Source organism: Roseibium algae, from assembly GCF_037783265.1.
In the GTDB taxonomy this organism is placed as follows: domain Bacteria; phylum Pseudomonadota; class Alphaproteobacteria; order Rhizobiales; family Stappiaceae; genus Roseibium; species Roseibium algae.
Window position 1 is genome coordinate 1 of sequence record NZ_JBAKIA010000007.1, and the last position, 211,995, is coordinate 211,995.

205 protein-coding genes and 1 tRNA gene are annotated in these 211,995 nt (G+C 53.8%); 107 read left to right on the forward strand and 99 right to left on the reverse strand.

The window, feature by feature from the left end; all coding sequences use genetic code 11:
• Positions 1 to 200: 200 nt before the first annotated feature.
• Positions 201 to 1,328: a methyl-accepting chemotaxis protein gene (locus V6575_RS12170; RefSeq protein WP_340274618.1), complete on the forward strand. Its 1,128-nt coding sequence runs from the start codon at positions 201 to 203 to the stop codon at positions 1,326 to 1,328.
• A 146-nt stretch (positions 1,329 to 1,474) separates the two neighbouring features.
• On the opposite strand, the gene purH is transcribed toward V6575_RS12170, so the two are convergent.
• The 4 genes from purH to htpX all read right to left on the reverse strand — a co-directional run bounded on the left by purH (position 1,475) and on the right by htpX (position 7,678).
• Positions 1,475 to 3,091, reverse strand: a complete 1,617-nt coding sequence (gene purH / locus V6575_RS12175; protein WP_340274619.1) for a bifunctional phosphoribosylaminoimidazolecarboxamide formyltransferase/IMP cyclohydrolase — start codon at positions 3,089 to 3,091, stop codon at positions 1,475 to 1,477.
• Between the two features lie 113 nt (positions 3,092 to 3,204).
• Positions 3,205 to 5,043, reverse strand: a complete 1,839-nt coding sequence (locus V6575_RS12180) for a heparinase II/III family protein (RefSeq protein WP_340274620.1) — start codon at positions 5,041 to 5,043, stop codon at positions 3,205 to 3,207.
• A gap of 133 nt (positions 5,044 to 5,176) precedes the next feature.
• Positions 5,177 to 6,553 (reverse strand): RsmB/NOP family class I SAM-dependent RNA methyltransferase, encoded by a 1,377-nt coding sequence (locus tag V6575_RS12185; protein WP_340274621.1) that lies wholly within the window; start codon positions 6,551 to 6,553, stop codon positions 5,177 to 5,179.
• A gap of 150 nt (positions 6,554 to 6,703) precedes the next feature.
• Positions 6,704 to 7,678 carry a zinc metalloprotease HtpX gene (gene htpX / locus V6575_RS12190; protein WP_340274622.1) on the reverse strand — a complete coding sequence of 325 codons (975 nt, stop codon included), beginning with the start codon at positions 7,676 to 7,678 and terminating at the stop codon, positions 6,704 to 6,706.
• Positions 7,679 to 7,848: 170 nt separating this feature from the next.
• Between htpX and V6575_RS12195 the strand changes: the two genes are divergently transcribed.
• Positions 7,849 to 8,118: a DUF1674 domain-containing protein gene (locus V6575_RS12195; RefSeq protein ID WP_340274623.1), complete on the forward strand. Its 270-nt coding sequence runs from the start codon at positions 7,849 to 7,851 to the stop codon at positions 8,116 to 8,118.
• Here V6575_RS12195 and V6575_RS12200 read toward each other — a convergent pair.
• The gene (locus V6575_RS12200) at positions 8,115 to 8,867 is read right to left on the reverse strand and encodes a GDSL-type esterase/lipase family protein (RefSeq protein ID WP_340274624.1); all 753 of its coding nucleotides are present in this window, start codon (positions 8,865 to 8,867) and stop codon (positions 8,115 to 8,117) included. The genes V6575_RS12195 and V6575_RS12200 overlap by 4 nt on opposite strands.
• A gap of 78 nt (positions 8,868 to 8,945) precedes the next feature.
• Here V6575_RS12200 and V6575_RS12205 point away from each other — a divergent pair, with 78 nt between their 5' ends.
• The 4 genes from V6575_RS12205 to V6575_RS12220 all read left to right on the forward strand — a co-directional run bounded on the left by V6575_RS12205 (position 8,946) and on the right by V6575_RS12220 (position 14,648).
• Positions 8,946 to 10,181 carry an aminotransferase class I/II-fold pyridoxal phosphate-dependent enzyme gene (locus V6575_RS12205; protein ID WP_340274625.1) on the forward strand — a complete coding sequence of 412 codons (1,236 nt, stop codon included), beginning with the start codon at positions 8,946 to 8,948 and terminating at the stop codon, positions 10,179 to 10,181.
• Entirely contained in the window at positions 10,178 to 12,889 is a 2,712-nt protein-coding gene (locus tag V6575_RS12210) for a DNA translocase FtsK (RefSeq protein WP_340274626.1), read from the forward strand. Before V6575_RS12205 ends, V6575_RS12210 begins: the two co-directional genes overlap by 4 nt.
• 83 nt (positions 12,890 to 12,972) lie before the next feature.
• The gene (locus V6575_RS12215) at positions 12,973 to 13,611 is read left to right on the forward strand and encodes an outer membrane lipoprotein carrier protein LolA (RefSeq protein ID WP_340274628.1); all 639 of its coding nucleotides are present in this window, start codon (positions 12,973 to 12,975) and stop codon (positions 13,609 to 13,611) included.
• An 11-nt stretch (positions 13,612 to 13,622) separates the two neighbouring features.
• Positions 13,623 to 14,648: an ATP-dependent carboxylate-amine ligase gene (locus tag V6575_RS12220; protein ID WP_340274630.1), complete on the forward strand. Its 1,026-nt coding sequence runs from the start codon at positions 13,623 to 13,625 to the stop codon at positions 14,646 to 14,648.
• 22 nt (positions 14,649 to 14,670) lie between these two features.
• On the opposite strand, the gene acuI is transcribed toward V6575_RS12220, so the two are convergent.
• Both acuI and V6575_RS12230 read right to left on the reverse strand, forming a co-directional pair.
• Positions 14,671 to 15,663, reverse strand: coding sequence for an acryloyl-CoA reductase (gene acuI / locus V6575_RS12225; protein WP_340274631.1), 993 nt, complete (start codon positions 15,661 to 15,663; stop codon positions 14,671 to 14,673).
• Between the two features lie 169 nt (positions 15,664 to 15,832).
• Positions 15,833 to 15,909: transfer RNA gene (locus V6575_RS12230), tRNA-Arg, on the reverse strand.
• A 276-nt stretch (positions 15,910 to 16,185) separates the two neighbouring features.
• Here V6575_RS12230 and V6575_RS12235 point away from each other — a divergent pair.
• Positions 16,186 to 16,986 (forward strand): hypothetical protein, encoded by an 801-nt coding sequence (locus V6575_RS12235; RefSeq protein WP_340274632.1) that lies wholly within the window; start codon positions 16,186 to 16,188, stop codon positions 16,984 to 16,986.
• Positions 16,983 to 18,503 carry a M48 family metalloprotease gene (locus V6575_RS12240; protein ID WP_340274634.1) on the forward strand — a complete coding sequence of 507 codons (1,521 nt, stop codon included), beginning with the start codon at positions 16,983 to 16,985 and terminating at the stop codon, positions 18,501 to 18,503. Before V6575_RS12235 ends, V6575_RS12240 begins: the two co-directional genes overlap by 4 nt.
• 61 nt (positions 18,504 to 18,564) lie before the next feature.
• Here the strand turns inward: V6575_RS12240 and V6575_RS12245 are convergent, their stop codons facing one another.
• The 5 genes from V6575_RS12245 to V6575_RS12265 all read right to left on the reverse strand — a co-directional run bounded on the left by V6575_RS12245 (position 18,565) and on the right by V6575_RS12265 (position 24,730).
• Positions 18,565 to 19,434 (reverse strand): RNA polymerase factor sigma-32, encoded by an 870-nt coding sequence (locus V6575_RS12245; protein ID WP_340274635.1) that lies wholly within the window; start codon positions 19,432 to 19,434, stop codon positions 18,565 to 18,567.
• Between the two features lie 216 nt (positions 19,435 to 19,650).
• On the reverse strand, positions 19,651 to 20,253 hold the full coding sequence (locus tag V6575_RS12250) for a CarD family transcriptional regulator (protein WP_340274636.1): 603 nt from the start codon (positions 20,251 to 20,253) through the stop codon (positions 19,651 to 19,653).
• 440 nt (positions 20,254 to 20,693) lie between these two features.
• Positions 20,694 to 21,032: a ferredoxin FdxA gene (gene fdxA / locus V6575_RS12255; protein ID WP_340274637.1), complete on the reverse strand. Its 339-nt coding sequence runs from the start codon at positions 21,030 to 21,032 to the stop codon at positions 20,694 to 20,696.
• A gap of 180 nt (positions 21,033 to 21,212) precedes the next feature.
• Positions 21,213 to 21,575, reverse strand: coding sequence for an RNA-binding S4 domain-containing protein (locus tag V6575_RS12260; protein WP_340274909.1), 363 nt, complete (start codon positions 21,573 to 21,575; stop codon positions 21,213 to 21,215).
• Positions 21,576 to 21,613: 38 nt separating this feature from the next.
• Positions 21,614 to 24,730: a helicase-related protein gene (locus tag V6575_RS12265; protein WP_340274638.1), complete on the reverse strand. Its 3,117-nt coding sequence runs from the start codon at positions 24,728 to 24,730 to the stop codon at positions 21,614 to 21,616.
• Positions 24,731 to 25,360: 630 nt separating this feature from the next.
• Between V6575_RS12265 and V6575_RS12270 the strand changes: the two genes are divergently transcribed.
• The 3 genes from V6575_RS12270 (at position 25,361) to V6575_RS12280 (ending at position 30,059) form a co-directional block, all read left to right on the forward strand.
• Positions 25,361 to 26,065 carry an autoinducer binding domain-containing protein gene (locus V6575_RS12270; RefSeq protein ID WP_340274639.1) on the forward strand — a complete coding sequence of 235 codons (705 nt, stop codon included), beginning with the start codon at positions 25,361 to 25,363 and terminating at the stop codon, positions 26,063 to 26,065.
• Between the two features lie 153 nt (positions 26,066 to 26,218).
• Positions 26,219 to 29,677, forward strand: a complete 3,459-nt coding sequence (gene pyc / locus V6575_RS12275; RefSeq protein WP_340274640.1) for a pyruvate carboxylase — start codon at positions 26,219 to 26,221, stop codon at positions 29,675 to 29,677.
• 31 nt (positions 29,678 to 29,708) lie between these two features.
• Positions 29,709 to 30,059: an HXXEE domain-containing protein gene (locus tag V6575_RS12280; RefSeq protein WP_340274641.1), complete on the forward strand. Its 351-nt coding sequence runs from the start codon at positions 29,709 to 29,711 to the stop codon at positions 30,057 to 30,059.
• 28 nt (positions 30,060 to 30,087) lie between these two features.
• Here V6575_RS12280 and V6575_RS12285 read toward each other — a convergent pair whose 3' ends face one another.
• Positions 30,088 to 30,846 carry a glutamine amidotransferase gene (locus V6575_RS12285; protein ID WP_340274642.1) on the reverse strand — a complete coding sequence of 253 codons (759 nt, stop codon included), beginning with the start codon at positions 30,844 to 30,846 and terminating at the stop codon, positions 30,088 to 30,090.
• A gap of 54 nt (positions 30,847 to 30,900) precedes the next feature.
• Complete coding sequence (locus V6575_RS12290) at positions 30,901 to 31,377, reverse strand: tellurite resistance TerB family protein (protein WP_340274643.1); 477 nt, start codon at positions 31,375 to 31,377, stop codon at positions 30,901 to 30,903.
• Positions 31,378 to 31,681: 304 nt separating this feature from the next.
• On the opposite strand from V6575_RS12290, the gene V6575_RS12295 reads away from it, so the two are divergent.
• The 5 genes from V6575_RS12295 (at position 31,682) to V6575_RS12315 (ending at position 37,364) form a co-directional block, all read left to right on the forward strand.
• Positions 31,682 to 32,182: a hypothetical protein gene (locus tag V6575_RS12295; protein ID WP_340274645.1), complete on the forward strand. Its 501-nt coding sequence runs from the start codon at positions 31,682 to 31,684 to the stop codon at positions 32,180 to 32,182.
• Between the two features lie 51 nt (positions 32,183 to 32,233).
• Positions 32,234 to 33,496 carry an imelysin family protein gene (locus V6575_RS12300; protein WP_340274647.1) on the forward strand — a complete coding sequence of 421 codons (1,263 nt, stop codon included), beginning with the start codon at positions 32,234 to 32,236 and terminating at the stop codon, positions 33,494 to 33,496.
• Between the two features lie 151 nt (positions 33,497 to 33,647).
• On the forward strand, positions 33,648 to 35,138 hold the full coding sequence (locus V6575_RS12305; protein ID WP_340274648.1) for a di-heme oxidoreductase family protein: 1,491 nt from the start codon (positions 33,648 to 33,650) through the stop codon (positions 35,136 to 35,138).
• Positions 35,138 to 36,226, forward strand: coding sequence for an imelysin family protein (locus tag V6575_RS12310; protein ID WP_340274649.1), 1,089 nt, complete (start codon positions 35,138 to 35,140; stop codon positions 36,224 to 36,226). The genes V6575_RS12305 and V6575_RS12310 overlap by 1 nt, the downstream gene beginning before the upstream one ends.
• The gene (locus V6575_RS12315; RefSeq protein WP_340274650.1) at positions 36,207 to 37,364 is read left to right on the forward strand and encodes a DUF1513 domain-containing protein; all 1,158 of its coding nucleotides are present in this window, start codon (positions 36,207 to 36,209) and stop codon (positions 37,362 to 37,364) included. Before V6575_RS12310 ends, V6575_RS12315 begins: the two co-directional genes overlap by 20 nt.
• A gap of 6 nt (positions 37,365 to 37,370) precedes the next feature.
• Here V6575_RS12315 and V6575_RS12320 read toward each other — a convergent pair whose 3' ends face one another.
• Genes V6575_RS12320 through yddG form a run of 3 tightly spaced genes read right to left on the reverse strand, consistent with a single transcriptional unit; the run spans position 37,371 to position 39,466 of the window.
• Positions 37,371 to 37,574 (reverse strand): DUF1737 domain-containing protein, encoded by a 204-nt coding sequence (locus V6575_RS12320; RefSeq protein WP_340274652.1) that lies wholly within the window; start codon positions 37,572 to 37,574, stop codon positions 37,371 to 37,373.
• Between the two features lie 8 nt (positions 37,575 to 37,582).
• Positions 37,583 to 38,473 (reverse strand): HpcH/HpaI aldolase/citrate lyase family protein, encoded by an 891-nt coding sequence (locus tag V6575_RS12325; protein ID WP_340274653.1) that lies wholly within the window; start codon positions 38,471 to 38,473, stop codon positions 37,583 to 37,585.
• Between the two features lie 45 nt (positions 38,474 to 38,518).
• The gene (gene yddG / locus V6575_RS12330; RefSeq protein ID WP_340274654.1) at positions 38,519 to 39,466 is read right to left on the reverse strand and encodes an aromatic amino acid exporter YddG; all 948 of its coding nucleotides are present in this window, start codon (positions 39,464 to 39,466) and stop codon (positions 38,519 to 38,521) included.
• 180 nt (positions 39,467 to 39,646) lie between these two features.
• On the opposite strand from yddG, the gene V6575_RS12335 reads away from it, so the two are divergent.
• Complete coding sequence (locus tag V6575_RS12335; RefSeq protein WP_340274655.1) at positions 39,647 to 40,108, forward strand: GNAT family N-acetyltransferase; 462 nt, start codon at positions 39,647 to 39,649, stop codon at positions 40,106 to 40,108.
• Between the two features lie 12 nt (positions 40,109 to 40,120).
• Here V6575_RS12335 and V6575_RS12340 read toward each other — a convergent pair whose 3' ends face one another.
• Positions 40,121 to 41,164: a DUF2125 domain-containing protein gene (locus tag V6575_RS12340; RefSeq protein WP_340274657.1), complete on the reverse strand. Its 1,044-nt coding sequence runs from the start codon at positions 41,162 to 41,164 to the stop codon at positions 40,121 to 40,123.
• Between the two features lie 122 nt (positions 41,165 to 41,286).
• Between V6575_RS12340 and V6575_RS12345 the strand changes: the two genes are divergently transcribed.
• Positions 41,287 to 41,805: a gamma-glutamylcyclotransferase gene (locus tag V6575_RS12345; protein ID WP_340274659.1), complete on the forward strand. Its 519-nt coding sequence runs from the start codon at positions 41,287 to 41,289 to the stop codon at positions 41,803 to 41,805.
• Positions 41,806 to 41,827: 22 nt separating this feature from the next.
• Here the strand turns inward: V6575_RS12345 and V6575_RS12350 are convergent, their stop codons facing one another.
• The 4 genes from V6575_RS12350 to ftsE form a co-directional block, all read right to left on the reverse strand.
• Positions 41,828 to 42,595, reverse strand: coding sequence for a lysophospholipid acyltransferase family protein (locus tag V6575_RS12350; RefSeq protein WP_340274661.1), 768 nt, complete (start codon positions 42,593 to 42,595; stop codon positions 41,828 to 41,830).
• 53 nt (positions 42,596 to 42,648) lie between these two features.
• Positions 42,649 to 43,317, reverse strand: a complete 669-nt coding sequence (locus V6575_RS12355) for a YdcF family protein (RefSeq protein ID WP_340274663.1) — start codon at positions 43,315 to 43,317, stop codon at positions 42,649 to 42,651.
• An 86-nt stretch (positions 43,318 to 43,403) separates the two neighbouring features.
• On the reverse strand, positions 43,404 to 44,441 hold the full coding sequence (locus V6575_RS12360) for a cell division protein FtsX (RefSeq protein WP_340274665.1): 1,038 nt from the start codon (positions 44,439 to 44,441) through the stop codon (positions 43,404 to 43,406).
• Positions 44,442 to 44,448: 7 nt separating this feature from the next.
• Positions 44,449 to 45,108, reverse strand: a complete 660-nt coding sequence (gene ftsE, locus V6575_RS12365; protein ID WP_340274667.1) for a cell division ATP-binding protein FtsE — start codon at positions 45,106 to 45,108, stop codon at positions 44,449 to 44,451.
• A gap of 194 nt (positions 45,109 to 45,302) precedes the next feature.
• Between ftsE and V6575_RS12370 the strand changes: the two genes are divergently transcribed.
• Genes V6575_RS12370 through V6575_RS12380 form a run of 3 tightly spaced genes read left to right on the forward strand, consistent with a single transcriptional unit; the run spans position 45,303 to position 47,150 of the window.
• The gene (locus V6575_RS12370; RefSeq protein WP_340274668.1) at positions 45,303 to 46,181 is read left to right on the forward strand and encodes a zinc-ribbon domain-containing protein; all 879 of its coding nucleotides are present in this window, start codon (positions 45,303 to 45,305) and stop codon (positions 46,179 to 46,181) included.
• Between the two features lies 1 nt (position 46,182).
• Entirely contained in the window at positions 46,183 to 46,749 is a 567-nt protein-coding gene (gene hpt / locus V6575_RS12375; RefSeq protein WP_340274669.1) for a hypoxanthine phosphoribosyltransferase, read from the forward strand.
• 2 nt (positions 46,750 to 46,751) lie between these two features.
• Positions 46,752 to 47,150: a response regulator gene (locus V6575_RS12380; RefSeq protein ID WP_340274670.1), complete on the forward strand. Its 399-nt coding sequence runs from the start codon at positions 46,752 to 46,754 to the stop codon at positions 47,148 to 47,150.
• A gap of 82 nt (positions 47,151 to 47,232) precedes the next feature.
• On the opposite strand, the gene V6575_RS12385 is transcribed toward V6575_RS12380, so the two are convergent.
• The 4 genes from V6575_RS12385 to argH form a co-directional block, all read right to left on the reverse strand.
• Entirely contained in the window at positions 47,233 to 49,821 is a 2,589-nt protein-coding gene (locus V6575_RS12385) for a TIGR02302 family protein (RefSeq protein WP_340274672.1), read from the reverse strand.
• Positions 49,822 to 49,914: 93 nt separating this feature from the next.
• Positions 49,915 to 51,189, reverse strand: a complete 1,275-nt coding sequence (gene lysA, locus V6575_RS12390; RefSeq protein WP_340274674.1) for a diaminopimelate decarboxylase — start codon at positions 51,187 to 51,189, stop codon at positions 49,915 to 49,917.
• A gap of 25 nt (positions 51,190 to 51,214) precedes the next feature.
• The gene (lptM, locus tag V6575_RS12395; protein ID WP_340274676.1) at positions 51,215 to 51,463 is read right to left on the reverse strand and encodes an LPS translocon maturation chaperone LptM; all 249 of its coding nucleotides are present in this window, start codon (positions 51,461 to 51,463) and stop codon (positions 51,215 to 51,217) included.
• Positions 51,464 to 51,566: 103 nt separating this feature from the next.
• Entirely contained in the window at positions 51,567 to 52,952 is a 1,386-nt protein-coding gene (gene argH, locus V6575_RS12400; RefSeq protein WP_340274677.1) for an argininosuccinate lyase, read from the reverse strand.
• 41 nt (positions 52,953 to 52,993) lie between these two features.
• Between argH and tlpA the strand changes: the two genes are divergently transcribed.
• Positions 52,994 to 53,656 (forward strand): thiol:disulfide interchange protein TlpA, encoded by a 663-nt coding sequence (tlpA, locus tag V6575_RS12405; protein WP_340274678.1) that lies wholly within the window; start codon positions 52,994 to 52,996, stop codon positions 53,654 to 53,656.
• A gap of 26 nt (positions 53,657 to 53,682) precedes the next feature.
• Here tlpA and V6575_RS12410 read toward each other — a convergent pair whose 3' ends face one another.
• From V6575_RS12410 to V6575_RS12465, 12 genes are all read right to left on the reverse strand, one after another.
• The gene (locus V6575_RS12410) at positions 53,683 to 53,889 is read right to left on the reverse strand and encodes a hypothetical protein (RefSeq protein WP_340274679.1); all 207 of its coding nucleotides are present in this window, start codon (positions 53,887 to 53,889) and stop codon (positions 53,683 to 53,685) included.
• Positions 53,890 to 53,925: 36 nt separating this feature from the next.
• On the reverse strand, positions 53,926 to 54,186 hold the full coding sequence (locus tag V6575_RS12415; RefSeq protein ID WP_340274680.1) for a hypothetical protein: 261 nt from the start codon (positions 54,184 to 54,186) through the stop codon (positions 53,926 to 53,928).
• A gap of 211 nt (positions 54,187 to 54,397) precedes the next feature.
• Positions 54,398 to 54,610, reverse strand: a complete 213-nt coding sequence (locus tag V6575_RS12420; protein ID WP_340274682.1) for a hypothetical protein — start codon at positions 54,608 to 54,610, stop codon at positions 54,398 to 54,400.
• Between the two features lie 75 nt (positions 54,611 to 54,685).
• Positions 54,686 to 56,164, reverse strand: coding sequence for a class I adenylate-forming enzyme family protein (locus V6575_RS12425; protein ID WP_340274683.1), 1,479 nt, complete (start codon positions 56,162 to 56,164; stop codon positions 54,686 to 54,688).
• A gap of 12 nt (positions 56,165 to 56,176) precedes the next feature.
• Positions 56,177 to 57,058, reverse strand: a complete 882-nt coding sequence (locus V6575_RS12430) for a 3-hydroxybutyryl-CoA dehydrogenase (protein WP_340274684.1) — start codon at positions 57,056 to 57,058, stop codon at positions 56,177 to 56,179.
• A gap of 141 nt (positions 57,059 to 57,199) precedes the next feature.
• Complete coding sequence (locus V6575_RS12435) at positions 57,200 to 58,132, reverse strand: electron transfer flavoprotein subunit alpha/FixB family protein (RefSeq protein WP_340274685.1); 933 nt, start codon at positions 58,130 to 58,132, stop codon at positions 57,200 to 57,202.
• Positions 58,133 to 58,158: 26 nt separating this feature from the next.
• Positions 58,159 to 58,908, reverse strand: coding sequence for an electron transfer flavoprotein subunit beta/FixA family protein (locus V6575_RS12440; protein ID WP_340274686.1), 750 nt, complete (start codon positions 58,906 to 58,908; stop codon positions 58,159 to 58,161).
• Positions 58,909 to 59,127: 219 nt separating this feature from the next.
• Complete coding sequence (locus V6575_RS12445; protein WP_340274687.1) at positions 59,128 to 59,817, reverse strand: rhomboid family intramembrane serine protease; 690 nt, start codon at positions 59,815 to 59,817, stop codon at positions 59,128 to 59,130.
• 29 nt (positions 59,818 to 59,846) lie between these two features.
• On the reverse strand, positions 59,847 to 60,422 hold the full coding sequence (locus tag V6575_RS12450; RefSeq protein WP_340274689.1) for a cob(I)yrinic acid a,c-diamide adenosyltransferase: 576 nt from the start codon (positions 60,420 to 60,422) through the stop codon (positions 59,847 to 59,849).
• A 10-nt stretch (positions 60,423 to 60,432) separates the two neighbouring features.
• Positions 60,433 to 60,630: a twin transmembrane helix small protein gene (locus tag V6575_RS12455; protein WP_340274690.1), complete on the reverse strand. Its 198-nt coding sequence runs from the start codon at positions 60,628 to 60,630 to the stop codon at positions 60,433 to 60,435.
• 81 nt (positions 60,631 to 60,711) lie between these two features.
• Positions 60,712 to 61,566, reverse strand: a complete 855-nt coding sequence (locus V6575_RS12460; protein ID WP_340274692.1) for an SDR family oxidoreductase — start codon at positions 61,564 to 61,566, stop codon at positions 60,712 to 60,714.
• A gap of 37 nt (positions 61,567 to 61,603) precedes the next feature.
• On the reverse strand, positions 61,604 to 62,845 hold the full coding sequence (locus V6575_RS12465) for a ubiquinone biosynthesis hydroxylase (RefSeq protein WP_422785571.1): 1,242 nt from the start codon (positions 62,843 to 62,845) through the stop codon (positions 61,604 to 61,606).
• 151 nt (positions 62,846 to 62,996) lie between these two features.
• On the opposite strand from V6575_RS12465, the gene tesB reads away from it, so the two are divergent.
• Positions 62,997 to 63,875: an acyl-CoA thioesterase II gene (gene tesB, locus V6575_RS12470; RefSeq protein ID WP_340274695.1), complete on the forward strand. Its 879-nt coding sequence runs from the start codon at positions 62,997 to 62,999 to the stop codon at positions 63,873 to 63,875.
• Positions 63,876 to 63,884: 9 nt separating this feature from the next.
• Here the strand turns inward: tesB and V6575_RS12475 are convergent, their stop codons facing one another.
• The 3 genes from V6575_RS12475 to V6575_RS12485 form a co-directional block, all read right to left on the reverse strand.
• A complete protein-coding gene (locus V6575_RS12475; RefSeq protein ID WP_340274697.1) occupies positions 63,885 to 65,132 on the reverse strand; it encodes a CobW family GTP-binding protein in 1,248 nt (415 codons plus the stop codon).
• A 146-nt stretch (positions 65,133 to 65,278) separates the two neighbouring features.
• Positions 65,279 to 65,593, reverse strand: a complete 315-nt coding sequence (locus V6575_RS12480) for a hypothetical protein (RefSeq protein WP_340274698.1) — start codon at positions 65,591 to 65,593, stop codon at positions 65,279 to 65,281.
• Positions 65,594 to 65,694: 101 nt separating this feature from the next.
• Complete coding sequence (locus V6575_RS12485; protein WP_340274910.1) at positions 65,695 to 67,095, reverse strand: D-alanyl-D-alanine carboxypeptidase family protein; 1,401 nt, start codon at positions 67,093 to 67,095, stop codon at positions 65,695 to 65,697.
• A gap of 428 nt (positions 67,096 to 67,523) precedes the next feature.
• Between V6575_RS12485 and V6575_RS12490 the strand changes: the two genes are divergently transcribed.
• The 12 genes from V6575_RS12490 (at position 67,524) to acs (ending at position 76,495) form a co-directional block, all read left to right on the forward strand.
• Positions 67,524 to 68,381: an urease accessory protein UreD gene (locus tag V6575_RS12490; RefSeq protein ID WP_340274700.1), complete on the forward strand. Its 858-nt coding sequence runs from the start codon at positions 67,524 to 67,526 to the stop codon at positions 68,379 to 68,381.
• A 29-nt stretch (positions 68,382 to 68,410) separates the two neighbouring features.
• On the forward strand, positions 68,411 to 68,713 hold the full coding sequence (locus tag V6575_RS12495; RefSeq protein WP_340274703.1) for an urease subunit gamma: 303 nt from the start codon (positions 68,411 to 68,413) through the stop codon (positions 68,711 to 68,713).
• Between the two features lie 18 nt (positions 68,714 to 68,731).
• Positions 68,732 to 68,935: a hypothetical protein gene (locus V6575_RS12500; RefSeq protein WP_340274705.1), complete on the forward strand. Its 204-nt coding sequence runs from the start codon at positions 68,732 to 68,734 to the stop codon at positions 68,933 to 68,935.
• Positions 68,932 to 69,237 carry an urease subunit beta gene (locus tag V6575_RS12505; protein WP_340274707.1) on the forward strand — a complete coding sequence of 102 codons (306 nt, stop codon included), beginning with the start codon at positions 68,932 to 68,934 and terminating at the stop codon, positions 69,235 to 69,237. Before V6575_RS12500 ends, V6575_RS12505 begins: the two co-directional genes overlap by 4 nt.
• 30 nt (positions 69,238 to 69,267) lie before the next feature.
• Positions 69,268 to 69,681, forward strand: a complete 414-nt coding sequence (locus V6575_RS12510) for a lysozyme inhibitor LprI family protein (RefSeq protein ID WP_340274709.1) — start codon at positions 69,268 to 69,270, stop codon at positions 69,679 to 69,681.
• A gap of 47 nt (positions 69,682 to 69,728) precedes the next feature.
• Positions 69,729 to 71,441: an urease subunit alpha gene (gene ureC, locus V6575_RS12515; protein WP_340274711.1), complete on the forward strand. Its 1,713-nt coding sequence runs from the start codon at positions 69,729 to 69,731 to the stop codon at positions 71,439 to 71,441.
• A 63-nt stretch (positions 71,442 to 71,504) separates the two neighbouring features.
• Positions 71,505 to 72,110, forward strand: a complete 606-nt coding sequence (locus tag V6575_RS12520; RefSeq protein ID WP_340274713.1) for a glutathione S-transferase family protein — start codon at positions 71,505 to 71,507, stop codon at positions 72,108 to 72,110.
• Positions 72,107 to 72,619 (forward strand): urease accessory protein UreE, encoded by a 513-nt coding sequence (locus V6575_RS12525; protein WP_340274716.1) that lies wholly within the window; start codon positions 72,107 to 72,109, stop codon positions 72,617 to 72,619. Before V6575_RS12520 ends, V6575_RS12525 begins: the two co-directional genes overlap by 4 nt.
• Positions 72,534 to 73,337 carry an urease accessory protein UreF gene (locus tag V6575_RS12530; RefSeq protein ID WP_340274718.1) on the forward strand — a complete coding sequence of 268 codons (804 nt, stop codon included), beginning with the start codon at positions 72,534 to 72,536 and terminating at the stop codon, positions 73,335 to 73,337. The genes V6575_RS12525 and V6575_RS12530 overlap by 86 nt, the downstream gene beginning before the upstream one ends.
• Positions 73,334 to 73,945 (forward strand): urease accessory protein UreG, encoded by a 612-nt coding sequence (ureG, locus tag V6575_RS12535; RefSeq protein WP_340274720.1) that lies wholly within the window; start codon positions 73,334 to 73,336, stop codon positions 73,943 to 73,945. Before V6575_RS12530 ends, ureG begins: the two co-directional genes overlap by 4 nt.
• Positions 73,946 to 74,005: 60 nt before the next feature.
• A complete protein-coding gene (locus V6575_RS12540; RefSeq protein ID WP_340274722.1) occupies positions 74,006 to 74,401 on the forward strand; it encodes a DUF1761 domain-containing protein in 396 nt (131 codons plus the stop codon).
• 156 nt (positions 74,402 to 74,557) lie between these two features.
• Complete coding sequence (gene acs / locus V6575_RS12545; protein WP_340274724.1) at positions 74,558 to 76,495, forward strand: acetate--CoA ligase; 1,938 nt, start codon at positions 74,558 to 74,560, stop codon at positions 76,493 to 76,495.
• A gap of 133 nt (positions 76,496 to 76,628) precedes the next feature.
• Here acs and V6575_RS12550 read toward each other — a convergent pair whose 3' ends face one another.
• From V6575_RS12550 to trmD, 5 genes are all read right to left on the reverse strand, one after another.
• Complete coding sequence (locus V6575_RS12550) at positions 76,629 to 78,083, reverse strand: pilus assembly protein TadG-related protein (RefSeq protein ID WP_340274726.1); 1,455 nt, start codon at positions 78,081 to 78,083, stop codon at positions 76,629 to 76,631.
• A 134-nt stretch (positions 78,084 to 78,217) separates the two neighbouring features.
• Entirely contained in the window at positions 78,218 to 78,775 is a 558-nt protein-coding gene (locus tag V6575_RS12555; protein ID WP_340274728.1) for an HNH endonuclease, read from the reverse strand.
• A 290-nt stretch (positions 78,776 to 79,065) separates the two neighbouring features.
• Complete coding sequence (leuC, locus tag V6575_RS12560) at positions 79,066 to 80,478, reverse strand: 3-isopropylmalate dehydratase large subunit (protein ID WP_340274730.1); 1,413 nt, start codon at positions 80,476 to 80,478, stop codon at positions 79,066 to 79,068.
• 311 nt (positions 80,479 to 80,789) lie between these two features.
• Complete coding sequence (rplS, locus tag V6575_RS12565; RefSeq protein WP_340274732.1) at positions 80,790 to 81,263, reverse strand: 50S ribosomal protein L19; 474 nt, start codon at positions 81,261 to 81,263, stop codon at positions 80,790 to 80,792.
• Between the two features lie 215 nt (positions 81,264 to 81,478).
• Positions 81,479 to 82,174, reverse strand: a complete 696-nt coding sequence (gene trmD, locus V6575_RS12570) for a tRNA (guanosine(37)-N1)-methyltransferase TrmD (RefSeq protein ID WP_340274734.1) — start codon at positions 82,172 to 82,174, stop codon at positions 81,479 to 81,481.
• Between the two features lie 172 nt (positions 82,175 to 82,346).
• On the opposite strand from trmD, the gene V6575_RS12575 reads away from it, so the two are divergent.
• Positions 82,347 to 82,835, forward strand: coding sequence for a VanZ family protein (locus tag V6575_RS12575; protein WP_340274736.1), 489 nt, complete (start codon positions 82,347 to 82,349; stop codon positions 82,833 to 82,835).
• Here the strand turns inward: V6575_RS12575 and rimM are convergent.
• The 4 genes from rimM to ffh are packed head-to-tail and all read right to left on the reverse strand — an operon-like array spanning position 82,796 to position 85,660.
• Positions 82,796 to 83,338 (reverse strand): ribosome maturation factor RimM, encoded by a 543-nt coding sequence (gene rimM, locus V6575_RS12580; RefSeq protein ID WP_340274738.1) that lies wholly within the window; start codon positions 83,336 to 83,338, stop codon positions 82,796 to 82,798. The genes V6575_RS12575 and rimM overlap by 40 nt on opposite strands.
• 47 nt (positions 83,339 to 83,385) lie before the next feature.
• Positions 83,386 to 83,760 carry a 30S ribosomal protein S16 gene (gene rpsP, locus V6575_RS12585; RefSeq protein WP_340274740.1) on the reverse strand — a complete coding sequence of 125 codons (375 nt, stop codon included), beginning with the start codon at positions 83,758 to 83,760 and terminating at the stop codon, positions 83,386 to 83,388.
• Positions 83,761 to 83,780: 20 nt separating this feature from the next.
• On the reverse strand, positions 83,781 to 84,104 hold the full coding sequence (locus V6575_RS12590) for a chorismate mutase (RefSeq protein WP_340274911.1): 324 nt from the start codon (positions 84,102 to 84,104) through the stop codon (positions 83,781 to 83,783).
• 2 nt (positions 84,105 to 84,106) lie between these two features.
• Positions 84,107 to 85,660 (reverse strand): signal recognition particle protein, encoded by a 1,554-nt coding sequence (ffh, locus tag V6575_RS12595; protein ID WP_340274742.1) that lies wholly within the window; start codon positions 85,658 to 85,660, stop codon positions 84,107 to 84,109.
• Between the two features lie 371 nt (positions 85,661 to 86,031).
• On the opposite strand from ffh, the gene V6575_RS12600 reads away from it, so the two are divergent.
• Positions 86,032 to 87,474: a TrkH family potassium uptake protein gene (locus tag V6575_RS12600; RefSeq protein ID WP_340274744.1), complete on the forward strand. Its 1,443-nt coding sequence runs from the start codon at positions 86,032 to 86,034 to the stop codon at positions 87,472 to 87,474.
• A gap of 105 nt (positions 87,475 to 87,579) precedes the next feature.
• Here V6575_RS12600 and V6575_RS12605 read toward each other — a convergent pair whose 3' ends face one another.
• Both V6575_RS12605 and V6575_RS12610 read right to left on the reverse strand, forming a co-directional pair.
• Positions 87,580 to 87,810 carry an EF-hand domain-containing protein gene (locus V6575_RS12605; protein ID WP_340274746.1) on the reverse strand — a complete coding sequence of 77 codons (231 nt, stop codon included), beginning with the start codon at positions 87,808 to 87,810 and terminating at the stop codon, positions 87,580 to 87,582.
• A gap of 268 nt (positions 87,811 to 88,078) precedes the next feature.
• Entirely contained in the window at positions 88,079 to 88,756 is a 678-nt protein-coding gene (locus tag V6575_RS12610; RefSeq protein ID WP_340274748.1) for a YggS family pyridoxal phosphate-dependent enzyme, read from the reverse strand.
• A 212-nt stretch (positions 88,757 to 88,968) separates the two neighbouring features.
• On the opposite strand from V6575_RS12610, the gene leuS reads away from it, so the two are divergent.
• The 4 genes from leuS to V6575_RS12630 all read left to right on the forward strand — a co-directional run bounded on the left by leuS (position 88,969) and on the right by V6575_RS12630 (position 93,974).
• Complete coding sequence (gene leuS / locus V6575_RS12615; RefSeq protein WP_340274750.1) at positions 88,969 to 91,581, forward strand: leucine--tRNA ligase; 2,613 nt, start codon at positions 88,969 to 88,971, stop codon at positions 91,579 to 91,581.
• Positions 91,568 to 92,134 carry an LPS assembly lipoprotein LptE gene (gene lptE / locus V6575_RS12620; RefSeq protein ID WP_340274752.1) on the forward strand — a complete coding sequence of 189 codons (567 nt, stop codon included), beginning with the start codon at positions 91,568 to 91,570 and terminating at the stop codon, positions 92,132 to 92,134. Before leuS ends, lptE begins: the two co-directional genes overlap by 14 nt.
• A 12-nt stretch (positions 92,135 to 92,146) precedes the next feature.
• Entirely contained in the window at positions 92,147 to 93,190 is a 1,044-nt protein-coding gene (gene holA, locus V6575_RS12625; protein WP_340274754.1) for a DNA polymerase III subunit delta, read from the forward strand.
• Between the two features lie 151 nt (positions 93,191 to 93,341).
• Positions 93,342 to 93,974 carry a LysE family translocator gene (locus V6575_RS12630; RefSeq protein ID WP_340274756.1) on the forward strand — a complete coding sequence of 211 codons (633 nt, stop codon included), beginning with the start codon at positions 93,342 to 93,344 and terminating at the stop codon, positions 93,972 to 93,974.
• A 95-nt stretch (positions 93,975 to 94,069) separates the two neighbouring features.
• On the opposite strand, the gene V6575_RS12635 is transcribed toward V6575_RS12630, so the two are convergent.
• The 5 genes from V6575_RS12635 to mnmE form a co-directional block, all read right to left on the reverse strand.
• Positions 94,070 to 94,978, reverse strand: coding sequence for a ParB/RepB/Spo0J family partition protein (locus V6575_RS12635; RefSeq protein ID WP_340274759.1), 909 nt, complete (start codon positions 94,976 to 94,978; stop codon positions 94,070 to 94,072).
• A gap of 140 nt (positions 94,979 to 95,118) precedes the next feature.
• Positions 95,119 to 95,943 (reverse strand): ParA family protein, encoded by an 825-nt coding sequence (locus V6575_RS12640; RefSeq protein WP_340274761.1) that lies wholly within the window; start codon positions 95,941 to 95,943, stop codon positions 95,119 to 95,121.
• A gap of 15 nt (positions 95,944 to 95,958) precedes the next feature.
• The gene (gene rsmG / locus V6575_RS12645; protein WP_340274763.1) at positions 95,959 to 96,612 is read right to left on the reverse strand and encodes a 16S rRNA (guanine(527)-N(7))-methyltransferase RsmG; all 654 of its coding nucleotides are present in this window, start codon (positions 96,610 to 96,612) and stop codon (positions 95,959 to 95,961) included.
• Positions 96,612 to 98,486, reverse strand: a complete 1,875-nt coding sequence (mnmG, locus tag V6575_RS12650) for a tRNA uridine-5-carboxymethylaminomethyl(34) synthesis enzyme MnmG (RefSeq protein ID WP_422785568.1) — start codon at positions 98,484 to 98,486, stop codon at positions 96,612 to 96,614. The genes rsmG and mnmG overlap by 1 nt, the downstream gene beginning before the upstream one ends.
• Before the next feature lie 323 nt (positions 98,487 to 98,809).
• Entirely contained in the window at positions 98,810 to 100,159 is a 1,350-nt protein-coding gene (mnmE, locus tag V6575_RS12655) for a tRNA uridine-5-carboxymethylaminomethyl(34) synthesis GTPase MnmE (RefSeq protein WP_340274913.1), read from the reverse strand.
• A gap of 106 nt (positions 100,160 to 100,265) precedes the next feature.
• Here mnmE and V6575_RS12660 point away from each other — a divergent pair, with 106 nt between their 5' ends.
• On the forward strand, positions 100,266 to 102,281 hold the full coding sequence (locus V6575_RS12660; protein ID WP_340274764.1) for a thioredoxin domain-containing protein: 2,016 nt from the start codon (positions 100,266 to 100,268) through the stop codon (positions 102,279 to 102,281).
• On the opposite strand, the gene V6575_RS12665 is transcribed toward V6575_RS12660, so the two are convergent.
• The 4 genes from V6575_RS12665 to hemE form a co-directional block, all read right to left on the reverse strand.
• Positions 102,278 to 102,844 (reverse strand): GNAT family N-acetyltransferase, encoded by a 567-nt coding sequence (locus tag V6575_RS12665; RefSeq protein WP_340274765.1) that lies wholly within the window; start codon positions 102,842 to 102,844, stop codon positions 102,278 to 102,280. The two genes, V6575_RS12660 and V6575_RS12665, sit on opposite strands and share 4 nt — an antisense overlap.
• Positions 102,845 to 102,984: 140 nt before the next feature.
• Positions 102,985 to 104,250: a transcription termination factor Rho gene (gene rho / locus V6575_RS12670; RefSeq protein WP_340274914.1), complete on the reverse strand. Its 1,266-nt coding sequence runs from the start codon at positions 104,248 to 104,250 to the stop codon at positions 102,985 to 102,987.
• A gap of 271 nt (positions 104,251 to 104,521) precedes the next feature.
• Positions 104,522 to 104,950 (reverse strand): protoporphyrinogen oxidase HemJ, encoded by a 429-nt coding sequence (gene hemJ, locus V6575_RS12675; protein WP_340274766.1) that lies wholly within the window; start codon positions 104,948 to 104,950, stop codon positions 104,522 to 104,524.
• Positions 104,951 to 104,952: 2 nt separating this feature from the next.
• Positions 104,953 to 105,981, reverse strand: coding sequence for a uroporphyrinogen decarboxylase (hemE, locus tag V6575_RS12680; RefSeq protein ID WP_340274767.1), 1,029 nt, complete (start codon positions 105,979 to 105,981; stop codon positions 104,953 to 104,955).
• Between the two features lie 365 nt (positions 105,982 to 106,346).
• Here hemE and V6575_RS12685 point away from each other — a divergent pair, with 365 nt between their 5' ends.
• From V6575_RS12685 to dnaQ, 5 genes are all read left to right on the forward strand, one after another.
• A complete protein-coding gene (locus V6575_RS12685; RefSeq protein ID WP_422785569.1) occupies positions 106,347 to 107,255 on the forward strand; it encodes a pyruvate, water dikinase regulatory protein in 909 nt (302 codons plus the stop codon).
• A 47-nt stretch (positions 107,256 to 107,302) separates the two neighbouring features.
• On the forward strand, positions 107,303 to 107,896 hold the full coding sequence (locus V6575_RS12690) for a Maf-like protein (RefSeq protein ID WP_340274917.1): 594 nt from the start codon (positions 107,303 to 107,305) through the stop codon (positions 107,894 to 107,896).
• Positions 107,893 to 108,738, forward strand: a complete 846-nt coding sequence (locus V6575_RS12695) for a shikimate dehydrogenase (RefSeq protein WP_340274768.1) — start codon at positions 107,893 to 107,895, stop codon at positions 108,736 to 108,738. The genes V6575_RS12690 and V6575_RS12695 overlap by 4 nt, the downstream gene beginning before the upstream one ends.
• Positions 108,735 to 109,322, forward strand: a complete 588-nt coding sequence (coaE, locus tag V6575_RS12700; protein ID WP_340274769.1) for a dephospho-CoA kinase — start codon at positions 108,735 to 108,737, stop codon at positions 109,320 to 109,322. The genes V6575_RS12695 and coaE overlap by 4 nt, the downstream gene beginning before the upstream one ends.
• A 108-nt stretch (positions 109,323 to 109,430) precedes the next feature.
• Positions 109,431 to 110,150 carry a DNA polymerase III subunit epsilon gene (dnaQ, locus tag V6575_RS12705; protein WP_340274771.1) on the forward strand — a complete coding sequence of 240 codons (720 nt, stop codon included), beginning with the start codon at positions 109,431 to 109,433 and terminating at the stop codon, positions 110,148 to 110,150.
• A gap of 25 nt (positions 110,151 to 110,175) precedes the next feature.
• Here the strand turns inward: dnaQ and V6575_RS12710 are convergent, their stop codons facing one another.
• The gene (locus tag V6575_RS12710) at positions 110,176 to 111,036 is read right to left on the reverse strand and encodes an aminoglycoside phosphotransferase family protein (RefSeq protein WP_340274772.1); all 861 of its coding nucleotides are present in this window, start codon (positions 111,034 to 111,036) and stop codon (positions 110,176 to 110,178) included.
• A 27-nt stretch (positions 111,037 to 111,063) separates the two neighbouring features.
• Positions 111,064 to 112,050 carry a 2-hydroxyacid dehydrogenase gene (locus V6575_RS12715; RefSeq protein ID WP_340274774.1) on the reverse strand — a complete coding sequence of 329 codons (987 nt, stop codon included), beginning with the start codon at positions 112,048 to 112,050 and terminating at the stop codon, positions 111,064 to 111,066.
• 257 nt (positions 112,051 to 112,307) lie between these two features.
• Here V6575_RS12715 and V6575_RS12720 point away from each other — a divergent pair, with 257 nt between their 5' ends.
• The gene (locus V6575_RS12720) at positions 112,308 to 112,832 is read left to right on the forward strand and encodes an SH3 domain-containing protein (RefSeq protein ID WP_340274775.1); all 525 of its coding nucleotides are present in this window, start codon (positions 112,308 to 112,310) and stop codon (positions 112,830 to 112,832) included.
• An 89-nt stretch (positions 112,833 to 112,921) separates the two neighbouring features.
• On the opposite strand, the gene fabI is transcribed toward V6575_RS12720, so the two are convergent.
• The 3 genes from fabI to fabA form a co-directional block, all read right to left on the reverse strand.
• On the reverse strand, positions 112,922 to 113,731 hold the full coding sequence (fabI, locus tag V6575_RS12725) for an enoyl-ACP reductase FabI (protein ID WP_340274776.1): 810 nt from the start codon (positions 113,729 to 113,731) through the stop codon (positions 112,922 to 112,924).
• Between the two features lie 11 nt (positions 113,732 to 113,742).
• Positions 113,743 to 114,966, reverse strand: a complete 1,224-nt coding sequence (gene fabB, locus V6575_RS12730; protein WP_340274778.1) for a beta-ketoacyl-ACP synthase I — start codon at positions 114,964 to 114,966, stop codon at positions 113,743 to 113,745.
• A gap of 160 nt (positions 114,967 to 115,126) precedes the next feature.
• Positions 115,127 to 115,633, reverse strand: a complete 507-nt coding sequence (fabA, locus tag V6575_RS12735) for a 3-hydroxyacyl-[acyl-carrier-protein] dehydratase FabA (RefSeq protein WP_340274780.1) — start codon at positions 115,631 to 115,633, stop codon at positions 115,127 to 115,129.
• 359 nt (positions 115,634 to 115,992) lie between these two features.
• On the opposite strand from fabA, the gene irrA reads away from it, so the two are divergent.
• Positions 115,993 to 116,430: an iron response transcriptional regulator IrrA gene (gene irrA, locus V6575_RS12740; RefSeq protein ID WP_340274782.1), complete on the forward strand. Its 438-nt coding sequence runs from the start codon at positions 115,993 to 115,995 to the stop codon at positions 116,428 to 116,430.
• Here the strand turns inward: irrA and V6575_RS12745 are convergent.
• Entirely contained in the window at positions 116,422 to 116,985 is a 564-nt protein-coding gene (locus V6575_RS12745) for a GNAT family N-acetyltransferase (protein ID WP_340274783.1), read from the reverse strand. The genes irrA and V6575_RS12745 overlap by 9 nt on opposite strands.
• Positions 116,949 to 117,773 (reverse strand): endonuclease III, encoded by an 825-nt coding sequence (gene nth / locus V6575_RS12750; protein WP_340274785.1) that lies wholly within the window; start codon positions 117,771 to 117,773, stop codon positions 116,949 to 116,951. Before nth ends, V6575_RS12745 begins: the two co-directional genes overlap by 37 nt.
• 22 nt (positions 117,774 to 117,795) lie before the next feature.
• On the opposite strand from nth, the gene V6575_RS12755 reads away from it, so the two are divergent.
• The gene (locus V6575_RS12755; RefSeq protein ID WP_340274787.1) at positions 117,796 to 118,344 is read left to right on the forward strand and encodes a DUF2244 domain-containing protein; all 549 of its coding nucleotides are present in this window, start codon (positions 117,796 to 117,798) and stop codon (positions 118,342 to 118,344) included.
• 114 nt (positions 118,345 to 118,458) lie between these two features.
• Positions 118,459 to 118,791: a hypothetical protein gene (locus tag V6575_RS12760; RefSeq protein WP_340274789.1), complete on the forward strand. Its 333-nt coding sequence runs from the start codon at positions 118,459 to 118,461 to the stop codon at positions 118,789 to 118,791.
• On the opposite strand, the gene V6575_RS12765 is transcribed toward V6575_RS12760, so the two are convergent.
• Positions 118,763 to 119,962, reverse strand: coding sequence for an MFS transporter (locus V6575_RS12765; protein ID WP_340274790.1), 1,200 nt, complete (start codon positions 119,960 to 119,962; stop codon positions 118,763 to 118,765). The two genes, V6575_RS12760 and V6575_RS12765, sit on opposite strands and share 29 nt — an antisense overlap.
• Before the next feature lie 101 nt (positions 119,963 to 120,063).
• Positions 120,064 to 122,799, reverse strand: coding sequence for a DNA mismatch repair protein MutS (mutS, locus tag V6575_RS12770; protein ID WP_340274791.1), 2,736 nt, complete (start codon positions 122,797 to 122,799; stop codon positions 120,064 to 120,066).
• 153 nt (positions 122,800 to 122,952) lie between these two features.
• Between mutS and V6575_RS12775 the strand changes: the two genes are divergently transcribed.
• From V6575_RS12775 to trpB, 3 genes are all read left to right on the forward strand, one after another.
• Positions 122,953 to 125,235, forward strand: coding sequence for an NADP-dependent malic enzyme (locus V6575_RS12775; RefSeq protein WP_340274792.1), 2,283 nt, complete (start codon positions 122,953 to 122,955; stop codon positions 125,233 to 125,235).
• Between the two features lie 176 nt (positions 125,236 to 125,411).
• On the forward strand, positions 125,412 to 126,074 hold the full coding sequence (locus tag V6575_RS12780; RefSeq protein ID WP_340274793.1) for a phosphoribosylanthranilate isomerase: 663 nt from the start codon (positions 125,412 to 125,414) through the stop codon (positions 126,072 to 126,074).
• Positions 126,075 to 126,100: 26 nt separating this feature from the next.
• Positions 126,101 to 127,294: a tryptophan synthase subunit beta gene (gene trpB, locus V6575_RS12785; protein WP_340274918.1), complete on the forward strand. Its 1,194-nt coding sequence runs from the start codon at positions 126,101 to 126,103 to the stop codon at positions 127,292 to 127,294.
• 83 nt (positions 127,295 to 127,377) lie between these two features.
• Here trpB and V6575_RS12790 read toward each other — a convergent pair whose 3' ends face one another.
• Positions 127,378 to 127,590 carry a hypothetical protein gene (locus V6575_RS12790; protein WP_340274794.1) on the reverse strand — a complete coding sequence of 71 codons (213 nt, stop codon included), beginning with the start codon at positions 127,588 to 127,590 and terminating at the stop codon, positions 127,378 to 127,380.
• A 280-nt stretch (positions 127,591 to 127,870) separates the two neighbouring features.
• Between V6575_RS12790 and V6575_RS12795 the strand changes: the two genes are divergently transcribed.
• The 5 genes from V6575_RS12795 to V6575_RS12815 all read left to right on the forward strand — a co-directional run bounded on the left by V6575_RS12795 (position 127,871) and on the right by V6575_RS12815 (position 132,719).
• Positions 127,871 to 128,095: a hypothetical protein gene (locus tag V6575_RS12795; protein ID WP_340274796.1), complete on the forward strand. Its 225-nt coding sequence runs from the start codon at positions 127,871 to 127,873 to the stop codon at positions 128,093 to 128,095.
• A gap of 152 nt (positions 128,096 to 128,247) precedes the next feature.
• The gene (gene trpA / locus V6575_RS12800) at positions 128,248 to 129,081 is read left to right on the forward strand and encodes a tryptophan synthase subunit alpha (RefSeq protein ID WP_340274797.1); all 834 of its coding nucleotides are present in this window, start codon (positions 128,248 to 128,250) and stop codon (positions 129,079 to 129,081) included.
• A 65-nt stretch (positions 129,082 to 129,146) separates the two neighbouring features.
• Positions 129,147 to 130,073 carry an acetyl-CoA carboxylase, carboxyltransferase subunit beta gene (gene accD, locus V6575_RS12805; protein ID WP_340274799.1) on the forward strand — a complete coding sequence of 309 codons (927 nt, stop codon included), beginning with the start codon at positions 129,147 to 129,149 and terminating at the stop codon, positions 130,071 to 130,073.
• A gap of 26 nt (positions 130,074 to 130,099) precedes the next feature.
• On the forward strand, positions 130,100 to 131,416 hold the full coding sequence (locus V6575_RS12810) for a bifunctional folylpolyglutamate synthase/dihydrofolate synthase (protein WP_340274919.1): 1,317 nt from the start codon (positions 130,100 to 130,102) through the stop codon (positions 131,414 to 131,416).
• A gap of 37 nt (positions 131,417 to 131,453) precedes the next feature.
• Complete coding sequence (locus tag V6575_RS12815; RefSeq protein WP_340274800.1) at positions 131,454 to 132,719, forward strand: hypothetical protein; 1,266 nt, start codon at positions 131,454 to 131,456, stop codon at positions 132,717 to 132,719.
• A gap of 35 nt (positions 132,720 to 132,754) precedes the next feature.
• Here V6575_RS12815 and V6575_RS12820 read toward each other — a convergent pair whose 3' ends face one another.
• Positions 132,755 to 133,693: a methylated-DNA--[protein]-cysteine S-methyltransferase gene (locus V6575_RS12820; protein ID WP_340274801.1), complete on the reverse strand. Its 939-nt coding sequence runs from the start codon at positions 133,691 to 133,693 to the stop codon at positions 132,755 to 132,757.
• A gap of 106 nt (positions 133,694 to 133,799) precedes the next feature.
• Positions 133,800 to 134,249 carry an Lrp/AsnC family transcriptional regulator gene (locus V6575_RS12825; protein ID WP_340274802.1) on the reverse strand — a complete coding sequence of 150 codons (450 nt, stop codon included), beginning with the start codon at positions 134,247 to 134,249 and terminating at the stop codon, positions 133,800 to 133,802.
• A 142-nt stretch (positions 134,250 to 134,391) separates the two neighbouring features.
• Here V6575_RS12825 and rocF point away from each other — a divergent pair, with 142 nt between their 5' ends.
• From rocF to dgt, 3 genes are all read left to right on the forward strand, one after another.
• Positions 134,392 to 135,327 carry an arginase gene (gene rocF, locus V6575_RS12830; RefSeq protein WP_340274804.1) on the forward strand — a complete coding sequence of 312 codons (936 nt, stop codon included), beginning with the start codon at positions 134,392 to 134,394 and terminating at the stop codon, positions 135,325 to 135,327.
• A 29-nt stretch (positions 135,328 to 135,356) separates the two neighbouring features.
• Positions 135,357 to 136,442 carry an ornithine cyclodeaminase gene (locus tag V6575_RS12835; protein WP_340274806.1) on the forward strand — a complete coding sequence of 362 codons (1,086 nt, stop codon included), beginning with the start codon at positions 135,357 to 135,359 and terminating at the stop codon, positions 136,440 to 136,442.
• Positions 136,443 to 136,562: 120 nt separating this feature from the next.
• Positions 136,563 to 137,894 carry a dGTP triphosphohydrolase gene (gene dgt, locus V6575_RS12840; protein ID WP_340274808.1) on the forward strand — a complete coding sequence of 444 codons (1,332 nt, stop codon included), beginning with the start codon at positions 136,563 to 136,565 and terminating at the stop codon, positions 137,892 to 137,894.
• A gap of 11 nt (positions 137,895 to 137,905) precedes the next feature.
• On the opposite strand, the gene pyrF is transcribed toward dgt, so the two are convergent.
• Positions 137,906 to 138,631 (reverse strand): orotidine-5'-phosphate decarboxylase, encoded by a 726-nt coding sequence (gene pyrF / locus V6575_RS12845; RefSeq protein ID WP_340274810.1) that lies wholly within the window; start codon positions 138,629 to 138,631, stop codon positions 137,906 to 137,908.
• 245 nt (positions 138,632 to 138,876) lie between these two features.
• Here pyrF and hisB point away from each other — a divergent pair, with 245 nt between their 5' ends.
• From hisB to coaA, 8 genes are all read left to right on the forward strand, one after another.
• A complete protein-coding gene (hisB, locus tag V6575_RS12850; protein WP_340274812.1) occupies positions 138,877 to 139,470 on the forward strand; it encodes an imidazoleglycerol-phosphate dehydratase HisB in 594 nt (197 codons plus the stop codon).
• Positions 139,471 to 139,484: 14 nt separating this feature from the next.
• The gene (locus V6575_RS12855) at positions 139,485 to 139,991 is read left to right on the forward strand and encodes a DUF2628 domain-containing protein (RefSeq protein WP_340274813.1); all 507 of its coding nucleotides are present in this window, start codon (positions 139,485 to 139,487) and stop codon (positions 139,989 to 139,991) included.
• A complete protein-coding gene (gene hisH, locus V6575_RS12860; protein ID WP_340274814.1) occupies positions 139,988 to 140,641 on the forward strand; it encodes an imidazole glycerol phosphate synthase subunit HisH in 654 nt (217 codons plus the stop codon). Before V6575_RS12855 ends, hisH begins: the two co-directional genes overlap by 4 nt.
• Positions 140,642 to 140,720: 79 nt before the next feature.
• Positions 140,721 to 141,008: a DUF1330 domain-containing protein gene (locus V6575_RS12865; protein WP_340274816.1), complete on the forward strand. Its 288-nt coding sequence runs from the start codon at positions 140,721 to 140,723 to the stop codon at positions 141,006 to 141,008.
• A gap of 6 nt (positions 141,009 to 141,014) precedes the next feature.
• The gene (hisA, locus tag V6575_RS12870; protein WP_340274817.1) at positions 141,015 to 141,758 is read left to right on the forward strand and encodes a 1-(5-phosphoribosyl)-5-[(5-phosphoribosylamino)methylideneamino]imidazole-4-carboxamide isomerase; all 744 of its coding nucleotides are present in this window, start codon (positions 141,015 to 141,017) and stop codon (positions 141,756 to 141,758) included.
• The gene (hisF, locus tag V6575_RS12875; protein ID WP_340274818.1) at positions 141,755 to 142,534 is read left to right on the forward strand and encodes an imidazole glycerol phosphate synthase subunit HisF; all 780 of its coding nucleotides are present in this window, start codon (positions 141,755 to 141,757) and stop codon (positions 142,532 to 142,534) included. The genes hisA and hisF overlap by 4 nt, the downstream gene beginning before the upstream one ends.
• A 66-nt stretch (positions 142,535 to 142,600) precedes the next feature.
• A complete protein-coding gene (locus V6575_RS12880; protein WP_340274819.1) occupies positions 142,601 to 142,924 on the forward strand; it encodes a phosphoribosyl-ATP diphosphatase in 324 nt (107 codons plus the stop codon).
• A gap of 48 nt (positions 142,925 to 142,972) precedes the next feature.
• Positions 142,973 to 143,938: a type I pantothenate kinase gene (gene coaA, locus V6575_RS12885; RefSeq protein WP_340274821.1), complete on the forward strand. Its 966-nt coding sequence runs from the start codon at positions 142,973 to 142,975 to the stop codon at positions 143,936 to 143,938.
• 73 nt (positions 143,939 to 144,011) lie between these two features.
• On the opposite strand, the gene V6575_RS12890 is transcribed toward coaA, so the two are convergent.
• The 4 genes from V6575_RS12890 to V6575_RS12905 form a co-directional block, all read right to left on the reverse strand.
• On the reverse strand, positions 144,012 to 145,700 hold the full coding sequence (locus V6575_RS12890; protein ID WP_340274823.1) for a methyl-accepting chemotaxis protein: 1,689 nt from the start codon (positions 145,698 to 145,700) through the stop codon (positions 144,012 to 144,014).
• Positions 145,701 to 146,035: 335 nt separating this feature from the next.
• Entirely contained in the window at positions 146,036 to 147,820 is a 1,785-nt protein-coding gene (locus V6575_RS12895; RefSeq protein ID WP_340274825.1) for a VHL beta domain-containing protein, read from the reverse strand.
• 111 nt (positions 147,821 to 147,931) lie between these two features.
• Entirely contained in the window at positions 147,932 to 148,489 is a 558-nt protein-coding gene (locus V6575_RS12900) for an ActR/PrrA/RegA family redox response regulator transcription factor (protein WP_340274827.1), read from the reverse strand.
• An 83-nt stretch (positions 148,490 to 148,572) separates the two neighbouring features.
• Positions 148,573 to 149,913, reverse strand: coding sequence for an ActS/PrrB/RegB family redox-sensitive histidine kinase (locus V6575_RS12905; RefSeq protein ID WP_340274828.1), 1,341 nt, complete (start codon positions 149,911 to 149,913; stop codon positions 148,573 to 148,575).
• Between the two features lie 181 nt (positions 149,914 to 150,094).
• On the opposite strand from V6575_RS12905, the gene secB reads away from it, so the two are divergent.
• Positions 150,095 to 150,577 carry a protein-export chaperone SecB gene (gene secB / locus V6575_RS12910; RefSeq protein WP_340274829.1) on the forward strand — a complete coding sequence of 161 codons (483 nt, stop codon included), beginning with the start codon at positions 150,095 to 150,097 and terminating at the stop codon, positions 150,575 to 150,577.
• Between the two features lie 85 nt (positions 150,578 to 150,662).
• Here secB and V6575_RS12915 read toward each other — a convergent pair whose 3' ends face one another.
• Together V6575_RS12915 and hrcA are read right to left on the reverse strand one after the other, a co-directional pair.
• Positions 150,663 to 151,466 carry a HesA/MoeB/ThiF family protein gene (locus V6575_RS12915; protein WP_340274830.1) on the reverse strand — a complete coding sequence of 268 codons (804 nt, stop codon included), beginning with the start codon at positions 151,464 to 151,466 and terminating at the stop codon, positions 150,663 to 150,665.
• 82 nt (positions 151,467 to 151,548) lie between these two features.
• Positions 151,549 to 152,598 (reverse strand): heat-inducible transcriptional repressor HrcA, encoded by a 1,050-nt coding sequence (hrcA, locus tag V6575_RS12920; RefSeq protein WP_340274831.1) that lies wholly within the window; start codon positions 152,596 to 152,598, stop codon positions 151,549 to 151,551.
• Between the two features lie 208 nt (positions 152,599 to 152,806).
• On the opposite strand from hrcA, the gene rph reads away from it, so the two are divergent.
• From rph to V6575_RS12950, 6 genes are all read left to right on the forward strand, one after another.
• Positions 152,807 to 153,520 carry a ribonuclease PH gene (gene rph, locus V6575_RS12925; protein WP_340274920.1) on the forward strand — a complete coding sequence of 238 codons (714 nt, stop codon included), beginning with the start codon at positions 152,807 to 152,809 and terminating at the stop codon, positions 153,518 to 153,520.
• 10 nt (positions 153,521 to 153,530) lie between these two features.
• Positions 153,531 to 154,169, forward strand: a complete 639-nt coding sequence (gene rdgB / locus V6575_RS12930; RefSeq protein ID WP_340274832.1) for an RdgB/HAM1 family non-canonical purine NTP pyrophosphatase — start codon at positions 153,531 to 153,533, stop codon at positions 154,167 to 154,169.
• Complete coding sequence (gene hemW, locus V6575_RS12935; RefSeq protein ID WP_340274833.1) at positions 154,169 to 155,338, forward strand: radical SAM family heme chaperone HemW; 1,170 nt, start codon at positions 154,169 to 154,171, stop codon at positions 155,336 to 155,338. The genes rdgB and hemW overlap by 1 nt, the downstream gene beginning before the upstream one ends.
• Before the next feature lie 230 nt (positions 155,339 to 155,568).
• Positions 155,569 to 157,149, forward strand: coding sequence for a polyhydroxyalkanoate depolymerase (phaZ, locus tag V6575_RS12940; RefSeq protein ID WP_340274834.1), 1,581 nt, complete (start codon positions 155,569 to 155,571; stop codon positions 157,147 to 157,149).
• Between the two features lie 172 nt (positions 157,150 to 157,321).
• Positions 157,322 to 157,747 carry a DUF2852 domain-containing protein gene (locus tag V6575_RS12945; RefSeq protein WP_340274836.1) on the forward strand — a complete coding sequence of 142 codons (426 nt, stop codon included), beginning with the start codon at positions 157,322 to 157,324 and terminating at the stop codon, positions 157,745 to 157,747.
• Between the two features lie 116 nt (positions 157,748 to 157,863).
• Positions 157,864 to 158,607, forward strand: a complete 744-nt coding sequence (locus V6575_RS12950; protein WP_340274838.1) for a M48 family metallopeptidase — start codon at positions 157,864 to 157,866, stop codon at positions 158,605 to 158,607.
• Between the two features lie 20 nt (positions 158,608 to 158,627).
• Here V6575_RS12950 and V6575_RS12955 read toward each other — a convergent pair whose 3' ends face one another.
• A complete protein-coding gene (locus V6575_RS12955) occupies positions 158,628 to 160,817 on the reverse strand; it encodes a transglycosylase domain-containing protein (RefSeq protein WP_340274840.1) in 2,190 nt (729 codons plus the stop codon).
• 172 nt (positions 160,818 to 160,989) lie between these two features.
• On the opposite strand from V6575_RS12955, the gene V6575_RS12960 reads away from it, so the two are divergent.
• Entirely contained in the window at positions 160,990 to 161,298 is a 309-nt protein-coding gene (locus V6575_RS12960; RefSeq protein WP_340274843.1) for a DUF1330 domain-containing protein, read from the forward strand.
• A 21-nt stretch (positions 161,299 to 161,319) separates the two neighbouring features.
• On the opposite strand, the gene olsB is transcribed toward V6575_RS12960, so the two are convergent.
• The 3 genes from olsB to V6575_RS12975 all read right to left on the reverse strand — a co-directional run bounded on the left by olsB (position 161,320) and on the right by V6575_RS12975 (position 166,598).
• Complete coding sequence (olsB, locus tag V6575_RS12965; RefSeq protein WP_340274922.1) at positions 161,320 to 162,186, reverse strand: l-ornithine N(alpha)-acyltransferase; 867 nt, start codon at positions 162,184 to 162,186, stop codon at positions 161,320 to 161,322.
• 372 nt (positions 162,187 to 162,558) lie between these two features.
• Positions 162,559 to 164,964: a response regulator gene (locus tag V6575_RS12970; RefSeq protein ID WP_340274845.1), complete on the reverse strand. Its 2,406-nt coding sequence runs from the start codon at positions 164,962 to 164,964 to the stop codon at positions 162,559 to 162,561.
• Positions 164,965 to 165,071: 107 nt separating this feature from the next.
• On the reverse strand, positions 165,072 to 166,598 hold the full coding sequence (locus V6575_RS12975) for a YifB family Mg chelatase-like AAA ATPase (protein WP_340274847.1): 1,527 nt from the start codon (positions 166,596 to 166,598) through the stop codon (positions 165,072 to 165,074).
• Positions 166,599 to 166,873: 275 nt separating this feature from the next.
• On the opposite strand from V6575_RS12975, the gene V6575_RS12980 reads away from it, so the two are divergent.
• Positions 166,874 to 167,113 (forward strand): BrnA antitoxin family protein, encoded by a 240-nt coding sequence (locus V6575_RS12980; protein WP_340274848.1) that lies wholly within the window; start codon positions 166,874 to 166,876, stop codon positions 167,111 to 167,113.
• Between the two features lie 17 nt (positions 167,114 to 167,130).
• Here V6575_RS12980 and polA read toward each other — a convergent pair whose 3' ends face one another.
• The 3 genes from polA to V6575_RS12995 form a co-directional block, all read right to left on the reverse strand.
• Positions 167,131 to 170,115: a DNA polymerase I gene (gene polA / locus V6575_RS12985; RefSeq protein ID WP_340274850.1), complete on the reverse strand. Its 2,985-nt coding sequence runs from the start codon at positions 170,113 to 170,115 to the stop codon at positions 167,131 to 167,133.
• Between the two features lie 57 nt (positions 170,116 to 170,172).
• Entirely contained in the window at positions 170,173 to 171,204 is a 1,032-nt protein-coding gene (locus V6575_RS12990; RefSeq protein WP_340274852.1) for an acyltransferase family protein, read from the reverse strand.
• A 125-nt stretch (positions 171,205 to 171,329) separates the two neighbouring features.
• Positions 171,330 to 171,848 (reverse strand): FxsA family protein, encoded by a 519-nt coding sequence (locus tag V6575_RS12995; RefSeq protein ID WP_340274853.1) that lies wholly within the window; start codon positions 171,846 to 171,848, stop codon positions 171,330 to 171,332.
• A gap of 250 nt (positions 171,849 to 172,098) precedes the next feature.
• On the opposite strand from V6575_RS12995, the gene V6575_RS13000 reads away from it, so the two are divergent.
• The 9 genes from V6575_RS13000 (at position 172,099) to V6575_RS13040 (ending at position 182,611) form a co-directional block, all read left to right on the forward strand.
• Entirely contained in the window at positions 172,099 to 172,833 is a 735-nt protein-coding gene (locus tag V6575_RS13000) for a Tim44/TimA family putative adaptor protein (protein WP_340274854.1), read from the forward strand.
• Positions 172,834 to 172,868: 35 nt separating this feature from the next.
• Positions 172,869 to 174,035: a murein transglycosylase A gene (gene mltA, locus V6575_RS13005; RefSeq protein ID WP_340274855.1), complete on the forward strand. Its 1,167-nt coding sequence runs from the start codon at positions 172,869 to 172,871 to the stop codon at positions 174,033 to 174,035.
• A complete protein-coding gene (locus V6575_RS13010) occupies positions 174,032 to 174,613 on the forward strand; it encodes a Smr/MutS family protein (protein ID WP_340274857.1) in 582 nt (193 codons plus the stop codon). Before mltA ends, V6575_RS13010 begins: the two co-directional genes overlap by 4 nt.
• Before the next feature lie 4 nt (positions 174,614 to 174,617).
• Positions 174,618 to 174,989 (forward strand): helix-turn-helix domain-containing protein, encoded by a 372-nt coding sequence (locus tag V6575_RS13015; RefSeq protein ID WP_340274858.1) that lies wholly within the window; start codon positions 174,618 to 174,620, stop codon positions 174,987 to 174,989.
• Between the two features lie 118 nt (positions 174,990 to 175,107).
• Positions 175,108 to 177,921, forward strand: a complete 2,814-nt coding sequence (locus V6575_RS13020) for a [protein-PII] uridylyltransferase (protein ID WP_340274860.1) — start codon at positions 175,108 to 175,110, stop codon at positions 177,919 to 177,921.
• A 68-nt stretch (positions 177,922 to 177,989) separates the two neighbouring features.
• On the forward strand, positions 177,990 to 179,552 hold the full coding sequence (gene murJ, locus V6575_RS13025; protein ID WP_340274861.1) for a murein biosynthesis integral membrane protein MurJ: 1,563 nt from the start codon (positions 177,990 to 177,992) through the stop codon (positions 179,550 to 179,552).
• 120 nt (positions 179,553 to 179,672) lie between these two features.
• Positions 179,673 to 180,752: a tryptophan--tRNA ligase gene (trpS, locus tag V6575_RS13030; RefSeq protein WP_340274862.1), complete on the forward strand. Its 1,080-nt coding sequence runs from the start codon at positions 179,673 to 179,675 to the stop codon at positions 180,750 to 180,752.
• Positions 180,753 to 181,000: 248 nt separating this feature from the next.
• Positions 181,001 to 181,954 carry an agmatinase gene (locus V6575_RS13035; RefSeq protein WP_340274864.1) on the forward strand — a complete coding sequence of 318 codons (954 nt, stop codon included), beginning with the start codon at positions 181,001 to 181,003 and terminating at the stop codon, positions 181,952 to 181,954.
• Positions 181,955 to 182,056: 102 nt separating this feature from the next.
• Positions 182,057 to 182,611 carry an invasion associated locus B family protein gene (locus V6575_RS13040; protein ID WP_340274865.1) on the forward strand — a complete coding sequence of 185 codons (555 nt, stop codon included), beginning with the start codon at positions 182,057 to 182,059 and terminating at the stop codon, positions 182,609 to 182,611.
• Between the two features lie 97 nt (positions 182,612 to 182,708).
• Here V6575_RS13040 and cysK read toward each other — a convergent pair whose 3' ends face one another.
• From cysK to dut, 3 genes are all read right to left on the reverse strand, one after another.
• Positions 182,709 to 183,668 (reverse strand): cysteine synthase A, encoded by a 960-nt coding sequence (cysK, locus tag V6575_RS13045; protein ID WP_340274866.1) that lies wholly within the window; start codon positions 183,666 to 183,668, stop codon positions 182,709 to 182,711.
• Positions 183,669 to 183,771: 103 nt separating this feature from the next.
• Positions 183,772 to 184,428 (reverse strand): HAD family hydrolase, encoded by a 657-nt coding sequence (locus V6575_RS13050; protein ID WP_340274867.1) that lies wholly within the window; start codon positions 184,426 to 184,428, stop codon positions 183,772 to 183,774.
• A complete protein-coding gene (gene dut, locus V6575_RS13055; RefSeq protein ID WP_340274869.1) occupies positions 184,425 to 184,877 on the reverse strand; it encodes a dUTP diphosphatase in 453 nt (150 codons plus the stop codon). The genes V6575_RS13050 and dut overlap by 4 nt, the downstream gene beginning before the upstream one ends.
• Positions 184,878 to 185,048: 171 nt before the next feature.
• On the opposite strand from dut, the gene V6575_RS13060 reads away from it, so the two are divergent.
• The 3 genes from V6575_RS13060 (at position 185,049) to V6575_RS13070 (ending at position 187,118) form a co-directional block, all read left to right on the forward strand.
• Positions 185,049 to 185,468, forward strand: coding sequence for a hypothetical protein (locus V6575_RS13060; protein ID WP_340274870.1), 420 nt, complete (start codon positions 185,049 to 185,051; stop codon positions 185,466 to 185,468).
• Between the two features lie 28 nt (positions 185,469 to 185,496).
• Complete coding sequence (locus V6575_RS13065) at positions 185,497 to 186,087, forward strand: OmpA family protein (protein ID WP_340274872.1); 591 nt, start codon at positions 185,497 to 185,499, stop codon at positions 186,085 to 186,087.
• Between the two features lie 197 nt (positions 186,088 to 186,284).
• Positions 186,285 to 187,118 (forward strand): DODA-type extradiol aromatic ring-opening family dioxygenase, encoded by an 834-nt coding sequence (locus tag V6575_RS13070; protein WP_340274874.1) that lies wholly within the window; start codon positions 186,285 to 186,287, stop codon positions 187,116 to 187,118.
• 1 nt (position 187,119) lies between these two features.
• Here the strand turns inward: V6575_RS13070 and coaBC are convergent, their stop codons facing one another.
• Positions 187,120 to 188,355, reverse strand: a complete 1,236-nt coding sequence (coaBC, locus tag V6575_RS13075; protein ID WP_340274875.1) for a bifunctional phosphopantothenoylcysteine decarboxylase/phosphopantothenate--cysteine ligase CoaBC — start codon at positions 188,353 to 188,355, stop codon at positions 187,120 to 187,122.
• A 23-nt stretch (positions 188,356 to 188,378) separates the two neighbouring features.
• Positions 188,379 to 189,611, reverse strand: a complete 1,233-nt coding sequence (locus tag V6575_RS13080) for a penicillin-binding protein activator (RefSeq protein WP_340274876.1) — start codon at positions 189,609 to 189,611, stop codon at positions 188,379 to 188,381.
• 261 nt (positions 189,612 to 189,872) lie between these two features.
• Between V6575_RS13080 and rsmI the strand changes: the two genes are divergently transcribed.
• The 3 genes from rsmI (at position 189,873) to gshB (ending at position 192,262) form a co-directional block, all read left to right on the forward strand.
• Positions 189,873 to 190,781, forward strand: coding sequence for a 16S rRNA (cytidine(1402)-2'-O)-methyltransferase (rsmI, locus tag V6575_RS13085; RefSeq protein ID WP_340274877.1), 909 nt, complete (start codon positions 189,873 to 189,875; stop codon positions 190,779 to 190,781).
• A 1-nt stretch (position 190,782) separates the two neighbouring features.
• Positions 190,783 to 191,184 (forward strand): YraN family protein, encoded by a 402-nt coding sequence (locus tag V6575_RS13090; RefSeq protein ID WP_340274879.1) that lies wholly within the window; start codon positions 190,783 to 190,785, stop codon positions 191,182 to 191,184.
• A gap of 136 nt (positions 191,185 to 191,320) precedes the next feature.
• Positions 191,321 to 192,262, forward strand: a complete 942-nt coding sequence (gene gshB, locus V6575_RS13095; protein WP_340274881.1) for a glutathione synthase — start codon at positions 191,321 to 191,323, stop codon at positions 192,260 to 192,262.
• 92 nt (positions 192,263 to 192,354) lie between these two features.
• On the opposite strand, the gene hppD is transcribed toward gshB, so the two are convergent.
• Complete coding sequence (gene hppD / locus V6575_RS13100; protein ID WP_340274883.1) at positions 192,355 to 193,461, reverse strand: 4-hydroxyphenylpyruvate dioxygenase; 1,107 nt, start codon at positions 193,459 to 193,461, stop codon at positions 192,355 to 192,357.
• A gap of 124 nt (positions 193,462 to 193,585) precedes the next feature.
• Between hppD and V6575_RS13105 the strand changes: the two genes are divergently transcribed.
• The 3 genes from V6575_RS13105 to V6575_RS13115 all read left to right on the forward strand — a co-directional run bounded on the left by V6575_RS13105 (position 193,586) and on the right by V6575_RS13115 (position 195,477).
• Positions 193,586 to 194,050 (forward strand): Lrp/AsnC family transcriptional regulator, encoded by a 465-nt coding sequence (locus tag V6575_RS13105; protein ID WP_340274884.1) that lies wholly within the window; start codon positions 193,586 to 193,588, stop codon positions 194,048 to 194,050.
• 117 nt (positions 194,051 to 194,167) lie between these two features.
• Positions 194,168 to 194,911: a tellurite resistance TerB family protein gene (locus tag V6575_RS13110; protein WP_340274885.1), complete on the forward strand. Its 744-nt coding sequence runs from the start codon at positions 194,168 to 194,170 to the stop codon at positions 194,909 to 194,911.
• Positions 194,912 to 195,009: 98 nt separating this feature from the next.
• The gene (locus tag V6575_RS13115) at positions 195,010 to 195,477 is read left to right on the forward strand and encodes a DUF1203 domain-containing protein (protein WP_340274886.1); all 468 of its coding nucleotides are present in this window, start codon (positions 195,010 to 195,012) and stop codon (positions 195,475 to 195,477) included.
• Here V6575_RS13115 and V6575_RS13120 read toward each other — a convergent pair.
• Positions 195,464 to 196,645 (reverse strand): hypothetical protein, encoded by a 1,182-nt coding sequence (locus V6575_RS13120; protein ID WP_340274888.1) that lies wholly within the window; start codon positions 196,643 to 196,645, stop codon positions 195,464 to 195,466. The two genes, V6575_RS13115 and V6575_RS13120, sit on opposite strands and share 14 nt — an antisense overlap.
• Positions 196,646 to 196,755: 110 nt before the next feature.
• On the opposite strand from V6575_RS13120, the gene modA reads away from it, so the two are divergent.
• The 9 genes from modA to V6575_RS13165 all read left to right on the forward strand — a co-directional run bounded on the left by modA (position 196,756) and on the right by V6575_RS13165 (position 206,751).
• Positions 196,756 to 197,568, forward strand: a complete 813-nt coding sequence (modA, locus tag V6575_RS13125) for a molybdate ABC transporter substrate-binding protein (RefSeq protein WP_340274890.1) — start codon at positions 196,756 to 196,758, stop codon at positions 197,566 to 197,568.
• Positions 197,569 to 197,627: 59 nt separating this feature from the next.
• Positions 197,628 to 198,335, forward strand: a complete 708-nt coding sequence (gene modB, locus V6575_RS13130; protein ID WP_340274892.1) for a molybdate ABC transporter permease subunit — start codon at positions 197,628 to 197,630, stop codon at positions 198,333 to 198,335.
• Entirely contained in the window at positions 198,328 to 199,449 is a 1,122-nt protein-coding gene (gene modC, locus V6575_RS13135) for a molybdenum ABC transporter ATP-binding protein (RefSeq protein ID WP_340274894.1), read from the forward strand. The genes modB and modC overlap by 8 nt, the downstream gene beginning before the upstream one ends.
• Before the next feature lie 19 nt (positions 199,450 to 199,468).
• Positions 199,469 to 201,259 (forward strand): ATP-binding protein, encoded by a 1,791-nt coding sequence (locus tag V6575_RS13140; protein WP_340274895.1) that lies wholly within the window; start codon positions 199,469 to 199,471, stop codon positions 201,257 to 201,259.
• 6 nt (positions 201,260 to 201,265) lie between these two features.
• A complete protein-coding gene (locus V6575_RS13145; protein ID WP_340274896.1) occupies positions 201,266 to 202,606 on the forward strand; it encodes a sigma-54-dependent transcriptional regulator in 1,341 nt (446 codons plus the stop codon).
• Positions 202,607 to 202,837: 231 nt separating this feature from the next.
• The gene (locus V6575_RS13150; protein WP_340274897.1) at positions 202,838 to 203,845 is read left to right on the forward strand and encodes a DctP family TRAP transporter solute-binding subunit; all 1,008 of its coding nucleotides are present in this window, start codon (positions 202,838 to 202,840) and stop codon (positions 203,843 to 203,845) included.
• Positions 203,846 to 203,981: 136 nt separating this feature from the next.
• A complete protein-coding gene (locus tag V6575_RS13155; protein WP_340274898.1) occupies positions 203,982 to 204,614 on the forward strand; it encodes a TRAP transporter small permease in 633 nt (210 codons plus the stop codon).
• 5 nt (positions 204,615 to 204,619) lie between these two features.
• Positions 204,620 to 206,224, forward strand: coding sequence for a TRAP transporter large permease (locus V6575_RS13160; protein WP_340274899.1), 1,605 nt, complete (start codon positions 204,620 to 204,622; stop codon positions 206,222 to 206,224).
• Between the two features lie 11 nt (positions 206,225 to 206,235).
• Positions 206,236 to 206,751: a GNAT family N-acetyltransferase gene (locus V6575_RS13165; RefSeq protein ID WP_340274900.1), complete on the forward strand. Its 516-nt coding sequence runs from the start codon at positions 206,236 to 206,238 to the stop codon at positions 206,749 to 206,751.
• A gap of 35 nt (positions 206,752 to 206,786) precedes the next feature.
• Here the strand turns inward: V6575_RS13165 and V6575_RS13170 are convergent, their stop codons facing one another.
• Positions 206,787 to 207,896, reverse strand: a complete 1,110-nt coding sequence (locus V6575_RS13170; RefSeq protein ID WP_340274902.1) for a citrate synthase — start codon at positions 207,894 to 207,896, stop codon at positions 206,787 to 206,789.
• A gap of 75 nt (positions 207,897 to 207,971) precedes the next feature.
• On the opposite strand from V6575_RS13170, the gene V6575_RS13175 reads away from it, so the two are divergent.
• Entirely contained in the window at positions 207,972 to 209,141 is a 1,170-nt protein-coding gene (locus V6575_RS13175) for a citrate/2-methylcitrate synthase (RefSeq protein WP_340274904.1), read from the forward strand.
• Between the two features lie 19 nt (positions 209,142 to 209,160).
• Here V6575_RS13175 and denD read toward each other — a convergent pair whose 3' ends face one another.
• From denD to V6575_RS13195, 4 genes are all read right to left on the reverse strand, one after another.
• Complete coding sequence (gene denD / locus V6575_RS13180; protein ID WP_340274905.1) at positions 209,161 to 210,138, reverse strand: D-erythronate dehydrogenase; 978 nt, start codon at positions 210,136 to 210,138, stop codon at positions 209,161 to 209,163.
• A gap of 348 nt (positions 210,139 to 210,486) precedes the next feature.
• Complete coding sequence (locus V6575_RS13185; protein WP_340274906.1) at positions 210,487 to 210,891, reverse strand: GNAT family N-acetyltransferase; 405 nt, start codon at positions 210,889 to 210,891, stop codon at positions 210,487 to 210,489.
• A 53-nt stretch (positions 210,892 to 210,944) separates the two neighbouring features.
• Entirely contained in the window at positions 210,945 to 211,778 is an 834-nt protein-coding gene (locus tag V6575_RS13190; protein WP_340274908.1) for an isocitrate lyase/PEP mutase family protein, read from the reverse strand.
• Positions 211,779 to 211,851: 73 nt separating this feature from the next.
• A partial coding sequence (locus V6575_RS13195; protein ID WP_340274923.1) for a transposase occupies positions 211,852 to 211,995 on the reverse strand: 144 nt, incomplete at its 5' end.

Here is a 211,995-nt window from a genome sequence, read left to right on the forward strand (position 1 = left end):
CGCAGGAACAAGCAACTGAATGGCTCTGGACTTACAACAACGAGCGACCCAACATGGGCATTGGCGGCATCACCCCCGCCATGAAACTCAAAATGGCCGCGTGAATTCTACCACTGAGCCCCACTAAAAATGGGGAGATTACCGGAACAGGCGTCTATGTCACCGACGTTAGAGAAATATTCTGGAACAAGGCAATTCAGTTGATCGGCCTTATCGCAATAGGCGGTGCAATTGCCTTCCTCATTGCATATGCTTCGATCCGTAATATCTCACGTCCACTCAAGACACTGACAACCAACATGCGTCAGCTCCACGGCGGCATTACTGACATCGAAGTTATGGAAACAGATCGGGCGGATGAAATTGGTGATATGGCCAAGGCAATGGAAGCTTTCATCGAAAACGAACGCGCCCGGAAAGAGCTGGAGGCAGGAGAGGCCGAACGTAGACAGAAAGACAGCGGACGTGCAACAGCCATCCAGTCACTTTCTTCCACCTTTGACACTCAGATCGGCGGCCTTCTCGAAACAATCACACTGTCTGTATCTAACCTGAAATCAGCATCCACACAGCTGAGCAAGGGTGCTGAACATACCTCGGAACGCAGCCAGTCCGTAGAAACAGCTGCTGCGAATGCATCTCAGAATGTACAAACCGTCTCGGCAGCAGCCGAGGAACTGTCAGCATCGGTGAACGAAATAAACCGTCAGGTTGTCACTTCTGCTGAAGTGGCCTCACAAGCCGCAAAGCAGGCCAACCAGACCAACGACCGTGTTCGTGGACTGTCTGAGGCAGCAAGTCGCATCGGCGACGTCGTCAACCTCATCCAGGCCATCGCAGAACAAACCAACCTGCTGGCCCTGAACGCGACCATTGAGGCCGCTCGAGCAGGTGAGGCTGGCAAAGGCTTCGCCGTTGTTGCCTCTGAGGTCAAAGAACTGGCGACACAGACGTCTAAGGCAACCGAGGAAATCTCCACGCAGATTTCCAGCATTCAGTCTGAAACCGGTGCAGCGGTCGACGCGATCAACGAAATCACACAGACCGTCGCCCGAATCAACGAGATCACTTCCAGCATCTCGGCAGCGGTAGAAGAGCAGGGCGCTGCGACCGCAGAGATCGCCCGCAACGTTCAGGAAGCCGCACAAGGCACTGACAACGTGTCTCAAAACATTGGTGAAGTTTCCGAAGCCGCGGCCCAGACAAATGGGACCTCCGCCACGGTTGCGGCAGCGGCACAGTCCTTGGACCATGAAGCAAACACCCTGAAAACCCGGGTTGCCGAGTATATTGCAGGCGTTAAGGAAAACAGCGTGGAAGCGGCCTGATCGCGGAATTCAGCAAAGTTTAATAGAAAAGAAAAGACCCGGCCTTTGCCGGGTCTTTTCTATTTTGCACGTTTAATACACGCGCGCTGGCTCTTCGGTTTGCGCAATCAGCCAATCCAGATCTGTCAGACAGACAGAATAAATACCTAGTGTCGGAAGTGGCGCATACCGGTCATGACCATGGCAAGGCCCGCTTCATCAGCAGCAGCAATCACCTCATCATCACGCATGGAACCACCTGGCTGGATCACAGCCGTGGCGCCAGCTTCTGCAGCAGACAGCAACCCATCAGCGAACGGGAAGAACGCATCAGAAGCCACAACGCAGCCCTTGGTCAACGGAACGGAAAGCCCAGCAGCCTCAGTTGCATCAACTGCCTTGCGCGCAGCAATACGGGCTGAGTCCACCCGACTCATCTGGCCAGCTCCGACCCCGACAGTTGCGCCGTCTTTCACATAAACAATGGCGTTTGACTTCACGTGTTTGGCAACGCGAAAGGCAAACTTCAGATCATTGAGTTCCTGTTCGCTCGGTGCACGTTTGGTGACAACCTTCAGGTCCAGATCATCGACAACGCCATTATCCCGGTTCTGAACCAGCAGGCCACCGGAAACCGTCTTGACGAAGAGCCCCTTCGCCCGCGGATCTGCAAGACCTCCGGTCAGCAGCAAACGCAGGTTCTTCTTGGCGGCAATGATTTCCATGGCTGCTTCATCAGCATCCGGCGCAATGATCACCTCGGTGAAAACCTTGACGATTTCTTCCGCAGCAGACGCATCCAGCGTGCCATTGAGCGCAACGATGCCGCCAAAAGCAGAAACCGGATCACACCGCAGGGCCAACTCATAAGCCTCTTTCAGGCTTGCCCCCTCAGCAACGCCGCACGGGTTGGCATGCTTGATGATGGCAACCGCACTCGTACGGGCCGGATCAAACTCACTGACCAGCTCGAAGGCTGCGTCTGTGTCATTGATGTTGTTGTAGGACAGTGTTTTGCCCTGGATTTGACGAGCCGTCGCAACACCAGGGCGCATCTCACCCGTCTTGTAGAACCCGGCGCTTTGATGCGGGTTCTCACCGTAGCGCATGACTTCTGCCAAAGAGCCGCCAACCGCACGATGCGCCGGAGTGGTGTCTCCCAACTGATCAGCCATCCAGTTGGACACGGCGGCATCATATGCAGCTGTGCGGGCAAAAGCCTTTTGAGCCAGTGTCTTGCGCAGCGCGATGGGTGACTGGCCATCGTTCTTGTCCAGTTCGAAAATCACGGAGGCATAATCAGCCGGATCCGTCACAACCGTGACATAGGCATGGTTCTTGGCCGCTGCGCGGGTCATTGCCGGACCGCCAATGTCGATGTTCTCAACGCCGGTGGCATAGTCTGCACCCTTGGCCACCACATCCTCGAATGGATAGAGATTGCCGCAGAAAAGATCGATACCGGTGATGCCATGAGCTGACATTGCCGCCTGATGCTCCGCATCGTCACGGATAGACAAAAGACCGCCGTGCACCGCCGGATGCAACGTTTTGACCCGACCATCCATGATTTCCGGAAAATTCGTGACTTCCGAAATATCCAAGACCTCAAGCCCTGCCTCTTTCAGCGCCTTATAGGATCCACCAGTCGAGACAAGTTCGACACCGCGTGCAGACAGAGCGCTGGCGAAGTCAACAAGACCGGTCTTGTCAAAAACAGACAGAAGGGCACGTTTGACAGGAACGAGCGGCGGAACAGGAACGCTTTTGGACACAATGGCCATGAATTTTGCCTCGCGATGGGGATCGAAACCGGGAATTGGCGTCGCCGTAACACGAAAGTATCAAAATCCAAAGCCGTCACAGTCAAAGAACTGCCGATGGTCAATTGAGGCGGTCAGTCTTCTGACTTAACCACCGCATCAAGCTCCGTATCCGAGCCATCCAGGTCAATGTCGTCTTCAAAATCAGGCTCATCGAACGGAAGGTTACCCGTCTGCATCAGATCATCAAATTCACTGCTTGCTCGTCGGCCAAGCTTTGCCGTCGCAGTCCGGCGAAATTGCCATGCAGCTGACTGGCTTTCGCGAATGCGCCCATAGAGCGCGATCTGCATGGTTTTGCGATGACCGTAGACATCTGAAAGATAAATGGATTCTTCGAGCACCAGCTCAGAGCCTGGCGCGTCGAATTCCCAGGCTTCTCCGTCGCGGCACATAAGCAGCACAGCCGTTCCACTGTGTAACATCGACGCCTTGATCGACGGGTGTAAATGGAACCGGATAGCATATTCTTCTCCACGTTCGGTTCCGCGTGCGTCTTCCGACAGACTGTCGATGCCATCAAGGACTGTACCATCAGCTGACAACCGCATGTCCCTGGTATGGATGAGACCGAACTGCGCCTTGTAGCCATCATGGGATGCAGCCACACGAACGCCCATGGCATCATCATCATCGCGTTGGACCAGCACAGTATTGGGACCTGAAACAATAGGAGTGCCCAGCCAACGCCCGAACGGCTTTTCGTTCAAGAAACGGCAGGACGACGTGTCCTCAACAACCGCCGTCGAATGCGCTGCGGTGGATCTGCTGACCCTGCGCCACATCTCATTTGAACGGCCAGACACACCGCAATTGACCACAATACGATGCAGCCCGGAGGAAAACTCGAATGACAGACACCCTGCATGAGCATCAACACCAACTGAAAGCGGTGGCGGCTTTCCAGTGTCCATGATCACCACGGACGCTCCCCCACCCAGGCGTTGATAACCTGTATGAGGCACATTCAGCGGCGGAGCACCGCGCGCATCATCATAGGCCATGATCGTGGCAACCAGATCATTGGGGGTAGATCCCATGCCATTAAAATGAGCCAGCGCGCCATCACCGTGGCGGAAGAACCGCATCATCGGCATCATTCTGTCAACCGACTGCAGCATTGCCTCGGGCAATTCCAATCCTTGCACTACAAAGGCCTGTCGCACAGGCAATAGATCTGCAAGAATTTCGATCATCGCCCATGGATTTCGGGAAACATGGCCGCCATCTGTCAGGATCTGACGCTTCAGTTCCTGATCAAGACGGCGAATGCTCTGGCGTGCAAAACGGCCCTGTCCAGACATGGAGATACAAGCAGCGGCAATCGCGATTGATGCTTGCAGCCGTTCAACACCATCATGAGTTTCGTTAATCGTTCGGCGCAAATAACGCACCTGCCGCGAAATTGAGCGCAGGAACCGATTGTAGAATTCGTGATCACCGTCTTCGAGAATGAAGGGAGAGTGAGCCAGCCATGACATCACACGCCGGGTGGTCACAGAGGCTTCCCAGCCTACCGGGTGCCATCGGCCGCAGTGTTTCAGCCAATCATCCACGAGCGCGCGAGAGTTTTGACGCGAAATCCGATTGTCCGCAGCCCTGAGATCCCTCAACCAGCCAAAACCATGCAGATCACGCTGCCAGTCAAGGTCTTCGCCTTCCAGCTCAAAAGGCGATGCACCTCGTGTTTCCACCAGATGGCCGGAAAACAGGAAATTCCCGCCGTAAATATCCGCTGCATTGGTCTGATCTGCCGTTCTGAGATCCTGAGGCGCGATCAACAAACGCGCAGGACTACCCGTTTGGGGACTCAGCCGATAAAGAGGCCCCCCATGCATCCATCTTAAGGCTTGTTGCCAGACGTAAGCTCCCGCAAGGCGCCATATGCGCCCTTTTTCGGAAGCCGCACTCATGCTCACAGCACAAATACGTCATGGTTAGATGACAACACGGAGATCAAGGCATCCTCTTTGAATAAAGACAGCAACAAATCGTTAAGGTTAGCAATTCATTGCCATTCTTTGCCCATGAACTGTTTATGCCACGTTAAATTCGCCTCAGGCGCGCAGCAAAAAAGCCATCCAGCCCCTTTTGCGAACCATCTTTTGTCACCGGGTGGCATGGGAGCGTTCTGAGATAGCCTTCAGATGTGATCGACGCAGACAGCCCGCCAATCTCGTCAGCCACAACAGGCACCAACTCAAGTTCCTGGGATTCAGCCAGAAGGCCAGCGATCTGATCTTCGCCTTCAGCCTTTTCGAGTGAACAAGTGCAATAGACCAACACGCCACCGGGCTTCAGCCAGCCCATTACCCGGCGCAACAGTTGGGCCTGGATCACGGACAGCGTTTCAACGTCATAAGCTTGCTTCAGCCAAGGCACATCCGGATGACGACGGATCGTACCGGTCGCGCTGCAGGGGGCATCCAGGAGAATCGCATCAAACGGTTCTTCCGGTTCCCATGCGCGCAGATCATTCGTCACCACATCAGCGGACAACTGTAGACGCGCCAGATTTTCACTCAGACGCTTAAGGCGGCCCTTGGAGATATCAACCGCAGTCACATCGGCCCCTGCCGCCGCAAGCTGAGCGGTTTTCCCGCCCGGCGCAGCGCAAAGATCGGCAACCCGTTTGCCTTTCACATCGCCCAACAGCTTGGCTGGCAGGGAAGCTGCCGCATCCTGAACCCACCAGGCTCCCTCTTCAAAGCCATCCAGCTTGTCGACAGCCCCCTTTTTGGCAAGACGCACTGATCCAGCCCCAACGACCACACCGCCGAGCTTTTCAGCCCAAGCCTCAGATGTGCCATCCTTGATGGTCAGATCGAGAGCGGCTTCGCTTTGATGGGCAATCGCCACCTCTTTGGCAGTATCCAAGCCAAAACTACCGCTCCAGCTTTCCAGCATCCACTCCGGAGTGTTCAACACGGCGCTGTCCAGATCGCTCGTGGCCTGTTCAGTTTCACGCCCCAAACGACGCAACACGCCATTGACCAAGCCCTTGTAGGGGCGGGCGCGTCGATCTGAAGAAGCGCACTCAACCGCCAGCGATACAGCCGCACGATCCGGGATTTCCATGTAGAGCATCTGCCCGATGCCGACATGCAGGATATCAAGCACACGTCCCGTCTTTTCCGGAATGCTGCGATCCAACAAACGTTCAATGATTTCAGAGATCTCACCGCGATGGCGCAAACAAACGCCAAGGATGGCCCGCACCAGAGCCCGGTCATTATACAGCAGTTCCCGGAACCCCGAATGACCGGATACTAGATCCAGCTCAGCGTCCAACGGTCGGCGTTTGTGGACCACATTGCCCAGGATATCCGCAGCAATCTTGCGGGCGGCAAAACCGGGGGTCTCAGATTTTCCAGAGGACTCTGAGGGCTTTTCCCTCTTATTAGGATTTTTAGGGTGCGCCAAAGGAACTCTCGACTTGCTGGTTAAAAAATTTGCGCCAGAATCGGTTTCCCGATCCCGGCGCATCTATTCTTATTGTAAAAGGCTTGGCCTTTGTGCGAAAGCCCTTTCTTTTCGCCATGTTTAATCGGCAAAAAACTGGCTCATCCAGCATTAACCCCATGGCCCTCTTGGGTGTTTTTGCTCGCGCTGTTGTACGCCACCCCACGGTCCTGCCGGAACACTTTCCGGGTGTTCATCTCGGCGCGCGGCATATCCATCATTCCCCATACCGCCGGCACCCATGCCTGAGTTGGCCAATTTTTGCAGCTCGGCAATCCGATTGACTGTAGCCGGGTGGGTGGAAAACAGATTGTCCATTTTCTCGCCAGACAGCGGATTGATGATAAACATATGCGCAGTCGCAGGATTATGCTCCGCATCCGGGTTGTGAATATGCTCCACCCCGCCCGCAATTTTACCCAGCGCAGAAGCAAGCCACAGCGGCTGGCCGCAAATCTCCGCGCCCATCCGATCAGCGGCATATTCGCGGGTTCGGGAAATAGCCATTTGCACAAGCATTGCCGCCATCGGGGCCACGATCATAGCGACCAGAATGCCGACAAACCCGAAAGGGCTATTGTTGTTCCGGTTGCCGCCAAAAAAGAATGCGAAGTTGCCCAACATCGAGATCGCACCGGCCAAGGTCGCCGTGATCGTCATGATCAACGTATCGTGGTTCTTCACATGCGCCAGTTCATGGGCCATCACGCCCGCGACCTCTTCCATGGTCAACATGTCCAGCAGGCCCGTAGTCGCCGCAACCGCAGCGTTTTCAGGATTACGGCCCGTCGCAAATGCATTCGGTTGAGGGTTGTTGATCAAATAGACCTTCGGCATCGGCAGTCCGGCATTAGCCGACAACTGACGGATCATGCGGAAGAGCTCCGGCGCAGTGCTTTCATCAGCCTCCTGCGCGTTGTGCATCTTCAGCACCATCTTGTCGGAATTCCAATAGCTGAACACATTCATCGCAGCAGCGATCACCAATGCGATCACCATGCCGCTCTGGCCGCCAATCATAAAGCCGATGCCCATGAACAGGGCCGTCATGCCTGCAAGAAGCATCGCAGTGCGGAAATAATTCATCTGGTCTCGTCCACCTTGCTGGTAAACCGGGTTTTGTATTGTGGCCTGAGGCCCTATATAGCTTCCTATTGGGTTAGAAATGGTGATCTTGCCCCCGCTGCGCAAGCACATAGGACCGTTTACGCAATGAAATGGGCGAAGGAACCGCAGCAAATCAGGACGTTTACGCCATGACCGACCAGCCACATGAAGCGAAGATCCTGGACTTCAAGATCGCAGCCGATGCCCCCTCGCTTGCCGCTAAGGTAGAAGAAGTACCGAAGCGTGCATTCGAGGATTTGCCGCTCGCAGCCCAGCGCGCCTTGATGGAAGCCGAAGAACGTCGCAAGGAAATCGACGCAAAACAAAGCGAGCTGGCGACCGAAATCGACGGCCGCGGCGGCCTTGAGCCAACACGATATGATGACTGGGAAGTCAAAGGCTTGACGTCGGATTTTTAAACTGTAGCCAGCTTTCGCACTTCTGCTGCAACGGCTTTCGCCAAGGGGGCTTGCATCTCCGCATCAAGATGCACGGAATCCACAAGGCTGACGCTGACCACTGAGCCTGCATCAAAGAAAGCCACGCCGTATTGTTGGGCTATCTCTGCATAAACGGCCTTGAGGCTTTCCGATTCCGCACGGCTCTTCTCGCAGAACATTGGAGCTAGTACTGACCCTTCAAAATCACCAAGTGGCGGCGGAGACATAAGCAGCACCTTGGGCGCTTTACCTTCCGGATCCTCTGTCGGGCGTGTTGCATACTCCAGCAAACGCGACATGGCAGACCCGATGACACCTGCAGTCATGTTGAACCGGGACTGCAGATCGTTGGTGCCAAGCATGATGACCAAAATGTCGATCGGCATATGCGTTTTGCGCACAGTCGCAAGATGAGCAAGCCCGTTCTTGTCTCCGCGAACAGGGTCTTCAAACACGGTAGTTCGGCCATTCACGCCCTCTTCAAGAACATAAAACCCGTCGCCTAAATCCTGTTGTAAAAGTCTTGTCCAGCGTAAATCATGCCCGTAACGGGTCCTCGGACCTGGCCTAAATCCCCATGTCAGGGAATCCCCAAAGCAGACGACGGAAAGCGGACCAGCAGATTTCTGCATGATTTCAAAGCCTTTTGACACAATCCAATCACCGGAACTTACCCCGGACAGAATTTGGCGCAAGATCGAATCCACGGCGCGGATATATTGGGCCATCTGCAGCTGGTTAATCAGAGCTTTACCAACAGCGCGGTAATTTAGTCATCAACATGCGTATCGAATGCCGGGACATTCATGACCCTTAGTAAATCTCAGTATCGTCGAGGCGCTGCCTTGCCGAATTCAAATCCGTTCCAGCGACTGGCAGCTCTCCTCGAAGGCGTAATGCCTGGCATGGATTCCATCGCCATGACCATTGGCGAGCCGCAACACGCAATTCCGGATTTCACGGCCAAGATTCTCAACGAGAACATGGGAGATTTTCGGCGCTATCCGCCAATCAACGGAACGCCTGCTTTCCGCAATGCAATCGCCGATTGGCTGGAAAAGCGCTATATGCTGGATGACTTGATCGACCGGAACAATGGTGTCCTGCCTCTGAATGGATCCCGAGAAGGACTGTCCTTTGGCGCGATCGCCGCCCGGGACCAACTGGCCAAGGGACTAGATCATCCGATCGTCATTCTGCCCAACCCGTTTTATCAGACCTATGCGGCAGCGGCCCATGTCGCCGATTCTGAGGCCCTGCTTCTCGATGCTGTCAACGAACGACAGTTCTTGCCTGATCTGGATGCGCTGGACCCTGAAGTGCTGGATCGGACCGTCGCTTTTTACGTCGCCTCGCCAACCAACCCGGAAGGCGCAGTGGCTGATATTTCTTATTGGCAGAAACTGATCACCCTGGCCCGCAAGCACCGGTTCTACATTTTTGCCGATGAATGCTACTCGGAAATCTACCGCAACACGCCACCTCCGGGGATCCTCGAAGCTGCGAAAGCCATGGGCGGCGACACAGCCAAGGTCTTCGACAAGATCATCGTGCTGAACTCCCTGTCAAAACGCTCAAATCTAGCCGGTTTGCGCTGTGGTTTCGCCGCTGGCGATCCTGAGTTCCTCAGTAAATGGGTGAAGTTTCGCGGCCTTGCTGCGCCTCAGGTTCCCCTGCCAAATCAGGCGGTCGCCGTTGCGGCCTATGGTGATGAAGCACATGTCATCGAGAACCGGCGGCTCTATAATCAAAAATTTGAAGCTGCAGAACGCTACCTATCCCCTCTTATGGGCAAGGTCACACCCGATGCCGGGTTTTTCCTCTGGTTGAACACCTCCCGTTGGGGGAATTCCGTTTCCGTTACAAGCAAACTTTGGGCAGACACCGGCGTAAAGGTTCTGCCCGGTGCCTATCTGGCGTCTGACCAGTCAGATGGCAGCAACCCCGGACGAAACTACATCCGCGTTGGCCTTTGTGCGCCACTTGAGACAACTGAAACTGCGCTTGAACGCGTAGCAAACTGGCTGGGAGACAAGTCATGAGACGAGCATCAGCCGTCCGCGGCCAGGGTCGCCGCGCATCCATAGATCTTTTGGACACTCAAAGCCCGGTCAAACGGTTTTTGAAGCGCAATCTGGTCGGACTTGGTGGCCTGAGCGTCATAGCTATGGCAGCAGCCTTGGCCGCAAGCCTCGCAACATGGTCAGTGACCGACCCAAGCCTGAACCACGCCACGTCGGAACCTGCTCGCAACGCACTCGGCCGCCCTGGTGCGATCCTCGCCGATGTTCTGATGCAATCTATTGGACTGGCAGCCGCTGTATTCCTGATCCCCGTTGTCCTGTGGGGCTGGCGTCTTTTGGCTGGTCACACCATGCGCATTGGCCGCAAGCGCCTGTTCGCCTGGATTGCAGGTTCTGTTCTGGCATCAGGTGCCCTGGCCGCTCTGCCAGTGCCCGACAGCTGGCCTCTGCCGACTGGCCTTGGCGGTTTCCTTGGAGACGCCATCCACACCGTCCCGGCAATGCTGACCGACAATTTCACGGCAGGCGCTGCAACCATCATAGGCGTTCTGGGCCTTGGCTTGCCTGCAGCCTTGCTGTTGATATCATCAGCTGGATGGCTTGGCAGGTCATCAGATGCAGACGCTGGCAGCACGCACTCAATACCACACGGACACGGCAAACCGGTTGAAGACGAACTCGGCTTTGATGACGATGAAGACGACACAGAGTCGCGCATCGGACTGTTTACAAGTTCCGCCATCGGCATGGTCAGCCATTGGTCCATGAGCGGCGCTGCCCTGCTTCGCCGCCTCAGCAACCCCGGCCAGGATCGTTCTGCCGAAGAAGAATGGGACGAGGAAGAAGAAGCCGAGATTCACGAACCTGTCGCTGAGAAACAACGCGGCGCATTGCGCTCATTCCGCCGCGCCCTAGCCGACCGTCTTATGCCCAACGATGACGACGGTCTCGGAGACATTCACGAACGCAACAGCCAGATTGATGAGGTCGAAGAAGATCTGGATGAGCCGGAATACCTGAACGAAGACGGCGAAGGCTTCGAGCCGGACGACCTGCTGAGCTCAAAAGCCCCACTGCCCAAGCCCATAGGCATTGCCGCCCCTCCTGAGCAATCCATACCACAGGGCCGCATCATTCCACCTGCACCACGCCCCAAACAGGGCAAGCGGGTAGTAACAGAGTCCCAGCCTTCTCTACTTGGAGCACCGGAGGAATATGAACTGCCACCATTGGCGTTGCTTTCCGAGCCCAAAACACGCGGTAGAATGCCCGGTATCTCAGCTGATGCCCTGGAGCAAAATGCGCGCATTCTGGAAGGTGTTCTGGAAGACTTCGGCGTCCGCGGCGAGATCATCGAAGTGCGCCCTGGCCCCGTCGTCACGCTTTATGAGCTGGAGCCCGCCCCAGGCATCAAATCGTCGCGCGTCATTGGCCTTGCTGACGACATCGCACGCTCCATGAGTGCAATTTCAGCCCGTGTTGCCGTTATCCCGGGCAAGAACGCAATCGGCATCGAGCTGCCGAACTCTACCCGCGAGACCGTTTATCTGCGTGAACTTCTGGCAGCTCAAGACTTTGAAAAATCCAAGTCGAAACTGGCGCTGGCGCTCGGCAAGACGATCAACGGAGAAAGTGTCGTTGCCGATCTGGCCCGCATGCCGCATTTGCTAGTGGCCGGAACGACAGGTTCAGGTAAATCCGTCTCCATTAACACCATGATCTTGTCGCTCCTCTACAGGCTCACGCCCGATGAGTGCAAGATGATCATGATTGATCCGAAAATGCTTGAACTGTCGATCTACGATGGCATCCCGCACCTTCTGACGCCCGTCGTCACGGATCCGAAAAAGGCAGTTGTCGCCTTGAAGTGGACCGTCCGCGAGATGGAAGATCGCTACAAGAAGATGTCGAAGGTCGGTGTCCGTAACATTGACGGATACAACACCCGGATCAAACAGGCGCTGGAAAAAGGCGAGAGTTTCACCCGCACCGTACAGACCGGCTTTGAGCGGGACACGGGTCAGCCGATCTACGAAGAAGAAGATCTGCCGCTCGAAACCATGCCTTATATCGTCGTCGTCGTCGACGAAATGGCCGACCTGATGATGGTGGCAGGCAAAGACATCGAAGGCGCAATCCAGCGTCTGGCGCAGATGGCCCGTGCTGCCGGCATCCATCTGATCATGGCGACACAGCGCCCGTCGGTCGACGTTATCACCGGCACGATCAAGGCCAACTTCCCGACCCGGATTTCGTTCCAGGTCACGTCCAAAATCGACAGTCGAACAATCCTGGGCGAAATGGGGGCTGAGCAGCTTCTTGGCATGGGCGATATGTTGTTCATGGCCGGGGGGGGCCGTATCCAACGTGTCCATGGTCCATTTGTTGCCGATGAAGAAGTCGAAGAAATCGTCAGCCACCTGAAGCTTCAGGGTACACCCCAGTATCTGACTTCAGTGACTGAGGAAGAGGAGGTCTCCGACAGCCCCTATGAGGGCGGCTCCGGCGGCGGCGATGAAAGCAACGATCTCTATGACCGGGCCGTGGCCATCGTGCTGCGCGACAAGAAAGCCTCCACCTCCTACGTCCAGAGGCGACTATCGATCGGCTACAACCGTGCAGCATCCCTGATTGAGCGGATGGAGGAAGAAGGCCTGATCAGCGCGGCCAACCATGCAGGAAAACGGGAAATCCTTGTGCAAAACGGCGTCGAGGACGACATCTAGACACAGTTTGCCAAAGCTTTGCCACAAGGGCGCTCTAGTATATCTGGAGCGCCTTTTTATTATCGAGATATTCGGGACACGACATGCTGCAAAAAACCGCCCTCGCCGCCCTCAAGTCCCTGGCCATTGCTGCCCTGTTTCTCGGCCTGTCAGGTTTGGGTGCAAAAGCCCTGACCGCTGACGAAACGAAGACCCTTTCCGATGTGAATGCCTATTTCAACTCAGTGAAGACCATGCATGGTGACTTCATCCAGTTCGGACCGGAGGGCGGCCAAACGGAAGGCAAATTTTACATCTCCCGTCCTGGTAAGGTGCGCTTCTATTACAACCCACCTGCCAAGCTAGACATTATCGCCGATGGCAAGTCGGTCTCAGTCAAGGATCGCAAGCTGGCAACACAAGACATATGGCCGCTCAGTCAGACCCCGCTGCGCTTCCTGCTTGCAGCCGATATTGATCTGCAAAAAGATGCCAATGTCACCAATGTGATCGTTGAACCCGACCTGGTCACCGTCACCCTCTCCGATCAGACGACCTTCAACTCCGGTATTTTGACGCTGATTTTTGACGCCAAGGACTACGCGTTGAAGCAATGGACTGTCACAGATGCGCAAGGCTATGACACCTCGGTCGCCATCTACAATGTGACAACAAATGCGCCAACCGATCCAAAGCTCTTCCAGATTGATTATCTGGCCAATACCCGACAGAATCAAAACTAGGACTTCCCTGGATGGACAGTCCAACGGTGCCTCGATCACAAGGCCCTTTAGTCCAGCGGCTTCTCAGCGCCTATTGCAAGAAGCATGACTTGACGCTTGTTCTGGACAACGCTCTTGGCCATGCCGGATACATCCAAAACCGTGCAGGCAACCGGTCATTTTTCGTTGGCACCCGCTTCGATCTGAACGCACAGGGCGCCTGCGAACTTGTCCGCGATAAAGCCTATGCGTTGGAGTTCCTCAAGCGGTGCGGTTTTTCCGTCCCTGGGGGCCTTCTCGTATCATCCCCCGCATCCAGATCAGCTCTTTCGAAAAAACACCCAAACTACACCGATGCCCTGACCGGATTTGACCAAGCCATTTCATTTGCCAACAAGGTTGGCTTCCCACTCTTTGCCAAGCCAAATAACGGGCAGGAAGGCCGCGACGTCTTTAAGATCTGCAACGAAGGCCAGCTCAAGCTCATCTTGAGCGATCTTTTCAGTCGCCATGACAAAATTCTTTTGCAGGAAACGGTCTACGGACAAGATCTCAGAGTTCTCGTCCTGGATGGAGACATTCTCTGCGTCATCGAACGCATGCCCCCCTCTATCACCGGCGACGGCCTGTCTTCAATCGAACAGCTGATGAAATCCGAAATTCTTCACTCCAGTGAAGACCCGAGGGTCCTTGCAACGCTTGAAGAACGCGGCTTCACCCTTTCTGATATTCCCTCAGCTAGAGAAAAAGTCCCTCTCTTGCCAACATCAAACCTGTCATCCGGAGGCACCGCCCGGATTGTCACTGAGTCGCTTCCAGCACCCCTTGCACAGGCAGCGATAGCCTGCGGTAAAGCGTTGGGCTTGTCTTATTTCGGTGCAGATATTTTGGTCGACAATCCAGCTTCTGAAAATCCGAATTACAGGATCCTAGAGTTAAACTCAGCCCCGGGATTGTCAGAGCTTTACCGGCAAGACGCGAAGATGGCCGAAATCGTAGTGGCAATTTACGAGATCCTCTTTGACGCACTACGCTACCAACTGGATGCGGCCCGTTAACAGCCGCACCCTCGCTTAAAACTCAAGCATTGACGTCAACAACCACACGTCCTTTGACACCACCCTTCAGGATTGCCGCACCAAGTTCAGGCAAATCACTCAGCGTCGCGGGCTGGATCATCGCGTGCAACTTGTCGAGTGGCAAATCCTTGGCAAGCCGCTCCCAGACCCGCAAACGATCTTCATAAGGCCGCATGACGCTGTCGATGCCCAGAAGATTAACACCGCGAAGCAGGAACGGCACCACGGTCGCAGGCAGGCCCGCACCACCAGCCAAACCGACCGCGGCCACAGAAGCCCCGTATTTCATCTGTCCCAGAACCCGCGCCAGCATTGGTCCGCCGACAGCATCGACGCAACCTGCCCAGGTTTCCCTTTCCAAAGGTCGCTTGATCGTTTCATTGATCTCTTCGCGAGCCACAATCAGTGTCGCCCCGAGCGATTTCAAATAGTCCGCCGTTTCCGGACGCCCGGTCACACCGGCAACCTCATAACCCAGATTGGACAGGATCGCCGTGGCAACAGACCCAACACCGCCCGCAGCCCCTGTCACCAGCACTGGTCCAGTTCCGGACGTCAAACCGTGATCCTCAAGTGCCATGACCGCTAACATCGCCGTAAAACCCGCAGTCCCGACAGCCATGGCATCACGAGTTGATAGTCCCGCAGGCAACGGCACCAGCCAATCGGCTTTCACACGCGCCTTCTGGGCATATCCTCCCCACCAGGCCTCGCCAACGCGCCAGCCGGTCAGAACCACTTTGTCACCCGGCTTGTAGCGATCATCAGAAGAACTCTCGACCGTTCCGGAAAAATCGATACCCGGCACATGCGGATAGGCCCGAACCAGTCCGCCTCCCGGACCAATACACAGACCGTCCTTGTAATTCACAGTCGAATAATCGACCCCAACTGTCACATCGCCATCCGGCAACTGATCGTCTTCCAACATCTCGACAGTCGCAGAAGTTTTCCCCTCATCGTCCTTTTCGACGACCAAAGCCCTGAATGTCATGTTCCGCTCCCAGATACCGATGTTTATCATTCTCGCCTGCTCACCCACGGAGAGCTGCGCCCACCGCAGACATTCAGACCCTAACTCAGATCCAGCACTCCACCATTGGTATAAGCGAAAAAGGTGCTGCAAAAAACGGAGAACAGGAGGGCTCAATTAAAAGGGGAATTGGTGATCCCGGCGCGATTCGAACGCGCGACCCTCAGATTAGGAATCTGATGCTCTATCCTGCTGAGCTACGGGACCACTTTGGTGCAAATACCATGAAGGTAGAGCGTTTGCGACCCCCCAAAAGTCGCCCTCATTCATTTTCAGGGCATGGCAAGTGCAAGAACCTGTCATGCGCCCGCCGCAATTAGGTTCCAAACAAACTTCCGTTTGGCTTGGACTGTCTTATGATCCGTCTGAACGGGGGGGAACGAATTGGCGTTGAATGTTGGAATTGTAAAAGACTCTGATTGCAGTGCCAAACAACCGGCAAGCTCCGCCTGCTTTCGTTTCTTTAATATCCGACTGACTTTAATGATGTTGCTAGCGACAAGTGCATCACTTCCCGCGAAAAGCTATGAGCTGCCGCCGAACCTTGCGGACCACCCTTGTCTTGCAAATGTTCTCTTGAAAGAGGCCGTTCCCGTTGGGCTGCCAACAGAGCGCGGCCTCTTCCCAGGACCCGGAGGCGCGTTTTATATCCCGGCCGATATCCAAATCTCAAATCTGACACCAGCATCACTTAAGCAAAGTTCAACAGAGCAAACACTCACGGCTTTGCCAGCCGGAGAACCCGATCGATGGGGGCACATCTCAGCCTGGATCGTGACCTCCAGCGCAAAAACTTCATCTAATGAAGCAGCCAGCCTGCTACAGGACAATTTGATTGCTGAGGGGGGCGCCATTGCCGCGCCACGGGACAGCAATCCTGCCTGCTCGGCACATTTGCTTGAAGCAGAGGAGCTGCCGCGCACAAAACGCCAGGGCCTCTGGGGCCAACGCCAGATTTACGCAACCATGACTCCAAACAGGATCGCAGAAGCCGTTGGAACCTACGCAATTGCTGAAGGTCGCATTGTTTCTCTTGGAAAAACTGCCAGTACTCGTTATCTCAATTTCGGGAGACACTGGAAAACCGACTTTACGGCAACGCTATCAGCATCCAGCGAAGCTTTGTTTCAGCTAATGCTGGAAGGCAGTGGTGTTTCACTTGATGATCTGGCCGAACGCACAGTCCGACTTCGCGGTGTGATAGAAATACATGATGGTCCCCTGATGCGTTTGACGCACCCAGGACAACTCGCAGTTATAGGCGACCAAAAGGACAAAAATTGACGTCGAAACTCTGCTCTGGACCGGACACCATAACCACTGCCCTGCGGAAATCTGCCAGTGCTCTGGTCGACATGCGCCGTTTAAGGATGATCTCTGGCTTGTCCGCCGCGCTGTTCCTGTCCAGTTGCCAGCTGCAGGGGACCGGTTCACCCGGTGGATCCATCATCACGCCCGGCTCATTGCGCCCGAACCTGGCGCAAGACATCGGAGAACGGGAACACCCTCGCGTCGTTGCCACCTACGGGGGAGTCTACAAGAACAACGGCGCGGTGAAGGCTGTCGCCAGCGTCGTAGGTCGGCTGGTCGAGGCGTCTGAGGATCCTTCACAAAGTTATAAGATTACAATCCTGAACTCTCCGGCCATCAACGCCTTCGCCCTTCCGGGCGGTTATCTTTATGTCACCCGCGGTCTCTTGGCCCTTGCGAATGATACATCTGAACTGGCGGCTGTTCTGGCCCATGAGATGGCTCATGTGACTTCCAACCATGCCATTGCACGCCAGCAACGCGCCGAGGCCAAGGAGCTTGCCAACAAGGTCCTGACCGATGTGGTACAGGACTCAGAACAAGCGCGCGCAGCAATCGTATCGTCACAGTTGTCCTTTGCACGGTTCTCACAGGTTCAGGAGCTGCAGGCAGACACCATTGGCGTCAAGACCCTCGCCAAAGCCGGGTATGACCCCTATGCGGCGTCCCGTTTCCTCAAAGCCATGGCCGATTTTTCCGATTACCAAACGGCGCAGAATCACAAAAGCACTGCACCTGACTTCCTGTCGTCCCACCCGAACACGCCTGAGCGCGTATCCCTGGCGATCCAGTCGGCCCGGCAAATCGCAGCACCGGGGATCGGCGAACGGGACCGCAGTCGCTACCTGAGCCAGATCGATGGCATGCTGTACGGCGATGATCCGCTTGAGGGCTTCGTTAGGGGCCGATCCTTTTTGCACAAGGCCCTTGGCATCAGTTTCACGGTTCCAAAGGGTTACATCCTCGAAAACTCGCAGGAAGCAGTCCTGGCAAGCAATGGCGAAGGCACGGCGATGCGGTTCGATGGAGCCGATCTCAGCGGCTACGACTCTCTAAAGGACTACATGACCTCTGGCTGGATCAATGGTTTGCTACCTGAAAGTGTTCGGGAAACCACCATTAACGGCCTCCCCGGGGTTGTCGCCGCTGCAATCACGCAAGGCTGGTCATTCCGCATTGCTGTCTTGAGGATCGGACGTACCGGGTACCGCTTCATATTTGCAAGCCGAAGCCCAAGCAACGCCTTTGAAGCTGAGTATCGCGAGACGTTGGAGAGTTTCCGGCAACTCACTCCGACAGAGCGCGCAAGGCTGCGCTCTCTCCGGATCAAGATCGTTCAGGCGAAGGCCGGAGACACCGCGCGCAAACTTGCTGTTGGCATGAACGGTGTTGAGCCCTCAAGACGTTTGGCGTTTTTCAAAGTCCTCAATGGTATCGATGCCAATGACCCAATTCCCGCGGGAACTTCAGTCAAGCTGGTCGTGGACTGAGCCTCAGATCTGTTCAGTCTCACGTCTATAGCTCATAAACGAGCAAACGTACCCCTGCCGACTACATCGAATAGGCGAGCTGGTCTGGCTGCTTGTCCAACAGCGCGCCTTTCAGCTTTTCCAACGCTCGGCTCTCTATTTGGCGAACCCTCTCTTTGGAGATCCCCAGTTTTAAGCCAAGGGATTCAAGCGTTGCTCCCTCATCAGAAAGTCGCCGCTCTTTGACGATCCGCAATTCTCTTTCATTCAAGACGTTCAGTGCTGACTTCAACCATAGGCTACGCCGTTCATCGTCAATGTTTTCCGCAACGATTTGGTCCGGCAGGGGATCATCTGACACCAGGAAATCCTGACGCTCAGCACTCGAGCCGTCAGCATCGGACAATGGCGCGTTCAAAGACGTGTCGGCACCAGATAAGCGCGCATTCATGAGTGCGACATCAGACGTCTTCACTCCAATTGCATCAGAAATTTTCTGATGCAGCTCAGAATCCGTCATGGTCGGTTGACTGCCAGAGAGCTTCGCTCTCAAGCGACGCAAATTGAAGAACAAGGACTTCTGTGTCGAAGATGTTCCTCCACGCACAATCGACCAGTTACGAAGCACATAGTCCTGAATCGACGCACGGATCCACCAGGTCGCATAGGTGGAAAAACGCACTTCACGCTCGGGATCAAATCGCGCTGCAGATTCAAGAAGGCCAACGTGACCCTCCTGGATTAGGTCCCCAATAGGTAACCCGAAGTTGCGGAACTTGTAGGCGACTGAAATCACCAGCCGCATATGCGCGATTGTTAGCTTGTCGAGAGCTTTCGTGTCGCCCTGGTTGCGCCAGCGAACCGCCAGCTCATGTTCTTCTTCACGGGTAAGATAGGGCGCTTTCATCGCGACGCGAACCATCTGACGTTTTTCAATCTGGGACGTGGACATGTACTTTCCGCTCCAGTGTTGTTTCGGTCAGTGTACGCCGCCAAGTTCAATTCAGATCATGCCTTTCAACCAGAGATAGATCGAATAGCGTCAAGCAATGCGAACTCGACTGGCAAAAAGGCGTTGTTTCACATCGCCTCGCGCATAAAAAAACCCGGCAAAAGCCGGGTCTTCTCACAAAGGCAAATAGCCCTTAAATTTTCAAACAGCGGCCTATCAGGCAGCTTCTTCCTGATCATCGTCACCAGTCGCGGTTCCTGCAGCTGCCGCGGCTGCTTCAGCAGCTGCCTTGATCCGGCTAGGAGCCTTCGCAAGGTTCTGCTCAATCTGCTTGACAGCTTCTGTTTCCGAGCACTTCTCAACTGCAGCGATCTCACGCGCCATACGGTCAAGGGCAGCTTCATAAAGCTGACGTTCGGAATAGGACTGCTCAGGTTGGCTTTCGGACCGGAAAAGATCGCGAACAACCTCAGAGATCGAATTCAGATCGCCTGAATTGATTTTCGCTTCATATTCCTGTGCACGCCGGCTCCACATGGTCCTCTTAACACGAGGGCGTCCACGTACAGTTTCCAGTGCCTTTTTAACAGCAGCCGGGTCCCCAAGTTTACGCATGCCTACAGAAACGATTTTCGCGACCGGTACCCGGAGCGTCATTTTGTCTTTTTCGAACAGGATGACCAGCAGTTCCAGAGTATGACCTGCAACACTTTGCTCTTCGATGTCCGTGATCTGCCCCACGCCATGGGACGGATAAACGATGTATTCGCCGGTTTTGAAACCCTGACGCTGCGCGGCCTTCTTTGTACCCGTTGCCATTCTCGTTTTTACTCCTGCGCAGTTGCCGGTCTGCAAGACCGTACTTGTGCTGCAATTAGCAGCTCAATGTTCTTGTCACGATGCACAGATATCTCGGTTGCGGTCCGTTGTTGGAACGCCTGTTGATATCAGTTACATCCGGGTGGTCAGCCGTTGAATTCCACTCTACAAAGTTGGTCAGTCATACGAAGCGTGTGATCTTACTCACAATCCAGCTCGGACTGTGACCGTCAGCAGCCTCCTGTTTCCAGGAAACCGGCAAGTGGTTAAACGGCTATACGGCAAATATAACACAACTCTGCACAAATTTAAAGTCTGCAGACGAATCTTCAAATAAAGTCACAGGCATGCGTCGTTTTCCCGCCGTTTTAGCCGGTCAAACAGCATCCCGAACTCGTCATGTTATCCGATCGAAGCAAGCACCTGATTGTTAACGGTGATCACGCACCGGAAGGGCCCTCAGGAGAAAAATACTCTTCAAGCTTGTTTGTCTTGCCATCAAACTCGGCAGCCTCGGGCAAGGCATCTTTTTTCTCAGTGATGTTTGGCCATTTCTCTGAATACTCGGCGTTCAGCACGATCCATTTCTCAAGGCCCGGATCTGTATCCGGGAGAATAGCCTCTGCCGGGCATTCCGGCTCGCAAACACCACAATCAATACACTCATCAGGATTGATGACGAGCATGTTGTCCCCTTCGTAGAAACAATCTACCGGGCAAACTTCGACACAATCAGTGTATTTACACTTAATACAATTATCCGTGACGACGTAGGTCATCGTAATCCTCTATGGCGACGGTTTCACTGTCTCACCTCAGCCTTCAAGCCAGAATGTGACAACACCTCTCTACCGCGTTGGGTATCGCGTTTAAGCCAGTGGCGCAAGCGACAGCAATGACGCATTACGTCTCTGCGGGGAAATGCTTGCCTCAATTCCTAGCCAAGCTGAACTTTCGTTTCAATCAGGCTCTACGAAGGCGTGTATCCGGCGGCGATCACGTTTTGTCGGCCTTCCTGACCCTGGTTCACGCGCTGCAGGCGCGAGAACAACATCCTCTTTTGGAGGCGGCGGCGGAGACAAATCCTCATACAATAAACAGGCTTCTGCGTAGGGTCCGCGCCGGGAGCCCAGAGCACGAATCTTCAATATAAGAACGCGACGCTCCAGACTGATAGTCAGAATATCATCAACCCGAACGGTTTTGCTGGCAGCAGAAATCTTGTCTCCGTTGATGCGAACACGCCCACCCGACGTTAATTTATTCGCCAACGAACGAGATTTAGTGACCCTGGCGTACCAGAGCCACTTATCAATGCGCAGTGCAGGGCCCGTGCCCTGCGGAACAGCATTTGCCGAGGTCAGGACTTATCCTTTTTACCCATGCCCTCCTTAAGGGCAAGAAGTGCAGCAAAGGGTGAATTTGGATCAATCGGCTTGTCCTTCTTAGGACCGCGCTCATTCCGGTTCTGGTCACCGCCATACGAAGGCTTGGAGACACGGCCTTTGCCAGCTTTGCCGGACCCTTTGGGTCCGCCATGCCGCCGTTCGCCGCGTTGATCACCACGCCCTTGTTCGCCTCCGGCAGGAGCCCCGCGTGCTTGGCCGCCACGTGGCGACTCGCCTTTGCGATTTTCACCACCGCGACGATTTTCACCTCCACGTTGGCGCGGACGCCGATCTGCACGGCCAGGACGCCAAATTTCTATAGTTAGTTTTTCAGTCTCGGTAATTTCAGTCGGCACATCATCAGAAGGCGTTGCTTCCGGAGAAACATTAGCAACAGGCGCTATCGCTTCGGCTGGAGAGACATCCGCTGCAGCAGCTTCTGGCACCACCGATTTCTCAGCAACACCCTCCGCTACAGCTTCTTCCAAAGCGCCAGCCGCAGCGTCTGAAGTTTCGGCAACAGCCTCAGCCACCACCGGACTTTCAACAGCTGGGTCGTCGCTATTGGCAGAATCTGTGTCCGCAGCTGGAGCAGCTTCAGAAGCAGCAACCGGACGTTCAATCTCTTTCGTCTCAAGGCGATAAGCCAAAGACTTCAGAATCGCAGTAAAATCTTCCCCCGCACAACCAAGCAGAGAAGTCATGGCAACGGTCACAGTAAATCCGCCACCCTGCGCAATCGCACCTTCAGGCGGAGCCACTTCAGCGTTTAACGGCTTCCAGGCCACAAGCGGACGAATAAGATCTGCAAGACGCTCAAGAATATCGACACGAACAGCACGCGGTCCACAAACACGGAATCCAACAACCTTGTAGAGCGCCTTGTCGATGGTCTCATCAACCGGAATGGATGTCCGTCCGGATGCCGACAGCTGCGGCAAATCAGACAGGCCATTCATATCGAATGAGCCATGCTTGAGAGCCCAAAGCTGGGCAAGAAGTTGACTTGGAGCAGGCTTCAAAAGGGCAGGGACGTAAATGTTATAAGCCCCAAAACGAACGCCATGCTTGCGCAAGGATGCGCGCATATCCTGATCAAGCTGGCGAATGTCTTCAGACACATCCTGCCGCTCAACGATGCCAAGGCCCTCAACGATACGGAATGCCACACCACGTGCAAGGCCTTCGAGGCCCTCTGCAGCCTTCAAATCGGCAAGAGGCTTCAACAGCGTTTCAATCTGAGCCTTCAGCAAAAGATCCAGCCGCTCTTGTACCTTGTCGCGGGCAGGACCGGTCAGCTGCTCATCAGCAAGAAGCATGACAGCAGGTGCCAAAACATCATCCGTCGCCGCCAATTTGGCAACAGCTTCCCCCCGCCAGCGGATTGATCCGTCAGACGTTAGGATAAAGTCAGCATTCTCGGAGCGGGACAGCTTGTCTGCCCGACTCTCGATTTCAGCAGCCAGCGCCTTTTGGGCTGCAGCCCTGAGGGTTTTCCCATCCGAGCCATCCGCTGCTGCATCAGGAGCAAATCGGAAGCCAAGCAGATTCCCGATGTGCTGACCTTCGACGAGCACATCTCCGCTCGATGTAATTTCCGCTTCCAACATGGCGTTCTCTCTCAAACGTCGCATCAATACACTTGTACGCCTGTCCACGAACCTCTGCGTAAGGCGTTCGTGAAGCGCATCAGATAATTTATCTTCAATGCCGCGGGTCACCCCCTGCCAATGAGCAGGATCTTTCAGCCAATCCGGCCGGTTCGCGACAAAAGTCCAAGTCCGGATATGAGCAATCCGGTTTGCCAGAGTGTCGATATCACCATCCGCGCGGTCTGCGAAGGCCAATTGACGCGTAAACCAATCATCAGCAATGGCCCCATCCTGCATTAGGTGGGTATAAATCGTATTCAAAAGCTCTGCATGATTGGCTGGAGCGATCTTACGATAGTCCGGCACCTGACACACATCCCAGAGCAATTCGACAGCTTTTGTGCCATTTGCCATGTCTGAAATGGCGGAATCACGCAGCAAATGCTCAAGCGCGTTGATGTCTCCACCAAACGGTGAACGCGCCAAACCGTCTTCGCGAGGCGCAATATCAAGAGATCTGCGCAAAATATCAGAAGATGAAAAATCCAGCTGACTGTTGCGCCATTGCAGCACTTTTAGACTGTTGAAATGATGATTTTCGATCTGATCGACCAAATCATCATCCAAAGGATCAACCCGGCCGGTGACTCCAAACGTGCCATCACGAGTGTGACGACCTGCCCGTCCGGCGATCTGCCCCATCTCTGCAGCAGTCAATTGTCTATATTGATAGCCGTCGTATTTCCTGTTTCCAGCGAAGGCAACATGATCGACATCGAGGTTCAACCCCATGCCGATAGCATCTGTAGCGACCAGATGCTCAACGTCACCATTCTGAAAAAGTTCTACCTGTGCGTTGCGCGTTCGAGGGCTCAGAGAACCAAGCACGACAGCAGCCCCGCCGCGTTGCCGCCGTAGCAATTCCGCAATGCCGTAAACTTCCTCTGCCGAAAAGGCGACAATCGCCGAACGCGGCGGCAAGCGCGAGGCTTTCTTGGAGCCAGCATAGGTCAGCACAGACATTCGTGGACGGGTGATCACATTCAGGCCCGGCAGAAGCTTTTCCAAAAGCGATCGTACGGTGCCAGCGCCCAAAAGAAGCGTCTCTGAGTGCCCACGTAGATTGAGAATGCGATCTGTAAAGATATGGCCACGATCAAGGTCACCAGCGAGCTGCACTTCATCGATTGCAACGAAGTCCGTCTCAAGATCCAGAGGCATGGCTTCAACAGTGGAGACCCAAAAGCGCGGCGCTTTCGGGATAATTTTTTCCTCGCCGGTAATCAGCGCAACGACGTCAGAACCAACACGCTCCACAACACGGCTATAGACTTCACGCGCAAGAAGGCGCAGCGGCAGCCCGATCAAGCCACTTTTGTGAGCCAGCATCCGCTCGATCGCGAGGTGGGTCTTGCCGGTGTTGGTTGGTCCAAGTACCGCCGTAACGGTTCTTGATCGTACTGCAGGCGGCAACTGCATATATGGAGAACGTGGCATGATAGAATTACTAACGTGTGCTCGGTTCGGCATGTGCCCCGGAACGCGGCCATTGCTGAAAGGTCGCCGCTATCTAGCATACCGACCAGTTGCCTGTCCCCCTTTCATTTTACGAAGCTGATCCTCAAATCAACGCAAAAGAACGCAGCTAGAACAAAGGCCGTCCGAATCGGCTACCTGAGCTGATTCAGGTTTCGTTCTATACGACATTTGGACAAAACCGCCGCCAAGGACACTAATTTGCCCCCCCCAGCGCCACCCAGCCTCCATATTTGCACAATCGACAATGGCTCTATTCAAAAGAGCGAAAGAGTTAATAGTTAAAACTAGAACCAATTTGCTTTCAGCCAGTGGAATTAATTACTAAACATATATCGAACAGAATATATACGAATCGCTGACTCCGAGTGGTTTCAGTTTTGTTCCTACCACATTTAGTATCAATTCAATTTTATCATCAACATACAGAATGAACGTGCATTTTTTACCGACATCAACCCTTCAAGAATTAACACTCTTGTGTCCTTTTGGAACACAGCAACAAAGCTTTTAGCACGCCATCCCGAGATCAGACGGCCTCTGAACCAGAACCGAGTACAAAATATGAAATACGAGCGTTTGGCTCCCGCTTTGGATTTTACAAAAACTTTTTCCAAGATCAATTCCATCGAAGACATGGCAAGCAGTCTGTCAAACCTCGCGACGAACTATGGGTTCTCCGCCTATGCTCTTGCCACATTCACTGGCCGTGGATCTCTCACACATCCTCATGCCCTTGCGTCCGGAGGAAACCCGGAATGGCGCACTCATTATCTCGACAACCAATATGTCATCGATGACCCCGTCGTCGCACGTGCAGCCCGCGGTGCAATGCCATTTGTCTGGTCAGACACGAAAAATGACCATGGCATCACAAAACGAGGCGTGGCCATTTTGGAAGAAGCACGCAGCTTTAATCTGACCGATGGTGTTTTGATCCCAGTTTACGGCTCCATTGGCTTTGAAGGCAGTCTCTTTTTGGCTGGTGACAGAGTTGATGTTACGCCTGAAGAAATGAAGGCCCTGCATCTTGCAGGCATTTATGCCTACGATCACAGCATGATGCTGACAGATAGATCGGCCTTCTCCAAACCCAACAGCCCTTCCTTGACCAATCGGGAAATAGAATGTCTGAAATGGACTGCTGCAGGAAAAACCAGCGCAGACATCTCTGATACTCTTGGAATTTCACGACACACTGCAGATTGGTATCTCAAGGAGGCAACCGCAAAGTTAAAGGCCAGAAACCGCACACATGCTGTTGCTGAGGCTTTGCGGTTGAAGTTGATCAACTAGGGTTCAGACTCACAATAAGCGTCCGATTAGGTACAGCACTTTTGCGAAAAATGAAAAGGACATAGGTGCTGCCCCTTTTATTATTCCTTCGACCCAAGTAAAAAACGTAAGGTGAACGTCGCAAGGGGCGACGGACGCAGGTATTTGGGAGAAATGCTTTTGGCAATTCGCAAGATTCTCGTCGCAAACCGGTCTGAAATTGCAATTCGCATCTTTCGCGCCGCCAATGAACTGGGCTTGAAGACCGTCGCCGTCTTCGCCGAACAGGACAAGCTGGCGCTGCATCGCTTCAAATCTGACGAAGCCTACCAGATTGGAAAAGGCCTGGGTCCGATTGAAGCATATCTGGCCATCGACGAAATCATCCGAGTTGCAAAGCTTGCCAAGGTTGACGCTATTCATCCTGGCTATGGCTTCCTTTCCGAAAGCCCTGAATTTGCAGATGCTTGCGAAGAAGCTGGCATCATTTTCATAGGTCCTAAAGCGGACACCATGCGGCGCCTGGGCAACAAGGTTGCCGCCCGCAATCTCGCGATTGAAGCGGGCGTTCCAGTCATGCCTGCAACCGATCCCCTGCCAGATGACATGGACGAGATCAAACGCCTCGCATCAGGGATCGGCTATCCGGTCATGTTGAAAGCCTCATGGGGTGGCGGTGGACGCGGCATGCGTGTCATCCCCGATGAAACAACACTCATGCGCGATGTTGTGGCAGCCAAACGTGAAGCCAGCGCAGCATTCGGCAAGGACGAGATCTACCTGGAAAAGCTCGTTGAACGGGCACGCCATGTCGAAGTCCAGATTCTCGGCGATGGCAAAGGTGGACTGGTTCACCTCTTTGAGCGCGACTGCTCCGTACAGCGCCGCCACCAAAAAGTAGTTGAGCGCGCACCTGCTCCCTATCTAGATGAAGAAAAGCGCCAGGAACTCTGCGGATATGGATTGAAAATCGGCAGGGAAGTAACCTATCGCGGTGCCGGAACAGTCGAATTCCTAATGGATAAAGACACCGGCTCTGTGTATTTCATTGAGGTGAATCCACGCGTTCAGGTCGAACACACGGTGACAGAGGAAGTCACCGGCATCGATATCGTCAAGGCTCAGATTCAGATCGCAGGCGGTGCCAAAATCGGCTCCGCTGAGAGCGGCGTTCCACTGCAGGACGAAATTCGCCTAAACGGCCACGCTCTTCAGTGCCGCATCACAACAGAAGATCCAGACCAGAACTTCATTCCTGATTATGGCCGCATCACCGCCTACCGTGGCGCAACCGGTTTCGGCATCCGCCTAGACGGCGGCACGGCATATTCCGGCGCTGTGATCACCCGTTTCTATGATCCGTTGCTGGAAAAGGTCACCGCCTGGTCCCCAAGCGCGGAAGAAACCTGCAAGCGGATGGACCGCGCCCTGCGTGAATTTCGGATTCGCGGTGTGGCAACCAATCTGGTGTTCCTGGAGAACATCATCGCACATCCCGATTTCCGATCGAACAACTATACAACCCGCTTTATCGACGAGACACCGGCCCTGTTTGAACAGACCCGGCGGCTGGATCGCGCAACGAAGCTTTTGACATACATTGCCGATGTATCAGTCAATGGTCACCCGGAGACACGGTCTCGCCCGCATCCTGCCAGCGAAGCGATGTTGCCGGAGATTCCGGATTTTGGCGACAAAAAACCAGATGGAACCCGTCAGCTGCTCGATCAGCTCGGACCGAAGGGTTTTTCCAAGTGGATGAAGGCTGAAACCCGCGCCCTGGTGACAGACACCACCATGCGCGATGGACATCAATCACTGCTGGCAACCCGGATGCGGACCAACGACATTGTCCGCATTGCAGATGCCTATTCCACCGGCATGCCAAATCTTTTCTCTCTGGAATGCTGGGGGGGCGCAACCTTTGACGTCTCCATGCGCTTCCTGACAGAAAGCCCTTGGGAACGCCTGCGCATAATTCGCGAAAAAGCACCGAATATCCTGTTGCAAATGCTGCTGCGCGGATCCAATGGCGTTGGCTATACGAATTACCCCGACAACGTTGTGAAATTTTTCGTCAGCCAGGCTGCAGCGAATGGCGTCGATCTATTCCGCGTCTTCGATTGCCTCAACTGGGTCGAGAACATGCGCGTTTCCATGGACGCCGTGATCGAGGCCAACAAGCTTTGTGAAGGCGTCCTCTGCTACACCGGCGACATGCTGGACAGCGCCAGGCCGAAGTATGACCTGAAATACTATGTCGCTCTTGCCAAAGAACTGGAAGCAGCAGGTGCACATATCCTTGGGATCAAGGATATGGCTGGCCTGATGAAACCGGAAGCGGCCAAAGTCTTGATCCGCACGCTGAAGCAGGAAACAGATCTTCCGATCCACTTCCACACCCACGACACATCCGGCATTGCCGCAAGCACAATTCTGGCAGCCGTTGAAGCGGGGGTGGATGCGGTGGATTCCGCAATGGATGCGCTGTCAGGCCTGACCTCTCAGCCATGCCTTGGCTCTATCGTTGAAGCTCTGCGTGGAACGGAACGCGAAACGGGCCTGGATCCGAAAACCATTCGCCAGATCTCGTTTTATTGGGAAGCTGTACGCGGCCAGTATCGTGCGTTCGAAAGCGACCTCCGTTCCGGTGCTTCAGAAGTCTACCTTCATGAAATGCCAGGCGGCCAGTTCACCAACCTCAAGGAACAGGCACGATCTCTCGGCCTGGAAGCACGCTGGCACGAGGTCGCCCAGACCTATGCCGACGTCAACATGATGTTTGGCGATATCGTAAAGGTAACGCCCTCGTCCAAGGTTGTCGGCGACATGGCACTGATGATGGTCAGTCAGGGCCTGACGGTTGCTGATGTTGAAGATCCAGCCAAGGAAGTTGCCTTTCCAGAATCCGTTGTGCAGATGCTACGCGGAGATCTGGGTCAATCCCCCGGTGGCTGGCCCATCGCCATTCAAAACAAGGTGTTGAAGGGAGAAACCGCGATCACGGTCCGGCCAGGTTCCCTGCTAGCACAAGCTGATCTGGAAGCTGAACGAAAAACAGCCGCGGATAGCACAGGGCGTGACATCGATGATGCCGACCTTGCAGCTTATTTGATGTACCCCAAGGTCTTTACCGATTTCGACAAGGCACAGCAGCAATATGGTCCAACTTCGGTCTTGCCGACACCGGTCTATTTCTACGGCCTGGAAGCGGGCGACGAAATACTGGTCGAACTTGAGCCCGGCAAAACCCTTGTGGTGCGCTGTCAGGCCATCGGCGAAACAAACGAAGACGGCGAAAAGAAAGTCTTCTTCGAGTTGAACGGTCAGCCTCGGATCATCAAGGTCCCTGATCGCGCCCATGGCGCTGCAGGCGCTGCGGCCAAACGCAAGGCAGAAGAAGATAACGAAGCCCATTTAGGTGCCCCAATGCCAGGCGTCATCTCAACCGTGGCGGTAAAGCCAGGTCAAAGCATCACCGCTGGCGATGTGCTGCTGTCTATCGAAGCCATGAAAATGGAGACCGCGCTGCACGCCGAGCGCGATGGCATCATTGCTGAGCTTCTGGTGGCCCCGGGCGCGCAGATCGATGCAAAGGATCTGCTGATTGTCTTTGAGCCAGGCGCGGATTGATGATTGAGAGGTCCTAACCAAGCTGGCAACGATGGTGATCAATGTCATCGGCGTCTGGGCGCTGATCTTCGCCGTAATATGGCTGACATTTTGGCTCAATTCCGGCCTCGCCTTGATCGGCAGCTATCTTCTACTGGTAAATGCAGTCTCCCACGTTGGTGCAGTCGGCATTCTCAGGAGCTACAATCCGGGCCTTGCAACGGCGGTTCTGCTGTTCATTCCCTATGGCGTATGGAGCCTCATGGCGCTCGACGGCATGATCCGCGTGGCAGGCGATAATGCGATAGCGTATCATGCGCTCGGGCTCAGTGCAGCAGTCCTGCTACATGCAACCATGATCATTCATGTGCGCCATAGAGCAAAATTAAATGCATACTGTTGAAGTAAGGGCTGCATAGTGCCGTTCGGTATTATTCCGCGGCGCTGCTAAAACTTGTGCTTACAGCCGGTGAGGTCGCCGTCCCAATCCACAAATCCATGAAGTCATCAAGCCAGCTGCGAACCGCAGCATCATAGATATAACGGCCGGCGAAGTGATCCCGGCGCATCTGCGCGCCCGGCAAACTCATGCGCGGCGCACCTTTTGTTGTCCAACGGACCAGCATCGAGTGTGTCAGTTCCGGGTGGAACTGAATGCCAAACGCATTATGGCCATAACGAATTGCCTGATTGGGATATGATGGACCAGACGCCAAAAGGTCACATCCGGCAGGCAGATCAAAACCTTCCTTGTGCCATTGATATACTTTTTTCGGCCAACTCAGCAGCTTTTCGCCAACAAGTGTCGGCTGAATCGGATAATAACCGATCTCAACCAGCTCATCCCGATGTGCCGAAACCGTTCCGCCCATTTGCTTGACCATCATCTGGGCACCAAGGCAAATGCCCAAAAACGGCTTCTCCTCGCAAAGCGGAACCTTGATCCAGTCAATCTCCTTTTGCACAAACCCATCCGGATCATTTGCGCTCATCGGACCGCCGAATATAACAGCACCAGCATGATCCGACATTGTATCTGGCAGCGTATCGTCAAACCGTGGTTTGCGGATATCAAGCGCGAAACCACGCTTCACCAGTTCCTGACCAACCCGGCCAGGAGAAGAGTTTTCCTGATGCAGGACAACCAGAATTTTGGGTGAAGGTGACGTTTCGAACGGTTCCAGTCTCATAGGGCAAACTTTAACGTTTTTTGCACATGCGTCGAGCTTTTTTGCGCTGCAGTTTTAAACAGGCTCTCCGCTTTCCGGTGCAGTCTTCGCAACCTTATGTCGCAGCGTGACCCGGTCACGTGAAGAGATGCCCAACAGCTCGGCCACGCGCCAAATAGTATTGTCTTCAAACTCATGGACATGACCATCAGCGTAAACTATCTGCCACATCATTTCGACGATGGCGAGCCGCTCAGTCTCATCTGTGGTGCGCTTTAGAACAGAGGTGAAGCCGTAAAGATCCACCGCCTCATCATCGCGCTGCTTGGCCGCTGCGATCAGTTCTGTCGTTTCCGCATCATTCAATTCGTAATGCGTCTTGAGAATTTCACGAAGCTTCTCGCTTTCGCTTTCTTCGATTACTCCGTCAACATCAACCAAATGAAACAAGAGTGCCGCCGCTGCCAACCGCGTATCGTTTTCGGCAAACTCCTGCTTGCCGCTATCGCCCAGCGTGATTTCGCGAATGAATTGCTTGAATGCAGTGAGCATATTTAGAGTCCGACTGTCATGTGAAAGTTGCAAGGAACCGATGGACCGCGTTCTGAGATCCCAGTTGATCGTAAAGCTAAGGCTTCATTCTCAAACAGGCAAATGAACTCTAACAAAAAGCCCGTTGCCTAAGGGTTTATGATTCCATCTGTTTTTCCAAAAATGTAGTTATTAAGGCAATTTCAAAGTTTGGAACTATTCTAATATATTGATATTACTCTGATTTATACTTGACTTATATAGTCATAAAATGGTTCCTCCCGAAAGGAGATTTTGGGCGCATAAGACCTCAGGAGACCCCGGCATGACCGGAATGGCATGGCCAATAGACATCGAGAAACGGGCGGAGCGGCTCGTGGTTGAAGGTGTACGTCGCTACATGGGCGGATATTCGACTGGAGACATTCGGTGTTGGGAAATGGCCTGGGAGCTTTATGCAAGTGAACTGGGCACAGAGCAGGCCCGTCAGCCAGTCTCCGAGTTGTCTTGCTACGCTAGGGCGCTCAACAAACATGCCACACGTCATTTTTGCCTCTTCCCTTATGACTGCACCAAATTGTGCCAGGACGAATGTCTGGTTACGGCTCTCGTGTCTGCGGCCCAGTCGGAAGACAGCGAAACCGTTGAGGTCATCAGCTCTGCTCTGGTCTCACCCGGCGGACATAAAGACACGATTTTCGCAGCCACGGAATTCGCTGCAGCTCTCAAAAGCTGCGATCTCATTTTGAACTCGGTCGACCTATCCAGCCTGACACTCGAAGAGTGCCCACTCAGGAAACTCGGCCAACAACACCGACGTCATTGAATTCGGAGAGCACGCACAATGCTAGGCTCCGGCAAATTGAGGAAACGAAAGATGAAATCTTTGAAGTTTGGCCTTTTGGCTGCAACCGCACTGATCGCAATGCCTGCATTGGCAGCAACGCCAAGTGAAGTACTCGATACATATGGCAATGTTGCAGAAGCGACGTTCACGGACTCACTGTCCACAGCCAAGGCGCTGAAAGTTGCGATCGACGCTCTTATCGCGAACCCAAACGAGGAAACGCTTGCGGCAGCACGCAGCGCCTGGATTGCAGCACGCACCCCATACCAGCAGACAGAAGCCTACCGCTTTGGCAACGCCATCGTTGATGACTGGGAAGGCAAAGTAAATGCTTGGCCTTTGGACGAAGGCCTGATCGATTACGTTGATGCGTCTTATGGCGAAGAATCTGAAGAAAACGCCTTCTACACAGCCAATGTGATTGCAAATGCAACGCTGAAAATCAATGGCGAAACCATTGACGCAACAGTCATCACTCCAGCACTTCTGACTGAAAATCTTCAGGAAGCTGGCGAAATTGAATCCAATGTGGCGACCGGCTACCACGCCATCGAATTCCTGCTCTGGGGCCAGGATCTCAACGGCACAGGTCCCGGCGCTGGCAACCGCCCGGCAACTGACTTCGACACTGCAAATTGCACAGGCGGCAACTGTGATCGTCGCGTTGCATACCTGCAGTCAGCCACAGACCTGCTCATCTCCGACCTTGAAGAAATGGTCGCTGCATGGTCCAAGGACGGTGCTGCGCGCAAGGAATTGGCAGAAAAGGGCGACGCTGGCGGACTGGCAACGATCCTGACCGGAATGGGCTCCCTATCTTACGGCGAATTGGCTGGTGAGCGCATCAAGCTTGGCCTTATGCTGAATGACCCGGAAGAAGAGCATGACTGCTTCTCCGACAACACGCATATGTCCCATTACAATGACGTTGTCGGCATCCGCAATGTTTACTTCGGTGCCTACAAGAGCGTCGACGGACATGACGTTGACGGTGCATCAATCGCTGACATGGTCGAAGCAAAGGACCCTGCGCTGGCCGCAGAAATGACAGCAAAGCTCGATGCAACCCTGGCGGCTCTCGAAGTCATGAAGGCGCGCGCTGAAGGCGGCGAAAGCTACGATCAGATGATTGGCGAAGGCAACGACGAAGGCAACGCCGTGGTTCAGGCCGTGGTTGATGCCCTGGTTGATCAGACCAAATCCATCGAACGTGTTGTGACGGCTCTCGACCTTGATTCAATTGCGTTCGAAGGCTCCGATAGCCTCGACAACCCGACATCCGTCTTCCAGTAAGACATCCGGGCGGCGGGCGAATGGACGCAGTGTCCACTTGCCCGCCGCTTAATTCTTGATGCTGTGGTAATGAGGGGCACACGGCGTCAGACCAGTGACGCGAACCGATTGGCCACGCAATACCATGACTTCGACCAGATGGTGTTTGTCCATGCTGCTAGCGACAGCTTTTGTGCTGCCCGCCTCAGCGGAAGACCTACTTCCCCACCGAAATGACCTGACGCCCGCAGACCGTGCCAGGGTTGCCAGCATTGTTTCGACCCCCCGTGACTTTTCAAAGCCCGAGACATTCGAATTCATGTCCGGCGGAGCAGCGACAACCCGCAAGCGCATCAACCGGGACATATTCTCTCATTCATCGGCCAACATAACCTTTGAGGAAGAACAAACCTTCAAAGTCGGCAATGGCCTGTTCAAGAAGCTTTGGGCTTCGTCCCCATCTTCAACACAGGCCTCCGATGGTCTGGGACCTCTTTACAACGCCCGCTCCTGCCAGGCATGCCACCTCAAGGATGGCCGCGGCCGACCGCCACTGCCTGGTCATGACGCTGTGTCTTTGTTCTTGAGATTATCCGTTCCGCCACAAAATGCAGAGCAGGAAGAATTACTCTCCTCCAGGGCCCTTTTGAGCATTCCGGAACCTACCTATGGCGGTCAGTTTCAGACCTTCGCTGTACCCGGTGTTGCCGGTGAAGGCCGGTTCGACATTGAATTGGAGGATATTCCCGTCAAACTTTCAGGTGGTGAAAGCGCCACCTTGCAGAAACCGACCTACGTGATCCGCGATCTCGGTTACGGTGACATGCATTCAGATGCCCTAATTTCCCCCCGTGTTGCTCCCCCCATGATCGGCATGGGTCTTCTGGAAGCTATTCACCCAGGCGACATCGAAGCCCAAGCTGATCCTGATGACATCAACGGCGACGGCATCTCTGGAAAAATCAGCAAGGTTCGGGATCCATTAACTGGCGAGCTGACCATCGGCCGCTTTGGCTGGAAAGCGTCAAATCCATCAGTTCGAGCCCAGACTGCAGGCGCTTTTTCGGGTGACATTGGTATTGGCTCACCAGACAAGCCTGCACCCTGGGGCGATTGTACAGAAACTCAGGCAGATTGCCGCAAGATGCCGAATGGCGAACAAGCACGCCTTGGCCCGACAGAAGCCCCGGATCCGGTGATGGAACTGGTAACTTTCTATTCCGAGAACCTCGCCGTTCCCGCACGCCGTGACATGAGTGCCCCCCAAGTCCTCAAGGGCAAGGAGGTCTTTCATGAAGCTGGCTGCGCGAACTGCCATCGACCCAAATACGTCACCAGCCGCAACGCTCAGAACGCCGCTCACCGTTTTCAGTTGATCTGGCCTTACACTGACCTGCTGCTTCACGACATGGGAGATGGCTTGTCAGATGGCCGCCCGGTTGGAGATGCAAACGGCAAAGAATGGCGCACTCCACCACTCTGGGGTATTGGATTGACCGAAACAGTCAACAAGCACACACGCTTTCTGCATGATGGACGTGCACGCAACCTGCTCGAAGCAGTGTTGTGGCATGGCGGGGAAGCGAAACAGTCGCGAGATCATGTTGTCGAGCTCCCCACCGAAGACCGCGCGGCCTTGATCCGCTTTCTGGAGACACTTTGATGCACAAGACAATCGTAGCCTCAGTCACTTTAGCAGCAGCCGTATTCTGCACTGCTCCAGCATGGGCCATTGATGACGACACGCCCCATGTCCAGCAAAGCATAGACGGCTATATTCGTCCGGCCTTCGCCAAATTTGCCGAAGAGGCTGCTCTTCTGGCTCCTGCAACAAATGCCGTATGCCAGGATACCACGCAGGAAAGCAAAGCAGAATTTTCTGACCGCTATCGCGCCCTCGTCGAAGCATTTGGCGGAGTCAGCTTTTTGCGGTTTGGCCCTCTGATCGATGATCACAGACTGGAGAGCCTCGCCTTCATGCCCGATCCGCGCGGCATCACACAACGCCAGATCCGCAAAATGCTGGCAGAGCAAGATGCCTCTGCGACCAATCCGGCTCAGCTGGCAGAAAAAAGCGTTGCCCTTCAAGGACTCACAGCCCTACAGCTGATCGCTTTCGACAAATCTGGAAACGTCATCCTCGGAGATCCATCAGATAAGCGAGACTACATCTGCGGCTATGCCGAAGCCATCACGCTGAATGTCTCGCGGATAACATCCAAAATCAGCGTCGAATGGCAGGACCCAGACGGCTATAGTTCTCGCCTGCTGTCACCGAGCCCGGAAACTGGCCAGATCAGGTCTTCCAAGGAAGCCATTGAGACCATCTTCAACGCCCTTGTCACCGGATTGATCGTGGTCAAGGATCAGGAACTCCTGCCAGCCATAGGGACCGAAATTAGCAAGTCCAAGGCAAACCGCCTGCCTTTTACCCGGTCAGCCGACGGTCGAGCTTATTTGATTTCCGAACTGGAGGGCATTCATGCAACCTTGGTGGCCGCAAATTTCTCACCGTCCCTCGGCAAGGAATTCGGCTGGCTGCTGAACTCGCTCGACTTCGAGTTCAACAACGGCATTACCAGCCTGAAGGCCATCAACCAGCCGCTTCGGCAATCCATCAAGGATGACGAGATTTATAACCGCCTGAACCTTCTGGTCATCACGGTCAACAGTCTGCGAGATACGATGGCGCTGGAACTTGCCGGAGCCCTTAGTCTTACCGGAGGCTTCAATGCACTGGACGGCGACTGACAGGGTTGAGGTTTCCCGCCGAGCGTTCCTTACAGGGCTCGGTGGTCTAACGGCACTCACAGCAACCGGTCTCAGCAAGGGCGCAATGGCTGAGGGATTGTTGAATCCGGCTTTTCTTGGCACGCCTCTTTTTGCCAGCGCGCGACGAGAAGCCAACGGAAACTATGCTTTGGCAATCATTGATGATGCAGGGCAAGACGTCGCACGTGTTCCATTACCGAGCCGTGGGCACGGCATGGCAGTGTCACCAGACAAACGCCGTTTGATGGCTTTCGCACGGCGACCGGGCACATTTGCACTTCTGATTGATCCTTTTGAGCAAACAAAACCCAAGATCCTGACGTCGATTGCTGGCCGGCATTTTTATGGCCATGGCTGTTTTTCGGCAGACGGCCGCCTCGTCTATGCGGTTGAAAATGACTATGAGGCCGTACGCGGTGTAATTGGTGTCTATGACGTTAGCGGGCGTGAAATCCGCAGATTGGGCGAATTCGAGACAGGCGGCATCGGACCACATGATTTGCTTCTAACAGACCATGGCCGCACCCTGGTCGTAGCCAATGGTGGCATTCAGACCCATCCTGAAAAACCACGCCAAAAACTCAACATCGACACGATGGCGCCGTCTGTTGCCTTCATCAATATCGAAACAGGCGATATCCTGGTACGTCATGCCTTGACTAAAGACCTCCACCAACTGTCTCTGCGCCACATGGCAAAAGACGGGCAGGGACAAGTCTGGATTGGCGGTCAATATGAAGGTGATGATGGCCGAACGCCGCCGCTTGTGGCGCGCATGACCCTGGACGACGCTCCCCGCCTGACGGAAATACCGGGTACAATAGGAGCTGACCTTGACGGCTACATCGGCTCAGTGGTGGCCAATGCCAGTGGCGACACCATCGCGACATCGGCCCCGCGCGGTGGAAAAATTCTGTTCTGGTCAGCAGCAACCGGCGATCTGATCGGCACACAGGATGTCATCGACGGATGCGGTCTTGCCCCCATAGATGACCGTGCCTTCCTGATTTCAGATGGCACCGGCGGTCTCAGCTATCTGGAAGATCCAACCTCTCGCCCCGACGTGCTGGCACGCCCGGCAGGTGTCGCTTGGGACAATCACATGTTCGCGCTCTAATGCGCCTCAGTAGTCGCCCAGCTTAAGGTCACGTGAATAATCGCCCGCAACTTCTTTTGTCACAGCCTGTCCACACATAGTACGACCACGTTCGGCATCAAACGTAAGGGCAGGGGAACCGGACAGCTCCCAACCATTGCTGAGGGCCTGACTGACCCGGTGGCAAAATTCATTGTCGTCCGGGCCCGTGATAAAGCGATATAATTTCATGTCGTCTCTCAAACTTGGGAACGGGCCGCAATCGCATCTGCGATCGCAATGGAACGCAGCCCCATATCCGCATGTAAACGCTCAACCATCTTCCCGTCGACCTGGATAGCACCCTTGTTGGTGTTTTCCGGTAAGGCAAACAAATCATTGATTTTGCGCGCCCAGGCAATCTCGTCTTCCGACGGGCTGAAGGCCTTATGACAGGTTTCAACCTGCTTTGGATGGATCAATGTCTTGCCATCCATACCCATCTCTGCGCCTTGCGCGCATTCAGCTGCAAAACCTTCCAGATCGTTGAAGGCATTATAGACACCGTCGAGAATATCGATCCCGCCAGCACGTGCAGCGGCAACGCAAGTCATCAACCAAGGCGTCATGATCTCACGGCCCGGATTGAGCTGCGCGCGCGTTTCCTTGGCCAGATCATTGGTACCCATGACAAAGCAGGACAGCCGAACTTGCGGATCACGGCCACAGGCCCCAATCGCGGCAGCGTTCAACATCGCGTGCGGCGTTTCCATCATCGCCCAGAGCTTGAGACTTTCTGGCGCTTGCCCAGCCGCGAGCCTATGCGCAACTCGCTGCAAGTCTGCCGGGCTATTCACCTTCGGCACCAGAATCGCGTCAGGCTTAGACTGAATGGCCGCAGCAAGATCATCATCGGCCCATGGGGTGTCCAACGCATTGATACGAATGACCACTTCACGATTGCCATAGCCTCCGCCACTGACCGCAGAGACGATCTGATCTCTCGCCTCAGCTTTTGAATCCGGTGCAACAGCGTCTTCCAGGTCCAGTATCAGGCAGTCCACATCCAGTGTCTTTGCCTTTTCAAGAGCACGAGCATTGGACCCCGGCATATAAAGCGCCGATCGACGTGGATTGTAGACTTGGATCATGGCGAAAGCTCCCGAGCATCATCGTCTATATTGCTGTGCAGCAAGCTACAGGTAGGATCCCTGCTTTTCCACTCGCCTTTCGCATAACTCAGAAGTGGAATCGCCTTGAGCAGACGAGCGGCGAAAAATCATTTCCTTGGCCGCAATTACCGCGCCAACAGTGATGGCAATACAGGCCAAGGAAACGGAAAGCGTAAACGCCCCAAAGCCGAATGCGATCAGCAATAAGGTCGAAAGCAAAGGCGCAGAATAAGCAGCAGCCCCCAAAACCTGAATATCCCCACGCTTGACGCCAATGTCCCAAGTAAAAAAGGCTAGGCCAACCGGGAAAAATCCCAGCGCTGCCACTGATAGCCATTCACTCGCTTGCGAAGGCCAGATCGTTTTTTCCAGAAGCAGATGACACAAGACGGACAGCAACGCCGTCACAATACAGAACCCGGCAACAGCTTCTGTCGGCACATTACCGAGACGGCGGGACAGAACGGAATAGGAAGACCAAAACAGGGAAGATACCACTGCAGCTCCATAACCAAGCATCGACCCATCCTCGAAAGACAGGCCTTCGCCGCCGGAGATCAACAGGACCGCACCAATAAGACCAATAATCGTTCCAACAACATGATGAAGCCGCAGGCGTTCACCCGGCAAAAATGCTGAAAACACAACAACCAGCAATGGCCATGTGTAGTTGATCAGATTAGCATCGACCGGCGGCGCATTGCGGATCGCAGTGAAATAGAAAAAATGAAAGCCGAACAATCCGATCGTGCCGAAAGCCCAGACTTTGAGAGGCTGCTTCAACAAGCCGAGACGGCCGCGAAAGCTCAGCCATACAAGCGCAAGCACTCCGGACAGACCGAAACACAGGGCGTTCAGCAGAAATGGCGGAACAGCGCCTGATCCGGCACTAAAAAGCCCAAGCGTTGCCCACATCAAGACAGCGCTTAACCCGATCAACGTCGCCTTGGAGCGGCTCATCTCCTTATTCATCGATAATCCTTAGGGAAATGCACCCCGCCCGGTAAGGCACGCGAGGAAACTGAAATGGATAAAGGCTCATTATATTCTACATATGTACCAATGGGAACTTACCCGCTGACGCTTGATTGTCAGTGCCTTTTCAGGACATCTTGCAGGTAAAGCAATCGACCGTAAAATGCCGGAGATCCTATGAGTAAAACGGACATCAGACCCCTTGGCCCGGAAGACGCCCACAAGCTGGCACCCCTGATCGCTGAGAACGCACAGGCCCTGGAAAGAGGCGCACCTCGGCGTCCGGACGAGTATTATGCCAATCGAATTCTCGCCGACAAAACGTCAGAAGTCATCGGCGCGTATCAGGACAACCAGTTGATCGGCTTCTCTGTCTTTTTCGATCTTCCGGAACTGATCACAGGGCTTCGCATCGGCCAACTTGACGACATCTATGTGCATCCGGATTTTCGCAATCAGGGCATTGGCCGTCAGATGATCGAAGTCCTTGAAAAAGAGGGTAAAAAAAGAGGTTGGCTACACTTGCGTTGGCTGGTCAGGGGCAAGGATACGCCATCCGTTGCGCTTTATGAGCGGATCGCTGAACCAGATCGCCTGAAAAGCTACATCATCCCGATTGATCGCGCCTCAGGCTCATAGTAGGCCCGCACCTTACCTCCTGCCGGTGTTAACCGGCGGGAGCACGCCAAGTGGCAAAAGACCAAGGCGTACCTGGCCTTCAGAAAGCGTAAATGGCATCAACACCTTAAGGCGCCCATCTTCTTCGTCCTGCGATTGCCGGCCAAAGGACAACGCAGCGCCTTTCATCGCTTCAAAAGTCTGCGCTTGACCCGGCATCAATTCGGACAAAAACTGAACGAAAGCTTCAATATCAAAAACGGTAAGATCAACATTTCCCGATAAGAGGCCTTGATGATCCAATCGTAAATCCCCAGTCGCCTCCAACTGTAACTCATCAGACTTCAAAGAGGACCAGACAAGCCTCAAGGGCCATGAACCGTCTTCAGCCCCTGGCAGACTTTCGAGACCCCGCCCCTTGAGAAGCACCGCCCCATTTGGCACCTGCAAATGAATCCTGCCATCTATAGGAGAAGTATCGCTTGGAAGCATAGCGGATTTCACCCCTGTCAGAGACACAAAGGCTTCCAGGGCCGTTAAATCTTCCGGTGCAATCCGTAAATTGATTTGACCAGATTGGGCGGAAAGATCAACGCCCACCCCAGCTCCTAAAGCCGCGAGGGACAGATCGTCGACAGCAAGATCAAGCTGATCCAGTCCATCGGTTGAATACAGGACACTGGAGCGCGCCAACTTCCAATCTGCAGAAGCCTTCAATCCAATCTCCGGAGCTTCGAACATATATGGGCCAGCAGCTTCGATGATCACGTGCCACGGATTATAAACCAGCGCGACAGCCAGAAGCCGCTTCAAACGCGATGTCCGTCCCACAGCATCTATGATGGAAGTATCATCGCAGCTCACTTCAAACCGAAATGGAAACCCGGCAATCTTCAGATCGGCACAAGACGCAGCCACCCCAGCTTGCTCCAGGCCATTCAGGTTCCGCTCAATCTGATTCTGCAGCTGCCCACGCATGTAAAACCAGCCGGCTGACCACGCAAAAATGGTCAGAACAACCGCGGCAGAAAGAAAAATATAGCGGATTCTCAAATTACGCTTCGGTCCTGCCTGCAAGGTCGATCTCCAATTTCCGATGCCCTTCACAGCTCAATACCCATCTTTGGCCAGCCTGTGAGTTTGCAATAAAGCCACAGCGTTGCTATTCGAGCGACAACTTGTGCAAGGTCTGGGTGGATATGAGTGATTTTTGGGTATTTGGCTACGGTTCTTTGATGTGGAACCCGGGCTTTGATCACGAAGACGGCAAACCTGCACTGTTACGCGGTGCCCATCGTTCACTCTGCGTTTATTCTTGGGTCCATCGCGGCACTCAGGAGAAACCAGGCCTTGTGTTTGGTCTGGATCGCGGCGGTGCTTGCCGGGGCATGGCCTATAAAGTCAGCTCGGAGAGCCGGAACAAGACCATCGAGTACCTGCGCGCGCGCGAACAGGTGACTATGGTTTATCTTGAGAGCTGGAGGAAAATCACGCTTCAGACTGGCGAGACAGTTGAAGCGCTGACTTACGTGGTCGACCGCAAACATGCACAATATGCTGGAGCTCTCCCACTCACGGATCAACTGGATATTGTGCTCGAGGCCGTTGGTCAGTCAGGCAGAAACCCAGAATACGTCCTGAACACTGCAGCCCACCTCAGCGAGCTCGGCATCAAGGACCATAACGTCTCCTGGCTTGCATCCCGGTTGAACGGTTAACTCAGTCTCTAAAGCCAACATGCTATTCGCCAGAGGAATTTGGCAACTTGGACAAGAGAGGCGAGGGCCGTTTTTCGCCTCGTGCCTCTTCAGACAAACGCGCGGTCACCGTTTCAATCTGGTCAACCAGAGTTTCCTGAAATTTGTCAGCAGGCATACCGGGTTGGATTGGCGGTAAAATCTCGACCAATACGGTACCAGGATACACCAGCCAGGACGCCCGTGGCCAATAAAGTCCAGCATTGAGGGCAACAGGAAGCACCGGGCAATCAAGATCCCTGTAGAGATGAGCTATGCCGTATTTGTATTTTGGCTCTGCGCCGACAGGACGGCGCGTTCCTTCCGGAAAAATCAGAATTTGCCGGTTCTCGGCAACAGAATCCTTTGCCGCAGCAATCATAGCGACAAGCGCCGCAGAACGTTTGCCACGATTGATCGGAATCTGCCGAAATTTTGCCGTGTACCAGCCAAAAACCGGAATCCAGCGTAATTCTCGCTTGAGAATATATGTAGGGTCGCGAAATTCGGGAATTAACGCAAAGGTCTCCCACGCCGACTGATGCTTCGACGCGACAATGTAGCCCCCCTTCGGTAAATTCTCGCGCCCTCTAATTTCATATTTGAGCCCCACAATCAGCCAGAGCAGTGCCAGATTGAAACGCGACCAAAAGGGAACGATCCACCATCCCCATCGACGGGGCAAGATCATCACCGGCGAGAAGATCACCATCAACACAAAGGTCGATGAATAAAACAGGATTTGGAAAATCGTTGAGCGTAGAAAAAGCATATTACCTGGCTGTTTGCAGAGAAAACGGATCCTGTTCACCGCTCATGAGCGCATCATATATTCATCGCATGGGTCACAAATATTCTGAGACGTGCGAGGGTATACTTCACATATTCCCTCATGAGAAGCAGGGATGTCTTCGGGCTGAGATACCAAGACTGAAGATCCAGACTGGAAGGGTAAACCGGATAGGGAAGCAGCAAGACTCCGGGCAACGACTCTCCGAGTTCAACCAAGGCCCTTGGAATGTGATACGCGCTGGTCACCACCAGCAAGGATTTAAAACCATTTGAACGCACCCAAGCGGCAGTCTGAGATGCATTGCCAGTCGTATTCATCGCCAACCGATCAAGATCGACACAACAATCAAACAGGGGCATCTCCGCCGACGTGATCGAGGCAATCTGCTCGGGCGTCGTTCCCGGATGAACGCCTGAAATCAAAAGACGCATTGCCCGCCCTTCTGACAGAAGGGCCACAGCTCGCTCCACACGCTCGGTTCCACCCGTCAGAACGACAATCGCATCGGCCCGCGGATCATCAGGTGACGAAACAGTTCCAACATGGTGCGCAAAGCTCAGAAAGGACAGAAAAACTGGGATCAGTACGAGCAGAGGCACCAGGACCAGCAAGACATAAATGAATCTCCCCCGGCGGCTTTCCAACGGAGCGTCTTGTTCAAGTTCAGGCTTGTGCCTGTTGTCACCAGACGCGGTTTTCACCTCGACCGGTCCTTTCTATCCAGATTGCCTATCTCATCAATATCATAGGTGATTCGGAATTTTGGAAAGCAAAGCACGACCGGTGGTCAATCCACACGTTTTAAATGGGCTTTGACTGCCAATCCGGACGTTAAGGCAGTCAAAACAGCGACCAGGAACACAACCCCAATCACACCAAGATAGCCAGGAAGGCTGACGGATACGGTACCGAACAAGGCGGATAGCTGATCAGATCCGGCCTGACCACCACCACGCCGGGTGAAAAGGTCGAGGATCAGGAACAGCATTGACGCGAACACACCACCCGAAATTCCGCCTTTGAGACCAAGCACCAGAAAATGCCTCTGGAACTCGCGTGCAATGAAACTGTCTTCGGCACCGACAAAATGCAGCACAGACACAACATCTTTGTTGCCTGCCATAGCCGACTGAGTGGCAAACACGACACTGAGCACCATCGACCCCAGAACAAGCAACATAATGCAGACTCCGCCAAAGACGACAGCACCCGCCATGGCTGAAAGTCGGGACGTCCATACCGAATGATCATCCAGACTTGCGCCTGCGACCTGTCGCTCCAGCGAGGAGCGCAACTGGGCGAGATCAAGGGCTTCGGGATCGTCAACGGTAATTTGTATCAGACGAGGAACCGGGAGACTGTCGAGGTCCAGGTTATCTCCAAGCCAAGGCTGCAACAAAGCACGCGTTTCATCGTCAGACAGGGCCCGCACAGTTTCCACACCCGGAAACTCCTGTGCCAAAGCCACGGCCTTATCGATCTCGCGCAACATATCGATCCCATCAGCAGGCCGAATTTGAATTGTCACTTCGCGGACAAGATCATTCTGCCAATCATCAGCAGCGTCCCACACAATGGAAACGCCGCCAATTGTCAGGCAAGCCAGAAAACTCATGATCGCGACAACGAGGGTCAGCGCCCGCCCGGCAACAGATTGCGGCGGCACAATTGGTGCGGCGGACCGCAATTTCACCGCGGCCTGCGTTTGCGAAGGTTTTTTCCCGTTGCTACGCCGGGGCACGGTCGGTTTAGCCGGCATGCGCAATCCCTTGATGCGGGATGCTGTCTTGCTCCGAGCGATGGCCTTCTTCACGTCTTTAACCATCGGCCCCTCAATCGAATATCTGCAGACGGCCGTCTGCCAGAACCATGCGCCGAGCATCCACTTGCTCCAGAAGAGCTATGTCATGAGTGGCAATCACCACAGATGTCCCCAACTTGTTCAATTCCATGAAAAGCCGCAAAAGCCGACGTGCCAAGGGAGGGTCCACATTTCCGGTTGGCTCATCCGCCAAGAGAACTTCGGGCCGCGTGATCAGGGCGCGCGCAATCGCAGCTCTTTGTTTTTCACCACCAGATAGAACTGGCGGCAGGACATGCATGCGATCACCGAGGCCAACCCACTTCAAGAGTTCGATCACATCAGAGCGGTATTCTGACTCTTCCTTACCTGCAACACGCAAGGGCAGTGCAATATTTTCATAGGTCGTCAGATGGTTCAACAAACGAAAGTCCTGAAAAACCACACCAATTTTACGGCGTAAGCTTGGCAATTCATCTTTTCGGATGACAGATAAGTCGCGATCAAAAACCTTGATAAGTCCGCGAGTTGGCTTCAACTGCATGAAGAGCAATCGAATCAAGCTTGTTTTGCCGGCCCCGGAAGGACCCGTCAGAAACTGAAAAGACTGCGGTTCAATCCGAAACGTCAGGTCTCGCAGGATCTCCGAACCCATGCCATATCTCAAGCCGACGTTTTCAAAACGGATCACTTGTGTCCTCCTTGGAAAGTCCGCACGCTAACGACCTCGCGTTAACGCTTCATTAAACATATGAATGTCCTTTAGAAGACTGAGTGTCAGGCTAATATCAACAGGCAGCCTATCGCTAAATCTATGCCGGATATCCACCCGCACGGCTACTCTGTGAAAGCCATCATACACATTAAGGCGAAGGGTCTTCTTACATGAAGATCAAATGTCCGGACTGCAGCACATCTTACGAGATAAAACCGGAAGCCTTAGGGTCCGAAGGGCGGAGTGTGAAATGCGCGCGCTGTGGCAACCGCTGGTTCGTTGGCCTCGAGCCAGAGGCGGAGGAAATGGACCTCAAGCCTGCGGCCTCAGCCGATGAAGAAAGCTGGGCCGAAGATGAAGCCGACGAAAATGCAGTTACTGAAGAAACAAGTTTCGCGGCAGCTGCAGAAGAAAGTCCGGCCCCCAGACCAACCGCTACAAATACGACCACACCAGCTGCTGTTGAAGCCGATGATGATGGCGACGACGACGCGCCCATCGACATTGAATCGATGGCAAAGCGTCCAAAAATCACGGTCAATCCAAACAAGTTCAAGCGCAACCGGTTTGGCGCGATCTTGCAGTGGATCATGCGCCGCAACTTCCGCCGCATGGGTGGGCTGGCTTTCTTAATCATCGCAATCAGCCTATCCGGATTTGTGTTCCTCATTCGCGACAACATCGTGAAACAAGCCCCCGACCTGGCGAGCCTTTTTGAAATTATTGGGTTTGATGTCAATTTGCGCGGTCTGGAATTCAGAGACCTGAGAACCTTCCATGACGTAGCAGAGGGAAAACCTGTGCTTGTCGTCGAGGGATCTATCCGCAATATAGAAGACACAACAACGCCGGTTCCAGCGGTCCGTCTCTCCATTCGGGGTGGCGATCTCCAGGAGATATATTCCTGGACCGTAGAACCGAGAACCAAAATGCTCAAAGCCCTGGACGAAACACGGTTCAGAACCATTCTCGCCGACCCGCCAACGGATGCAGCCGATATTCAGGTCCGCTTCATTGATCGCGACAAACGTCAGGTAGTGCTCGAATAAAATGACGATCCAAATCAACACCCTCTTCGATGAAAACGTTATTTCTGCGCGTGTCGCCGACCTGGCTGACTCCATTGCGGAAGCGAAACCGGAAAATCTTCTGGTCGTTGCGATCCTAAAAGGCAGCTTCATTTTCGCCGCCGACCTGGTGCGCGCAATGCATAGATCAGGCCTAACACCAGAAATGGAATTCATGCATCTTTCCAGCTACGGCGCGGGTACGGAAAGTGCAAAAGAGATACGGATTTTACGCGATGTCGAGAGTGACGTTAACGGGCGGGATATAATATTAGTCGATGATATCCTGGAATCCGGACGCACACTGAGCTTTGCCAAGGAACGAATGCTGAAACGGGGTGCAAAGTCAGTGCAGATCGTCGCGCTCCTTGACAAACCAGAGCGCCGTAAAGTCGCCATCAGTGCCGACTATGTAGGATTTGCATGCCCGGATAAATTCGTCGTTGGTTACGGAATGGACATGGGACACGCTTGGCGGCAATTGCCGTTCATCGGCTACGTCGTTCCCGGAGAAGAGACCGGGACCGATGGGGAGAACGAAGGAGACTGAACTTGGCTCGCATTCTTCTGACGGAAGATGACGATTCTGTTCGCAGCTTTGTGAAGCGGGCACTGGAGCTGGATGGCCATTGGGTCAAGGCAGCTGAAGATGGCGCGGAAGCTGTGGAGGTTCTTGCGCGCGAGGAGGGCAAGTTCGACCTGCTCGTATCAGACATTAAAATGCCCATCATGGACGGAATTGCACTGGCTGTTCACACATCGCGCGACTGGCCATCCGTGCCGATCCTGCTCATGACCGGGTTTGCTGACCAGCGTGAACGAGCCGGTGGCCTCGATGCCTTGGTGCATGATGTCATCACCAAGCCGTTTTCTCTGGCAGATATCCGTCGGTCTGTTCGCCATGCAATCGCTGGCGTTGTTCCGGAACAAACACGCCTCTACGCGAGCTGAAAATCCGAATCCAGGCCTTTATTCTCGATAACGCCCGGGTTTTGCTTTGCCGAAAATTCGCAAGACCGCGAAATGGCTCCGCTCAGTAGCGCTTCAAAAGGCGCTCCAGATAATCCAGTTCAAGCTTCGGCCGCGACGGGTCAGAGAAGCGGCGTCTCAGCTCTTCCAGAATACGGCGAGCCCGCTGTACATCAATTTCATCGGGAACCTTGACCTGATTGCCGAAATCTGGCCCTTCAGTCCGGCGCGGGCGTCCCAGCGGATCTTCATCACGCGGAGATCGACCTTGCGCCATTCCCGGGCCTTCGCCCTGCCCCATCATCTGCTCGGCCATACCCTCTGCACCACGGCGCAGGGCATCCAGCGCGTTGCCTTGCTGACCAACGGCCTGCTCGCCCTGCCCCTCACCAAGAGACTCTTGCGCCTGTCCCATGGCTTCACCGGCTTCGCCGAGTTCGTTGCCTTCGCCTTGGCCATTTTGCGCCATTTGATCCATCAACTGCTGAAGCTGTTGCGCCAGGTCTCCCTGTCCCTCCTGCAGCTGCTTCAAAGCCTCCGCAAGTTGTTCGGCGGTCATTGGCTGTTGCCCAGGCTGCTGTCCGCGCTGTCCTGATTGCCCCTGCTGCTGGCGTTGCCGATTCTGCTGTTGTTGCCGGTTGAGCTGATGGGTTTCATCCATGAGCTGTTGCTGTTTCTGGATCATTTCACCCAGCTCGTTGAGCATCTCCATCATTTCGCTTGTCATGCTATCGGGCGACATTTGCGGTCGCCCCGCTTGCATGTTTTCCATCATCTGTTGCATCTGCGCCAGAAGTTCGCGCGCTGCATCACGAGAACCTGTGCGGGCCAACTCCTCGATCCGGTCGAGCATTTCACTTAGATCTTGCTGGCTGAGACTTTGCTGTTGCTGCGAATTGAAAGGCTGCATTTGCTGAGGATTGCGGCGCATCTGATCCGCAAGAGCCTGCATATACTCATTCATAGCCTCGCGTAGGTTCTCAGTCAGTTTGGCAATTTCCTCATCGCTTGCGCCCTCTTCAAGGGCTTTTCGCAGAGCCTCCTGAGCGTCTCTCAAAGCCCGTTCAGCCAGAGAGAGATCACCATCCTCAATTGTTAGCGCCAGATCCCATAAGAGCGGCAAAAGCTCCCTAAGCTCATCATCAGACTGCGCATGAACGAGGCTCTTGTAAGCAAATCGCAACCCAAGGTAATCCTTTGTCGGCATCCCAAAGCTCGCCGGCGCGAGTAGCAGCGCATCGAAAGCCATCAAGACACGGGCATGATTGTTGGCATCAAGGGCAAGATTACGCCGTTGTTCAACAACAGCGCGCGCCAAGGGTTTGCGAAATGGACGTTGTGGCAATGTGAAGACATGGGGTGGTGAAACACCCTCCTGTCCAGCCTGATCGCGGGCAACCATAGTCAACTCAACATCAGATCCAGCCCATGGGTGAGACGTGATGTCCCGGATTGTTTCTCCCGTCTTGGCCGTCCCCGAGCGTGAGGGAAGTGACAGGGGAAACTGCGGCGCTTCCACCAGAGGTCTCGACGCCCCAAGCACGTTCTCAGATTTTGACACTGGCTGGATAAATGCCTCCGCAGACACCACCCCATAGTCATCTTTCACCAGATAAGAGAATTTCAACGCACCGGACAATTGCTCTTCCGGATCATTGGTCAGTCGAATTTCAGGTGCTTCATCTGGAAGAACATCAAACGCCCAGCCAGTTATCAGCGTTTCGCCAGAATAAAGCTCAATACGCCCGGAGCCTGCAAGCAAAGCACCACGCTCCACTGGCAGCTTATTTGAAGCGACCAACTCCTCGTTCGGCGCATCCTCTTCATTAGCTTCAATGTCACCAGAGACTTCCATACGAAAATCTTCTGCACCTTGGCTGCGCACGACAAAAACGGTTCCTTCAGGGACCTTGATTGGAGCGGTCTGATCCCGCAAGGCTGCGCTTTCACCCGTCAAATAAAGGGGTGGCTTGTCAGTATAGAGCGGCGGTGTCACCCAAGCATCCAGGCGGCTCGCAATCGCGGCGACATCTACGGGCGCCCGAAAGGCGGAGCCCAGCCGAGACCAGCGATCTTCCCCGCTGGACACCATTCCGACAACAAGCAGCATCAGGGCAGCGACGCGTACTGCATAGGGATCAAGCTTATAGGCGCGCGGATCCGGCGCACCGGCCCGCATAGCCTTTAGAGCTTCGGCCATACGGCGCTTATGCAGCCTCCAGAGCGCCTGCGTCGCGGGATCAGCGCGCCCAGTCGCAAGACTGTCCTCAACGGCCGTCAGAGGTCTGTGACTCTGCTTAGATGAACGTTCAATACGCGATAACGCATCCTCGCGAGAAGGCCATTTCAGAAGCAAGAGATCCCGAAACGACCAAACTGCTGCAATGGCAAAAATACAAAGCCCGATCAAACGTACCCAAGCTGGTAAAACCAGCCAGCCGCCGATCAGGGAAAATCCGATAAAAATCGCAAGGACTACAAGGCCGGGAAAGACTGCCCGCCAAAACCGCTCCAAAAACAAAGCAGCGCGACTGCGCTTGACCAAGGTTGCCAACCGGTCATTCGCCTGCTTTAGGAAAACCTGACGTTCTTCGGGAGTTTCAGTTCCCGGAATGTCTTGGGTCTTGCTGTGGGTCGTGTCGCGTCGGTCCAAACCTTGCGCCTCCGTTCATTCCTCACCCAACTAAAGTGAGGCATATAACGGGTTACGGCAAGTTGTCGAAACAACCAAATCGCGAAATTACGTTCACGAGGATTTGAGCCAGGCCGGAATCTTGTCCAGTTTAAGCAGCTCGTCATAGGTTGGACGAGGGCGAATAACAGCGAATTCGCTATCCTTTACCATAACTTCGGGAATCAACAGTCGTGTATTGTACGTGCTGGACTGGGTCGCTCCATAGGCACCAGCAGAATACACAGCTAACAGGTCATCCGCAGCCACGTCCGGCAAATCACGGTTCTGCGCCAGATAATCCCCAGTCTCACAGACCGGACCGACAACATCAGCCCTGATTCGGACCGCGTCCGGAACGGGCTCGCGAACCGGACCAACTTCGTGATGGGCTTCATAAAGCGTCGGGCGTATCAAATCATTCATCGCCGCATCAACGATGACAAAATCCTTCGCAGCACCCTTTTTCACATAGATGACCTTGGTGACCAGGATTCCCGCATTGCCAGCAATCAGACGGCCCGGCTCAAAAATAACCCGGCAATCCAGTTTGGTGACATGCTTCTTCACCACTTCCGCATAGGCATCCGGCTGTGGGGGGGGATTGTTATCAACCGCATAGGGAATACCAAGACCGCCGCCCAAATCGACGTGGCTGATCACATGACCATCGGCCCGCAGGTCCCCAATCAACTCACCCAGGCGGGAAAAGGCAGAATCAAACGGATCCAATTGCGTGATCTGCGACCCGATATGCATATCGATGCCACTGATCTTGATATTTTGAAGCCTGGCAGCCTCGGCATAGGCCATGCGTACCTCTTGCCACGGAATGCCAAACTTGTTTTCGGCCTTACCAGTCGAAATCTTCGCATGGGTTTTTGCATCAACATCCGGGTTGATACGCAGGGAAACACTTGCGGTCTTTCCCATTTCACCAGCTACCCGCGAAAGCTGTGCCAGTTCCGGCAGGGATTCAACGTTGAAGCAAAGAATGTCCTGTTCAAGCGCATACGATTGTTCGGCTTCAGTCTTGCCGACGCCTGAAAACAGGATCCGCTCGCCCGGCACGCCAGCGGCGCGCGCACGGCGCAACTCACCTTCGGACACCACATCCATGCCCGCACCAAGATCGGCCAGCGTTTTCAAAACAGCCAGATTGGAATTTGCCTTCATCGCAAAGGCGACAAGCGAATCCAAACCTTCAAAAGCTGAGGAAAACACATTGTAATGCCGCACGAGAGTTGCGGTCGAATAGCAGTAGAACGGCGTGCCGACTTCCGCAGCAATTTCCTCAACGGGTACATCCTCAGCAAAGAGGGTGCCGTTCCGGTAATGAAAATGATGCATTAAAAACCTCGAAACGTGAGCCTGATTAAATCAGTGCGTCAAGAAAAAAGCCTGATCTGGAGGGCTCCGTCGGCCTTTGAACCGCGCTACCAGCGCCCGGGGCGCTGGAATAGGGAACCACCGGAACCGGTGTCGCGACAGCAGGGGTTTCCGCCGGTGTACTTGCCACAGGAAGCTCTAAAGCTCCTCTTCTGCCACAAGCAGACAAGCCGAGCGTCAAGACAACAGCCAAGCTGCAAAGTATCACAGAATTTACGCCGCGTTTCAGTGCCATGGATCCAGCCTGTCCTGTCCGATCAATAACGTGTCTCTTCTCCTCGCATGGCAAGACGCCGACAGCAAGACCGTCAGCACCACACCAAGCTCAGAAAAGAGGACTAGTCCTTTGCCAGGTCTTTCAACCAGCGGCGCGCCTGCTTGCGAACATTCACCGGCGAAGTACCGCCATAACTGGTACGCGACCGGACAGATTTATCGACCGAAAGAACCGAGAAGACTTCTTGCGTGATCTTCGGCTCGACGGCCTGCATTTCATCAAGAGACACTTTATGCAGCTCGATGCCCTTGTCGACCGCAATACCAACAATCCGGCCAGTGATATGATGAGCATCGCGGAACGGCAAGCCAAGCACGCGCACCAGCCAGTCAGCAAGATCGGTAGCAGTGGAATAGCCAGACCCAGCTGCTTTCTTCATCACCTTGGTGACAGGCTCCAGATCCTTGATCATGCCGGTCATCGCCGCCAGAGCCAGGGAAATGCTCGCCAGCCCATCGAAGGCCTGCTCTTTGTCTTCCTGCATGTCCTTTGAATAGGCCAGCGGCAAACCCTTCATCATCGTTAGCAACGCATGCAAAGAGCCATAGATACGGCCTGTCTTGGCTCTGACAAGTTCGGCTGCATCCGGATTTTTCTTCTGCGGCATGATCGACGAACCGGTCGAGAACTTGTCCGACAACTTGATGAAGCCGAATTGCGCAGAGCACCAAATGACAATTTCCTCTGCCAAGCGCGACAGATGCATGGAACAGATCGATGCAGCAGACAGGGCTTCAATGACAAAGTCACGATCAGAAACACCATCCAGGGAATTTCCCATTGGACGATCAAAGCCAAGCGCTTCGGCTGTCGCCTTGCGATCAATCGGGAAAGACGTGCCGGCAAGAGCCGCAGAGCCCAGCGGGCTTTCATTCATCCGTTTTCGTGCATCGCGCACACGGCTGCGATCTCGGGAGAACATCTCAACATAGGCAAGCAGATGATGGCCGAAGGTCACCGGCTGAGCGGACTGAAGATGCGTGAAACCGGGCATGACGTCGCCTGCATGGAGCTCTGCCTTTTCGGACAAGGCCTGCATCAAGTCCGTCAACTGCTCATCGAGCGTGTCCATCGTATCGCGTACCCAGAGGCGGAAATCTGTCGCCACCTGGTCATTGCGGGAACGCCCCGTATGCAAACGCCCCGCAGTCGGGCCGATCAATTCGGCAAGCCGCGCCTCGATGTTCATATGAATGTCTTCAAGCGCACGGGAGAACTTGAACTCGTCATTTTCGATCTCTAACAAGATCGTGTCTAGACCTTGAGCAATCTTCACGGCATCGTCAGGTGAAACAATGCCCTGAGCTGCCAACATGGCAACATGGGCTTTCGAACCCGCGATATCCTGCCTATATAGCTTGCGATCGTAATCGATAGAGGCGTTGATTTCCTCCATGATTGCGTCTGGTCCTTCAGCGAACCGACCGCCCCACATGCGATTGCTCATGCCCTGTTCCCTAAGAGATGCCCCTTGCGAGGTCTTGAAGAATGACAAACACGACCGAAACCGGACAACGCCCAAAACGCAAATTATTCGTCGCAGGCATTGCCGGCGCAGTGGCCGCTCTTGCGGCGGTATACGTGATCGTCAGCCCAAATGGCAACTCAATCGGTGCCACTAGCTGTACGCAAGCGCTGAAAACAGCCCAAAACGTCAAACCATTCGCCACCGGAGAGGTCGCAGCGTTCCTGCCAGCGCAAAAACCGCTGCCACTGTCAGAACTGACCTTCAAGAATCCAGACGGCACTGTAGCGACTATGTTGGATTTCAAAGGCAAGACTGTGCTGATGAACCTATGGGCAACATGGTGCGCACCATGTCGTAAGGAAATGCCTGCGCTAAATGACCTGCAGGCTGACCTGGGCAGCGAGGACTTCGAAGTTGTTGCTGTCAATCTGGATCGAGGCGGATTGGACAAGCCGAAAGCATTTCTAGCTGAAATCGGCGTCGACAATCTAACTCTCTATCACGATGGCACCAATAAGCTCATGACGGACCTGCGCTCAAAGGCAAGGGCCACTGGTTTGCCAACGACCATTTTGGTCGGCCAGGACGGGTGTGAAATCGGAACGATGTATGGCCCCGCAGAATGGGCATCCGGCGAGGCTAAAAAACTTATTGAGGCTGCATTGAAGTCAGTCTCCGGGTAGGCAATCCGACCGAACTCATCGCCAGCTCAGGCGCTAATGTCCACCGCATCGCCGAGACCCGGTATCTTGCGGGTTTCACGCCGGTCTTGCTGTGTGATATCCTGAGATTCTTCCAGTCGATCAACAACCTGACGCTCCTGAGCATTAGAGTCCTTGATGGCATTCGTCGCCAGCTCACTGCGCACACTATAGGCGTTGCTGGCAGCTCCTGCGGCCCCTGAGATTTCTGACATACTGCGCTCTCCTGTGGCGATGGGGTTGGATGCAAATCAGATACTGATGTCAAGCCTGTTGCCGAGACCTTGTTCGGCTTCTCGCGTTTGCACGCGGCCTTCTATTTGTTCAGCCTGACGGGCAAGTACTTCAGCCCGGTTGCTGCTTAGATTTGCCTGTCTTTGAACAGTCTCGGCCACGGCCTTGTCCTGCTTAACGTCAGCCTGCTTCAGTTTTTCTACTGTTTGATCCGGGCTGGCAAAGCCCTCTCTAGGGTTTAATGCCTGCGCAGAACCGTATCCTGTAACTTCAGGCATGTTGGTATCCACTTCTTGAACCAAAAGCTCATGCTCAATATGGTCCGAAAAGAAGTAAATAACAGTAAATGCAATTATTTACTTAGAGTTAGAAATAACAAAGCAATAACATATGAAGTATATATTTAAATAAAATTATAGCAAAATCCGTGTAAGACACTGATAATGAATAATTTTTATAATTACCGGAAAATAATCACTTGGGGCAGGATCAGACTGAAACGTCGACGCTGCCGCCCAAACCGGGAGGAGGTGCGCTGGAGGTTGAACCTGCAGCCTGAAGGCTTTGAGCTCCGGATTCAAGAAGATCAACTACACTGGCTTCAGTAGCCGCTGCCATCTTCATCATTTCATTTTGAAGTGCCATCCCGGTCTGAGCCTGAGATGTTGCTGCAAAAGTTGTTGCGATGCCAACCGAATCCATGAAGACCTCCTGTCCTGAAAAACATATTGAAACGACAGCAATTAAAACAATCTTAACAAAAGATTGACGTGGCATTCAAAGCAGCGCTTTACGCATGATCTTGCCGGAAGCTGTACGCGGCAGTTGATCTACGAACCGATAGGCTTTCGGACGTTTGTAGTCAGCCAGATGCACAACGGCCCAATCCGCCAGAGCTGTCTCATCGCCAAATGCCGGATCAACCGGCACGACAAAAGCCGTGATCAGACGGACTCCAGGGCGCATCTCGACTGCCGTAACTGCAACTTCAGAAACTTCAGTATGCGCAGCAAGGCATCGCTCGACTTCTTCTGGAGCAACCCGGTAGCCGAACGCATTCATCAGATCATCACAGCGGCCTTCATACCAATAGTAACCGTCTTTATCCTGACGCGCGCGGTCACCGGTGAGAAACCAGCCAGCACGAAATACCGCTTCAGTTTCCTCAGGGCGGTTCCAATAGCCAATCATCAGACCGGGCTCGCCCTCATGAATCGCAAGCAGCCCAGGTTCGCCAACCGGCGCAAAAGCCTCGTCGTCATCGCTCTCACTCAGAATCGCAATCCGACGACCCACCTGTGGCTTGCCTGAAGATCCCGGACGGGTCGGAACATCAGGTCCACTGGAGAGATAAGTCGAAATCTCGCTCATCCCGAGAGCTTCATAAAGCGGACGACCGGTACGCTCGGTCCATGATTGGTGAAGATCAGCCGGTAAAGCCTCTCCGGCGGTCAAACCATGGCGAAGGGCTGGAAAAGACGTTGGCGACACATCTCCATACTTCAAAATACGACGATAAAGGCTTGGTACAGCCGCAAACAGCGTTGCATCGCATTGTTCAATCAGCTCTGGCCAGACATCAGGGTCTCTAGGACCATCATAAACAATGCTGGTTGCGCCATTGGCCCAAGGATCCATCAGGCCAACGCCCAATGTGTAAGTCCAATTGAAGGCTCCAGCATGCAACAGACGATCAGAACTCCGAATCCCATACCAGCCTTGATACATGGGAGCACGGCCACTGGCAGCGCGCTGCGCATGCAACACGCCTTTCGGTGTTCCGCTGGTTCCAGATGTGTAAATCAGAAAAGCTGGATCATCCGCTTGGGTATCAGCGTAGGAACCCGCTGCGCCTGCTTTGAGGCGAGCAATATCATCGGGCCCGATCAGAAGCCCCGCGCCCTCAGGCAAAACAGTCTGACCATCGTGAACAACTGCCGTCGCCCCGCTATCCTGAAGGATCGCGCCAGCCTCGGAGGCTGTCAGAAGATCGGATGTTGGAACCGGAATGTAGCCACCAGCAATCGCTCCAAAGTAAAACAGCGGGAAATCACTGGAATGACCTAGCCTCAGCAAAACACGGTCAAAACGCTTTAGACCCAACGCACCAAGTCCAGCGGCAATTCGAAGAACCATGTCTTCAAGATCACCATAGGACCAGATCTCCAGCTGAACCCCGCCAGCCCCCACCACTTCCAATGCCGTGGCGGAGTGATCCACCGCAGCATTGGTCAAGCAGTAACGAGCAAGGTTCATTGCGCCAGAACTCTAACGGGTCGGCACGGGCTCATCGCCACGATAATCGTAAAATCCGCGCTGGGTTTTGCGACCAAGCCAGCCAGCTTCAACATATTTGACCAGAAGAGGGCAGGGGCGATATTTGGAATCAGCAAGGCCTTCATAAAGAACCTGCATAATCGAAAGACATGTATCGAGGCCGATGAAATCAGCCAGCTGCAAAGGTCCCATCGGGTGGTTCGCACCCAGGCGCATGGCCGTATCAATGGATTCAACCGAGCCAACACCTTCGTAAAGAGTGTAGATCGCCTCGTTGATCATGGGTAACAAGATCCGGTTGACCATGAATGCCGGAAAATCTTCGGCGACAGCAACCGTCTTGTTGATTGTCTTGACGAAGCCTTTTGCAGCCTCGAAGGTTTCATCCTCGGTGGCAATGCCGCGAACAAGCTCCACCAGTTCCATGATAGGCACCGGATTCATAAAATGGATACCGATGAACCGTTCCGGACGATCTGTCGTCGCTGCAAGGCGCGTGATGGAGATTGAGGATGTATTGGTCGCCAGCATCGCTTCTGGCTTCAGGATCGGGCACAGCTGAGCAAAGATCTTCTTCTTGACCTGCTCATTTTCAACAGCGGACTCAATCACCAGATCAACATCGGCCAGAAGGTCTATGTCCCCGCCCGCAGAAAGGCGGCTAAGCGCCTCAGAGCGCTGTTCTTCCGTGATCTGACCCTTTTGAACCTGCCGAGCGAGATTGCCATTGATCGACGCAAGGCCTGATTCAATGCGATCCAGCGAGAGATCGCTCAAGATCACTTCAAAGCCGGACAAAGCGCATACATGCGCAATTCCGCTGCCCATTTGACCGGAGCCTATGACACCGATTTTCTTGATTTCGACCACCATCGTACAATCCGATCTTTGAGTAACGATCCCTGCGGTCGTCTTAGCTCAACCATTCTTGGCAAGTCTGACGCGATCCGACAAGCACCTCGGGACGAAAAACACACTCTCCGCCCCGAAGTTAATTCAATTTAGTCGACAGGCTTATTCAACAGCAGCCTTTAGATCAGGCAGCACTTCGAACAAATCTGCAACGAGACCATAGTCGGCAACCTGGAATATCGGAGCTTCCTCATCCTTGTTGATCGCCACAATGACTTTGGAATCCTTCATGCCAGCCAGATGCTGGATCGCACCTGAAATGCCGCAGGCAATGTAAAGATCCGGAGCAACCACCTTGCCGGTCTGGCCAACCTGCCAGTCGTTCGGTGCATAGCCCGCATCAACAGCTGCGCGTGATGCGCCGACAGCCGCGCCGAGAGCATCAGCCACAGGCATGATAACTTCCTGGAACTTTTCTTCAGATCCCAGAGCACGGCCACCGGATATGATGATCTTTGCCGACGTCAGTTCAGGCCGATCCGAACTGGACAGCGCTTCGCCTGCGAACTCGGAAAGCCCGGTCGCTGCTGGAACGGTAACATCCTCGATAACAGCTGAACCGCCCTCTTCTGCCGCAGCAAAAGTCGCAGTCCGTACAGTGACGATCTTTTTGGCATCAGAGGACTTAACCGTCTGAATGGCGTTGCCTGCATAAATCGGGCGTTCGAATGTCTCGCCGTCAATAACAGCTGTGACATCTGATATCTGCATCACATCAAGCAAAGCTGCCACGCGTGGCAGTATGTTTTTACCGTTGGCTGTTGCAGGCGCAACAATCGCATCATAGCCAGCCGCCAGCTCAACAATCAGAGCAGACATGGTTTCTGCCAAATGATGAGCAAGCTCGTCGTTGTCCGCAACCAGCACCTTGGAAACGCCGGAAAGCTTTGCAGCAGATTCAGCAATGGACTTTACGTCCTTGCCAGCAACCAGCACATGAACATCCGAGCCGAGAGCAACAGCAGCGGTGAGGGCCTTGGCAGTGGCATCATTGAGAGCGCCACCGGCATGTTCGGCCACAAGAAGTGTCGTCATGGATAAATTCCTCCTACGACGGGTCCTTAAAGGACGCCAGCCTCGTTTTTCAACTTATCAACCAGTTCGGCCACGGAACCAACCTTGACGCCTGCCTGACGGGAGGCTGGCTCGGCTGTGGACACAACACTCAAACGCGGTGTGGTATCGACGCCAAAGTCATCCGGTGTCTTTTCGTCGATTGGCTTCTTTTTCGCCTTCATGATGTTCGGCAAGGAAGCATAACGCGGCTCATTGAGGCGCAAATCAGTCGTGATGATCGCCGGAAGCTTCAGCTTGACTGTCTGAAGGCCACCATCAACTTCACGGGTCACATCAACTGTGTTTTCACCAAGATCGACCTTGGACGCAAAAGTACCCTGAGCCCAGCCCAGAAGCGCAGCCAGCATCTGACCAGTCTGATTGCAATCATCATCAATCGCTTGTTTGCCAAGGATCACAAGACCCGGCTCTTCAGCTTCAACGATGCCCTTGAGGATTTTGGCAACTGCAAGAGGCTCCGTCAAAGCGTCTGTCTTCACCAGGATGCCGCGGTCGGCGCCCATGGCAAGGCCTGTACGCAGAGTTTCAGTCGCCTGCTGCGGGCCAACTGACACAACGATCACTTCAGTCGCCTTGCCAGCTTCTCTTAGACGAAGGGCCTCTTCGACGGAGATTTCGTCGAATGGGTTCATCGACATTTTGACATTGGCCAGATCGACGCCTGAGCCATCGGGCTTCACACGTACTTTGACGTTATAATCGATTACCCGTTTCACGGGCACAAGGATTTTCATAAGGTTCAACCTCCGCTTGGGCGACAAACATGCCGCGCCGCACCATTTGGCTTTGCCGACAAAACGGCTGAGGAGCCAAAATGGCTGTATTCTGCCAGTTCTTGCGCGTCCGGCGGGACGGTAAAGATACCGCCTTCCGCTGTCAACGATGGCGCGGGGTATCTTGAACGAATTACCAAATCGGCGGAATGACCTCGTGACGAGCAGGAATAATAATATCTATAATCCTCGGTCAAAAAGACCCACGCCGCGCCTGCGAAGGACTACAACAAAAACGGCCCCGGCAAGCAGCCCGCCGATATGAGCAGACCATGCAACATTGCCAGATTGCGAAAACAGAGCATTGAAAACCTGATACAGCACCCAGGCGCCAAGCACCCATTGAGCCGAAAGACGCAGAGGGATCCGGCCCAGCGCAAGAACCCAAATTTTCACCTTCGGATGAAGCATCAGATAGGCAGAGACCACTCCAGCAACTGCCCCGGAAGCCCCCACCAGAGGCACATCGGATCCGTAGTTGGCGACCATATAGGCAAGTCCACCAGCCGCAGCACAAAGCAAATAGAACAGCAAAAATCTAACGTGCCCCATCGCGTCTTCGACGTTGTCCCCGAAGACCCACAGAAACAGCATGTTCCCGCCCAAATGCATGAAACTACCATGCATGAACGCATATGTGATGATGGTCGCTCCGTCCGGAATCATCTGCAAATCAGATGTCAGATCCTTCATATCGAAGAAAACAGTCGGAATCAGACCATAGGAATATGCTGATGCGTTCACCGCATCGCCAAATCCGGCATTTTGCATCAGAACAAAGGCCAGAGCATTCACAATGATCAAACCCCAGGTCACCAGAGGTTTTTTGACGTGTTCAAGACCATTGTGATCGTGCAGGGGAATGAACATCTAGAAACTCCGGCGATCCGCCAAGACGATCAGCGGTTTTTGCCCGGAACCCATAGCACGTCACCCTCGCCCTTGGCATTCAGGAAGCGGGAAGCAACGAAAAAGAAATCCGACAAGCGGTTCATATAACGGACGGCCGGAGGCGTTACCTTTTCGCGCGCAGCAAGTTCAACCATCAACCGTTCAGCCCTACGCGAGACTGTTCGCGCAAGATGCAGATACGCAGATGCCGGGCTCCCGCCAGGTAAAACAAATGACCTCAGTGGAGAAAGGTCAGCGTTGAAAGTATCAATCGCGTCTTCCAAAGAGGTGACTTGACCATCAGTGATCCGCAACGGCTCATAGCCCAGATCCTCCCCCGTATCCGGTGTCGCCAGATCAGCTCCAAGATCGAACAGATCATTTTGGATACGGCTTAAGACAGCATCAAGCTCGGGAGCATCCTTTACTGTATGAAGGCGTACCAGCCCAACCACGGAATTGGTTTCATCCACTGTGCCGTAAGATTCAATTCGTAGGTCACTTTTGACACGCCGCTCGCCGGAGCCCAGCGCTGTTGTGCCATCATCACCCGTCTTCGTATAAATCTTATTCAGAACGACCATTTTGCTTGCCTCAGCGCCCAGGGCCAAAAAAATACAATCCGCCCATAACGAGCACAACGACCAGGAACTGAAGGCCAACGCGCCAACGCATCAACATCTGTGATTTGTTGCCGGGACCGCCACGAAACATGTTCCAGATGCCCATAAGAAGCACAATCACAACTGCCGCCATCCCTATTGGGATCAACACATTCCAAAACTCAGCCATTTTTTAAGTCCTGTTGGTCAAGGCATCCGGATGCCCACATAATTTCCAAAGCCGTCATCGATCTGATGACCGAGCCGAATTCTATTCTTCAGAGTCCGCTGCCCGGATCAATACCCGGTCCAGAACCCGCGTGCTCAAGAACCGCTTTGCAACACCCAGCACAGTTGTCGGGATAGTCACATAGTAACGTGGTTTGGGCTTTTGAGCCTCAAGAGCATGAATCAAACGTTTTACAACCGCTTCAGGCGGTAGTTTGAATGGACCAGGCTCACCCTTTTCCATCCGACTGCGCCGTTTTTCATAAGTTGTACGATGAACCGAGCTTTCCAGACCTGCAGGTCCAATCCACTGATCAAAGTTCGCGAGGGAATTTGGCGTGAACTCGGTCGCGATCGGTCCCGGTTCAATCAACGAAACCTGGATGCCTGTGCCAGCAAGTTCCTGCCGAAGCGTATCGGAATAGGCCTCAAGAGCAAATTTGGACGACGTATAGGCCCCACGGTATTTCATCGCAATGAAGCCGAGGATCGAAGAGCATTGAACAATACGGCCAGATTTTTGGGTCCTCATCACCGGGATCACCTGCCGAGTGAGGTCATGCCAGCCGAAAAAATTGGCCTGAAACAGGGTCTGCAACCCTTCGACCGGCATATCTTCCAGCGCACCGGGAATTGCATAAGCCCCATTGTTGAACAGCGCGTCCAGCTTGCCTTCTGTCCGCTCGAGCACCGTGCCTAATGCTGTTTTGATTGTCTCCGGCTTTTCATAATCGAGCAAAAACGCCTCAAAGCCATTTTGCCTCAATCGGTCAACATCCGCCTGCTTGCGTGCTGTCGGAAATACGCGCCAGTTACGGCCGCGCATCAGATGAGCAGCCGTCAGTCCAATTCCCGTCGAACATCCCGTCATCAAGACAGAACGGGGCGTGGTGTACATCAACGTCTCATCAAACATGCGCGGTGAATCTCGCCCTTTAAATCGGTTCGCCAGAAAGCAGCTTTGGAGCAGGACCGGCAAAGCCGGCTGCTTCCTTGATGAATTTGGACTTCAGGCCGGGCATCCGGTCGACAACGCCAAGTCCGAAACTCCGCGCAGCACGCAAAATATCATTATCGTTCGAGAACAACCGGTTCAACACATCCGTCACGACCCCCATCTGGAAAGCATCGAAACGACGCCAGCGCTGATAACGCTCCAGAACGTCAAAGGATCCGACATCCTGGCCCAAACGGCGTGCTTCAACCAATACCTCAGCCAAAGCAGCGGCATCCTTGAAACCCATGTTAAGACCCTGACCGGCAATCGGATGAATGCCGTGTGCCGCATCACCGGCCAGCGCAAATCGTGGCTTGATGAAATCACGCGCCAGTGTCAGCCCGAGCGGATAGGCGTTGCGAGCCCCATCCAGCTCGAGTTTGCCAAGATGATGGCCAAAGCGGCGCTCCAACTCCAGTTCAAAGGTGAATTCATCGCTCTCCACCAGCCGTTTGGCATCATCCGTCCGCTCGGTCCATACAAGGGACGAGCGGTTGCCGGTTAACGGCAAGATGGCAAACGGTCCAGCAGGCAAAAAATGCTCTTCCGCGCGTCCGTTGTGCGGCCGCTCATGCTTGACCGTCGTGACAATGCCCGACTGGCCATAATCCCAGTGATTGGTACGAATACCCGCCAAATCACGCAGTTTCGACCGTACACCGTCTGCTGCAACCAAAAGCTTGGTCGTGATCGCCTTACCGCTGGCAAGCTCGACCCTGACCTGATCCGGTGTGGAACGAAATGTCGAGGCGCTGTCAGGAGCGGCAAACTCGACACCAAGATCCCTAGCTGCTTCATAGAGAGCCGGAAGCATGGCCCCATTGGGCATCATATGGGCGAAGGGCTCACCATCAGGTGTCTCACCGCCAAATGTCAAAAACACAGGCCGCACCACATCGCGCAGCTTGCTATCAGTGACAATCATCTCATTGATGGGCTGGGCCTGGTCCTTGATCTGCGACCAGACGCCAAGTTGTTCCAGCATCAAGCCTGCTGCTGCGGCAATAGCGGATGCGCGAGGATCCTTGCCCAGGATTTCCATCGGCTTGGGATCAATCACCACAACTTTCATTAAGGCATCACCCTTTTTTAGGGCAAGCGCCAAGCTCAATCCAACGTAACCGCCACCGGCAATAGCGACGTCAAATACAGAACCAGCTTCAGTGGCCTTGGCCATCATCTTCTCCTGGGCTTTGAAAGCACCCATTCCCTTTGGGCAACTTGACTTAAACATCAAGTCACGTCCAAGTCTGCACCCGGTTGTCCTGGGATCATGTCCCCGGATGGGCCAATCAATTCAAACCACGACCTATTTAACAGGGATCGCGTCGATGAACACAGCCGTTGACAACCTTCTTCAAATTCTTGACCTAGAACCGCTCGAACACAACCTGTTTCGTGGTCGCAGCCCACAGGTCGGTTGGCAGCGGGTTTTCGGCGGGCAAGTCATCGGGCAGGCCCTTGTCGCTGCGTCACGAACCGTGGTTGAAGATCGTCAGGTTCACTCCTTACATGGGTACTTCATGCGGCCCGGCGACCCCACCGTTCCAATTATCTACGAAGTGGATCGTATCCGGGACGGTGGCAGCTTTACCACCCGACGCGTTGTCGCCATCCAGCATGGCAAAGCAATCTTCTCCATGTCTGCCTCATTTCATGTACTTGAAGTCGGACTGGAGCATCAGATCGACATGCCTGATGTTCCAATGCCCGAAGATCTTCCAGATGAACAGGAACTGAGTGAAAAATTCCTGAAATTCGCGCCAGAAAGCGTCCGTAAATATTGGGAAAGGCAGCGGCCCATTGAGTTCAGGCCGGTGGATCTGACCCATTACGTCTCCGACAAGCCTTTGCCGCCAACTCAGCATGTTTGGGTTCGGGCAAACAGCCCGTTGCCAGATGATCCCCGCATCCATCAGTGCGTTCTGGCTTATGCATCCGACATGACCCTTTTGGATACGTCTCTGTTTCCGCATGGAAAATCTGTTTTCAGCGCAGACATTCAGGCCGCCAGCCTCGATCATGCCATGTGGTTTCATAGGCCATTTAAGGCCGATGAATGGCTTCTCTATGCCGAAGACACGCCTTCTGCCTCAGGATCGCGCGGCATGAACCGCGGCTCGCTGTACACCCGCGAAGGCATACTTGTTGCTTCAACTGCGCAAGAAGGCCTGATCCGTCAGCGGACCAAGCCCAAATCTAGCGATTAATCGCCTGGATCACCCACGCGAGGGGCTCGTGAAGCCGGAGATCGCCAGTGGATTGTCCGTCATGACTTTCGGGTCCGGCGTATCCGGCAGCAACGCGCCTGAGAAGGCCTCGAACATCCGCCTCACAAACCCTTCGGGCAAATCATAGGTAATGAACACCATGCGGGTGCGGTGGTCATCGTCTGGCCAGGCTTCAAGTGTCGCAGGTGGATGGAATACATGCTGCACTCCATGGATGACCACCGGACGGTCTGGATCCTCGGCGATCTGCACGATACCTTTGACCCTGAGCAGCTTCGGACCATGTGCCGAGCGCAGAAGATCCAGAAACATCTCCAGTGCTGATGCAGGAATTGGACGATCAGTGGAGAGTGTGAACGCTCTAATTTTATCGTCGTGCCGATTCACATCATGAGCGTGCCCATGCCCATGGTCGTGGTCGTGGTCGTGGTCGTGGTCGTGGTCGTGGTCGTGAGAATGAGAGTGCTGCCCGTGACCTTCATGCGGATCGTCGTAAGCTTCTGCATTCAACCATTTTGCCACGTCTGGAATTTTGGACTTGGGATCATAAAGCCCTGCATTGAACAAATGATCCGGCTCTGCCTCGCCAGCCTGAGCATCTAGCCGAAGGGCACCGGGGTTCAACTCCAGAAGCCTGGCGGTCAAAGCAGATGGCCCTGCCTCACCTTCAGAAGCATCAAGCAGATCTGTTTTGGTCAGAACCAGGCGATCGGCAACGGCAATCTGTCTGCGGGCTTCTTCGTGGGTGTTGATTGTGTCCAGTCCATTGAAACTGTCGACCAGCGTCACGACACTATCCAGCCGATAGCGCATCACCAGATAGGGGTGCAGCATGATCGTGTGCAGGATCGGCGCGGGATCCGCCAGTCCGGTCGTTTCGATCACGACACGGGCCAATCTGTCCATTCGGCCATTGTCGACCCGTCGCAACAGATCTTCCAGCGTTATCACCAGATCGCCGCGAATGGTGCAGCACAAGCACCCGGACGACAGCTCAAGAACGCCATCGCTTGCCTGATCGACCAACAGATGATCCAGCCCGATCTCGCCAAATTCGTTGATGATGACCGCCGTGTCAGCCATGGTCGGGTCTTTCAAAATCCGGTTAAGCAGCGTCGTCTTGCCTGAGCCAAGAAATCCGGTGATCACAGACAGCGGAATAGGTGGCTTCGGCCCGCGCTTGGGAGGCGCGCTCACATCTGGAGATGTCGAAGGGGTAATTTTTGTTTCGGTCATGCCAGCACCTGCGATCAACAACCGACGTCAATCGTCAGCGTGTCCTTGACCTAAAACGGCAGGCGAAAAAAATCCAGTGCAGTCAATTAAGACAGCCTCAACCGTCAAGCGACTGCAGAAGTCAAAACGTGATCCCAATCAAGTCATCAGGCCGAAAGATCGCTCTGCATCTCACCCTCGTTCCCAGCCTCATCAGCCGCTTCGATCTCGGCATCCAGATTATCTTCCTCGGCCGGAATAACGGAGCGAACAGCCAAAGCTGCGGCACGAAGGTTCTCGATGACCTTCTCAATGGAATTTCCATCCTCAAGCTGTTTGGCTGAAAGATCAGCAAGTTCAGCCAACGCAAGAATAGTCGCGGAGCTTTTCGGTTCCACCATCATAAAGGACAACTCCCGATAAAGCGGCGGCGTTTCAGCCTTGTGACCCGCGGTTTCAAGCAGTCGGGCAAACCTGTTCATGCCAAGGCACAAAATGCCTCGGCAGAGGTGACCGCTGTCTGTGTATTGTCGGGATTTACAGTTAATAAACTTTTAAAACCACTTGAGTTCGTCGCGTCATTTTATTGCACAGGACGCGCCCTGGGTTCAGGAACGGGAATGGAGAACCCCAGCCCCTTTCTGAACAGAGACCCAGGGGCGGCCTCATTGGTTGGCCCTGATTTAATAACTGATGCCCCAACGGAAGATTCAGACGCATTCGTTGGAGCCGTCACTTGAGACCCAGCTAAACGCATTGGCTTCTTGTTGGGCAGCGGGACGTCATTCGCCACGATCGGAGCAGGAGCAACATTGGCCGCAGCAGGAGGCGGCCTTGATCCATTGGGCACACCTGTGGTCACGGTGATTGGCGCATAGGCAATGCGGCGTGGACCGATGGTCCGGTCCATCACCTTCGCCCAGTCAACCTTGCCGTTGGCACGTTTGACCGAACCACCGGCCACGGTCTGAGGCTCTGCAACAACCTCTCGGCCCGGCATGATGATCCCACCCTGTTTCGGCTCCTTGGCATACGCCAACACACGACTTTTGCCATTCTGCATGTCGTAGAGTGCCATGATGCCATCAACGCCCGGCTTGGGATTCCGCTTGCAATATCCGTCGGCAGGCGGATTACCGCCAAAGCCTCTCAGCGACACGAGATTTGTTCTACCCGAACGCGTCTTAAAGGCCTTGTCCAGCGCATTCCGAGCAAAAGCGAGACGCTCAAGTCCGGACGCAGCGCCAAGAACAACCACAATGATCGTACGACCTTTCCGGGTTACAGAAGAGGCTACATTATAACCAGAATTACAAATATAGCCGGTCTTCATGCCGTCAGCACCGGGCACCCTCATCAGGAACTCACGATTGGCAGACCGCAGAGTTTTCTTACCGAACTTGATACCAGGATGCTTGTAGTAGGTCCGTGCCTCTGGATAGTCGGACCGCAGCGCAAGGGCTAGAATCGCCATATCTCGCGCAGTCGTAACCTGCCGATTGTCAGGAAGCCCGTGCGGATTGACGAACACCGTGTCGCGCATGCCAAGACGCTGCGCTTCCGCGTTCATCATGGCAATAAAACCAGCTTCCGAACCCGCAATCGCCTCCCCAAGCGCAACCGCAACATCGTTCGCAGATTTGATCAAAATTATCTTCAATGCCGCATCAACCGTCAGCTGGGTTCCAACTTTAAAGCCCATCTTGCTCGGCGGTTCAGAGATCGAATTCTCAGACTGAACAACTGCAGACGTCAGCGACGCCCGTCCTTCGCGAATAGCCTTGAAGGTAACATAGGCGGTCATCATTTTGGTCAAAGACGCAGGATACCACTTCCGGGTGGCATTTTTTTCATCCAGCACTGAACCCGTTCTTGCATCGACGACGACATAAGCCCCGATTTCTGCGGACGCAGGGCTACCAACGACCAGACTTACGAACACGCAAGACAAAACACTAAAACGGCACACTAGGCGACCAAACATACTCACGAACTCAATGTCCTCGCTATTTCCCGCCTAAAATCCAGGGCCAGGAAATCAATACATAACCGATCCCCCGTCAGCTTTGCAAAAGATTCCATAGATGTTGATTACGATAGGGAAAGCACGTCAATTAAGCAGGTGCATATTTATTGATCAGAAGTTTTCGTTTGCACTCAAAATACCCTGGATAATGCAAGGTCGAACCAGGCGCATTTACTGGGCATACTGCCATCCAACAGACATGCGCCATCCAAGCCAAGAATGGCCTTCGGATTGCATTATAACATGATCTGGCCTTGCCTCGGCAAACCGTACGATCAAATATAAAATCGTTTCGTACTGGCCAATAGACCTTTGGCCACCAGACAGCCAAGTCCACATCCCGAATCCGGGGTAGCAAAAAATGAACAACGCCAGGCCTTTAATACATGTTTGACGCTGCAGTTACTCAAACTTCTCAAGCCGAAGCAGCGCCCATGCAACGCGCGCTAGGAGAAGCTTGCGTAACCTTCAAACATGATGGCTCCAAGACACGGCTTGACGACCTCTACCAATGCGGATCCGCAAAGTTCCGTCTTCCGATTGTTTATGACGGGATTCCCGTCGCCGTTCTGATCAACACCGCAGGCGGAATAACAGGCGGAGACATCTACAAATACGACGCCCGCGTTGCCAGCAACGGACACGCAATCGTGACCAGTCAGGCTGCTGAGCGCGCCTACCGACGGTCCGGAGGCATCGGAAAGATTGCTGTAACCCTATCCGCAGGCGAGGGAGCCACACTTGAGTGGTTGCCGCAAGAAACCATCCTGTTCAACGCATCTGCCTTGCATCGCTCCATGACGGTCGACCTTGACGAAACGGCCCGTTATATGGCGTTGGAATCCGTGGTTTTAGGACGTACGGCTATGGGCGAGACCATCGACACTGTATCTTTCCGGGACAGCTGGCGCATTCGTCGAAACGGAAAACTCATCTTCGCCGATGATGTTCGACTGGAAGGCGACACAAAAGACATTCTGAAGGGAACCGCAACAACCGGCGGAGGTCTGGCATTTGCCACTCTGGTTGAATGCGCGGCTGATGCAGACAATAGGCTCGAGTTGGCCCGCCAGGCTCTTGAACCTTTCACCCATGGAACCAACGTTCGCGCAGCGGCCAGCTCCTGGAATGGGGTATTGGTTGCCCGTTTCGTCGCAACAGATGGCCGGGCCTTGCGCGACGCATTGATGATATTTCTCGAAACGTATCGTTCAGCACCGCTGCCACGCGTCTGGCACTGCTAAATGCCTCAAATCACCAAAGGGAGGTCCTTTTGAATCTCACACCACGCGAAAAAGACAAGCTTCTGATTGCCACCGCCGCCATGGTCGCCCGCCGTCGCCTTGAACGGGGCGTCAAACTGAATCACCCAGAGGCCGTTGCTTTGATTACCGATTTTGTCGTCGAAGGTGCCCGGGACGGCCGTACGGTTGCCGACCTCATGGCAGCTGGGGCGAAAATCATCACCCGCTCACAAGTCATGGACGGTATTCCGGAAATGATCCACGACGTGCAGGTCGAAGCAACATTCCCCGATGGCACCAAACTCGTCACGGTTCACGAACCAATCCGGTAATTTTCAAAGGAGGTTTTCATGAATAAAGTCATTCTCGGTCTATCCGCCTTCGCTGTCTCAGCAAGTTCAGCCCTGGCGCACACAAGCCTTCAGGACCATGCCCACCCGCATACGGACGCATCAAGTTACTTCACCGTTGAAATGCTAATCATTTTTGCGCTTGGCATCTCTCTCGGCGGCACACTCGCCTGGGTTCGCCGTCGCAAGGAAGGTGGCAAATGATCCCTGGAGAGCTTTTTCCCGCAGAGGGCCACATTGAGCTGAATGCCGATCTTGAAGCGATCACCTTGGACGTTTCCAACACCGGCGACCGGCCGATACAGGTTGGAAGCCACTACCATTTTGCTGAAACCAACGAAGGCTTGTCCTTTGAACGGGAAGCGGCCCACGGCATGCGCCTCGATATTCCTGCCGGCACAGCGGTTCGGTTCGAGCCAGGTCAAAGCCGTGCTGTCCAACTGGTGCCTTACCGCGGCGATCGGACAGTTTACGGCTTCAACCAGAAAGTCATGGGCAAGCTCTAGGTTTATCCATCACGGCTCGGGGAGGGCATCATGAAACAGTGGCACGTCCTATTAGCCCTATTGGCTCTGATCGGATCAGGAGTCTTCGCAAAAGCTCAAGATAACATCGACTGCGGCTATCCGCTCACTCAGATGGAACTGACCTATTGTGCTGGAGAATCCTGGAAGCAGGCCGATGCCGAGCTAAACGTCGCCTATAAGGCGGCCATGACAAGCATGAAACAAACCGACAGCTATCTGGACGCTGATATGAAAGGCGCAGCCGATGCCCTGCGTGACGCCCAGCGCGCATGGATTCCGTTCCGCGACAAGGCCTGCGACAGCTATGGCTTCATGGCCCGCGGTGGATCGATGGAATCCATGCTGGTTCTCGGTTGCCGCACCACTCTGACCAAACAACGCACCGACGCTCTCAATGAAATCGCCCAAGGCCTGGGCAACTGACGATCCGCGCGGGGCTCAAGGCCCTCGCTGCGACTAGGAGGTTTTAAATGCCGTATAAAATGCCCCGCGCCGCCTATGCAGACATGTTCGGCCCGACCACCGGCGACCGTTTGCGGCTAGCAGACACGGACCTCATCATCGAAGTCGAAAAGGACTTCACCACCTATGGCGAGGAGGTCAAATTCGGCGGCGGCAAGGTCATTCGCGACGGCATGGGACAATCCCAACACCCACGCTCCGCCGGGGCTGTTGACACAGTCATCACCAACGCCCTGATTGTCGACCACTCCGGTATCGTCAAGGCCGACATAGGCCTTAAGGACGGCCGAATAGCCGCCATCGGAAAAGCTGGTAATCCGGATGTCCAGCCAGGCGTAAACATCATTGTCGGACCAGGCACTGAGGTAATCGCAGGAGAGGGCAGAATTCTCACTGCAGGGGCCTTGGATGTCCATATCCACTTCATTTGCCCGCAACAGATCGAAGACGCCTTGACCTCCGGCGTGACGACCATGCTGGGCGGCGGCACCGGTCCTGCAACAGGAACAAACGCAACCACCTGCACACCCGGTCCGTGGCACATCACCCGCATGTTGCAGGCTGCTGACAGTTTCCCGATGAACCTCGCCTTTGCGGGCAAGGGCAACGCCTCGCTTCCCGCCGCTCTTGAAGAACAGATCATCGCTGGGGCATGCGCCCTCAAGCTGCACGAAGACTGGGGCACCACGCCCGCGACCATCGACACATGCCTGTCCGTTGCCGATGAATACGACGTTCAGGTGATGATCCATACCGACACCCTGAATGAGAGCGGGTTTGTCGAAAACACCACAGCGGCCTTCAAAAACCGTACGATCCATGCCTTCCATACAGAAGGTGCTGGCGGTGGACATGCTCCGGATATCATCAAGGTTTGTGGCGAAACCAACGTCATTCCGTCATCAACCAACCCGACGCGGCCTTATACGACAAACACTATAGATGAGCACCTCGACATGCTCATGGTTTGCCACCATTTGGACAATTCAATTCCGGAAGATGTTGCCTTCGCCGAAAGCAGAATCCGTAAGGAAACCATCGCTGCAGAAGACATTCTCCATGACATGGGTGCTTTCTCGATCATAGCGTCAGACAGCCAGGCCATGGGCCGTGTCGGTGAAGTCATCATCCGCACCATGCAGACGGCCCATAAAATGAAACTCCAGCGCGGTCGTCTGGTCGAAGAAACCGGCGAAAACGACAATTTCCGGGTCAAACGCTACATTTCCAAATTCACCATCAATCCGGCCATTGCACACGGCCTTGATGAACACATTGGTTCTGTTGAAGTCGGAAAGCTCGCCGATCTGGTGCTTTGGGATCCGAAGTTCTTCGGCGTCAAACCGGACATGGTGATCAAACTCGGTACCATTGCCACAGCCCCAATGGGTGATCCGAATGCCTCGATCCCGACACCGCAGCCGGTTCATTACCGACCCATGTTCGGATCATTTGGCAAGGCCATGACCCAAAGCCGCGTCACCTTCGTATCCAAGGCAGCTTATGATCACGGGGTCAAGGAAAGCGCCGAGCTCGACAGTCTGGTTTTGCCGGTCAAGAATGTACGTGGTGGCATCTCCAAGAAATCCATGATCTTCAACGATGCCACACCGGAAATCGAAGTCCATCCGGAGACCTACGAAGTACGTGCCAATGGCGAACTGCTGACCTGTGAACCAGCCGACGTGCTCCCCATGGCCCAGCGCTACTTCTTGTTTTAGCTTTCGAGGAAAACACCTTTACAAACAGAATGCTAAAACAATTGACCGGGGAAGAAACAGACCATGTACAAAGTCATTGGTACGCCGCAGTCGCGGGCACTACGTGTAATATGGGTTTTGGAAGAGCTTGGGGAAGACTACACGCTTGATCCAGCTTTTCCGCAAACAGACATCGTTCGGGCCAACAACTCCACGGGCAAAATCCCGGTTCTAATTGACGGGGACGACATTCTCACGGACTCCATCGCAATCTGCACCTATTTGGCGGACAAACATGGGAATCTCACCTTCCCTGCAGGTTCAATTGAGCGCGCCCGACAAGACAGCTTCACACAGTTCGCAGTTGATGAACTGGAAGGAGCACTTTGGACGGCAGCCAAGAACACATTCGTTCACCCAGAGGACATTAGGGTTCCGGCCGTCAAGAACGTCTGCAAGATTGAATTTGCAAAAGCACTGAAAACGCTGGAAGAGCGTCTTGGCAACAAGCCTTATGTCATGGGCAATACATTCACTATTGCAGATATCATTATTGGCCATTGCTCCGGCTGGGCCACATCCGCCAAGTTCGATTTGCCCGAGACAGGCACAATTGCTGACTATTTTCAGCGTCTGCGTGAACGCCCTGCCTACCAGTCTCTATTGGAAAAGATGAAGACGCCTTCATGATCCGCGTTTCCGAAATCTTGCCAGCGGGCACATGGGATGGCCCGCCAACGGACCAGATCACACTCGATCGGGAAGATCGCCATCGCCGCCGTGCTGCAATGACAGGGGAAGGGGGACTTGCCTTTCTGCTGGACCAGCCCGCAGCCATTCATTTGCGTCATGGCGACGGCTTGAAGCTGGAAGACGGCAGCATCATTGAAGTGATCGCAGCACCAGAAGAGTTGGCCGAAATCGAGGCCGATAACATGGGGCATCTTGTGAAGATCGCCTGGCACCTGGGCAACCGTCATCTTCCGACCCAATTGATGGGGACCACTCTGCGCATCCGCCGCGATCACGTCATCGAAGATCTGGTCATCCGTCTTGGCGGCAAGCTGACTATCCTGCAGGCCCCATTCGATCCGGAAGGCGGAGCCTATGGCCATGGCCAAACGCATGGGCACGATCATGGCAACGGCGAACAAAGCCATCAGCACAGTCATCATGATGGACACTCTCATGACCACTGATATAGTGTCGTCTGCCGCTCTGTATCGACTGCTTACCTTCCTGTCGCCAGCCTTCCCAATTGGTGCCTATACCTACAGTCATGGGCTGGAGCAGGTGATCGAAGACGGCGACGTGTCAGATGCGGCAAGCCTTCTCGCATGGCTCGAAGACGTGTTGCGCTACGGCGCAGGGTGCAGCGATGCCATTCTCGTCAAGGAAACCATGCTTGCTGTGCAAGCCTGCAATGAGACCGCTGTTCGAGAGCTGATTGATCTTGGGCTTACTCTACAGCCCTCCAAAGAACGCTATCTTGAAACCAGCGCGCAAGGCACCGCCTTCATCGATGCAGTGACAAAAGCCTGGACCCCGGAATGCAACACCCCAAAGGGGACACTCTTTGCAAAGCTCACAGACCCAACGTCACCGGACACGCCAAAAAGCTGGCCCTATCCAATTGCTGTGGGACTAACGGCTGCGGCCTGGAGCATTCCGGTTGAGGCAACCCTGACAGGTCTGCTGCACGCCTTTGCGGCCAACATTATCTCCGTCGCCGTTCGCGCCGTGCCACTCGGTCAAAGTGATGGCCAACGGACACTGGCAAAGCTGGAACCCGCAATTGAAGATGTCACCAAACAAGCCCTGGTCGCAGACCTCACGGATCTGGGCACCAGCACGTTTCTGACCGACATTGCCTCCATGGCCCATGAAACCAAATATTCGAGGTTATTCCGCTCATGAATTCCCCAAACGGCCCATTGCGCGTCGGCATCGGCGGCCCGGTCGGCTCCGGCAAGACCACCCTGACTGATCGTCTGTGCAAGGCCATGCGCGAGCAATATTCTCTCGCTGTCATCACGAACGACATTTACACCAGCGAAGATGCAGAAGCGCTGATGCGCTCACAGGCTCTGCCCAGCGCGCGGATCCGTGGCGTAGAAACCGGCGGATGTCCCCATACCGCCATCCGGGAGGACGCCTCGATCAATCTGGCTGCAGTCGCGGACCTCAATCAGGCCTTCCCCGATCTCGATCTCATATTAATTGAATCCGGCGGCGACAATCTGGCCGCCACGTTTTCACCGGAACTGGCTGATCTGACGATCTATGTCATCGACGTTGCCGCTGGCGAAGAAATTCCGCGCAAGGGCGGTCCCGGCATTACCCGGTCGGATCTTCTTGTCATCAACAAAACCGATCTTGCACCCCACGTTGGCGCTGACCTGAATGTCATGGACCGGGATGCCAGGAAAATGCGCAAGGATCGGCCCTTTGTCTTCGCCAACACAAAAGCGGGGGAGGGCCTGACTGAAATCGTAGAGTTCATCATTGAAAAAGGAGGGCTTTGACGAGACTACGCGCATCCTTTACCAACTGGGGCCGAGGCTTATGAAGGGGAGACACTTTACATGATGTTTGATGGCATCAACCTTTTAGGCGTTCTGCTGGCTGCGGTGGGGTCATTCATATTCGGCGCTGTCTGGTATGGCGCCCTCGGCAAAGCCTGGATTAATTCAGTAAAGCTCACTCCGGAACTGACCAAACCAACCCCTCTGACCATGGCAATCGCTTTCCTGTGCCAACTCTTCATGAGCTTCGTTCTGGCCGGCTTGATCTACCATCTCGGCGGAGGATTAACGGCAGGCCTCATTTCTGCATTCATGATCTGGAGCGGTTTCATCCTCACCAGCCAGATCGTCAATCACCGTTTTCAAGGCGCTCCTTGGTTATTGACCCTCATCGACTGTAGCCACTGGTTCGGTGTTCTGATCATTCAGGCCATCATTCTCAGCTATTTCAGCTGACTAGAACGCTCAAGCAGGTCGGCACATAGCAAACTCAACGAAAGTACCATCGCGCTCTGTATGGACGCTGAGAAACAGCATGCGCATAATAGCGCAGACAAAATTGGGATTACCATTTGAGCATAAAGCTCAAACTGGTGTCTGGGAGGTAATCAGATGTCGGATAGTATTTTTCCCGTGCCTGCAGAGGTCGCGGCCCACGCTCATGTAGACAATTCAAAATACCTAGAAATGTATCAGCAGTCGGTTGAAAACCCCGACGGCTTTTGGGGTGAGCATGGCAAGCGGATCGACTGGATCAAGCCTTATACCAAGGTAAAAAACACCTCCTACGACTACCACAACGTGGACATCAAGTGGTTCGAGGACGGCACGTTGAACGTCTCTGCCAACTGCGTCGACAGGCATCTTGAAACTCGCGGTGATCAGCCAGCCATTATCTGGGAAGGCGATGATCCTTCTGAGAGCAAGGTGATCACCTACAAGCAGCTTCATCATGAGGTGAACGTTTTCGCCAATGTCCTGCATGCACAGGGCGTCAAGAAAGGCGATCGCGTCACGCTCTACATGCCGATGATCCCGGAAGCAGCCTATGCAATGCTCGCTTGCGCACGGATTGGCGCAGTTCATTCCATCGTCTTCGGTGGGTTCTCGCCGGACAGCCTGGCCCAGCGTATTGAAGGCTGCACCAGCAAATGCATCATCACAGCCGATGAGGGCCTGCGCGGCGGTCGTAAGGTCCCGCTAAAGGCCAACGTCGACAAAGCCGTTGAGAAGTCTCCCGTCGACAGCGTGATTGTGGTCAAGCGCACCGGCGGTGATATCACCATGACCAGTGGCCGTGATGTCTGGTACCACGAGGAAGCTGATCGGGTCTCCGATCATTGCGAGCCTGTGGAGATGAATGCGGAAGACCCTCTGTTCATCCTCTACACGTCCGGTTCGACAGGCCAACCAAAGGGCGTATTACACACCACCGGCGGCTATCTCGTTTACGCATCAATGACCCATGAATACGTCTTTGATTATCACGAAGGTGACGTCTATTGGTGTACGGCGGATGTGGGCTGGGTCACTGGCCACAGCTACATCGTCTATGGCCCGCTGGCCAATGGCGCGACCACGCTGATGTTTGAAGGCGTCCCGACGTACCCGAGCCCAAGCCGCTTCTGGGATGTGTGCGACAAGCACAGCGTCAACATTTTCTACACAGCACCAACAGCGATCCGGGCCCTCATGGGAGCTGGCGATGAACATGTCACCAAGACGTCACGCAAATCCCTGCGCCTGCTCGGCTCTGTCGGCGAACCGATCAATCCGGAAGCCTGGAACTGGTACTATAATGTCATTGGCGATCAACGCTGCCCGATTGTAGACACCTGGTGGCAAACAGAAACCGGCGGCATCCTGATCACACCACTACCTGGCGCAACGGCTCTGAAGCCGGGATCCGCAACACGGCCATTCTTCGGCGTCCAGCCAGCCATTGTCGATGCGGACGGCAAGTTCCTCGACGGCGCAGTAGAAGGCAATCTGGTGATCACCGACAGCTGGCCCGGCCAGATGCGCTCGGTCTACGGCGATCACGAGCGGTTCGTGCAAACCTATTTCGCCACCTACAAGGGCCTTTACTTCACAGGCGATGGCTGCCGCCGCGACGAAGACGGCTATTACTGGATCACAGGCCGGGTCGACGACGTCATCAACGTGTCAGGACACCGCATGGGCACAGCAGAGGTCGAAAGCGCTCTGGTGGCCCATCCAAAGGTCTCTGAAGCCGCAGTCGTCGGATATCCCCACGACATCAAGGGCCAGGGCATCTACGCTTATGTCACCCTGATGGAGGGCGAAGAACCAACCGATGCGCTGAAAAAAGAACTGGTAACACACGTCCGCTCTGAAATCGGCCCGATTGCTTCGCCAGACCTGATCCAGTTCTCGCCGGGTCTGCCAAAAACCCGCTCCGGCAAGATCATGCGCCGCATCCTGCGCAAAATCGCAGAGGACAGCTTCGACAATCTGGGCGACACCTCAACCTTAGCCGACCCAGCCGTCGTCGACGACCTGATCGACAACCGTCAGAACCGGGGTTGATGGATGGTCCGCTAGAGCTATCTGAATACCCAAAACCACAAAAGGCGCGTCCCACGACGCGCCTTTAATTTTAGGTAGAGTTCCAAACTGCTCGATTATCGCTGCACGGATTTGGAAACGAACCTCTACAAAACTACTTCGACAAATAAATCGCTTGAATTTTCTTGGCGATGTTTCCAAAAGCCTCAATTAAATTCTCAGGAGAGGTTGCTTCATAGTAATTATCTTCATCACTTGCACAATAATCCATTAACTTCGGACCATAACCAACAATTCCTGTGTCGAAATAAATTGAAAAAATTTCAATTTCTTTTTCCTTCATGGCATCACAAATAGCGCGTGCTCGGACCGCAGGAGGGTCATCATAAGTCGATTTCCACAAGTAGGTTTCATCCCAATAATATCTTGAAACACAATCCTCAACCCAGACCTGCTTCGTTCCTTTCACCATACGTCGGTAGCGCCATGACCAATACGAATACTCTTCGGTTTCATAGTGTCCATTGGTACAGTCTTGCGTCCAAGGGTTAGTATCTTCGACATAATCATAATGTTCATTGAAATCACCATCAGTCATAATTACAGCGAATTTCAAGACATCATCATCACTATAGGGTGCAGGGTCGCTGTCCGAGGGCCATAAATTCGTCCAGTCGGGCGACAAGGTATACCACCCCCAGGCGATCCCAACCTGCCCAGCAGTACCGTTATCAGCTTGTAGCTTTTTGATAGCCTCAAGCAAATCATCACGATCCGAAGTCAGAGGCATCAATGGATTTACTGGTGGACATTTTGTATCGCCTCCACCAAAGAAAGTTGTAACGGTGGGATCGTCACCTTCAACATCCGATCCATAATTATATGGTAAGTCCTTGAATTGTCCGTCTCCACCTCGCTCGGTAACGCAATTGTCCTCGGCAGTGCCGTTGGAAACCAAAGCCGCATCAGATCCCAAGTTAACTCCTTGGCTATAAGGCACAACCGAGATCCTCACTTTGCTGTCAGACTCTGGAATATCCTCCGGAAGTAAAACATTCACCAAATCTGAAGAGGCCTTTCGGAGGGCTTTTATATCATTCTCATCTTTGCCCATCGACCCCGTCACATCCAGAACCAAGGTCAATTCCACATCAAACTTTGAATACGTCACCTCCGAATTCACATCGACATCAAGATGATCGGGGCCAATGCCGCCAATACCGATAAAATAAGTTGGAACGGAGATGGTTGAACTGACCTTGATCAAACCTTCATTTGGATCGACAGCAAATTCCAGATTGGTAACAGCCAATTTTTTCAAGTTCAATGAACTCAAATTGGCTTCAAAAACCTCTTTGAGCATCTTACTGATTTCGTCATCATCCATGACTGTTGTCGACAATTGACTGGCGACGGCCAGTGACGCTGCATCCATTGCATTCGCCATCACCTGCTTTGCGTTAACAGCGCGCGCATAATCGATACCGGATCCGGCAATCACAAGAATCAGAACGGACATCAGCGCAAAGATAGGCAGGACTGCGCCCGCTACATCGTTTCTGAACTTGCGGCAAATGAGCTTGAAACGGCAGGCCAAAGCCATGAGCATGAAACCGGTCTCCAGAATAATCCTAGGAAACCATTACAAGGGTGAGCTTTCTGTTTCGTAAAATCTTAGGAATAATTCCGAGGAATATGGAAATATTGACGTGACCCCAATGCTCAACTGACACAAAAGACAGCTTACGGTTCCAGCTCCGTATCCCAATAGAGGAAATCCAGCCAGCTCTCGTGCAGATAGTTAGGCGGAAAACCACGGCCATTGCTGTGCAGATCTTGGATCGTTGGCTGAAAAGGCATATGCATCGGCCACATGTTCAGCTGCTCACAGGACTTGTTGGCCTTCTTCAAATTACAAGGCGAACAAGCAGTAATCACGTTTTCCCATGTGGTCTGACCGCCCTTGGACCGTGGAATGAGGTGGTCGAAAGTCAGCTCTTCCTTTGTGCCACAATATTGGCACTGGAACCTGTCGCGCAGGAAGAGGTTGAAACGGGTAAAAGGCGGGAAACGGCTGGGTTTTACGAAAGTCTTGAGGCAAACAACGCTGGGAAGCTTGAACTCAAGGTTTGGGCTTCGAACAGTGGTATCATATTCGTGCACGATATTGACCCGGTCCAGAAAGACAGCCTTGACGGTGTCCTGCCATGACCAGAGAGACAAAGGATAATAGCTCAGGGGCCGGTAATCCGCATTGAGCACCAATGCCGGGTGAGCGCCCGACGAAACCGCAATCGTCACCTTCCGCTCCTCATGCCTGCTGAATAGCCTGCCATCCGGTCATTCGGGCGACAAGATCAGTCTTCATAAGACAAGAGTATTGTAGAGCGCTGGTGACACTCTTGTGAAGCCTGCAATGCGCCTGTTGGATATTTGCCGACTGGTGATGAAACCACGGCGTTAATAATGCTTAACCTTTTGACTTAAATTGGAAATTGCCGAAGCCCGCAAAGCAATGATCTTACAACTTGCACACAAATAAAAACGGGCGCCCAAAGGACGCCCGCAGAAATCATGAATTATGCGGCGAATCAGGCTTTAGGCCATTCGCGAATATCAACGAAGTGACCTGCGATAGCCGCCGCCGCAGCCATGGCCGGAGACACAAGATGCGTCCGCCCCTTGAAGCCCTGACGGCCCTCAAAGTTACGATTGGACGTGGAGGCGCAGCGTTCACCCGGCTTCAATTTATCTGCATTCATCGCAAGACACATGGAGCACCCTGGCTCGCGCCACTCAAACCCGGCATCCTTGAAGATTTTGTCGAGACCTTCAGCCTCGGCCTGTGCCTTGACCAGTCCAGAGCCAGGGACCACCATGGCAGACACACCGTCATGAACCTTACGGTCGCCGATAACTTCAGCGGCGGCGCGGAAATCCTCGATACGCCCATTGGTACAAGACCCGATGAACACCCGGTCAACCGGGATATCGACCATCTTCGTGCCAGGCTTCAAATCCATATATTCCAGCGCACGCCACTTGGACTTCCGTGTGTTTTCTTCCGGAATATCGTCAGGATTTGGCACAGTGCCCGTAACCGAAATCACATCCTCAGGTGAAGACCCCCAAGTGACAATTGGCGGCAGATCGGCAGCATTCAGCGTGATAACCTTGTCGAAATGCGCACCTTCATCGGTATGCAGGCTTTTCCAATACTCAACTGCCATGTCCCAGGCTTCGCCCTTCGGCGCCTTGGGGCGGCCTTCGATATATTCGAACGTCGTGTCATCCGGTGCGATCAAACCGGCGCGAGCGCCACCCTCAATCGACATGTTGCAGATGGTCATACGACCTTCCATCGACAGGCTGCGAATAGCCTCACCAGCATATTCGATGACATAGCCGGTGCCACCGGCAGTACCGATCTCACCGATGATTGCCAGGATAATGTCCTTGGCGGTCACGCCTTCAGGCAAAACACCGTCCACCTGGACCAGCATGTTCTTGGCTTTTTTCTGGATCAGCGTCTGCGTTGCCAGAACATGCTCTACTTCGGAAGTGCCAATCCCATGCGCCAGAGCGCCAAAAGCGCCATGGGTGGATGTGTGGCTGTCACCGCAGACGATTGTCATACCCGGCAGTGTGAAACCTTGCTCAGGCCCAACAATGTGAACCACACCCTGGCGCTTGTCGTAAGCATCGTAGTATTCGATACCGAATTCGCGCGTGTTTTCAGCCAGCGCTTCGATCTGCGTAACGCTCTGCGGATCCGGGTTCGGAAGGCTGCGGTCAGTGGTTGGAACATTGTGGTCAACAACAGCCAACGTCTTGCTCGGCTGGCGCACAGTGCGACCTGTCATGCGAAGGCCTTCAAAAGCCTGCGGGCTGGTAACTTCATGCACAAGATGACGGTCAATATATAGCAGGCCGGTTCCATCGTCCTGCATGTCGACCAGATGGTCATCCCAGATTTTATCGTAAAGCGTCCTGGCTTTGGTCATGAGTACTCTCCTGAAACCTGGGCGGGCCTTTTTCTTTTTCTCACAACGATGCGTCACACGCTGCGGAATTTGGCTGGACCGTCCCTGACATCTCGGAAAACGCAGGCAGCGCCCAGTCTTCCAAATCTCCAGCAATTCAATGGCCCATCACAGGCGCGAAGGTCAAGCGTCTTGACTTGAGGTTTTGTCAAGTGAGCGTGAAACGACATGCGCCGGGCCAAAGGATCTGCTTCAGCATAAAAAAGGCGGGCTCAATGGCCCGCCTCTTAAAATTCAATAAGCTGCCGACCCTTAAGCCAGCAACACAGGTCTTATTCAGCAGCAGAAGCAGTAGCTGCGTCTTTTTCAGCCTGCTTTTCAGCAGCCTTAGCCACCTTGACAGCCGCAATATCAGCACGGGTCGCATCATTAAGACGTCTTGCACGTGCATTTGTAGCTTCAATAATACGAGCAGACTTACCGCGACGGTCGCGCAGGTAATAAAGCTTCGCGCGGCGTACTTTACCGCGGCGGATCACTTCAACGCCTTCAAGCATTGGGGAGAAGATTGGGAACACACGTTCCACGCCTTCACCATAAGAAATCTTACGAACAGTGAAGCTCTCGTTGATGCCGCCACCGGAACGGGCGATGCAGACGCCTTCGTAAGCCTGTGTACGGGTACGAGTACCCTCTGTAACGCGAACGTTGACCTTAACGGTATCGCCAGGAGAAAATTCTGGCAGCGTACGCTTGGATTCAATCTTCGCCATTTCTTCGGCGTCGAGCTGAGCAATAAGGTTCATGGCATTGTTTTCCTTTTAAATTAGCAAAGAGGTCAGAGCGCCAAACTTAAAAAAGCAGGGCGAATTCACCACTTCTGGCCATGTTGACATTTCTGCGGACCGAATTGGCATTCACCAGGAACAAGCCATACCAAAAGGCACGGAGGCTCCCTATCCGATCTAGTCATCGCGCGTGATACAGGAAGACCAAGGCTTTGTCATGCGATATTTGAAGATCAGCCCTTCAAATATCGCGCCCATAGATCCGGACGCCGCGCCTCTGTCAACCTTTCAGCCTGTTCTAGCTGCCATTCGGCAATCTTCTTGTGATTGCCCGACGTCAGTACACCCGGAATTGTCCGGCCTTCAAATTCAGCTGGACGCGTATATTGCGGATGCTCCAAAAGCCCGGCTTCAAAGCTCTCCGTATCCGCACTTTCCATATTGCCCATAACACCGGGTATAAGACGAACAATCGCATCAAGCAGGGTGATCGCACCGATTTCACCGCCAGAAAGGATATAATCACCGATGGAAACTTCCTCGAGGTTCCGCCCATCAATCACACGCTGATCGACGCCTTCAAACCGACCACAGACGATAATAGCGCCAGGCCCCTCAGCCAACTCATGGGCTTTTGCCTGAGTAAATGGCTTGCCGCGCGGGCTCATCAGGATCCTTGGACGCGGATCATCTGAAGGCGCTGCAGCATCAATAGCCTTGCCAATGATGTCAGCTCGCAAAACCATGCCCGCGCCCCCGCCGGACGGCGTATCATCCACTGAGCGGTGCTTGTCAGTTGCTGAGTCGCGAATTTGCCGCGCTTCAAGCTCCCACAGCCCATTATTCAGAGCGCGCCCTGACAGACTTTGCCCCAAGGGCCCGGGAAACATATCCGGATAAAGCGTCAGTATGCTCGCCTTGAAAGTCATGAATTTCCTTTCGTTAAATGGAAGACCAGAACCCAGCATCAGAGGCGGCCCCTACGTTTTGTTAACTCTGAATTTTGTTTTTACAAAGTTCTGATGATCAGAATGCCTTTCGTAGCACCCCGTTAATATTCAACACAGAAGATGCTTGTGAAGATTATCAGGGATAAAGATTTTGCCACGTTTGCGTCTAAAATTACCGAAGTTCATTCAGACGCGTGTTAACCAGCATTACCTAGATATATCGCTCAACAGGCTTTTGCCACTCATTGCCTTACTGACCTTCGGCCTGCTGGCAGGGCTGGTTTTTAACACCGGTGTAGTTGCTCCCTACGACAAGATTCTTCATGTGGGATTTTACGCGCTTCTCACGCTTTCAATCCACTCGCTGTTTTGCTGTCGTTTGAGAATATCTGCAATCGTCGCATTCTCGCTTGGATTACTCGGAGAGGGCGCTCAAGCGTTTCTGCCACATCATGAAGCGTCGCTGCCAGATGCTTTTGCCAACGGCATAGGTGTCGCACTGGTCGTGGCTGCAATTGCTCTCATGCGCTCTGAAAAGCGTCAAGCTGTCCGCAGTCAACCGGTAGAATTTGACTATCAGAGTATGGGGCTGGAGCCATGTCAGTCTGGAGTTTCGTCCAAACGCTCTTCGGAAAAATAATCTTCTGGCAGGTCGACCGTTACCATGCCCGCGTCCAGATCAATGACAGGCACAATCGCTTTGGTGAACGGGATATAGAACGTCTTGCCGAGCAGCGGTCGGACTTCCAAAAGGTCTCCAGCACCGAAATCCTGCACCGAGATCACTTTTCCAAGTTCTCGCCCACTCATGTCCTGAACAGGCAAGTCGGTCAAATCGGAATAGTAGAACTCGTCTTCTTCAGTTTCCGGCAACTGATCGCGTGGCACGTATAGATCCAAGCCATTCAATGCTTCGGCCTGATTACGGTCCGAAATACCCTTGAATTGGGTCACTGCGACCGTTTTTTGCACGCGCGCCCTTACCACTTCAAACGACCGTAAGCCGTCCTTGGTGGTCAAAATCCCATAATCGGTGAAGGACAGCGGGTCATCGCCAAATGGCTTGACCCGCACTTCCCCGCGAATGCCATGAGCCGCGCCAATGCGGGCCATGAGGACCATGTCTTTGTCGACATCACCCATGGTGTGGTGCCATCCTCATCGCCACTTGGCGCAAACTCTTGTGCATCTTATTCAGCAGCAGCTTCAGCGGCAGCAGCTGCTGCATCTTCTTCAGCCTGCTTCTTCTCGTCCAAGCGCTCCTGTGCCTTCTGACCAAGCTTCGCTTTATTTGGATTATTGCGTGGTTCACGCTTCATCAGGCCAGCAGCATCAAGAAAACGAAGAACACGGTCCGTAGGCTGTGCGCCTGTGTCGAGCCAATACTGAATGCGCTCAACATTCAGCTGTACGCGGTCTTCAGAATCTTTCGGCAGCATAGGGTTGTAGGAGCCGATCTTTTCGATAAAGCGACCATCACGTGGTGCACGAACGTCAGCAACAACGATACGGTAATAAGGACGCTTCTTGGAACCACCACGTGCAAGACGGATTTTAGTAGCCATACTTCAATTCTCCAGTTTGTTTATTTGCCGGCTTCAGCGGCAATAGCTTCATGGTGCCGAATGACTTCCTTCACGATGAAGTTCAGGAATTTTTCAGCAAAATCAGGATCGAGATTTGCATCATCAGCGAGCTTTCGCAGGCGTTCGATCTGAACTTTCTCCCGTGCCGGGTCAGCCGCCGGCAGGTCATTCGTAGCTTTCAGAACACCCACTTTCTGGGTGCATTTGAAACGTTCTGCGAGCATGTAAAGGAGCGAGGCATCAATGTTGTCGATTGAGGATCTCAACGCTTTAAGTTCCTCAATAGCAGCGGTTTGACCCAACTGGCCTTCAGCATCACTCATGCTCATTTCTTTTTCCCCTTGCCAAAGCCTGGCAGGCTTCCGAGGCCACCTGGCATTTTGGGACCTCCAAGGCCGGGAAGACCCGGCATTCCGCCGCCCATGCCCGTTGGAAAACCGCCTGGAAGGCCCTTCGGCAACTCCATGCCACCAGGCAGCTGTCCGGACTTGGACATTTCTTCAAGCTGTTTGGGATCGACATTTGGCATTCCGCCCATGCCGCCAGTCAGGCCGCCCATCATTTTGCCGAGCATGCCCTTTTTCTTGCCCATCTGCTTCATCATGTCCGCCATCTGGCGGTGCATTTTCAAAAGCTTGTTGACTTCGGCAACACCAACACCAGCACCAGCGGCAATGCGCTTCTTGCGGCTAGCTTTCAAAAGCTCGGGTTTGCGCTTTTCAATCTTGGTCATCGACTGGATGATAGCGACCTGACGCTTGAACATCTTGTCATCGATGTTCGAAGCTTCGATCTGCTTCTTCATCTTTCCGACACCTGGAAGCATGCCCATCATGCCGGACATGCCGCCCAGTTTTTCCATCTGCTTAAGCTGCTCGGCCAGATCATTCAGGTCGAAGTGACCCTTCTGCATCCTGCGCGCCATTTCGGCAGCTTTTTCAGCATCAATGGCTTCAGCAGCTTTTTCGACCAGCGATACGATATCGCCCATGCCGAGAATACGATCAGCAATTCGCTTGGGATGGAAGTCTTCCAACGCATCGGATTTTTCACCGGTACCAACCAGCTTCACGGGCTTGCCAGTCACCGCATGCATGGAGAGCGCAGCACCGCCGCGACCATCACCATCCATACGGGTCAGGGCAATACCCGTAATCCCGACCCGTTCGTCAAAATTCTTGGCCAGATTAACTGCATCCTGACCGGTTAGCGCATCAGCGACCAGCAGGATTTCATGAGGCTGTGTCGCTGATTTGACATCGGCCATTTCCACCATCAACGGCTCGTCGATGTGGGTACGGCCTGCCGTATCAAGCAAAACCACGTCATAACCGCCAAGCTTCGCAGCCGTCATGGCGCGTTTGGCGATGTCAACCGGTCCCTGACCTTCGACAATCGGGAGCGTATCAACGTCGTTCTGTTCGCCGAGAACCTTCAGCTGTTCCTGCGCCGCGGGTCGGCGTGTATCCAGCGAGGCCATCAACACCTTGCGTTTATCACGCTGGGTCAAACGCCGGGCAATCTTGGAAGTCGTTGTGGTCTTACCAGAGCCCTGCAGACCAACCATCATGATGGTCACAGGTGCTGCAGCATTAAGATCGACGCCCTGGCTTTCTGCACCCAGCATTTCAACGAGTTGATCATGGACGATCTTGACGACCATCTGGCCTGGCGTGACCGACTTGACCACTTCAGCGCCAACAGCACGATTGCGAACCTTATCCGTAAAGGAGCGTACGACAGGCAATGCAACGTCAGCCTCAATAAGCGCACGGCGAATTTCACGCAGCGCTTCATTGACGTCGTTTTCCGACAGCGCACCGCGGCCGGTTAGCTTGTCGAAAATTCCGCTCAGTCGATCGGACAGGCTTTCGAACATAAAAAAGTCCTTCGTTGCAGTTCCGGGATAAGCACCCGACCATATGGAAATGACAGACCAACACGCAAAGCAGAAAATCACCCGAGGGCGCATCGCGCTGTCGGGTGATGACCTCCGGGAACTCTTTACACCTTTACGGGTCCCGGTCGGCGGCTCGAAATGTCGTCACTCATATGGAGTCGGATGCTTAAATGACTCAAGCTGGCCAGTGAGTCAAGGATAAGCGCTGATTTACTGTGATACCATCTATGCAGTTGAACTTAGATGCGCTCTTGTATTAGCGCTATGTTGAGCAGATATACGTTGACCTCGAATACCGCACCAGACGGAGCCAGGAACTGGCTTTTGGCTGCGGAACAGGACACCGGGACATGAACTATCGCGCTGTTGCGCTTCCTATAGGCAGGCTTATGATCCTCATAGCCGCCTTCATGCTCATACCGGCAAGCGCCGATTTGCTCGCCCAGAATCCGGACTGGAAGGTCTTTTTGGCCTCCGCCCTCATTGTGGGTGGCATAGGTGCGCTTACATCTGTTGCCCTTTCCGGACAAAACCTCACTCTGCGGCGGCGTGAACTCTTTCTATTGGTGAATGCATCCTGGGCCGCATTCTGTTTAGCCGGAGCTCTCCCGCTCTACGCAAGCGGCCTTGGCATAAGCTTTACAGACGCTTTTTTTGAGTCAGCCTCGGGCTTGACCACAACAGGCTCTACCATTTTGACAGGTCTGGACCACCTGCCACCCGGGATATTGCTTTGGAGATCCCTACTGCAATGGATTGGTGGCATAGGCATCGTGGTCATCGGTATATGGCTGTTGCCGGGCCTGCGGGTTGGTGGAAGCCAGCTGTTTGCTCTGGAATCTTCTGAAAACACGACAAAGCCCTACGGCCGTATTGAACCCTTTCTGCTGCGACTGCTGACCCTTTATGGTGGGCTCACCTTCGCCTGTACCACTTTGTATCTGCTGTGCGGCATGAGCCTGTTTCAGGCCATCAACCACTCCCTGACGACGGTCTCCACCGGAGGATATTCGACATCAGACAGCTCATTCGGGCAGTTCGGCGGAACAGCAGTTTATTGGGTTTCCATCGTTTTCATGCTGGCGTCCAGCATACCGTTCCTGTTTTTAATCAAAAGCTTTGAAGGCAAGATTTCCGATGACCGGCAGCAAATTACTTATCTCGTAATTATTGTCGTGGTTGCCAGTTTTGTCATTTTCCTGAGCCAACGATGGGCACAACACGACACCCCATTTCATCTCTTTACACTGTCTGTGTTTCATGTCGTCTCGGTGATCACGACAACAGGCTATGCGGCAACAGATTATCTGGAATGGGGCACTCTCGTCATATGCATATTCTTCATGCTGACGTTTTTGGGCGGCTGCAGCGGATCAACCGCAGGCGGCTTCAAGATGTTCCGGATTGCCCTGCTCCTGAGTTTCATCCTGTCGCTGCTAAGGCGGATGATCCATCCGAACCGGATAAGTCCGACACGCTACGGCGGAAAGCCGGTCAATACCTCCGTCATTGAAGGTGTTCTGGTTTTCGCAGTCCTTTATGCGGGAACCTTTGCCCTTTTTGGACTGGCATACGCCTGTCTGGGATTGGACCTTCTGACAGCCTTCAGCGGTTCCATCACGGCCCTGGCAAATGTTGGGCCAGGAGTTGGTCCGATCATCGGCCCCTCGGGTACGTTTCAATCCCTGCCAGACATCGTCAAATGGCTCCTGTCGATCCAGATGATCCTCGGTCGCCTTGAGATCATCGCAGGTCTTGTCATCCTAACGCCAGACTTCTGGAGCGAGAGCTAAAAACAAAAGGACTTGCCGACCGCGTCCGGTCGGCAAGTCCTTTTGTTAAAACAGCCCATTTTCAGGCACATTCACCTGAAGAGAGGCAGTTCTCCTAGAGAACCGTTAAAGGCTCATTGCGGAGAACTCATCAGGGCTCAACATCAAATCCTGATTGGCATCCGCACCGTTGAAGACCTCTTCCGTCGCTGATGGCACCGCCGCAGAAAGCTCGGAGAAGGTCACGAAACCATCCTGATTTCCGTCCACTGCTTCGAATGTCACTCCTTGGGCAAGTGCTGCACCAGACGCGATCAAGGTACCGAAAACGAGCGTTGCTGTAAGACGTTTAGTCATGGATTTGACTCCCACTAACAGGTTTAGGTTTTCATCCCGCCACCCTCAAGTCGACTGACCTGACGATGCGGAACACTCCAAACTCTGCTATCAAATCAGGCCAGCGAAGTGACTGATCCGTGTAAGTCCTGTGATCTTATCGTGTTCATGATGCCCCTACGGTCACATGGAGAACAATTCAGTGTCGCTTTCAATCGGTTTTGTCCGAAATGAGGCATGGATTGCACAATATCAAAATACACTCATGTATTTTAACCTAGGGGAAATTTTAAGCTGGATAATCACGATGTCCAAAAATGGCAGAACCAACACGAACATGGGTCGCACCAAATCCAAGAGCTGTTTCATAATCTGACGACATGCCCATAGAGAGAAGTGACAGGCCATTGCGATCCGCCATCTTCTGCAGCAACGCAAAATGCGGTCCCGGTGCATCTTCGACTGGGGGAATGCACATCAAACCAACAACCTCCAGTCCGATCTCATCACGACAACGCGCAACAAAGGCATCCAGATCATGCGGTGCAATCCCTGCCTTCTGGGGTTCCTCGCCGGTATTGACCTGAATAAAACAAGGCAAATTTCGATCCTGCTTATCCATCTCCAGCTTCAGAGACTTCGCAATCTTCTCGCGATCAATAGTGTGAATGACATCAAAGGTCGCAACAGCCTCTTTCGCTTTATTTGACTGCAACGGCCCAATCAAATGCAGTTCAACACCTTCATAGTCTTCCCGAAGGCCAGGCCATTTGGCCATGGCTTCCTGAACACGGTTTTCCCCGAACACCCGCTGCCCCGCGGCCAAAACCGGTTGAATGTCTTCAGCCGGAAATGTTTTTGAAACAGCGACAAGAGTCGCCTCGCCTTTAACACCGCCATTTTCTTGTTCAGCAGCGTAAATGTCGCTGAGAACCCGGTTCAGCCGATCAGGTGCCGTATCCGCCATGTCGATATTCCTTGTCCATTTTCAGTGCCGCTTCAGACAGCTCCTGATAAGGTCTACAAAGCGAAAAATGCAAGCATTCCAGTCTCGATAACGAAAATGCTGACATTTTCCTGCAATCATGTTGACCCCAAGGCTGATTTCTGGTGACAGTCCGCCAAACACCTTAACAATATAAGCGCTGCTGGACAGCGCCTCATGAAACGGCAAAATTAATGGCAACGGAACGGTATAACGCCCGCGAAGTCGAAGCGCGCTGGCAAAAGGTCTGGACTGACAAGGACGTTTTCGTCACCTCCAACGAAGACGAGCGCGAAAAATACTACGTCCTGGAGATGTTCCCTTATCCGTCCGGTCGGATTCACATGGGCCATGTCCGCAACTACGCCATGGGCGATGTTGTTGCACGCCATAAACGCGCCAAGGGCTTCAATGTTCTACACCCAATGGGCTGGGACGCCTTCGGTATGCCTGCCGAAAACGCCGCCATGCAGAACAATGTCCACCCCAAGGACTGGACCTATGAAAACATCGCATTCATGCGCGAACAACTCAAGATCATGGGTCTATCACTCGATTGGAGCCGGGAATTCGCGACCTGTGATGTTGAATATTACGAACAACAACAGCGCCTTTTCCTGAAATTCCTCGAAGCTGGCCTGGTCTATCGCAAAAACGCCAAGGTCAACTGGGACCCGGTCGACATGACCGTTCTTGCCAATGAGCAGGTAATTGATGGTCGCGGCTGGCGCTCTGACGCGCTTGTTGAACAGCGCGAACTAACTCAGTGGTTTTTCAAGATCTCCGATTATTCGGAAGAACTTCTGGAAGCGCTCGACGGTCTGGACCGTTGGCCTGACAAAGTCCGCCTGATGCAGAAAAACTGGATCGGCAAGTCAGAAGGCCTGCGGGTTCGCTTTGAATTTATCGAAGCTGCTCCCACCGGCGATCAAGTGCTCGAAATTTTCACAACCCGCCCGGACACGCTCTTCGGCGCGTCCTTTATGGGTCTGTCTCCAGATCATCCGATTTCGACCAAGCTCGCCGAATCCAATCCTGAGCTGCAAGCCTTTATCGAAGAGTGCCGCCGCATTGGCACCACGGCTGAAGCCATCGAGACAGCGGAAAAGAACGGCTTTGACACCGGCCTCAAGGTCAAGCATCCGCTGGATGCCTCGATCGAATTGCCAGTCTATGTCGCGAACTTCATTTTGATGGACTATGGCACAGGCGCTATTTTTGCCTGCCCGGCCCATGATCAACGCGATCTGGACTTCGCTCACAAATATGACTTGCCTGTCAGGCCAGTCGTCTTGCCAAAGGATGCCGACGCAGCAACCTTTGAGGTAACCAATGAAGCCTACACCGACGATGGCACCATCTTCAATTCCGGTTTCCTCAACGGGATGAGCATTGGCGCAGCTAAAAACGCTGTTGCCAAAAAGCTCGAAGAAATAATCATATCGGATGAACCACAAGGCGAGCGCCAGGTAAACTATCGTCTACGCGACTGGGGCATTTCCCGTCAGCGTTATTGGGGCTGCCCAATCCCAGTCATCCATTGCGATGACTGTGGCGTGGTTCCGGAAAAAGACGAAAATCTGCCGGTTGAATTGCCGTCAGACATCAATTTTGACAAACCGGGCAATCCACTTGATCGCCATACGGAATGGCGCAGCACGAGCTGTCCTGCCTGCGGCAAGCCCGCCTTGCGCGAAACTGATACAATGGACACCTTCGTCGACAGCTCTTGGTACTTCGCCCGCTTCACGGCCCCGCGCTGCGACCAGCCAACCGACCCGAAGGCTGCAAACCATTGGCTTCCGGTAGATCAGTATATTGGCGGCATCGAGCATGCCATACTGCACCTTCTCTATTCTCGCTTCTTTACCCGTGCGATGCAGAAAGTCGGCGCTCTCGATATAAAGGAGCCATTCAAAGGTCTCTTTACCCAGGGCATGGTTACACACGAAACTTACAAATCTTCTGATGGAAAATGGCTGAACCCAGCTGACATTACCTTTTCTGAAACCGATGGCAAACGAACAGCCATCCACACAGAAACAGGTGGCCCAGTGACCATTGGCTCCATCGAAAAGATGTCGAAGTCGAAGAAAAACACAGTCGATCCGACCGACATTATCGACACCTATGGTGCCGACACTGCGCGCTGGTTCATGCTGTCGGATTCCCCTCCAGAACGTGACGTCATCTGGACCGAAGAAGGCGTTCAGGGTTCCTGGCGCTTTGTCCAGCGCGTTTGGCGCCTGGTTCAGGAGATCGCGGACGGCACAGAGGCCCGCAGCAACGAAATCCCTGAGATGACCGGCAAGGCCCTCGATCTTCGTCGCGCAACCCACAAAACAATCGCTGCCATCTCAAAAGACTTGGAAAGCCTCGGATTCAATCGTGCAGTTGCCCGAATCTATGAACACGTCAACCAGATCGGTAAAGCTGCCCACGATGGAATGAGCGCACCCGAAATGGCCTACGCTGTTCGCGAAGCTGCAGAAAGCCTGGCTCAGATGATCGCCCCCATGATGCCCCATCTGGCTGAAGAGTGCTGGACAAAACTTGGCATGTACGGCCTGATTTCTGAGACGGATTGGCCGCATGTGGATGACAGCCTGCTTGTTGAAGACACCGTCACATTACCGATCCAGATCAATGGCAAGAGGCGTGGCGAAATTACTGTTGCACGAGACGCTTCCAAAGAGGTCGTAGAAGCGGCTACGTTGGAGCTGGATTTCGTGCAGCGTGTTCTCGAAGGACGCGCCCCGCGCAAGGTTATCGTGGTGCCGCAAAGGATCGTGAATGTCGTTGCTTGACCTGAAAACGCGCAGCCGTAAGGCGCTCTTTCCTCTGATGGCATCTCTTGTCTTCGCTGGACTTCTGACTGGCTGTCAGGTTCGCCCGCTCTATGGATCTTTGGACACATCATCCAGAACCGGCACAACTGTGCAAGCTGAGCTGGCCGCCATCGACATAGACCCGATTTCAGACAAACACAGCGATTCTGATGCCACACGTACACTCTACAATCAGCTTACGTTCAACTTTGAGCGTGGTGCTGAAGGACCTGAAAAACTGTACCGACTCAGGGTCTTGATGGATCTCAACGAGGCTGAAGTCGGCGTGGAGCGCCTTGCTGATGTTCCCGCAGCCTACACATTGACAATGAACACGACCTTTGTGCTTTCAGATCTGAATACGCAGAAAACCTTGATGACCGGCAAGTCTTTTGCAACTGCATCCTATGATTTCTCGAGCCAGCGCTTTGCAAACATTCGCGCCAAGCGTGATGCAGAAGAACGCGCTGCAACGGCGATTGCCAGCGACATCCAGGCTCGGATTGCCGGTCATTTCGCCTCTAACCGTTAAGGACTCATATTCGTGACTGCGCTCAAGGCTGGCGATATAGATCGCTTCCTGTCCAAGCCTCCCACCGGGGGCAGCGCAGTGCTGATTTATGGCCCGGACACCGGCCTTGTGACGGAGCGGGCCGCCATGCTCGTGTCCAAGGCATCTGAGGGTGATGAGGATCCATTTACGCTTGCCAAGATCGATGCTTCAGAGATTGTTTCCGATCCGAATCGGCTTTTAGATGAAGCGCTTACGATCCCTTTATTTGGCGGACGGCGGATCCTCTGGATCAAGGATGCCGGCGGGAAAAACCTGTCTCCTGCCATCACTCCACTGCTGAAGCTCAATGATAATCCGGCTCTTATTGTCATCGAAGCCGGTGATCTGAAAAAGGGCACCGGCCTTCGCAAACTGTTTGAATCTGATCGCAGAGCCGTAGCCGTTCCCTGCTACGCGGATACTGGCAGAGACATTGATCAGCTGATTGATAATGAAACCCGGGAATCCGAGCTCACAATCTCCCGCGAAGCCAGAGCCGCCCTGCACAGCCTTCTCGGAGCTGACCGCCTGGCCAGTCGCGGCGAACTGAAGAAGCTCTGCCTCTACGCATTGGGCAAGGGCCGCATTGAAAGCGATGATGTTGAAGCCATCATTGGAGACGCATCAGCCTTCGAGATGTCAGAGCTAATAGATTCATCCGCTCTTGGTAATCTGGAAACACTTGATCACGGCCTTGAGAGGCTAGATGCTCAAGGATCAAATGCCTCCGTCATCGCGGGACAAGCATTAAAACACTTCCAGTGGCTCCATAGAATGAGGGCCGAACTCGACCGGGGCACGCAGTCTCAGGCAATTGTTGATGGCCAACGCCCACCTGTCTTTTTCAAACGAAAGGCCGCCATCGCCCGTCAGATACAAATATGGTCCACAGACGACCTGTCGAAGGCCACAGAGCGCCTTCACGAGGCAATGAAGATCTCCAGACTTAATGCAAGCCTCGGCGCTCCAGTACTCTCTGAAGCACTACTGACGCTTGCCCGCGTTGCGAGGTCTCGCGCCGCTCGTCGTCGCTAGATCAAAATCCCACAATTGGAATCAGCCCAGTTCCGAACAGAGAGATTGGTTTGCTCGTCGTTTGAAACGCTCTGGCCTTTACCCAGATCTTGCAAACACTTGAGAGTGTGATATTCAAGAATTCCGGCTTACCTGATTAAAGGAACACTCAATGCCGGATTTCTCCACACTCATTCTATTTACCAGCACTTGCATCGTTCTGACCGCAACACCCGGACCAGATATGCTCTTGATTGCCTCACGGAGCATCAGCCAGGGCCGGAAAGCTGGTTTCATGACCTATGCGGGTATCGCCACGGGAAGTTATGGCCATGCCTTGGCAACAGCATTTGGCTTGTCGCAACTGTTTCTGACAATCCCAATGGCCTACGAAATCATTCGCTGGGCGGGCTGCGCCTATCTTCTATATCTGGCTTGGAAAACCCTAAGGTCAACAAACCAGGCGTTTTCGCCCATAGAGTCTCTCAAGCAAATGTCAGCATCAAGGGTCTTTAGCGAAGGGCTGTTCACCAATTTGCTAAACCCCAAAATGGCTCTCTTCATGCTCGCCCTGTTCCCGCAGTTCATTCACCCGGAATCGGGCTCAATCGTTGTCCAGACATTGGTACTCGCAACGGTCCTCAACCTGACAGGCTTTCTGGTCAATGGATCAGTAATCCTGCTCAGCAGCGAAATTAGAAATAAGGCCCGCAGATTGAACCGTTTCAAAAAGCTGCCGCAATATTTTCTTGCCGCCGTTTTCACCGGCCTCGCATGCCGCATTGCCCTTGGGTCCAGAAACTAAATCGGATAGACAAGAGTCATAAAAGCAAAATGGCCGGACAAAAATCCGGCCGTTAAACATTTCGTCTTCGAATCAACGCCGTCTTTTACAAGCGTTTAGCGTGTTTCCACGCCCAACTTTCGGCAGAGCTCGTCTAGTTGTTCAAGCGATGTGTATTTGATTTTCAGATCGCCGTTTTCCTTACCGGGCTTATGACCCACCGTTACCTTGAGACCGAGCGTATCAGCCAAACGCTGTTCAAGCGCTTTGGTGTCAGCATCTTTCTGTGGCTTGGAAACCTCGTTCTTGGCCCCGCTGAGCAATTTGCTCAGGGCTTCCGGATCCTGCGCCAATTTTTCCGCATCGCGAACGGTCAGGCCTTTTTCAACAATCAGATCTGCAAGCGCGGCAGGATCTTCGACCGTGATCAACGCCCGTGCATGACCTGCTGTCAGAAGCCCTTCGGCAAGATAGTCCTTAACCGAATTTGGCAACTTGAGAAGACGCATGGTATTGGCAACATGACTGCGGCTTTTGCCGATCACCTTGGCCAGCTCTCCTTGGCTGTAACTGAACTCCGCCGTCAGCTGATCATAGCCCATCGCCTCCTCAATCGGATTGAGATCCGCACGCTGAACATTCTCGATAATGGCCAACTCAAGAGCTTCCTGGTCAGTCACATCCCGAATGATGATTGGCGCATCATGCAGTCCGGCCTTCTGCGCAGCTCTCCAACGACGCTCACCCGCAATGATTTCGAAACGGTCCTGCTTTCCAGCCGCTGGGCGAACAAGAATAGGTTGGACGATCCCTTTCGCCCTGAGCGATTCCGTCAGATCCGCGAGATCCTTCTCAGAAAAGGTCTTGCGAGGATTACGAGGGTTCGGCTCGAGATGCTCAATTGGCACCCTACGGCTGTCGCGCAAGCCTCTCTCGGGCGCAGAGGTATCCTGAACTGCCGAATCCCCGATCAAAGCCGCGAGACCCCGTCCAAGACGCTTGTTCTTGCTACCTTCTTCCGCCATACCGCACCTTTTTTTCTTTTTTGTATTATATCAATGACTTAGACGAATTTTAATCGTCATCAACGCTGGAAGGCCCCAATCCAGCTGAACTCAGAGGCGACAGACAATAGCCCATCGCAGATCTCTTTAATGAGTAAATCTCAGGCAGCAACCCTACGAAGGTCGCGCTCTCGCTGAATGATTTCAGACGCAAGCCGCAGATAGGCTTGGCTGCCGGCGCACTTCAGATCATACAGCAGCGCCGGTTTGCCATAGGACGGCGCTTCGGAAATTCGAACATTCCGTGGAATGATCGTTTCATAAACCGCATCGCCCATTGTTTCCCGTACATCGGCAACCACCTGGCTGGAAAGGTTATTCCGGCTATCGTACATGGTCAAAACGATACCATGTATGGTCAGCTCTGAATTCAGAGCATTACGAACCTGCTCAACCGTGCTGAGCAACTGGCTAAGACCCTCAAGTGCAAAGAACTCGCACTGCAATGGCACAAGGATCGAATGCGACGCAGAAAGTGCATTGATCGTCAGAAGGTTCAAAGACGGTGGGCAATCGACCAGAACATAAGTAAAGCCAATTTCCCGGAACAACCGCGATTCACTCAACTGCTGTATTGCCGCACGCAGGCGGAAAGCCCTATCGCCTGAAGACGCGATCTCAAGTTCCAGACCAAGCAGGTCCATTGTTGATGGTGCAACCCAAACCCGCGGCACTGCCGTGTCCTTGATGGACTCATCCAATCCGCAGTCGCCACTCAGGACATCATAAGTCGACAGACCACGATCGCGGCGCTCAATACCAAGACCCGTGGACGCATTGCCCTGCGGATCCAGATCGATCACCAGTACTTTTTCGCCAATCGCGGCAAGAGCCGTTCCAAGATTGATGGCCGTCGTGGTTTTCCCAACGCCGCCCTTTTGGTTGGCGAGTGCAAGGACACGTGGAGATTCTGGAAGCATGCTCATTAAAAGGAGGCCTTCCTAACTGCGCCGGGAGATATTGGAAAGAAGAAGCATCCGGCTCGTTGGATCAATAAGACTTTCCTTTTCTACCAGATCGAAAGACCAAGCGTGAGACGCTTCGTTAACTTCTCGCTGAAAATCTTGACCTTTGTGGAAAACGCCCTTCGCACCAGCTACAAAAAAAGGCTCATTCAAGTCAAACAGCAGACCAAGAGCCGCTAAAGCCCTGCCAGAAACAGCATCAACCTGACCATGTGGCCATTCTTTCGCTACCGATTCGATCCGCCCGGCATGTACTGTACCCTTAGTGCCCGTCTCACGTAGCGCCGTTCGCAAGAACGCTGCCTTACGCTGATTACTCTCGATCATATGCACATGAGCACCAGGATCATCGGCCTGAAGAATCGCAGTCACCACGCCTGGAAAACCTGCTCCACTGCCAACATCTACCCATATCCGAGCGTCTGGCATGCTCCACTTTGTCTGAAGGCTATCGGCAACATGCCGTGTCCAGATATCAGGGATAGTCGATGGCGCAATGAGATTTTGCGCTGGTTGCCATTTCAAAACCAGATCGACATATATTTGAAGACGTTCCACAGTTTCACGTGAAACATCCCCATAGTTATACACAGACTGTGCAGTTTCGTTGAGCCCCATAGACGATCTCATCACGCGGCCCCTTTTCTGCCCTGACGTCGTATATGGGACAACAGCAGCGTCAATGCTGCCGGCGTCATGCCGTCCATGCGGGAAGCCTGGCCAAGCGTGGTTGGCTTCACTGTTTCAAGCTTCTGCTTCACTTCATTGGACAGGCCGATCAGCGCCTGGAAATCAAATCCAAGCGGTATTGCCAAGGCCTCGTCCCGCTTCAAGGCCGCCACGTCTGCCGCCTGCCGCTCGAGATAAACAGCATAAAGCGCATCGGTTGCGACCTGTTCTGCAATACCTTTGTCCAGGTCAGACAGCTCAGGCCAAACATTCAGCAGGTCGGCGAACGAAATATCCGGATAGGACAGAAGATCAAACGCGGACCGACGCACGCCATCCTGATTGACTGGCAGCCCCTTTTTCTGGGCTACAGCGGACGTCACTGTCAGCCGCTCCAGAAGAGCACGCCCTGTATTGATTTGCTGCATCTTCGTTTCGAAAGCGACTCGACGTGTTTCCGATATACAGCCCAGATCAGCACCGAGCGGTGTCAGTCTCTGATCTGCATTGTCAGCACGAAGAGACAGTCTGTATTCTGCCCGAGACGTGAACATCCGATAAGGTTCAGAAATACCGCGGGTGATCAGGTCATCAATCATGACACCGATATATCCTTGGCTTCGGTCTACCGTGAATGGATCGCGTCCCAGCGCTTTAAGAGCGGCATTCAAGCCAGCGACCAGCCCTTGCGCGCCGGCTTCTTCATAGCCCGTCGTGCCATTGATCTGACCAGCCAGAAACAAGCCTGAACAGCGCTTTGCTTCTAGGGTCGCTATCAGTTCACGGGGATCGACGTGATCATATTCAATGGCATACCCAGGCTGAATAACTATAACATTTTCCAGACCCGGAATGGTCTTGAGGAAAGCCATTTGAGCATCCTCGGGAAGCGACGTCGAAATGCCATTCGGATAGACAGTGTGATCATCCAGCCCTTCCGGCTCCAGGAAGATCTGGTGACCGTCTCGATCACCGAACCGGACAATCTTGTCTTCTATCGACGGGCAATAGCGAGGTCCACGACCCTTGATCTCGCCTGAGTACATCGCAGACCTGGAGAGATTTTCCCGGATAATACGATGAGTTTCAGGCGTCGTCCGCGTAATATGACAAGGGACCTGAGGTGTCTCGATCTTCTCCGTCAGTGTCGAAAACGGGATCGGCTCATCATCACCAGGCTGTTCTTCCAGCTTACCCCAATCAATCGTTCGACCATCCAGACGGGCTGGCGTTCCGGTCTTGAGCCGCCCGAGTTCAAAGCCGATTTCTTCAAGAGAAACCGAAAGGCCCATGGCCGGTCCTTCCCCCTGACGACCTGCAGGGATCTTCTTGTCACCGATATGGATCAAACCTCGAAGAAAAGTTCCGCTCGTCAGGACGACTGAAGCACAGTCGATGACCCGACCATCGGCAAGAGCGAGACCAGCGATAGCTCCATCCTGAAACACAAAACGATCTGCCTCGCCTTCGACAACGTCCAGATTATTGATAGCCGATATCTCTGCCTGCATCGCTTCGCGATAAAGTTTTCGATCCGCTTGCGCCCGAGGCCCGCGCACGGCTGGCCCCTTGCGGCGGTTCAGCATCCGAAACTGAATCCCCCCCTTATCGGCGACCCGGCCCATCAACCCATCCAACGCGTCGATTTCACGAACGAGATGGCCTTTACCGAGCCCCCCAATTGCGGGATTGCAAGACATAACACCGATGGTATCAAACCGATGAGTCACCAGAGCGGTTCGGACCCCAAGGCGCGCAGAGGCCGCCGCCGCCTCGCAACCTGCATGACCACCACCGATCACCACCACATCAAATGTCATATTTGCCTGGGTCATCTAATTTCATCCGTCGGAGGCACATCCGTTCCTTAAGAGAGAGATGCAGCCAAAACATAAAAGAAGAAAAGTCGAACTGAAACGGAGTGCTCTTAGGCACCATTCCTGAAACAGCTAGCTCCTATGAGAACTGCCCAACGACTTTCGTTGAGTGTCTTATAAAATGCATGATGTAGACGGTCAAAAGAAAACGGGATTTGCCGACCTCTGGAACTGGCAATCGTGAATTAATCAAGGGACCTGAACCAAAAATGATTCACGTGAAACATGTTTCGTTCATGAATCGATATATGAAAACCCTGATGGATTCACGTGAAACAAATTCATTTACCCACACAGAAATCCCGGAAGATCACATCGAGCAGATCTTCAACATCGATGCGGCCCGTGATCCGGCCGAGGGCATCAGCCGCCCGTCTGAGATCCTCAGCACGCAATTCCCCTGGCAAGTGATCCTGTGCAATTCCCTGTCTCAGAGCCGACTGGCATTCACACAGATAATGTCGGTGACGCTGCCGGGTCGCCAAAGGCGCTTCACCGACCGATATCATTTCATGTGCGAAACCGGAAAGCTCTGCCAAGAGCAGATCCATTCCCTCTGTATCAACCGTTGAACAAGGGATTTCCTGCTTTATTCCGGAAGAGTCTCGTTTCGGAGGAGTCTCAAGATCTGCCTTTGTATGAACGATCCAAACCGGAACCGTCTCGAGAACATCGGCGCTCAGACCGGAGGAGATGTCGTCAGGAGCGTGCCCTTCTGGCTCCATTGCCCAAAGGATCAAGTCCGCTGCATCCCCGCGTGCCCGTGCTCGGCGAATACCTTCTTGCTCCACCAGACCATCCGTAACCCGAAGCCCTGCTGTATCCACGAGTGTCACCGGATACCCACCAAGGTCGAGATGAACCTCAATCGCATCACGGGTGGTTCCGGCTTCCTCTGTCACGATGGCAACCTCCCGCCCCGCAATCGCATTCAGCAAACTGGACTTGCCAGCGTTCGGCGCGCCCATCAGGACCACCTGAAGACCAGACCGGAGCCGCTCACCGCTTCGAGACTTATCCAAGTGTACTCCAATTTCCGCGGCCAGCGCTTCTGCCTCAGTCCAGACCTGATCCGCGACGCTGCCTGGAATATCTTCTTCATCAGCGAAATCGAAATCCGCTTCAATCATCGCCCTCATATGAATCAGCTGCGTCCGCCATCCCTCGTAAAGCCTCCCAAGTTCGCCGCCCATTTGCCGGAAGGCCTGTTTGCGCTGAGCCTCTGTTTCAGCCGCTATCAAGTCTGACAGGCCCTCAACCTCAGTCAGATCCATCCGACCTCGGTCAAATGCCCTGCGTGTGAACTCGCCAGCATCCGCTGGCCGCAGACCATCAAAGCCAGAAAGCACCTCGAGAATGCGCGCGACAACTGCCCGCCCACCATGGCATTGCAGCTCGACAACATCCTCCCCGGTGAAACTCGATGGTCCCTTGAAGAACAACACCAGAGCCTCGTCCAGAACGTCGCCCGTAGTAGGATCCGTCAAGCGTCTCAAAGCCGCATTACGTGGCAATGGAACAGCGCCACATAGATGGATGAGAACCTGTTCAACAGAGGGTCCAGACAAACGAATAACAGCCACGCCGGATGGCAAGGCTCCACTGGAAAGGGCGTAGATCGTATCTGACATCATTCTCACATCAACTGTCTGGAGCGATCCGACAAGTCCAGCTTGCACTTGTCGCTAATTTGCTAAACCCTAGGGCAAATCTATCCTTGAAGGACCATAGTTTCCAATGAGCGAAAACCGCCTTGCAAAGTCGACTAGCCCGTATCTTCTCCAGCACAAGGATAACCCGGTTCATTGGTACACCTGGGGCGAAGATGCGCTTGCCGCAGCCGAGGCCGAGAACAAACCCATTCTTCTGTCCGTCGGATATGCAGCCTGCCACTGGTGTCATGTCATGGCGCATGAGAGCTTTGAAGATCCAGGAACTGCAGAGGTAATGAACCGCCTGTTCATCAATATCAAGGTGGATCGTGAAGAGCGGCCGGATATCGATCAAATTTACATGAAGGCGCTGCATGCCTTGGGTGAACAAGGTGGCTGGCCGCTGACAATGTTCCTCACACCGGAGGGCGAACCTTTCTGGGGCGGAACCTATTATCCCAAGGCGGCACAATGGGGTCGCCCCTCTTTTGTCGATGTACTGAATGGCGTGTCCGATACCTTCGCAACGGATCGGGAGCGAATCGACACCAACAGCCAAGGCCTCATGGAAGCGCTTAAGGCAGAGATCACGCCAACCGCCCCCATGGATCGCAGTTTGATGTCGCACGCCGGAGATCGCCTTCTTGGCCTGTTCGACCAGGAGCATGGGGGGATCAAGGGCGCGCCAAAGTTCCCTCAGGCTTCCGTCATGGATCTCATCTGGAGAACTGGCCTGCGAAGCGGAAACGACACGGCGAAGGAAACCTATCTTCACACACTGCGCCAGATCAGCAACGGCGGCATCTATGATCACCTTCGCGGCGGCATTGCCCGGTACTCGGTCGACCACCTCTGGCTCGTCCCGCACTTTGAAAAGATGCTCTATGACAACGGACAATATCTCAGTCAGCTGGCGATAGCGTTTCAGACCACAGGTGAAGATCTGTTTCGTCGTCGAATCGAAGAAACGGCAGATTGGCTGATCAGCGAGATGCAGTTGCCCGGTGGTGCATTTTCCTCAAGCCTCGATGCCGACAGCGAGGGCGACGAAGGCAAATTCTACGTCTGGACCTCAGATGAAATCTCGGAAGTCCTCGGCGATGAAGACGCCCTGATCTTTGCCAAGGCCTATGATGTCCATCCAGCTGGCAACTGGGAAGGCGTTACGATCCCGAATCGTCTGAAGACACCGACTGTTTCTGCCCGTGAAGAAGCCCGCCTAACCAAGCTTCGCGCAAAACTTCTGGCCAAGCGCACAGAACGCGTCCGGCCTGCCCTGGACGACAAAGTCCTCGCAGATTGGAACGGCTACGCCATTGCAGGGCTTGCGCGTATCAGCGGACTTGTTTCACGTGAATCATATCTGAAGGCCGCCCAGCAGGCTTATACCTTCGTTATGATCGAAATGATGAAGGACCACCGCCTCGGTCATTCATGGCGCAACGGAGAACTTGTCTATCCAGGTTTTGCCACAGATCAATCCAGCATGCTGCTCGCAGCCCTGGCACTCGCTGAGGCTGATCCGGCAAATGCAGAGCGCTATATCGAGGATGCAGAGACACTCGCAAAAGCCTTGGAAAATCATTACCGCAGTAACGAAGGCGCCTATTATCTGACAGCGGACGATGCGCCCGGCCTGATCACACGGCCCTACAGTGTCGCTGATGAAGCCACACCCAATGCCAATGGTATGACGGCAGAAGGCTTGTCCCGGCTTTATCTACTGACTGGCAAAACCCATTATCGGGACCTGGCAGACAAACTTCTGATCGCCCTCTCCTCAGAGGTTCCCAAAAACGTATTTGCGACTGCGTCATTGCTCACAGGATTTGACACACGCGTGAATGGTCGACTTGCTGTCATCGTTTCTCCGGAAGGATCGGATCCGAATCCATTCCTGAAGATTTTGAACAAGGCCGTTGATCCAGCACTCATGACAATGGTTGTTCAGTCAACGGACGATTTTCCGGACGGACATCCAGCCAAACTCAAGAATGCGGTTGATGGCACATTGACCATATATCTCTGCCGCGAGGGCGCCTGTTCGTTTCCGATTCAATCTCGCAAGGATCTTGAAACAATACTCCAGCGTATTGACTAGCGGACCGAAGTGTCACGCCAAGTGGATCTCTTCAATCGGTAAAGAACATGTGCTTCAAGCGGATGTCCTTCTTCCAATGCTGGATGGAGAAAATCGTCAGCGGGATTATGAACCATACCGATCCGCTCCATGACACGCCTCGATGGTTGATTGGTCACCGTGGTGAAAGATACAATTTCTTCAAGATCCAGAACATCGAAACCATATTGAAGCCAAGCCTGGGCAGCTTCGGATGCATAGCCTTTTCCCCACGCTGATCGATCCAGCCGCCAGCCAATTTCAATACAAGGATCAAACGGCAAAGGCTTGTTGTATTTCGGACGTGACAAACCAACGAAACCCAGAAATTTTCCGGTGAGTTTTTCTTCAATCGGCGCAAAACAGACACCGTCTGCTTCCTGTTTAGCCATAGCCCTATTCATAAGGGCATCACTCTCTTCGCGAGACAGAGGTGAAGGAAAATAACGCATAACTTCAGGATCAGCATTCAAACGCGCCAAAGGGGCTTGATCAGCTGTCTGCCAAGACCGAAGGATAAGACGTTCAGTTTCAAGATAGATCATAAAGGATATCCTGATCGATAACGAATCAACCAGGAAGCTTCTAAGGCTGATTCACGTGAAACACTTACTTAACAAAAAGTAAAAGCGCGACAGTTTAAAACCATCACGCTTTTTTATAAACAAATCGGAACCGAATCCGATCAGGTGTTCATACTGTCGAAGAATTCATCGTTAGATTTGGTCTGCTTCAATTTATCGAGCAGGAACTCAACCGCATCAACTGTGCCCATCGGGTTTAGGATCCGGCGCAGCACGAAGGTCTTCTTCAAGCGTTCAGCAGGAACGAGAAGTTCTTCCTTACGCGTACCTGACCGCTGGATATCAATAGCAGGATAAACACGCTTGTCGGAGATCTTCCGATCCAGAATGATTTCCGAGTTACCTGTTCCCTTGAACTCTTCGAAGATGACTTCATCCATACGGCTACCCGTATCGATCAGCGCAGTCGCGATGATGGTGAGTGACCCACCCTCTTCGATGTTACGGGCCGCACCAAAGAAGCGCTTCGGACGTTGCAAGGCATTGGCATCAACACCACCGGTCAAGACCTTGCCCGATGACGGAACAACCGTGTTGTAGGCACGGCCAAGACGCGTGATAGAATCCAGAAGGATCACAACATCGCGACCATGTTCGGTCAGGCGCTTTGCCTTCTCGATCACCATCTCAGCAACCTGTACGTGACGCGTTGCCGGTTCATCGAATGTCGAGGAAACCACTTCGCCTTTCACTGTTCGCTGCATGTCAGTCACTTCTTCCGGACGCTCATCGATCAGGAGAACGATCAAATAACACTCGGGGTGATTGGTCGTAATGGACTGTGCAATGTTCTGCAGGAACATTGTTTTACCCGTACGCGGCGGAGCAGTGATCAGCGCACGCTGACCTTTTCCAAGTGGTGCAACCAAATCAATAAGACGGGACGAAAGATCCTTTCTGGTAGGATCTTCGATTTCCATCTTGAAGCGTTCATCAGGATACAGCGGTGTAAGGTTATCAAAATGAACCTTATGACGCGCTTTGTCCGGATCTTCAAAGTTGATCGTGTTGACCTTCAGAAGAGCAAAATAACGTTCGCCTTCTTTTGGGCTACGAATTTCACCTTCAACCGTATCTCCGGTTCTCAGGGAGAATCGACGTATCTGGGAAGGTGAGACGTAAATGTCATCCGGTCCCGGAAGGTAGTTCGCATCTGGCGATCGCAAAAAGCCGAAACCATCCTGCAAAACTTCAACAACACCTTCGCCGATGATATCGACATCCTGAACCGCTAAGTTTTTCAGGATAGCAAACATAAGTTCTTGTTTGCGCAGGGTGCTCGCGTTTTCAACCTCAACTTCCTCTGCGAACTGAAGCAGCTCGGTAGGAGTCTTTTTCTTGAGATCTTTGAGTTTCATTTCCCGCATTGAGTTGGGATCAATCATGTGGATTCAATATACCTGGATGGTCTTCTGAATACTCTAATTCGAAACTTGTATTGCAGAAGAGATAGGAAGAAGGATTGAGGACGCCAGATGGTCTAGGTTCAGACATGGCCCCGGTTATCAATGTAGGCTTAATGCTACACAACAGCTCCGGGATAAAGTTGGCGAGACCATAAGGGATTCGAAAAAAAACTGCAAGTAGTCATAAAGGCGTAGATGGCAGTTTTCCCCGCCATCTACCGAGAATTCGATGTCAGAATGGTTTTCCAATGACAAGAATTACAATGAAAATCATCAAAACGGTCGGAACCTCATTGAGAAGCCGATAGAACTTAGCTGACTTCTTGTTGTCATCGCGAGCAAAACGCTTCACGCAGCCAGTCAAGTATCCATGTACAGCAGACATCAACACTACAAGGGTCAGTTTCGCATGAAACCATCCCTCACTGAATGCGCCAATGTCATAAGCCGCCCACAGACCGAATATCCAGGCAGAGATCATAGCCGGATTAATGATCGCCTTCAGAAGCCGACGTTCCATGACTTTGAAGGTCTCAGACTTATCGGAGCCAACTTCTGCTTCAACATGATAGACGAACAATCGGGGCAAATAGAGCATACCTGCCATCCAGGCGATGATCGAAATGACGTGAAGTGATTTCACCCAATCATAAGCACTCATGCCTAGCCCCTCTTCACACGCTCAACCATACGCGCAACATTGTCCGGATCTGCATCCGGGGTCACACCGTGACCGAGATTAAAGATCAGCGGCCCTTTGTTAAAGGTTCGAAGAATATGATCAACGCCATCATCTAAAGCCTGTCCGCCAGCAACAAGCCGCATCGGATCCAGATTACCCTGGATCGGGACCTTCTTCTGGATTTCAAGCGCAAGGCTGTCAGGCGCTGTCCAATCAAGGCCAACTGCATCAACGCCTGTTTTGGCGATGTAGGTTTCCATACGCGCTGCTGATGATTTCGGGAAACCGATAATCTTGGCATTCGGCCGTTCAGCCTTAACGCCTGATACAATTGCCTTGGTTGGCCGAATGGACCATTTTTCAAAACCGGCATCATCCAGAACACCTGCCCAGGTATCAAAAATCTGAACCGCATCAGCACCCGCATCCAGCTGACGGATCAAATACCGTATGGAGGCTTTCACAAGATGTTCAATAAAGCGTTCAAGCAATTCTGGGTGCCGGTAAGAACCAACACGAGCTGCGATCTGATCCGGTGTTGTGTGACCGGCAACGGAATAACAGGCAACAGTCCAGGGAGCACCACAGAAGCCCAAGAGTGTGGTTTCCTTGGGCAGTTCAGCTCGTAGGCGAGAAACAGTCTCTATGACCGGTTTAAGATGATCCTCCGCCCGTTCCTGTTCCAAACGATCGACAAGATCAGATGAAAGAGGCTCCAGCACTGGACCACGCCCTTCTTCAAATCGGACTGGATACCCTATGGCGTCCGGTACGACGAAGATGTCCGAGAACAAGATGCTTGCATCAAAGCCATATCTGCGGATCGGCTGAAGGGTCACCTCGGTTGCAAGATCCGGATTGTAGCAGAAATCCAGAAAATTAGGTGCCTTTGCCCTGACTGCCCGATATTCTGGAAGGTATCTGCCAGCCTGTCTCATCATCCAGATCGGTGGCGGCCATATTTTTTCTCCAGCCAAGACTCGCATCACGGCACGATCTTTGGATTGCATAATGCGGAGTCCCTTTTCCCTTATATTAACTAAATAAGATTCTTAGTTTGGATCTGTTTCTTATTATTGTGAGTGGATTACCGGGATCATTTAACATTCACAATCTCTTACCGTCATATCCGATCCGGGATAAATCGTCGCGTGTTCTGGACAAGTTACCCTCCACAGGAGTCGATAACTCTGAATTTCTTTCAATTATAATAGCTTGGAAGGATTTTTACACTTTGTTAACGAAATTGGCAAAAGTGGATAACCTGTCCATGGCAGCGGGTCAGTGTGTTAATCCACATGCAGGGAAAGTCGTTTCGTGTGGAGTCATTTAAGAACTCGCTTCTGTTCATAAAAAACCGTCAGCGGGGATCAAAATGAGCCTGAATGGTAAATCAGGTGAATTCTCCCGCATTATCAACAGGGTTGGGGATGACTGCGTGAACAAGTCGAGGAATTATTTTCATCTTCATCTGGTGTCGGATTCAACTGGAGAAACGTTGATGACGGTCGCCCGTGCGGCAACGGTTCAATATGAAGATGTTCAGGAAATCGAGCACGTCTATCCGCTTGTTCGAACGCAAAAACAGCTGGATCGGGTGATCAGTGAGATTGAATCTGCGCCAGGTATCGTACTTTACACTCTCGTTGATCAGGGCATTTCAGATAGGTTGGAGCGAACGTGCCGTGACCTTGGTGTGCCTTTTGTCAATATCCTAACACCTGTGTTTTCAGTGTTTCAGTCCTATCTGAATGTTACGCAAACCCATCGCATTGGTGGTCAGCACGAACTTGATGCTGAATATTTCAAACGCATCGAAGCGATGAATTATACGATGTTGCATGACGACGGTCAGGTCTGGGAGGATCTGGAAGGTGCAGATATCGTTTTGGTTGGGATTTCTCGCACCTCAAAAACGCCGACCTGCATCTATCTGGCAAACCGGGGCATCAAGGCGGCAAATGTTCCCCTGGTTCCGGATATCCCTTTGCCGGCACATTTGTTGAATTTAAAAAAGCCGCTGGTCGTTGGACTTGTGGCAAGTGCCGAACGTATTCAACAGGTTCGCCGTAACAGGGTTCTGTCTTTACAGGCAGAAAACTACAACGATACCTATGTTGACCGGAAGGAGATCGCTCGCGAGATCAATATGGCCCGAAGGCTTTGTTCCGATAATGGTTGGCCATTGATTGATGTCACAAGGAGATCAATTGAGGAAACCGCAGCCGAAATAATGGCGCTTTACCGAACCTATAAGGCTGAAATCCCGGGGATCACGATCTGAACCTTGCGGATGAAAATCACTAGATGAAAATATTGGGAAGGGCCGAAATGGCACTGGTTCTGGCAAGCGGGAGTAAAATTCGCGCTGAATTATTAAAGAACGCCGGGCTTGAGATCGAAATTGATCCATCTGATGTGGATGAGCGGGCAGTTGAGGCTCCCCTGATTGAGGCTGGCTTTCTGCCCGAGGATTTGGCAACTGTTCTGGCTGAGGCCAAGGCGAATGATGTCAGCTCCCGCCGTAAAGGTGATCTTGTGATTGGCGCAGATCAAATCCTCGCCTATGAGGGAAAACGCTATACCAAGCCGGATGATATGGAAGCAGCGCGGCGTCAGCTCTTGAGCTTTTCCGGAAAGACCCACGAGCTCTTGTCTGCTGTGGTTCTATCCTACAATGGCGAAGCGATCTGGCGGCATGTATCAACAGCGCGGTTGACCATGCGCGATCTGACACCGGCATTCGTTGGAAATTATCTGGGAAATGTTGGCGAAGTAGCGCTCAGCAGCGTGGGTGCTTATCAGCTCGAAGGTCCCGGAATTCAGCTGTTTGAAAAAATTGATGGCGACTATTTTACCATTCTTGGTTTGCCACTGATGCCGCTGTTTGAAGAATTGCGGCGTCAGGGAGTGATGGCAACATGAGCATTGTCCGCAAAGCGGCTATCACCGGCTGGCCGGTTGCGCATTCTCGCTCGCCGATGGTTCATGGATATTGGCTGAAAAAATACGGCCTAGAAGGCGAATATGGTCGCCAGGCAGTTGACCCGGACCTTGCGGAAAAATTCTATTCAGATTTCTCAGGTTCGGGATTGGTCGGCTGCAATGTGACGGTGCCGCATAAAGAAATCGCGGCAGCAGCTTGTGATGAGCTTGACGATGCGGCTGCGGCGATGGGCGCGGCAAATACGCTTTGGTTGGATGGAACCGGCAAGCTTTGCGGTGCAAACACGGACGGAATTGGCTTTCTTGGCAATCTCGACCAGCTCGCGCCTGGTTGGGATTCAGATGCCGGAACCGCGATTGTTTTGGGGGCAGGTGGTGCTGCGCGCGCGATTGTCTGGTCTCTTTTGTCTCGGAATTTCAAGAGTGTGCATATCTTCAATCGAACTGTCTCAAAAGCAATCGCTTTAAAGGAGGAGTTCGGTACCAGAACGATCGCTCATCCTTGGGATAAGCTTGTGGATTATCTGGGACAAGCAGATCTGCTGGTCAACACCACATCCCTTGGCATGACGGGCAAGGCAGCGCTTGAACTCGACCTTTCGGACTTGCCTAAATCGGCGTTGGTAACGGATATTGTCTATGTCCCGCTAAAAACAGATCTTCTTCAACAAGCAGAAGCGCGGGGAAATCGAACAGTCGATGGCTTGGGCATGTTGTTGCATCAGGCTGTACCTGGCTTTGAGCGGTGGTTCGGTATTCGACCTGAAGTGGATGAAAATCTGAGGTCGCTCATCCTGTCTGATCTGGAGCAAGATGGATGATTAGGATTGGCCTGACGGGTTCCATCGGTATGGGTAAATCGACGACTTCCCGGATGTTTGCAGCTTGTGGTGTTGCCGGACATGATGCTGATGCCGTGGTGCACATGCTTTATTCTGGTCGTGCGGCAGCTCTGATTGAGACCGAGTTTCCGGGTACTGTGATTGATGGAAAAGTCGACCGGACATTGCTCTCTCCGCATGTGCTCGGCAAGCCTGATGCTATAAAACGGCTGGAGGCCATCGTTCATCCGCTTGTGCGCGCTGAAGAGGCAGCGTTTTTGGCGAAAGCCTCTGCCGAGGGGCGCCGTGCTGTTCTGCTCGATATTCCGCTGATGTTCGAGACCGGAGGGGATGGCCGGGTGGACGTCTGCGTTGTTGTTACGGCAGATGCCGTGATCCAGCGCGCGCGCGTTCTTGCGCGGTCGGGAATGACGACGGAGAGGTTTGAGGCAATTCTCGCCCGGCAGATGCCAGATGCTGAAAAGCGCCGCCGTGCGCATTTCCTAATTGATACCGGGCTAGGTCTTAAGGCGACAAAAAGATCCGTCGAATGCCTTTTGAGAGCCATTGCCGCGCTGCCCTGACAGATAGGCCTGTAAAACCTGGCATTCTCGGGGAAAAGTTAGCCTGGCTGCTTGCCCCTGCCGCCATGGTCAGCAAATTTGAACTAAGATTATTGGTAGGGCGGTGATATGCGCGAAATATCCTTTGATACGGAAACAACAGGTCTGTATCCGCGCGGCGGCGACCGCTTGGTTGAAATTGGCGGTGTGGAGCTGCTCAATCACATTCCGACTGGCAATATTTATCACGTCTACATTAATCCTCAGCGCGACATGCCAGTCGAGGCTTTCAATGTTCATGGCCTCTCAGCAGAGTTTTTGTCTGACAAACCTCTGTTCCCACAGGTTGCTGATGAGTTTCTGGAATTTGTCGGCGATGCCACTTTGGTGATCCATAATGCGGCCTTTGATATGGGCTTTATCAATATGGAGCTGGAGCGGGCTGGGCGTAAGCCTATTTCAAACGATCAGGTCTTCGATACGCTGGGCCTGGCGCGGAAAAAGCATCCGTCGGGACCAAATTCCCTTGATGCTCTTTGCAATCGCTATGGGATCGACAGTTCGCGTAGGGTAAAGCACGGCGCGCTCCTGGATGCTGAGATCCTGGCTGAAGTCTACCTTGAGATGATGGGGGGCAAGCAGACCGCCCTTAGTTTGACGCCAGAAGAGGAAAAGAATTCTTCTTCAGAAGGAGCTGTGGCAAGTGATCAAGATGGGTTGGGCCGATTTAATGCCCGCCCACGGCCATCTCCGATATTTTCCTTGAGGCAGGACGCTGAATTTGCAGCTCATAATGCTTTTGTTGAAGGCATGGGTGACAGTGCGATCTGGAAAAAATACCAGCCTTGATTGCTGCCTTTGACGCGCTGAAAAGTTATTTTCCGAGCAGCCAGCGAACTGTATCGTAATGCTGGTCGCCAAAGTCACTGTCAAAACTCCATGCCATCGTCTGTGCGATGGTCCATCCACGTGCTCGTTCCCGGTCCAGACCTAAATCAGTTGATAGTCGGTCTAGACGGTTCAGCGCTGCTTGTCTGGAATGGCCAAATTCAAAGCTGCGAACGATTGGGGCCAAGGAAAAGGCCTTTTCGCCAGCCAGTGGCTTTGGATCAATCACAAGCCAAGGCTCTCGTTGCGCTGATATAATGTTGTGACCGTGCAAGTCCTGATGCAAGAGGACCTGTTCACTTTGGCTGCTGCCAAGGTGTTTAAGATGATCGAGAGCTGCTTCTACCAGAAAAAATTCGCAAGGCTTTCCGGCTTTCTGCCAATCAATCGGCATTTGCGATGCCCATTGATGTGCGATCTCCATGAGGCTTGGGAAAGGCTCTGATGCTGGCTTCCAAAGCCTTGGTAGAAGGTCAGTGATTACAGTCAATGGATCGGCAGTCTTACTGTCGGCAAGATAAAGACCTGGCTGGCATCGCTCCAGTAATAAGGCAGAGCGTTGAGGATTGTGATCCAGCAGCCTTATAGCACCGTTTCCGTTCCAGACAGAGAGTGCTGTTGTTTCATGCAGGCATTCAGGGGAAGGGAATTGAATTTTTAGAACGACCGGCTGGCCATGCTGCTCCGCTGGAACAGCAAGTGAAACGTTTGAACCGCCGAAAGGCTGGCCGAGATGACTCAGGTCCCAACTTTCAACGCACCTTTCGAACAATTCAGGAAGCCCTGAAAGCCAGTCTGACCCGCCGGGATAAGATTGAATGTGGGCAAGGCTGTCCGGAACGATCATACGCAACCCTGCCCTTTATTTTTCAGCTTAGAGCATCGATGGCAAAACACGGTCGGGTGGTCTATGGCCGTCCATGAATGTTCTGATGTTGATGATAACCTTTTCACCCATTTCGATGCGGCCCTCGATTGTGGCTGATCCCATGTGGGGTAGCAGCAACACATTGGGTAGTTTGACCAGCTTCGGATTTACGGCAGGCTCATGCTCGAAGACATCAAGACCCGCTCCGGCAATGTCACCTGCTTCTAGCAGTCGAATGAGAGCGTTCTCGTCAATGACTTCGCCGCGAGCCGTATTGACCACATAGGCGTCCTTTTTGAGGAGCTTCAAGCGCCGCGCGGACAAAAGGTGGAATGTGCCGGGCGTATGCGGGCAATGGATAGAGACAACGTCCATCCGTGCCAGCATCTGATCAAGGCTTTCCCAATAGGTGGCTTCCAGCGTTTCTTCTACATCCGAGTTCAGACGCCGGCGATTGTGGTAGTGAATGGACATGCCGAACGCCTTTGCACGGCGTGCAACGGCCTGGCCAATACGGCCCATACCGATAATGCCAAGGCGTTTGCCCCAGATTCGGTGACCCAGCATCCATGTTGGCGACCAGCCGGACCATTCTTCTGTTTCCAAAGCCTTGATACCGGCGGCAATCCGCCGCGGCACAGCCAGCATGAGCGCCATGGTCATGTCAGCGGTGTCTTCAGTCAGAACACCAGGAGTGTTCGTGACGTTGATGCCTCGGTTGTTGGCGGTCGACACGTCTATATTGTCGACACCATTGCCGAAGTTCGCAATTAATTTCAGGTTTGGTCCAGCCTGGGACAAGACTGCGGCATCAATCCGATCCGTTACTGTTGGGACCAGAACGTCAGCGGTTTTTACTGCTTCCACGAGTTCGGCTTGGCTAAACGGTTTGTCACTGTCATTCAGCCGTGTCTCGAAGAGCTCGCGCATACGAGTTTCAACCACATCCGGAAGTTTCCGGGTTACCACCACCTCAGGCTTCTTTTTCGCCATGCCACATGCCCTTTGCGTATCGTTGAGGTCTCGTTAACCACAACGGTCCCACCATAGCGCACCTTGCGGAGAACACGCACGCCAACCTTCTTTCTCCTTACCGAGATGGCAAGATAGAAACAAGGGCATGCGATTATCCCTGCTTTCCAATGCTCCGAATCGAACGGAGCTGGTTTTCGGGTGCCGGTTTCGATATTGATTTTGAATGATGTTGCTCAAACTTAACAATTGGACAAGCGAATAACATGGTGCGATTGATGACCCGGTTGACGGATATCCTTGCAACCGTCTTTCTGTTAACGGTTCTGTTGCTTGCGCCTTTTGAGGCAGCTGCACAGGGAACAACGACGGGTGCGAGCGGTTTGCCAGTCCCTCGTTTTGTGAGTCTGAAGTCAGATCGGGTCAATGTTCGCATTGGCCCATCGCGTGATCATGACATTGGGTGGACTTTTGTTCAGTCCGGACTACCTGTTGAAATCATACAAGAATTTGAGAACTGGCGTCGAGTTCGTGATTGGGAAGGCAAGGAAGGTTGGGTGTTTCATTCCTTGTTATCCGGACGGCGTACAGCTCTTGTAACACCGTGGGATCAAGGTGGAAAAACACCACTGCGAGCCGATTCAAAGTCAGATGCTGAGATGGTCGCCGAGTTGGAAACAAACGTCCTGGCAACGGTGGATAAATGTGCCAGTGGTTGGTGCCGGGTGCATGGGGAAGGCTATGACGGCTGGATTGATCAAACCCGTTTGTTTGGTGTTTATCCAGATGAAGTGGTTGATTAGACAAAATTCGGTCATTCAAGTCGTATTGAATTTAAAAAAAGGCGGCCGATTTGGCCGCCTTTTTTGTAGTCATTGTTCAGAAAAACAAATCAGCTGTCTCTCTCGTCATCTTTCAACACGTCAAGGCGTGGCATCGACATGATGTTGAAGCCACTATCGACAAAATGGATCTCACCGGTCACACCGCCGGAAAGGTCAGAAAGCAGGTAAAGACCGGTTCCGCCGATTTCTTCAAGGGACACGGTTCTTGTCAAAGGCGCGTTGCGCTTTTGATAGTTGAACATGACACGTGCATCCGAGACGCCGGAGCCAGCCAGGGTACGCACTGGACCAGCTGAAATCGCGTTTACACGGATGTTCTGGTCCCCATAGTCAGCTGCCAAATACCGAACCGACGATTCAAGTGCAGCCTTTGCCACTCCCATGACATTGTAATTCGGCATGACCTTCGTGGACCCGCCATAGGTAAGCGTGATCATCGATCCGCCATTTGGCATCAATTTAGCGGCCCGCTTTGCAATCTCGGTAAAGGAGAAGCAGGAAATCATCATGGTGCGGGTGAAATTTTCCCGCGATGTATCTGCATATTTGCCGCGCAGCTCCGACTTGTCGGAAAATGCAATAGCATGAACTACAAAATCGATTGTACCCCATTCTTCCTTGAGGGTGTCAAAGACCGCATCAACCGTTGAAATATCTTCGACATCACAAGGTAACAGAAGCTTTGATCCGACCGAATCAGCCAATGGCTTGGTGCGTTTTCCGAAAGCTTCACCTTGATATGTAAAGGCAAGCTCTGCGCCATGATCAGCGAGTGTCTTGGCAATACCCCAGGCAATGGAATGATCGTTCGCAACGCCCATGATGAGGCCGCGTTTGCCCTTCATAATATCTGACATCTTATTGATCCTCAGCCGTGGTATCGTGACATGGCGAGGGAAGCGTTCGTGCCTCCGAAACCAAAGCTGTTGGAAAGAACCGTATCCAGACCGGCATTATCGACCCGTTTGGTAACGATTTCGTCGGCCTTCAGAGCTGGATCCAGCTCTGTGATGTTGGCAGATGCGGTAATGAAGTCGTTTTCAAGCATTAACAGGCAGTAGATGGCTTCCTGAACACCTGTTGCTCCAAGGCTGTGGCCTGTGAGAGACTTGGTGGAAGAGACAGGTGGCTGATTTTCGCCGAACACGCGACGTACCGCTTCGACTTCACCGATGTCACCGACAGGTGTCGATGTTCCATGAGCGTTGATGTAATCGACTTTGCGATCACCCAGAGTGGATGTCGCAATGCGCATGCAACGTTCGCCGCCTTCACCAGAAGGGGCAACCATGTCATGACCATCGGAATTGGCGCAGTAGCCGGTGACTTCCGCGTATATTTTCGCGCCGCGGGCCTTGGCGTGCTCTAACTCTTCCAGCACGACAACGCCGCCGCCACCTGCGATGACAAAACCATCACGGGTTGCGTCATAGGCGCGGGAAGCTGTTTGCGGAGTGTCATTGTATTTCGAGGACATTGCACCCATCGCGTCGAACAGACAAGACAATGTCCAGTCCAGCTCTTCTCCGCCGCCGGCAAACATGACGTCCTGCTTGCCGAACTGGATCTGTTCTGTGGCAGAGCCGATGCAATGTGCAGATGTCGAACAGGCAGAAGTGATGGAGTAGTTGATGCCCTTGATTTTGAAAGGTGTCGCGAGACAGGCTGAGTTCGTCGAGCTCATGCCGCGTGTGACCATGAATGGCCCCATGCGCTTTGGCGCACCCTTCTCAAGAACGATCTTGTGAGCTTGGAACAGGTTTTTGGTCGATGGGCCTCCGGAGCCCATGATCAGGCCGGTGCGCTCATTGGATACATCGGTATCCTCAAGGCCGCTGTCCTCGATAGCCTGCTGCATGGCGATAAAATTGTAAGCTGCGCCATCGCCCATGAAACGGAGATTGCGCTTGTCGACCAGCGATGGAATGTCGATGGTCGGCATGCCGTGTATTTGGCTTCGGAAACCATGCTCTGCGTAATCTGGTGCAAAGCTGATGCCCGACTTGCCTTCACGAAGGCTTGCGAGAACTTCCTGAGTGTTGTTGCCGATTGACGACACAATACCCATTCCGGTGATGACCACCCGCCTCATCGCGATCTCCTATTCAATCATTTCTTGCCCGGTTTGGCTGGTATGGCCATCCGGTTCTGTTTGTTTTCAAAAAGGCACCGGCGCCTGTGGCGCCGGATATGACTTGCAACAATGGTAAGTCGCGAAAAAACTGTAAGGTTTTCGCAAACCAAAGAGCGCTTTAGCTTTTTGCGAGGCCAACGCGCAGGTCTTTCGCCTTGTAGATAGGTTCGCCATCGGCTTTTAGCCAGCCATCAGCAATCCCGAGAACAAGGCGACCTTTCATGACGCGTTTGAAGTCGATGCCGTATTCGACCTTTTTTACTTCAGGTGTCACCATGCCCTTGAACTTCACTTCGCCCGTAGACAGAGCCATGCCTTTACCTTCAAGACCTAGCCAGCCGAGATAAAAGCCAGTGAGCTGCCACATGGCATCAAGGCCAAGACAGCCTGGCATCACCGGGTTGCCCTGAAAGTGGCATGGGAAAAACCAGAGATCCGGCTTGATGTCGAATTCTGCGCGAATGAAGCCCTTGTCGTATTCGCCGCCGGTTTCGGAAATTTCCGTAATCCGGTCGAACATCAACATGGGCGGCAGAGGCAGCTGTGCGTTGCCGGGTCCAAAAAGCTCGCCGCGTGCGCAGGCGAGAAGGTCTTCATAGTCGTAACTGGAGCGCCGCTCGGTCATTCGAGGTCCGTCAATCTGTCTAGCATCCGGTTTGCAGTCGTTTTTGGCCGGATGTTGGGTTTGATCACATTGTTTAGAAGTTCTTCCTATCACAGGGGAAACGCCTTCGAAAGATCAAGTCGCTGGGAACTTTGAGCCTAAATCCAGACTTTCCTTGCTGATAATTAGGATCTTCATATCGTTTGGCGTGGTGTTTTGAGAAGCTCCGTCCCAGTTAAAACTTGCATGTTGTAGCCAACAAATGGCAAAACTAGGTGTGATGTCTGGATTGTTTGCCAATTAACGCGTCAAACACTAGATTTAGGCATGATGCAAAAGCGCGCTATAATAAATATAGTCTACGGGAACGAGATCTGGGAATGACCGACACGATGACGATACATCATGCCGAACATAATGTGCCCGATATGCTTCGGGGTGCCGGATTGCGTCCAACGCGTCAACGCGTGTCGCTGGCAGAGATCCTCTATTCCAAGGGAGACCGTCATATCTCCGCCGAGCTATTGCATGAAGAAGCAGTTGGGGCTGATGTCCCTGTGTCTCTTGCCACAGTCTACAACACGCTGCACCAGTTCACCGAAGCAGGGCTTCTGCGCGAAGTTGTGATTGATGGAAACAAGACCTACTTCGACACAAATATCTCAGACCACCATCACTTTTTCATTGAGGGTGAAAACCGGGTTGTCGATATTCCAGGTGAAGGTGTGGGCATTGGACAACTGCCACAAGCGCCGGAAGGTATGGAAATCGTTCGCGTTGACGTTATCGTCCGTGTTCGGAACAAAATTTCATCCTGAATAGCCTAGCGCCTTCCAGGAAAAAACCTCGATCGGGTCATTTGTTGCAGGGTAAGTTCTGCTGTGCGACCATGAAAAACCGATTGCTTTCAAGAGCTTGATCGACCGGTCGTTATCGGGGCTGACGATGGCGCAGAGTTCTTTAAACCCAAGATTATGCTCGGCATGAGCCAGAGTTGAGGTTGCAGCCTCGCGTGCATACCCTTTGCCGTGATAGCCGGATAAAAAGGCATACCCTATATCTGGAACGTCAAATCCGTCCCGGCGGTAAATCCCGCTGAAGCCGAGGAGTTGGCCGTCGCTTTTGCGTTGGGCCACATAGGATCCAAAACCATTAACTCGGTAACTTTGGAGTTGATTTATCTCGATATAAGCGGCGGCTTTGCCAACATCTGTGATGTCTTTGTTACCGATGTACGCAAGGTACCCCGGCTCATTCATCAATTTGAGGTAGAAGGCCGCATCGTCAAGGCAAGCCTCCCGAAATGCCAAACGTTCTGTGTTGTCAGGAACTTTTATCATGCGTCCAACCGTGTCTTGCCGGCGGTAATCCATCCAGCCACGCGCTCTGCTAATTCTGGAATGGCGTCTATCTGTTCTTTTTCCGTGCTCCGGCAAAGATCATAAATCACACAGCGTTTGCACTCTGGCTTTCGCGCCTTGCAAATATAGCGCCCGTGCAAAATCAACCAATGATGCGCATGCAGGCCGTATTCTGCTGGAACAGCTTTCTCCATGGCCTTTTCAACATCTAGCGGCGTTTTGCCGGGGGCGATACCAATCCGGTTGCCGAGCCTGAAAAGATGGGTGTCGACTGCTATGGTCGGATGACCGAAGTAGATATTCAGCACGACATTGGCGGTCTTGCGTCCGACACCTGGCAATTCTTCAAGCGCTTCCCGGTCATCGGGCACTTCTCCGCGGTGGTCACGGATCAGTTGCTCTGATAGCCGAACAACGTTTTTTGCTTTGGTCTTGAACAATCCGATGGTGCGGATTTCTTCCCGAACCCTGTCTTCTCCAAGGGCAACCATTTTTTCAGGCGTATCGGCGATTTGGAATAGGGTCTTTGTGGCACGATTCACGCCAACGTCGGTTGCTTGCGCAGACAGAACCACGGCGACCAGCAGCGTATAGGCATTGACATAGTCAAGTTCACCTTCCGGTTCCGGATTATCCGCATGGAACCGCTGGAAGATCTCATAGGCCTCGGCCTTGCTGTAACGCGAGCGCTTCAGAACCTTGCCTGGATTGTCAACGGACGGAGATTTCCGGGCCGGCTTTTTCTGGGCTGCTGGTTTCGGCGTGGCAGCGCGACGCTTTGTGGTCTTTAAATCTGTCATGCCCCCTCTATAATATCTCTTCATGACCACAGACAATCCGAAACCAGAGACTGTGCCAAAGATTGGGCCAACTAACGGAGGCGATGCAAAAGGCATTGAACAGCCGTTTTTTTCTGCTGTTCTCACCCCTTACCGCTCGTTGAGTCCCCGCGGCTTTATGGTCTTCATGATCTGTGTGGGGCTGGTCAGCTTCGTGTCGGGGATCGCCTTTCTTTCAATAGGCGCTTGGCCAGTGTTCGGGTTTTTTGGCCTCGATGTTCTACTGATCTATCTGGCATTTAAGCTGAATTACGCCTCGGCCCAAATCTATGAAGAGGTCTCTATTTTTGCGCATGAGATCGTCATTCGTAAGGTTGGACCTGGAAAACGGTATTCTGAGGTGCGGTTCAATCCGGTTTGGGTGCGCGTGTCCATGACGCGACTGATAGACGAAGGCGTGACTAAATTGTCGCTGACGTCTCGTGGTGAAACGGTGAGCCTGGGTGATTTTCTCAACCCGGACGATAGAACGAGCTTTGCCGGAGCCCTAACGAATGCTCTTTCGACTGCAAAGGCTGGCGGGCCTGGATAAGTGGCATCAATATTGGGCTGGTCTGGGTTTTATTTAAGCACGTTTAACGTGCTTATTTGAGATATACTCCCTGATAAAAATCTGCATCCAAACCTTATCAAGGGAATTGTCATCATGCCTGAATTCAAGCTGCCTCTTTCTGGCGATGTGACACAGTCCATCAATCCCTGGTCCGACATGTTCAATGCTTACGGCAGTCAATTCGGCCTGATCAACATCAATCTTGGCCGTTCATCGTCTCCGCAGATCGAACAAGATATACTTCGCGAAGTGGGCAGCTATGGACGCCAAATCGGTAGGATGGGAGATGCCTTGACTGTGCTGATCGACAAGCTGGAACCAAAACTCGGCGACCTGTCAAAGGAAGAGCGCCTCGCCCTTGATGTGTTCCGCGTCATGCAGGTTGAAATTGACGGGATCAAATCTCATCATCAGAAAGCGGACTAAAAGCCTGTCGAGGGACCTTTCGGGTCAGCATCAGCACTATGAACGCCATGCAAGCGGCGCCCACAGCCACGTAGACGACTGCGTGATAGTCGAATGCGCTGGCAATCATGCCCATTGACACTGTTCCGACCAAGCCGCCCATGAAAAGACTGTTTGAATAGATTGCAGTTGCCCGACCCGGTGTCTTGGGAATGAAGCTTTGGATATAGGTAATGCTTACCCCAGCAAACAGGCCGTAGTAGAAGCCCTCAAGTGCGGCAATGGTTGATGCTTGCCAGACTGTTGTGACCTGGGCCATCAATGTAAATGAGCAGATTGCCAGAAGGGACGCCGCTATCAGCACAGGGCGTGCTCCAAAGCCTTTTGCCAAGTGGGCGGCAAACAGAATAGAGAATACCTCGACAAGGCACTTGATGCTGAGCAAAAGTCCTGGCGTGAAGCCCGGCAGACCAACCTGTTCAATGAAGTATAGCGGTGAAACCGAGAGAAAGAGTACGTTTCCAAGGGCGAAAAATGTGCAGGCCAATGCTGCGAGCCAAAGAGCCCAGTCTGTACTTTGAAGTTGCTCGGTTTGCGGGCTTTTAGGCGGCGCTCGAAAATTACGAGTAACGATGAAGTACCAGGCTGTGAGCCAGATAAGGCCGAGGCAAATCGAAACAAGGTAGGTTTTCTGAAATCCGATCTGTGAAATCAGAAGGAACGTCAGAGCTGGGCCAAACATCCAGGCAATGGAGATGCCCATGCGCAGCAACGCATTGAATTGACCAGCGTCCAAGTCATGTAAGTTCGCATACAGTCGCCCATAGGTCAAAGTGGTTGCGGTCGCCCCACTTGAAAGAGCCATAAGGGGCGCGCCCAACACCACAAGAACAAGAAAATCGGGTGTGCTGGCAAGCAAGCTGGCAAACAGAAGATAGCCAATAACCGAAACGGCTAGAATTCTGCGGACCGGAACAGAGTTATCGATCAATTGTCCAACTTGTCGATTGATCAGCATGGAAAGTGGCGCAACCAAGCCGCTGAACAAGCCTATTTTCCAGGGAGGTTGATGCAAGCCTTCAACAATGAAATATCCCATCGCCGGGATCAGTGATGAAGTTGCTGTTGAGCCCAGGATCAGCAGAAATATGATCTTGAAACCCTGCGCAGGCAGTGTTGGAAAGGCAATCATGGGATTTTCCGAAAGATGTGCGTGGACCGCACATCAAGAAGTAAGGAGCACCATTATATTAGCTGGAGAATGCACCAATGTCAGTTTTTTGGGCGCTCTCATCAGCCTGCCTTGCCAGCATTTCTTGACGCTTTGAGGCGATAAAGCGCTTCCAGTGCCTCGCGGGGCGTCATGTCATCCGGATTGATAACGTCAAGTTCTTCTGCCACAGTGTCTATAGGATTGATAGCGCCATCGGCTCCTGCTGCATTGGTCTGGGCAAAGGCCGCAAACAGCGGGAGTTCATCAATCATGGATTTCGCCGGAGACTGACGGTCCTGTTCTTCCAACTGGCTAAGAACGGCCTTCGAACGTTCTACAACGCTGGTCGGTAAGCCTGCGAGTTTGGCCACCTGAATACCATAAGAACGATCCGCTGCCCCGGGGACGATCTCGTGAAGAAAGACAACATCACCTTTCCATTCCTTGACTTTCACAGTGGCGTTGGACAGCCGATCAAGCTTTTGGCTCAGTGCCGTAAGTTCATGATAGTGAGTTGCAAACAGGGCGCGTGATTTGTTGATCTCATGCAGGTGTTCTATGGTCGCCCAGGCAATGGAAAGCCCATCAAAAGTTGCGGTACCACGGCCGATTTCATCCAGAATGACAAGTGATCTGTCCCCAGCCTGATTAAGGATGGCTGCTGTTTCCACCATTTCTACCATGAAGGTCGACCGGCCACGCGCAAGATCATCTGCAGCACCAACACGCGAGAACAACCGGTCGACAACGCCAATATGTGCTGAGGCTGCTGGCACGAATGCGCCCATTTGGGCCATGACGGCAATCAGGGCATTTTGGCGGAGGAATGTTGATTTACCAGCCATGTTTGGACCGGTTATCAGCCAGATGTTGCCGGTCGGATCGTCGCTTTTGTCTGGCCCGAGGTTGGCATCATTGGCAACGAAGCTGTCACCACCAGAGACTCTCAGGGCTCGCTCGACCACCGGATGACGACCGGCCTTGATGTCAAAAGCACGGCTTTCATCGACCGTTGGCCGGACATGGGTCTCTTCCTGCGCCAGTTTGGCGAGGGCGGATGATACATCAAAAATGCTCAGGCCCTGCGCGGCTGCCTTGATCGCCTCCCCGGCTGCAACGATTTCTGCGGCAAGTCGCTCAAAGATCTCCATTTCGATGGACAGGGAGCGTTCCCCGGCGCTGGCAATCTTGGATTCCAGAGCGGCAAGTTCCGTCGTGGTGAAACGCATGGCACCAGCCATGCTCTGGCGATGAATGAATCGGCCCGGATCAGCAACCATCTTGTCGCTTTGTGCGGTTGGCGCTTCAATGAACCAGCCGAGCACATTGTTGTGTTTGATCTTCAGCGAGCGCACGCCCAGCTCTTCGGCAATCTCAGCCTGCAGCCGTGCAATCACTTTTCGCGATTCATCGCGTAATGCCCGGAGCTCATCCAGATCGCTGTTATAACCCGCTGCAACGAAGTTTCCGTCCCGCTTTAGCAGGGGCGGGTCTTCCTTGAGAGCCTGAACCAGTTCTGCGCCAAGTTCATGTGGGGCCGCTTCCAGGCTAGCACGTGCAGTGGTGACTTCAGCGGGGATAGAACCCTGAATGCTGCCGGTTTGTTCCAAAGCTTCGCGTGCTGCTGACAAACCTTGGGCAATGGATAAAATGTCTCGCGGGCCGCCGCGCTGCAAGGCAATGCGAGACAGGGCTCGGGCCATGTCTGGCGCGCCCTTCAAGGTCTGGCGCAGGCCTTCGCGCATCATCTCGTTTTCGAGAAAGAACTCAACGGCATCGTGACGACGGGAAATTTCATCCGGGTTGACCAAAGGTCCGGCGAGACGGCTGGCCAAAAGGCGAGATCCACCGCCCGTCACAGTTCGATCCAGGGTAGCGAGCAGACTGCCTTGCTTTTCGCCGCCAAGTGTTCGTGTCAGCTCCAGGTTCGCACGGGTCGCCGGATCGATCAGCATACGTCCTGCCCCGGCTTCCCGGGTGGGCGGATCGAGGGGCGGACGTTCGCCAAGCTGCGTTTTTTCAACGTAAGCCAGAATGCCAGCCGCTGCGGACAGTTCTGCACGCGAGAAAGTTCCAAACCCATCCAGGGTTTTCACGCCAAAATAATGCGCAAGCCGGTCCGCTGCCGTCGCGCTGTCGAAAAAAGCGCGCGGGACAGGCGAGAGTGAGCCGCCGGATTGTTCGGCCGTCTGGCGAATGTCGTTTTCCTGCAGCAAGCTGTCTGGGAGAATGAGCTCGCGGGGGGCGATCTGGGCGAGATCAGCTGCCAAACGTAAATCATCGGTCTCGGAGACCTGAAATGTGCCGGTCGACATGTCGATCCAGGCAAGACCATAGACGCTGTCGTTGTTGAGAGACCCGCCGCGCAGCCGCGTCATGGCGGCCAGATAATTGTTGGAGCCGGAATCAAGCAGCCTTTCTTCTGTCAAGGTGCCTGGAGTGACCAGCCGAACAACATCACGGCGCACAACGGATTTGGCCCCGCGTTTCTTCGCTTCTGCCGGATTTTCTGTCTGCTCGCAGACAGAAACGCGATGGCCCAGGGAAATCAGTTTCTGCAAATAATCATCGGCGGCGTGAACCGGTACGCCGCACATCGGGATATCTTCGCCCTGATGTTTGCCGCGTTTGGTTAGCGTGATGCCCAGCGCACGGGCCGCAATTTCAGCATCCTCGAAAAACATCTCGTAAAAATCACCCATCCGGTAGAACAGCAGGCTGTCCGGATTGGCGGTTTTGATCTCGATGAACTGGGCCATCATCGGTGTGACGCGGGCCTCAGCCGGAGCTGTTTTGGCTGACTGATTTTGTGACATGGTGTGAAACTAGCAAACCCTTTTCATGCTTTCACAAATGCTATGCAAGATCGCGCCTTGAGTGGTCAAATTTCAGGGGATAAGCTCTGCGTCCCGATTGGGGCCTTTTGGACCCAACCAGGTAAGAAGGCTGCAAAAGGAAACGCCAAGATCATGTCCGCCAAAGACAAGACGTCCAAGACCTCAGTAAGCTTCACCGATCAGGAAGCACTCCAGTTTCACCAGGAAGGTCGGCCCGGCAAGCTCGAGATCACCCCGACGAAGCCGATGGCGACCCAAAGGGACCTGTCGCTGGCCTATTCGCCAGGTGTTGCGGTCCCTGTTCGGGCAATTGCCGAAGATCCAAGTCGTGCTTTTGATTACACAACACGCGGCAATCTGGTCGCGGTGATTTCAAACGGAACCGCAATTCTGGGCATGGGCAATCTTGGCGCATTGGCTTCCAAGCCGGTGATGGAAGGTAAGGCGGTGCTGTTCAAGCGCTTTGCCGATGTCGATTCCATCGATCTTGAAGTCGATACCGAAGACGTCGAGGAGTTTATCAACTCCGTTCGTTATCTTGGTCCGTCCTTTGGCGGCATCAATCTCGAGGACATAAAGGCCCCTGATTGCTTCATCATTGAGCAGCGTTTGCGTGAATTGATGGACATCCCGGTCTTCCACGATGATCAGCACGGCACCGCGATCATCGCTGCGGCGGGCTTGATCAATGCGCTGCATCTGACGGGCCGCGACATGAAGGCCACAAAAGTGGTGTGCAATGGCGCTGGCGCTGCCGGCATTGCCTGCATTGAGTTGATCAAGGCCATGGGCATTCCGCATCAAAACGTCATTTTGTGCGACACCAAGGGCGTGATCTACAAGAGCCGCCCTGAAGGTATGAATCAGTGGAAGTCGGCCCATGCGGTGGAGACCGATGCTCGCTCGCTTTATGACGCCTTGAAGGGCGCTGATGTCTTCCTGGGTGTGTCTGCAAAGGGGGCCTTGACCCACGATATGCTGCGGGCGATGGCTCCGAACCCGATCATTTTCGCTATGGCAAACCCGGATCCGGAAATCACGCCGGAAGAAGCAGCTGAAGTGCGTGATGATGCGATTGTTGCGACAGGCCGGTCTGATTATCCGAACCAGGTCAACAATGTTCTCGGGTTTCCCTACATCTTCCGCGGTGCGCTGGATGTGCAGGCCACGACGATCAACGATGCAATGAAAGTTGCCTGCGCGGAAGCGCTGGCAAGCCTGGCGCGCGAGGAAGTACCGGATGAAGTGGCCGCTGCTTATCGCGGTAACCGGCCCAAGTTTGGTCCGGAATATATCATTCCCGTGCCGTTTGATCCGCGATTGATGTCGGTCGTTCCGCCTGCGGTTGCTCAGGCGGCGATGGATTCTGGGGTTGCTCGCAAGCCAATCGTCGACATGGATGTCTACAAACAACAGCTCTCTGCGCGCCGTGATCCGGTTGCTGGAACCCTTCAGCGGATTTTCTCCAAGGTTCGCCAGATGCCGAAGCGGGTTGTGTTCGCCGAGGGCGAAGAGGAGCCGGTGATCCGTGCAGCTGTCAGCTTCGTCAATCAGGGCCTTGGCGAAGCAATCCTGATCGGGCGTGAAGACGAGGTGAAGTCTGTCGCACTTGCTGCAGGCGTGGATATCAACCGGGCTGGCATCTCAATTCAAAATGCCCGCCTGTCCAATCGCAACAGCGATTATGCTAATTTCCTGTTTGGCCGTCTTCAGCGCAAGGGTTATCTCCTGCGCGACTGTCAGCGCATGGTCAACAATGACCGAAATTACTGGGGCGCCATCATGGTGGCTCGGGGCGATGCGGATGCGATGGTGACGGGCCTGACACGAAATTATTCCGTTGCGCTGGACACGGTCCGGTCCTGCATTGACACCAAGCCTGGTCACCGGGTGATTGGGGTTTCCCTGGCTTTGGCGCGTGGTCGTACGGTTTTGATCGCAGATACAGCTGTAATCGACATGCCGTCATCGGAAGAACTTGCTGATATAGCAGAAGAAGCCGCTCATGTTGCCCGCAAGCTCGGTTATGAGCCACGGGTTGCCATGCTGGCTTATTCCACATTTGGCCATCCGAAAGGCGAGCGGTCCGAAAAGGTGCAGGAAGCGGTGAAAATCCTCGACCGTCGCCGAGTTGATTTCGAGTATGACGGCGAAATGGGAGCCGATATCGCGCTCAACATGGACAAGATGAGCGCTTATCCGTTCTGCCGCCTGACTGGCCCTGCCAATGTTCTGGTCATGCCGGCTTTCCACTCAGCTTCCATCTCGACAAAGATGCTTCAGGAGCTTGGCGGTTCCACGGTTATAGGGCCGTTGCTCGTCGGCCTCGACAAGCCGGTTCAGATTGTGCCGATGGGCGCAAGGGACAGTGAAATCGTCAACATGGCCGCGATTGCAGCGTTTAATGTGACTTAAAGAGCGAAAGACGAAATGGCACCTTCGCGGTTCGATCCGCGAAGGTTTTGCTATCAAAGCTACGATGTGGGGGGCCGCTAACACAGCGGCATTATTCATAAAGAGGTTTGGCAAATCGGCGCGTACCAACTAAGTAAATAACAAAGACCGATGCTTGCTGTTCTGTGAAAGACCCCATGACCGATAATTTGATCAAAATCTGCGGCCTGTCGACCGAAGAGACCGTGCAAGCTGCACTGGACGCTGGCGCAGATATGATAGGGCTAGTCTTCTTCCCGAAGAGCCCGCGTCATGTCGGATTATCCGAGGCCTGCAAATTGGCGGATATGGCGCGCGGCAAGGCTGATATTGTCGCTCTGACGGTCAACATGGATCTGGACGGATTGTCACGGATCAATGAACTGGTTGCGCCGGACTGGTTCCAGTTTCACGGGTCAGAAACCCCGGAAGCCTGCGCTGCTGCCAAGGTGATGTACAAAAAGAAAATCATGAAGGCTGTTGCGATTTCGGAAGCGGCAGATCTTGAACAGGCGGTGTTCTATTCTATCGTTTGTGACAGGATCCTGTTTGATGCCAAACCGCCGGAAGATTCCGATGTGCCCGGCGGCAACGGAGTTTCCTTTGACTGGACCCTGCTCAAGGGTCTTGACCTTGCAAAGCCCTTCATGCTTTCGGGTGGATTAAATGCGTCCAATGTGGCTGAAGCCATCGCTTTGAGCGGGACAACAGCCATTGATGCGTCTTCCGGTATCGAGCGGGAGAAGGGCGTCAAGGACAGTGAACTCATTCGCGCATTCGTGGCAACCGCCCGAAGCGCTCAAGTTGTGTCAGGGGAGTAACTCAGTTGACCACTATCGCAAACACCATGCGGTCCGGTCCGGACGAACGCGGCCATTTTGGTATTTTCGGCGGCCGCTATGTGGCCGAAACGCTGATGCCGCTGATTCTGGACCTGGAAAAAGCCTATCAGGACGCCAAGAACGATCCTGCCTATTCGGCTGAGATCGAAGACCTCAACAAGAATTACACGGGTCGTCCTTCGGCGCTGTATTTTGCTGAACGCTTGACCGAGCATCTCGGTGGCGCGAAAGTCTATTTCAAGCGCGATGAGCTGAACCACACGGGTTCTCACAAAATCAACAATTGCATCGGCCAGATTCTGCTGGCCAAGCGAATGGGCAAGACCCGGATTATCGCAGAAACCGGCGCTGGGCAGCATGGCGTGGCAACGGCCACGGTTTGCGCGCGCTTTGGTCTACCTTGCGTTGTGTATATGGGTGCGGCGGATATAGAGCGTCAGAAGCCGAATGTCTTTCGCATGAAGTTGCTCGGTGCTGAGATCGTTCCGGTCACTGCTGGTGCGGGCACTTTGAAAGACGCCATGAACGAAGCGCTTCGGGATTGGGTCACCAATGTCGATGACACCTACTATCTGATCGGCACAGCAGCTGGTCCGCATCCCTACCCGGAAATGGTGCGCGATTTCCAGTCTGTGATCGGCAAGGAAACCCGAGAACAGATGATTGCCGCAGAAGGCCGTCTTCCGGATGCTTTGGTTGCGGCCGTTGGCGGTGGATCTAACGCCATTGGCCTGTTCCATCCTTTCCTTGATGATCCAGACGTTAAGATTTATGGCGTGGAAGCAGGCGGCCGTGGTCTGGAGGGCGAAGAACATTGCGCATCACTGACGGCTGGCAAACCAGGTGTCCTTCATGGCAATCGTACATATCTGCTGCAAGATGATGACGGCCAGATCCTCGAAGGCCACTCTATTTCCGCAGGGCTTGATTATCCGGGCATTGGACCAGAGCATTCCTGGCTAAAGGATACTGGCCGCGTGACATATGTTCCGGCCATGGATCATGAAGCGCTTGAGGCGTTTCAGATGCTGACAAAGGTCGAAGGCATTATTCCGGCGCTCGAGCCAGCTCACGCCCTTGCCTATGTGGCGAAATTGGCTCCGACCATGGACAAGGACCAGATAATCGTCATGAACCTGTGCGGTCGCGGCGACAAGGATATCTTTGCTGTCGGCGAGATTCTCGGTTTCGATCTGTAAGCACAAAAAGTCCGATTGAAAACACAAAGCCGCCGACTGCATCAGTCGGCGGCTTTTGTTTGTCTATTTGCAGGCAAAGGTCTTTAGCGACCGCCCATTCCCGTTGCAGCGATACGTGCGATCAGGAAAGCCTGACATCCGCGTGCATCTGTCCACAGTGGCTCTGCGGAACGTTTAGCTTCTGTAGTTTTTTCAAACAGGCTTTCGGTTGGCTTGTAAATCGGGACATAAGCTTTGACGCGTGTCCAAAAAGTTGAGCGTTCGCTTCTTGCGTTCAATTGAGGGGCTGGGGCCATGGATTTTCCTTTCTTGTTTGTTTTGTAACCTCAATATAAACGTGCACTGAGTGCATCACAACTACAAATCTGGGATGCAGGACTGCGTTCAGAGCATGTCGGATTTAGCGCCCCCCCGCTGCATGGCTTGGAATTTGCTATGCTTAAATTGCATTGCTGCTGCGCAACATGGTATGTTGCATTGCAAATAAGCAGGCGTATTATTTGAGCATAGACAAACAAGGCAGCGCCCAAATGGGATCAACGCGCCGGTTCACCTGAAGCTTAGAAAGACAATACAATGGCCATCTCCATAGTTTCTTCGCCTGTTGAATATATCTCCAGCGCATTTTCTTCCGCAGCACGCAGCTTTTTGACAGTTTGTGAAGAAATTGGCCGAGCACGTGCAGCCAAGGTGCTTTATCATGAGCTGTCTTGCATGAGCGACGAAGAGCTTGGAGAACATGGTCTGAAGCGCAACGATATCTCTCGCACTGTTTATTCCAAGGTTTATGACGTTCGCTGAGTGTTTCTGCGCCATTGGAGATCTTGGGGCCGTTATTTCATGGCTTCGGATCATCAAGGCGGATTGACATGAGGTGATACTGCCCCCTACATCCAAGCGGAACAAAAACGCTGGTCGCTCCAGCGTTTGGAGCGTAGCAGGGTAGGAACAGCATGACGGAAACCCGTATAGATCGCCGCTTTAAAGGCTGTGCAGATGCAAATCGCCCGGCTCTGGTGACTTTCATCACTGCCGGTGATCCAGACCTGGAAACCTCCAAATCTGTTTTGAAGGCTCTGCCGGCTTCTGGTGCGGATGTGATTGAGCTTGGCATGCCGTTTTCCGACCCTATGGCGGAAGGCATTCCAATTCAGCTCGCCAATCAGCGCGCGCTTAATGCTGGTCACACCATGGATAAGACGCTGCAGATGGTGCGCGAATTCCGTGAAGGTGATCAGGATACGCCGATCATTTTGATGGGTTACTACAACCCCATTTACATCCGTGAACCGAAGAAGTTCGTTGTTGAGCTTAAGGAAGCTGGCGTCGATGGTTTGATTATCGTCGATATACCGCCAGAAGCTGATGACGAGCTGTGTATTCCTGCTTTGGATGCAGGATTGAATTTCATTCGCCTTGCTACGCCAACGACGGATGACAAGCGCCTTCCTGCGGTCCTCGCCAACACTTCCGGATTTGTCTATTATGTCTCGGTCACGGGCATCACCGGGTCCGGTGCGCTCAATGCGACGAATGTTGCGACTGCGGTTAAGCGCATTAAGGGACATACAAATTTACCAGTTGCTGTAGGTTTTGGTGTTAAGACAGCCGAAGATGCAGAAGCCATCGGCAAGGTCGCGGACGGTGTCGTCGTCGGCTCTGTGCTGGTAAATGCTATTCGTGACAGCCTTGATGATGCCGGATTGGCAACGCATAGGACTGTATCTGCAGTAACAGATGTGGTTTCATCGCTTGCTGGCGGTGTAGCCCGCGCACGTAGCGCTTGAATATGGCGGCCCTTGGTCACTAGACCGGGCCTCTGAGTATTTGTGTAACAGAACGGACGCCCCTCGTGAATTGGATCAACTCCCTCGTTCGGCCTAAAATCCGCGATCTCCTGAAGAAGCGCGAAGTGCCGGAAAACCTCTGGATCAAGTGCCCTGAAACGGGTGAAATGGTGTTTCACCGGGATCTGGAAGCCAATTTATGGGTTGTGCCGAATTCCGGTCATCACATGAGGATGCCGGCTAAGAAGCGTCTTGAAGCGTTTTTTGACAGCGCTGCATTTGAGAAGATTGATACGCCTGAAGTTCAGGCTGATCCGTTGAAGTTTCGCGATACCAAGCGATATTCTGATCGGCTGAAAGAAAATCGCTCTAAGACCGGAGAGACGGACGCTGTGCATGTTGCACGCGGACAGGTCAATGGTGCGTCTATGACTGTTGCTGTTCAGGACTTTGCCTTTATGGGCGGTTCTCTTGGCATGGCAGCCGGTGAAGCCATTCTGACAGGAATGCAGGCAGCGGTCACACATCAAACCCCGTTTGTGTTGTTCGCAGCTTCCGGTGGTGCGCGCATGCAGGAAGGCATTTTGTCCTTGATGCAGATGCCGCGCACAACTGTTGGTGTTCAGATGTTGCGTGAAGCAGGACTGCCGTACATAGTTGTGCTGACGAACCCGACCACTGGTGGTGTTTCTGCCTCCTATGCGATGCTCGGCGATGTTCATATTGCAGAGCCAGGCGCGCAAATCGGTTTTGCCGGTCGACGTGTGATTGAGCAGACCATTCGCGAGAAGCTTCCTGAAGGTTTCCAGAGCGCTGAGTATCTCCTTGAGCATGGCATGGTGGATATGGTTGTCAGCCGGCATAAGTTGAAAGACACGATTTCACGTGTGTGTGGTATCCTGATGAAGCGCGAAATTGAAATTCCGACCCTGCCAAGCCCTGATGATGCGGATGAACAATTAGATGCCGCTGCAGTGGCAGCTGAAGCCTGAGCGATTGAATGACGCGCGGGGACGTTTTGGATCAGATCACGGCCATTCTGGATCGTTTGCTTGCGTTGCATCCGAAAGAGATCGATCTTTCTCTGGGCCGGATGCAGCGCTTGTTGAAAGCGCTGGGTTCGCCTGAAAAGCAACTTCCTCCGACAATCCATATTGCTGGCACCAATGGCAAGGGGTCTGTTACAGCCACAATGCGTGCCATGCTTGAGGCAGGTGGCAAAAGCTGTCACGTCTATACCTCGCCGCATCTTGTTGCCTTCAATGAGCGCATTCGCTTGGGTACAGATGGAAAGTTTGTCTCCGACGCGAAGCTGCTTGAAGCACTCTATGCCTGTGAAGAGGCAAATGCCGGCGAGGAAATCACTTTTTTTGAAATCACCACAGCTGCAGCCTTTTGGTTGTTTGCTGAGAATCCTGCCGATGTTTTGCTGCTTGAAGTGGGTCTAGGCGGGCGTCTTGATGCTACAAATGTGATTGACGCTCCGCTCGCGACGGTTGTCACGCCGGTTTCGATGGATCATGAAAAATTCCTGGGCAATGCGATTGCAGAAATCGCGTTTGAAAAAGCCGGAATTTTTAAGCGTGGGTGTCCGGTAATTGTAGCCCCACAGGACGATGAAGCTCAGAGCGTAATTGAGCGTCAGGCTGCCCGTTTGAAGGCTCCTGTCCATTGGTTTGGTCAGGACTTTAGCGCCTATGCAGATCAAGGCCGTTTGGCCTTTCAGGATGAGGCTGGGCTTTATGACTTGCCTTTGTCCTGCCTGATTGGAAATCACCAGGTCGTCAATGCGGGACTGGCGATTGCAACGCTGAAGGCAGCAAATCTCTGGCCAGGTCAACAAGCGGCGGCTGAGGGGCTGAAATCTATCAATTGGCCCGGTCGCCTGCAGCCGCTCATTTCCGGTCCGTTGATTGATCAGTGTCCGGACGGCGTGGAAGTTTGGCTGGATGGCGGACATAATCCCGGTGCGGGGCTGTCGATAGCAGCTTTCATGGGGGAACAGGAAGAGCGCAGTCCAAAGCCGCTTTATATGATTTCCGGTATGCTGACGACCAAGGATCCTATTGGTTTCTTTCGACCTTTTGTCGGCCTTGCACGTCATGTTTCGACCGTGCCGATCTCAACGACAATGACGGCTCGAGATCCGTTGGAACTGGCTGAGTTTGCAAAGTCTGCCGGTTTGGATGCGACACCGTGTCTATCCATCGAGAAGGCGATTGCCGATATTGTAGCTTGTGCTCTAGAGGACTGTGAGCCGCCGAGAATATTGATTTGCGGTTCGCTTTATCTGGCTGGGGAAGTGCTTGCTGCCAATGGAATGCCGCCCGAATAAGGTATATTTATATTATTAAGTAGCGATAGGATCGACGATGAAGGCTCTTCACTCCCTGTCTGCCATAGCTATCACAGCAAGTTTGGTCTTTGCATTAGCGCCGATATCCCAAGGGCATGCTCTTTCTGACACCTTTGAAACCGCACCTGAGCAAAATGCAGACGTGGTGCTTGAGGGCAAGGACGCTGGCCCTGGCTACCTTGTGCTGTCTCCTGTGCGAAGCAACGGCTTTCTTCGTCAGTATGAGGTTCAGGCAGATCCGGGAATTGAGCGATTGTCGGGCGATGGTCTTTTGAAGCTTCGGCTGCATGAGTTGGAAGTGCTCTCTGCTCTGGCAAAGCTTGAGACGGAAAAGAGCTTTCTTGATGGCCTTACCGAAGCTGCAAAACGTCCGGTTGGCTTTGTTGAAAGTACAGTGACTGACCCAGTCGGTACCGCGAAAAATACGATTTCGGGCGTTGGCCGAGTGTTCGGACGGATTTCCAAAGGCGTAGAGGAAGCTGTGTCTGGGAATGCGGGCTCTCCTGCAGACTTGGCCAAGTCTATTACAGGTCAAGCCAAGGCACGACGTGAGTTGGCGGTTAAACTGAACGTTGATCCCTATACCACCTACAAACCGCTTTCGGACAAGCTGGATCAAGCCGCAAATGTTTCCACCGCGGGCAGTCTCACGGTGGGAGTGGTTCTGTCATTGGTGCCCGGTGGCATGATCTCTCAGGTCGCGAGCACGGCAGAGAGCTTGAGGACATCCCTGATTGACAGCACACCGACTGAGCTTGCGGAGCGCACGGCACAAACACTGAGAGACGATGGAATATCCGAACAGGTCATCACGCAACTGATGCATAACGAATTTTATACGCCGACAGAACGGGCTGTCATTGCGTATCAGCTGCGCCAATTCACGACAGTGGAAGGACTTGAGCTTCTTGCTGCCAAAGCTGCCAGCGCAGAAGGGCGCGATGTGGCTTATTTCCAGCTGCGCCGTGTGGTTTTGACGCAATATTATAACGAGAAGATTTCCGGGTTGGCGAGTATCAAGGATGTCGCTGGATTTCCTGTTGCCATCCGCCGCGATGGCGTTGCAGCTGTGATCATGCCTATGGACATGGTGGCTTGGACCGAAAGCACGGCTTCGACTTTCTCCAGCATCAACGAAGGGTTGTCGGGCCTGCCGTTTCCGCCAACTTCTGTCGATTTTCTCATGACGGGTGATATCACCGACATGGCAGCCGAGCGTATCGCCTCATTCGGATGGGGGATAACTTCGAACCAGCCAATGCCTGAAGGTGTTGTCTATTAATCGCGGGCCGACAACCGTTCAGGAATACCCCAAGCTCAGATGATGGTACCCTTGCCCTGTGGAATTTCCAGAATGGGGCCGCTTACGCCGCTTTCCCAGCCAAGCAGAGCGCGTTTTCTCGTGACACCCCAGTGGTATCCGCAGGCTGTGCCATTTTTGCCCAAAACACGGTGACACGGAACCACAAAGGAAATCGGATTGCGGCCTACAGCAGATCCGACAGCGCGTGAGGCTTTGGGTTTGCCAAGGTTGCGAGCGATATCGGAGTAAGTGGTCGCCTTGCCCATTGGGATCTTCAAGAGCGTTTGCCAGACCCTGATTTCAAAATCCGTTCCGATCAACACCACGTTCAGCGGCGTGTCTTTTTCCCATTTTTCTGGGTCGAAAATCCGTGAAGCATAGGGTGCTGTTGCTGCTGCGTTCTCAACGAACTGCGCGGCCGGCCAGCGGTTGCACATGTCTTCCAGGGCGCTGTCTTCTTCTCCCGGATCGGCGAAAGCCAGTCCTGCTAGCCCCTTGTCGGTGATCATCAGCAGCACCTGCCCAAAGGGGCAAGGATGAAAGCCATAGGACACCGAAAGACCGGCTCCGCGTCCGCGATAAGCGCCGGGGGTCATGGCCTCATGTGTCACAAACAGGTCATGCAGCCTGCTGGAGCCTGACAGGCCGACTTCATAGCTGGCTTCCAGGACACTGGCCGCATCGCGCAGCAGCGCCTTGGCGTAGTCCAGTGTGATTGCTTGCAGAAATTGTTTGGGTGTCAGCCCCGCCCAGCGCGAGAACACCCTCTGCAGCTGGATAGGCTGCAGATCGACCTCTTTTGCCAATTGCTCAAGACTCGGCTGCTCGCGCCAGGTCATTGTGATGCGCTCAAGGGTCTGGCGCACAAAGCGATAATCTGTCGCGGCTTCCGAGCCGACGGAGATAGGCTGGATGTCTGGTGCAAGACTGCCGGGGGTCAAGATCTTGGTCATGTGTCTCTACATCTGGAAACGGAACTTGAGTTGAGACTATGCCAGCCCCCAGAATCCTGCCACCCGATTTGCGAGTGGGAGTCCGCCAATGTGCATGATCACGTGATCAGCCAAAATCGGACGCAGGGATAGCCGGGCCTTTGCGGGTCGACAAAAGCAGGTTTGTTTCTGACCCGGAGATACCTTCAATCAGTCGAATCCGGTTCAGCACATCATCAAAAGCGGCAAGATCGCGGGTCGCAATGTCGAGAACCAGATCCCATTTGCCGTTTGTGGAGTGAATGGCGCGAATTTCTGTCAGGGCCGATAGTGTGCGGCTGACAGCTTCGGTTTTTCGGCCTGCAACTTCGATGAGCGTGACAGCCCGGATGGGCAGATCTCGCCAGTCATCACGCAAGACCACTGAAAATCCGAGGATCTCGCCGGAGGCCTGGAGTTTTTCCATCCGCGCTCTGACCGTGGCGCGTGACACCTTCAGATCGATTGCCAGATCAGAGACCGAACGGCGTCCATCGGATCGTAAGGCAGTGATTAGCCGAAGGTCCATATCATCCATGCGATTATCCAATATGATTAAATAGAGTGATCATTATGATACATAATGGCATCAATTTGATCAATCATCTGGATTTATCCTGCCTTCCGAAACGTGCACTCTTCTCCTCACGGTTTGAAATGCTTTTGAGTGAGGCTCCGCAGTGACACTGAAGAACATCACCTTGGTCGGTGCGCCTGTTGATGTTGGGGCCGGACAACGAGGCTGCCTGATGGGGCCGGATGCCTATCGCACGGCAGGCCTATTCGAAACGCTTGAGACACTTGGGCACATGGTCCGGGATCTCGGTAATCTTTCGCCGGAGGTGGTTGAACAAGCAGTGCTGCCCAATGCGGTCGTGAAGAATTTCTCTGAAATCGCTAGCTGGACGCGGGCGCTTCATGCCTATGCCAGAAAATTAGGCCGGGAGCCGGGTGTGCCAATCTATATGGGCGGGGATCACGCCTTGGCTGCAGGCACGGTGACCGGTCATGCTGCGGCAGCCCATGAGCTTGGCAGGCCACTTTTTGTTCTCTGGCTGGATGCGCACTCCGACTTCAACACTCTCGAGAGCACAGGAAGCGGAAATCTGCATGGAACCCCCTTGGCGTTTGCATGCGGGTTACCGGGCTTCGACGGGTTTCTCGGCCACCCTCTCAAACATCCTCTCAAGCCTGAGAATGTCGAGGTCTTGGGGGTTCGCTCCATAGACCGCGAGGAACGGGAGCTGCTTGTCAAGCACTCCGTTGGCATCAGCGATATGCGGATGATTGATGAGACCGGCATCGGGGCCCTTCTCTCGCCGTTCCTGGACCGCGTGCGTGCGGCCAATGGCCTGCTGCATGTCAGTCTGGATGTCGATTTCCTAGACCCGGAAATAGCACCTGCAGTGGGTACCACGGTTCCGGGCGGAGTGACTCTGCGCGAGGCTCATCTGGTGATGGAGATGCTGCACGACAGCGGCCTCGTTTCGTCACTGGATCTCGTCGAACTCAATCCGTTCCTTGATGACCGGGGACGCACGGCCCGGCTGATGGTCAATCTCGTCGGGTCCCTGTTTGGACGCCGGGTATTCGACCGCATCACCCGCAGTTTTTGAAATCCGGTTTCCTGTCAGGAGATAAATCCATGAATGCCAAGATCGCCAGCCTATCACCGTCCGAGCTTGCTTATGTCCCCTTTGTCAGTGTGGATCACATGATGAAGAACGTGGCGGCCATCGGCATTGAAAACTTCATCAGAGGATTGGCTGATTACATCAAGGATGATTTTCTGCGCTGGGAAAGCTTCGACAAGAAGCCGCGCATTCCGGCTCACGCCCCGCAAGGTGTGATTGAGCTGATGCCGACCAGCGACGGGAAGACCTTCGGCTTCAAATACGTCAACGGCCATCCGGACAATCGCCGCGATGGTTTGCAGACGGTGACAGGCTTTGGCGTTCTGTCTGATCTTGCGACCGGATATCCGCTTTTGTTCACTGAAATGACCATTTTGACAGCACTGCGCACGGCAGCAACTTCGGCTTTGGCGGCTACATATTTGGCTCCCAAGGGCGCGAGGATCATGGCCGTCATCGGCAATGGGGCCCAATCCGATTTCCAGTGTCTGGGGTTCAAGGCCCTTGTGGGGATCACGGACATCCGCGCCTATGATCTCGATCCGAAGGCAAGCCAGCGGTTGGCCCGGAACCTTGCCGGGTCGGGTCTGAATGTGACGATCTGCAAGAGCCCGGAAGCGGCCATTGAAGGCGCTCAGATCATCACGACAGTTACCGCAGACAAGAAAAATGCAACGATCCTGACCGACAACATGGTTGGGCCGGGCGTTCATATCAATGCGGTCGGAGGCGATTGCCCCGGCAAAACGGAGCTGCACAAGGACATACTCCTGCGCTCGGACATCTTTGTCGAGTTTCCCGAGCAGACCCGCATTGAGGGCGAGCTGCAGCAGCTTCCCGCAGATCATGAAGTCACAGAACTATGGGAAGTCTACGCAGGCAAGAAAGCGGGCCGGACGTCTGAGTACCAGATTACATTGTTTGACAGCGTGGGCTTCGCAATCGAGGACTTTGCAGCTCTGCGTTTCATTCGGGATCTTCTGCCGAAAACCGGCAATTTCATCAAGCTGGATCTCCTGGCTGATCCGGATGATCCACGCGATCTTTACGGCATGGTTCTGCGGTCTCAGAAAAGCGGTAAGGGGGCAGCGGCTTGATGCTGCCAAATAACCTAAAACCCACTTGATCAGCCACTTGATCGGGCGGGTTGCCTCGACCCGTCTTTCTCACGCGTGTATGGATAGGCTTTAACTGTCTATGTCGCTGAGGAGAGAACGTTGGATTGGGCAAAATTGCTGGACGGCCGCCGTCTTCAGGACACACGCTATGAAGAACGGCCCAATCGTCCATCTTATCTGCAAGACGCAGATCGGATCACGTTTTCTGCTCCCTTTCGGCGTTTGGCCAACAAGACCCAGGTTCATCCGCTCTATGAAAACGACCACATTCACCACCGGTTGATCCACAGTCTGGAAACCAGCAGTGTGGGGCGCTCGCTCGGCATTGAAATCGGCGATTGGCTTGAGGAAAACAAAAAGGTTGAGGCAGGTGACCGGCACAGGATTGCCGGCATCGTCGGAGCCGCCTGTCTTGCTCATGACATTGGCAATCCGCCGTTCGGTCATTCAGGTGAAGCGGCCATCGGTCAGTGGTTTGAAGACAGGTTTTCAGAAGGGCGTGCGCTATTTGCTGAGCTGGAACCGTCGCTACAAGCAGAATTCAACGAGTTTGAAGGCAACGCTCAGGGATTTCGTATAATCACCAGACTGGAGATGCGCCGCAACAAGGGCGGCATGCGACTGTCTCGCGGTGTTCTCGGAGCTTTCACCAAATACCCGGTGACGGCGAGCGTTAAAAACAGACTTGAAAGCAATTACTGCGGTCTCAAAAAATTCGGTATTTTCGAAAGTGACATGCCGCAATTTGAGGAAGTTGCCAGCGCTGTTGGCTTGCCGCAGGTGATTCATGAGAAAGGCACCTCGTGGCGGCGTCATCCACTTGTGTTCCTCGTCGAGGCTGCTGACGATATTTGCTACAATATCCTGGACATGGAAGACGCGCATACGTCGGGAGATTTCTCCTTTGATGCCGTTTTCAAGCTTCTGGCACCGCTGGCGGAGCTCGACATGGACTACGTCAAGGACATGCTGCCCGAAGAAGCGATCGCCCTTGCCCGGGCACTCGGCATTGGCAACGCGATCATCGCTTGCGTCGAGGCGTTCAAAGAGAACTATGCTGCGATCATGGACGGCACATTCTCCGGCGCCCTGATTGATGTATCCAGCAAGGCGGGTGAGTTTCAGGAGATCAAGATCCTTTCCAAAGAGCGTCTGTTCACATCACCGCGAAAGACGGAGCTTGAGGTTCAGGGCCGCAACGTTGTGCACAAGGTTCTGGACGGTGTCTCTGAAATCTACGAGCAGCTTCAGGCAAATGGCTGGCAGGTGACGAACCTCAGCTCCTATCATCGCCAGTTGATCAAGGCAGCGGGCGTCGATATTCGAGATGTGGACAGTCCCTATACTGCCTTGCACTCCCTGGCAGATTTCACCTCCGGGATGACAGATCGCTATGCGGTCAAGGTCGCCCGGATGCTGTCTGGCGGGTAGCGCTCTGATACTCAGAGCGCAGCGTCGATTTCAGAAATGATGGCCTCGGCCGCTTTGCGCGGATCCGGGGCCTTTGAAATCGGGCGGCCGATGACAAGATAGTCGCTGCCTGCGCGAATGGCATCGCCCGGTGTCATGATCCGTTTTTGGTCACCAGCGTCACTGCCTGCAGGGCGAATGCCCGGCGTGACCATGACCAGCTCCTGGCCAAGAACAGGACGCATGGCACTGGCTTCCTGAGGTGAGCAGACAATCCCTCCCATACCTGCCTCGCGAGCGTCCTCTGCCCGTGTGGACACAAGCTCGGCGACCCGGCCCTGATAGCCTGCAGCCTTGAGGTCGTCATTGTCCATGGAAGTCAGAACGGTCACACCCAGAAGGCAAAGATCCTTGGTTCCCTCTTCCTTGAGGGCATTCACCGCAGCGCGCATGGTTTTCGGATAGGCGTGCAGCGTCATGAAGCTCATGCCCATTTTGGCGACATTGCGCACGGCATTGAAGATGGTGTTGTCGATGTCGTGCAGCTTCACATCGAGAAAAACCTTGTGGCCTTCAGCGGCCAGTTGTCTGGCCAGTTCCAATCCGCCTGCGAACTGCAGCTCCATGCCGATCTTGTAAACACCGACCACGCCGTTCGTTGCCTTGACCAAGGCCCTTGCGTCTTCAACAGTCTGAACGTCCAACGGCAGCATAAGGCGATCCGTGGCGGTGTTAGGGCGAAACGGGCTGAGGGTCATCGCTAGGTCCTTTGGAAACGGCGGCAGAGGGAGATCTGCCAGTGCTTACCATCGGTTTTCCGTCCAGACCAGAGGCTTCAGGCTTGAAGTTCTGGCTAAATGATGAGCTGAAAGCTCCATTGTTGAAATATTGAAACCATCAGATAATCCTTTGACGTCTGATAAGTATTCCCATGTTAGGGGTGGGCTGCTAAAACGACGCCGTTTCGCCGAGAAATTTCTCGGCTGCCAGGGAAGGAAAACAGATGCGCACAGCGAAGATCGCGCGCGACACCAAGGAAACTCGCATTTCCGTTGAAATCAACCTGGATGGAACGGGCGCATATGATGTTGCGACCGGCATTGGGTTTTTCGACCATATGCTTGAGCAACTTGCGCGACATTCGCTGATCGACATCACAGCCCGTGCTGATGGCGATACGCACATTGATTTTCATCACACCGTTGAAGACACCGGAATAGCGCTGGGTCAGGCGATCCGTCAGGCTTTGGGCGATATGGCGGGCATCAATCGCTATGGCGACACCCATTTGGCCATGGACGAGGCACTGACCCGCTGCGCGCTGGATGTGTCGGGTCGACCATTTCTGGTCTGGGACGTGAATTTTGACCGGGACAAGGTCGGGGATTTCGACACGGAGCTGTTTGAAGAGTTCTTCCGTGCCTTCACAATGAATGCAGGGATGACGCTCCACATCGCCAATCTGTATGGCTCCAACTGTCACCATATTGCTGAGACGTGTTTCAAGGCAGTGGCTCGGACCCTGCGAACGGCCATTGAAATCGACCCGCGACAGGAAAACCGGATACCGACCACGAAGGGCCAGCTCGGCGGCTGAGGAACTAGAAGCACATGAGCACTTATTACGTTATGGCTCCGCCCGATCTCAGAGATCCGGTCGCCAGCCCTCATGAAGCAGACCGGCTGGTTTTCATTCCGGACCGGTTTTCATGGGGCGCTTTCGTCTTTTCCGTGGTCTGGATCATCTGGCATCGCTTGTGGCTGGTTCTGCTCGGATATCTGGTTTTGACTTTGGCGCTTGAGCTAGCAGCGGTCTTTGCCGGTGGTTCAGCGCTATTCGTAGCGGCCTTTTCCATGTCATTGCTATTTGGCTTTGAGGCCAATGGCATTCGGCGTTGGTCCATGGAGCGCTCTGGCTGGCGTCTTTTGGGCCTGGCAAGCGGCGCGGATCAAACCGAGGCGGAACTTCGGTTTTTTCACGGCTTGCAGTCAGAAGCTTCTGGTTTGCCAGCTGCAATAGACACACCTGCACCGATTGTTCGCCCGTCAAGTATCATTCCCCGAATTGGGACTGAATCCGTGGTGGGTTTGACCCTTGGTCAGGAGACCAACCGTTGAGCATTGCAATAATCGACTATGGCTCGGGCAACCTGCGCTCTGCGGCAAAGGCATTTGAGCGGGCCGCGTTGGATCATGCTCTGAGGCCTGATGTTTTCGTGACATCAGACCCGGAACAGGTTTTGAAAGCTGACCGTATAGTCCTGCCCGGCGTTGGCGCATTCGCAGATTGTAAGCGCGGACTTTTCTCCGTCGAGGGCATGGCGGAAGCTCTTGAAGAGACAGTCCGTAAACAAGGTAAGCCGTTTCTAGGCATTTGTGTTGGCATGCAGTTGATGGCAACCCGTGGGCTGGAATTCGAAACAGTCGATGGTCTCAACTGGATCGAAGGCGATGTGTCGGAGATGAAGCCGTCTGATCCGGACCTCAAGATCCCGCATATGGGCTGGAATACAATTGATGTGCGCCCGAATGACCATCCAGTGTTGAAGGATCTGCACACGGGCGATGATGGTCTGCACGCCTATTTCGTTCATTCCTATCATTTCGCGACCGTTCGGGATGAAGATCGTCTGGCAACCTTCGATTACGCCGGAACTTTCACGGCGATGGTCGCTAAGGACAATATGGTCGGAACGCAGTTCCACCCGGAAAAGAGCCAGAAGCTCGGGCTTGGTCTGATCGCGAATTTTCTGGAATGGACACCGTAATTTGCGAAAACGCTTCGCTCGAAACGCATTAAAATGGGCCATTGCCCTTATAAAATGAACAGACGATGGGAAACTTATAATGGCAAAAGGCTATTGGATTGCGCGCGTGGATGTTCGGGATGCGGACGGATATCCAGCCTATGTTGAAACCGCGAAACCAGCCTTTCAGCGGTTTGGGGCCAATTTTCTTGCACGTGGCGGCAAAACCGATGCGATTGAAGGACCTGGCCGGGCGCGGAATGTCGTCATCGAATTTCCAAGCTTCCAACATGCTGTCGATTGTTATAATTCCCCAGAATATCAGGACGCGGTAAAGATCCGTCAGCAATGTGCCGATGGCGAAATCGTCATCGTTGAAGGAAGTTAAGACGATATGATCCTGTTTCCCGCCATCGATTTGAAAGACGGTCAGTGCGTGCGCCTGAAGCTCGGTGACATGGAGCAGGCAACGGTTTTCAATGACAATCCCGGTTCCCAGGCAAAGACCTTTGAGGGTCAAGGGTTTGAGTGGCTGCATGTGGTGGATCTGAATGGGGCCTTCGCCGGTGAAAGCGTCAATGGTGCAGCGGTGGATTCCATTCTGGCCTCGACGAAGAACCCTGTTCAGCTTGGCGGCGGCATTCGCACGCTGGAGCATATTGAAGCCTGGCTCGAAAAGGGCATTAGCCGCGTTATTTTAGGGACTGTCGCTGTTCGTAATCCGGAGTTGGTGAAGGAAGCCTGTCGCCGGTTCCCGGGCAAGATCGCTGTCGGCATCGACGCCAAGGGTGGTTATGTCGCTGTAGAAGGCTGGGCTGAGACCTCTGAGTTGACCGCTGTCGATCTGGCAAAGCGTTTTGAAGATGCAGGCGTTTCTGCGATTATCTACACGGACATTGATCGCGATGGCATCCTGAAGGGGCTTAATATGCCTTCGACGCTGGAACTGGCCAACGCAGTCTCTATTCCGGTGATTGCATCTGGCGGGTTAGCGTCCATCGAGGATGTGAAGCAATTGCTTCTGCCTGAGTGCGCTATTTTGGAAGGTGCCATCTCCGGACGTGCGCTTTATGATGGCCGCTTGGACCCACAAGAAGCCATGGCCTTGATTAAATCTGCGCGCAAGGAAGCGTCATGACACTGAAAGCTCGCGTTATTCCCTGTCTCGACGTGAAGGATGGACGTGTCGTCAAAGGCGTGAATTTTGTCGATTTGATCGATGCTGGCGATCCGGTGGAAGCCGCCAAAGCCTATGACGCTGCCGGAGCGGATGAGCTTTGCTTTCTCGACATCACTGCAAGCCACGAAGGTCGCGATACGATTTATGATGTTGTGCGCCGGACAGCGGAGGCCTGCTTTATGCCGGTGACGGTTGGCGGCGGCGTGCGAACAGTCGAGGACATTCGCAAATTGCTGATTGCAGGCGCCGACAAAGTCTCGATCAACACTGCAGCAGTGACAAACCCGGATTTCGTGCGTGAAGCGGCTGAGAAATTCGGCGCGCAGTGCATTGTGGTGTCCATCGATGCCAAGCAGGTCAACGCTGAGGACGAGCCGGATCGGTTTGAGATCTTTACCCATGGTGGGCGCAACGCGACGGGCATTGATGCGGTTGAATTTGCCAGGAATGTTGTCGGACTGGGTGCTGGTGAACTTCTCGTGACCTCTATGGACAGGGATGGCACAAAGTCTGGTTATAACATTGCCCTGACACGGGCTATTGCCGATGCTGTGCCTGTTCCGGTGATCGCATCTGGCGGTGTTGGTACTCTTGATCATATGGTTGAAGGCATTCGCGACGGTCATGCAACGGCTGTGTTGGCAGCCTCCATTTTCCATTTTGGTGAGCACACCATTCATGAAGCCAAAGCGCATATGAATGCCTCTGGTGTGCCGATGAGGTTGGATGACTGATACGGGATTTGCCGTGCTTCGGGTGATTCGGGTCAATGCCGATGTCTCGGCGGAAAGACTAAACCAATGACGAAATTTACACTTGCTGATCTGGACGCAATCATCGCAAAGCGCGCCGACAGCAACGATGAAATGTCCTACACGCGCAAACTGATCGGCAAGGGCGTTGCCAAATGTGCTCAAAAGCTGGGAGAAGAGGCAGTTGAAGCGGCGATTGCAGCTGTTCAACAGGACCGGGACGAATTGACGGGCGAAGCCGCAGACGTCCTTTATCACCTTCTTGTTGTTCTCAAGGTTGCGGATGTTGCGCTTGAGGACGTCATGGAGGAATTGGCAAGACGAACCGGCCAGACCGGCCTGGAGGAAAAAGCCTCCAGACTGCAAGACTAGGCAGCCCAAGTGGGTTATCGATCTTTTGCAGCAGGGGTTGCTAAGGGTATGGATCAGAAAATCGAATTGAAACGGGACATGGATCTTTCCCCTTACCGCGTCTTCACAGAGCGTGAATGGGCGCGCTTGCGAGCTGATACGCCGATGACGCTGACGGGCGCGGAAGTTGCTCAGTTGCAGGGTCTGAATGATCCGATGTCCATCGAGCAAGTCGAGAAAATCTACCTTCCGCTTTCCCGCCTGCTCGCTTTTTATGCGGAGGCAACTGTCGGGCTTCATCAGGCAACTCAGGATTTCCTGGGTATTCGAGATGGCAAGACGCCTTTTATCATTGGCGTTGCCGGATCGGTTTCGGTTGGCAAATCTACAACGTCTCGTGTGCTTCGGGAGCTTTTGACACGGTGGCCGGCAAGCCCCAAGGTTGATCTGGTGACCACCGACGGCTTCCTCTATCCCAATGCGGTTCTGGAATCTGAAGGCCTGATGCAGAAGAAGGGGTTTCCGGAAAGCTTCGATCGACCTAGGCTTTTGAAATTCCTCTCTGATATCAAGGCTGGGCGGCGTAATGTGCGTGCGCCGGTCTACTCTCACTTTTATTACGACGTTATGCTAGGGCACACGGTTACGGTGGACAATCCGGATATTCTGATTGTCGAAGGCCTCAACGTGCTTCAAACGCGTGAGTTGCCCAAAGATGGTCGAGCTGTTCCGTTCGTGTCCGATTTCTTCGATTTCTCAGTCTATATTGATGCTGACGAGAGCCTGTTGCTTGGCTGGTATGTGGAGCGTTTCATGCGGCTGCGCGAAACAGCTTTTCGGGATCCTGGGTCCTACTTCCATAAATATTCGCGGATTAACGACGCCGAAGCGCTCGAAACGGCCCATAAGATCTGGAATGAAATTAACTTGTTGAACCTGCAGGATAACATCCTGCCGACACGCCCACGGGCTGATCTGATCCTGACCAAGGATGCCAGTCACAAGATTGCCAAGGTTGCTCTTCGCAAAATCTGAATTTGGCTTTTGAGCCATGAAAAAACCGCAGAACTTATGTTCTGCGGTTTTTTATTTCGGGCTATTTTGAAGCTTAGGCTGCAGATCTCTTTCGTACTTCCGATAGGAAACCGGAGACGGTCTGTTTGAGGAGGTTTGCGTTGTCTTCCAGATCGCGGGCCGATGCATCGACAGTTTCAGCCGTCGATTTGGTGTTCTCGGCTGCCAGAGAGACGTTTTCGATATTGGTGGTCACTTCAATCGTGCTGCGGGAGGCCTCAGTTGCATTGACAGCGATCTCCTGTGTCGCGGCGCCCTGCTCTTCAACAGCGGAGGAAATCGAGCTGGCAATTTCATTCATCTGATTGATGATCTCGGTAACCGAGGAAATCGCATTAGCAGCCTGTTGTGTCTCACCCTGAATTGCCGAAATCTGGCTGGAAATTTCTTCCGTCGCCTTGGAAGTCTGAGTCGCGAGCTCTTTAACCTCCGAGGCTACAACCGCAAATCCTTTACCCGCTTCACCAGCACGGGCGGCCTCAATAGTCGCATTCAGGGCGAGCAGATTGGTTTGCTCGGCGATTGCCTGAATGAGGGTAACGACTTCACCGATACGCCCGGCGGCACCTGACAGGCCATTCATACGCTCGTTGGTTGAGCTTGCCTCTGCAGCAGCCTTGGCAGCAATCGCGCTGGAAGACTGGACCTGGCGACGGATTTCGTTGACCGAAGCAGACAGTTCTTCCGCCGCCGCCGCCACGGTTTCCACATTATGCGCAGCCTGAGAAGAGGCTGAAGAGACGAGGCCTGTCTGCTTATTCGTGTGCGATGCGCCATCTGCCATTTCTGTAGAGGCATTTTGAAGGCTATGAACCGATGTTTCGATGACATCCATCATTTCCATGACGCTACTGTCGAAGTCGCCACACAGGCTCTGGATCTCCTCGCCGCGCTGAGCGGCTGCCTCCCGCGTTGAGCGTTGATCGTTTTCCAGGGCTTTCCGGCTTCGTTCGTTTTCGACGAAGACCTCCATAGCGGCTGCCATTTGACCAATTTCATCGCCGCGATTTGCACCTGAAACACTAATGCTACAGTCACCTTCGGCCAGGCTCTTCATATTGCCGGTCAAGGCGGAAAGAGGCGAGGCAATGCTTTTGATCGAAATATACGCGATTGCAAATGCTATGGCTGCACCGACTGCTGCGATGAAAATAATAATTAGAGCCTGATTCCAATAGGCCGATTTCAGATCATCGACATACACACCCGTGCCAATCATCCAGTTCCAAGGCGCAAAACCTTCAGCCCAGCTGTATTTGTCTATTGGCACGTCACCACCAGCGCGTGGCCATTGGTAGAGCAACTCACCGCCGCCAGCTTTTGCCTGAGCGACGAGGCCTGTAATAACCGGAACGCCATTGGAGTCTTTCAGTGAACTCAGGTTTTGGCCGATAAGCTTCTGATTGGCATGAACCAGAGCCACTGCGTCGTAATCAAAGACAAAGACATAGTTATCGCCTTCATATTGCATTGCGCCAATGGCGTCTTTCGCCAGGGCCTGAGCTTCATCTTGAGTCAGCTCTCCAGCAACCTGTTTGGCATGGAACGATGCTGCGATGTTCTGTGCCGTGGTTGCAATGTGCTCGATTGTCGTAATTCGTTCTTTCAGCATAGAGCTGTAAAGAGAGGTCAGGCTAGTGTAGCCAAGAATGACCGTGAAAGCGAAAATCGTGGCAACTGGTATGGCAATCTTCCAGACAACGGGAAGGCGGGTAAAGTTCATTTCGATTTTCCATCCAACTAGAGTTGCCGTAAGGATAAATACGAATAACTTAAATGTTTATGTACCGAAGATTGCCTGGATATGTCATTGAAATTGGAAGTTCTATTAAATTCAATTACTTGGTGCGGTGCATCAAGTAATATAAAATAATATTGGAGTGCAGCTGAATTAAATTTTCGGAATTATTCTAGCGTCATTTGTGAAAACTTTGAGAAATCTTCGACTCTTGTCTGTCTCATTCTGGAAATCAGAAGTGAGTAAGAACTGATTCGATATGCGTTTTCAGCAGCCCTGACAAATTGAATTGGGCGTGCAATGCGTTGCGTATTTTCACATCAGCGCATTGCGCAGAACACATCTCGAAGGCCCGGGCGTGTCCATGTCGCATTCTGAAGCTGTCCTTTGAGGGCGAACCCCTGCCCAGCATACTGGAAGCTCGATGCTCCACCCTGACGCGGCAGTGTAACAACACCCTGGCCCATTTCAGCAACCGTGGCTGTTGAACCATCTGTTGCGAACGTCACCTGAAGGTCCACGCCTGCTGTGCAAAGATAATCTGCAATGCGTCCGTTGGGTGACATCGAGGCTGAGCTGCGGCTCTCAAAGGAAGGGGCGTTCATTCCGCCGATTGAACCCGGTGGGACCGGACCTGCTGGTCTGGTTTCTTGTGGGAAGCCGAAGGATTGTTGGGGGGCCACGGGTGGAGCGCCGTTCGTGATGTTCACTTCCCTGTAGGGAGAGCGAATGGCGTAGATGCCAAGGCATTGACCACGCATGCTGCGTACCATCCAGGCGTGGGATACATAAGTCTGTTGTTCGAGGATCTGACCTGGTTCCAGGCGGGCATAGACCCGCTCTCCGCCATTGTAATCAATCCAGTTTACGTCAACTGCTTCCCGGCTTGTGTTGCGGAACACGATTTGACCAGGTCGATTTCCATCCATGGACTGGATGCGGCCAGCCTGACCGCACGAAACATCTGAATCGGCGACTACACTTGCACCGCCAGCGCCAGACAAATCATTCTGCCCGAGAATTTGTTGAGGCAACGCGCAAGTTGCTGCAAAGAGCCGTATTGGCTTTGCACTGCCCTTCAGCGACACAGCGTATGCGGGCGCACCCTGGATCTGGATGGTCAGAACCGACTGCGAAATCATCGCCTGCCAGAGTGGGTCCGTCAACGGCAGGGCGATTTGTGGAAAGGATTGCCCATACTGGTTGTTTGTGCTGCCGCCGATTGCTGTGTATGTCGCGGAAAAGTCACCTGCTGTGATTTGAACCGGCTCTGTAATCCCTTCGGCTGTGGAGGCCGAAGTTTGGCTGAAGACGATGGTTGCTTCGCCAGATTGAGTGCGACAGGCCGAGATGAAATCACTGTCGTCCGTTTCAGGAACACCATGCATAAGATCCATACGCGCCCCAAGGCCGACGCCGTTGGTGCGCGTGCTCCAAATCCGGGTTTCAGATCTTGCGATATCAACGCCGTTTTGTGAGCCGTTCAGATTGCCGAATGTACCCTGTTGCCCAGTAAGGTCAGGGGAATTGTTTGAAGTTCCGTCGATATTGACCTGCTCAAGTGGCTTGAAAAGCCCGTTATCCTGTGAGCCTGCCGCGTTTGGGGCCGTTATTGTCTGCTGAGTGTTGGAAAGTGTTTCCGTCGGTTTTGGCAAGGTTGTGCTCGGGCGACTTGTCGTGGCCGGTGTCAGTGCAGTCGAGCTTTGGGCTGAAACGGCCCCTGATGTCCCGCCGATCACTCTCGCTTTCCCCGGTTTGCCATCCGTCGTGACATCGACCACAAGGGTTCCGCCAGAACACAGATCAGCGCTCCGATAGAGGACGCGGCTGTTTTCCAGTGTGACTGCAAGTTCTGATGCGCACGGCGGCAGCTGTGACGCGCTGCCCAGCGTATCGATCACAACACCTTCGTCGTCCCGACTAATGATCGGCCGGTACTTCTTGTTAATGGTAACAGACCGGATCCCGGGCTTGGCCGGCTCAACGTTAATTCTGAGTGTTTCCGGTGGCGTTTGTGCCATTGCGGTATGAAGCGCGCTCAGCAGAAATGCACTCGCAAGGCCCGTAAGAAATAGACGGGAAGGGCCGACAGCCGAAAGCGGCATGGGCAGTCTCCGTAAGATGTCAGGAACAGGTCATGTTATAAGTTCGGCACGTTACTCAAAACAGAGGGAAAAGGGCAAGTAAAGCTTTGAAAAATGCCGCCGACATACTCGCTATCGAGGCGCGCGCTTTGCAAGTATCCGTTGTAGCGTACGCCGGTGCATGCTCAAGCGCCGAGCCGTTTCCGATACGTTGCGATCACACAGCTCATAAACACGCTGGATATGCTCCCATCGAACCCTGTCTGCAGACATAGGGTTTTCTGGTGGTGGTGCCTTGTCTGAGCTTTTGCGGGAAAGGGCTGCCAGGATATCGTCCGGATCGGCTGGCTTGGCCAGATAATCAACTGCGCCGAGTTTAACGGCCGTAACAGCCGTGGCGATGTTTCCATAGCCTGTCAGAATAATTGCACGAGAATTGGGTCGTTTTTGATGGATGGCTGAAATCACATCCAGCCCGCTACCATCTTCCAAACGCATGTCGACAATAGCAAAGGCAGGGGCTTTGAGACCAACCTTCGCGACAGCATCTTTCACACCGTCGGCAGTTTCGGTTTCAAAGCCGCGCTTTTCCATAGCTCGCGCGAGGCGTTGCTGAAAAGCCTTGTCATCATCGACAATCAAAAGGCTCTTGTCAGCAGCAGCTTCCAGATCCGGCAGTAAGTCGGTCATGGTCAGGATCCTGTTTCTCTATCCTACGTCTGCATTTCCGTTTTGGTTTACTGGCGGCCGGCAGCAGATCCAACTTCCCTATTTCAGTTCTTATGCAAGGAAAAATCTTGCCCGTCCATATGCCCCAGCGACTCAATTGCCGCACGAGACCAGGTGACTCGTATATGTGCGCCATGATCTGGGGGAGCACGATTTTCGAGGAAAAGCTTGGCCTTGGTGCGTTCCAGTAGTGTTTTGGCAATGAAAAAGCCAAGCCCTAATCCTCCTCCGGTGTCACTGCGTGCGGTTTTGCCGCTGCGGACCGAGACATAAGGGTCACCAATCTTTGCAAGGATTTCCAATGCAAAACCTGGTCCGTCATCACGAATGGAAATGCTGACAGTTTTTTCATCCCATACCGCAGTCACCTCGACCCGGCTGTTGGCAAAATCGACTGCATTCTCCAGCAAATTACCCAGGCCATATCGGATGGCGGCATTTCTCGACCCAACAGGTTCAGGGCCTTTTCCCGATGCCGACACGGTAATGTCGACGCCAAAGCCGCGGTGTGGGTCGATAACGTCTTCCAGAAGCTGAGATATCTTCATGTTCTGAAACATGGTGTCTTCATCGCTCGACAGGCTTGTCAGCTTGCGCAAGATGTCCCGGCACCGCTCAGACTGAGATCGTATCAGGCTTATATCTTCAGCGCGTGGATCATCCTTGTCGAACTCGTCGCTCAGTTCTTTTGCAGCCAGGAAGATTGTTGCCAAGGGTGTGCCCAGTTCGTGGGCCGCAGCCGTTGCCAGGCCGTCCAGGGCATTGAGATGCTGCTCTTTAGCCAGAACCAGTTCGGTTGCGGTAAGGGCGTCCGCCAGCTGGCGGGCCTCCTCGGCGACACGAAAAGCGTAGATGGCCATGAAACCGAGCGTGGATACGAGCGCAATCCAGGTTCCGATGGAGTAAATCGCTGGCAGCGCGAATTCCGGGCTGTTTGACCAGGGCAGCGGCAAATGAAGGACCGCCAGAACAGTGGCGCATAAAGTTGCCAATGTACCGAGGGTGATTGTCTTGCGTGCCGAAAGGGCCGTTGCAGATACCATCACCGGTGCAATCAGCAGGAAGGCGAAGGGATTGTCGAGGCCCCCTGTTAGGAACAGCAGGCCGCTCATCTGCAAAATATCATAGCTCAGTTGAAGTGTGGCCGCACTTTCCGAGAGTCTGAGTGATGCAGGTGAGCGAATTTTCAAGATGATGTTTAGCCAGGCAGATAGCGCGACCAGGGCGAAAGCAGGTCCAACTGGCAAAGGATAGCCAAATCCGACATGCACAACTAGTAGCGCTGCGGTCTGCCCGCCGACTGCCAGCCAGCGAAGACGGACCAGTGTATCAAGCCTCAGGCGTCGGTTCGGGCGGGTTGCATTGGTTTTTGGAAGATCAATCATCTGCCAGTTTTGAATCGGATTCTGGTCCTTGGCAAGGCCGAAGCCCTTGTGTGCTGCGGCCCTAAATGGTAGCCACCGGCACAGATAGGTTGTGTGGTGTAAAGCGGGCCGCCCAGCCTGATGCTGTTCATTATCGCGAATGGCTGTCCTGAAAAGCACCGCGAAACGGAATTGAGATACGATGAGCGATACGAATGACGCCGGCGCACAGCCGCAGGCAGGAACAGCGCCCGCCGCACCGGGCATGAATATCCTTGGTCAGTACATCAAGGATCTCTCGTTTGAAAATCCGAATGCACCAGGTTCACTGCAGCAGGGCGAACAGCCTAAGCTCGACATCAATGTGAACGTGAATGCTCAGCCAGTTGGTGAAGGACAGTTTGAAGTTGTCCTTACCCTGAACGCCAAGGCAGAGCGTCCGGACATGGTGATGTTCAACGTTGAGCTGGTCTATGCTGGCTTGTTCCGCATCACTGGTGTTCCGGATGAGCACATGCACCCGTTTGTGATGATCGAATGCCCGCGCATGATTTTTCCATTCGCGCGCAACATTCTGGCTGAAGCAACGCGCAATGGTGGCTTCCCACCGCTCCTGCTTGATCCAATTGATTTTGCTCAGCTCTACCGTCAGAACATGGAACAGCAGCCGGCAAAGCCGAACTGATCCATCGTTTGATGTGAGAATTATGAAAGGCCGCAGTATTTTCTGCGGCCTTTTTTTATTCAGTACAGAATTTGCTTACGCTGGATCAGGCTTCTTCCAGCATGTTTGCCCATGTCTTCGGAGTATCGCCGTGGAGGGGGTTTTTTCTTGAGCGCTTGTAGCGGATGGTTTCCATTCGGAAGGCCCTAGCATCAAACATCATCAACCGTCCGACGAGGCCTTCGCCTGCGCCGGTGATTTCCTTGATCACTTCCATAGCCTGCATGGATCCGATAATGCCGGTCAGCGCACCCAGAACCCCTGCCTCGGTACAGGTTGGCAACAGGCCGTCTCGCGGACGGTCCGGAAACAGGCATCTATAGGTTGGATGCGGATTGCCCTCAGAATCTCTCTCAAATGGACGAAGAGTTGTGATTGATCCGTCAAACTGGCCAACAGCTGCCGTAATCAGCGGCCTTTGCGCAAAAAAGCAAGCGTCTGAGACGAGATAGCGTGTTGCGAAATTGTCAGAACCGTCAGCGACCAAGTCGTAATTGGAGATTAACTGCATGGCGTTGTGACCGCCAATACGGGTCGGATAGAGGTTTACTTTGACGTTTGGATTGAGGCGGGCGATGGCTTCGGCAGCGCTGGCGACTTTGGGTTCTCCAAGTTGACCGGTGTCATGGATGACCTGACGCTGTAGATTGGACAAATCAACGCAGTCATCATCAATGATCCCGATGGTTCCAACGCCAGCTGCCGCCAGATACTGCAGAAGAGGTGCGCCCAAACCACCGGCTCCAATCACGAGAACGCGGGCGGCTTTCAGCTTTTGCTGCCCTGGTCCACCTATTTCTTGCATGACGATGTGACGTGCGTAGCGTTCAAGTTCGGCAGGCGTAAGCATATGGGTCTGTCCGCTTTGCGAAAGTTCAAGGAATGATTTCAAATGGAGTGATGCGATGAACGGTTGGGAAGCGCCACTGCCATCACTTCAAAATCCGACTGATCAGCTTTGCCGTATAGTCGACCATTGGGATCACGCGGGCATAATTCAGTCTGGTTGGGCCGATAATCCCCAGTACGCCGACGATCCTCTGGTTGCTGTCGCGATAGGGGGACACAATGAGCGAAGATCCGGAGAGCGAGAACAGGTTATTTTCGGAGCCGATGAAAATTCGAACGCCATCGCCCTTTTCAGCTAGGCCAAGCAACTGGATGACATCGCGCTTGTTCTCCAGGTCATCGAATAGAAGCCGGATCCGTTCGAGATCATCCGATGCTTCCAGATCGGTCAAAAGGTTTGAGCGGCCGCGTACGATCAGTGTTCCTGGCTCTTGAATCGCATCTCCGCCCCAGACCGCAAGCCCGGCATCCACGACCTTCTGGCTAAGTAGATCGAGTTCTGCCAGATCTACATCGCGAACCCGCTCCAGCTCCTTGCGGACTTCGTTTATGGTGCGTCCCTGCAGGTGGGCATTTAGATAGTTTCCCGCCTCCACCAGCGCTGATGGCGGCAGGCCTGCGGGCAGGTCGACCACACGGTTTTCCACCTGACCATCCTCACCGACAAGAATTGCCAAGGCCTTCAAAGGCTCGATGCGAACAAATTCGATGTGTTTGAGCCGCATATCGGACTTGTGAGTCAAAACCACTCCTGCCCCGCTGGACAGTCCGGACAGCATCTGGCTCGCTTCCGTCAGGACCTGCTCTGCAGAGTTGGCCTGTTGGGATGCGCGAACCTGAACGTCGATCTGTTGACGCTCTTCCTTACTCAGATCGCCAACTTCCAACAGCGCGTCGATGAAGAACCGCAAGCCGACTTCTGTTGGCAAGCGTCCGGCGCTGGTGTGTGGTGAATGCAGCAAGCCCATGTGCTCAAGGTCAGACATGACATTGCGGATCGAGGCCGGGGACAGGGACATGCCCAGCGCGCGCGAAACATTGCGTGATCCGACCGGCTCGCCGGTATCCAGATAGGATTCGACGATGGACCGGAAGATTTCCCGCGAACGTTTGTCGAGGTCGCTGAGGCTCAACGAAGGCACTCCTTGTTTGCCTAACCCGGAAGGGAGAGGAATAATTTCATAAGATCTACGACTAGATATAGCCGCAAAAACCGCTCTGGTGGCAAGCAGGCCTTTACGTTGTCCGGCCTCAAGGTCTACAAGGCCGATAACATGCGCGGTAAACCGGGCAGAAAGTTTGAAACTGATGGCTTGAGGCCATTGATTGAGGGAACCCATGATGCGTCCATCCAAACGTGCAGCCGATGAACTTCGTGCCGTGACTCTTGAACGCAGTGTTTCCAAACATGCTGAAGGATCTTGTCTGGTCAAGTTCGGCGATACGCACGTACTATGCACTGCCAGTCTTGAAGAGCGGGTTCCGCCGTGGCTTCGTGGCCAGCAACGCGGTTGGGTGACGGCAGAATACGGCATGTTGCCTCGGGCCACCGGAGACCGGATGCGTCGTGAGGCAAGTGTTGGCAAGCAGTCGGGCCGGACTCAGGAAATTCAGCGGCTGATCGGCCGGTCCTTGCGGGCGGTTGTTGATCTGGAAGCTTTGGGCGAATGCCAGATTTCGGTGGACTGCGACGTCATCCAGGCCGATGGCGGAACACGCACTGCCGCGATCACAGGTGCCTGGGTTGCCTTGCGGGACTGCATCGAATGGATGCGCGCGCGCGAAATGGTTAAGAAGCAGGTCCTTAAAGACCACATTGCCGCGATTTCCTGCGGCATTTACAACGGCACACCGGTGCTGGATCTTGATTACGCTGAAGACAGCAACGCGCAAACGGATTCCAACTTTGTCATGACTGGTTCTGGCGGAATTGTGGAGATCCAAGGAACCGCAGAAGGCGCGCCATTCTCTGAAGAAGAGTTTGGCCAGCTTCTCGGCCTGGCCAAGACAGGCATTGGCCGTCTCGTTGATTTGCAGAAAATGTCCATCTCTTGAAGAGAGTCTCATGAGCAATCGAAAGCTTGAACCAGGTCGCCTGGTCGTTGCCAGTCACAACAAGGGCAAGATCCGCGAGATCAACGAACTTCTTGCGCCCTACGGCTTTGACGTCGTGTCTGCTGGCGAACTCGATTTGCCTGAACCCGAAGAGACGGGAACAACTTTTGAGGCGAACGCGGAATTGAAGGCAGTGGCCGCCGCAAACGCTTCGGGGCTTCCCTCCTTGGCCGATGACAGCGGGTTCTGTGTGGCGGCTCTGGACGGTGATCCTGGCATTTATTCAGCGCGCTGGGCGGGGCCTGATAAGGATTTCGCCATGGCTATGCGTAACGTGGAAGAAAAGCTGCAGCAAAAGGGTGCTATGAACCCTGATCAGCGCCGCGGATCTTTTGTGGCGGTTCTTTGCCTGGCTTGGCCTGATGGTCACACGGAATTCTTCCGAGGGGATTCGGAAGGCCAAATTGTCTGGCCGCCTCGCGGAGAAAAAGGTTTCGGCTATGATCCGGTATTTCAGCCGGATGGCCATGAGCGGACATTTGGGGAAATGACTTCTGAAGAAAAGCACGGCTGGTCGAAAACCGGACCTGCTTTGTCTCATCGTGCACGGGCGTTTCAGCTGTTCTCCAAAGCCTGCTTGGAGGATTGATGTCCGACCGTCTGATGACATCCCGCGATAGCGGGTTCGGCATCTATGTGCATTGGCCGTTCTGTGCGGCCAAATGTCCTTACTGCGACTTCAATTCCCATGTGCGCCATCAGCCGGTGGATCAGGATCGTTTCGTTGCGGCCTTTGAGCGTGAACTGAAGCATTTTGCCGACCTGACCAAGGGAAAAACCGTCAATTCGATCTTTCTGGGCGGTGGCACGCCATCATTGATGGCTCCGAAAACCGTCGAGCGTATTCTGGATTGCATCTCTGGCCTCTGGTCCATGGATGACAATGTGGAAATATCGATGGAGGCCAATCCGTCCAGCGTTGAGGCGGAACGGTTCCGGGGCTATCGATCTGCTGGGGTAAACCGGGTGTCGCTTGGTGTTCAGTCCTTGCATGACCGCGACTTGAAACTTCTTGGGCGATTACACGACGCTGATACGGCTCTCAGAGCTATTGAAATGGCACGAAATACCTTTCCGCGACTTTCGTTTGATCTGATTTATGCCCGGCCCGGTCAAACCGCTGAAGCCTGGCAGAGCGAGTTGGAGCGTGCGATCTCTTTAGCAGCGGACCATCTCTCGCTCTACCAGTTGACGATCGAGGAAGGCACGCCGTTCTACACTTTGTATCATGCTGGCAAGCTCAAGATTCCGGAGCCGGAACTTGGCGCAGAACTCTATGAGTTGACCCAATCAGTGACTGAAGCCCATGGACTGCCCGCTTATGAGGTGTCCAATCACGCTAAGCCGGGTGCGGAATGTCGTCATAATCTGGTTTATTGGCGCTACGGTGACTACGTCGGCGTTGGCCCAGGCGCGCATGGTCGCCTTTCTGTTGGTGTTAGCAGATTGGCTACAGCGACTGAGCGTCATCCGGAAAGCTGGCTTGGAGATGTCGAAGTCAATGGTCATGGCGTGATCGAAAACGCAGGTCTGAGTGAAGAAGAACAGGGCGACGAATACCTCTTGATGGGGCTCCGTCTCGTTGAGGGAATCGACGTCGCGCGATACGAAGCACTTGCCCATCGGAAGATTGACCCGGGCCGCCTTGCTGTCCTTATTGAACATGGAATGGTTGAGGAGCTGGCGGGTAACCGGCTTCGCGCGACACCGAATGGCTTTTCCGTTTTGGATGCCGTCGTCGCCGACTTGGCAGCATAGTCACCTCAATATCGGCGGTTTTATCTTCTAAATCATGGGTTTAACGTATGATCGCTATGCTTGTGGACTATTGACCAGATCAATTTTTTATAGATAGACGCCTAAAAATTCTTAATTATTAGCAGTATTGCTACGTATCGTGTGTTTGGTTTATTATGCTGCAATGCAAAAAAGCGTCGCAGACGCTGACCGGCATTTGCGCCGGGGTGAATTCGCAAGGAGACGTGCGCGTGCCGTACTACCATCTCTACGAACTCAATCATGCCGCAATGAGCCCTGTCAGGGCAATTGCTGACATGACACGGCTTTACTTTCAAAACCCGCTCAATCCGATGGCCCACACAGAATACGGCCGGTCAGTTGCAGCAGGGTGTGAAGTTTTGGAGCGTGTAACCCGCCGCTACAGCAAGCCAGCTTTCGGGCTTAAGGAAACCACGGTCAGCGGAGTTAAGGTTCCGGTCACTGAGGACATCGTTTGGTCGAGCCCATTCTGCAACATGATCCACTTCGATAGAGATACGGATCGCGGCAAGGATGATCCGAAGATTCTGGTCGTTGCCCCGATGTCTGGACACTACGCAACGCTGCTGCGCGGAACTGTTGAAGAGCTTCTGCCGCGCGCCGATGTGTATGTGACCGACTGGATCGATGCGCGCATGGTTCCCTTGAGCGACGGCAAGTTCGATCTTGACGATTACATCGACTACATCATCTCGATGCTGCAGTTTCTGGGTCCTGATACGCATGTTCTCGGTGTGTGTCAGCCATCTGTGCCGGTTTTGGCCGCAGTCGCTGTGATGGAAAGCCGAGATGATCCGGATGTTCCGGCATCAATGACCTTGATGGGTGGGCCTATCGATACCCGCGTTGCGCCAACTGCTGTCAATGATCTTGCCATGGACAAAGGCATTGAATGGTTCAAGCGCAATGTCGTGGTGAAGGTTCCCTTCCCGCATGCAGGGTGCATGCGCGACGTTTATCCCGGCTTCCTGCAGTTGACCGGTTTCATGTCGATGAATCTTGATCGCCACATGACAGCTCACAAGGATTTTTTCCAGGATCTGGTCAAGAATGATGGCGATGGCGCTGAAAAGCACCGTGACTTTTACGATGAATATCTGGCTGTGATGGATTTGACGGCTGAATTTTATCTTCAGACTGTTGAGGCCGTGTTTATTGAGCATTCCTTGCCGATGGGCACCTTGATGCACGATGGTACTTTGGTGGATTGCAGCAAGATCCGCCGGACCGCGCTTTTGACTGTAGAGGGCGAAAAGGACGACATTACAGGCCGTGGTCAGACAAAGGCTGCTCATGCGCTTTGCAACAATATCCCTGATGCGATGAAGGTTCACTACGAGCAACCTAATGTTGGCCATTATGGCGTTTTCAACGGCTCTCGTTGGAGATCTGAAATTTGCCCACGGGTGATGGATTTCATCCAGTCAAATCGCGCGGGTAAAAAATCGTCAACTGCAAAGCCGGAAACACCGCCTGTAAAGGCGACCCCTGAGCCAGCAGCAAAGGCTGTGGTTAAGCCTGCTGCAAAGACTGGCAAGAAGGTCGATCCATTGGCCAAGATTCTGCTGTCCAGCCCACGTGGGGTTTCTGATGATCTTAAGGCGATCAATGGCGTGGGCCCTAAACTGGAGGCGACCTTGAATGAAGCCGGGATTTTCCATTTTTGGCAGATTGCGAGCCTGACAGCTGAGCAAATTCAGGAATTGGATGACAAGCTCAACCTCCGTGGACGTCTTTTGCGCAATGGCTGGATTGAACAGGCTCAGAAGTTGTCAGAGGCTGTAAGTTAAAGGTTATTCCTGCTTATAAAACAATTATTTGAAGTCGAGGGGCCATGCATTTCAGTAGTGGTCCCTTTTCTTTTGACTAAGCTAGTTAGACACTTCCTTGCGCCTAATTTTTGCCGTTTTTGCTTGAATTGCCGAATTGCACCCCCCACCTGATCTATTGTGGATGTCAATCATGGGTGAAACAATGACGACAGCAAGTTGTAAGATTAAACCTGCATGGACCCCGGTGACTATCGGTCTCATGGTCCTTGGCTTCATGGCATTTTGGCCTCTGGGTCTCGCCATGCTCGCATATATTTTGTGGGGTGATCGTTTTCAGGACATGGCACAGGATGCGCGCGCTCAATGGCGCTCTAGTTCTATCAAGGGAGCAATGGACAACATGACTACGGGAACTGCTTACGCTCGCACCGGCAATGTCGCTTTTGACGATTACCGGGAGAAGGAGCTGAAACGCCTTGAAGAAGAGCGTGATAGGCTTGATCGTATGCGCAGTGACTTCGACGATTATCTTCGTGATTTGCGCAAAGCGAAAGATCAGGAAGAGTTTGATCGCTTCATGAATGCAAAAAACCATGGAGTACCGAACACATTGTGATCGGAAGGCGACTTCTGCGAACTGCATATGTGACGGAGAGCGGCGCACCTAATGCGCCGCTTTCGTCGTTTAAGGCCAGCAAGTAGACTGCCTTTACCCTGATTCGAAACTGGCGAATGAAGCTTATGTTACTGCGCCCGCGCCGAAAGTCGGTGCTTCCAGACCACATTGAGATTGATGGAGACGGCGCTCCCCTCCGTATTCGCCTGAGGGCGGACCCGCGTGCAAAGCGTTACCTATTACGTTTGCCAGCAGACTATTCCGGCCCTGTGCTGACCATCCCCGGAGGTGGTGATCTTGCCCGGGCTGAACGCTTTGCCCGACAGCATGTCGACTGGTTGCTGGAGCGGTTGGACAAGCGCCCGGATCATGTCGCTTTGCGCCCCGGGGATGTCATACCTTTGCGCGGTGAGGATCATCTCATCGTTGCAACGGGAAAACTTCGCGGCCTCGTGGATGTTCGAGGTGGCGACCAACCTGAGATTCTGGTGCCAGGGGCAGAGGGGCATATTCCGCGCAAGCTGACGGCCTGGTTGAAAAACCAAGCCAAAGTCGACCTCACGAGGGCATCGCATTTCTATGCGGCGAGACTTGAAGAAGAAATCGCTGCTATTTCCATTCGCGACACGAAAAGCCGGTGGGGCTCCTGCGCGTTAAATCGCAGGTTGTCATTCTCATGGCGCTTGATCCTGGCCCCGCCAGATATTCTCAACTACGTCGCAGCCCATGAAGTGGCTCACTTGCGCGAAATGAACCACTCTCGCCGTTTTTGGCGGGTGTGCGAAGAGTTGGCACCCAATACGAATGAAGCGCGCAAGTGGCTTAAGGAGAACGGTGCCCGCCTGCATGGCTATGGATAAGGTGACAGTAGCAGCACCAGTTAACCGCCAAATAGGTTTTTCAGCAGGTTAATCGGTCCGCCGGTTCCCTCGCCGGCCGGTGGGCGGATGATATCCCCACCCGATCCGACGTTGGAACGTGGCGTGGGAGCCTTGGCACTTGGCGTGACGGTTTGTAGCCCGTAATTGGAAACGCCGGGAAGATTCACAACCGCCATGTTCTTATGGGCCGCTTCCATGGTCTCTTTCCAGATCACGGCTGGCAGAGATCCGCCGGTAGCTTTCTTCGTTGGTGAATTATTGTCGTTGCCGAGCCAGACCGCTGTTGTCAGATTTCCAGTATAGCCGATGAACCATGCATCCCGGAAATCCTGACTTGTACCGGTCTTGCCACCAGCCGGACGGTTTTGGGTCAATTGGGCCTTTTTACCGGTTCCGGTGAGCAGTGTTTCAGTCATCATTCGGTTCATTTCACCGACATTCTGGCGGGAAATCACACGCCCTCGACCGTCCCCTTTTCGGGAGAACAACAGTTTTCCGTCGACGGTTTTGATTCTGCGAATCACATGCGGGAGAACACCGTAACCGCCGTTGGAAAAGGGTACGTATGCTGACGCGATCTCCAGTGGAGTGACTTCAGATGTCCCAAGTGCAATGGAGAGGTTTGGCTTCAATTCCGATGAGATGCCCATCTTTTTTGCGGTTTTAATAATTGCGCTTGGCCCAACTTCATAAGCCAGTCGCGCAGCGACCGTGTTGAGCGAAAGGCTCAGCGCTCTGGTCAGGCTGACGTTTCCGTAGTGCTGCTTCGAATAGTTCTGTGGCGACCAGCCTTTGATGGTGATCGGCGCATCTTGCCGGATCGTGTCTGGTGTCATGCCCTTTTCCAGAGCGGTCAGATAGACGAAGGGCTTGAACGCTGAGCCGGGTTGACGTTTGGCATAGACGGCCCGATTGAACTGGCTCTTGGAATAATCAGCACCGCCGACCAGTGCTTTGACGGCTCCGGCGGTGTCTAGCGTAACAATTGCACCCTGGCTGACACCCAGTTTCGTCCGATTGTCGGCAAGTGCTGTCTTCAGAGCGCTTTCTGCTGCGCGCTGAAGGGACGTATCAATGGTGGTGTCGACGATGATATCTCTATCGAGAGATCCGACGTAATGGGGAAGAACGTCCATGACCCAGTCTGCAACGTAGTTTGAGCTTGCTGTTGTGTGCCGGCGCACCGCTGTTGCAGGCGATGCCAGCGCGGTTTTGGCTTCCTCGGCTGTGATGTAATTTTCGTCATGCATGGCAGCCAGCACCAGTTGCGCACGTGCTTTGGCAAGATCCGGATTGTTGGCTGGTGAGTAGCGCGACGGAGCTTTCAAGAGCCCGGCCAGTGTTGCAGCTTCAGCCACTGTGACAAGGCGCGCTGATTTTCCGAAATAGCGTCTGGCCGCAGCATCCACACCATAAGCACCTGATCCGAGATAGACCCGGTTCAGATACATTTCCAGGATGTCATCCTTGGAGAATTTTGCTTCCAGCCAAAGGGACAGGACGAGTTCCTGCATTTTCCGCTTTAATGTTCGGTCCGGCTCAAGAAACAGGTTTTTCGCCAGCTGTTGGGTCAGCGTGGATCCGCCCTGCCTCAGGGTTCCTGCGGTCAGGTTGATGTAAACTGCCCGAACCAGGCCTATAGGATCCAGCCCAAAATGAGATCGGAAGCGCCGATCTTCAATGGCAATAACCGCATTGGGAAGATAAGACGGCAATTGCTCTAGTCGCACGGCCTCGCCGCCTGTGTCGCCACGGTTGGCCAGCAATGAGCCGTCAGCTGATACGATTTTGACGTTTGGCGGCCTTTGCGGCACCTGCCACTCTGATGTGGGTGGCAAATAGGCGGCGTAATAGCCAAGGATACCGACAACGAAAATTCCGCCCCAGATACCCAGAACGCAGCCCCAGTAAAGGGCGCGTTTTAACAATCTGATTGGCCAGGCCTGTGCTCTGTTCGTTGATTTTCTCCCGCCTTTACGGGTTCCGCCTCCCCGGCCTTTGCCAGAGCGTGGGGGCTGTCGGCGGGACTGGGTTTTTGCTGCAGCTTTCGGCGAAGGCTTTGATGTTTTTTTTCGGGGCTTTTTGGCGGCGGGCTTGGACGATCTGTCACGCTGGGTCACGCGCAAGTCGAGAGAAGACGGCGGTGCTTCATTTTCAAACTTTGGCTCGATCCGCTGCCTGCGCGCCATCTGTTATATTTTCCCATGAAAAGCGACGGATATATCGCCGCCAGAGCTGATGTAGACAATAGCTGGGGTCAATTTAAGACTGCGTTAAGGCAAGCCCGTTCCGGGCAGTGTATTCAGGACTTGTTGACCGACTTGAAAACCGGTTAGTCAGATGCATGGAAATGGAGAAAAAATGACCAAGGCTTATTGGGTTGCTCGTGTCGATGTCGACGATTTGGAAGGTTACAAAAGCTATGTAGCTGCAAATGCAGAGGCATTTTCAAAGTATAAAGGAAAATTTCTGGTCCGCGCCGGGAAGTTTGAGACCATGGAAGGTGAGGCTCGGTCACGAAATGTCGTCATCGAGTTTCCGGACTATGCCACGGCCATGGCCTGCTATAAATCGCCAGAGTATTCCAAGGCGAAGGCTCTGCGCGAAACGGCGTCAGAGGGAGATGTCATTATCGTTGAAGGATACGATGGTCCACAGCCAGGTGATTGATACGGACGCTTATGGGCCGCTTCAGCTCGCATAACGGCTGGCGTCGGCACCATAATAATTCACATAACGTGAATTCAGCTCTGACACGGGCATGATGATCAATACGTCAGTCGTCCCGAATTGGTGATCAACCACTGCGCCATCCCCAATGTAGGCGCCTAGTCGCAGGTAGCCTTTGACCAGAGGCGGCAGTGCTCTAAGAGATTCCTTGGGTTTGAACTCGTCAGTGCTCTGCCTGTTCATCTCCACATAGCGTTCCGATAAAGCACGAACCCGCCAGTCTTTTGGCGCTCTGGCGTTATGGTGCAGAAAGGAAAGCTGATCTGCGATTGTATCAGGATTGGTGCCTTCGATTGAGGCGCAGCCGATCATGACATCAATGCCGTGTTGAAGCACATAGGCCCAGATTCCGTGCCACAGGAGTTCGACCGTCTTCTTGTTGCGATAAGGTTTCAAAACGCAAGACCTGCCGAGCTCCAGAAAATTCTTGTCTGGATTGGCATCCAAAAGAGTCTGGATGTCGAATTCGCTGGCGGTATAGAAACCGCCTTGGCTGTTGGCAACATCCTGCCGCAGGAGTCGATAGGTGCCGACGATTTCCGGCTTCAATCGGCCAAGCTTGTTCCGCTTCATGGAGGAATGATCGATCACCAGAAGATGGTCGCAGAAAGCGTCAAACGGATCTGCGTCACGGCGAGTAGCCTGGGTGACGGCATCGGCAACGGCAGACATTTCTTCGTAAAAAACCTGATATCGCAGACGTTGGGCTTTTTTTACTTCCTTTGCATTGCGTGCCAGACGGACCTCAAGGGGGCCAATACGCCCCAGGCTTTCCGGTCTGGGGTTTGCCAATTCGCTTGCCATGTTGGCTTTTGCGGTAAGTGGCATCCAGTGTGGCAGCGGGCGTCCGTTTGGCGTGAATTTTTGTACGAGTTTCCGTGGTGAAAACATGCCTGACCGCATCATGGATGTTCGGCCTCTATTTTGTTTTTCGGTGTCTGGCATTCGTTTTCTCGCCGAACGGATTGTTCTATTTTACATTTTACCTTTGCCGGTAAACGACCAAGTAAATGCAAGATACATCTGTAATTCTGCTGTAGACCATAGTTTTCCGACAAATCAATGACGGTGACCAAATGCTCAGGTTTTTCAGTTGAATGGCATGTTAAGCTGGCAAAAGATAGACGTTGGTGAGCTTGGCAAGGGCTTGCCGGGGAAATTTCAAGACGACGTCAGGTTTCAACGGGGATCGACGAAAGCCTAGTTTGCATCCATTTTGGTCTGACCGTCTGCATTGCTCATAGCAGCCAATGCGTCCCGGATCGCATCTGCTGACAGTGGCTTGGTGAGATAACCCGCTGCCCCAGCAGCGGCAGCCTTGTCTCGCGCATCCTGCATGACATCGGCGGTCACCATGAGAATGGGGACATGTGAGTGGCCCTCTGCCGTCTCATGTGCCCGGATTTGGTGAATGGCACCGATGCCATCGAGACCGGGCATATGCAGGTCCATAAGGATGGCATCGAATCTTGTATCTGCTGCGGCTTCGACGGCTTTTTCCCCATCAATGACCATGACAGGTTCATGTCCAAGTTTTCGCAGAAGAGCCTCACTGAGAAGCCTGTTGATGTCGTTATCCTCAGCAACAAGCAGCCGAAGGGGGCGTGCTGGAGCCAAATCGGCTTTCCGCGATTTTCCAATTGGCAGAGCGTCACTATTGACGTCCCAAAAATTATTATCTGTATCGTCTTGCAACAGCCCGGTGATGGCTTGCGAGAGGCTTTCCATACGAACCGGGCGAATGAGGTAGGCGGCGTAACCGGCTTCTCGAAGGCGCGCGAGGCGATCGCGTTCAGGTGGCGAAACCAGAACAATTGCAGGAGCTTGGCATCCTGCCAGGCGTGCAGAAGCGAGCCATCCTCCACTATCCGGAAGGGACGCATTTTGGACGATCACAAGATCGGCAGACGTAAGAAGGTCTTGCATTTCGTCAGCACCAGGTACGGCCAGCTTGACGTTAAGGCCCTCTGCGCGCAGACGGCCGGCAAGTAAGGGGACTTCGACTTGGCCGCTGCTGATGATCGCAATCGTTTTTGCTTGAACTTCGGGTGCCGGGATTTCAGAGAGCTGCTTCAGAGCCTCGGGCACGGGCAGAGCCAGTTTGAAAACGGCACCTGAGGTTTCATCCTGCTCCGCAGAGATCGCCCCCCCCATAAGACCGGCCAGTCGTTGGGCGATGGCGAGGCCTAGGCCGGTACCGCCGAATTTTCGGGCGGGTCCATGATCAATCTGCTCGAATTCCATGAACAGACGATCTGCCTGGGCCTTTTCAAATCCAATCCCGGTGTCGCGAACGCTGATGTCCAGGAAACAGCCGCCTTCCGGGTTCGCGCGTCCATCGATCTCAATGGAAACACCGCCAAAGTCTGTGAATTTCACCCCGTTGCCCGCTAGGTTGAAGAGGATTTGCCGAACCCTGGCTGCATCTACAGTGACCTGATCTGGCAGGGCCGGGTCGATCCGTGTCCCGATTTCCAATCCTTTTACGTGGGCTTTGGGAGCGAGAAGTTCGACGACGTTTTCTGCCAGCGCCGCCAGAGGCGTCAATTCGGCCTGGATCTCAAGCTTTCCAGCTTCCACTTTTGAGAAATCCAGCACTTCGTCGATCAAAAGAAGCAACGTCTCGCCAGAGGTCTCCAAGGCTTCAATATAGGCGGTTTGTTCCTTGGTTACCCTTGTATCGCGCAATAGTGCGCCCATCCCCAGGATGCCGTTCAGCGGTGTGCGGATTTCATGGCTGACGGTAGCGAGAAAGCGTGATTTGGCTTCATTTGAACTTTCTGCCGAATGTCGGGCGGCCAACAATTCATCCTCAACCATCCTGCGGTCGGTCACATCACGCAAAACGGTCTGGATCAATGGCTGATCCGATGCGATTTCGCGCACGCTGATGTCAATGCGCGAAAACCATCGTGGTCCCCGGTTTGTCTGCAAGAGCAGATCTCCGAAGCCGTCATCTGAGTCTATGCCATCCTTTTTGTGAGTTGGCGTAGCCTGTGTTGCGCGTGGCAAGGTTAATGGAAATCCGGTGAGTACATTGGTTTGTGATCCAAATGCCTCCAAAGCTGCGGTATTCGCATAAACCACGGTACTTGATGTGTCGCGCCGAATGACGATGTCGCCGAGTGTGTGGAGAATATTGGCATGGCGCTCGTCGCTTTCGCGAAGCTCCCATGCACTGTCTTCGAGTTCTTCACATCGGCCCGCCAGCCGTTTCACTCTGGCCTGGCTGTGCTCGAGAGCCTCAGCAGCCCGTTTTTGGTCGTCCGCAACAAGGCGCCAGACTGCCATTGCTCCGGCAAAGAAAGCCAGCCCGATCGCCAGCAGTTGGGTTGATGGGGAGCTAACAAGAAGAAATGCTGCCAAAGCGCCGCCAGCTGCACCAACGGTGGAGAGTATCAGCAGCGGTTTTGAAGGGGTTTTCAAATCAAGTGGCCGGAGTACAGGGCCTTCTTCCAGGTTATCCTGGTTCGGGACTTTGGTTGTTGTTGGTCCGGTCGGCCAGACCAGCGTTTTCAAAGACGGTCTCTTTTGCGCCAGCTCTTCAGACGGTGTCTGAGATGCCTTATGCGATACGTCGCCGTGTTTTGTGTTCTGGCTGCCCAAGACCGATACTCTCTACTACGTCACGATTTGGCACCACTATGTTTGATAAGCTTTGAGAAACCGTTTCTTTTGAGGATTGGTTTGCAATATTCAAGGTCGGGCAAACATCAGGCAGCCTGTCGTGACAGGTCCTGACCGCGATAACTCAGAGCCTCGGCAAGGTGGACCCGTCCGACTGTGCTTAGCCCGTCGAGATCAGCCAGGGTCCGCGCGAGCTTCATGACCCGATGATAGCCACGGGCGCTCAATGCCAGACTGTGGGCAGCCTCGTGTAGAAACTGCAGTCCAGCGGCATCAGGGGCAGCAATTGTCTCAATCACCGAGGCGGGGGCTTCCGCGTTGGTCAGTGCGTTTATCCCGCATTCAACAAATCGCTCCCGCTGAATATCACGTGCTTTGCTCACACGTTCAGCCACGATCGCTGAGCTTTCCGAGGTTCCCGGCGTGATCAGGTCGGCGGCGGTGACCGCAGGCACATCAATTCTCAGATCAATCCGATCCAGAAGCGGTCCCGAGACACGGGCTTGATAATCTGTCGCACACCTTGCGCCGCGCTTGCATTGATGTCCGGGTTCGCCTGCATATCCACAGCGACACGGGTTCATGGCCGCAATCAGCTGGATCCTGGCCGGATAAGACACCCGGTGGTTTGCGCGGGCGATCACAGCTTGGCCGCTCTCCAGTGGCTGGCGCAGACTATCCAGCACCTGGGGATTGAATTCGGGAAGTTCGTCAAGGAACAGCACGCCGTTGTGCGCCAGCGAGACTTCTCCCGGCTTTGCTTTTATGCCGCCGCCGACGAGAGCTGCCATGGAGGCAGAATGATGCGGCGCGCGAAACGGACGGCGATCTGTCAGTCGGCCGTCGGCCAACTCTCCTGCCAGTGAGGCAATCATCGAGACTTCCAGCAGTTCGCGCGGGCGCAAGGGCGGGAGGATCGACGGCAGTCGGCTTGCCAGCATGGACTTCCCCGCCCCTGGAGGGCCGCACATGAGGAGGTTATGCCCGCCAGCTGCCGAGATCTCTAGCGCGCGTTTGGCGGTCTCTTGTCCCTTGACTTCGCTGAGATCCGGCAGGGAATTGGGAGCATTTTGAAGTCTTGGCGCTGGGCGAGACAGAACCTGTGTGCCTTTAAAATGATTGGCGAGCTGGATCAGGGAGACGGGAGCCAAAATGTCCATGTCTGCGTCCGCCCATGCTGCTTCCGCACCGCTGGCGGCGGGACAGATTAAGCCTTTGCCCAGTGCATTGGCCCCCATAGCTGCAGGAAGGACACCCGCAACTGGAGCCAACATACCATCAAGCCCCAATTCCCCGAGTACCGCATAGCCTGCGAGCATGTCAGCAGGAATGGCGCCAATCGCTGCCATGACCCCGAGGGCGATTGGAAGGTCGTAGTGGGATCCTTCCTTGGGCAGATCTGCGGGTGCGAGATTGACGGTGACGCGCTTGGCTGGCAACGCCAGGCCTGAGGCATGCAATGCGGCGCGGACACGTTCGCGACTTTCGCCAACCGCCTTGTCCGGCAGGCCAACCACTGTGAAGGCAACCATCCCCGGACCGACTTGCACCTGGACGTCGACAGGCAATGCTTCAATGCCTTGAAAAGCGACCGTTGTGACACGGCTGACCATGGCTAACTCCACCCTTGATTGCATATGATGCTAAAGCACTTACATGAGTGAGGCAAGAACATAAATAGAACATGACCAAAGAGCACGGAGTGGTGTTGTTTTAAATCAGCCAAAAATCGGGTTTGGGCGTTGATATATGGCTGTCAAACCGGTGATTTTGCATTTGGAGCGCTATCTCATGGGAGTATTTTGCAATGTTGCTGATTTCTCGCTTTCACCTAGCGGCATTCCGGGTATGCTCAAGACTTCATCCCAAAATGATTGGAATTGAATCCATGGCTTACCCGCCGCGCCGTACCACAAGTGCCATTGACCGTGCTGAGGCCTTGTTTAAATCCGCGACCACCAAGCCCGTTGCAGAAGCTCCAAAATCAAACACTCTGTCCATGCCCGTGGGCAAGGAATCCGTCTCTATTCGTCTCGACAATGAGGTCCTGGCATTTTTTCAGGAAGGCGGTCCCGGTTGGCAGGCGCGCATCAACACGGCTCTGCGCAAAGCTGCCGGGCTGGAATAACCAGCCTGCTCGAAACTTTAATGCGCCTCGTCCCAATTGTCCGCAGCTCTGGCGTCGACCTGAAGGGGCACGGAGAGTTGGAGCACAGGCTCACAGGCTTTTTCCATGACCTCGCGAACGAGTGAAATAGTCGCATCAACCTGGGACCCGGGCACTTCGAAGATCAGTTCATCGTGGACCTGCAACAGCATCTGCGCATCGAGCTTTGAGGCATCTAGCCGGTCTTCCATCCGCACCATGGCGCGGCGCAGGATATCGGCGGCTGAGCCCTGGATCGGGGCGTTGATGGCGGCCCGCTCGTAAAAGGCGCGCATGTTCGGGTTCTTGGTGTTCACTTCCGGATAATGCGCCTTGCGTCCGAAAATGGTGCTGACATATCCGTTGGCGTGAACGTCTTTTTTGATTGCTTCCATATAGTCCTTGATGCCCGGAAAGCGTTCGAAATAGGTCTTGATGTAAGCGCTTGCCTCACCGCGTCCGATACCAAGCTGGTTGGCAAGGCCAAAGGCTGAAATACCGTAGATGATACCGAAGTTGATGGCCTTGGCCTGTCGGCGGATCATCGGATCCATGCCTTCAATCGGCACACCGAACATCTCACTTGCGGTCATCGCGTGAATATCGAGACCGTCCTCAAAGGCTTTTTTCAGCTGTGGAATGTCCGCCATATGGGCGAGCACACGCAATTCGATCTGGCTGTAATCGGCAGAAATCAGCTTGTGGCCGGTCGCTGCGACAAAGGCCTGTCGGATTTTTCGGCCCTCTTCTGTCCGCACCGGAATGTTCTGCAGGTTTGGCTCAGACGACGAGAGACGCCCGGTGGTCGTTGCCGCCAGAGAATAGGACGTGTGAACCCGCTTCGTATCCGGGTGAATACGTCCCGGAAGTGCATCGGAATAGGTGGATTTGAGCTTGGAGAGCTGACGCCATGATACGATGCGGGACGGTAATTCGTGACCCTCCACAGCCAGATCATCCAGAACGGAGGCCGACGTTGACCACGCACCGGTCTTGGTTTTCTTGCCACCTGGAAGGTTCATCTTGCCGAACAGAATGTCGCCAAGCTGCTTGGGCGAGCCGATGTTGAAGCGCTCGCCGGCCAGCTGATAGATTTCATCTTCCAGCCCTGCCATGCCCTGGGCAAAGTCGCCGGATAGCCGGGATAGCATCTGCCGATCAACCGAGATGCCGCGTTTTTCCATCCGCGCCAGAACCGGCACCATTGGCCGTTCAAGCTTTTCATAGACGGTTGCCATGCGTTCGCTTGCCAACCTTGGCTTCAGCACCTGCCAAAGGCGTAGAGTGACATCGGCATCTTCCGCCGCATAGGCCGATGCCTTGTCGATTGGCACCCTATCGAAGGTGATCATCGACTTGCCAGAACCGCAGATTTCCTTGAACGGGATTGGCTTGTGGCCGAGCCAGCGCTCGGACAGCTCGTCCATGCCGTTTCCGCCCTTGCCCGCATCCAGCGTATATGACAGCAACATGGTGTCGTCGGCAGGGCTGATGTCGATGCCGTGGCGGGTCATCACCAGCCAGTCGTATTTGAGATTCTGGGCAATCTTTAGGACGCCGCGGTCTTCCAGCATTGGCTTCAGTGCAGCGAGCGCCTCGGCCATTGGAATTTGCCCTTCGACCAGACCGCCACCACCCAGAAGATCGCCTTCACCGTCCACATGGGCAAGCGGCACATAGCAGGCTTTTCCGACTTTCGAGCAGAGTGATAAGCCAACAAGGTCTGCCTGCATGGCATCAAGAGATGTGGTTTCTGTGTCGAATGCCACGTAGCCAACTTCATAGGCTTCTGCGATCCAGGACTTAAGCTGCTCCAGTGTCGTGACGGTCTCATAGTCGGAAGCATCGATTGGGGCTGATGCAGCCGCATGTGCACGGGCTGTCGCAACGGTCTGCGGCACCATCATGCCATTTGGCAAAGGTTCTGCGCCGGGGGCCGTGCTGTCAGCGGAAAGTGCAGCAGCGGGGGCAGCATGTTCGACCATGCGCCCCTTGTGATCGGGAATATGCCAGCCAGGAACCTGAAAATCGTCCGCTTCGATATTCGCGGCTTCCGCACCGGTTGTCTCGGCAACCCGCTTTGTTAGCGTGGTGAGGCCCATGGCTTTCAGGAAGCCGACAGCTTTCGGGCCATTGAGATCAGTGACCGACAGATCGGTGACGGGAACATCAACCGGTACGTCTTGTTTCAAAGTCACCAGCTGCTTGGAAATGCGGGCCTGTTCGGCAAATTCAATCAGGTTTTCCCGGCGCTTGTTCTGTTTGATTTCGCCAGCGCGAGACAGCAGTGTTTCCAGATCGCCGTATTCGTTGATCAGCAAGGCGGCGGTCTTCAGGCCGATGCCCGGAACGCCCGGCACATTGTCAACGCTATCGCCTGCTAGCGACTGAACCTCAATGACCTTGTCCGGACCGACGCCGAATTTCTCAAACACTTCCGGCTCGCCGAAGATCTTGTTCTTCATGGTGTCGATCATGCCGACGTTCGGCCCGATCAGCTGCAGCAGATCCTTGTCGCCTGAGACAATTGTCACTCGTGCGCCCATTTTAGCGGCCTGAACGGCATAGGTCGCGATCAGATCATCGGCCTCAAAACCTTCCTGTTCTACGCTATGGACGGAAAAAGCCTTTGTCGCTTCTCGTATCAAACCGAATTGGGGAATCAGGTCTTCTGGCGGCGGTGGACGCTGCGCCTTGTACTCGGGATAAATATCAGAGCGGAATGTCTTCGAAGAATGATCAAAAATCACCGCAAAGTGTGTCGGTTCATCGCCTTTTTCCGGTGTGAGTCCCTCCTGCAGCAGCTTCCACAGCATGTTGCAGAAGCCGGAGACCGCGCCAATAGGCAGCCCATCAGGCTTGCGCGTCAACGGCGGCAGCGCGTGATAGGCACGGAAAATGAACGTGGAACCATCGACCAGAATAAGGTGGTCGTCAGCGGTGAGAGCGGGGATTGAAGCATTATTAGACATGGCGCGGATCATGCCCCTAAGGGCCTTCCGAGAAAAGGCCTAATGCGGCCTTTCCGCAGTCGATTTAGGCTATTCGGCTGGCTGGTGGGTGCTGGAACTTCCAAATGTGCCTTTTAAATAAGCCCAACCCGGTCTTTTGAACAGGAACCAGCCGAGGTCTGTCTTCTGGATCAGCCAAAGAAGGATGATCGGACTAATGACCGACACAGTGGTCACGACGAGAGACACAGTGCCGATGTCCAAAAACCCGAGTTTCAGCAGGACGATCCGCATAACGCCCATTGGGAAGAAGAACGCCAGATAGATGACGATGGAGTTCGCGCCGAAGTAAGGCAGGAAGCGCAGCTGCCCAACCTGGGCCAGCAGCGAACTCGTCAGGATAATGGCGATGGCACCGGCTCCACCGAGCACAAGGGTCACAATTGACAACCCAGACCAGCCAAGGGCGACGAAGCTGCCATTGACCAGTGCCCAAAGGGCCAAAATCGCGAGGCAAAGCGCTAATCTGGAGGAAGCCCAGTCGGCCAATTCAAAGATTTTCGGCGCAAATACATAGCCTGCATAGAAGAACACGAACCGGGAAGCGAGCTCATCGATGATGAGCGAACCGGTGTGGATCGGTGCAATGTGCAACAGCGCGGCAACGCCCAGCATAGCTTGCCAGGGCAAGCCTTTGTCATGGGCGAACTTTGAAATTACGAAAAACACGGGGAGCATATAGATGAACCAGAGCGTGCCAAATGGCTGCACAAAGCCGAGAAGATAAAGCCCCGGAACCGCGGCCCAACCATCTTCAGCGGCAAAGAACGGTGCTTTGAACAGGAATTGGATGCTCATCCAGAGAATGTAGAAGTAAGCGAAATGGACGACCTTTCGGTCAAGGTAGAGCTTCCAGTCCCGTGCGATGACGTTGGACAGGAAAAGGCCGGATATCAGGAAGAAGTCCGGCATCCTGAAAGGGGCAGCGAAAGCGACAACGGCATGCATCCAGCCGACCTGTCCGGCTGCTGCCTCAACGCCCAGAACGGAATGCATCATCACAACGAAAATGATGCAAATCCCCTTGGCAGTATCCACCCACTCAACGCGTGATGAAGTCACCGCTGCTGCCCCGCTTTTTTAAAACTCGGCACGTTTTACGTGAAAAGTGACAGCAATGGGTTAAACGACGCCGTAAAACTGCCAATCTCACGGTCTGCAGGGTCACGATGCTGTGAGGCGTTGTATCAAGTCTTGGGTTTGTCGTGGCCGGACCACGGGCTGATGCGTGGGGTCTCGCCGGTTGGCTCTGTATCATCCGAGCTGCGCGACCAGTCGCCTTCATCAAGGTCAACGAAGTCATCTTGAGGGCGTCTCTGATTTCCGCGAGCCGTACCGCCTTGAACAACGGTTACATTCGCCCGGGCAACAATGAACCTTGCGATTGCAACGCGGATCGGTGGAATGAACAGCAGCAGGCCAAGGGCATCGGTGATGAAACCGGGGATGAGCAACAGCAGGCTAGCAAGAACGATCATTGCGCCATGCATGATGTCTTCGCCCGGCACACGTCCGGCATTCATTTCCGACTGCATGCGCATGATCAACGACAGGCCTTGCTGTCGCAACATGATCGTACCGGCAACGGCTGTCAGGATGGTCAGGACAATGGTCGGCAAAACGCCAATGGCGCTGCCAACTTGAATGAAGACTGCAATCTCTGCGAGAGGCAGCAGAATGATAGCTGCAAGAATATAAAGGGCCACGAAGTTTCCGTTGTCTTTGTGTTACTCTGGCTAAAGGTAAGCATCTAGGCTAGGGATTGCGAGGACTTTGAGGCTTTGAAATGCGCCTTTGATAAATTACCGACTTGCTCTTGCCTCTGGATGCTGGTTCAAGGACGCTTATATAGGACTAATCGAATGCACTTCGGGTGCGCTGCCGTCAATCTGTCTGGCGCCGTCCAATGTGCAAAATAAGGTAACTGGGCCCAAACAAGGTAGCTGGTAGTTTGAAATGAACGAAGTTTTCGACTTTACTAACCTGATTCTGTTGGGTCTGGCCGTATTCATTCTTTTCAAGTTGCGGTCGGTGCTGGGTAAGCGCACGGGCAACGAACGTCCGCCGTTTGACCCCTATGCCAAATCCGAACGCAAGGAAACGGACGAAAACGCTGGGCCTAGCGACAGCGACAATGTCATTCCGCTCCCAGGCCAGGGAGCTTCACAGGCTCCATCAGCAGAGCAGCAGAAAAAGCGCGATGATGTTGTCATCGAGAAGGTTGCGCCTGCAGGCTCAGCCCTCAATGAGGCCCTGCGCAAAATTCTGTCTGTGGATCGCAGCTTTGAGCCAGAGCCATTTCTTGAAGGTGCTGGATCAGCTTATGAAATGATTGTCATGGCATTCGCCGCTGGTGATCGTAAGTCTCTGAAAAACCTCCTGTCCAAGGAAGTCTACGATGGCTTCGTCTCAGCCATTGATGACCGTGAAAAGCGCGAAGAAACAATCGAATCCACATTTGTTGGTATCGATAAGGCTGAAATTGTGGAAGCCGCGCTGAAAGACAATCAGGCCCAAGTGACCATCAAAATCCGCAGTCAGCTGATTTCAGCGACATTGGACAAGTCTGGTGAAGTTATCGACGGCGATCCGAGCAAGGTCACCGAGGTCATCGACATCTGGACGTTTGCCCGCGATACAACATCCCGGGACCCGAACTGGAAGTTGGTCGCGACCGAATCTGCAGAGTAATGTGGTCTGTGCGCGCAAGGTGCCACCGGATCAGTATGCTTGCGTTGTATCTGGCACTTGGGGCGGTGTTCGTTTTGGCAGAAAATATCTCTGCAGAAGCAGCGGCAAGCGGCTCATCTGGCCGGACCGTCAAAACGAGCTATTCCGCCTTGGAGGGCTGGGCTGAGGACGATCACCGGGCCGCCCTTCAGTCGTTCCTGAGATTTTGCAAGACACCCAAGGCAGGGTTTTCCAACGGGCCGTTTCGCTTGTCGAAAAGCCGTGTAACGGCCCTCTGTCAATCAGCGACAGCTGTATCGACTGTCGATGGCCAAGCGGCCCGGCAGTTTTTCGAGACTGAATTCGAACCCCATCTCATAGAAGCAAAAGGGTTCGTGACCGGCTATTATGAGCCCGAACTGTCTGCCTCCAGAGTGAAAACAGCTGAATTTTCAGCTCCTCTGTTGAAGGCGCCAGATGGACTGGTTCGCATCACAAGTAGCAATCGTCCTAAAAACTGGCCGGACAATCTGAGTCATGGGCGCAAGACCAGTCGAGGAATTGTCCCGCTGCCTGATCGCGGTGCAATCATGGACGGTGCCTTGGCAAATGAAGCGCTGGATCTGGTCTATTTGGCGGATCCCGTCGAGGCATTTTTTGTTCATGTGCAGGGGTCTGCCCGTTTGAAGCTGGTCGATGGCTCGGTGATGCGCGTCGGGTATGCTGGCAAGACAGGCTATCCCTATTCATCAGTGGCTCGTATTCTTGTTCAGCGTGGCGAAGGCACGCCGGAGCAGCTGACAATGGAGGGCTTGCGTCGCTGGTTTGCGAAAAACCCTGAGCGCCGTGATGAGCTTCTGGCACAAAATCGTTCTTTTATCTTTTTCCGCGAAGTCGATATCGAAAACCCGGCTGATGGCCCGATCGGGGCTGCAGGACTGCCATTGGTTGCCGGGCGAAGCCTGGCGGTCGACCTGGATCAAATAACCCTTGGTCTGCCGGTTTTTGTGCAGGCGGACCTGGACGATCTTGTTGATCTGAAACAGCATGGAACTGGTAAACTGGTCATTGCCGACGATACGGGGTCTGCGATCAAGGGCGCGGCGCGCGGGGATTTATTTATCGGCTCCGGCCTTGAAGCTGGAAAGCTGGCCGGCGAAATTCGCCATCCAGCTCGCATGACAGTGTTGGTACCTAAGCCTTTAAAGGCCCGGACCAAATGAAGCCGTCGAAGAAGCGGAACAAAGGGCAGCTTTCTTTCGAGGATCGGGAACTCTGGTCGAAAGTCACCAAGACCCTGACGCCTTTACATACAGAACGAGCCAAGCCTCCCGAGCCTGAAAATTTTGCGGAATTATTTGAGGGTAAGCCCCTTGAGAAAAAGCAGCGTGCCAAGACTGAAACTGCGATCAGAGCGCCCGAACCGGTCGTGAAGCCGCCTTCTCCGCCGCCGCTGCATCAACTCGAGCATCGCTATCGGAAGAAACTTGTGCGCGGCGTCAAACCGATCGATGCCCGCATCGATTTGCATGGAATGACACAGCACCAGGCTCATGAACGTCTGCGCGGTTTCATTTATCAGGCACAGGCCTCGGGTCATAAAGTGGTGTTGGTGATCACCGGTAAGGGAAAACGCGGTGAAGGCGGCGCATTTACGGATGAGCGAGGCATTTTGCGCCGTGTTGTGCCACAATGGCTTGGGATGTCAGATATGCGTTCACTGGTGGTTGGTTATGAGGAAGCTCATATGAGCCACGGTGGCTCTGGAGCACTCTACGTGCGTATTCGCAGGCGAAGGTGAAAACGTGACCCCACTTGGAGCTAAAATCCGCGAGCTAAGGCAAAAGCGCGGCGTTTCCCTGAAAGAAATGGCCGCGGCCTTAAGCGTTTCGAGTGCTTATCTGTCTGCGCTGGAGCACGGAAAACGTGGCAAGCCGACCTGGTTTCTTGTTCAGCGCATCATTACGTATTTCAACGTGATCTGGGATGAAGCGGAAGAAATTCAACGCCTTGCCGAGCTATCAGATCCCCGCGTGACCATCGATACATCTGGGATGGACCCAAAAACAACGGAGCTCGCTAACCGTTTGGCCAATAACATTGGCGGCTTGTCGGCGGAATCCTTGTCTCATCTCCTGCATCAATTGCGTGTTGTTTCGGCCAAGGATGGCGTTTAGACGTTCTCTACCATTGCATGGCCTTTACACAGCATTATCCCCCGGCCCTTTATAATGCGCGATGCGAACCGGCAGGTTCGGCGCTTTTTTAATGCCAAGACGGAAGACAGCCCGACTCATGAAGCTCCCCCACGACAGCCTGACCGGGCTTATTGACGCTGACGCTCTTCGCCTGCGCCTGAGTGACCTGACCAGGGCAACGGATGGCGACGGATCGGATCTGGCAATTCGCTCGAAGGTTCTTGCCGAATTGAAAGAGGCGAAGAAGGCCGGGCGCGTTCTGGCAGAGAAACAGCTTAATGAAGACGGGGGTGGCTTTCTATGCGCAAAGCGTTTGTCTCATCTTCAGGATGAATTGATCCGCGTAATTTATGACTTTGCAGTCTGGCATGTCTATCGGATCACCAATCCGTCTGCTGCCGAACGTATTTCTGTTGTGGCGGTCGGCGGGTATGGCCGGGGTACGCTTGCGCCGGAGTCGGACGTCGATCTGCTGTTTGTCCTGCCCTACAAGCAGACCCCTTGGGGCGAGCAGGTGGTGGAATACATCCTCTACATGCTCTGGGATCTCGGCCTGAAGGTTGGCCATGCCACCCGGAACATCGATGAGTGCATTCGGCTGGCCAGACAGGATATGACGATCCGCACGGCGGTACTGGAATCACGCCATATCTGGGGTGATGAGGCGCTCTTTAAAGAACTCGATCAGCGGTTCAATGATGAAGTGGTTGCAGGAACCAGCTCTGAATTCATTGCTGCGAAGTTGGAAGAGCGCGACGAACGGCATCGGCGTCAGGGAACATCGCGTTATCTGGTGGAACCGAACATCAAGGAAGGCAAGGGCGGCCTACGCGATCTGAACACCCTGTTCTGGATTTCCAAGTACCATTTTCAGGTCCGGCGTCAGTTGGACCTGGTGAAAAAGGGCGTCTTGTCGAGGTCGGAATACAATCGCTTTATCAAGACGGAAGACTTTCTCTGGGCTGTTCGCTGTCACTTGCACTTTCTTGCCGGGCGGCCAGAAGAGCGCCTGTCCTTTGATGTTCAGCGTGAAATCGCAATTCGTCTTGGCTACACGCAGCATCCGGGCATGCGGGACGTCGAACGTTTCATGAAGCACTATTTCCTCGTTGCCAAGGATGTCGGTGATTTGACCCGTATTTTATGCGCAGCGTTGGAAAGTCAGCACGTCAAGGAAGCGCGTGGCCAAGGAATTTCGGGGTTGATGCAACGCTTCAGGCTTGGTCGCCCAGTCGGTATGGCAAAACCTGTCGAAGGTTTCCCCGGGTTTACAGTTGAAAACAATCGGCTGAAATCCAATTCCGACACAGTTTTCAAAAGCGATCCGATTAACTTGATCCGGGTGTTTCAGATCGCTGACAAGTACGGCTATCATCTGAATCCGGAGCTCACCAAGCTCATTCGCCGTTCGTTGAAACTGGTCGACAAAAAACTGCGTAACGACCCATTGGCGAACAGGTTGTTCCTGTCAATCTTGACCTCGCGGAATAATCCTGAAAAGGCCTTGCGGAAGATGAATGAGGCGGGCGTTCTAGGCCGCTTTGTTCCGGACTTCGGCAAGGTCGTCGCGATGATGCAGTTTAATATGTATCATCACTATACGGTGGACGAGCACTCGATCCGTTCAATTGGTATTTTGTCTGAAATCGAGCGTGGCGATAGCGAGGATGATAATCCGCTGGCAACGGAGTTGATCAACACGCTGAAAACGCGCAAGGTTCTCTATGTGGCGATGTTCCTGCATGATATTGCCAAGGGGCGCCCGGAGGATCATTCCATCGCCGGTGCGAAGATCGCACGCAAGCTCTGCCCTCGGTTTGGTCTGAACGCATCTGAAACAGATACGGTCGCCTGGCTTATCGAGCATCATCTCGACATGAGCACCATTGCGCAGTCCAGAGACTTGTCCGATCGCAAGACGATTACCGATTTTGCCCATGTTGTGCAATCAATGGAGCGTTTGAAATTGCTCCTGATTTTGACAGTTGCGGATATTCGCGCTGTTGGGCCAGGGGTCTTCAACGGTTGGAAAGGGCAGTTGTTGCGGACGCTCTATTATGAGTGCGAGCCGCACCTCAGCGGAGGCCACACCAAAGTCTCGCATCGCCAGGCCGTTGAAGAAGCCAAGCAAACGCTCCTTGCTAAACTGGATCACTGGAGTGACGAGGCCAAGGAAGCTTATGTCAATCGGCTTTATAAGGCCTATTGGCTTCGCATAGACCCGCAGCGCGCACTGGCCCACGCAGAGGTCATTCGCAAGGCAGATGAGAGCGGTGACAAATTGGCTTTCGAGGTGACGCCTCATTCCTTTGAGGGTGTGACTGAAATTACTGTCCTTGCTCCGGATCATCCGCGGCTTTTGTCAATCATGGCTGGGGCCTGTTTCGTCACAGGGGCCAATATTGTTGACGCCCAGGTCGATACAACAACGGATGGTTTTGCGCTGGATACAATCTTTATCAGCCGAGTTCTGCCCGATGATGCAGATGAAAAAAGGCGTGGTCAGCGGATCACGGATCTGATTGGCAAGACCTTGCGCGGCGAAGAGAAACTTCCGGAAGATGTTGCAAAGAAAGGTTCCGTCAAAGCGCGCATGAAAGCGTTCAAGGTGGAAGCCGATGTTCTCGTCAACAACTCCTGGTCTGATGAGTACACGGTTCTGGAAATAACGGGTCTCGATCGGTCCGGGCTTCTGTTCGATCTGACCAGAGCCATTGCCACATTGAATCTCAATATTGGCTCAGCCCATATCTCCACATTTGGCGAGCGTGTGGTTGATGTGTTTTATGTGACGGATTTGATTGGGCAAAAGATCGCCAATATCAGTCGTCAAAAAATCATTCAGGAACGTCTGTCAGCTGCCGTTGATGGAAAACTTAACATGAGCTCGGCTGCATCGGTTTCCCGTTAAAGCTACTGGGTCCTGACCTAATTACACTTCACAGTTGCCGGGTGGTCCCGGGCCATGAGATTTGAAACATGAGCCTTTTGAAGAACTTCGCGACTGTTGGTGGCGCTACGATGGCAAGCCGGGTGCTTGGCTTCGTACGGGATGTGTTATTGGCAGCGGCAGTCGGAACCGGGCCTGTGGCCGAGGCGTTTGTGGTGGCCTTCCGCTTACCCAACCTGTTCCGCAGGCTGTTCGCGGAAGGTGCATTTAATTCGGCTTTTATTCCCCTGTTCGGACGCGCTGTTGAGGAAGACGGCGATGAGGGAGCCCGGCGTTTTGCTGGTGAAATTGGTTCCGGCTTGCTCTTCTGCTTGCTGATTCTGACAGCGTTGGCCCAGATTTTCATGCCTGCTGTTGTGTGGGCACTGGCTCCGGGCTTCGTCGATGACGTTCTGAAATTTGACCTGACTGTCCTGATGTCGAGGATCGCTTTCCCCTATTTGGTGTTCATGTCCATGCTGGCCTTCATTGGCGGTGTTTTGAACACGTATCAGCGCTTTGCCGCTGCGGCCTTTGCGCCTGTGATGCTGAACATTGTGATGAGCATAGTTCTGGGCAGCGTGATCTTCTATGGCGTCGAGGATGCAACGACATTGGGTATCATCCTAACCATGGGTGTCGCGGTTGCCGGTGTTGCCCAGCTGTTGGTTGTTATCTGGGATTTGAAGCGATTGGGATTTCGCATCCCGATCTATCGCCCTCGCTATACCAAGTCGGTGAAACGCCTCCTTGTTTTGGGAGTTCCTGGTGTGATCGCTGGCGGCGTCACCCAGATCAATATTGCTGTCGGGATGATGATTGCTTCGCTCCAGGACGGCGCAAATGCACTGCTCTATTACGCGGATCGTCTCTATCAACTGCCGCTCGGCGTGATTGGTATTGCCATTGGCGTGGTTCTCTTGCCCAGCCTGACCCGGCAACTTCGTGCCGGAAATGTCGATCAGTATCAACGCAGTCTCAATAATGCCCTTGAGTTTTCTCTTGTTCTGGCGCTGCCATCTGCCGTGGCGCTGGCGGTGTTGCCGCGTGAAATCGTCTCGGTTCTTTTTCAACGCGGCCAGTTTGATGCAATTGCGACGCAGGGCACAGCTGCCGCCTTGACGGCATTTGCTTTTGGGCTTCCGGCCTTTGTGTTGAACAAGGTATTCTCACCGGGGTATTTCTCTCGCGAAGACACCAAGACGCCGATGTGGTTTGCGGCCATTGGAATGGCGGTCAATGTCGCGCTGTCTTTGGCCTTGTTCCCATTTTTGCAGCATGTCGGCATTGCAGTTGCCTCAACGATTGCCGGTTGGATCAACACTGGTCTGCTGGTCATCGTTCTTTGGCGGCGCGGGCATTTCCAGCCTGATATGTCGGTGGTTCGTAAAATTCTGCTGATTTTGGGTGCAAGTGTGATGATGGGAGTTGTGCTTCATTACGCATCTATCGGGCTTGAGAGCTGGATTTCGGCTTCCAATTTGCTGAGCCGCATTGTTGGGCTGGGCGGACTGGTCTTGATCGGCATGGCGGCATTCGGCGTGTTTGCGCAATTGTCCGGGGGCAGCGACCTCATAGCTCATGCCAAAGCGTTGAAGCGGCGCAACACCTGAGCTGTGAATTCACCATGAGAGAGCTGAGTGCTTGCATGGCCTTCGGTCAGTGCCGTATGACCTTTTCATTGATCATTCCAAGAGCCATTCCAACCGGCTTCTTGCGCAAAAGGACAGAATATGACGGCGATTCAACCACGTGTGTTTTCCGGCGTTCAGCCAACCGGAAATCTTCATCTGGGAAATTACCTTGGCGCGGTTTCCCGCTGGGTGCCTCTTCAGGACCAGATGGAAACCATCTTCTGCGTTGTTGACCTTCATGCGATCACGGCGGGCTTTCCGGCTCCTGGTGAACTGAAGGCGGCCACACGTGAAGTCACTGCCGCGTATATTGCGGCAGGTATTGACCCGAAAAAGTCGATCATTTTCAATCAATCCCAGGTGCGCGAGCACGCCGAACTGGCTTGGCTGTTCAATTGCGTCGCCCGCATGGGCTGGCTGAGCCGGATGACACAATTCAAGGAAAAGGCAGGCAAAAACAAGGAAAACGCTTCTGTTGGCCTGTTTGCCTATCCGAATCTGATGGCTGCCGATATTCTGGCGTATCGGGCAACCCATGTGCCGGTTGGTGATGATCAGAAGCAGCATCTTGAGCTGACCCGCGACATTGCGCAGAAGTTTAACAATGACTTTGCTAATCAGATCAAGGAACTGGGGATTGGCGTGCCAAATCCGACCCCGTCTCCTGAACTGCCGGAACAGATCTATTTCCCGGTGACAGAGCCAATGATTGCCGGCCCTGCAACGCGCATCATGAGCTTGCGCGATGGCACCAAGAAAATGTCCAAGTCTGATCCCTCGGATCTCTCGCGTATTAATCTGAAGGATGATGCTGACGCGATTTCCAAGAAGATCAAGAAAGCAAAGACGGATCCGGAAGCTCTGCCAAGCGAAGTCGATGGCCTGAAGGATCGCCCGGAAGCGGACAATCTCGTGGGCATCTATGCTGCATTGTCGGGTAAGACGAAGCAGGAGGTTCTTGGCGAATTTGGCGGTCAGCAGTTCTCCGCATTCAAACCGGCCCTGTCAGACCTTGCCGTCGAAAAGCTGGCGCCAATGACCGGTGAGATGCGCCGATTGACCGACGACCCGACCGAGATTGATGCAATTCTCAAGATTGGCGCGGAAAAAGCGTCTGCTATCGCAGAGCCCGTCCTCAAGGACGTCCGCAAGATCATCGGTTTTCTCGACGTTCGCTGAGGGACCTACAATTGAAACTTCCAGGCGGTCCGCCAGGGCTCGAAGATCAGCTGACAAATAAACGCCCAGGGTTTTCCTGGGCGTTTTTCGTTTGAATTCCAGGGGCGTGGTGATCGTTTCTAAATTGGAGATCGCAGACGTCCTTCACACTGGCGTTGGATAATAAGAGCCTTCCTTTCGCAAGCTGTTTCACCAAAAGCAGATTTTGCTCTAGCATCTCTTCAGGGATCGCAAAGAAGGGCCAAATTTTGACAAAACACGGTTATGAAAGCGGGCGGTTAAATCTGCCCTTTGTTGGCATTTGCACGTTCGGAAAGTTTCCCTATCAAGCCGATTGGGATGCGATTGATGCAGACGTGGCGGTGTTGGGTGCGCCTTACGACATGGGTACCCAGTGGCGCTCCGGTGCCCGGATGGGGCCGCGCGGCATCCGTGAGGCATCGACGCTGTTTTCATTTGGTCATGCCGGGGCTTATGATTTTGAAGATGACGTCACCTATCTTCCTGCGGAAACAACCCGCATCGTAGATATCGGCGATGCAGATATCATTCACACCGATACGATCCAGAGCCATGCCAACATAGAAGCGGGAGTGCGCAAAATTCTTGCCGCGGGTGCGCTGCCTGTTGTCTTGGGGGGCGATCATTCGATCAATATTCCCTGCATCAATGCCTTCGATGGGGAGGGGCCGATCCATGTTGTGCAGATTGACGCCCATCTCGATTTTGTGGATGAACGTCATGGTGTCCGTTACGGTCATGGCAATCCGATGCGCAGAGCGGCTGAAAAGCCCTATGTCACTGGCTTGAGCCAGATTGGCATCCGCAATGTCTCGTCAACGGCTCGGGACGGTTACGAGGATGCACGAAAGATGGGCTCCGATATCCAGTCGGTACGCCACTTCCGCAAACTCGGTGTTGAGGGCATGTTGGAGCGCATTCCAAAAGGTGCACGGTATTATCTGACCATCGATATCGATGGGTTTGACCCGTCGATTGCACCGGGAACAGGTACGCCGAGCCACGGCGGTTTTTTATATTATGAAGTTTTGGAGTTCATCGATGGACTCGCAAAGCGTGGCTCCATCGTTGGTTTGGATCTGGTTGAAGTTGCTCCGGATTACGACCCGACCGGCTCAACGAGTACTTTGGCCGCTCAGATCCTGATGAATACCCTTGGTCGTATTTTACATCATCGATGAATTAAGGCAGTTTCAGTTAAAGATTATAGGTATCTTGATCGCTGTGAATGCTGCGATTATCTCGTAGCGGAAACCTCCGCCACTTTTGAACAAGGGTTAAACATGCGTTGTTTGGGAATTATCTTGTCGTGCGTGCTGGCAGGTCCAGTTCTGTTACAGACGGCTACTGCCCAGGATTTCTGGAGCTACAAGGATTGGAATGTTTCGGTTGAGAAAGTCGAATCGGTAGAAGACGATTTCAAGCAATGTGTGATTTTCACAGGCGGCGATGGCCTTCCCACTGTTTCCGCAACATTCTTCACCGGAGATGCTGGCCCTCCGTATAGCTTTCCGGATGTCACGGCTACAGAGCGGGCCATACGCGGCCACTCAACGCTCATGAAAAATGATGAGGCGGTCTTCTTTACGTTCGATGATGGCGACAGCATCAAAGGCAAGGTAGAAGCCGGGTTTGACGATGAAGGTTTTGCCTTTGCGAATGGCCGCGTGTCTCAGGAGGATAGCCTTATGGTGCTCCAGGCCATGCGGCGTAATGGTGAATTGACCGTCACCACTCCAAGTGGCCTTTTGGTCACCGCATCGCTGAATGGGTTTTCGGCTGCCTATTTGAAAATGGCTGAAGTCTGTGAATTTTCAACAGAAGGCGTGCTCGACTAGGAGCCACCTCCCGAAATTAACGGCAGGAGCGGCTTTGGTGCCTCTCCTGCCGTTGTATTTTTTCATTGCCTAGCCCTTGTTTCGAGCAGGTGAGCGCTTAAAGCCCTTCGAAAAGTGCTGTCGAGAGATAGCGTTCGGCGAAGGACGGGATGATCACGACAATGGTTTTGCCAGCCATTTCATCCCGCTGACCGACCTTGATCGCAGCACTCAGTGCAGCGCCGGATGAAATTCCGACGGGAACACCTTCGATGCGGGCAACTTCCCGGGCCATGGCGAAAGCGTCGTCATTGGCGACGGTGGCTACTTCATCATAAACTTCTGTGTCCAGAATGCCTGGAACAAAGCCAGCACCGATACCCTGGATCTTGTGAGGGCCGGGGTTGCCGCCGGACAGGATCGGGCTGTCGGTTGGCTCAACAGCAACCACATGCACATCGGGCTTGCGGGCTTTCAAAACCTGGGAAACGCCAGTGATCGTCCCGCCGGTTCCAATGCCGGAGACAAACACGTCGATGGCACCTTCAGTGTCGTTCCAGATTTCTTCTGCAGTTGTATTGCGATGGATTTCCGGGTTGGCCGGATTTTCGAACTGTTGCGGCATCACGGCATCTGGAATTTGGTCGACCAGTTCCTGGGCGCGTGCAATTGCCCCCTTCATTCCCTTGGGGCCTTCGGTCAGTTCCAGCTCTGCGCCGAGGATTTTGAACATCTTGCGGCGTTCAACGGACATGGTCTCCGGCATTACCAGAATGAGGCGATAGCCCTTGGCAGCCGCGACAAAGGCAAGTGCAATGCCCGTGTTGCCCGAGGTTGGCTCCACCAGAACAGATTTTCCAGGCTCGATTTTGCCATCCTGTTCCATGGCTTCAACCATCGCAACGCCAATACGATCCTTGACGCTGGAAATGGGATTGAAGAACTCCAGCTTTGCAAGAAGATTGGCCTTCACGCCATGGGCATGGGCCAGCCTGTCGAGACGTACGATAGGCGTGTCGCCGATGGTTTCTGTGATGGAGGAGTAAACCCGCCCCCTACCCGGCTTCTTGTCGGTCATTGTCGTCTCCCAATTCAGTAGCCTTTTGAGGCTTGTTCAATCTTTGGAAATTACTGGCAATCAGTTGGAATTGCGAGGAATTAGAATCCGCTTTTGTGAGGTATCACGAAATCAGGAGCTCCGGCAGGGCGCTCATTTTGTCAAATAGAACCGCGCCTGCGTTGCGCATGGCTTGTTTGTCGCAGGCTGGGTCGGCCGTATATCCGTAAACAGCCATTCCGGCACTGCGCGCAGCCATAACGCCGGGTAGGCTATCTTCAATCACAACACAGGTTGCAGGGTCTGCACCCATGCCTCGGGCGGCGAGAAGGAAGATGTCGGGAGCTGGTTTGCCAGTTGCGCAGTCCTGGGCGGAATAGAGAACATCCTTGAAGACATCCAAAAGCCCGGCGCTTCCCAGTGTCGCGTGCATTTTTTCGTATTTTCCTGAAGAGCCAACGCAAAAGGGTATACTTCGGTCCTTCAAGAAGCCGATAACGTCGCAGATGCCTTCAATGGGTTTAATCCCGGCGGCAAAAGCTTCAAGATCCTTTTGTCGGATTTGGTCAGGCCAATCCGCAGGTAGCTTTTGCCCGCACATGCCCTCTGCCATCTGCTGGACAGATTCCAGTGTGCGTCCCATGAAGGTTCTCTGACAGGCCGGTCCGTCCATTGGAACCCCAAGGTCTGTCATGACCTCTGCCAGCACCCGGTTCGCAACGGTTTCCGTATCCACCAGAACGCCGTCACAATCGAAAATCACAAGGCCAGGAGTTGTCACGAGCTGGTTCCTGTCGAGCCAAACCCACCGACCCCGCGTTTTGTATCGGACAGGTTTTCGACTTCATGAATATTAGCTTGAAGCACCGGTGCGATGATCATCTGTGCGATCCTTGCCCCGCGTTCGATGGTGAACGGCTCTTCCCCGAGGTTGATCAGGATGACTTTCACTTCTCCTCGATAATCTGCGTCGATGGTGCCCGGTGTGTTCAGTACCGTGATGCCGTTCTTTGCGGCGAGACCTGAGCGTGGGCGTACCTGGCCCTCATAACCGTCTGGTAGCGCCATTGAGAGGCCGGTTGGCACGAGTGCGCGTTTTCCCGAATGAAGAACCAGTGGTGTTGTGACGGCCGCCAGAAGGTCCAGACCAGCAGCCTGATCAGACTGGTAGGCAGGCAGGGGCAGGTCAGCGCCATGGGGCAGGCGTTTCAGTTCAAGGTGAACAGTCATGGAGGCTCCGGCTCAAGAGGTTCTGAATGTGTGTTCACACATGCTTTTCAAGGGGTTCTTGTCAAGCATATGGTGATTACGCCCCCAGCTTTGAAACTTTCCTTGCGTCATGGTGATTGTGGTGAAAAAGTGACCTGGATATTTTATCGAAGTGAAACGGGAGTTTAATGTATGCGGAAATTATCAATTCTGATTGCCGCGGGAATTATGGCGATGTCCGCCATCCCTGTATCGGCTCAAACAGTTGGTTTTGCAGACGCAATCAAAATATTGGCCAACAGTTGTGGCAAGGATATTAATACGTATTGCAAAAAGGCAAATCTCGGCAACAACGAAATTGGTCTTTGCCTTCAAGAGAACCAGTCAAAAATATCAGCTCAGTGTAACACGGACCGGGTTGCCGTGACTGCTTTGCTTGAGGCGCGCTTTTTGGCGCAGGCAGCCGTTCCAGAGTTGTGCAACAGAGATATTCAGCAATATTGTAAGTTGGTGAAGCCGGGCAATGGCAATCAGCTGCGCTGTATTTTGAAGGCTCAAAAGGTCGTCAGCAAAAAATGTAACGAGGCTATCGACCTCGCTGGTTTCCGTTAAGGCGACTCGCCTTGTTTGAGGATATGTCATGACATCAATTTCGCTCCGTTCTACAGGCCTGGCAGTCTTTGCCATTGCTCTATGCATGAGCCTGTCTGCCCCATTCGCCCAAACCAAATTGTCGCGCAACGAGATCATCAATTCTCTGCAGGGTGCGCAGCAAAAGGTTGAGATCACTGCTGATCAGCTGCGTCAGGCTGCTGCTGACCAGATCAAGAAGTATCCGGGAGACAACTCCACTGAAGTGCTGCCGTTGGCCGCGAAATTGGCACAGCTGCGTCAGTTTAATCTCGAAGTAACTTTCGACTTTAACTCATCACGTATTCGGCCAGCTTCTTATGAGACTGTCGGCCTTATCGCCGATGCGCTGCATACACCCTATCTCGCTGGTCAGAGGTTCTTCGTTGTGGGTCATACTGACGCGAAAGGAGACCGGATGTACAATCTTGAGCTTTCACAGCGCAGGGCAGATGCCATTCGCGATGCTCTTATCACGACCTTCCGGGTTCCAGCAGGGCAGCTTGCTGCTGTTGGCTTGGGCGAAGAGCAGCTTCGCGATCCAGCCAAGCCTGATTCCGAAGTCAATCGGCGCGTTCAGCTCATCAACATTGGCTTCTGATAGTTTGTTGATGTGAGTTTTATGCCGTCGCGGGTTACCTGCGGCGGCATTTTTTTGAAGTCTTGGCCGCTAGTTTGATTGTTCAGTTTATGTGAACTATTCTATTGAGAATAAAGGCCTTCTAAGTCTGGGGTAATGGCCCCAATCTCTATCAAGATAGGCGATGCGCTGCATCGCTGTCTCAGATGGAGAAAGCCATGACTGGCTCGCGAAAAATAACCGACAGGGCTGAAAATAAGCAGACTGGTGCTGTTGCGCCGCTGTTTCTTGCTCATGGGTCGCCCATGCTGGCACTCAGCGACATCCCAGCTCGACGCTTTTTGCTTAAACTGGCAAGGGATCTGCCTAACATTCGCGGTATCGTCATTCTTTCACCGCATTGGGAGACCCGCGGGCAGCGCGTGTCTGCTGCGGGCAAGCTGAAGACGATCCATGACTTTCGCGGTTTCCCGCCTGATCTCTATGAAATTCAATACCCTGCCGAAGCCAACGCGGATCTGGTGTCTCTTGTCATGGACCAATTGCGTGGTAGCAAGATTGCTGCACGCGAAGATGCAAGCTGGGGGCTGGATCACGGTGCCTGGGTTCCGCTCAGTCTTGTCTATCCGGAGCTGTCTGTGCCGGTTGTTGAATTATCTGTGCCCTTTGGCAGCACGCCAGAAACAATTCATGCCCTTGGTCGAGGCCTTGCCCCTCTTGCTATGCAGGGCATCCAGATTATCGGATCGGGTAGTACGACGCACAATCTGCGCGAGATAGCTCCAGAGGGCTCCGAGCCGGCTGCCTGGGCGGTTGATTTTGACGCTTGGGTTGATGAGGGTTTGGCAGCAGCTGATATCAGCTGGTTTTCAGATATTGAAGCCGTGCCCGGTATTCGCTTGGCTCACCCAACAGAAGAGCATTTTCTCCCCTTATTCTTCGCCATGGGAGCTGCAGGAACCAATGTTCCCGCCGAGCTGCTTCATCGTAGTTATTCTCACGGTTCCCTGAGCATGAGCTATTTCCGCTTTCCGGTGGCAGAAGCAGTCTGATCTAGCTCTTTGCGGGACCAATGTGTGTGGCTATGCGCGAAACAAGACGGCGGGCGACTTCAGTCTTGTCCAGAGCAGGCCAGTCTTCAACGCCATCGGCGCTGACAATGCGCACGGTGTTGCGATCACCGCCCATGATGCCCGTTTCCGGGCTGACGTCATTGGCGACAATCCAGTCTGCGCGCTTTCGCTCCAGTTTGCCTTTGGCATTTTCCAGAAGGTTTTGTGTTTCTGCAGCAAAGCCGATCAACAGACTGGGCCGCAGGCTCTCGTGATGACCAATGGTGGCCAGAATGTCTGGGTTCTCGACCAAATTGAGAGAAGGCGGCGCGCCTGAACCATCTTTCTTGATCTTCTGCTGGCCTTCGCTGGCAACGCGCCAATCGGCGACTGCGGCGCTCATGATGGCCACATCCGCCGGAAGGGCTTCTGTAACAGCCAAGAGCATTTCGGCTGCAGTTTCCACATGGATCATTGTGACGTCTGCCGGGTCTGGTAAATTGACCGGTCCGGACACCAAAGTAACCTTTGCACCGGCAGCAGAAGCTGCTGCTGCAATGGCATGACCCTGTTTGCCTGAGGATCTGTTCGCAAGGTAGCGAACCGGGTCAATTGGTTCATGAGTCGGGCCAGAAGTCACAACCATATGACGCCCTGACAGCGGCAGCGTTTCTGCAGTCTGCTGCACATGTTCTGATAATAGAGCCTCGGCAGCGGCTACAATCTCCAGTGGTTCGGCCATGCGGCCAACTCCGGCCTCGCCGCTTTCCGCCATTTCACCTGCCTTGGGGCCAATGAATGAACAACGATCGGATTTCAGTGCGGCCACATTTCGGGCAGTCGCCGGATTGGCCCACATCTTCGGGTTCATTGCAGGTGCCAGCAACACGGGCTTGTCTGTGGCAAGCAAGACTGCTGTCGCCAGATCATCGGCAATGCCGTGGGCCATTTTGGCCATCAAGTCTGCTGTCACCGGGGCAATCAGGATCAGGTCGTTGTCACGGGCAAGTCGAATGTGCCCAACATCCTGTTCTGCCTCCCGGTCGAACAACTCGGTGTAGACCTTCTCAGCGGTCAAGGCCCCGACGGCCAGCGGTGTGATGAATTGCTGTGCGCCCTTGGTCAATACGGCTCGAACCGTGGCGCCACGTTCGCGCAGACGCCGAATAAGATCGAGCGATTTATAGGCGGCTATGCCACCTGAAATGATCAGTACCACACGGGTATTGTTCAGCATCCATCATCACTCCCGGTCGTCGATCAGTTTCCGGTCCGGAAATCGCGAGGCGCCGGAGAGATGGCCTGTTTGCCTGATCCGGTCAGCTGAAAGACAGCCAAGCCTCGTTCATTTTGGCCATTGGGCAAAAAGCGGAACAAGCCGTCGATGCCGAGAAAACCATCCTTGTTGGTGAGGATACTCGTTGCAAAGCGCTGGGGACCAGCGGAGCGAACCAAGCCTGCAGCAAGTGTTACGCCATCATAGGCCAGGGTCGCATTGCGAGGTGGTGCGGATCCATAGGCACCCTGATAGCGGCTTGAGAAAGCTTTGAAGCCTGTGGTTTCAGGCCCCGGATACCAGCCACCAGCCATGAGAGGGTTGGACTGCATGCTGGCTGTATCCCACTGGCCGGTACCGAGCATCTTGACCGAACCGATATTGGTTCCATTGGCGGTCATGGTTTGAACCACCAGTGGTGCGACGCCGCCACCGGCAGGAATAAACAGTGCATCGACCTGTTTCATTGATGAGGCCAAGGCGTTGGTTTTTGCAACAAGATCCGTACTGTCGGTACCTTCCAGCTTGTAATGCTGGATTGAGACGATGCGGCCTGTTGTTCGTCCGACCTCCTGTCGGAAGGCGGCTTCTATCACGGCACCATATGTTCCCTCTGGAATCAGTGCTGCGAAAGAGCGTTTAGACTGGCTTGCCGCGTAGCCGATGATCCGCTTCACATCATTCTGTGGCAGGAAGCTTAGAAGATATGTCCCGCGTGCAGCCACCGAAACATCGGTTGAAAACGCCACCACTGGAACGCCGGAGGCGCGTGCAACAGCGGCAGCTCCAGATACAGCGGGTGCGAAGACGGGTCCGAGGATCAGCTCTGCGCCTTCTGCAATGGCGGCCTGGGCTGCAGCGCGTCCGCCCTGCGCAGTGCCTGCGGTGTCTTTGACCAGAAGCTGGATATCGGAATTTGGAAAGTTGGCGAGTGCGAGCTCAGCCGAGTTTTTGAAAACGGTTGCTATTGAGGTTGCGCTGCCGCCACCACTCATGGGCAGAAGCAGGCCGACACGCACGGTGCCAGTGCCAATGACTTCGCCTGTGGCGGCGGTTGGTTCGCCCGAGTTGATCGATGGCCCCGGATAAGATCCAAGGTTTGAGCCCATGCACCCGGCAAGCACAAGTGCGCTCAATAAAGCGCATCCTGCAAACACGGACGACTGCACTTTCTTTGTGATCCGCGCCAATCCGGCCAATACGCCTGTGTCGATCAAAACCGTCTCCTTAATTTTATTTAAAACACTTACGTATTTGGCAGGCGCCTGTCTAGTTTTCGGCCAGTTTCTATATTGTTTGTGGTCAGTTGCGAGCGGTTTGATGATGATGGTGGCCAGCATGAGGATTTGCGCTTGCGGGCTGCATCAGCCACCATTAGGTCACGAACACACGTTTTGGCCAGATAGCCTGTTCCCAATAGATGCCGAGACTGCCCGTGAAAATCTGCTTTTCTGTGGCATGTCTGAACCGAGATTTACATGACCCCTGCTGAAAGCGCTGAAAGCCGCCGTTACATCCTGTCGGAACATTCTTTTTCCGCGCCACGCCTGGAGCCGGCGCTCTATATCGTTTCAACGCCGATTGGCAACCTGCGCGATATCACCGTAAGGGCTCTTGAAACTTTGGCAGCGTCTGCTGTGATTGCTTGTGAAGATACAAGGGTCACGGGCACGCTAACTCATCGGTATGGTCTGAAAACACCGCTGATGCCCTATCACGAGCACAATTCTGACAGACAGCGCCCGAAAATACTTGAGACCCTGGAGGGGGGCGGGTCAGTGGCTCTGGTAAGTGATGCTGGAACGCCGTTGATTTCTGATCCGGGTTACAGGTTGGTGCGTGATGTGGTTGAGGCGGGGTATAATGTGATCCCGATCCCAGGGGCGTCTGCTCTTTTGGCGGGTCTTGTCGGGTCTGGGTTGCCTAGCGATACGCTGCTGTTCGCCGGGTTTTTACCGACAAAGTCAGGGCAGAAAAAAACACGGTTGGCGGAATTGTCTGTGATCCCGGCGACGTTGGTACTTTATGAATCTCCGCGCCGTCTTGGCGCAACATTGGCCATTATGGTTGAGGTCATGGGTGCGGACCGGGAAGCCTCTGTAGCGCGTGAGCTTACCAAGCGCTTCGAGACGTTCGAGCGTGGAACATTATCATCGCTTGCTCAGACCTTCTCAGGCGATGCGCCGAAGGGCGAGATTGTGATCCTGATCGCGCCGCCCGAGGAAAAGCCGGAAGCAGATGAAGCTGACGCGGATGCGCTTTTGATCGTGGCGATGGCAGACATGCCGGTCAGCACTGCCGCCAAGAAAGTGGCAAAACAGACAGGCCTCGATCGGAATGAACTCTACAAGCGTGCGCTGGATTTGAAGTCGGAGGTTGCCTCCTGAGATGAGTTTAAAGCGCCATGTGCAGCCTCTAAATCAGGGCAGGAACAAACGCCAACAGGCTCACAAATTGGGTCTGTCGGGAGAGTTTCGGGCAGCGCTGGCGCTTCAGCTGACGGGTTGGCGGATCCTGAAACGTCGCTACAAAACAAAAGTCGGCGAAATCGATCTCATTGCCAAACGGGGTAAGACAGTCATTTTTGTTGAGGTCAAGGCACGCCGGAGCCGGGAGGCGGCCATGGACGCGGTGACGCCTGCCAGTCAACGTCGGATCGTCAAGGCGGCGAAGATTTTCATCACCGAACATCCCAAGGCAGGGCTCTTCACCCTGCGCTTTGACGTCATGATCATCCGGCCATGGCGCTGGCCTGAACGGATCATCAATGCGTTTCCAGCCGAGAATTAGACAGGTTCGAAAATGGCTCTGGCAAGGTTGAGACGTTCGCCCCTCTAGACAAAGCGCTTGGGCGACCGCATATCTGGACCAACCGAACCATAATCCCTCCGCGCGCTTGACGCGCCCCTGCCGGGAGACGTCTCATATGGCCCTTAAGGTCGCGGTCCAGATGGACCATATTTCTTCGATCAACATTGCTGGCGACAGTGCTTTTGCCTTGATGTTGGAAGCTCAGGCGCGTGGTCATGAGTTGTATCATTATACGGCGGACCGTCTGGCCATGATCGGCAACGACGTCTTCTGTGCCCTCGAACCAGTCTCTGTGCGGGACGAAGTGGGCAATCACTTCACGCTGGGCGAAAAACAACGGTTCAACATGGCCGATGTTGATGTGGTTCTGATGCGCCAGGATCCGCCGTTTGATCTGGCCTATATCGCTGCAACCCATCTTTTGGAGAAGGTTCACTCGAACACGCTGGTGGTGAACAATCCGGCGGAAGTGCGCAATGCGCCCGAAAAGCTGTTCGTCACCGAATTCGCCGACCTTATGCCGCCAACGTTGGTCACCAGGGACAGGTCTGAAATTGACCGGTTCCGCGATGAATATGGCGATATCGTCATGAAGCCGCTGTTCGGCCATGGCGGTGCGGCCGTGTTCCGCATCACGCAGGACGACCTGAACTACGGCTCTCTGTATGATTTCTTTGCTGCGACTTTCCGCGAGCCATGGGTCATCCAGCAGTTCCTGCCCAATGTGAAACACGGCGACAAGCGTATCCTGCTGGTTGATGGGGAATTTGCAGGGGCAGTCAACCGGGTGCCGGCCAAGGGGGATCTTCGCTCCAACATGGTGCGTGGCGGCGCAGCTCACGAATCTGAGCTCACCGAAAAAGAACGCGAAATCTGCGCCCGTCTTGGCCCTTCGCTGAAGGAAAAGGGCCTGATTCTGGTCGGTATCGATGTGATTGATAACCGGCTCACGGAAATCAACGTCACTGCCCCCACCGGTATCCGTGCCGTGGCAAAGCTCGGCGGTCCCGACATCGCGGCCAAGGTCTGGGACGTGTTGGAAGCCAAGGTCGCCTGAGGCGAAATTCTTCACTGTTGATTGAGGCCATATGAAAAAGGGAGAGATCTGAAAAGATCGCTCCCTTTTTGCATTTATGATTGGGTCTCAGGTCACTCGGCAGCTTCGATGACGCCGCGGCGGACCTGATCTTCCTCAATGCTCTCGAACAAAGCCCTGAAATTGCCCTCACCGAAGCCTTCATCGCCTTTGCGTTGAATGAATTCGAAGAAAATCGGCCCGATCACAGTCTTTGAGAAGATCTGCAGCAGGATCTTGGTCATGCCGCCGTTCACGACGCCTTCGCCATCAATCAGAATGCCGTGTTTCTTCATTCTGTCGATTGGTTCGTCGTGGCCTTGAACCCGGTCTGAGCTCTTTTCATAATAGACTTCTGGCGGACCGGGCATGAACTTCAAGCCATTCTCGGCAAGCTTATCGGTGGCATCGTAAATACCTTCGGTGCCGACAGCGATATGCTGGATGCCTTCACCCTTATACTTCTTCAGGTACTCAACGATTTGGCTTGTGTCGTCCTTGGACTCATTCAGCGGAATTCGGATCTTGCCACAAGGGGATGTAATCGCGCGGCTGACAAGGCCTGTGATCCGGCCATCAATGTCGAAAAAGTGGATCTGGGTAAAGCCAAACAGGTCGCGGTAAAAGGCCCACCACTTGTCCATGTTACCGCGATAAACATTATGAGTCAGGTGATCGAGATAATAGAATCCGACGCCTTCAGGCTTTGGATCGGCTTCGCCCAGCCACTCAAAGTCCTGCGAATAGGCTGAGCCCTTGTCGCCATAGGTGTCAACGAAATAGAGTAGAGATCCGCCAATGCCGACAATCGCCGGAACATCTAGCGCTTTGTCGTCACCTTCATAAGTCTCGGCGCCCTTGGACACGGCGCGCTCAAAGGCATGTTGGGCATCGACAACGCGCCAGGCCATCGAGGCAGCGCAGGGACCGTGATCATCGACAAATCGCATGGCGTGGCTGCCAGGCTCGGCGTTGACCAGATAGTTGATGTTGCCCTGACGCCAGACGGAGATCTTCTTGGTTTTGTGGCGCGCAACTTCGCTGTAGCCCATGCGGGTGAATAGTTCCGCGAGTTTTTCAGGCTCAGGATGAGCGAACTCGACGAATTCAAAGCCGTCTGTTCCGGCAGGATTGTCTTCGGTGACTTTTGCGACCGGCGCGTCGTGCGGAAATGGACCCATGGGTGCCTCCTGTCCTCTCTCATGTAGCTGCCACAATGCGCGTACTGGGGCGCAAAGTGTGTGCAAAGTCCGTGAAACTTCGTATGATGATGCACTAATGTCACGAAATTTGATGGATATATGCATGTCTGGTGCGTTTGATGGCTTTGATCTGAAAATCTTGCGCGTCTTGCAGGAGAATGCAGCTTTGACCAATCAGGAGATTGGCGAGAAGATTGGTCTTTCCGCCAGCCAGCTGTCGCGTCGACGTCAGAAGTTGGAGCAGGATGGGGTTATTCGCCGTTATCGCGCCAGTTTGGACCCAGATGCGCTGGGCCTTGGCGTGACGGCTTATGTTGGTGTGACGCTAGGTGCGCACAGCAGAGAGAATGCCCGCCGGTTCCGCGAAATGGTGACGACCATGCCCGAAGTACAAGAAGCTCATACGCTGACCGGGGACGTCGATTACATGCTGAAGGTGGTGGTTAAGGACCTGAAGGCTTTGGGCCGGATCATCAACGATGAACTCCTGCCTCATGATGCTGTCCAGAATGTTCGCTCGTCCATCGCGATGGAAACCCTGAAAGACGATAATCTGCTGCCACTTTGACGAAGTTCTGCAACAAAACCTTGCGGCAGGGGCATACCTTCCCCAAATCAAGATCGAACCAAATGTGCATGGGTTTGATCAAGCTGGCCCGAGCGGGCCGCCAATGGGAGTGACGAGATGTTCGATGCGAAGTCTTTGCTGGATCAGTTTCTGGGTGGCGCAGGTGGGGCTGCACCAGGAGCATCTGATCGCAGGTCCGGAAATGGCGGGTCAGGCGATCTTCTTTCCCAAGGCAAGGACTTTCTGTCGTCTCAAGGTGGCGGTCTGGCACTTGGCAGCCTTGCGGGTCTGATGCTTGGAACCAAGACTGGCCGGAAAGTCGGCGGATCCGCTGTCAAATATGGTGGCTTAGCCCTCGTCGCTGGTCTCGCCTACAAGGCCTATCAGGGCTATTCGGCCAATCAGCAGGGTGCTCAACGTCCTCAGTACCCGCAGGATCAGCCGGTTCCGATTGAAGCTCCTCGGGGAACCGAATTTGATCCTGCTCAGGCCCAAGGCGGAGAAAATGCCTTTGCGCTCAGCCTGCTGACGGCGATGATTTCGGCTGCCAAGGCGGATGGTCACATCGATGCGGATGAGCAGAACCGAATTTTTGCAAAAATCGACGAAGCTGGCCTCGACAGCGAAGCCAAGGCGTTTCTGATGGATGAGCTGCGTTCACCGCTGGATCTCGACAAGGTCGTTGCTAGTGCAGACACGCCAGAACACGCTGCCGAAATCTATGCCGCTTCCCGTCTTGCCATCGACCCGGACCACAGGGCGGAACAGGCCTATCTCACCATGCTGGCGGCGAGGCTGGACCTGGATCCGGCGCTTGTTGACGAGATCGAGCTGGCCGTTCGCGAAGCTGAAATGGGTTAACGGCTCAAACCCAATAGAATTAAACCTGCGCTCGCAAATCGGGTCGTTTTGATGATGGGCCATGATTAGTCTCGCCTCAGCCAATTGAGGAGACAGTCATGGCCTTTCAAATTCAGCCGCTTGCAGGCGCAGATTTTTCTTATCTTTCCGAGCTCTCTATAGAGGACCTCGCAGCGCAGCATATCAAGACCTATGTGGCGGAGACCAAGCCGGGTTTTCCCTGCCGGGTCAGTCTCGCAGATGCCGAAATCGGCGAGAAGGTCTTCCTGCTGCACTATGAGCACCAACCGAACGATACGCCTTATCGGGCCAGTCATGCGATTTTCGTAAAGGCAGGGGCAGTCTCCTTTAAGCCGGAGGCGGGTACGATCCCCGAAAGCATCGCTAGCCGCCTATTGTCAGTCCGGGCTTTCGACGCCAGTCATGCGATGATTGACGCGGAGGTTATCGAAGGGCGCGAGGTGGAGGGTATCATCACCCGTTTGTTCGAGAATTCCGCGGTCGAATATCTCCACCTGCATTATGCCCGTAGAGGCTGCTTTGCTGCTGAAGTCAGGCGGGCGTGAGTTTTGCTTTGCGGCGCTCCTGCTGGTGCCAGGACACCAGCAGGATCATTCCCATAGCCATGAGGTATGGGAAATAGAAGCGTGTTTCAAAATGCGGAAACACGATGTATTTGGCACAAATCGAGGTGAAAATTGCATAAAGAAGGATCCGCGCGCGCTCCGTCATCTGCGCCGGATTGATGACCTTTGTGAAGAACACCACCAGGGCAAAGAGTGCGGCGAGCCAGGTCTGGTTCATCAGCGAGCGAACAGTCGAACGCACCAGCATCTGCAGATAAATCAACGGTGAGAACGGCGGATCGAAGCCTTCGAGCGTTGGCACGTATTCCACATGGGTGAACCAGAGATGGATCCACCAGCCCGGATGGCCTTCGTCTTTCAAAATGAGGGAATAGGCGAGCAGGCAGACAATGAAGGTCGCTGTCAGGATCCATCGTCCAGGCCCATAGATCAGGGCGAAGACGAAAAAGACGCCGATGAAGGCCAGATGATCCGGACGGATGAACAGCGCTGCGATCAGGCAGGCAGCGGTCGCAATATCTTGCCGCTCTATATAAAGAAAACAGGCAAGCAACAGAAAGAATGAGGCGTAGAGATCTGGCGTCAGAAGCGCTGCCGATGCACCGAAATCGGTGACAATCAGCATGGCAACCACAATTGGGCCATACATCAGGGCTTTGTTCCGGGCAAGCCAGACTAGCAGAAGACCGGCGATGGCAAGAGCGGAGGCCATGGAGATCAGCCGCAAGCTTTTTACTGGGTCCATGAAGGATGACAGAGCGCGGGCGGTTTTAATATATCCCAGTTTCAGGCGGTAGAACCCGAGCATGGTGCCAAAGGCCGCTGGATCTTCATATTGCCGAATGCGGTATTCGCGGTCTTGCGTCAGCGCCTGAAACTCGCCCTCCGAAACATTTTCCTTGAGCAATTCATAGGATGTGTCGTGCAGTTCGACCGGATCAGTGATCTTGTCTTCAAGGATCGAGGCTGTATAGGCGACCATATCCCAGTTGGAGACTGGATAAACCTGCACCACAGCGGCCACCGTGAGCGCGAAGACCGCCAATATGGCAGCACCTGCAAAGTGACGCATTGGACGATAAATCCGGCAACTAAGGCGGTAGAGGCTGAGGAAACAGGTCTCCAGCAATCTGGCAGCAGATGTCACGCGGTCGCTCCGGATGGTTCGCGGGTTGGTTATACACTATGCTCTGTCTCTGTAATTTTTGCGTAAACCCTGTCAATTTATGCAGTACATTCGTTCGAACGGATCACAGTGTGATCGTGAAAGGTGGGAAGAGCTCGGTGTTGAAACGCTGGAATTACGCGAGGAAGTTCGGTTTGATCAAAGCGCTTGCAGTGATGTTGGTTGGTTCTTTTATGAGCCTTCAGGCCAATGCTAGCGAAAAGATCACGGTCTTCGCCGCAGCCAGCCTGACCGACGCCCTAAGTGAAATCGGTAAAGTGTTTCAGCAAGGTACCGGCACAGAAGTTGTTTTTTCCTTTGCAGGTACCGGCACCCTTGCGCGTCAGGTGGAAGCAGGAGCGCCTGCGGATATATTCGTATCGGCGGATGAAGCTTGGATGATCTATGTCCAGGAAAAAGGTGCTGTAAACGCTGCAACCATGCGGATCATTGCCGGGAATGATCTGGTGTTGATCGGTTCTGCCGAAGCCGCACCGCTAAGCCTGACCGCAAAAGCGATTGCAGGGCGTCTTGGAGATGGACGGCTTGTTATGGCGGATCCCGAGACAGTGCCTGCCGGGCGGTATGCAAAGGCAGCGCTGGAGGCGACGGGGCTTTGGGCGACGGTGTCTGGTCACCTTGCGCCGATGGACAATGTTCGTGTGGTTCTTGCCTCCGTGGCGCGAGGTGACGCACCGCTTGGCATTGTCTACGGCTCGGATGCAAAGGTGGAGCCGAAGGTTGCGGTGCTTGCTGAATTTCCGGAAGAAACTCATCCCAAGATCCGCTATCCTGCAGCGGAAACTGTGATCGCCTCGATACAGGCGGCTGCTTTCATGGAGTTTCTGACGGGCCCCAAGGCTCAGGCGATCTTCCGGAGCAAGGGCTTTTCAGGCATAGAGTAAAGCGCAGGTATTGGCACTTGTGCTTTTGCGCTTATGCGAGACGAGGGACAGGGCAAGAATTGACGTTTCTTCAGCTGCAACCGCAGGAATGGCAGGCCCTCACCCTGACGCTGCAGGTTGCTTTCGCCGCCCTGTGCTTTGCGCTCCCGCTTGCCGTTCTGGTGGCCTTCGCTCTGGCGCGTTGGCAATTTCCTGGGCACAGCATTGTCAATGCAATGGTTCATATGCCCCTTGTCTTGCCGCCGGTGGTGACAGGTTATGTGCTGTTGCTGGTCCTTGGGCGGAATGGCTCTGTTGGGCGGTTTTTGTTCGAGACCTTTGGCATTAGCTTCGCGTTTAATTGGACAGGCGCTGCCGTTGCCGCCGGTGTGATGGCGTTTCCATTGATGGTCCGGCCGATCCGTCTGGCATTTGAAGCGGTGGATCCGAAGCTGGAAGAAGCCGCATCGTCACTGGGCGCGCACCGTCTGGTGATCATGCTGGTTGTGACGCTGCCGCTCGCCTTTCCGGGCATTCTCGCTGGGGCTATTTTGGGGTTTGCCAAAGCCATGGGTGAGTTTGGCGCAACCATTACCTTTGTTTCAAATATTCCAGGTGAAACCAGAACCCTGTCACTGGCGCTTTATACGGCCACGCAAACTCCATCCGGTGATCTGGCCGCGTTCCGCCTGACCATTATCGCGGCCATTGTTGCGTTCGGCGCGTTGATTGCGTCGGAAGTCTGGGCGCGGCGCCTGCGCAAGCGGATTGGAAGCCTGGATGATTGAGGTCGACATCAAGGGCCGCGTCGGAACATTTTCCGTTGAAGCTGACTTTGCCGCTCCTTCCGGGGTGACGTCGCTATTTGGGCAATCAGGTGCTGGCAAATCAACTATCACCAACATGATTGCGGGACTCCTACGCCCGGATAAGGGCCGCATAGCGGTGGATGGCGAGGTGTTGTTCGACAGCGCGCGGGGCATCAATCTATCCGTGCGCAAGCGTCGAGTCGGCCATGTGTTTCAGGATGCGCGGTTGTTTCCGCATCTAACGGTGAAATCCAATCTCACTTTTGCGCGCTGGGCTGGACGACGGCAGGGCTCCCGTTCAGTGGACGAGGTTGTCGAGCTGCTCGGCATTGCGCATTTACTGGCCCGAAAGCCTGGAAACCTGTCTGGCGGAGAACGCCAACGGGTCGCAATTGGCCGAGCCCTATTGTCTGCCCCACGGCTGCTGTTGATGGATGAGCCTTTGGCCTCGCTCGATCAGGGCCGCAAGTCGGATATTTTGCCCTATCTGGATCGCTTGAGAAGTGAGGCAGGTCTCCCGATCATCTACGTCAGCCATGCAATGGAAGAGGTGGCGCGCTTGTCGCAAACGCTGGTGATTGTGTCAGGTGGCCGAATCATCGCCCATGGACCAGTTGCGGATGTCTTATCACGTGTGGATTTGGGGCGTGCAACTGGACGACATGAGGCGGGCGCGCTGCTCGAAGGCCATGTGACTCGCATAGATGACACCTGGGGACTGAGTTTTGTCGATCTGCGAGATGGCCAGAGCATGCAGGTGCCAGGGCTTGAGGCAAAACTCGGCGAAGCTATCCGCTTGCGCATTCGAGCCAGAGACGTGGCCATCGCAGTTGAAAAGCCGACCGGTATCAGCATTCGGAATTTGATATCTGGAACGGTACGTACCATCACAGATGAAACCGGACCTTATACCGAAGTGCTCTGCACCGTCGGAAAGCAGAGCTTGCGAGCCCGTTTAACCCGCGCTTCTGCCAATGAGCTGGACTTGAAGTCCGGTCGGCAGGTTTATTTGCTGGTCAAGAGCGTGGCGATTGATCGTCGCCAGAGTGCGCCGGCTCCTGCTGTTTTGAACGGGGATGCCGAAATGGCATAAACGCTGGTATGATAGCGCCATGAAAACGGTCAAGACACGCCCGATGGCCAGGAAGGTCAAGCTCTTCAGCCTATGCGCCATGCTGGTGGCAAGTGGCGCGGTCATTTGGTTGACCGGCGTCACCAGTCTTGGCTTTTTTGTCAGCGATGTCAGGACCAGATCCGAAGCAAATCTCCAGGTCCAGGCCGCGGTTCTCGAAGGGCTTCTGGATAAATTTCGCCTGATGTCGCCGCTGGTGGCCCGAAGCCCGGATGCAGCCAAGGTTGTGTCCATGAATGACGTAGACGCCGGGCGCCAGATGGCCGCGATTTCTGCAGGCATGGCAGGTGCGGAGGAAGTGTGGTTTTTGTCTGCTGATGGTCGTTTGATTGCCTCCAGCAACGCCAATGGCCACACTGTCGCAGCTGCTGGAAAAAATGCGATCCCCATTGCTTTTGGGCAAGCTATACAGGGTCAGTTGGGTCGCGAACTGTTGCCGGGAACGGCTTCTCAACCAGCAAGCTATGTCTTTGCTTCTCCTGTGCGTGTCGATGACCAGACCGTTGGAGTTTTGGCTGTTATGGTCAGTCTTGCCGATGTCGAACAGGCTTGGGCCTTGAGTAAGGACCCTATCGTGGCCGTCGATAAAAACGGCGTCATCCTCGTAAGCAATGTTGCAGGTTGGCGTGGGCAAAGCCTTTCGAGTATCGAGACGGACCAAGGGTTTTTGCTGATAGCGGAAGATGGTAACCCGGCGAATTTTGTCGAGCTTGCTGATCGAAGCCGCAGTCGCAGCCGTCTGGAGCTGACGGATACGTTGCCTGTTCTCGGCTGGAAAGTGATGATCTTTGCGGATACGAGGGAAGCACGGCAGCAGTCGGCCAGAGCTATGGTCATCGCCTTGCTGCTTTGCGTTATTGCAGCGGGCGGCGTCTGGGTGATGCTGAACCGTAAGGAGGAACTTGCGCTTCGGTTGCGCCGGGATAAGGCGGCAGCTCTTCGACTTGAGCGCAGGGTTCACAGTCGTACTTCTGAATTACGTCAGGCCAACACCCGTCTCGAACGGGAGGTTCGTGATCGCCAGCAGGCCGAAGCAGACTTGCGCCATACGCAGGCTGAGCTGGTTCAGGCGGCCAAACTGGCGACTTTGGGTCAAATGTCCGCTGCGCTTAGCCATGAATACAATCAACCATTGGCGGCAATCCGCTCTGATGCTGAAGTCGCTGAAATGCTGATTGCCCGTGGCACTCCTGATTTAGCGATGGTGAACCTGGGGCGCATTGGTGGCATGGTGTCTCGCATGGCGGAAATCGCCCGGACCCTGAAGGGGTTCTCTCGCCGTTCAGGGACAGACATCACGCCAGTCTCTTTGCGCCAGGTGATTGATGAAGCGCTTCTGCTCTTGATGCCGCAAATCAAACAGAGTGCTGTGGATTTGCGTACGTCACTGCCAGAAGGCGATATCATCGTTCGAGGCGGCAAAATTCGTCTGGAACAAGTGGTGATGAATCTGGTCTCGAACGCGCTGGATGCGGTCAAGAACGATACAGAACCGAGCATTGAATTAAGTTTGAGCGCTGAGGATGATTTCGCGGTTCTGATGGTTGCCGACAATGGCCCAGGAATTGACGTGGATGTGCTGCCACAGATTTTTGATCCGTTTTTTACCACCAAGGAGGTTGGATCAGGGCTGGGACTTGGCCTGTCGATCGCCTACAAGATCGTCCATGATTTCTCAGGAAACTTGACCGTCAGCAATGATCTTTCTGGGGGGGCTCGTTTTGTCATGCGTTTGCCAATGGCTGACGACAACTCTCTAGCAGCGGAATAGACAATTATGGATCAGGCCTGTGTCCTGTTGATTGATGACGAGGAAGGCCTGCGTGCATCTCTGTCTCAAGGATTGGAGCTCACGGGCCACAAGGTCATTGCGACTGGTGATCCGAGCGCTGCTCTTGAGCTGATCAAGCGCGATTTCTATGGGGTTCTGGTTACGGACATTCGTATGCCGGGGACTGACGGCTTTGAAATCATGCGCAAGGCGCTTGAGATAGACCCGGCTTTGCCAGTGGTTCTGATCACCGGGCATGGCGATGTGCCTCTGGCGGTCGAGGCGATGCGCGCCGGTGCGTATGATTTCATGGAGAAGCCTTTCTCGGTCATCAGTCTGGGGTCGGTGGCTGAGCGAGCCCTCGAAAAGCGTCGTCTGGTTCTGGAAAATCGAAAGCTTCGCGTGGAGTTGGCGGATCGCACCGGACTTGAGGGCAGGCTTGTGGGCCGCGCACCGGCTATGGATCAACTGCGCCGTAATGTCTTGGCGCTGGCCAATACAGATGCAGATGTTTTGATTCTAGGGGATACCGGTTCCGGCAAGGAGGTGGTCGCCCGGTCTCTTCATGATGAAGGGCCTCGCAAGAAGCATCCTTTTGTAGCGCTCAACTGCGGTGCCTTGCCTGCTGAGATCATTGAGTCAGAGCTTTTTGGCCACGAGAAAGGCGCTTTCACTGGCGCCAGCGGCCAGCGGATTGGCAAGTTGGAACACGCCCACGGCGGCACGGTGTTTCTGGATGAAATCGAGTCCATGCCGCTGGAACTTCAGGTGAAGCTTCTGCGTGTCATCGAAACCCGCACCATTGAGCGCCTTGGCTCCAACAAGTCGATTGATCTTGATGTCCGTTTCATTGCCGCAACCAAGGAAGACCTGGAGGCTGCAGCAAAAGAAGGCCGATTTCGGATCGATCTGTTTTATCGGCTCAACGTTGTGTCGGTCTCGATTCCATCCCTTAGGGCGCGCCTGGAAGACATTCCTTTATTGTTTCAGCATTTGGCCGTTGAGGCGCGTGCGCGCTACCGGCGTGAGATTCCGGATGTACCCGATGGTTACCTTGCAAAATTGATGGCACAGGACTGGCCAGGCAATGTGCGCGAATTGCGTAACGTGGCAGATCGCTTTGTGTTGGGCCTGGAGATGGACGCCAAACCGGATGCGGCAACCACCTCGAGCCTGTTCGATCAGGTCGCAGCCTATGAGAAGGCTCTGATTACAGCCGAATTGAAACGCAACAATGGGTCGATTAAGGCGACCTATGAAGCGCTCGGACTGTCTCGAAAGGCGCTCTATGAGAAAATGCGGAAATATGGCCTTGGGCGGGACATGGAAGAAGGTAATCTTCTGTAGTACAGCGCTTTGATGTGTCGTTTTCGACCCACTTAGGTTTATCGCTGTGTTGATTTCAACCCAATTTGGGCAATTGTGGCCGCGAAATAGCTCCAAATAGCCAAAAAATTACCGTATTCTTACACTTCCGGCCAATTGGCATGAGCATTGCTATAAGTAAACCAGCGTAAGAAACGCCCAGCCGGAGGCACTTCGCCCCGGTATTAAGATAAATGTCTGGGAGGACATTCCATGAAAAAGCTCGTTCTGGCTGCTGCAGCAGCGGTCACTTTTGCGTTCTCTGGCGTCGCACAGGCTGCCGATGAATGTGCCGATGGCGAAATGATCATCAAGTTCAGCCATGTGGTTGCCGCTCAAGGGCACCCGAAAGGCGAAATGGCGACTGCGCTCGCAGCGCGCATCAACAAAGAGATGGACGGCACAGCCTGTATGCAGGTGTTCCCGTCTTCTCAGTTGTTTGATGACAACAAGGTTATGGAAGCACTGCTGCTCGGTGATGTGCAGCTCGCTGCTCCATCACTGTCGAAGTTTGAATCCTATACACTGAAGTACCGCGTCTTCGATTTGCCGTTCCTATTCTCCAACATGGATGCAGTGACGACCTTCACCAAAGGTGAAAAAGGTCAGGAACTCCTCGGTTCCATGTCTGAATATGGTTTCGTTGGCCTTGGGTATGTCTTCAACGGTCTGAAGCAGTTCTCTGCCAACAAGCCGTTGATCCTGCCAACCGATGCAGCTGGCCTCAAATTCCGCGTTCAGACGTCTGATGTCGCTGTTGCGATGATTGAAGCCATGGGTGCAAATGCACAGAAACTGGCGTTCAAGGAAGTTTACGGCGCTCTGCAGACGGGTGTTGTTGACGGTCAGGAAAACACATGGTCGAACATCTACACCAAGAAGTTCTTCGAAGTGCAGGATGGAACAACCGAAACCAATCACCAGCTTCTGACATACCTTGCTGTGACATCGCAGGAGTGGCTGGACAGCCTGAAGCCTGAGGTGCGTGAACAGTTCCTGTCGATTTTCACATCCGTGAGTGATGAATACAATCAGCGTGCTGCTTCGATCAACGAAGACAACAAGAAGCAGATCATTGCCGCTGGCGGTGTTGTTCGCAATCTCACAGCTGAGCAGCGCGATGTTTGGGTCAGCACCATGAAGCCGGTTTGGGACAAATTCCGCGATGACATCGGTCAGGACGTCATTGACGCGGCAGTTGCATCCAACAGCGGCAGTTAAGCTGAACTGATGAAACTGCTTTTGAAGGGCCCGGTCGCCGGGCCCTTCTTCTCAGGTTGTAGCCTGAACTAAATTCCAAAAACAAAAATCAGATTCCAGTGAGCCGGCGATCGGCTTTGGGGAAGGGGAGGCATTCATGTCCCGTCTTGTGCGGTTCATCGACGCCACAGAAGAAAATTTTATCGCAGCGATTCTAGCGCTTATGACTCTGGTTACGTTTTCACAGGTCGTGGCACGCTACGGCTTCAACTCAGGTTGGGGTGGAGCACTTGAATTCACACGCGTTCTGTTCGCCTGGTTGATCCTGTTCGGCATGAGCTATGGAATCAAGATCGGCGCCCATCTGGGTGTTGATGCTGCCGTTCGGCTGTTGCCGAAGCCGCTGTTTCGGATCATGGCTCTGTTGGGCGCGGCTTTGACCATACTCTATGCGGCCCTGCTGTTTGACGCATCCTGGTTTGGCCATCTGTTTGGCCTGGAAAACAAGGGCTCAACAGGCGGTGCCTACACCTATGTGGCCAAGTTCTACAAGCTGCCAATCGGCATGGAAGATCTGAAATGGCCCCTCTGGGTTCAGGAGACCTTCGACGTTCGTGCGCGGGTTCCTCGCTGGATACCCTATATCATTTTGCCGATCGGCTTGGTGCTGCTGGCGTTTCGCGCTGCGCAAGCCTTCTGGATGATTCTCATCGGTGAGAAAGACTCCATGATCGCGGCTCATGAAGCGGAAGAGCTCGTGGCCGAAAACAAAGATATCCTGAAGGACTGACACCCATGGAAACAGCCTTCCTCTTTCTGTTCGTTTTCGGCTTCCTGTTTTTGGGAGTGCCAATTGCGGTCTCGCTGGGCCTGTCCGCAGTGCTCTACATCACGCTGTTCAGCCATGACTCCATGAGTTCCGTGGCGGTGCAGCTATTCAACGCCTCGCAGAACTTCACTCTCTTGGCGATCCCGTTCTTCATTCTGGCGTCCAGCTTCATGTCGACGGGCGGCGTGGCACGGCGGATCATTCGCTTCGCCATCGCAGCAGTCGGATCAATCCGGGGCGGTTTGGCGATTGCGGCGGTGTTCGCCTGTATGTTGTTTGCGGCCCTGTCCGGTTCATCTCCGGCAACGGTTGTTGCCATCGGGACCATTGCCATCGCAGGTATGCGGCAGGCTGGTTATACCAAGGAGTTCGCCGCAGGCGTTATCGCCAACGCCGGGACGCTCGGGATCCTGATCCCGCCGTCCATCGTTATGGTGGTCTATGCTGCTGCAACGAATGTCTCGGTCGGGCGTATGTTCCTGGCGGGCGTCATTCCGGGCCTGATCGCTGGCTTGATGCTGATGATCGGCATCTACGTCATGGCACGGGTAAAGAACCTTCCGGCGCAGCCATGGCCTGGGTTCAAGGAAATCTGGGGCGCACTGGCGGAGGCCGCTGTTGGCCTCTTCCTGATGGTCATCATTCTGGGTGGCATTTATCTGGGGGTCTTTACACCAACAGAAGCCGCAGCTGTGGCCGCTGTCTATGCAGGTCTTATCGCTCTGTTCGTTTATCGGGACATGGGGCCGCTGGTCGGCACCACATGGCTGTCTGAGGATGATGGGGATCTGGGCCGCACCGGGTTTAAGGCGATCCTCTATGCCAGTGTTGCAGCGCTTGTCTGGTCGAGCATTGCCAATCTGGTCACGGATCGTGCCGCGTTCTGGGAGCTGGATTCTGGACTAGTGCTGATCGCTTGCCTGATTGGTTATCCGGTGTTTCGTGCAGGTCTCGGCCCGTCCCAGCTTGTTGGTGCTTATGGCAGCGGCGCGAAAATCTGGGGTCGTAACATTGGCCTGATCGGGTGGAAGTTCTTCCCGGCGTTGTTCCACAAGGATACCAAGAAGGTTCTGACGGATTCTGCCAAGACGACGATCATGCTGATGTTTATCATCGTCAATGCGCTGCTGTTCGCCCACACACTGACAGCGGAACAAATTCCGCAGGTGATCACTGACTGGATGGTCGGAGCCGGGTTCAACTGGTTCACCTTCCTGATTGCGGTCAACATCATCTTGTTGATCGGTGGTCAGTTCATGGAGCCATCCGGCTTGCTGTTGATTGTGGCGCCTGTGGTGTTCCCGATAGGTATCGAGCTTGGTGTGGACCCAATCCATCTCGGCATACTGATGGTGGTCAACATGGAAATCGGCATGATTACGCCGCCGATTGGCCTGAACCTCTTCGTCACATCCGGGATTACAGGAATGAGCTTGTTGCAAGTGGTTAAGGCTGCAGCGCCGTTCGTGCTGATCCTTCTTCTGTTCCTGGTTTTGGTGACTTATGTTCCGATCTTGTCGACCTGGTTGCCCTACACCTTGATGGGGCCAGAGATCATCACCTCCAGGTGAGGCGGTTAAATTTGAACAGAACAAAGGCCGGGGCAATTGCTCCGGTCTTTTTCGTTGTGCAGCCGAGCGGTTCAAGTGATGATCAGGGCTTTGAAATTGAAGAGGAGTTTAGATCTGTGACAGTCACGGTTGTTCATCGCCTGCCTGATCCGGAGGTTTTTTTGGCCCTGCGCAAGGCCGGTGGTCTCGGGAGGTTCTCTTTGGAAGCGGCTAAGGCAGGTCTGCCCAGATCTCTCTTTTGCGTCATGCTCGAGATTGATGGCAATGCCATCGGCATGGGGCGACTGGTTGGTGATGGAGCCTGTTCGGTTCAGATCGATGACATCGTTGTTGTTCCGGAGCATCAGGGCAAAGGATATGGCCGTCTGATTATGCAGGAGTTGATGGATTATATTTCGGAAAACGTGCCGGACACCGCCTATGTGAACCTGCTCGCCGACGTGCCAGCGAACAAGCTCTATGAGAAATTCGGGTTCCGCGAGACCGCGCCAGTGACAATTGGCATGGCCTTCAAGAAGGGCATGTAGCTCTGTGCGGACCGGTGTGAGGAGCAGACCTTGGGTTATGGTCCGACATAGCGTGAGGCTGGGCGGATCAATTTACCGTATTTCTGCTGTTCAGCTACATGTGCGCACCAGCCCGGCGCGCGCCCGACGGCAAAGAGCGGCGTGAAAAGACGTCGGTCGATGCCAATCGCGTCCAGCAGTACGGCTGTGTAAAATTCTACATTTGTGTCGAGGGGGCGATCCGGCTTTGCCTTGGCCAGAGCTTTGAGTGCTGCCTGTTCCACTGCCTCAGCCAATACAAGCTTTGGGTTGTCCTGCGGCAGTTGCGCCAGACCAGCTTTCAGCACATCAGCGCGTGGGTCACGGGTGCGATAGACCCGGTGGCCAAAGCCCATCAGTCTTGCGCCTTTGCCCAACTCCGTCTCAATCCACGCTTCGGCATTGTCTGCGGTTCCAATGTCATCCAGCATATCCAGCACTGGCCCCGGTGCACCGCCATGCAGTGGTCCTTTAAGGGCGCTCATGGCTCCGACCACGGAATCGCGCATGTCTGCTTGCGTCGAGGCGATCACACGGGCGGTGAAGGTTGAGGCGTTCAGCCCGTGATCGAGGATGGTGACCAGATAGCGGTCGAGCGTGGCGATTTTGTAATCTGCAGGGGGCCCGTCAAATAGCATGCGCAGCATATCATGGGCCGTTCCAAGATCTGCATTCGGTGCGATTGGATCCTGTCTCTGGTCGATCCGATACGCGGAAGCCAGAAGTACCGGTAAAGCGCCACTTACATGGATTGGAGGGCTTAGATCATCGCCTGTAATGGTCATAGCAGATAGGCCAACCCGCATCCGCTCAAAAATTGATAGCGATTCATCTGCTGCCAACATGGAGTCAACGGCGCTAAAGGCACGGAGCCTAGCTTGGCCGAACGCGTGGCGAAGCGTAGGGGCAGGCAGAGGAATAAGCTCCTGCCAGAGATGAGCAACTGCGTTTTCAAAAGGCAATTTTCCGGCGAGATCTTCAATTCGCATGCCTCTCAGAACGAGGTTGCCATTCAATCCATCAACATCACTCAGCGTCGTTTCGGCAGCGGTGATATCTTCGAGCCCAGCTGCCTTGGCCGGTGCGAGGTTATGATGGAGGTCATTGTGTTTGAGTGGGCGGGTCATCGTGGTCTCCTTTGTTTGGGCGGACTAAACCCGAGACCTCTTGATGTCGTCAATATTGATAAATACAATCAATACATGTCAGTTCCGATTTATCTCTCGGCCGAGGAGGCCGCCGCAGAACTCTGCGTCCGCCCAGCCACCCTTTATGCCTATGTCAGTCGTGGGCTCATTCGCTCGGTTCCCGGACCGGGCAAAAAACGGCGGTATGATGCGGCTGATGTCAGGCGTTTGCAGGGACGGCGAGACCCGGCAGAAGGGTCAGAACCTCGGCCTCTGTCCGGCGATACCGTTCTGGAAACCAGGCTGACCATGATCACCGAGGACGGCCCCTTTTATCGGGGGCACTCGGCAACGGCTCTGGCGCGATCATCGACCTTGGAGACTGTAGCAACGCTGTTGTGGAATTGTGACGATGATCCGTTTGCTCCGGATCTTCCGGTTTCGCCGCGGTCGGCAATACAGGGACTTGGCCCGATTGAGCGGTTGATGGCGGCGTATTCCGTCTGGCCGCTGCAGGACAAGGCAGCTTTTGCATTGTCGCCGAACCTGCTGCGGCGAAAGGGAGCCTCGATGTTGCGTTATGGAATTGCCGCTTTGCTTGAAAGTCAGCCCAGCCGTGAGCCTGTTCATCACCAAATTGGCAAAGCGTGGGGTGTTGAGGGACCGGCGCTTTACATACTGCGTGCGGCACTCGTTCTTTCGGCAGATCATGAGCTCAACACAAGTGCCTTTGCGGCGCGTTGTGCCGCCTCAACGCGTGCGCCCTTGCATGCAGCGTTGCTGTCTGGGATTGGAGCATTTGCAGGGCCACGTCACGGGGCCAATTCGGATCGGGTTACAGCCTGGCTGGATGAAATTGGGCAAGATTCGGACGTGGAGAAGGTTCTTGGGAGTCGTCTTGCACGCGGAGAAGGTCTGCCCGGGTTCGGTCATCGTATATATTCAGGTGCTGATCCGAGAGCTGATTGTCTGCTGCAGGTGCTTGCCGATTTCTCAACAGAAGACCCGTTTTCCGGGTTGTTGACGCAGATAGTTGAGACTGGAGAAGCGCTTTATGGAGCAAAGCCAAATATAGATTTTGCCCTGTCCGCCGTGCAGCGAACCTTGGGCCTCCCAAAAGATGCGGCCAAGGTCCTCTTCTGCTCCGGCCGCATTGTCGGTTGGATTGCCCATGCTCTTGAGCAATATCAAAACCCGGATCAGATCCGGCCGCGGGCGAGTTATGTAGGAATCCCGCCCGCGTGAACTGAGTGGAAAGCGTGACCTATATCGAGATGTTCTCGTCTTCAATATAGGTGCGAACTATAGCCTCGAAGGAAGCATCGGCGGTATAGCCGAGAGACGCTGCACGAGACGTCTCAAACCGACGCGGCCAGCCGGATACGATTTGCTTGATGGCATCATTCGGGACGCGGCGGATCAACTTCACCCGCGCTTCTCCGCCAATTTTTCGCAAGGTGTCGATTTCATCTGCGACGGTGGCAGCGACTCCGGGCATGGTCATGTTGCGGTTTGCGCCAACAGTTTCCCCGTCAATTTCAGCGCTGTGCATCAGAAATCCGACCGCTGCACGCGGGCTGGCCATCCAGTGAAGCACGTCGTCATCAACTGGAAGAATGGCTTCCTGGCCATTGAGCGGCTCGCGAATGATGCCGGAGAAGAAACCGGAGGCAGCAAGGTTTGCTTTGCCTGGGCGCACGACGATGGTGGGCAAACGTATGCCGATACCGTCCATGAATCCGCGTCTCGACAGATCGCTGAGCAACATCTCGCCCATCGCCTTTTGCGTCCCGTAAGACGTCAGCGGTGTCAGATTGAAATCGTCCGGGATCGGGTCGGGGAATGGCGCGCCAAATACAGCAATGGACGAGGTGTAGACAACCCGGGGGCAGTAGCCGTCGCCGATCATACGGACAGCCTCGAAGAGGCGCCGTGACCCGTCCAGATTGATGCGGTAGCCCTTATCATAATCAGTTTCAGCTTCGCCTGAAACGATGGCTGCCAGATGAAAAATGACGTCTGGCTTGCTGGCCACCAGCTGTTCAGCTTCGCCTTCGTTGGAAAAATCACATGCTTTGGTCACGACTGGGCAAGTCGCTCCCTTGGGAGGTTGCGGTTCAACAATATCCACCAAGGTGAGGTAGCTGATCTCTTTGCCCCTCAGATGTCCGGTTTCAACAAGTCGATCCACCAGTTTGCGCCCGACCATGCCGGCTGCGCCAAGAACGAGAATGCTCGTCAATTTCCATGCCTCCCAATTATCGTGTGTTTATTGAATTTCGAATATTTTCCGTTGATTCGCAGTCGTCTTGCGATCTGCTAGAAGGGGTATGTTTCTCAACGCCATGGGCGCATGAATGAGATTGAAACGGTAGGAGCGGATTTGGTCAGACACAAGCCGTAAGCTCGCTGGAAATGGTCTGGTTTTAAAAATAACTCGCACTGCTTTTGCTTGGAAATCCACCGTAAGCCTTCAGCACACGGAAACTGTCATGATTTGCCGTTGCAAAGCGGAGAGTCGGTCAGAAAAGAATTTGGAGCCATGCTTGCAACGCACTTGAACTTTGAGTTTCAACGGCAAGGTGGCGACTTAAACGCGTCGCTCCATGAAAATGACGTGCTTGTCACCGATAAATTTACGTTCGATTTCACGAAACCCCTTCCGCTCATACCAGGCTCGGTTGCTTTCCATCCTGACGTTCGTGAACAGTCTGACAGCGGGGAGTTTCAAGTTTCTAGCGCGTTGAAGGGTGAAATAGAGCAGTTGATTTCCCAGGCCCGCACCTTTTTGGGAGGGGGAAACGGCAATGCTCCAGAGCAGTAGGTGATCTGGAGCATGCCTTAAAACGAGGGATCCGTTCAAAGCTGACGACGGCCCTTTCAGCCAGACCTCATCTTGAACAATTAGTTTTTCATAATCGGCGGCCATAGGCTGTGGAACACTGCCGATTATATCAATCCATGGCGCATAGCATTGCTCAGCAAGCTGCGTCACTGAGGCGGCATCTTGCAGAGTGGCACGGCGAAGTGTCAGCGGAGTTGTTGCGGTCAAGGCCTTCCCTTAAGGAATGGATCGAAGGCGTTCATGCCCTCGGCGCGATCAAAGCAACCGAAGGTGCCGCCGCCGATCATGTCTTCTGCCGCTGCTGTGAAGGCGCCATAGGCGATCCGGGCGAGGCCAGAGCCAATGGAGATGCGGGCTACACCCATATCGCTGAGTTCCTTGCGCGTCATGTGAAAGTTTTTTCGCCCCGCCAAAATATTGAGGGGCTTGGAGATCTGCGCCAAGGCGATGATGATGTCATCATACTTCACCAGCTCTGGTGCATAAAGGCAATCGGCACCTGCATCTGCAAAGGCGTTGAGGCGATGAACGGTCTTTTGCAGATGTTCGGCATCGGGGATCGGTGCTTCGCTGCGGGCTGTTAGGACGAAGTCTGGTGCCAGGCGGTTCTTGACATCGACGGCAGCGCGAATTCGCTCAACGGCCAGTTCGAGATCATAAAATGGTACTTTGGGATTTGTTGAAAAATCTTCGATCGAGCAGCCGCTAAGGCCTGCCTCTATGGCACCGCGCACTGTCTCGACCACGTCTTCCGGGCTGTCGCCAAAGCCGTTTTCCAGATCTCCGTTGACCGGCAGGCTGCTGGCGGCAACTATTTCTTCAGCGTGAGACAGGGCCATGTCACGAGTGATGAGGCCTTCCGCGTCCTTCAAGCCACGGGAAAATGCATAACCGGCGCTGGTGGTGGCCAGTGCATCGAACCTTAGGCCCTCAAGAATGCGTGTGCTGCCTGTATCGAATGGGTTGGGCATCAGGAACGCATTTTTTTGATGATGCAGCTCCACGAAGCGTACACGTCGATTTTGAACAGTATGCATCTGAAAGACTCCGGATAATACAAGGCGCTTCAAGCTTCCAGTAGACCGCAGCTCTGCCCTTTAGGCTTCAGACTCATAACCAGTAGCAGACGGTCGTTGCAAGGCAGAGGGACGACATAAAGTTCTTGGCGTTTCGGTCATATCGAGTGGAGATCCTGCGAAACTCCTTGAACCTGCCGAACATCCGTTCGATGACGTTTCTACTCCTGTAAAGGTA

Excerpts from the sequence above, each read along its gene's own strand:
- purH (WP_340274619.1), bottom strand. The coding sequence starts at position 3,091 with ATGGCCATTGTGTCCAAAAGCGTTCCTGTTCCGCCGCTCGTTCCTGTC.
- V6575_RS12180 (WP_340274620.1), bottom strand. The coding sequence starts at position 5,043 with ATGAGTGCGGCTTCCGAAAAAGGGCGCATATGGCGCCTTGCGGGAGCT.
- htpX (WP_340274622.1), bottom strand. The coding sequence starts at position 7,678 with ATGAATTATTTCCGCACTGCGATGCTTCTTGCAGGCATGACGGCCCTG.
- V6575_RS12195 (WP_340274623.1), top strand. The coding sequence starts at position 7,849 with ATGACCGACCAGCCACATGAAGCGAAGATCCTGGACTTCAAGATCGCA.
- V6575_RS12200 (WP_340274624.1), bottom strand. The coding sequence starts at position 8,867 with ATGGCCCAATATATCCGCGCCGTGGATTCGATCTTGCGCCAAATTCTG.
- V6575_RS12205 (WP_340274625.1), top strand. The coding sequence starts at position 8,946 with ATGACCCTTAGTAAATCTCAGTATCGTCGAGGCGCTGCCTTGCCGAAT.
- V6575_RS12210 (WP_340274626.1), top strand. The coding sequence starts at position 10,178 with ATGAGACGAGCATCAGCCGTCCGCGGCCAGGGTCGCCGCGCATCCATA.
- V6575_RS12215 (WP_340274628.1), top strand. The coding sequence starts at position 12,973 with ATGCTGCAAAAAACCGCCCTCGCCGCCCTCAAGTCCCTGGCCATTGCT.
- V6575_RS12220 (WP_340274630.1), top strand. The coding sequence starts at position 13,623 with ATGGACAGTCCAACGGTGCCTCGATCACAAGGCCCTTTAGTCCAGCGG.
- acuI (WP_340274631.1), bottom strand. The coding sequence starts at position 15,663 with ATGACATTCAGGGCTTTGGTCGTCGAAAAGGACGATGAGGGGAAAACT.
- V6575_RS12235 (WP_340274632.1), top strand. The coding sequence starts at position 16,186 with ATGATGTTGCTAGCGACAAGTGCATCACTTCCCGCGAAAAGCTATGAG.
- V6575_RS12245 (WP_340274635.1), bottom strand. The coding sequence starts at position 19,434 with ATGTCCACGTCCCAGATTGAAAAACGTCAGATGGTTCGCGTCGCGATG.
- V6575_RS12250 (WP_340274636.1), bottom strand. The coding sequence starts at position 20,253 with ATGGCAACGGGTACAAAGAAGGCCGCGCAGCGTCAGGGTTTCAAAACC.
- fdxA (WP_340274637.1), bottom strand. The coding sequence starts at position 21,032 with ATGACCTACGTCGTCACGGATAATTGTATTAAGTGTAAATACACTGAT.
- V6575_RS12265 (WP_340274638.1), bottom strand. The coding sequence starts at position 24,730 with ATGCCACGTTCTCCATATATGCAGTTGCCGCCTGCAGTACGATCAAGA.
- pyc (WP_340274640.1), top strand. The coding sequence starts at position 26,219 with ATGCTTTTGGCAATTCGCAAGATTCTCGTCGCAAACCGGTCTGAAATT.
- V6575_RS12280 (WP_340274641.1), top strand. The coding sequence starts at position 29,709 with ATGGTGATCAATGTCATCGGCGTCTGGGCGCTGATCTTCGCCGTAATA.
- V6575_RS12285 (WP_340274642.1), bottom strand. The coding sequence starts at position 30,846 with ATGAGACTGGAACCGTTCGAAACGTCACCTTCACCCAAAATTCTGGTT.
- V6575_RS12290 (WP_340274643.1), bottom strand. The coding sequence starts at position 31,377 with ATGCTCACTGCATTCAAGCAATTCATTCGCGAAATCACGCTGGGCGAT.
- V6575_RS12295 (WP_340274645.1), top strand. The coding sequence starts at position 31,682 with ATGACCGGAATGGCATGGCCAATAGACATCGAGAAACGGGCGGAGCGG.
- V6575_RS12300 (WP_340274647.1), top strand. The coding sequence starts at position 32,234 with ATGAAATCTTTGAAGTTTGGCCTTTTGGCTGCAACCGCACTGATCGCA.
- V6575_RS12305 (WP_340274648.1), top strand. The coding sequence starts at position 33,648 with ATGCTGCTAGCGACAGCTTTTGTGCTGCCCGCCTCAGCGGAAGACCTA.
- V6575_RS12310 (WP_340274649.1), top strand. The coding sequence starts at position 35,138 with ATGCACAAGACAATCGTAGCCTCAGTCACTTTAGCAGCAGCCGTATTC.
- V6575_RS12315 (WP_340274650.1), top strand. The coding sequence starts at position 36,207 with ATGCACTGGACGGCGACTGACAGGGTTGAGGTTTCCCGCCGAGCGTTC.
- V6575_RS12320 (WP_340274652.1), bottom strand. The coding sequence starts at position 37,574 with ATGAAATTATATCGCTTTATCACGGGCCCGGACGACAATGAATTTTGC.
- V6575_RS12325 (WP_340274653.1), bottom strand. The coding sequence starts at position 38,473 with ATGATCCAAGTCTACAATCCACGTCGATCGGCGCTTTATATGCCGGGG.
- yddG (WP_340274654.1), bottom strand. The coding sequence starts at position 39,466 with ATGAATAAGGAGATGAGCCGCTCCAAGGCGACGTTGATCGGGTTAAGC.
- V6575_RS12335 (WP_340274655.1), top strand. The coding sequence starts at position 39,647 with ATGAGTAAAACGGACATCAGACCCCTTGGCCCGGAAGACGCCCACAAG.
- V6575_RS12345 (WP_340274659.1), top strand. The coding sequence starts at position 41,287 with ATGAGTGATTTTTGGGTATTTGGCTACGGTTCTTTGATGTGGAACCCG.
- V6575_RS12350 (WP_340274661.1), bottom strand. The coding sequence starts at position 42,595 with ATGCTTTTTCTACGCTCAACGATTTTCCAAATCCTGTTTTATTCATCG.
- V6575_RS12360 (WP_340274665.1), bottom strand. The coding sequence starts at position 44,441 with ATGGTTAAAGACGTGAAGAAGGCCATCGCTCGGAGCAAGACAGCATCC.
- V6575_RS12370 (WP_340274668.1), top strand. The coding sequence starts at position 45,303 with ATGAAGATCAAATGTCCGGACTGCAGCACATCTTACGAGATAAAACCG.
- hpt (WP_340274669.1), top strand. The coding sequence starts at position 46,183 with ATGACGATCCAAATCAACACCCTCTTCGATGAAAACGTTATTTCTGCG.
- lysA (WP_340274674.1), bottom strand. The coding sequence starts at position 51,189 with ATGCATCATTTTCATTACCGGAACGGCACCCTCTTTGCTGAGGATGTA.
- lptM (WP_340274676.1), bottom strand. The coding sequence starts at position 51,463 with ATGGCACTGAAACGCGGCGTAAATTCTGTGATACTTTGCAGCTTGGCT.
- argH (WP_340274677.1), bottom strand. The coding sequence starts at position 52,952 with ATGAGCAATCGCATGTGGGGCGGTCGGTTCGCTGAAGGACCAGACGCA.
- tlpA (WP_340274678.1), top strand. The coding sequence starts at position 52,994 with ATGACAAACACGACCGAAACCGGACAACGCCCAAAACGCAAATTATTC.
- V6575_RS12410 (WP_340274679.1), bottom strand. The coding sequence starts at position 53,889 with ATGTCAGAAATCTCAGGGGCCGCAGGAGCTGCCAGCAACGCCTATAGT.
- V6575_RS12415 (WP_340274680.1), bottom strand. The coding sequence starts at position 54,186 with ATGCCTGAAGTTACAGGATACGGTTCTGCGCAGGCATTAAACCCTAGA.
- V6575_RS12420 (WP_340274682.1), bottom strand. The coding sequence starts at position 54,610 with ATGGATTCGGTTGGCATCGCAACAACTTTTGCAGCAACATCTCAGGCT.
- V6575_RS12425 (WP_340274683.1), bottom strand. The coding sequence starts at position 56,164 with ATGAACCTTGCTCGTTACTGCTTGACCAATGCTGCGGTGGATCACTCC.
- V6575_RS12430 (WP_340274684.1), bottom strand. The coding sequence starts at position 57,058 with ATGGTGGTCGAAATCAAGAAAATCGGTGTCATAGGCTCCGGTCAAATG.
- V6575_RS12435 (WP_340274685.1), bottom strand. The coding sequence starts at position 58,132 with ATGACGACACTTCTTGTGGCCGAACATGCCGGTGGCGCTCTCAATGAT.
- V6575_RS12440 (WP_340274686.1), bottom strand. The coding sequence starts at position 58,908 with ATGAAAATCCTTGTGCCCGTGAAACGGGTAATCGATTATAACGTCAAA.
- V6575_RS12445 (WP_340274687.1), bottom strand. The coding sequence starts at position 59,817 with ATGTTCATTCCCCTGCACGATCACAATGGTCTTGAACACGTCAAAAAA.
- V6575_RS12450 (WP_340274689.1), bottom strand. The coding sequence starts at position 60,422 with ATGGTCGTTCTGAATAAGATTTATACGAAGACGGGTGATGATGGCACA.
- V6575_RS12455 (WP_340274690.1), bottom strand. The coding sequence starts at position 60,630 with ATGGCTGAGTTTTGGAATGTGTTGATCCCAATAGGGATGGCGGCAGTT.
- V6575_RS12460 (WP_340274692.1), bottom strand. The coding sequence starts at position 61,566 with ATGTACACCACGCCCCGTTCTGTCTTGATGACGGGATGTTCGACGGGA.
- V6575_RS12465 (WP_422785571.1), bottom strand. The coding sequence starts at position 62,845 with ATGATGGCCAAGGCCACTGAAGCTGGTTCTGTATTTGACGTCGCTATT.
- tesB (WP_340274695.1), top strand. The coding sequence starts at position 62,997 with ATGAACACAGCCGTTGACAACCTTCTTCAAATTCTTGACCTAGAACCG.
- V6575_RS12475 (WP_340274697.1), bottom strand. The coding sequence starts at position 65,132 with ATGACCGAAACAAAAATTACCCCTTCGACATCTCCAGATGTGAGCGCG.
- V6575_RS12480 (WP_340274698.1), bottom strand. The coding sequence starts at position 65,593 with ATGAACAGGTTTGCCCGACTGCTTGAAACCGCGGGTCACAAGGCTGAA.
- V6575_RS12485 (WP_340274910.1), bottom strand. The coding sequence starts at position 67,095 with ATGTTTGGTCGCCTAGTGTGCCGTTTTAGTGTTTTGTCTTGCGTGTTC.
- V6575_RS12490 (WP_340274700.1), top strand. The coding sequence starts at position 67,524 with ATGTTTGACGCTGCAGTTACTCAAACTTCTCAAGCCGAAGCAGCGCCC.
- V6575_RS12500 (WP_340274705.1), top strand. The coding sequence starts at position 68,732 with ATGAATAAAGTCATTCTCGGTCTATCCGCCTTCGCTGTCTCAGCAAGT.
- V6575_RS12505 (WP_340274707.1), top strand. The coding sequence starts at position 68,932 with ATGATCCCTGGAGAGCTTTTTCCCGCAGAGGGCCACATTGAGCTGAAT.
- V6575_RS12510 (WP_340274709.1), top strand. The coding sequence starts at position 69,268 with ATGAAACAGTGGCACGTCCTATTAGCCCTATTGGCTCTGATCGGATCA.
- ureC (WP_340274711.1), top strand. The coding sequence starts at position 69,729 with ATGCCGTATAAAATGCCCCGCGCCGCCTATGCAGACATGTTCGGCCCG.
- V6575_RS12520 (WP_340274713.1), top strand. The coding sequence starts at position 71,505 with ATGTACAAAGTCATTGGTACGCCGCAGTCGCGGGCACTACGTGTAATA.
- V6575_RS12525 (WP_340274716.1), top strand. The coding sequence starts at position 72,107 with ATGATCCGCGTTTCCGAAATCTTGCCAGCGGGCACATGGGATGGCCCG.
- V6575_RS12530 (WP_340274718.1), top strand. The coding sequence starts at position 72,534 with ATGGCCAAACGCATGGGCACGATCATGGCAACGGCGAACAAAGCCATC.
- ureG (WP_340274720.1), top strand. The coding sequence starts at position 73,334 with ATGAATTCCCCAAACGGCCCATTGCGCGTCGGCATCGGCGGCCCGGTC.
- V6575_RS12540 (WP_340274722.1), top strand. The coding sequence starts at position 74,006 with ATGATGTTTGATGGCATCAACCTTTTAGGCGTTCTGCTGGCTGCGGTG.
- acs (WP_340274724.1), top strand. The coding sequence starts at position 74,558 with ATGTCGGATAGTATTTTTCCCGTGCCTGCAGAGGTCGCGGCCCACGCT.
- V6575_RS12550 (WP_340274726.1), bottom strand. The coding sequence starts at position 78,083 with ATGCTCATGGCTTTGGCCTGCCGTTTCAAGCTCATTTGCCGCAAGTTC.
- leuC (WP_340274730.1), bottom strand. The coding sequence starts at position 80,478 with ATGACCAAAGCCAGGACGCTTTACGATAAAATCTGGGATGACCATCTG.
- rplS (WP_340274732.1), bottom strand. The coding sequence starts at position 81,263 with ATGAACCTTATTGCTCAGCTCGACGCCGAAGAAATGGCGAAGATTGAA.
- trmD (WP_340274734.1), bottom strand. The coding sequence starts at position 82,174 with ATGACTTTCAAGGCGAGCATACTGACGCTTTATCCGGATATGTTTCCC.
- rimM (WP_340274738.1), bottom strand. The coding sequence starts at position 83,338 with ATGGGTGATGTCGACAAAGACATGGTCCTCATGGCCCGCATTGGCGCG.
- rpsP (WP_340274740.1), bottom strand. The coding sequence starts at position 83,760 with ATGGCTACTAAAATCCGTCTTGCACGTGGTGGTTCCAAGAAGCGTCCT.
- V6575_RS12590 (WP_340274911.1), bottom strand. The coding sequence starts at position 84,104 with ATGAGTGATGCTGAAGGCCAGTTGGGTCAAACCGCTGCTATTGAGGAA.
- ffh (WP_340274742.1), bottom strand. The coding sequence starts at position 85,660 with ATGTTCGAAAGCCTGTCCGATCGACTGAGCGGAATTTTCGACAAGCTA.
- V6575_RS12600 (WP_340274744.1), top strand. The coding sequence starts at position 86,032 with ATGAACTATCGCGCTGTTGCGCTTCCTATAGGCAGGCTTATGATCCTC.
- V6575_RS12605 (WP_340274746.1), bottom strand. The coding sequence starts at position 87,810 with ATGACTAAACGTCTTACAGCAACGCTCGTTTTCGGTACCTTGATCGCG.
- V6575_RS12610 (WP_340274748.1), bottom strand. The coding sequence starts at position 88,756 with ATGGCGGATACGGCACCTGATCGGCTGAACCGGGTTCTCAGCGACATT.
- leuS (WP_340274750.1), top strand. The coding sequence starts at position 88,969 with ATGGCAACGGAACGGTATAACGCCCGCGAAGTCGAAGCGCGCTGGCAA.
- lptE (WP_340274752.1), top strand. The coding sequence starts at position 91,568 with ATGTCGTTGCTTGACCTGAAAACGCGCAGCCGTAAGGCGCTCTTTCCT.
- V6575_RS12630 (WP_340274756.1), top strand. The coding sequence starts at position 93,342 with ATGCCGGATTTCTCCACACTCATTCTATTTACCAGCACTTGCATCGTT.
- V6575_RS12635 (WP_340274759.1), bottom strand. The coding sequence starts at position 94,978 with ATGGCGGAAGAAGGTAGCAAGAACAAGCGTCTTGGACGGGGTCTCGCG.
- V6575_RS12640 (WP_340274761.1), bottom strand. The coding sequence starts at position 95,943 with ATGAGCATGCTTCCAGAATCTCCACGTGTCCTTGCACTCGCCAACCAA.
- rsmG (WP_340274763.1), bottom strand. The coding sequence starts at position 96,612 with ATGAGATCGTCTATGGGGCTCAACGAAACTGCACAGTCTGTGTATAAC.
- mnmG (WP_422785568.1), bottom strand. The coding sequence starts at position 98,486 with ATGACCCAGGCAAATATGACATTTGATGTGGTGGTGATCGGTGGTGGT.
- mnmE (WP_340274913.1), bottom strand. The coding sequence starts at position 100,159 with ATGTCAGATACGATCTACGCCCTTTCCAGTGGAGCCTTGCCATCCGGC.
- V6575_RS12660 (WP_340274764.1), top strand. The coding sequence starts at position 100,266 with ATGAGCGAAAACCGCCTTGCAAAGTCGACTAGCCCGTATCTTCTCCAG.
- V6575_RS12665 (WP_340274765.1), bottom strand. The coding sequence starts at position 102,844 with ATGATCTATCTTGAAACTGAACGTCTTATCCTTCGGTCTTGGCAGACA.
- rho (WP_340274914.1), bottom strand. The coding sequence starts at position 104,250 with ATGCGGGAAATGAAACTCAAAGATCTCAAGAAAAAGACTCCTACCGAG.
- hemJ (WP_340274766.1), bottom strand. The coding sequence starts at position 104,950 with ATGAGTGCTTATGATTGGGTGAAATCACTTCACGTCATTTCGATCATC.
- hemE (WP_340274767.1), bottom strand. The coding sequence starts at position 105,981 with ATGCAATCCAAAGATCGTGCCGTGATGCGAGTCTTGGCTGGAGAAAAA.
- V6575_RS12685 (WP_422785569.1), top strand. The coding sequence starts at position 106,347 with ATGAGCCTGAATGGTAAATCAGGTGAATTCTCCCGCATTATCAACAGG.
- V6575_RS12690 (WP_340274917.1), top strand. The coding sequence starts at position 107,303 with ATGGCACTGGTTCTGGCAAGCGGGAGTAAAATTCGCGCTGAATTATTA.
- V6575_RS12695 (WP_340274768.1), top strand. The coding sequence starts at position 107,893 with ATGAGCATTGTCCGCAAAGCGGCTATCACCGGCTGGCCGGTTGCGCAT.
- coaE (WP_340274769.1), top strand. The coding sequence starts at position 108,735 with ATGATTAGGATTGGCCTGACGGGTTCCATCGGTATGGGTAAATCGACG.
- dnaQ (WP_340274771.1), top strand. The coding sequence starts at position 109,431 with ATGCGCGAAATATCCTTTGATACGGAAACAACAGGTCTGTATCCGCGC.
- V6575_RS12710 (WP_340274772.1), bottom strand. The coding sequence starts at position 111,036 with ATGATCGTTCCGGACAGCCTTGCCCACATTCAATCTTATCCCGGCGGG.
- V6575_RS12715 (WP_340274774.1), bottom strand. The coding sequence starts at position 112,050 with ATGGCGAAAAAGAAGCCTGAGGTGGTGGTAACCCGGAAACTTCCGGAT.
- V6575_RS12720 (WP_340274775.1), top strand. The coding sequence starts at position 112,308 with ATGACCCGGTTGACGGATATCCTTGCAACCGTCTTTCTGTTAACGGTT.
- fabI (WP_340274776.1), bottom strand. The coding sequence starts at position 113,731 with ATGTCAGATATTATGAAGGGCAAACGCGGCCTCATCATGGGCGTTGCG.
- fabB (WP_340274778.1), bottom strand. The coding sequence starts at position 114,966 with ATGAGGCGGGTGGTCATCACCGGAATGGGTATTGTGTCGTCAATCGGC.
- fabA (WP_340274780.1), bottom strand. The coding sequence starts at position 115,633 with ATGACCGAGCGGCGCTCCAGTTACGACTATGAAGACCTTCTCGCCTGC.
- irrA (WP_340274782.1), top strand. The coding sequence starts at position 115,993 with ATGACCGACACGATGACGATACATCATGCCGAACATAATGTGCCCGAT.
- V6575_RS12745 (WP_340274783.1), bottom strand. The coding sequence starts at position 116,985 with ATGGATTACCGCCGGCAAGACACGGTTGGACGCATGATAAAAGTTCCT.
- nth (WP_340274785.1), bottom strand. The coding sequence starts at position 117,773 with ATGACAGATTTAAAGACCACAAAGCGTCGCGCTGCCACGCCGAAACCA.
- V6575_RS12755 (WP_340274787.1), top strand. The coding sequence starts at position 117,796 with ATGACCACAGACAATCCGAAACCAGAGACTGTGCCAAAGATTGGGCCA.
- V6575_RS12760 (WP_340274789.1), top strand. The coding sequence starts at position 118,459 with ATGCCTGAATTCAAGCTGCCTCTTTCTGGCGATGTGACACAGTCCATC.
- V6575_RS12765 (WP_340274790.1), bottom strand. The coding sequence starts at position 119,962 with ATGATTGCCTTTCCAACACTGCCTGCGCAGGGTTTCAAGATCATATTT.
- mutS (WP_340274791.1), bottom strand. The coding sequence starts at position 122,799 with ATGTCACAAAATCAGTCAGCCAAAACAGCTCCGGCTGAGGCCCGCGTC.
- V6575_RS12775 (WP_340274792.1), top strand. The coding sequence starts at position 122,953 with ATGTCCGCCAAAGACAAGACGTCCAAGACCTCAGTAAGCTTCACCGAT.
- V6575_RS12780 (WP_340274793.1), top strand. The coding sequence starts at position 125,412 with ATGACCGATAATTTGATCAAAATCTGCGGCCTGTCGACCGAAGAGACC.
- trpB (WP_340274918.1), top strand. The coding sequence starts at position 126,101 with ATGCGGTCCGGTCCGGACGAACGCGGCCATTTTGGTATTTTCGGCGGC.
- V6575_RS12790 (WP_340274794.1), bottom strand. The coding sequence starts at position 127,590 with ATGGCCCCAGCCCCTCAATTGAACGCAAGAAGCGAACGCTCAACTTTT.
- V6575_RS12795 (WP_340274796.1), top strand. The coding sequence starts at position 127,871 with ATGGCCATCTCCATAGTTTCTTCGCCTGTTGAATATATCTCCAGCGCA.
- trpA (WP_340274797.1), top strand. The coding sequence starts at position 128,248 with ATGACGGAAACCCGTATAGATCGCCGCTTTAAAGGCTGTGCAGATGCA.
- V6575_RS12815 (WP_340274800.1), top strand. The coding sequence starts at position 131,454 with ATGAAGGCTCTTCACTCCCTGTCTGCCATAGCTATCACAGCAAGTTTG.
- V6575_RS12820 (WP_340274801.1), bottom strand. The coding sequence starts at position 133,693 with ATGACCAAGATCTTGACCCCCGGCAGTCTTGCACCAGACATCCAGCCT.
- V6575_RS12825 (WP_340274802.1), bottom strand. The coding sequence starts at position 134,249 with ATGGATGATATGGACCTTCGGCTAATCACTGCCTTACGATCCGATGGA.
- V6575_RS12835 (WP_340274806.1), top strand. The coding sequence starts at position 135,357 with ATGAATGCCAAGATCGCCAGCCTATCACCGTCCGAGCTTGCTTATGTC.
- pyrF (WP_340274810.1), bottom strand. The coding sequence starts at position 138,631 with ATGACCCTCAGCCCGTTTCGCCCTAACACCGCCACGGATCGCCTTATG.
- hisB (WP_340274812.1), top strand. The coding sequence starts at position 138,877 with ATGCGCACAGCGAAGATCGCGCGCGACACCAAGGAAACTCGCATTTCC.
- V6575_RS12855 (WP_340274813.1), top strand. The coding sequence starts at position 139,485 with ATGAGCACTTATTACGTTATGGCTCCGCCCGATCTCAGAGATCCGGTC.
- V6575_RS12865 (WP_340274816.1), top strand. The coding sequence starts at position 140,721 with ATGGCAAAAGGCTATTGGATTGCGCGCGTGGATGTTCGGGATGCGGAC.
- hisA (WP_340274817.1), top strand. The coding sequence starts at position 141,015 with ATGATCCTGTTTCCCGCCATCGATTTGAAAGACGGTCAGTGCGTGCGC.
- hisF (WP_340274818.1), top strand. The coding sequence starts at position 141,755 with ATGACACTGAAAGCTCGCGTTATTCCCTGTCTCGACGTGAAGGATGGA.
- V6575_RS12880 (WP_340274819.1), top strand. The coding sequence starts at position 142,601 with ATGACGAAATTTACACTTGCTGATCTGGACGCAATCATCGCAAAGCGC.
- coaA (WP_340274821.1), top strand. The coding sequence starts at position 142,973 with ATGGATCAGAAAATCGAATTGAAACGGGACATGGATCTTTCCCCTTAC.
- V6575_RS12890 (WP_340274823.1), bottom strand. The coding sequence starts at position 145,700 with ATGAACTTTACCCGCCTTCCCGTTGTCTGGAAGATTGCCATACCAGTT.
- V6575_RS12895 (WP_340274825.1), bottom strand. The coding sequence starts at position 147,820 with ATGCCGCTTTCGGCTGTCGGCCCTTCCCGTCTATTTCTTACGGGCCTT.
- V6575_RS12900 (WP_340274827.1), bottom strand. The coding sequence starts at position 148,489 with ATGACCGACTTACTGCCGGATCTGGAAGCTGCTGCTGACAAGAGCCTT.
- V6575_RS12905 (WP_340274828.1), bottom strand. The coding sequence starts at position 149,913 with ATGATTGATCTTCCAAAAACCAATGCAACCCGCCCGAACCGACGCCTG.
- secB (WP_340274829.1), top strand. The coding sequence starts at position 150,095 with ATGAGCGATACGAATGACGCCGGCGCACAGCCGCAGGCAGGAACAGCG.
- V6575_RS12915 (WP_340274830.1), bottom strand. The coding sequence starts at position 151,466 with ATGCTTACGCCTGCCGAACTTGAACGCTACGCACGTCACATCGTCATG.
- rph (WP_340274920.1), top strand. The coding sequence starts at position 152,807 with ATGCGTCCATCCAAACGTGCAGCCGATGAACTTCGTGCCGTGACTCTT.
- rdgB (WP_340274832.1), top strand. The coding sequence starts at position 153,531 with ATGAGCAATCGAAAGCTTGAACCAGGTCGCCTGGTCGTTGCCAGTCAC.
- hemW (WP_340274833.1), top strand. The coding sequence starts at position 154,169 with ATGTCCGACCGTCTGATGACATCCCGCGATAGCGGGTTCGGCATCTAT.
- V6575_RS12945 (WP_340274836.1), top strand. The coding sequence starts at position 157,322 with ATGGGTGAAACAATGACGACAGCAAGTTGTAAGATTAAACCTGCATGG.
- V6575_RS12950 (WP_340274838.1), top strand. The coding sequence starts at position 157,864 with ATGAAGCTTATGTTACTGCGCCCGCGCCGAAAGTCGGTGCTTCCAGAC.
- V6575_RS12955 (WP_340274840.1), bottom strand. The coding sequence starts at position 160,817 with ATGGCGCGCAGGCAGCGGATCGAGCCAAAGTTTGAAAATGAAGCACCG.
- V6575_RS12960 (WP_340274843.1), top strand. The coding sequence starts at position 160,990 with ATGACCAAGGCTTATTGGGTTGCTCGTGTCGATGTCGACGATTTGGAA.
- olsB (WP_340274922.1), bottom strand. The coding sequence starts at position 162,186 with ATGCCACTTACCGCAAAAGCCAACATGGCAAGCGAATTGGCAAACCCC.
- V6575_RS12975 (WP_340274847.1), bottom strand. The coding sequence starts at position 166,598 with ATGGTCAGCCGTGTCACAACGGTCGCTTTTCAAGGCATTGAAGCATTG.
- V6575_RS12980 (WP_340274848.1), top strand. The coding sequence starts at position 166,874 with ATGGCTTACCCGCCGCGCCGTACCACAAGTGCCATTGACCGTGCTGAG.
- polA (WP_340274850.1), bottom strand. The coding sequence starts at position 170,115 with ATGATCCGCGCCATGTCTAATAATGCTTCAATCCCCGCTCTCACCGCT.
- V6575_RS13000 (WP_340274854.1), top strand. The coding sequence starts at position 172,099 with ATGAACGAAGTTTTCGACTTTACTAACCTGATTCTGTTGGGTCTGGCC.
- mltA (WP_340274855.1), top strand. The coding sequence starts at position 172,869 with ATGCTTGCGTTGTATCTGGCACTTGGGGCGGTGTTCGTTTTGGCAGAA.
- V6575_RS13010 (WP_340274857.1), top strand. The coding sequence starts at position 174,032 with ATGAAGCCGTCGAAGAAGCGGAACAAAGGGCAGCTTTCTTTCGAGGAT.
- V6575_RS13020 (WP_340274860.1), top strand. The coding sequence starts at position 175,108 with ATGAAGCTCCCCCACGACAGCCTGACCGGGCTTATTGACGCTGACGCT.
- murJ (WP_340274861.1), top strand. The coding sequence starts at position 177,990 with ATGAGCCTTTTGAAGAACTTCGCGACTGTTGGTGGCGCTACGATGGCA.
- trpS (WP_340274862.1), top strand. The coding sequence starts at position 179,673 with ATGACGGCGATTCAACCACGTGTGTTTTCCGGCGTTCAGCCAACCGGA.
- V6575_RS13040 (WP_340274865.1), top strand. The coding sequence starts at position 182,057 with ATGCGTTGTTTGGGAATTATCTTGTCGTGCGTGCTGGCAGGTCCAGTT.
- cysK (WP_340274866.1), bottom strand. The coding sequence starts at position 183,668 with ATGACCGACAAGAAGCCGGGTAGGGGGCGGGTTTACTCCTCCATCACA.
- dut (WP_340274869.1), bottom strand. The coding sequence starts at position 184,877 with ATGACTGTTCACCTTGAACTGAAACGCCTGCCCCATGGCGCTGACCTG.
- V6575_RS13060 (WP_340274870.1), top strand. The coding sequence starts at position 185,049 with ATGCGGAAATTATCAATTCTGATTGCCGCGGGAATTATGGCGATGTCC.
- V6575_RS13065 (WP_340274872.1), top strand. The coding sequence starts at position 185,497 with ATGACATCAATTTCGCTCCGTTCTACAGGCCTGGCAGTCTTTGCCATT.
- V6575_RS13070 (WP_340274874.1), top strand. The coding sequence starts at position 186,285 with ATGACTGGCTCGCGAAAAATAACCGACAGGGCTGAAAATAAGCAGACT.
- coaBC (WP_340274875.1), bottom strand. The coding sequence starts at position 188,355 with ATGCTGAACAATACCCGTGTGGTACTGATCATTTCAGGTGGCATAGCC.
- rsmI (WP_340274877.1), top strand. The coding sequence starts at position 189,873 with ATGACCCCTGCTGAAAGCGCTGAAAGCCGCCGTTACATCCTGTCGGAA.
- V6575_RS13090 (WP_340274879.1), top strand. The coding sequence starts at position 190,783 with ATGAGTTTAAAGCGCCATGTGCAGCCTCTAAATCAGGGCAGGAACAAA.
- gshB (WP_340274881.1), top strand. The coding sequence starts at position 191,321 with ATGGCCCTTAAGGTCGCGGTCCAGATGGACCATATTTCTTCGATCAAC.
- hppD (WP_340274883.1), bottom strand. The coding sequence starts at position 193,461 with ATGGGTCCATTTCCGCACGACGCGCCGGTCGCAAAAGTCACCGAAGAC.
- V6575_RS13105 (WP_340274884.1), top strand. The coding sequence starts at position 193,586 with ATGTCTGGTGCGTTTGATGGCTTTGATCTGAAAATCTTGCGCGTCTTG.
- V6575_RS13110 (WP_340274885.1), top strand. The coding sequence starts at position 194,168 with ATGTTCGATGCGAAGTCTTTGCTGGATCAGTTTCTGGGTGGCGCAGGT.
- V6575_RS13115 (WP_340274886.1), top strand. The coding sequence starts at position 195,010 with ATGGCCTTTCAAATTCAGCCGCTTGCAGGCGCAGATTTTTCTTATCTT.
- modC (WP_340274894.1), top strand. The coding sequence starts at position 198,328 with ATGATTGAGGTCGACATCAAGGGCCGCGTCGGAACATTTTCCGTTGAA.
- V6575_RS13140 (WP_340274895.1), top strand. The coding sequence starts at position 199,469 with ATGAAAACGGTCAAGACACGCCCGATGGCCAGGAAGGTCAAGCTCTTC.
- V6575_RS13145 (WP_340274896.1), top strand. The coding sequence starts at position 201,266 with ATGGATCAGGCCTGTGTCCTGTTGATTGATGACGAGGAAGGCCTGCGT.
- V6575_RS13150 (WP_340274897.1), top strand. The coding sequence starts at position 202,838 with ATGAAAAAGCTCGTTCTGGCTGCTGCAGCAGCGGTCACTTTTGCGTTC.
- V6575_RS13155 (WP_340274898.1), top strand. The coding sequence starts at position 203,982 with ATGTCCCGTCTTGTGCGGTTCATCGACGCCACAGAAGAAAATTTTATC.
- V6575_RS13160 (WP_340274899.1), top strand. The coding sequence starts at position 204,620 with ATGGAAACAGCCTTCCTCTTTCTGTTCGTTTTCGGCTTCCTGTTTTTG.
- V6575_RS13170 (WP_340274902.1), bottom strand. The coding sequence starts at position 207,896 with ATGACCCGCCCACTCAAACACAATGACCTCCATCATAACCTCGCACCG.
- V6575_RS13175 (WP_340274904.1), top strand. The coding sequence starts at position 207,972 with ATGTCAGTTCCGATTTATCTCTCGGCCGAGGAGGCCGCCGCAGAACTC.
- V6575_RS13190 (WP_340274908.1), bottom strand. The coding sequence starts at position 211,778 with ATGCATACTGTTCAAAATCGACGTGTACGCTTCGTGGAGCTGCATCAT.